Here is a 226665-nt window from a genome sequence, read left to right on the forward strand (position 1 = left end):
CGCCATCACCGGTCGTTCCAGGATGAGCAAGGAAGAGCTCGTGGAGGAGATCAAGAAGGCCAATCGGCGGGAAAGCCGCCGCGACCGCTAGGGCTTACCGGTGCGCTCGCGATGCTTGCAGCCGGGCCAACAGCAGGGCCGGCGTTTGCCTTCTTCGAGTTCTTCCTGCGTGCGTCGGATGCGCCGCACGCGCGTCGACTCCTGCTTTGCATCGGTGACCCAGCAGATGAATTCGTTGCGCGCCAGCGGCGTGATGTCGTTCCACGCGGTGAGCGCTGCGGGGTTGTTCTGCAACGCGGTTTTCAGATCGTTCGGCAGATCGTGTACCACCCCGCCCGAGATCTCGCCGACCGCCACGGCGTCAGGGTAACCCGTTCCGGGCGACGACGGCGGCTACCGAAGCGGGAACGCTGTGCTCCGAGTCGGATTCCGGTGTCGAATAGATCTGGCTGACCGGGATCACGCCCGTCCACGCCTCACCTTCGGGCTCTGCAGCCGGCCCGCTGCGCTGCTTGGCCACCCAGTTGTCCTGCGCGATCGGCAATTCCAGCACCAGCGTCGCGGCCACTTCGCTCGGCGTGTGGGGCGGGCACTCGGCGGGACGGCCCGGCAGGAGGGCGTCGGTGAACACGTCGAGTGCCGCTGCTCGATCAGCCTTGTCGACGCCGCGGCAGGTTCCGCGCACCACCGCCGAGCGGTAGTTCGCCGAGTGGTCGAATTGACGTTCGGCGACGACGATGCCGTCGAGGACGAACGCGCTGATCGCGACCGGCGCACCGGCCGCGGCATGGCGCAGCGCGCCCGCGCCCGTCGAGCCGTGGATCAGCAACCGGTCGCCGTCACGGACCACCAACGCCGGGATCACCCACGGCTGACCGTCGATGACCGTCGACACCGTCGCCACCACGCATTCGTCGAACACGGCATCGAGCACCTGCCGATCACCACGCCGATCGGGCTTTCGCGTCAGATCACTCAGCACGTCGTTCACACCCGTCAGTCAAGCCTGAGCCCACCCCCGCGGCAACGGATTTCCGGAGAAGACGCATTGCTGTCCGCCACGTCGGAGATCAGCCATATGCTGGGCGGCACGCCTGTGCGCTTTCGCAGAGGCCGACAAGGGGGATTCTGTGTCGACCAGTTACCTGGCACTCGAGCTCGCCGCACCGGAACATCCGGGGCGGTGGGTGGGCGCCATGGTGGTTCGACTGGCGATCGTCGGGGGCCTGATCTGGCTGGTGGTGTGGGCCATTCGCAAATCTCGAGCACCCAAACACCCGATGCCGCCTCAGTACCCCTTCCCAAGTGTGTACTACCAGCAAGGACCGCCCGGCCAGTGGCCACAGCAACCCCCACCAGCGGGGCACTGGCCGTCACCACCGCCGCCACCTCCGGGCTACTGGCCGTCTCCACCGCCGCAAGGTCACTGGCCTCAGCAACCGCCACCTCCCCCATGGCCGCCGACCGGCGGCGGCCCCCCTGCGGACCGGCCGTAGGCCAGGGGTCGTGGAGCGGCTCCTGAGATCTGTCGAGCACTACGACTGGATCACCGACTTCCTCGACACCCGCGGCCTGAAGGAACGAACGAGGTTCTGGCTGGCAGCCACCACGGCGGCGATGGCGGCCGGGGTCATGGCGCTGACGTTCGGGGCGGGTCACCCGGACAGCACGATCGGTCGCGCGATGATGGCGATCGCTGTGGCGGGCGGTCTCTTCGGCACCGTGCTCTTCCTGTGGCGCTGGCCGTCGCGGCATTGGTCGCTGGCCTATGTTGCCGCGACCACCCTGTCGATCACGCTGGCATGTCTGGCCTATCCGGATCCGTTGGCGTCGCTGCTGGGCTGCATCGCCTTCACCACGATCGTCAGCTACGCCGCCTTCTTCCATTCCCCCCGGGTGGTGCTCGGCGTCCTGTCGGTCGTCATCGGGGTGGCCGTCAGCCAGACGGTGGCCGTCGCGGCAGTGGAGCGACGCCCTGCGATGGCCCTGGTCGATCTGTTCCTGATACTGCAGTGCAGCATCGGAACCGGCCTGGTGTTCTACGCCCTGGTGCGGACGTTGCGGGGCGATCTCGCGGTCGCCGACCTCGACCCCCTGACCGGGCTGCTGAACCGCCGCGCATTCCGCAACATGGTGCGGGCCAACCTCACCCATCACGGTGAGCAGGACGGCTATCTGCTGGTTGCCCTGCTGGACCTGGACCGGTTCAAGGCGGTCAACGACACCCGCGGCCACGCAGCCGGCGATCGGGCTCTGGTCGCGGTCGCCGACGCGCTGCGCGCAACGGCCACCCCCACGACCGTCATCGCGCGCAGCGGTGGAGAGGAATTCCTCTTCGCCGACGTCGTCGCCTCCGGGGACGCCGCGCTGCGGTACGAAGACGTGCGCGCGGCGATAGCGCAGCTGCCCTGTGACATCACCAGCAGCATCGGAACCGCTTTGCTCGACGTCAGCATGGTGAGCGAGGACTCGTTCGACCTGATGATGGACCAACTCATCACCGCGGCGGACAAAGCCATGTACGACGCAAAACACAACGGCGGCAACCGGTGTCGCCATCACGGCAGCGTGATCTGACCGCCTGGGTGGTGCACGCGGACGCGAATCGCGTCAGCGTCGGCCGGTCCAGGCTTGTCTGGCGACCCGGTGGAAGTTCCCGCCGAGCACGGCGTGGATGTCGGGATCGGTCCACCCCTGTCCGGCCAGATGCTCACCCAACGTGATGAACGTTTCCGGCGGCATCCACTGGATCGGTCCCCACCGGGTGTAGCTGTCGTCGAAACAATCCGGATTGCGGGCCATTTCGTCGTTGAAGTCTGCGTGGTCGAAGGAGTGATCGCTACTGATGCCGACGTGGGCGATGCCGACGAGATCGACGGCATGGTCGAGGTGCCGTTGCATTGCTTCCAGTGTCGGGGTGTTCGGTCCGAGAAAGATCCCGACGCCGGTGATCCCCACGACGCCTCCGGTGTCGGCGCAGGCGCGGGCCTGGTCATCGGTGATGTTGCGCGGATGATCCCAGACTGCGGCCATGCACGAATGGCTGTACACCACAGGCATTGTCGAGACACGGCACAGATCGAGCCCGGTCCGGCGACTGCAATGCGAGCCGTCCGCGACCATGCCCACCGCATTCATCTCGGCGACGATCGCCTCGCCCCACGTGGTCAGCCCGCCGTCATCGATGTCGAGGCACCCGCTGCCCGCGCGGTTGGCGTGGTTGTAGGTCGGCAGCATGGTCCGCACGCCGAGCCCGGCCAGGATCGCCAGGTTGTCGAGGTCGTCGTCGAGCGGGCCCGAGTCTTCGAGATCGAACACGACCGCGATCCGGCCGGCGGACGTGATCCGTTCGACATCGTCGACATCGGACACCAAGTCGAGATCAGGATGGCTTTCGACGGCTGACCGGAAGTGCCTCAGCAGCGCGACCGAGTCCGAGAACGACTGCGGAGAGTAGCCCACGTTGACCGAGACGAAAGCTCCGCCGGGACGTCGGAATCGTGTCAGTGGAGCCACCTCTGCATCGACCTTCAACGGCAGACAGGCGTGTTGATCCCACAGCAGCGCCACGACTACCGACGCTCCACGGTCATCACTGCGTGTTGAGCGCCACCGCGGCGCGAACCAGCTCCACGAAAGCGTCCTGGTCGAGGTTGTCGCCTTCAGCGATGTCGATGGCTCGCCGGGTGTTGCCACCCAGGCTGGAGTTGAAGAGCCCCGCCGGGTCGTCCAGCGATGCGCCCTTCGCGAACGTCACCTTGACCTTGTCCTTGTATGTCTCACCAGTGCACAGCATCCCGTCGTGGTACCAGGTCGGAACACCGCGCCATTTCCACTCTTCGGTGACGTCCGGAGCGGCCTTCTTGATGAGCGCGCGGACGAGCGCAAGAGTGTCGCCCCGCCAGTCGCCCAGCTCGTCGATCCTCGCGTCGATCTTCTCGGACGGCGATTCACCCACGCTCACCCGACCTCCTGGATGCGGATCATCGTGCCCGCCGGATCGCGCAGGGCACAGTCGCGCACGCCGTACGGCTGCTCGATCGGTTCCTGAACGATGTCGGCGTCGCTGGCCTGCAGACGTTCGAACGTGCCGTCCAGATCCCTGGTCGCCAACACGATGATCGAGTAGGTGCCCTTGGCCATCATCTCCGCGATGACGCGGCGCTCGTCGTCGGTGGCGCCCGGGTCGGCCGCGGGCGGGTGCAGGACGATGGACGTCTCTGGCTGATTGGGCGGACCGACCGTGATCCAACGCATCCTGCCGCCGCCGACGTCGAGGCGGACCTCGAAGCCCAGGACGTCGCGGTAGAAGGCGAGCGAGGCCTCCGGATCCTCGTGGGGCAGGAACGTGGTGTGAATCGTCAGGTCCATGTGTCTCACGCTAAGTCGAGCGCCGCAGCGGGCGCTTCTCGATTCCTGATCGGTCGGCTCACGTGTTTCTCCATGCAGGACGGCAGGCCGTCGGCCGCGCCGGCGGTCCGCTCGCGATAGGTGCTGGGTGGCATCCCGACCAGTTCGGTGAACCGTGTGCTGAACGTTCCGAGCGAGGAGCAGCCGACGGCGAAGCACACCTCCGTCACGCTCAGGTCGCCGCGCCGCAGTAGCGCCATCGCGCGCTCGATACGCCGAGTCATCAGGTACGCATAGGGCGACTCTCCGAACGCGGCCTTGAAGCGGCGGCTGAGGTGCCCGGCCGACATGTTGACGCCCCGGGCGAGGGTCTCGATGTCGAGCGGCTGCGCGTAGTCGCGGTCCATCCTGTCGCGGACGCGCCGGAGCAGTTTGAGCTCGGCGAGATGATGCGCGTCCGCGGGCGTGATGCTCACTCATGACAGCCTGCCACTGAAGTGCCCGGTCAGCGCGAGGCGTCCCCGTGCACACCAAGCTGATAGCTACCGGGTGTCTGCCCCATGACCGCAGTGAACGCCTCGATGAAGCTCGAGGGATTCGACCACCCGCAGGCATTCGCGGTGTCGGTGACCGAGTGACCGCGGTCGAGACGGACGATGCCGTGGTGGACCCTCAGAATCGTCCGCCAGCGGGGAAAGCTCATGCCGAACTCGGTGCGCAGAAGGCGGCTCAACGTCCGCTCGCTCGCACCGACGGCACGGCCGAACTCGGCCAGCGTCGTGGTCTGCGCGGGATCCGCGTCGAGCAGTTCGGCGACCGCACGTAGCCGGTCATCCTGCGGCTCGGGCAAGCGCTTGGGTAGCTCTCGAGCCTCGATCAGCTCATCGAGGATGACCGCCCGCAGCCGTGCATATGCCTCGGGGTTCATCACCGGCCGCGAGGTCAACGCCACGATGCCCTCGCGCAGGAGCGGGCCGACCTCGAACACGCTCGGCTGATCAGGGAGCCGCTGCGAGAGTTCCCCGGGGATGACGATGATGCGGACGTCTGTGCCGCCGAGACCACGATGGGCGTGCTGAAAACCCGGCGGAGTCCACGTCACCCGGTTGGCCGGCGCGACCCACGTACCGCGTTCAGTCGTGGTGGCCAAGGCTCCTGATACCGCGTAGACCAGCTGCCCCTGCGTGTGCCGATGCGTGCCGATTCGCGTATCGGCACCCAGCCGTCCGATGCGGTGCGGCGCTCCGGCCGGGTACGTCGGCACCGACTCGAGATGTTGGCGGGTTTCCGGCACACACCAGCACGTTACCGGTGGTGCAAGCGCTTTTGTTAGGTAACCCTTAGTCGAGAATCCGCACAACGAAGGAGCATTGATGGACACTCTCACCTCACCGCCGGTTTCCGACGTTCTCGCTCGCCTGTTCACAGAGGCCCACGCGGCGGACGGGGCTCTCTACGCGCAGTGGGACGAGGCGCTGGAGGGCAACAGCGAGGAGATCGCGCAGCTGATGGCGCGGGAGGCCCGGGATTACCGGGCCGTCTACCGGGAGTTCGCGACGAACTTCTTGAACGTGTCGGCCGAGTTCGGCCGGTTCCTCTACATCTGCGCTCGAGCGCGCCGGGCACGGAACATCGTCGAATTCGGCACCTCGTTCGGGGTCTCCACCATCCACCTGGCCGCGGCGCTGCGCGACGGAGGAGGGGGCCGGCTCGTGGGCACAGAACTGGAGCCCGCGAAAGCCGCACGCGCGCAGCAGAACGTCGCAGCCGCGGGCGTGGGAGACCTCGTCGACATTCGCGTCGGCGACGCCCTCGACACCCTGCGGCAGGGGATCGACGACGGTATCGACCTCGTCCTACTGGACGGTGCATGGAGCTTGTACCTCCCGGTGCTGCAGATCCTCGAGCCGCACCTCGCCGCGGGAGCGTTGGTGATCGCCGAGAACGCCGTGGATGAGTCGGGTGACTACCTCACCCACGTGCGGAATCCCGCCAACGGCTACCGATCTCTACGGCTCCCTTTCGAACCGGGCCGCGGCAACGAGATGTCCGTCTACACGGTCTGACCGTCGACAGCACATCACCAGGAGGTTTCTGTGGTACCCCTCTTCGAGAACGTCCCACTGCTGAACACGTTGCGCGACAGCGTGTTCCTGTCCGCGACGATCACCGAGATCAGCCCGCTGACCCCGAGGATGCGACGCATCCGGGTGAGCGGCGACCAGCTACGAACCATGGCCTGGAAGCCCGGCCAGCACATCAGGTTGCAGGTCGCCGGGCTGCTCGACTCCATGCTGCGCCTGCACCCTCACGACGCACTGCGCACCTACTCGATTTACGACGCCGACTCCGAACGTGGCTCCCTCGACATCGCGATGCTGGATCACGACGGTGAATCCGGTTCGCAGACGCCAGCGCGACGGTGGGCATCGGCCGCCAGGGTCGGGGATCACGTCACGATGACACGGCCCCAAGGGTCATTCATCGTGCGCCCTGACGCGCCGTATCACCTGTTCGTCGGGGAAGAGACCGCCTCGGTCGCCTTCGCCGCAATGGTGCGCGCCGTGCCCGACGAAACCCCGGTGTACGGGGTCGTCGAAGGCGCCCACGAATCGGACCACATCGCTCTGTCGCGCAACCTGATTCACGTAGAGCGTGGCGACACCACGGCCGCCGATTCGGTAGTGCTCGCGCAGGCCGTACGAGAGCTCGCCCTTCCCGACCGGCCTGGCGTCGCTTACCTCGCCGGGGAGGCGCGCACCGCGCAGACGGTGAGGAGAATCTTGGTCGAGGAGCGCGGCTGGGACCGACGCAACATCCGCACCAAACCGTTCTGGACGCCGGGCCGTCGCGGCATGGAGTGAGCGGCAGGACTCCGTCTGCGCTACGCCGTCGTAGATTCGAACGGTGAGGGTGGGGATCGGCGATCGGTCAGTCGTTGGCGTCCACCGCACCCCTGACAGGCATCTCGTCGCGGAGCAGTTGCAGCACGGCCTCCCACGCCCGTCGCGCTTGGAGCGCGTGATACCCCACTCCGGGGACGGTGGCCGACTGGCCGGGCGCGGCCTCGACGGCCCAAAATGCGTGCTGTGCGCCGCCGAAGACCGCGACGCGCCAATCCACCCCGGCGCCTTCCAGCGCGGCGCCGAAAGCGAGGAGTTGTCCTGGAGTGCACAGCGGATCCTCGGAGCCGGTAGCCAACAAGAATGCTCCCCCGACGCCGGCCCAGTCTTCCGTCTGCGGGTTCGGCGGCAGAGCGGGGTGGACCGCCGCGAGTGCAACGAAAGGCGTTCCTGTACAGGCTAGTTCGAGAAGTACTCGACCACCCGCGCCGTATCCGAGTGCCGCGAGCCGCCTATGGTCGACGCCCGGTACCGCCGTGAATACGTCGAGCGCCTTCCGGCCAATGGCGCGCATCCGCGTCGAGTCGTCCAACAGCGGCATCACTCGCTCCAGCATGGCCTCCGGTTCGCCGAAGTACGTGCGCCCGCCGTGATAGTCCATGGCGAAGGCGGCGTACCCATGCTCGGCAAGGATGTCAGCGCGGCGGCGCTGATAGGCGTCGAGACCGACCCCGTCATGCCCGATCAGCACGGCCGGCCATGGACCCTCATCGTCGGGGAGCGCCAGGTGGCCGACCATCGTCATCCCGTCGACGGTGTATTCGACATGTTGCGCTGCACCCACGGACTCACACTAGAAATGCACTCACACCTGCTGTACTGCTTTCGCCCTCGGCGCAAAAGTCCGGCCCACGGGGGTCTTCACGGAAACGGCTGTCCGACGTCACGATCCGTACATACCCGTCACCGAAGGAAGAGCATGACAGGGTTGGCGTTCAGAAGTCCGTGCGCGACGAGCAGCGCAACGGCGAGCATGCTGCCGTCGATCTCCAGCTCCGGGGCAGGACCGGACACTGACAACGCCATGAACGCGCTCGCCCACCCCAGCACAGGGACCAGCGGGCGCCAGGTCGACTGGATGATGCCGCGGCCCGCCGTGTCGCGGCCGGACCTGGCCCTCCCGCGTCTGTGGTTAGCCGCGAACAACAGCAGAGGACACAGAACCGGTTGCGCTGGCCGAGCGGCTGCTGCCCGCACCGGGATAGGGGCGCTGTCGGACACGACGCTGAATGTAGTGGCCGTCGTACCCACCACAGCGCCCCCGCAAAACACAAAGGTCACGACCCATATCTGGATCGTGACCTCAGCGCTTGGAGTTCATAGAACTCCTCTGTGTGGGCGAAGGGGGACTTGAACCCCCACGTCCCGAAGGACACTGGCACCTGAAGCCAGCGCGTCTGCCATTCCGCCACTCGCCCGAAACAACCGGGGGAGCCTATCACGCAGGCGACCCCGGGCTCCAACCGTACGTCGACGGGCACCGGAACTCCAAAACCGCTGCTCGCGGCGCTGTGACCTGGATCGATGCAATTCTCAGAGTTCTGAGAGTCACGACGGGGTACAGGTGGCCGATAGCATGCATGCAAGCATCGCTGCCAGCCGACACGCTGGTGGCTTTTCACTGTCGAGGGAGGCGATCCGCACCATGGGTCTTGTCGATCGATTCGAGCGCAAGCTCGAGGATTCGGTCGGCAACGCCTTTGCCCGCGTCTTCGGCGGCGCGATCGTGCCCGCCGAAGTCGAGTCCCTCCTGCGGCGCGAAGCTGAAAGCGGGGCCCGGGAGGTGCACGGCGGCCGCGTTTTGGCGCCGAACGACTACGTCATTACCCTCAGTGTGCCTGACTATCAGAAGGTGAGTGCCGACCCGGACATCACCCCGACCACGTTCGCCAAGCACCTGGAGGGCTTCATCCATGAGCAGGGATGGCAAACGTATGGTGATGTGGTTGTCCGATTCGAACAATCGCCCAGCCTGCACACCGGACAGTTTCGCGCGCGCGGTGCGGTCAATCCCGACTCGACGTCGGATGCACCGGCCCCGCCACCTCGAGATCTCTCGTCCCACGCAGAACCAGGAGTACGACCGATGAGCGACAATCCGACCTATCGCGGCGGCCAGGGGCCGGGGCGGCCCGGGGATGACTACTACCCCCGTCCCGACGAGGACCGCTACCCCCGCCAGGACGACCGCGGCGGCTACCCCGACCAGGGCGGTTACCCGGCGGGCGAGCACGGGGGCTACCCGGATCAGGGCGGCTACCCGCCGCACGGCGAGCAGGGCTACCCCCAGCGCGGCGGCTATCCAGATCAGGGCGGCTACCAGCAGGATCAGGGCGGCTACCCGGACCAGGGCTACCCTCCCCCGTCCTACGACCAGCGTTCCCCGGCGGGCTACGGCCCGCCGCAGGGTGGCTACCCCGACCAGGGTTACCGGCCCGGACCGGGTGGCTACGGCCCGCCGCAGGGCGGTCAGCACGGCTACGGACCCCAGGGCGGTGCCCCGTCCGGCGACTACGACTACGGTCGTCGTCCGTCCTATCCGGATCAGGGCGGCTACCCCGATCAGGGTGGCTACGGCGGCGGGTACGGCCGCCAGGACTACGGCCAGCCCGACTACGGCCGCTACGGCGAGGCCCCGGCCGGCTACGCCGATCAGGGCTACGGCGATCAGGGTGGTTACGGCGGAGATCAGGGCGGCTACGGAGCCGGTGGCTACGGCGGCGGGTACGGCGCCGGCCAGGGCGAGTACCCGTCTGCCGGATCGACGGTCACCCTGCAGCTCGACGACGGCAGCGGACGCACCTACCAGTTGCGCGAAGGCGCCAACGTCATCGGCCGCGGTCAGGACGCCCAGTTCCGGCTTCCCGACACGGGTGTGTCACGGCGTCATCTCGAGATCCGCTGGGACGGCCAAGTGGCGCTATTGTCAGACCTCAACTCCACCAACGGCACCACGGTGAACAACGCGCCGGTTCAGGAGTGGCAGCTGGCCGACGGGGACGTGATTCGGCTGGGTCACTCTGAGATCATCGTTCGCGTTCACTGAGGATCGCCGCGCGAGGACGGCGGTGACGTGGCCATCACGTCGACCGCCGTCGGCGTGTGGTGGCGGTGCCGTCGGGATGGGAACGGAGAGGACGTCAGATGCAGGGGCTGATACTGCAGCTGACGCGCGTCGGTTTCCTGCTGCTCCTGTGGCTGTTCATCTGGTCGGTGCTGCGCATCCTGCGCACCGATATCTACGCGCCGACCGGCGCAGTGATGATGCGCCGCGGCCTCGCGTTGCGTGCCACGCTGCTGCCGACCAAGGATCGCAGTGTTCCCCGGCAATTGGTCGTCACCGAGGGCGCGCTCGCCGGCACTCGGATCCCGCTGGGCACCCAGCCGGTGCTGATCGGCCGCGCCGATGACTCCACACTGGTGCTGACCGACGACTACGCGTCGACTCGCCATGCCAGACTCTCGCCACGGGGTCCGGAATGGTACGTCGAAGACCTAGGATCGACCAACGGCACATACCTCGACAGGGCGAAGGTGACAACGGCAGTACGAGTCCCGATGGGCACACCGGTGCGAATCGGCAAGACGGTGATCGAGTTGCGCCCGTGACACTCGTGCTCCGATACGCCGCCCGCAGCGACCGTGGTCTGGTGCGCGCCAACAACGAGGACTCCGTCTACGCCGGAGCCCGCCTTCTCGCGCTGGCCGACGGAATGGGCGGTCATGCCGCCGGAGAGGTCGCCTCGCAGCTGGTGATCGCCGCGCTCGCTCATCTCGATGACGACGAACCCGGCGGCGACCTGCTCAGCAAGCTCGACGCCGCGGTGCGCGAGGGCAACTCGGCGATCGCCGCGCATGTCGAGTCCGATCCCGAGCTCGACGGCATGGGCACCACGCTCACCGCAATCTTGTTCGCCGGCAACCGCCTTGGCATGGTGCACATCGGCGATTCCCGCGGTTATCTCATGCGCGACGGTGAGCTCAGCCAGATCACCAAGGACGACACGTTCGTCCAGACTCTGGTCGACGAAGGTCGCATCACCGCCGAAGAGGCGCACAGCCATCCGCAACGGTCTCTGATCATGCGCGCTCTCACCGGACACGAGGTAGAGCCGACGCTGATCATGCGGGAGGCCCGGGCGGGCGATCGTTATCTGCTCTGCTCGGACGGTCTGTCCGATCCGGTCAGCCACGACACCATCGCCGAGGCACTGCAGATCGCCGACGTCGCCGAAAGCGCCGATCGTCTCATCGAATTGGCGCTGCGGGGCGGCGGACCGGACAACGTCACCGTGGTCGTGGCCGACGTCGTCGACGTCACCAATCACGACTTCGGACAGACTCAGCCGATCCTCGCCGGCGCGGTCTCCGGGGCCGATGACCAGACTGCGCCTCCCAATACCGCGGCCGGACGGGCGTCGGCGTTCAACCCGAAACGCAACGCCGCCAAACCCGTTGTGCAGCAACCTGAAGAGCCGCCCCCGCGCCCACGATCCCGGCGCCGCATCTATCTCGCGGTTGGTGTGCTGGTCTTGGCGGTGCTCGCCGGTTTGGCGGTCGCACGGGAAATCGTCCGTAACAACTACTACGTCAGCGAACACGACGGCGCCGTCTCGATCATGCGCGGTGTTCAGGGCTCCTTTCTCGGAATCTCCCTTCAGGAGCCGTATCTGCTGGGCTGTTTGAACGCCCGCAACGAATTGTCTCTCATCAGTGCCGATCAGCCTCAGGACAATCTGGGTTGCCGCCCCCTGGCCGTCGGGGACATGCGTCCGTCCGAGCGCGCCCAGGTGGTCGCCGGGCTGCCGTCGGGCACTCTCGACGATGCCATCGGCCAGATCGAAGAGCTTGCGCGCAGTTCCGTGCTCCCGGTGTGTACGTCGCCCGCGACCTCGAGCCGGCCCGCGCCGTCGCCCTCCCCGCGGCCGTCGACCACCATTTCGGGAAGCCCTGTCCCGAGCCCGAACACGCCGACATCGACGACGGCCACACCCGCGCCGGAGACCCCGCGCACCGTGACGTCCTCGCCGACACCGGCGCCCTCGCCCACGCCCTCCCCCACACCGTCGCCCACCGTGACGGCGCTTCCTCCCCCGCCGCCTCAACCGGGAATCAACTGTCGGGAAGTGGCATGACGACGCAACCGCAGTCCCCGGTTGCGGTGACGCCGGCCCTGCCGAACCGCCGCAACGCCGAACTGTTCCTGCTCGGCTTCGCCGCGCTCATCACCACGGTGGCACTGCTGCTCGTCGAGGCCAACCAGGAGCAGGGGCTGCGGTGGGACCTCGCGCAGTACACGGTCGCGTACCTGGCGCTGTTCGCCGGCGCGCATCTGGCGGTCCGGCGCTTCGCTCCCTACGCCGACCCGCTGCTGCTACCCGTCGTCGCGCTGCTGAACGGCTTGGGACTGGTCATGATTCACCGTCTCGACCTGGCGGTGAGCGAACCCACCGCGCGCGGACTGGGCGGCACCGCCAACCAGCAGATGCTGTGGACGCTCGTCGGGGTCATCGGGTTCTCGCTCGTGGTGATCTTCCTGAGCGATCACCGACTGCTGTCGCGCTACGGCTACCTGTGCGGGCTGACCGGGTTGGTGCTGCTCGTCATCCCGGCGATCCTCCCCCGCTCGATGTCCGAGCAGAACGGCGCCAAGATCTGGATTCGGTTGCCCGGCTTCTCGATTCAGCCCGCCGAGTTCTCGAAGATCCTGCTGCTGATCTTCTTCGCGTCCGTTTTGGTGTCCAAGCGCAGCCTGTTCACCAGCGCGGGTAAGCACGTCCTCGGGATGGATCTACCGCGGCCGCGGGACCTGGCCCCGCTGCTGGCCGCCTGGATCGCCTCGATCGGCGTGATGGTCTTCGAAAAGGACCTCGGCACTTCGCTTCTGTTGTACGCGTCGTTCCTGGTGCTGGTCTACATTGCCACCGAGCGGTTCAGCTGGGTGGTGCTCGGGCTCACCCTGTTCGCCGCGGGGAGCACGCTCGCCTACTACCTCTTCGATCACGTACGCGTTCGCGTGCAGACGTGGCAGGACCCGTTCGCCGATCCCGACGGCGCCGGCTACCAGATGGTGCAGTCGCTGTTCAGTTTCGCCACCGGCGGCATCTTCGGGACCGGCTTGGGCAATGGGCAGCCGGGCACCGTTCCCGCCGCCTCGACGGACTTCATCATCGCCGCCGTCGGTGAAGAACTCGGCCTGGTCGGCCTCGCCGCGGTCCTGATGCTCTACACGATCCTCGTGATCCGCGGCATGCGCACCGCGATCGCGGTACGCGACAGCTTCGGCAAGCTCCTCGCTGCCGGACTGGCCGCCACCCTGGGCATCCAGCTGTTCATCGTCGTCGGCGGAGTCACCAAACTGATTCCCCTGACCGGCTTGACCACCCCGTGGCTGTCCTACGGCGGCTCTTCCCTCGTGGCGAATTACCTTCTGCTCGCCATCCTGGTGCGCATCTCGCACAACGCGCGTCGGCCGCTGGACGGCCGAGGCACTCCCCCGGGACCGATCGCCGCGGCGAGCACCGAGGTGATCGAGAAAGTATGAACACCTCTCTACGCCGTATCTCCGTCATGATCATGGGTCTGGTCGTGCTGCTGCTCGCCAATGTCACGCTGACCCAGGTGTTCACCGCCGACGGATTGCGATCGGACCCGCGCAACCAGCGGGTGCTGCTCGACGAGTACTCGCGCCAGCGTGGACAGATCTCGGCCGGCGGTCAGCTGCTGGCCTACTCGGTCTCCACCGAGGGCCGGTTCCGGTTCCTGCGCGTGTATCCCAACCCGCTCACTTATGCGCCCGTCACCGGTTTCTACTCCCTGAGCTATTCGAGCACCGGCCTCGAGCGCGCCGAGGACACCGTGCTCAACGGCTCCGACCAGCGGCTGTTCGGCCGCCGGTTGGCCGACTTCTTCACCGGCCGGGATCCCCGCGGCGGCAACGTGGCGACGACGATCCGGCCCGGGGTGCAACAGGCCGCCTGGGACGCGATGAACAAGGGCTGCAACGGGCCGTGCAAGGGCGCCGTCGTCGCCCTGGAGCCGTCGACGGGCAAGATCCTGGCGATGGTCTCGGCACCGTCCTACGACCCCAATCTCCTGGCCACCCACGATGTGGACGAGCAGGCGCAGGCATGGCAGCGCCTGCGCGACGATCCGAACTCACCGCTGCTCAACCGCGCCATCTCCGAGACGTATCCGCCGGGGTCGACGTTCAAGGTGATCACCACCGCGGCGGCGCTGCAGAATGGCGCCACCCCCGACACGCAGGTCACCGCCGCACCGCAGATCGCGCTGCCCGACAGCACCGCGACGCTGGAGAACTTCAGTGGCTCCTCGTGCGGAGGTGCCCCGGCCACCTCGCTGCAGTACGCCTTCGCGCACTCGTGCAACACCGCGTTCGTCCAACTCGGCATCGACACCGGCGTCGACGCGCTGCGCAGCACCGCGCAGAACTTCGGCGTCGACACCGCCCCGGCCCCGATTCCACTGCAGGTCGCCCAGTCGACGCTCGGGCCGGTGCCGGACGCCGCGGCACTGGGGATGTCGAGCATCGGCCAGAAGGACGTCGCGCTGACCCCGCTGCAGAACGCCATGGTGGCCGCGACAGTGGCGAACAAGGGGGTCACCATGCAACCGTTCCTGGTCGACAGCCTCAAGGGCCCCGACCTGTCGAACATCGCCACCACGGCCCCCTCCGAAGTGCGGCGAGCGATCCCCGAACCGGTCGCAGATACACTTACGAACTTGATGGTCGCCGCCGAGCAGGTGACTCAGCAGAAGGGAGCCATCGCCGGCGTGCAGATCGCATCGAAAACCGGCACTGCGGAGCATGGCACTGACCCGCGCAACACGCCCCCGCATGCCTGGTACATCGCCTTTGCGCCTGCTCAGGCACCCAAAGTGGCGGTGGCGGTACTGGTCGAGAACGGCGGTGACCGCCTCGACGCCACCGGTGGCGCGGTCGCGGCACCGATCGGGCGGGCGACGATCGCGGCGGCCTTGAGGCAGGCGTCGTGATGCGAGCGAAGCGAGGAACGGTATGAGCCCCCGCGTCGGAGTGACGCTGTCGGGCCGGTATCGCCTGCAGAGGCTGATCGCCACCGGCGGCATGGGCCAGGTGTGGGAAGGCGTGGACTCCCGGTTGGGTCGCCGCGTCGCGATCAAGGTGCTCAAGGCCGAGTATTCGACCGATGCCGAGTTCGTCGAGCGGTTCCGCGCCGAGGCACGCACCGTCGCGATGCTGAACCACCCGGGCATCGCCGGGGTGTACGACTACGGCGAGACCGACATCGACGGGGAAGGCCGCACCGCCTACCTGGTCATGGAGCTCGTCAACGGCGAGCCGCTGAACTCAGTGCTCAAGCGCACCGGTCGGCTGTCGCTGCGGCACGCGCTCGACATGCTCGAGCAGACCGGGCGCGCCCTGCAAGTCGCCCACACCGCGGGCCTGGTGCACCGTGACGTCAAGCCGGGCAACATCCTGATCACGCCCACCGGCCAGGTCAAGCTGACCGACTTCGGCATCGCCAAGGCCGTCGACGCGGCTCCGGTGACGCAGACCGGCATGGTGATGGGCACCGCCCAGTACATCGCCCCGGAGCAGGCCCTCGGCCATGACGCCACCGCCGCCAGCGATGTCTACTCCCTGGGAGTGGTTGGCTACGAAGCGGTTTCGGGTAAACGGCCCTTCACCGGGGACGGCGCTCTGACGGTGGCGATGAAGCACATCAAGGAGACCCCACCGCCGCTTCCCGCCGACCTGCCGCCGAACGTGCGCGAGCTGATCGAGATCACGCTCGTCAAGAATCCCGGCATGCGCTACAAGTCGGGCGGTCCGTTCGCCGACGCCGTCGCGGCCGTGCGCGCCGGCCGGCGCCCACCCCGGCCCAATGCGGCCCCGTCGATCGGGCGTGCGGCGCCCGCCGCGGTCAAGCCGACCATCGCGCCCGCTCCCGCCCAGCCGACCGGCCGTGCGCCTGCGGCCACGTCACGCACCCGCACCACCGGCAGCCACCACCGCTCCGCCCCGCCGGCACGCCGCACCTTCTCGTCGGGCCAGCGCGCGCTGCTGTGGGCCGCCGGTGTCCTCGGCGCGCTCGCCATCGTGATCGCGATCCTCATCGTGCTCAACGCCCAGGACCGCAAGGACAACGCTCCTGCGCCGGCCACCGTGACCGAAACCCCGTCCGCCACCACCGAGACACCCGCTGCGGCGCCGGCGCTGACGTTCGATGACGACGGCGCCCCGCGCATGTGGGTGACACGAGATGTTCACACCGCGCTGTCACCGACAGCGCCGCACCACCGAGAACTGCGATGACGACGCCACAGCACCTGTCCGACCGCTACGAAGTCGGCGAGATCCTGGGCTTCGGCGGTATGTCCGAAGTCCATCTCGCCCGCGACCTGCGCCTGCACCGCGACGTCGCGATCAAGGTGCTGCGCGCCGACCTCGCCCGCGACCCGAGCTTCTACCTCCGCTTCCGCCGGGAGGCGCAGAACGCTGCGGCGCTGAACCACCCCGCGATCGTCGCCGTCTACGACACCGGCGAGGCGGACACCCCGACCGGGCCGCTGCCCTACATCGTGATGGAGTACGTCGACGGCGTCACGCTGCGCGACATCGTGCACACCGAGGGACCGATGCCGGCCCAGCGTGCGATCGAGGTGATCGCGGACGCGTGCCAGGCGCTGAACTTCAGCCATCAGCACGGCATCATCCACCGCGACGTCAAGCCGGCGAACATCATGATCAGCAAGACCGGCGCGGTGAAGGTGATGGACTTCGGCATCGCGCGAGCGATCGCCGACGCCGGAAACCCGGTCACGCAGACGGCCGCGGTGATCGGCACCGCGCAGTATCTCTCACCCGAGCAGGCACGCGGAGTGAAGGTCGACGCCCGCTCCGACGTGTACTCGCTGGGCTGTGTGCTCTACGAAATGCTCACCGGCGAACCACCTTTCGTCGGTGACTCGCCGGTCGCGGTGGCCTACCAGCATGTCCGCGAGGATCCCGAGCCGCCGTCGGCGCGCCACGCCGGCATCTCCCCCGACCTCGACGCCGTCGTCCTCAAGGCGCTGGCCAAGAATCCGGACAACCGCTATCAGACAGCCGCAGAGATGCGCGCCGATCTGGTCAAGGTGCACAGCGGTGAGCGGCCCGACGCGCCGAAGATCTTCACCGACGCCGAGCGCACCTCGCTGCTGTCGGCCGCGCCGTCGCACCAGCGCACCGGCCCGGTGTCCCACCAGCCGCGGTACCGGCCGAAGGAGCGGTCCGGGTCGGTGGCACGCTGGCTGGTGGCAGTCGCGGTGCTCGCCGTACTCACGGTCGTCGTCACGATCGCGATCAATTCGTTCGGCGGTGAGACCCGTGACGTCCAGGTGCCCGATGTCCGGGGTCAGGTATCTGCCGACGCGATCGCGACGCTGCAGAATCGCGGATTCACCATCAACACCGAGCAGAGCGCGAGCTCCGAGGTCCCGCCCGATCACGTGATCGAAACCGACCCGCCCGCAACGAGTTCGGTGCCGGCAGGCTCGGAGATCACCCTGAAGCTGTCGTACGGACCTGAGCAGCGCGAGGTGCCCGACGTCTCGGGTCTGAGCTACGGCGATGCCGTCAAGAAGCTCACTGACGCCGGGTTCGACCGGTTCCGGCAGACCACCTCCGCGTCGCTGCCCGAACAGAAGGACCGGGTCCTGTCGACGGTGCCGCCGGCCAACCAGACGTCGGCGATCACCAATGAGATCACCATCGTGCTGGGTAAGGGTCCCGCGACCGCTGTCGTGCCCGACTGCACAGGACAGACCGTCGAGGTCTGCCAGCAGGTGATGACGGCGTCCGGGTTCACCAAGAGCGTGCCGGTGCAGGTGGACAGCACGGTGTCGGCCGGACAGGTGGTGGGCAGCGAGCCGGCGGCCGGTCAGACGGTTCCGCAGGACACCGTGATCCAGATCCAGGTCTCGCGCGGCAACCAGTTCGTGATGCCGGATCTGACGGGTCAGTTCTGGACCGACGCCGAACCGCGCCTGCGCGCGCTGGGCTGGACGGGCGTGCTCGACAAGGGCGCCGATGTGCAGAACAGCGGGCAGCGCACCAACGCGGTCGTCAGTCAGAGGCCGTCGGCGGGCAGCCCGGTGAACTTCGGCTCGACGATCACGCTGAACTTCGCGTCGTAGCGGCCGCCACCGCCGTCGCGACCTCGTCCTCGAGACGGGTCACCAGCGCCTCGTCGGGAGCGGTGCCGCATTCGGCCAGCCAGTTGGCCAGCATGCGGTGGCCGCCCTGGGTCAGGATCGACTCGGGGTGGAACTGCACGCCGTGGATCGGCAGCTCGACATGACGCACCCCCATCACCACGCCACCCTCCGTGCGCGCGATGACCTCGAGCTCGGCCGGCATGGTCTCGGGCAGGATCGTCAGCGAGTGGTACCGCGTCGCGACGAACGGATCCGGCAGCCCGCGCAAGACACCCCGGTCGGTGTGGGACACCGTGCTGGTCTTCCCGTGCAGCAGCTCGGGCGCCCGGTCCACCGTGCCACCGAATGCCACCCCGATGGCCTGATGGCCGAGGCACACGCCGAGCAGGGGAGTGGTGGCCGCCGCGCACGCGCGGACCAGGGGAATGGACGCGCCCGCCCGCTCCGGGGTGCCGGGGCCCGGGCTGAGCAGCACCCCGTCGAACTCGTCGGCCACCGCGGCGACCGCATCGTCGGAGGACAGGCGGTCGTCGTCGTTACGCCAGACCTGCGCGTCCACCCCGAGCTGGCCCAGATACTGGACGAGGTTGAACACGAAGCTGTCGTAGTTGTCGACGACGAGAACCTGCATGCGCTCAGGATACGGCCGTGCCGTCAGTACCCCAGTGGTCCCATCGGTTGGGCGTACTTCATCGTGATCGGCGCGGTGTACCCGACGAGCTCGACGTCCCGCGCGTCTTCTGAATAACCGAGGCCGAACCGGACGGCGTACTGCTTGTACAGCGTGACCAGCGGGGCCTCGCTCAGGGCGGTCTGCATGGCCGCCGCGTCACCGATCGCGGTGATCACGTACGGCGGGCTGTAGGTGCGGCCGTTGAGCAGCAGGGTGTTGCCGACGCAGCGGGGCGCCGACGTCGCGATCAGACGTTGATCCTGCATCTGGACGCCCTCGGCACCGGCACTCCACAGGGCGTTGAGGACGGCCTGGATGTCCTGCTGGTGGACGACGAGGTCGTCGGGCGACGCATCGCGCGGGAAGCGGCCCTGGGCGTCGCGCTGCGCGTCGTTGAGGGTGACGACCAGACCAGGACCCCGCATCGGGGTCAGGCCGCCGTCAGGGGCCAGTGCGTCGGCGCGGCGGGTGATCGCTGCCAGTGCCGCCGCCGCGCTGGGGGAGCCGCCGTGATGGTTCTCGATCTGCGGTGACAGTGCGTCGCGCTCGGCGGTCAGCCGGTCCACCGACTGTTGCGTTTCCCGGACCAGATCGACCAACCGCGGCGCATCGCTGCGCCGGATCTCGTCACCGCCGGACACGCTGTAGGTGGCGCCGAGCAGCAGACCCGCCGCGGCGCAGACCACCGGAACGCCCCAGCGCCAGGCGGAACGCGAACGAACGGTTCGGTCACGGGCGTCCATCGGTTGCGTCTCTCCACGAGTCGAGGCTGATCGCGGCTGCGTTAGGCTTTCCCCAACATCGTCGCCGTATACGACACATCGTCGCACCGAATCGTCCGAAGGTACCCATGCCGAAGTCCAAGGTCCGCAAGAAGAACGATTTCACCATCAACCCGGTGAGCCGGACACCGGTCAAGGTCAAGGCCGGTCCGTCGAGCATGTGGTTCGTCGTGCTGTTCGTCGGCCTCATGTTGATCGGGCTGGCCTGGTTGATCGTGTTCCAGCTGGCGGGCAGCGGCCCCGATGTGCCGAGCTTCCTGCAGTGGATGAGCAACCTCAACGTCTGGAACTACGCGATCGCGTTCGGATTTATGATCACCGGTTTGCTGCTCACGATGCGCTGGCGGTGACGCGGCCGACGACGATACCGCGTCTCCACGCTGTTGTCCGCCGTTTGATCGACCGCAACGTGTGCGTAACCAGATCACATCGATGTTATTCATCCCCATTGGGGATAGCACTTGTGGATAACGGGGTTCGCCCCGGTAGGAGGGTGTGAAGTGTCCACCCAGCAAAGAACGTGGGGGCCCCCGACGGCAGGCATCCTCGGCGCCGCCGGAGTGGGTGTCCTACTGGCCGTCGCCGTTGTGACGCTGGTCACAGACGTTCCGGGGCGCATCTTGATCGGCATCGCCGCGGTCGGTTTGCTCGTGTTCGCCGCCCTGTCGTGGCGGGCTCGGCCGAAACTGGCAATCGACGGAGACGCTCTGATCTACCGCGGGTGGCTCACCACACGCCGCCTCACCCGACCCGACATCAGCCTGATCCGGATCACGGAATTCCGCAGGATCGGCCGCACGGTGCGGCTGCTCGAGATCGACACCACCGACGACCGGCTCCTGGTGCTGAGCCGGTGGGACGTGGGTACGGACCCGCTCCGGGTCCTCGACGCATTGACCGACGCCGGCTTCGCGCGCGGCGCCGGTCGCTAGCCGACTAGGAGATCGTCACCGATTCGATGACCACCGGATCAGTGGGACGATCGCTGCGATCGGTCGCCGTCGTGGCGATCGCGTCGACGACCTTCTGCGACTCCGGATCGACCACCTCACCGAAGATGGTGTGGCGACGGTTCAGGTGCGGTGTCTTGCCGACGGTGATGAAGAACTGCGAGCCGTTGGTGCCCGGCCCGGCGTTGGCCATCGCCAGCAGGTAGGGCTTGTCGAACTGCAGTTCGGGGTGGAACTCGTCGGCGAACTGGTAGCCCGGGCCGCCTCGACCGGTGCCGGTCGGGTCACCACCCTGGATCATGAACCCCTCGATGACGCGGTGGAAGACGGCGCCGTCGTAGAACGGTCCCGACGAGCCGCCCGATGCGTTCTCGGTGCTGTAGTCCTTGCTGCCCTGGGCCAGGCCCACGAAGTTGGCGACGGTCTTGGGGGCATGATTGCCGAACAGGGCGATCTTGATGTCACCGCGGTTGGTGTGCAGGGTCGCGGTCGCGGTCTGAATGGGGCTCGTCACGGAAAGCCAGTGTGCCACGCCGCTCGCAAGCCCAACCCGGCACCGTGGGGTTGGCGGAGATGGCAGGCTGAACCTCGTTGTCATCCGGTGCCGAGAAAGGTGGGCCATGAGCTCCAAGACCCGAGTCCGACTGACCCCGAGCCAGCGGCTCAGCCGCGGCCTGAAGTATTCGACGGTCGGTCCGGTGGACATCACCCGGGGCGCCGTCGGCATCGGTGTCGATTCGGTGCGCTCGTCGGCCTCCTGGGTGGGTCAGCGCTACCGCAGCAGCCAGGTGGCGCAGCAGCTCAAGGACGAGCTCGCCGCGGCGCAGGAAGCCGTGGCGAACCTGCCGGAGACCCTCGAGAACCTGCGCGCGCCCAAGAAGCGCCGCCGCCGGCCGCGCCTGCTGGTTGTCGCCGTCGGGGTCGCCGTGCTGGCCGGGGGAGCGGCCGCGTTCTCGATTGCCCGCCGCTCGACGCAGCCGGAGCCCTCGCCGCTGCCGCCGAGCGTCGAGGTCACCCCCAAGCCGTAACCGGGGTAGCGCGGTGACCGTCTCGGTGTTCGACCTGTTCTCGATCGGGATCGGGCCGTCGAGTTCGCACACCGTGGGTCCGATGCGCGCCGCGCGGCGGTTCGCGGAACGACTGCGCGGGTCGCTCGACGCCGTTGCGCACGTGCGCGTCGAACTGTTCGGATCGCTCGGGGCGACCGGGGCCGGTCACGGCACTCCCGGCGCCGTGGTTCTCGGGCTGGAAGGCGCAGAACCCGAGACAGTCGACCCTGACGCGGCCCGCGTGCGCGTGGCAGCGATCCAGCGCGCCGGGCAGCTGCAGTTGGCGGGGGAGCGGACGGTCTCGTTCGAAATCGTGATGTCGTTGCGCGCCATGGATTTTCACAGCAACGGCATGGCGTTCACCGCGCTGACCACCGACGGCGGCGAGATGGATCGCCATGTCTATTACTCGGTCGGAGGCGGATTCGTCGTCGACGAGGACGACACCGCAGCGTCCGATGAAGACGTGACTGTGCCGTTTCCGTTCCACACCGCCGCTGAGATGGTCGCCTTCTGCGACGAACAGCATTGCCGCATCAGCGATCTGGTGGTAGCCAACGAGGAGGCCCTGGGTCACGGGACGTCCTTGCGGGAGGGGTTGCTGCGCATCTGGACGACGATGCAGGAATGCGTGACGAACGGGCTCACCGCCACCGGGACGCTGCCCGGTGGATTGCGGGTGCGCCGGCGCGCCGCCGCGTTGGCTGCGGCGTTGGAGGCGGATCCGTCGGACCCGTTGTACGCGATGGATTGGGTGACGGTGTACGCGCTGGCGGTCAACGAGGAGAACGCGGGCGGGGGCAGGGTCGTCACCGCGCCGACGAACGGTGCGGCCGGCATCATTCCTGCAGTGCTGCACTACTACTGGCGCTTCGTTGCCGGTGCCGACGAGGACGGCGTGATCGAGTTCCTTCTGACTGCCGGAGCAATCGGGCAGCTGTTCAAGACGAACGCGTCGATCTCCGGTGCGGAGGTGGGGTGCCAAGGCGAAGTCGGCTCAGCGTGCTCGATGGCCGCGGCCGGGCTGGCGGCGGTGATGGGCGGCTCACCGGCGCAGGTGGAGAACGCCGCCGAGATCGGGATCGAACACAACCTCGGGCTCACATGTGATCCGGTCGGGGGACTGGTGCAGATCCCGTGCATCGAACGCAATGCCGTCGCGTCGGTCAAGGCGATCACGGCGGCGCGGATGGCGCTGTTCGGCGACGGCACCCATCACGTCAGCCTGGACACCGCGATCAAGACGATGCGCGACACCGGCGCCGACATGGCCGACAAGTACAAAGAGACGTCACGCGGGGGCCTGGCGCTGAACGTCGTGGAGTGTTGAGCTATCGAACTGTGGAGCCTAGGAGATTCGAACTCCTGACATCTGCCTTGCAAAGGCAGCGCTCTACCAACTGAGCTAAGGCCCCTCGTCAGGAAGGTGCATCGGGGAGGGTGTGCCAGATTTCGGGGCTGTGCTGGGTCCGCCACACCACCAGGGCGGCGGCCGCGGCAATGCCGGCCACGAACAGCAGCATCACCTTCATCGATGTGTACCTTTCCGTGGGGCTAGGAGGACTCGAACCTCCGACCTCTTCGTTATCAGCGAAGCGCTCTAACCGCCTGAGCTATAGCCCCGTTGCACCGCCATCAATTGCACGGCCGAGCAGCGAGATTACCTCACCGACAACCCGACTCCCAAACCAGCTCAGTCGCGATCGGCGAGCGTGACCTCGACACCGCCCACGAGGTCTGTCGTGAGGTTGTAGATGAACGCACCGATGGTCGCCGCCGCGGCCAGCAGCACGATGTTGACCAGGCCGATCAACGCCGCGCCACCGAAGATCGTGCTCACGGACACCAGCTCACCCCCGGAACTGCCGCTGGCACTGGTGAGCAGGTCACCGACGTTGCTGTTCAGCTTGCTCCACACACCCATGCCGCCCAGCACCAGGTAGAGGAACGCCACGGCGATCATCCACACGAAGAACAGCGCCACCGACAACACCAGGGACACCTTGAGCGCGCTCCACGGATCCACCCGACGGATCTGCATGCTCGCCCGCACCGGTCCCGTGTGCTGACGCGGGCCGACCTGTACACCCCGGCTGACCGGGGCCTTCTGGGGCTGCTTCGCCGACGATTCGGCCGGCCGCTCGGCAGGCTTGCGCGGCGGCCCTGACCGAGGCGGACCCGAGAGATCGGGAAGCTCGCTGGCGTAGGCGGCGCTACCCGGACCGTCCGCGCGCGTCGGCGGCTCGGGACGGTGGACGTCGGTACGTGCCGCGTCGGCACGATTGCCCTCCGGCCGTCCCTCCGGTCGCGACTCAGGACGGGTCTCCGAGCGCTTGGCCTCGGGACGTGTTTCCGAACGCTGCCCCTCGGGACGATCCCCTCGTGGTGCCTGCTCGGTATCCGGGCCACCGGCCATGAAGCGGTTCAGTCGCGCATCGAGACCACCCTGGGCATCGGGCACCTGCTGACGGGCCCGTGCCTGCGGGCCCCGCTGCCACGGCGGCACGTCGCTCTGCTCGCCTGCACGCGACGGTGCCTGCGGCGAGGGGGCGCTGTGGCTCGGTGCCGATGCGCCCGACGCCGACCCGTTGCCGGCGCCACCGGACGTCTCACCCGCACGCGGATGCCCAGGCTCGTTCGGTGAGCTCACTGACCCGCTCCTCACTCCTCCGACGCCGGCTCGTCGCCGATGTCGGTGTTGACCTCGTCGGTACTGTCACCCTCTTCGGCGTTGCGCGCGATGGCGATCAGGGTGTCGCCGTCACCGAGGTTCATCAGCCGGACGCCCTTGGTCTGGCGGCCGGCCTTGCGAACCTGTCGCGCGGCGGTCCGAATGACGCCGCCACCTGAGGTGATGGCGTACAGCTCGGTGTCGTCGTCGACGATCAACGCGCCCACAAGAGTGCCACGACGCTTGTCGAACATGATGGTCAGCACCCCCTTGCCGCCGCGGCCCTGAACCGGGTACTCGTCGATGGCGGTGCGCTTGGCGTACCCGCCCGACGTCGCCACCAGCAGGTACGTGTCCGGACGGACCACATTCAGCGACAACAACGCGTCATCGGCGTTGAACCGCATGCCCTGCACACCCGAGGTGGCGCGGCCCATCGGCCGCAGTGCCTCATCGGTGGCCGAGAATCGAATGGACTGGCCGTTGGCCGAGACCAGCAGCAGATCGTCGTCACTCGAGCACAGCACGGCGCCGACGAGTTCGTCACCGTCACGCAGGTTGACCGCGACGATGCCGCCGGACCGGTTGGAGTCGAAGTCCACCAGGCGCGACTTCTTGACCAGCCCGTTGCGGGTGGCCAACACCAGATAGGGGGCGTCCTCGTAACCCTTGATCTGAATGACCTGGGCGATGCGCTCCTCCGGCTGGAACGCCAGCAGATTCGCGACGTGCTGACCCCGCGCGGTGCGCGATGCCTCCGGCAGGTCGTAGGCCTTCGCCCGGTACACCCGGCCCTGCGTAGTGAAGAACAGGATCCAGTCGTGGGTGGAGCAGACGAAGAAGTGGTTGACGATGTCGTCCTGCTTCAGCCCCGCGCCCTGCACGCCCTTACCGCCGCGCTTCTGGCTGCGGTACAGATCGGTCTTCGTGCGCTTGGCGTAGCCGGTCTCGGTGATCGTGACCACGACGTCTTCGCGGGCGATCAAGTCCTCGTCGGCCACCTCACCGTCGGCGGCGATGATCCGGGTGCGCCGGTCGTCGCCGTACTTGTCGACGATCTCCTTGAGCTCGTCGCGCACGATGGCCCGTTGCCGTTCGGGCTTGGCCAGGATGTCCTCGAGGTCGGCGATCTCGGCCTCGATCTTGGCCAGGTCATCGATGATGCGCTGGCGCTCCAGAGCGGCCAGTCGCCGCAGCTGCATGTCGAGGATGGCTTGCGCCTGGATCTCGTCGACATCGAGCAACTCGATCAGGCCCTGGCGTGCGACATCGACATTGGCGGATGCGCGGATCAACGCGATCACCTCGTCGAGCGCATCCAGCGCCTTGACCAGACCACGCAGGATGTGGGCCCGCTCGTTCGCCTTGCGCAACCGGTAGCGCGTGCGCCGGACGATGACGTCCAGCTGGTGGTTGACGTAGTGGCGGATCAATTGATCGAGACGCAGCGTGCGCGGCACACCGTCGACGATCGCCAGCATGTTCGCGCCGAAGCTGGTCTGCAACTGGGTGTGCTTGTAGAGGTTGTTCAGCACCACCTTGGCTACGGCGTCGCGCTTGACCTCCACGACGATGCGCAGACCGACGCGATCGCTGGACTGATCCTCGATGTTCGAGATGCCGGTCAGGCGGCCGTCGCGGACCTGTTCGGCGATCGAGGTGATGAAGTTGTCGTGGTTGACCTGGTAGGGCAGTTCGGTGATCACCAGCGAGGTCCGCCCGCGCGAATCCTCTTCGATCTCCACCACGCCGCGCATCCGGATCGAGCCACGGCCGGTGTGGTAGGTGTCCGAAATCCCTTGTGAGCCAACGATCAAGCCGTGCGTCGGAAAGTCCGGGCCCTTGACGCGCTCACAGACGGCGGTCAGGGTCGCTTCTTCGTCGGCCTCGTGGTTCTCCAGGCACCAGTACACCGCTTCGGCGAGCTCACGCAGGTTGTGCGGCGGCATGTTCGTCGCCATGCCGACCGCGATACCGCCCGAACCGTTGGCGAGCAGGTTCGGGAACCGGCTCGGCAGAACCGTCGGCTCCTGCACCCTGCCGTCGTAGTTCGGGATGAAATCGACTGTCTCCTCGTCGATTTCACGCAGCATCTCCATGGCGAGCGGAGTGAGCCGCGCTTCGGTGTTGTGGCTGACGAAACCGTTGGTGATGAAAGAGTGGTCGTCGGTTTCAACGCGCAGACTGTAAACAGGCTGCACACCCGCGTCCGTGACCGATGCCACCCGGGCGTAATAGAACCGGCCGTCGGTGAGGTCGGCTGCAATGCTCTTGACGTCCGGATCAGCAATGTGGCGCAGAATCTCGGCGCCGTCTCGCCGCCACCTTGAGATGCGATCGACGGCGTGTCTCCGAAGCCAGTCTTTGTCAGTCCAACGACTGCCGCACTCGTTCCGTATGAACGGCGCGAGACCTGGAACCTGGTCCCCATCGAGCCCAGCAGCGTGCTCAGGCAACGCTGCCAGCAGATCGAGCAATTTACACTGTTTGGCTCCACCGAATCCAACCCGAGAACTGAAGTCTTCGGCGTGTGCTCGATTGGTGATAGCAACCTTGTGTTCGCCCGTTGCGTGCAGATAACGGCGCGAGATCACTCCGAATTCCAGCAGCATCTGCTGCACGTCCTTCGCCAACTGTTCGCTGCGCGTGGAATACGACACTTGAATCGTGTTGCGCGGCAATGCTGAGCATGATCCATCGCCTTCGAACAGTGCCCGCAGAAACGCCCTCTTCACGCCTGCTGGAGAATTCCAGAGCCAGTCGGGTACCGCTTTCGCAGCCGAACGCTGACCGACGAGCTCAGCAAGACGGCTTTGCCTCAGCGACGATAGGTTATGGATGTCCAGCTCGAGCAAGTTAGATCCGGACGCGATCTGCCGTTCATAGACGTATCGAGGACCGCCAACCACCGAATCGTAAGCCGCTACAACCATGTTGAAGTAGTCGCGGTCGAGATTGTTGAAGCCCGCGCGATTACTGCTGACGAAGCCCTCGCTGATGAACGCGCCGAGTAGCAGCGCCTCCATGACGTCGTGCCATTGGCCAGGGCCGAACTCCACCGGCGGAGTCCGCTGTAAGACCACACGATCATTCGGCGCGATCTCTTCAATCAGCTTCCACAACAGCGTCGGCACGCCACCCACGTCGACGAGGCACAGCAGTGGATGGTTCGCCGTACCAGTGACTTCGTAGCCTTCGGCGGTGCTGACTGTGAAGGTCTGATGCTCCCCTGAGTGGAATAGCCTGTCGGCCAACACAGGATTGCCGTGCCGGTCGAGAACCTTCAGCTCGATGTCGGTGTCGGAATTCGGCCGCGCGCCCGGAACCACGTCCCCGATTCGTACAGTCTGGCCGAGCGGGAGACGCACTTGAGCGTCGGCGGTGACGCAGTACCTCATGGCGGCCGGCGGATCGTTACCCGGCGAGCCGAAATTGCCCTGACCGTCGACCAGCGGGTAGCGCAGCGACCACGGCTGCGCCATCCGGACCAGGGTGTCGTAGATCGACGAATCACCGTGCGGGTGATAGTTACCCATCGTCTCGGCCACCGAGCGCGCCGACTTGGCGTGACCGCGGTCGGGCCGGAAACCGGAGTCGAACATCGCGTAGAGCACACGTCGGTGCACGGGCTTGAGGCCGTCGCGCACCTCCGGCAGGGCGCGGCCGACGATCACGCTCATCGCGTAGTCGATGTAGCTGCGCTGCATCTCCTGCTGGATGTCGACCGGTTCGATCCGGTCGCCGGCCTCGTCGCCGGGCGGCAGGGTGGTGTCAGTCATGGAGTTTTCCTCAGCTTTGAGAGTTAAACGTCAAGGAAGCGAACGTCTTTGGCGTTGCGGGTGATGAAGCTGCGTCGCGCCTCGACGTCCTCGCCCATCAGGATGGAGAACAGCTCATCGGCGGCGGCCGCGTCGTCCAGGGTCACCTGGCGCAGCACCCGCACCGACGGATCCATCGTGGTCTCCCACAGTTCTTTGGCGTCCATCTCGCCGAGACCCTTGTAACGCTGGATACCGTCGTCGACGTTGATCCTCTTGCCGGCCGCCCGGCCGGCTTCGAGCAATCCGTCGCGTTCCCGGTCGGAGTAGGCGAACTCGGGGTCGGAACGCTGCCACTTCAACTTGTACAGCGGCGGCTGAGCCAAGAAGATGTGGCCGTTTTCCACCAGCGGCTTCATGAACCGGAACAGCAGGGTCAGCAGCAGCGTCGAGATGTGTTGGCCGTCGACGTCGGCGTCGGCCATCAGCACGATCTTGTGATAGCGCAGCTTGGCAATGTCGAATTCATCATGGATGCCGGTGCCCAGGGCGGTGATGATCGCCTGGACTTCGGTGTTCTTCAACACGCGGTCGATACGGGCCTTCTCGACATTGATGATCTTGCCGCGCAACGGCAGGATCGCCTGGAACATCGAGTCCCGGCCACTCTTGGCCGAGCCGCCGGCCGAATCACCCTCCACCACATACAGTTCCGACTTCGTCGGATCCGTCGAGCGGCAGTCGGCGAGCTTGCCGGGCAAGCCGCCGATGTCGGTGGCACTCTTGCGTCGCACCAGCTCACGCGCCTTGCGAGCTGCCATGCGCGCCTGGGCTGACGACACCGCTTTGTTCACAACGGTTTTCGCCTCGGCCGGGTTCGCCTCGAACCAGTGGGTGAGCTGTTCGTTGCAGATCTTCTGCACGAACGACTTCACCTCGGTGTTGCCGAGCTTCGTCTTGGTCTGACCCTCGAACTGCGGCTGGGAGACCTTCACCGAGATGACCGCCGCCAACCCCTCGCGAATGTCATCACCGGTGAGGTTCGGATCTTTCTCCTTGAGCAGCTTCTTGTCTTTGGCGTACTTGTTCACCACCGAGGTGAGCGCGGCGCGGAAACCCTCCTCGTGGGTGCCGCCCTCATGGGTGTTGATCGTGTTCGCGAACGTGTGCACGGACTCCGAGTAGCCCGCGTTCCACTGCATCGCGATCTCGACCTCGTGCCCCGGTCCCTTGCCGTCGAAATCGATGACGCTGGGTTGGATCGCGGTCTTGGTGCGGTTGATGTGCTTGACGAAATCGACCAGACCGCCGGGGTAGTGAAAGACCCGGTGCTTGACCTTCTGGGGGGCGGCTTGCTCGGCGGCCTTCTCCTCGGCCGACTTCGGCGCCTCCGCATGGTCGCTGACGACGTCGTCGACCACTTCTTCCGGGGCGACCCGCTCATCGGTCAACTCGATGGTCAGCCCCTTGTTGAGGAACGCCATCTCCTGCAGACGCCGAGCGATGGTCTCGAAGTCATAGGTGGTGGTCTCGAAGATGTCCGGGTCCGCCCAGAAGCGGATGGTGGTCCCGGTCTTCTTGGACGGCTCGCCCTTGCGCAGGGTGCCAGGCACTGACCTGTCGTAGGTCTGGTGCCACTCGAACCCGTCCTTGTGGATATCGGCCTCGAGTCGCGTGGACAGCGCGTTGACCACAGAGACACCCACGCCGTGCAGACCGCCGGACACCTGATAGGCGCCTTCTTCGAACTTGCCGCCTGCGTGCAACACGGTCATCACCACGTCGACGGTGGGGATGCCGGTGGCGTGCATCGCGACGGGGATACCGCGGCCGTCGTCGGTGACCTGCACACCGCCGTCTTCGAGGATCCGCACGTCGACCTTGGTGGCGAAGCCGGCCATCGCCTCGTCCACGGCGTTGTCGACGACTTCCCAGATCAGGTGGTGCAGACCGCGTTCGCCCGTGGAACCGATGTACATACCGGGCCGCTTGCGGACCGCTTCCAGACCTTCGAGAACCTTGATCGAATCGGCGCCGTACTCACTGGGAGCGTTCTTCTTCTGGGCAGCCACGTTGGGCGGGTCTCCTCGGGTCTTGGGCAGGCAGCGGCCTGCACGGGGAATCTGACGACCCCCTCGCGGATCACTCGAGACAGTCTACCGAAACCTGGCGTCAGGACCGATGCTGGAGCCGCGTTTTGAGACACCTAATCGCGCCGTGCGCCGATTTTTCCGACTGTGGATAGGTCGAGACGTTCCGCACAGCCGCCGGTCACGTTCTGGTGGCTCTCAGCCATAGGTGTCGCGCGGCCCGCGGCCCGGCACCCGATACGGGCCCTTCCGCCACGACGGACCAACCGGCCCGACGATCTTCACGGCTGTGACCACCCCGTCCCCGACCGCCGAGGCGATCTTGGCCAACAGCTGCGTCTGCACCATGCGCAACTGGGTGGCCCACGCCGTCGACTCCGCGGTCACCGTGAGCACCCCCTCGGTCAGCGACGCCGGTACCGCATGGTCGGCGATCTGCGCACCGACCACCTCGCGCCATCGACCGAACACCGCGCCCTCGGCCACTCGGCCGTTCCAGCCGCGACTGCGCGCCACATCACTGGTCGCCGCACCGAGAGGCTGGGGATCCCGCACATCGGGGCCGGGACCCGACCACCGGCGCCGGCTCGACGCACCGGTGCGGCGCGGCGCGGCAGGGGAAGTCCGGCCGCGGCCGACATTCTTGCCCTGCTCCCGGGCCGCGCCACGAGCCTCCTCGAGGGCCCGGCGGACGAGGTCCATCCCTTTGAGATGGGCCAGATGAGCCGGCGGCTCGATGGGATCCTCGGCGTCGGTCACGACACCACCTCCGATATCCGACCCTCGTCACCGTCACGCATGGTGATCTCGATGCGGCGCGCGTCCCACTCCTGCGGAATGTCCTCCGCGACCGCCGCCGTCACCAGAACCTGTTCGGCAGTGGCTGCGACCCGGGCCAGCGCGTCACGACGCGCGGTGTCGAGTTCGGCGAACACATCGTCGAGCAGCAGCACCGGATCTCCTCCCTCCGTGCGGAGCAATTCATAAGCCGCCAGTCGCAATGCCAAGGCCATCGACCAGCTCTCGCCGTGGCTGGCGAAGCCCTTGGCGGGCTGTTCGCCCAGCCGCAACTCCAGATCATCCCGGTGTGGTCCGACAAGACAGACGCCGCGTTCCAGCTCGGCATCCCGACGCCGACTCAGCGCGTCGAGCAGCGCCGCTTCGAACACCTCGACATCGGTGTTGCCCACGGCCGCTTCGGCTTCCACGACCTCCACGCCACTGCGATACCGCACGGTCGCCCGGCGCGACGCCGGCGCGAGCAGCTGGTAGGCCTTCTCGACTTCGGGCGCCAGCTCGTTGACCAGCTCGACGCGCGCCGCGATCAGCTGCGCGCCGTGTGACGCGAGGTGACCATCCCAGACGTCGAGGGTGTCCAGCGCACCGCGGTCCCCGCGATAGCGCGCGCCCGAGGCAGTCTTGAGCAACGCGGTACGCTGCCGCACCACCTTGTCGTAGTCCGCACGCACGCCGGCGATGCGGGGACGACGGATCGTGGCGAGTTCGTCGAGGTACCGTCGACGCTCCCCGGGGTCACCTCGGACGAGCGCCAGGTCTTCGGGAGCGAACAGCACGGCGCGCAGGACCCCGAGGATTTCGCGCGCGGATCGGACAGGGGAGCGGTTGAGGCGCGCCTTGTTGGCCCGCCCGGACGTGATGTCCAGGTCCACCGCGAGTTCTCGGCCGTCGCTGACGACGATCGTCGAGATCACCGCGCGATCGGCGCCCGCACGGATCAGCGGTGCGTCGGTGGCGACGCGGTGTGAACCGAGCGTCGAGGAATACCACAGCGCCTCAACAAGATTCGTCTTCCCGAAACCGTTGGATCCGACGAAGACGATGCGCCCCGGGTCGAGATCGATCTCCACCCGGGGCCACGACCGGAAATCCGTCAGCGCGAGGCGACGTACGTACACCGGTTCGCCTCGCTCACCCGGACTCGCTCACCCTCTTCACCGCATGCCCGCCGAACTGGTTCCTCAGCGCCGCGACAGCCTTCATCGTCGGTGAATCGTCCTGCCGGGACAGGAACCGCGCGAACAACGACGCAGCGATGCCGGGGACCGGGACGCGCAACCGGATGGCCTCCTCGACCGTCCACCGTCCTTCACCGGAATCCTCTGTGTAGCCGCTGATCTCGTTGAGATTCGGGTCTTCCTTCAGGGCTTTGGCCAGGAGCTGCTGCAACCACGACCTCACGACCGTGCCGTTGGTCCACGCCTGGTACACGGCCTGCGGATCCTTCACCAGGTCTTCGGCGGCCAGCATCTCATAGCCCTCGGCGTATGCCGTCATCAGCGCATACTCCACCCCGTTGTGCACCATCTTGGCGAAGTGGCCGGCCCCGACCGGGCCCGCGTGGACGAACCCGTCCTCGACCGGTCCCGGTGGGCGCAGCGTGTCGAAGATCGGCATGGCCCGAGCGACATCGTCGTCGCTTCCCCCGACCATCAGTCCGTAGCCTTCACTCAAACCCCAGATGCCACCGGACACACCGGCATCGATGAACGCAATACCGTTCTGCGCCAACAGTTCTGCGTGCGGTTTGTCTTCGGTGTAGCGGGAGTTGCCACCGTCGATCACGAGGTCGCCCTCAGAGAGCACACCGGCCAGCTCGGTGATGGTCTGATCGGTGATCGAGCCGGACGGCACCATCACCCACACCACGCGGGGTGCGTCCAAGGCGGATGCGAGATCGGCCAGCGACGCCACGTCGGACACCTCGGGTCGCGGGTCGTACCCGATGACCTCGTGTCCCCCGTCGCGCAGGCGAGCCCGCATGTTGAAGCCCATTTTGCCCAGGCCGATGAGACCCAACTGCATGTCAGCGCCCTCCTGTAGTCGGTGCGTACGGTCAGCCGGGGAGACGCACCGGCATCAACAGATAGACGTAATCGGTCTGTGCCGCCGGATAGGGTCCCGCGCCGTCGCTACTCACATCATCCTGGCCCGCCGGGCGGAGCACCGCCGGGCGGCTGGGGGTCGTGAACCCGAAGGTGACCCGGTCCGCGTGTAGGGAACCCAGCCCGTCGGTCAGGTAAGTCGGGTTGAAGGCGATCGTCAGGGGTTCGCCGGAGAATTCGACCGGCAGATCCTCTTCGGCCCGGCCCACGTCGTCCGCACCCGCCGAGAGCCGCAGCACGTCGTCGGCGAATTCCATCCGCACCTGGGCGCCGCGGTCGGCCACCAGGGCGACGCGCTTGATGGCCTCGGTCAGCTCGGCGACGCCGATCGTGGCGACCGCGGTGTGCTCGGTCGGCAGCAGCTGACGGAATTTCGGGAACTCGGCGTCGAGGAGGCGGGTGGTGCTGCGCTTGCCTTTGCTGCGGATGCCGAGCAGGCCCTCTTTGCCGACAGTGGGGCCGGAGCCCAGCGACAGATGGACCTCGCTGCCGTCGGTGCCGGCTTTGGCGGCCTCGGCGAGGGTTTTCGCGGGCACCAGCACTGCGGCTTCCACTCCCGGAGTGGCCGTCGACCACGTCAATTCGCGGACCGCGAGACGGAACCGGTCCGTGGCGGCCAGAACGACCTTCTCGCCGGAGATCTCGACACGGATGCCGGTGAGCATGGGCAGCGTGTCATCGCGGCCGGCGGCGACCGCGACCTGGCCGATGGCCTCGGCGAACAGGTCCGCCGACACCACACCGGTCTCGTCGGGCAGGGTGGGCAGCGTCGGGTAGTCCTCCACCGCCATGGTCGGCAGGGAGAACCGGGCGCTTCCGCAGGTCAGCGCCACGCGGGTGCCTTCGACGCTCACGTCGACCGGCTTGGCGGGCAATGCCCGGACGATGTCGGACAACAGCCGACCGGATACCAAAACGCTTCCGGGAGAGGCGATCTCGGCGGCGATCTGGACTTCGGCGGACACCTCGTAGTCGAATCCGGAGATCGTCAGACCTTCGTCGGATCCGGTCAGCAGCACGCCGGCCAGCACGGGCACCGTCGGCCGGGACGGCAGGTTACGGGCCACCCAGGCGACCGCGTCGGCGAACTCTTCGCGGCTCAGCCGGAACTTCAAGTCCGTGAGACCTACCGTTGACGTCGCCACGTTCATTGCGTCCCTTCGATGTACACCCCGATGAAGCGTTGATCAGCAATTTCTCCGACGGGCACACCGCGCCGCTCTAGACACGCTGCGACGACCGGAAGGGCTGTCGATGAACCACCGTAGAGCTTTCCGCTCCAACTTGAAAGCTAAACGATCGGGCCGACAGCCGGGCATCAGCCGGCCCCGTCGGGCCGTCCACCGTGTGCTTTCCCCAGGGCACTTCTTCTAAGAGATTTGGATAGAGAGAAATGAGCAGTAGTACTAGGTGCTGTGCAATCTGGGGATGTGCGGGGTTTCGCGCAGGCCAGCGCCTCGACGGGCTGTGGGGGAGTTGTGCATGGACGGTGGGCCGTCTGGGGGCGGTTGGGGATGGATACCGATCTGGGGAAGAACACCCCCCATCGAGCACGGGTTGGCGACAGGTTGTGCACAGGTGCTCCCCAGACCCCGGCTGTGACTGCTGGTGCCAATGGGAGGGAAGTTTTTCCCGACCGAGGCATGACAAAAGGGCCGCGCGGGGCGGCAGAGAGGAAAGAGGAGGGGTTGGTCAGCGCTTGGCGCGCTGACGGATCCGCGTGGTGAGTTCTTTGACGTGATCGAAGACTTCGCGCCGCTCGGCCATCTCGCCGCGAATCTTCTTCTCCGCGTACATGACCGTGGTGTGGTCACGGCCGAACGCCTGGCCGATCTTGGGCAGGGAGAGGTCGGTTAGCTCGCGGCACAGATACATCGCGATCTGCCGCGACTGCGCCAGTGCCCGCGTCTTGCCGGGCCCTCGGAGTTCGTCGATGCTCGTCTCGAAGTACTCGGCAGTCGCGGCCATGATCGCCGCCGTGCTGATCTGCATCGTCGACGAATCGGAGATCAGGTCTCGCAGCACGATCTCGGCGAGAGACTTGTCGATCGACGTCTTGTTCAGCGAGGCGAATGCGGTCACGCGGATCAGCGCGCCCTCGAGCTCGCGGATGTTGCGTTCGATGCGGCTGGCGATCAGCTCGAGAACGTCGTCGGGCACGTCGAGGCGATCCATCTGCGCCTTTTTGCGCAGGATCGCGATGCGGGTCTCCAGCTCGGGCGGCTGGACATCGGTGATCAGGCCCCACTCGAAGCGGGTGCGCAGTCGGTCTTCCAGCGTCGCGAGCTGCTTGGGCGGCCGGTCGGAGGAGATGACGATCTGCTTGTTCGCGTTGTGCAAGGTGTTGAAGGTATGGAAGAACTCTTCCTGGATACCGTCTTTGCCCTCGATGAACTGGATGTCGTCGACCAGCAGGACGTCGATGTCGCGGTAGGTGCGCTTGAACGACGCGCGGCGGTCATCGCGCAGCGAGTTGATGAAGTCGTTGGTGAATTCCTCGGTGGAGACGTACTTGACCCGCATCCCGGGAAAGAGACGCTGGGCGTAGTTGCCGGCAGCGTGGAGCAGATGTGTTTTGCCCAAACCGGATTCGCCCCAGATGAACAGCGGGTTGTAGGCACGTGCCGGCGCTTCTGCGATGGCGAGCGACGCGGCATGGGCGAACCTGTTCGATGCCCCGATGACGAAGGTGTCGAAGGTGTAGCGGCGGTTGAGGTTGATCGCGGTGGCGTCGTCGGTGGTCGCGTTCTGCCCGCGATTGGCGAAGAAGCTGGGCCAGTTCTCCTCGGCGCTGGCCCGGGCGGCCAGGTCGTCGTCGACGAGGTCGTCATCGCTGTCGGGAACGGTGACCGGGGTGGGGGCCGGCGCGTCGTCGGATTCGGGGTCGGCGATGCGCACACCCAACTCGACCCGCTGGCCGAGCTGCCGGCTCAGCGCGGCGATGATCGGTTCGCGCAGATGCCGTTCGATCTCGTTCTGGACGAACGGGGTGGGCACCGACAAGAGCGCGAATCCCTCGGTGATGACGAGGGGCTGGACGAGTTTGAGCCACGCCCGCTGCTGCGGGGTGAGGGCTCCGTTCGCGGCACCGTTGGGAGAGCTGCCGTCACCGTTGAGTTCGGTGACGACGTTGTTCCAGATCGCGACGAACGGCGGGTCGGGGTCGGCTGACACGAACACCCACCCCCTACCGGCCGACGCGAGGACGGCCACACAACAAAGACGAACTGTCCACAAAGTTATCCACAGGCTGTGGAAATGCAGGAGTCCGTCGTTGTCCGCTGTCTACCACCGAGGCTGCCAGTGGTCGGAGCTCGTCACTACGTGGATTCACGTGGTGGGCTCGCGACCGACTGGATGATCCTCGCTTCGTTGTCTTGCGCCGTTCCGGCGTGGAATCGGCCTTGCCAGAAGCTAACAGTTTTCTCTCCGAGTGCCAACAGTTCTGCAACATTGCGCGGAAGCGTAAGTCCGTCTGGCTCAATCGTTCCAGACCCGCGTGACTGTTGAGGTGAATGTGATGCTGCTGACGTGCGGCTGGGCTGTGCGCGTAGGCCGGCCCGGGGGTCTGCGAGCAGGTTTGACCCGGTGAAATCTCGTCAGTACCCTCGAACAGTCGCCCGCACGTGGCGATACGGCTGCGATCCGGTTCGTTCCGGGGACCGCGCCGGCTAAGCAAGACGCCGAGCTTACCAACGGCCGACAGCGTGATGCCCGTCAGACACGGGCTTCGCGTGGGGGCCAGACCAACAAGGAGTGACTGCCGTGGCCAAGGGCAAGCGGACCTTCCAGCCCAACAACCGGCGCCGCGCACGCGTGCACGGGTTCCGGCTGCGGATGCGTACCCGCGCGGGGCGCGCCATCGTGTCCGGTCGGCGCCGCAAAGGCCGTCGTTCACTGACTGCGTGACGCGACCCCGGGTCTGACGCGGTGCTTCCGGCACAGAACCGGATGACCCGGTCGACCGAGTTCGGCACCACAGTCAGTCGAGGGACGCGGGCGGCACAGCCCGATCTCGTCGTCTATTGCCTGCGTTCTGATCAGAGTGAGGAAGCCGGACCACGGATCGGTCTGGTCGTCTCCAAAGCGGTGGGCAATGCCGTTGCGCGCCATCAGGTGTCTCGGCGTCTTCGTCATGTCGCCCGCACGGTCCTGCCCGAGCTGGAGGCCGTCGATCGGGTGGTCATCCGTGCGCTCCCGGGTAGCCGCGACGCTCGATCATTCCGACTGGAGCAGCAACTGCGGACCGCGTTGCGGCGCATCAGGAGTCGGTCGGAGGCATCGTCATGAGCTCCCGCGCCGTTGGCGCCCTGGTCTGGATGATTCAGCTCTATCGCACCACGGTGTCGCCGTTGCGGCTCCCGACCTGTCGCTTCACTCCCACGTGCAGTCAGTACGCCGTCGACGCGCTCACGGAGTTCGGTCTGGTGCGGGGGAGCTGGCTGGCGCTGGTGCGTCTGTTCAAATGTGGACCATGGCATAACGGAGGGTGGGATCCGATACCGGATCGCTGTCCTGACCGTGACCACCCCGAAGGTGACCGTCACAGTGACGCCACGGCCGAGAGGGTCGGCGGCCTGGTCACGGAGTCCATAGACCGAGAAGCGCAACCGGATCAGCAAGGGAAGAGTCTGCCGCGTGTTTAACTTCTTCAGCCTCGACATCATCTATTACCCGGTGTCGGCGATCATGTGGGTCTGGTACAAGGCGTTCGCGTTCGTGCTGGGTCCGTCGAACTTCTTCGCGTGGGCCCTGTCGGTGATGTTCCTGGTCTTCACGCTGCGCGCGATCCTCTACAAGCCGTTCGTTCGGCAGATCCGCACCACGCGCCAGATGCAGGAGCTTCAGCCACAGATCAAGGCCCTGCAGAAGAAGTACGGCAAGGACCGCCAGCGCATGGCGTTGGAGATGCAGAAGCTGCAGAAGGAGCACGGGTTCAACCCCATCCTCGGGTGTCTGCCGATGCTGGCGCAGATCCCGGTGTTCCTGGGTCTCTATCACGTGCTGATGTCCTTCAACCGCACGCAGACCGGCATCGGCCGGCTCGGGCTGTCGGTGGAGGAGAACAAGAGCCTCGGGAACTACTTCTTCAGCGCCACCGACGTCGGACACTTCCTGGACGCCAACCTGTTCGGTGCACCTCTGGGCGCGACGATGATCCAGAAGCACGGCCTCGAGGCGTTCACCGAGTTCCATCGTCCGGCCGTGATCGCCGTCGGCGTCCCGATCATGATCGCCGCCGGTGTCGCCACCTACTTCAACAGCCGTGCGTCGGTGGCTCGGCAGAGTCCGGAAGCCGCCGCCAACCCGCAGACCGCGATGATGAACAAGTTGGCGCTCTACGTCTTCCCGCTGGGTGTGGTCGTCGGTGGTCCGTTCCTTCCGCTGGCGATCATCCTGTACTGGTTCTCCAACAACATCTGGACCTTCGGTCAGCAGCACTACGTGTTCGGCAAGATCGAGAAGGAAGAGGAAGCCAAGAAGCAGGAGGCGATCGAGCGCCGCGCGGCCAATGCGCCCGCGCCGGGCGCGAAGCCGAGCCGTAAGAAGGCCGGGCGCGGCGAGGGAGCTCCTGCGGACGCCGCGTCGACCGACGGTGCGGAGATCACCGAATCGAGCGTTGTCGAGGAGAAATCGTCGGACTCCACGGCCAGCACGACCAACGGCGATGCCGCGACGAGGAACGGGGCGGTCAGCCGTACCCCGAAACCGGGCGCGCGTCCCAAGAAGCGGAAACGTTGACGCGCGGGTGACCGCGAAGGAGGAAGAGGGATATTCATGACGAATTCAGACACGACCACCCCCGAAGAGCTCGCCGAGGCGGGCTCGGATGTGGCCGCCACGGACACCGCGCGTGAGGGTGGTGCCGGCACGCCCGATCTAGAGGAGCGACTCGTCGCCGAGGGCGAGATCGCCGGCGACTATCTCGAAGAGCTGTTGGACCTGTTGGACTTCGACGGTGACATCGATCTCGACGTCGAGGGCGACCGCGCGGTGGTCAGCATCGACGGCGGGGGAGACCTGACGAAGCTGGTCGGCCGCAAAGGTGAAGTCCTGGATGCGCTTCAGGAGTTGACGCGGCTGGCGGTTCATCAGAAGACCGGCGAGCGAAGCCGGCTCATGCTGGACATCGCGCAGTGGCGTAAGCGCCGCCGGGACGAGTTGGCCGCGTTGGGCAGCAAGGTGGCGCACCGCGTGCTCGAGACCGGTGAGCGCGAGGAACTCTCGCCGATGACGCCGTTCGAGCGCAAGATCGTGCACGATGCCGTGGCGGAGATCGACGGCGTGCACAGCGAGAGCGAGGGCGTGGAGCCGTCGCGCCGCGTGGTCGTTCTCGTCGACTGACGCCCGAGAGTTACATCCATGTAGTTCGGTGATGGTGCCAATGTCGGGACAAGGCGGAGGATGTTTCACGTGAAACACGCGGAGCTGCCAGCACCACCGGCGGCGGTCGGGGCAATCTTCGGCGACGCCGCTGACGCCGCCGTCCGCTACGCCGAGATCTTGGCGGGTGCCGGCGTGGAACGCGGGCTTCTGGGGCCTCGCGAGGTGGAGCGGCTCTGGGAGCGTCACGTCCTCAACAGTGCGGCCATCGCGGAACTGATCGACTCAGGTGAGGCAGTGGCGGACATCGGCAGCGGGGCAGGGCTGCCCGGGATACCGTTGGCCCTGGCTCGCCCGGATGTATCAGTGACGCTCATCGAACCGCTGCTGCGCCGCAGTGAGTTCCTGCGAGAAGTGATCGCAGAGTTGGGCCTCCGTGCTGTGGTGGTGCGGGGTAGGGCGGAGGATCGATCGGTGCGCGAGCTCGTGGGGGAGCAGGATGCGGTGGTATCACGTGCGGTCGCTTCACTGGACAAGCTGGCGAAGTGGAGTGTGCCGCTGTTGAGGTCCGGCGGGCGCATGCTGGCCATGAAGGGTGAGCGGGCCGCGGACGAGATACAAGAGCACCGTGAATCTCTGGCTGCGCTCGGGCTGACCCAGATCGAGGTGAAAACGTGTGGCGCTCACGTCGTGGACACTCCCGCGACGGTGGTCGTAGGGTTTTTGAAAGAGGAGCGGCGTCGTCGGACTCCGGCGGGAAGGAAGCAACGGTGACGTCTACGGCCGAAGATCCCACCCCCGATGTTTCACGTGAAACGTGGGGCACGCACGACGTCGACACCCCGATCGGAGCGGAAGCCGAACGTGCTGTTCGACTGATGCACGCCGCAGCAGAGGGCCTGTTGCCCAAGCCGGCCCGCCAACGCATCTTCACCGTGGCCAACCAAAAAGGCGGTGTCGGGAAAACCACGACCGCGGTGAACATCGCGGCCGCACTCGCTCTGCAGGGCGCGCGCACTCTCGTCATCGACCTCGATCCGCAGGGCAATGCGAGCACCGCGCTCGGCATCGAGCACCGCCCCGGAACACCGTCCTCGTACGAGGTGCTTATCGGTGACATCTCGGTGGAAACCGCGTTGCAGCAGAGCCCGCACAACGAGCTGTTGTTCTGTGTGCCGGCGACCATCGATCTGGCGGGTGCCGAGATCGAATTGGTCAGCATGGTGGCTCGCGAGGGTCGGCTCCGCACCGCCCTGGCCGAGCTGAAGCATCACGATTTCGACTATGTCTTCATCGACTGCCCGCCCTCGCTGGGCCTGCTGACCATCAACGCGCTCGTCGCGGCGCCCGAGGTGCTGATCCCGATCCAGTGCGAGTACTACGCACTGGAGGGGGTCGGCCAGCTGCTCCGCAACATCGAGATGGTCAAGTCGCATCTCAATCCCGAGCTCGACGTGACCACCGTCGTGCTGACGATGTACGACGGTCGGACGAAGCTGGCCGACCAGGTCGCCGTGGACGTCAGAGCCCACTTCGGCGACAAGGTCTTGCGCACGGTGATTCCACGCAGTGTGAAGGTCTCCGAAGCGCCGGGTTACGGGATGACGATCATCGATTACGACCCGGGTTCACGGGGCGCGATGAGCTACCTCGACGCGAGCCGCGAGCTCGCGCAACGCGGCGCCCCTGCGGCACACCAGTGACGACTCCCGAACTTGGTAGCGGTGCGACGAACGAAGGACATGGATGAACAACCCGGCACGTAAGCGCAGTGGCCTCGGTCGCGGGCTGGCATCGCTGATTCCGACCGGCCCGGCGGAAGGGGACGAGCCGGCTACCACCGGACCCCGGATGGGCGCGGCTGCCGCCGACGCCGTGTTCGGTGGCCCGCCCGAGGTGGCGCCGCCGGCTGGCGACGTCGGCGCGGTGTACCGGGAGATCGCGCCGTCGCAGATCGAACCGAACCCGCGCCAGCCGCGACAGGTGTTCGACGAGGAAGCGCTGAGCGAACTGGTGCACTCGATCCGCGAGTTCGGATTGATGCAGCCGATCGTCGTGCGTGCCGTGCCCGAATCCGGCGAAGCCGCGCCCCGCTACCAGCTGGTGATGGGGGAGCGCCGGTGGCGAGCGGCGCAGAAGGCCGGCGTCGCCACGATCCCGGCGATCGTCCGGGAGACCGCCGATGACAGCATGCTGCGGGACGCACTGCTGGAGAACATCCATCGGGTGCAGCTCAACCCATTGGAAGAGGCGGCCGCGTACCAGCAGCTGCTCGACGAGTTCGCCGTCACCCACGACGAACTCGCCGCCCGGATCGGACGATCACGCCCGGTGATCACCAACATGATCCGGCTGCTTCGCCTGCCGATAGCGGTGCAGCGTCGGGTGGCGGCGGGGGTGCTCTCGGCCGGCCACGCCCGGGCGCTTCTGGCCCTCGAGGGTGGGCCGGACATGCAAGAGGAGCTGGCCGCGCGCATCGTCGCCGAGGGCCTGTCCGTGCGAGCCACCGAAGAGGCGGTGACTCTGGCGAACCGAGAAGGCGCAGGGGCCCCGCCCGCGCCCCGTCGCAAGCCGATCCAGATGCCCGGCCTGCAGGACGTTGCCGAACAGCTCTCGTCGGCGTTCGACACCCGTGTGACCGTCAGCCTGGGTAAGCGCAAAGGCAAGATCGTCGTCGAGTTCGGCTCGGTGGACGATCTGCAGCGGATTGTGGACCTCATGAACTCGTCAGTGCGGTGACCAACCACACGCGGTCGTTACGTCACAGTGACACTGCGGCGGGGCTGTCCGCACCCGGATCCAGAACGTCGCGCAAAAGCGCTCGGCGCCAGCGGATTTCGGCTGCGGGGCGATGTGTGGCGGTACGACCGCACAGCGACGAGCCGGTCACGGTCACGCCTTCTATTCTTGAGGGGCAGCCGCGCACCCCTTCGCGGCGGAGATCCCGGGGAGCGTAGTGACCGCACGAATCACGCCTCTACGGCTCGAAGCATTCGAGCAGCTGCCGAAGCATGCGCGCCGCTGCGTGTACTGGGAAGTCGATCCACTGATCGTCGGCAGCGACCAACAGCTCTCGGATCCCGAGTTCGAGAAGGAAGCCTGGCTGTCGATGGTGATGCTGGAGTGGGGCTCCTGCGGACAGCTGGCGGTCGAGAGCAGGGAGCCGCTGCCGGAAGACGAGACGGGCGATGAACCGTGCCTGGGTTATGCGTTCTACGCGCCGCCCCGCAGCGTGCCCCGCGCGGGGCGCTTCCCGACCGGACCTGTCAGCGCCGACGCGGTGCTGCTGACGTCACTGGGCGTCGACGCGAGCCTCGGTCAGGACGATCTGTCTCGGGCGCTGATCGCCGGGGTGGTCGGTGATCTCGTGCGACGGGGCGTGCGCGCGTTGGAGGCGTTCGGTCGCTCGGCCGCGGCCGACGAGCTGAGCGACCTCGATGAGGTGCCCGCGGATGTGGCGCCCGTGCTCGAAACACTCGGTGACTGCGCGATGGGCACCTGCGTGATGCCGAGCGACCTTCTTCTCGATGCGGGCTTCGTGGTGGTGTCACACCACACGTACTTCCCGCGCCTGCGGTTGGAGCTCGAGCAGGGTCTCGGGTGGAAGGCCGGTGTGGAGGCCGCCCTGGAACGTCTGCTTGAGAGCGCACAGTTGCAGCAGCCGGTCGGCGCCGGCGCGGCAGCGGGCTGCTAGCTGCGGCGGGCCTGCTCGACGGCCATCTCGTGGGCCAACAACTCGGCGAACGTGAAAGTGCCTGTGGGACGGTCGTTCTTACCCAGGAGGTAGAGCCGTTTCACGGCTGCGAGGATGCCCTCGGCGAGGGAGTCACGTGCGCTCGGCGACACCAGCGTGGCCCGATCCCCGGGATTGCTGATGTAACCGACGTCCACCTGCACGGAGGGCATGCGGGTCAGGCGCAGCAGATCCCACGTGCGGCCGTGCACGCGGCAATCCTGTAAACCGGTGCGCGCCACGACTTCCCGCTGGATGAAGTCGGCCAGATTGCGTCCGATGGTGGAGACCGAGCCGTGCGAGTTGCCGAAGTGGAACGAGGCGACACCGTTGGCCGCGGGGCTTGCCTGACTCTCACACCGCAGGCTGATCATCAGATCGGCACCCACGGAATTGGCGGTGGCGGCACGCTCGGCGTCGGTGGGGGAGGCGGCGGCCGGACGAGACAGGAACGTCTCCATGCCGATGGCCGTCATCCGGCCTTCGAGCCGACTTGCCAAGTCCCACAGAATGTCTGCTTCACTGATGGGCCCCGACGGGCCATTCGTGATCAGCCCGTGGTCACCTCCGCCGCGGCCCGGATCGATGATGATCCTCTTGCCGGACAGCCAGGGTCCGGAGCTGCGCACCAGCTCCTCTTCGCGGATCGCGTGCGGCGAGCCGCCGGTCACGCGGGAACCGAGGTTGTACAGCGAACGCAACGTCTCCGGACCGCAGATGCCGTCGGGGAAGAGTCCGAACTCACGCTGGTACGACATCAGTGCGTTGTGGGTCTGCAACCCGAAGTGCCCGTCGACCAAACCCGTGTAGAAGCCGAGATCCTGCAGGCGCGCCTGCAAGGTGGCGACGTCGTCGCCGTACATCGGGGCGCCGAACTGGTGATTCAGTGTCCGCGCGCCCAGGCGGTAGGACGCCTCTTTGATGGCCCGGTAGGTCGCCTCGCCGACGATGCCGTCGACGAGGAGACCACGGTACTGCTGGAAGGCGCGGACCGCGTGATCGAGCTCGCCGTCGAACACGTCGACGGCAACCCTGCGCCCCGTGACCAGGTCGTCGTCGGGGTCGTTCAGCATCCCCAGGGCGGCCAGCGCGGTCCGGATCTCGGTGACCGCTGCAGAACGGTCACCGCGACGCAGACTCGACATAGGCAGCATTCTCTCAGAAGGGGAGAGGATTCCGGAAAACCCCAGGGAAGTGTCCAGGGGTGAAACGAGGTCCGCTACAGCACGTCAGCGAGCTCGCGCAGCAGCGCAGCCTTGCCTTTCGCCCCCACGATCCGCTTCACGGGCTCGCCGTCCTTGAACAGGATCATGGTGGGGATCGACACGACAGAGAAGTCCCGAGCCGTCGCCGGGTTCTCGTCGACGTCGAGCTTGGCCACCGTGAGCGACCCGGCCTTCTCGGACGCGATCTCTTCCAGCACGGGGGCGACCATCTTGCACGGGCCGCACCACGTCGCCCAGAAATCGACCAGCACCGGGGTGCCGCTGGACAGCACGTCCTGGGAGAAGGAATCGTCGGTGACAGCCACGGTCGCCGAAGTGGACTCGCTCATTGCTGTGCTCCAATCAGATCGCTGTCGTCGGTGGTGGTGGAGGTTCGTTCGCCCGGCTCGGCGTGATCGGCCAGCCAGCGTTCCGCGTCGATCGCTGCGGCACAACCACTTCCGGCGGCGGTGATGGCCTGCCGATAGGTGTGATCCACCAGATCGCCCGCGGCGAAGACGCCGTCGACAGAGGTGTAGGTGGTGCGGCCCACGACCTGGACGTAACCCTCGTCGTCGAGATCGACCTGCCCGCGGACCAACTCCGATCGCGGATCATGCCCGATCGCGACGAACACGCCAGTGACGGCCAGCGCGGACTGCTCACCGGTGATGGTGTTGCGCAGCTTGATGCCGGTCACCTTCGGATCGCCTTCGATGGCTTCCACGGCGGTGTTGGTCAAGATGGTGATCTTCTCGTTCTGCTCCGCGCGCTCGAGCATGATCTTCGAGGCACGGAACTCGTCGCGCCGGTGGATCAGCGTGACGCTGCGCGCGAAGCGGGTCAGGAACGTGGCTTCCTCCATCGCCGAATCGCCACCGCCGACCACGGCGATGTCCTGATCGCGGAAGAAAAAGCCGTCACAGGTGGCGCACGTGCTGACGCCCATGCCGAGCAGCGCGTCCTCACCGGGGACCCCGAGGTGGCGGGCCGCGGCGCCCATCGCGAGGATGACGGCGCGCGCCTGATGGGTTTCGTCGCCGACGGTGACGGTCTTCACCGGTCCGGTGAGGTCGACCGCGTCGACGTCCTCCATGCGCAGGTCCGCGCCGAAGCGCAGCGCCTGCTCACGCATCTGATCCATCAGTTCGGGACCGGTGATGCCGTCCTTGAAGCCGGGGTAGTTCTCCACCTCGGTCGTGGTCATCAGAGCGCCGCCGAACTGGCTGCCTTCGAAGACGAGGGGTTTGAGCTGGGCCCGCGCGCTGTAGACGGCTGCGGTGTATCCGGCCGGACCGGAACCGACGATGATCAGGTCATGGACGGTGGACGAGGAGGTCATGAGTGCCTTTCTGCCTGCAATCCTTGAACACCAGGGTAGGCCGGGGTGTTCCCGATGGCCGCCCGGGCGGGTCAGCGGTGTTTCGAGGGTGGTTCGGCGGCCCGCAGGGCGGCGCCGATACGGGCGGTGACTTCCGCGGGCACCTCGGGCGCTGAGGCGCTGTCGCTCTCGAGGTCGGCGCCGAGTCGACCCAGTTCCCTGCGGACGGTGTCGAGGGCGGCCAGCGCGTGGGCGGCCTCGGGGTCGGCACGCACTCGCCGGCGCACGGCAGCGGCGGTGTCGTCGTCGAGGAGTCCGGCTTGGAGGTCGGCCAGCAGTTCCGGTGTGACGGGTTCGAGCTCATTGCCCATCGTCCACCCCCGCTGGTTGCGTTGTCCGCTGACCGTCTGAGGCTATCCGACGGAGCTCATTCGCTGTGTTCTGTCGTGAACACGGCCAGAGATGTCGCGAGCTTGAGGCGGGCCCGCGCGCACCGGCTCTTGACGGTCCCTTGCGGGACACCGAGCATCTGCGCGGTCTCGGCAACGGAGAACCCCTGCATGTCGACCGCGACGACGGCGGCGCGCTGCTCGACCGGCAGATTCAGCAGCGCCCGTTCGATCACGATCGTGGTGTCGACGTGGCGGGTCGGGTCGGTTCCGCAGCTCAGCTGGTCGTCGAGCATGGCGTGATCACGGAACTTGTTGCGGCGCAACCGGTCCAGGCATGCATTGACGACGATGCGATGCAGCCAGCTACTGACGGCCGAGTCGTGCCGGAACGCTGCGGCGGTGCGGTGCGCGGCCAGCAGGGCGTCCTGTAGCGCGTCGGCGGCGTCGTCGGGATTCGCGGTGGTCAGCGTCGCGAGCCGGTAGAGCTGACGGTGGTGGCGGTAGAACAATTCTTCGAAGGCGTAGCGGTCCCCGGCGACGTGCGCGGCGAGCAGCTCGGCGTCGGTGCGCGGCCGGATCCCGCCGTCGCCCTGCGCCCCGAAAAACCCCACAGCCGAACCCTAGGCGGCTCGAGCAGGGGCTCGACGCACCAGTTTTCGCTCAGCCCGCGGCTTTGAGCGTGATCTCCGAGACGTCGCTGCGGCTCTCGCCGTTGACCTGTCCGAGTGTGGAGATCCACACCAGGACGTAAGAGGTCGGTGCGGCGTCCTCGACCGGGATGGTGTTGGCGCCGGGCTTGAGCGTCGTCGGCTGGGTGAGCGCGGTCGTGTCGTCCAGCGAGGACGGTGACGCCGACGTGGCCGACCGGATCTGCACCGCGGTGCCGGTGCTGTTCACGGAGATGCCCACAGAACCGAGCCTGGTCGGTTGCGGCAGCTGGAGCATCAGGCCCACACCGTTCTTGAATCCGGGGAAGGGCGTCGCGTCGCTGTAGGTGTCGGTGGGCCACACAGTGGACGGGTCGCCGTCGATCGCCAATCCGGCGAGATCCGGTGCATCGGCCTCACCTTCGGGCGAGAAGACAGTCGCGCGAACGGGTTTCACGACTGCCCCGGCATCCGGGGCGCTGCTGCTCGGCTCCGAGGAGGTCGGGGCGTTGAGACCGAGCTCGTCACCGCTGAGGCCGTTGCCGACGTCTCCGAAGATCCGGCTCAGCACGGTCGCCAGCAGGATCACCACGAGCACCACCGCTGCCGCAGCCACACTGGCGCCGATGATCAGGCGCTTGCGCCGCCGAGCCGCGTCGTCGGGATCGATCGGCCCGTCGGGACCGGCCGGAGTCTCGGGCGCAGGCTCGTCGACAGGCGCGAGATGATCGGTGCGATCGGCGATGGCCGTCGCCTGCTGCAGCAGATTGAGCATGGTCGACGCGCTGCGGATACCGCCGTTCTCCTGTGCAGCCCGGGCGGCGGCGGCCGAGATCTGGAACGGGATGTCACGGTCGACGGCGCGCGGTTCGACCGGTTGGCCCGCCGCATCGAGGTCGGCCGCGGCCAGCCCGCTCGGCTCGCCACTCTCGGGCAGCGGCCACCGGTTGACCAGCAGTGCGTACAGTGCCGCGCCGATGCCGCGGATGTCGTCGTCCGGAGTCGCCGACGGCAGCGTCGCCGGGAAGGCCAGGGCCACATCGCCTTCGATGCTGACCCGGATACGCGACGGATGGTCGATGGCCAGCGCGACGCCGCTGCGGTGGGCGGCTTCCGCGGCCGCGGCCAGTGACTGGATCGCCCGCGCCCCCCCGATCGGAGAGGGGGAGGTGTCGGCGACCTCGGCGAGCGAGCCGCCGCGGATCCACTCGGACACGACGAGCCCACCGGAACCGGTGTTCAGCACGTCCAGCACGCGTGCCAGCCCCGGCATGTCGAGGCGGCCGAGGCGCTGGGTGCGGTCCAGGATCGCCTCGACCTCGCTCGCGGGCAGGGTGCGGTCGGGGTCGACGAACGTCAGCGCGACCTGGCGGTCCAACGCGGTGTCGAGCGCCTGCCAGAACTGCAGCGTGGGCGGGCCGCCGTGGAACACCAGGAGGCGGTAGCGGCCCTTGCCGACGGCGGCGCCCGGGATCAGATGAAGGTCTTCGCCGGCGTTGGCGGCCTCGAGCGGTGGCTCGCGGGGCGGATCGAAGGCCAGCGATTCGCGGGTGGGGTCGTTGCTGTAGTCGGCGCGAGGCCGCGGCGGGCCGGCTGCGGGTATCGCCTCGGTCGGCCGCTCGGGCTCGGCCGGCGCCGGCTCGACGGGAGCCGGCTCGTCGGCAACCTCGGGGACGTCCGGTTGGAAGTCGTCAGCGGACGGACGGTCGGCGCGCGCGGTCTCCGGCGGGATCCGAGAACCACCGGCGGGGGTGTCACTCACGGCAGCTCCTTTCCCGTTCCTGCGTTCGCCAACCATGCCCCCGTGTCCCCGGTGCGTCGATCCGGGAAACTGACGCGTCCGTCGCGTCGAGGTGAGATCAGGGTACGTGAGCCCGCCGCTCGGACGGGCCGGGACGGAGGCGCCGGGCCGGGCGCGCCGACGACCCAGGCGAGAGCGGACCGCGGCGACCCCCGCAACCGCCTCGGGCACCTTGGCCCCGAGCAACACACCGACGATGATCGGCCCCATGACCAGGCCGAGGACGGCCAAGCGCAGCAGCGATCCGGCCGCGCCGAAGTGGTCGGTGAGGGAACCGAGACCACCCAGCCGGTCCAACACATGGGCCGTCAGCCCCGCCGCCAACGCCGCGGTGATCGTCACCAGCACGGTGCGGACGACGCCGGGGGAGAACAGCCGCCCGCCGGGAGGATCGAGCCGGCCACGCAGCAACAGGTAACCGACCGTGGCGCCGGCCAGGAAGCCCAACCCGTTGGCCAGACCGAGATAGCCGGCGACCAGCTCCCGGTCGGCGGTCAGATGCGGCGCGGCCAGCGATCCCGCGACCTTGACGACCGTGATCACCACGATCAGCACGATGGGCGTCCACGGCTCCTCGCGGGCGTAGAACACCCGCAACTGCAGAAGCACCAGCGCGTAGGGGATCAGCGTGAACGCCGACAGCGTGATCGCCATGCCGAGGTACCCCGCGTCGACGGCGCCGAAGTTGCCGTAGGAGAACAGCGCACTGCCGATCGCCGGACCCCCGACCGTCATCAACGCGACGATCAGGATCAGCGTCACCATCGTCAGCCGAGTCGCCAACGACAGGTCCGCGAGCACGGCGGGCGCGTCACCGGCCGCCGCGTTCCGCGACAGCCGCGGCATGACGACGGTCAGCACCGTCACCCCGACGATCCCGAACGGCAACTGCAGGATCAGCCACGTGTAGTTGTAGATGGCCGGGCCCGACGCCGCCGCACCGCTGGCGACCTGGTTGCCCACGATGAACCCGACCTGGCTGATGAGCACGTAGAGCACCATCGCCAGAGCCATCATCCCGAACTTCTTCAGACGGTCGTCGATGCCCCACAGGGGCCGCAGGCTGACCCGTTCCCGGCGGATCGCGACGAACAGCACCGCGGCCTGCGCGACGACGCCGAGCGTGGTGCCGATGCCGAGGACCAGGAGTTTGGCGTCGCCCATCGTGACCGGGTTCAGCGACAGTTCGCCCGGCACGAGCAGATACAGGCCGAGGGTGAGGATCGCCACGACGTTGTTGACCACCGGCGCCCATGCCGGCGGCCCGAAGATGTTGCGGGTGTTCAGGATTGCCATGAACACCGACGAGAGCCCGTAGAAAATGATCTGCGGCAGGAGCAGATAGGCGAACGCGGTCGTCAGCGGACGGTCCACCAGCGGTTCCGAACCCAGCATCAGGTCGACCAGCAGCGGCGCGGCGGCCGTCGAGATGATCGTGACGACGAGCAGCAGCGTGGTGGCCAACGTCAGGAGCCTGCGGATGAACGCGGACCCGCCGTCGGGATCGTCGCGTTCGGCACGGGCGAGCACCGGCACGAAGATCGCGGTGAACGTCGCCTCCAGCACCAGCGCCGCGATCATGTTGGGTAGTTGATTGGCGACGGTGAACGCGCTCGACAGCGCTGCGCCGAGGATCGCGGCGAGCAGCACGATCCGGGCGAAGCCGGTCAGCCGGCTGACCAGCGTGGCCAACGCCATTCCCCACGAGCGCGACACCACCGCCGCGTCGGACAGCTCGGCGCGGGCCGGGGCCCTCCGCGGTTGTGCCGTACTCACCGCCGCCTCGTGTCGTCATCGGAGTACGCCAGCGCGACCTCGATCGGATCGGGACGGTCCAGGTCGGCGGGGTCCGGCTGGCCGCGGAACCGGTGCCACAGCCGACGCCCGACGAGCAGGACCAGCACCGCGCCGCCGGTCAGCGTGATGAAGAACAGCACCTTGCCGTAGGCGTTGGAGTGCACGGACAGCCGCACGGGTTCGCCGAGCGACAGACCGTCGACGGTCCGCAGCGCCACGTCGACCGCCACCCGCTGCGTGAAGTGCACCTCGATCGGCACCTTGAGCGGTAGGAAGCCGGGCGGCAGCACGATCTCGCCGGGGTCGGTCACCGACATCCCGGGCGGGGCGTCGATCTGCAGCCGCACCCGGATCGGCACGGGCAGATCGTTGCGCAGGGCGAGCGGCAGCGGGCTGCGCTCGGTGGCCAGCGTGTAGGACCCCCCGGGATTGACGATCGTCACCGCCCGGAACAGATCCTCCACCGTCGAACCGACGGTGGTCAGCCGCTGTTGGGCGAGCCCGTTGCGGGCGTCCGGCGGCACGGACTGGCTCAGCGCGCGCAGCATGTCCTCGCGCAGCGGAGCCGTGTACTGCGCCCCGGTCAGCCCGGTGCGTTCGTCGGTGCTCAGCGCGTTCGTCAGGCCACGAAGCCGGTCGGTGGTCGCCGCGATCCCGGACACCACGGCGTCGTCGAACCGTCCCCGCGGATTGCCGATGCCGTCCGGCGGGGCTGCGGCGCTGCCGTGCACGGCGGCGGCCTCGTCCAGCACCGCCCGCAGCGGTCGCGGCACCGCGAGCCCCGAGCGGATGGTGGTGGCGACGGTGGTCAGGACCGCCTGCGCGTCGTCGGCGGTGGCGTTCCACATCAGCGGCGGCATGACCAGCTGACCCCGGGGTTCGCTGTCGGGATCCAAGCCACGCCACAGCAACGCACCCAGGGCGTCCTGGCGCCGCACGATCGCCGAATCCTGTTTCACCGACACGCTCAGCGACGGGGCCAGGTACGACGGCGTCTCCGCGGTGGTGCCCATGCTGGCCAGTGCCGCGCCGACGGCGGGGTCGAAGGGGGCTTTCACGACATTCGGTGTGTAGCGCACCGGGGCGGTGTCCGCGGTCTGCGGTTGTCCGCCCTCGGCCTCGTCGGGCCCGGTCAGATTCGCGGCGGCCAGCGCCACCGTGGGGCCCTGCGCTGACAACAGGTCGACGGCCCCCGCGGTGAGGGGACCGTCGCCGATGACGGTGGCGCCGCGGGTGGAGGTCACGCCGAGGATCTGGTCGACGACGTCCGCCGCGCCGTTCGTCGCCGCGGCGGCCAGCGTGGGGTCACCGACCCGGTGCAGCGCGTCGAGATCGGCCTGCGCGTACGGGGTGGCCGTCACGCACATCCGCGCTGCCAGCGCCTTGAGCCGGGTGAGCCACCCGATCGCGGCCTGCTGCCCGGTGCCCGGGTGCGTCGGGGTGGTGCGTGGTCCCGCGTCCGCGGCGTCGTTGACGACGTAGCCGCCCGTCATCGCATTGACGGTGACCAGCAGGTCGGGGTCGACGGCCAGACACAACGCGTCGGTGATCTCGCCGCCGGGATCGACCTGCGGGCTGGTCGCGAAATCGGCCGCCGCCAGCAGGCTGTCCAGCCGGCCGCCGGGCGCCAGCGACACCGCGAGGTCGTCGTCGATGAGCCGCACCGGAGTGGTTCCGCCCGGGGCGCCCGCCGCCAGCCGGGGTCGGTCGGCGAGCGGCCAGAACATCGTCAGTCCGACCGGGCGGGTGGTGTCGGGCGGCACCGCGGAGGTCACCGTGTCGGTGGCCGCATCGGTCTGCTCATCGGGCGGTACGCCGAGCACGGGCAGCAGGAAACGGGAATCGTCGAGACGGGCCGGGGCGCCGTAATCGGGGGTGCCGTTGACGTTCACCATCACCGGGTATATGCCCGGCTCGGTCACGTCGAGGGACGGTCGGTCGGTCGAGCGCAGGGGATAGGCGAGCCGGAACGGCACGATCTGTCCGCGGGCCATCTCCGGGGCGATCGTGATGAAGTCGGCGACCGGCTGGAACTGGTCGACATTGCCGGCCAGATCGGTGCGCAGCGCCGTCGACGAGGCGACCGGACCGGCGCGTTCGAGGCGCACCACCACGTCGCGGACCGCGCGGTCACCGACGTTGCGGATGGTGCCCGTGACCGTGACCATCGGGTCGCTGGTGGTGGTGACGACATCGGGTGTGATGCCGTCGATCTGGACGGTGAGGAACGGCAGGGGGGACGACTGCGTGGCCGGCTGGGCGTCCGCGGCGGCGGGGCCGACGATCGGCAGGACGGCAGCCAGCAGCGCGACGACCGCGGCGAGCAGGCGCGCGGGCAGGCCGATCACGGACCCTGACCGTAGCCGTTCGCCCGTCGGCCCGGCTGGGGTTGCGCCGTCGGATCAGTCCGGTGGTTGCGGGTGCGCGAGTGCGTCTGTCCCCGGCGCCGCGGCGTGCTGCGCGGCAAGGGCGGCAGCGCCGCGGGCCCGTCGCTGTGCAGCTTGTCGATGAGCTCGTCGGCGACCTCGGCGAGGCGGCGTTCGTCGGCGTAGGCGAGTCGTTTCGGCAGTTCCCGCAGGGGCACCCAGGCGACTTCGGTGACCTCCACGTCCTCGTCGGACAGCTCGCCCCCGGCGAATCGCATCAGATAGTGGTGCACGGTCTTGTGGACGCGACGGCCCTCGGTGACGAACCAGTAGTCGATGCTGCCCAGGGCGGCCAGCACGCTGCCCTGGATGCCGGTCTCCTCGGCCACCTCACGGATCGCTGTCTGTTCGGCGGTCTCGCCGCGTTCGATGTGGCCCTTGGGCAGGGACCACAGCATGCGCCCGCGGCGGTCGATCCGGCCGATCAACGCGGCCATCTGGCTGTCCTTGGGTCCGTCGAGTCCGTCGATGACCAGGCCACCCGCCGACGTCTCGTGCACGGTGCGCAGGCGTTCGGTGGGGCGGCGCGGACCGGAGCGCTGCGGTTTGGGAGTCGCGGATGAGGCGTTTGTGGGGCTCTTCTCTCGGGTGCCGGCCGCCTCCTGGGCGCCTGCCTCGGGTGGTCCTGCCGCGCGTCGGCCGCGACGCCGCCCGCGGCGACGTCGAGGTTTTGGCTGCTCGCCGTCCGACACCCAAGCGATAGTAGCTGCCGTGAACTACCGGCCACGCCGCACTCGCCGGTCGGTGACATGCCTGTGACCAGTAGGCTCATCGGACGTGCCTGAGCCCTCGCCCGGACAAGATGTCGCCGAACTACTGGCTGCCGCGCAGGTGTCCCTGGGGCGCCACCACAGCGTGCTGCAGGCGCTCGGCCGGCTGTTCACCGATGCGGGCCACTCCGTCTATCTGGTGGGCGGCAGTGTGCGCGACGCACTGCTGGGCCGGCTCGGCACCGATCTCGACTTCACCACCGACGCCCGCCCGGAGCAGATGCAGGCCCTGCTCTCCGATTGGGCGGACGCGCTGTGGGACACCGGCATCGCGTTCGGCACCGTCGGCGCCGGCAAGAACGGCGACCGCCTGGAGCTCACCACGTTCCGCGCCGACTCCTACGACCATGTGACCCGTCACCCGGAGGTGCGCTTCGGCGACGACCTCGCCGACGACCTGATCCGTCGCGACTTCACCGTCAACGCGATGGCGGTGCGCCTGGATCCGGACATGCCGGGTGGCCTCGGGGAGTTCCTCGATCCTCTCGGCGGGCTCGCCGCCCTGCAGGCCCGCACGCTGGACACGCCGGCCGAGCCCGAGGTGAGCTTCACCGACGATCCGCTGCGCATGCTGCGGGCCGCACGCTTCACCGCGCAGCTGGGATTCACGGTGGCCCCGCGGGTGCGCCACGCGCTGACCGAGATGGCACCGCAGCTCGCGCGGATCAGCGTCGAGCGGGTGGCGGCCGAGCTGGACAAGATGCTGCTGGGTGCCGATCCGGTGGCGGGCGTGGATCTGATGGTGCAGACCGGGCTCGGCGAGATCGTGCTGCCCGAGGTGGGCGCGATGCGGATGGCGATCGACGAGCACCACCAGCACAAGGACGTGTACCAGCATTCGCTCACGGTGCTGCGCCAGGCGATCGACCTGGAGACGGACTGCCCGGATCTGGTGCTGCGCTGGGCGGCGCTGCTGCACGACATCGGCAAGCCTGCGACCCGGCGCCACGAACCCGATGGCGGTGTGAGCTTCCATCACCACGAGGTGGTCGGCGCGAAGATGACCCGCAAGCGGATGCGCGCGCTGAAGTACTCCAAGCAGATGGTCGACGACGTGTCGCAGCTGGTGTACCTGCATCTGCGGTTCCACGGGTACGGGGAGGGCCGGTGGACCGATTCGGCGGTGCGCCGCTACGTGACCGACGCCGGTCCGCTGCTGAGCCGGCTGCACAAGCTGGTGCGAGCGGACTGCACGACGCGCAACAAGCGCCGCGCGGCGCGCCTGCAGGCCAACTACGACGATCTCGAACACCGCATCGCCGAGCTGGCGGCCAAGGAGGACCTGGCGCGGGTCCGGCCGGACATCGACGGCAACGAGATCATGCAGATCCTCGGCATCCCGCCCGGCCCCGAGGTCGGGCAGGCGTGGAACCACCTCAAAGAGGTGCGTCTGGACCGCGGCCCGCTGAGCCACGAGGAGGCGGTCGAGGAATTGCTCAGGTGGTGGAACGAGCGGGGCCAGTCGCGCGTCTGACAGTCATGGAGTACTGCCTGGGCGACCTCGATGGCGGCGCCACGATGTGGAGCGCGGATCCGAGCATCGACGTCGACGGTGACGGCGTGCTGGACGCGGTGATGCTCGATCTGGATCACGACGGTCTGGTCGACGATGCGCTGGCCGATCTGGATGCCGACGGGCTCGCCGAGCGCGGCGTCCTCGGGCTCGGGGGAGCGGGCGCCGTCGACGTCGGCGACGACGGGACGGGTACGTGGGCGGTGCACCTGGATCGCGGGGCGGCGTTGCGTTGGCTCGGGCTCGACGGCGTGGAGCACCCGGCCGGCGGTGCCGAGGTGGATCTGGACGGTGACGGTCAGGCCGGCGAGCGCTTGGTCGACACCGATGGTGACGGGCTCGCCGACCGGGCGTTCGGGTCGGGGACGGCCTGGGCCGATACCGACGGTGACGGTCGCTGGGACGTGCGCCTCGTCGACGCCGACGGCGACGGCGCGGCCGACAGCGCCACCCCGCTCTGATCAGCCGCGGCCCGGCCCGGGCGGTCCGGCGAACGCCTGCGCGATCGTGAGCCACTGCTCGGCGTCCGGGCCGACGGCCACCACGTCGAGCGCGGCGCGCGGCCGGCGCTGCGTCACGAGCATGCAGAAGTGCTCTGCCGAGCCCTCCACCCGCTGGGCCGCATCCTCGGGACCCCAGGTCCAGTCATTGCCGTCGGGGGCACGCAGTTTCACGTGGAACACGTCGGCGGGCGGGGTCAGGCCATGCACGGCGTATGCGAAGTCGCGCGTGCGCACCCCGATGTGGGCGATCGACCGCAGCCGGGCCGTCGGCGGCCTGCTCGTCCCCAACGCGTCGGCCACGTCGAGGCCGTGCGCCCAGGTCTCCATCAGCCGGGCGGTGGCCATGGACGCCGCGCTCATCGGCGGCCCGAACCACGGCAGCTTGCGTCCCTCGGTGACGGTCAGCAGCGCGTCGTGCAGCGCGGCCCGGGTGCTCCGCCAGTCAGCGAGCAGGTCGGCCGGCGCGGTCGCCGCCAACTCTTCGGCAGCGGCGTCGACGAAGCCGGTCGGATTCTGCGCCGCGGCGGACACCACTTCGGAGGTGAACGTCGCCTCGTCGGTGACGGCGATCAGCGCGACCCGGTCGGTCCACAGCAGGTGCGCGATCTGGTGGGCGATGGTCCACCCGGCCGCCGGGGTGGCGGTCGCCCAGCGCTGCGCCGGCAAACCGGCGACCAGCGCATCCAGCTCGTCGCTCTCGGCGCGCAGGTCAGCGACGATCGGTGCGGCTCCGGCCATGCATCACCCTAGCCCGCCGGGCGTTGCCGCCGGGCCACCGTCGCGTAGACGCCCAGCCCAACCAGGTACAGCGCGGTGCCGGCGATCGCGATACCGGGCGCGTGCCCGTCGGCCGGGATGACGAACGCGGCCGCGGCGATCGCGAGGATGAACGCCATCCAGAACAGCGCGTCCTGCACGGTGAAGACGTGGCCGCGCAGCGCGTCGTCCACGTCGATCTGCATCGCGGTGTCGGCACACAGCTTCACCACCTGGCCGGCCCCGCCGAGTAGGAAGCCGCACACGATCATGACCGGCAGTTTCAACGTCGCCCCGCACAGCTGGACCGCGGCCGCGAAGGCCAGCGCCACCATCGGGGTCGCGTACCGGCCCCAGCGCTTCACCAGAACGGGCGTCAGGGCCGTCGCCAGAAAGGACCCGATGCCGGTCGCCGCCACGAACAGCACCGCGGTCCCCAGCCCTGCCACCGCGGCCGCGTCGGTGTGCCGCACGGTCACCAGCACCAGCAACGTGTTGAGGCCGAACGCCATCCGATGCGCCGAGAGCCCCGACAGGGTCGCCGCGACCGTCGGCACCGCGAGCACCGTGCGCGCCCCGTGCAGCCATCCGGTTGCGACGGCGTAGGCGACCGAGCCGTGCACCGCGCGGACACTCTCGTCGGGGCCCAGCATCCGGGGCGGAAAGCGCACCGACAGCCACAGCGCCAGGGCCACCGGCACCGCCACGCAGAAGATGATCATCGACGCGCCGGAGTCGCTGGAGCCGAACAACCAGCGTGGCAGCAGCATGAAGTTCGCACCGAAGAACGCGGCCGCCGCTCCCGTGGCCGTCGCGATCGAGTTCATCGCCACGACCTGCTCGCGCGGCACCACGTGGGGCAGCGCCGCCGACAGACCTGACGAGACGAATCGGGTCATCCCGTTGACCACCAGCGCGCCCAACAGGATCGGAAGATCACCCAGGCCGGCCGCCAGCAACGTGCCGACGACGACGACCAGCACGAGGCGGCCGGTGTTGGCGCCGATGAGCACCACCCGCCGGTCCCAGCGGTCCAGCAGCGCCCCCGCGAACGGCCCGAGCACCGAGTAGGGCAGGAACAGCACGGCGAACGCCGCCGCGATCGCCCACGGGTCGGCGGCGCGCTCCGGGTTGAACAGGATCGCGCCGGCCAGTCCGGCCTGGAAGAGCCCGTCGCCGAACTGACTGACCGCCCGCAACTCCAGCAGGCGGCGGAAGCCGGGCAGCGACGTCGTCGACTGCAGTGTTCTCTTCCACACCGAACGCCACGCTGCGCGGGAGGCGCGATCGTCGGGCACGGAGGTCACGTCCTAGCAGAGTGGGTGGCAGAGAAGAAGGCCGGCAGGAGCCGACCGGACACCACAGTACAAATATCGCGTCGCCCGCCGCTTGTTCGCCTCCACGCGATGGCGGTGATGACAGAATGGTTCGGTGCCACAGCCAGAGGACCCGGAGGATTTCGTCGCCCCAGCGGCACACCGGGTGCGCGCAGGGACATTGCTGCTGGCCAACACCGATCTGCTCGAGCCGACGTTCCGCCGCAGCGTGATCTACGTCGTCGAGCACAACGACGGCGGCACGCTCGGGGTGGTGCTGAACCGGGCCAGCGAGACCGCCGTCTACAACGTGCTGCCGCAATGGGTGAAGCTGGCCACCAAGCCGAAGACGATGTTCGTCGGCGGTCCGGTCAAGCGTGACGCCGCGCTCTGCCTCGCGACGCTGCGTACCGGCGTCGACGTGGCCGGCGCGCCCGGGCTGCGCCACATTCAGGGTCGGATCGCGATGGTCGATCTGGATGCCGACCCCGAGGCGGTGGCGCCGATGGTGGAAGGCGTCCGCATCTTCGCCGGATACTCGGGCTGGACCATCGGCCAGCTGGAGGGGGAGATCGAGCGCGACGACTGGATCGTGCTGTCGGCGCTGCCGTCCGACGTGCTCGCCGAGCCCCGAACAGATCTCTGGGGGCGGGTGCTGCGTCGTCAGCCCATGCCGCTACCGCTGCTCGCCACGCACCCGATCGACCTCAGCCGTAACTGATCTCATCGGCACGACAAGGTGCAGGCCGCGCACGAGCCGGCACAGCCGGCGTCGGCGCTCTGCCGCGCGTTGGCGCGGGCCACGACCTTGGCGCTCTGCCAGCAGCCGGCAGCCACGGTCGCTGCAGCCCCCAGAACACAGACCGTGAGCACCACGGCCGCCGTGGAGGCGGGTGCGGCGAACGCGACGGCCGCGCCCGCGGCGAGCATGACGGCCGCGGCCAACTGAATCGGAGCCACCCCGCGCAGGACCTGCCGGACGAAGTCACCGTCAGGGGCGGGCCGCGTCAGCGACCAGACACCCAGCGCCGCTGTCAGAAACGCGACGCCCAGGCACAACACTGCGGCGACCATCACGAGATACGAGGATACGGCCTCCGAGGCGGGCCGCCGTCCCCCGGGCGCCAGGCTTCGCCCGGGGGACGACGCCGCTCAACCCTGCAGTCCCAGCAGCTGCGGCGCGGGGGCCACCGCAGCGGGGAGAGCAGGAGCCGGGGGCGCCGGTGGTGCCGGCGCAGGGGGCGCGCCCAGCGGCGCACCGGGGGCGGGCGCCGCGGACGGCACGCTCACCTTGAAGCCCTTGATGATCGCCTCGGTGGCATCCGCGGCCGCGACGACCTGGTCGACGCTCGTGGTGACGGCCAGTGACACCAGGTACCGGTCGGGACCGACGGTCGCGATGACGTGGCGGCGCGAGGTGTTCAGCGTCATCGCGTTCTCGCGGTACGTGCCTTCGATCAACGACGACGGCATCCCGCCGAAGTCGGCGAACGAGGCGTCGGTGGCGCGCCACGCCGGCTGCTGTTGGGCGTCGATGAACCCGTGGCTGATCGCTTCTCGCGGATCGAAGTCACCGACCAGTTTGTAGACCACCACCTGGGCGTTCGAGGAGTACAACCCGTTGCCGCCGACGCGGTCGGCGATCACTGCGAACGCATCGGGCACGTTCGGATCGGGGATGTGCTGCCAACCGCGCGGCATCGGCAGCACGATGTTCAGGGCGCGGAAGTCGCGGCTCGACTGCGGCTGCATGGTGACGCCCTTGGCCGTGAAGAAGTCGGTGAGCGTGCCCGAGGTGGCAGGGGCGAGCTGCGGCTGCGGGACGACTGCGGGAGCGGTGACTCCGGCGGGTACCGCGGCCATTCCCGCCGTGACGGGTGCCACACCCGCGGGCACCGCGGCGGCGCCCGGCGCCGCGATGGTCGCCGGCGACGGCTGGGTGGGCTGCACCGGCAGCGGCTGCGCCGACGCGGTCGCCGCGACAGTGAGCACGCCTGCCACAGCGACGGCGCACGCACCCAGTCCTTCTGCCAGAACCCGCCAGCCGCGGGCGATTTCGCTCATCGAGTGAAGTCCTCCCAGTTGGTTTCACCGACTCCCTGGCGCCTCGTGTACAGACGCGACCGGGGTCAGGGGAGAAATGTATCCACGCCGCTGAGCCGGTCACCAGGGCTGGAATCGAGCTGGGACCAACCCCTGACGCATCCGCAACGGAACCGATACCAACCCGTGGCCCGCGGGGCGGCCGAGCTGCGGCTTATACCCTGTTGGCGTGACCGACGCGCCGACTGGAACCGATGACACCCCCCGCCACCGCTATACCGCGGAGCTGGCCGGGGAGATCGAGCGGTCGTGGCAGCAGCAATGGGCGCAGCGCGGCACCTTCAACGTGGCCAACCCGGTCGGCGAGCTCGCACCCGCCGACGGCACGCCGATCCCCGCCGACAAGATGTTCGTGCAGGACATGTTCCCGTACCCGTCGGGGGAGGGGCTGCACGTCGGTCATCCGCTGGGCTACATCGCCACCGACGTCTACGCCCGCTACTACCGCATGACCGGCCGGAACGTGTTGCACGCGTTGGGTTTCGACGCGTTCGGCTTGCCTGCAGAGCAGTACGCGATCCAGACCGGCACCCACCCGCGCACCCGCACGGAAGCCAACATCGTCAACTTCCGCCGCCAGCTGGGCCGGCTGGGACTCGGGCACGACACCCGGCGCAGCTTCTCCACCACCGACGTCGACTTCTACAAGTGGACGCAGTGGATCTTCCTGCAGATCTTCGATGCCTGGTTCGACCCGGTCCAGAACAAGGCGCGGCCGATCGCCGACCTGGTCGCCGAGTTCGAGAACGGCGAACGGGAGGTCGGTGACGGCCGTAGCTGGTCGGCGCTGAGCAGCGGCGAACGTGCCGATGTCCTGGCCGATCACCGCCTGGTCTATCTCGCCGACTCGGTGGTGAACTGGTGCCCCGGACTGGGCACGGTCCTGGCCAACGAGGAGGTCACCGCCGACGGCCGCAGTGAGCGCGGCAACTTCCCGGTGTTCCGGAAACGCCTGCGGCAGTGGATGATGCGCATCACCGCCTACTCCGACCGGTTGCTCGAAGATCTCGACGTGCTGGACTGGCCGGACAAGGTCAAGACCATGCAGCGCAACTGGATCGGGCGGTCGACCGGCGCGAGCGTGCTGTTCGGCACGGACGCCGGCGACGTCGAGGTGTTCACCACCCGCCCGGACACGCTGTTCGGGGCGACCTACTTGGTGCTGGCTCCCGAGCACGATCTGGTCGACGGGTTGGTCGCCGAGCAGTGGCCCGACGGCGTGGACGAACGGTGGACGTTCGGTGCGGCGTCGCCGCGGGAGGCCGTCGCCGCCTACCGCGCGTCGATCGCGGCGAAGTCGGATCTGGAGCGGCAGGAGAACAAGACCAAGACCGGGGTCTTCCTGGGCGCGTATGCGGTGAATCCGGCCAACGATCAGAGGGTCCCGGTGTTCATCGCCGACTATGTGCTCGCCGGCTACGGCACCGGCGCCATCATGGCGGTGCCCGGTGGTGATCAACGCGACTGGGATTTCGCCACCGAGTTCGGCTTGCCGATCGTGGAAGTGGTTGCCGGCGGCGATGTTTCGGAGGCCGCCTACACGGGCGACGGGCCCCTGGTGAATTCCGACTTCCTCGACGGGATGGACGTGGCGGCGGCCAAGGAGGCGATCACCGAGCGGCTGGTCGCACAGGGCCGCGGCCGGGCCCGCGTCGAGTACAAGCTGCGGGATTGGCTTTTCGCCCGTCAGCGCTACTGGGGCGAGCCGTTCCCGATCGTCTACGACTCCGACGGGCGCGCCCACGGGCTGCCCGAGGAGCTGCTCCCGGTCGAACTGCCCGACGTGCCGGACTACTCGCCGGTGCTCTTCGACCCCACCGATGCGGACAGCGAGCCGTCGCCGCCGCTGGCCAAGGCCACGGACTGGGTCAATGTCGAATTGGACCTCGGTGACGGGCGCAAGTCCTACACCCGCGACACCAACGTGATGCCGCAGTGGGCCGGCAGCTCCTGGTACGAGCTGCGCTACACCGATCCGTACAACACAGAAGCGATGTGTGCCAAGGAGAACGAGGCGTATTGGATGGGTCCGCGCCCGGCCGAGCACGGCGCCCAGGACCCCGGCGGTGTCGATCTGTACGTCGGTGGGGTCGAGCACGCCGTGCTGCACCTGCTGTACTCCCGCTTCTGGCACAAGGTGCTCTACGACCTGGGCCACGTGAGCTCGCGCGAGCCGTACCGGCGACTGGTCAACCAGGGCTACATCCAGGCGTTCGCCTACACGGATTCGCGCGGTGCGTACGTGCCGGCCGCGGACGTGATCGAGCGGGACGGGAAGTTCTTCTACGACGGCGCCGAGGTCAACCAGGAGTTCGGCAAGATCGGCAAGAGCTTGAAGAACTCGGTGTCGCCCGACGAGATCTGCGAGGAGTACGGCGCGGACACACTGCGCGTGTACGAGATGTCGATGGGTCCGCTGGAGGCGTCGCGGCCCTGGGCGACCAAGGACGTCGTCGGCGCGCATCGCTTCCTGCAGCGGGTGTGGCGCCTGGTGGTCGACGAGACGACGGGTGAGCTGCGTGCCACCGCAGGCGACGCCGATGACGACACGCGAAAGTTGTTGCACCGCACGATCTCCGGCGTCGGTGAGGACTATGCGGCACTGCGCAACAACACGGCGGCGGCCAAGTTGATCGAGTACACCAATCACCTGACCAAGCAATCGGTGACCGCGCGCGAGGCGCTCGAACCCCTGGTGCTGATGGTGGCGCCGTTGGCCCCGCACCTCGCAGAGGAGCTGTGGTCGCGACTGGGGCATGACGGGTCGCTGGCGCACGGCCCGTTCCCGGTGGCCGATCCGGCCTATTTGGTCGAGGACACCGTCGAGTACCCGGTGCAGGTGAACGGCAAGGTGCGCAGCCGGGTCACGGTGGCGGCCGACGCCGCCCCGGCAGTGGTCGAGGCGGCCGCGTTGGCCGACGAGAAGGTCGCGGGCTTCTTGGAGGGCCGCACCCCCAAGAAGCTGATCGTGGTGCCCGGCCGGCTGGTCAACGTCGTCGTCTGAGCGCAGTGTCGCTGAGCGCAGGTTTGCACAATAAAATCGCGGGTAGTGCGCGTCCGCATGGTCACCGATGCCACCCCTGATGCCGTCACCCTGCGCACTCTGGAAGCCAGGAGGCCCTTCCCGCCGCGTCTGAAACCGGTCGGCGGCCTGATCTATCGGCTCGTGACCACCACCGATCACAAGCTGATCGGCATCATGTACGTCGTCACGTGCTTTGCCTTCTTCTTCCTTGCCGGGTTGATGGCGCTGATGATGCGCACCGAGCTCGCGATGCCGGGCCTGCAGTTCCTGTCCAACGAGCAGTACAACCAGCTGTTCACGATGCACGGCACGATCATGCTGCTGTTCTATGCGACACCGATCGTGTTCGGCTTCGCGAATCTGGTGCTGCCGCTGCAGATCGGCGCGCCTGACGTCGCGTTTCCCCGGTTGAACGCGTTCTCCTACTGGCTGTTCCTGTTCGGCGCGTTGATCGCGCTGGGAGGGTTCATCACCCCCGGCGGTGCCGCGGACTTCGGGTGGACGGCGTACTCCCCGCTGACCGACTCGACACACTCGCCGGGAGCCGGCTCTGATCTGTGGATCATGGGGTTGGCCATCGGAGGTCTGGGGACGATCCTCGGCGCGGTCAACATGATCACCACTGTGGTGTGCATGCGCGCCCCGGGCATGACGATGTTCCGGATGCCGATCTTCACCTGGAACATCCTCGTGACGTCGATCCTGGTGCTGCTGGCGTTCCCGCTGCTGACCGCCGCGCTGTTCGGACTGGCCGCCGACCGGCACCTGGGCGCGCATGTCTACGACCCCGCCAACGGCGGGGCGATCCTGTGGCAACACCTTTTCTGGTTCTTCGGGCATCCCGAGGTGTACATCGTCGCGCTGCCGTTCTTCGGCATCGTCACCGAGATCTTCCCGGTGTTCTCCCGCAAGCCGATCTTCGGCTACACCACGCTGATCTACGCGACGCTCGGCATCGGCGCGCTGTCGGTGGCGGTGTGGGCGCACCACATGTATGCCACCGGTGCGGTGCTGCTGCCGTTCTTCTCGTTCATGACGTTCCTGATCGCGGTGCCCACGGGCATCAAGTTCTTCAACTGGATCGGCACGATGTGGAAGGGGCAGCTCACGTTCGAAACCCCGATGCTCTGGTCCATCGGGTTCCTCGCAACGTTTCTGCTCGGCGGCCTGTCAGGGGTGCTGCTGGCCAGCCCGCCGCTGGATTTCCACGTCACCGACAGCTACTTCGTCGTCGCGCACTTCCACTACGTGCTGTTCGGCACCATCGTGTTCGCCACGTATGCCGGCGTCTACTTCTGGTTCCCGAAGATGACGGGCCGGATGCTCGACGAGCGGCTGGGCAAAGTAAACTTCTGGCTCACGTTCATCGGCTTCCACCTGACCTTCGGGATTCAGCACTGGCTCGGTGATGCCGGGATGCCGCGCCGCTACGCCGACTATCTGCCCACCGACGGCTTCACCGGCATGCACATCGCGTCCACGATCGGCGCGTTCATCCTGGGGGTGTCGATGTTGCCGTTCGTCTGGAACGTCTTCAAGAGCTGGCGCTACGGCGAGCCGGTGACGGTCGACGATCCGTGGGGGCACGGCAATTCGCTGGAGTGGGCGACCAGCTGCCCACCGCCCCGGCACAACTTCACCGAACTCCCTCGAATCCGTTCGGAGCGGCCGGCTTTCGAGCTGCACTATCCCCACATGGTGCAGCAGATGCGGGACGAGGCGCACATCGGTCGCCATGCCACCGCGGGTGAGTCGCCGGGCGGATACGGGCCGCGCACCGAACCCGACCGCTGATCAGCGGGGCCGGACGACGACCTCGTGGATGTGAGCGTCGCGGGGCGAGGTGATCGCGTCGACGGTGACGGCTGCGACGGTCTGCGGGCTCAGGAACTGAGACGGGTCGTAGTCGCGACCCTCGTAGGCGACGAGGTCCTCTTGCATGGCGGTGGCGATCCGGCCGGGGTGCACGGAGGTCACCCGCAGCGACGGTTCGTCCGCGCGCAGGGAATCGGCGAACCCGCGCAGCGCGAACTTGCTCGCCGAGTACGACGCCAGCCCCGGTGAGGCCTTGATGCCGGCGCCGGAGTTGATGAACACGACGTGCCCGGCCGCGGCGCGCAGCGCGGGCAGCAGTTCGAGGGTGAGGGCGACGGCGCCGACGACGTTGACGGCCATGGTGGACCGCCACTGGTCGACGGTGCTCTCCCCGACCCGGCCCGGGTAGGCGACACCGGCGTTGTGGATCAGCACGTCGAGTTCGACGATCGGCTCCACCACCGCGGGGATCGCATCCGGATCTGCCAGGTCGATCGGCCACGTCGTCGCCCCCAACCGCTCGGCGACGGCGTCGAGACGGTCCGAGGGTCGCCCGGCGAGGAACAGGGTGTGGGTCGGGGCCAGCGCCTCGGCGAGCGCGGCTCCGACGCCTCCGGCAGCGCCGGTGATCATGGCGGTCGGCACATTCGCACCCTACCGACCTGCGCCGCGCCCCAACTCGTCGCATCATGGGAGGCGATGCCACACGATCCGAGCTTTGCCCCGACGCAACTCGCCGCCCGCGCGGCCTACCTGTTGCGCGGCAACGATCTCGGCACGATGACCACCGCGGCGCCGTTGCTGTACCCGCACATGTGGAGTTGGGACGCCGCGTTCGTCGCGATCGGCCTTGCTCCGCTGTCGGTCGAGCGAGCCGTGGTGGAACTGGACACGCTGCTGTCGGCGCAGTGGCGCAACGGCATGATCCCGCACATCGTCTTCGCCAACGGCGTCGACGGCTACTTCCCGGGGCCGGCCCGGTGGGCCGCGTCGGCGCTCTCGCCCGACGCTCCCCGCGGCAGGCACACCTCGGGGATCACGCAGCCGCCGGTGCACGCGATCGCCGTGCAGCGCATCCTCGACCATGCGCGGCGGCGCGGCCGCTCCACGCGCGCGGTCGCCGACGCGTTCCTGGATCGCCGGTGGGGCGATATGGTGCGCTGGCATCGATGGCTCGCCGAGTGCCGAGACCAGAAGGAGCACGGCCGGATCACGGTGTACCACGGGTGGGAGTCCGGCATGGACAATTCACCGCGCTGGGATGGCCCGTACGCCAACGTGATTCCCGGTGACGTACCGCCGTATCAACGCGAGGACAACAAGATCAACACCGACGCCAGCCAGCGTCCCAGCGATCTGGAGTACGACCGCTACTTGTGGCTGGTCGAGGAGATGAAGTCGGTTCGCTACGACGATCGGCTGCTGGCCAATACGATGAGCTTCGCGGTCGAGGACGTGTTCGTCTCGGCGATCTTCTCCGTGGCCTGCCAGGTGCTCGCCGAGATCGGCGAGGACCACAAGCGCCCCCACGCCGACGTCAAGGACCTGTACTCCTGGGCCGACCGGTTCCGTGCCGGCGTGATCGACACCACCGATCAACGGACCGGCGCAGCAAGGGATTACGACGTCCGCGGCGACCGGTGGATCGGCACCGAGACGGCGGCGCAGTTCGCGCCGCTGCTGTGCGGAGGCCTTCCGCACGAGCGGGAACGCACGCTGATCCGGCTGCTCGAGGGGCCTCGGTTCTGCGGGCATCCGGATCTGGCGTACGCACTGATCCCGTCGACGTCGCCGGTGTCGCGCGACTTCCGGTCCCGCGAGTACTGGCGCGGACCGGTGTGGCCGGTGATGACGTGGCTGTTCTCGTGGTGCTTCGCCCGGCGCGGTTGGGCGGAGCGGTCGTCGGCGCTGCGACGCGAGGGCCTGCGCCAGGCCAGCGACGGCACGTTCGCCGAGTACTACGAACCGTTCACCGGGGAGCCGCTGGGCAGCATGCAGCAGTCGTGGACGGCGGCCGCGGTGCTCGACTGGCTGGGGTGAGAACTATTCGGCGATGCGCTCGAGCGGCGCCAAAGCGTTCGACAGCGCCGCGAGCTCCTCTTCGCTGAGCTTGCTCAGCAGCTGCGCCAGATGGGCCTGCCGGGAGGCCAGGGCATCGCGATGCTGGGCGAGGCCTTCGGGGGTGATCTCCACCAGCACAGCGCGCAGATCCGAGGGATCGCGGGACCGCTTGACCAGGCCCAGTTTCTCGAGACGCCGGATGGCGACGGTGGTGGTGGGGGTGCGGACACGCTCGTGGGCGGCCAGCTCCGTCATCCGCATGGGGCCGCGGTCGAGCAAAGTCAACAGGATCGACAGCTGCGCCAACGTCAGATCGCCGGCCGTGGGGGTCTTGCCCGTGTGGCGCAGCACGGACATCAACTTGGCGAGCACGCGCTGCAGATCGCCGGCAACGTCGCTGACCTGGGCGTCCGTGGTCACCATAATTTTGGCAGTCTAACGGGTCGCGGGCCGCCGCGACGCCTGGTCAGACGCTTTTGGAGCAAATAGTGCTACAGCACTTGTGAGAGGAAACGTTGCAGCCGCTCCGTTTCGGCTTTCTCGAAGATCTGCTCGGGCGGTCCGGTCTCGACCACGCGGCCACGGTCCATGAACACCACGGTGTCGGCGAAGGACCGCGCGAAGTCCATCTCGTGGGTCACGATCACCATCGTCATCCCGTCGGCGCCGAGTTCGGCGATGAGCGCCAGCACCCCTTTGACGAGTTCGGGGTCCAGTGCCGAGGTCGCCTCGTCGAAGAACATCACCTGCGGAGACATCGCCAGCGCACGCGCGATCGCGACGCGCTGCTGCTGACCGCCCGACAGGGTCGAGGGCCGCACCTCCGCCTTGTGCCGCAGCCCGACCCGGTCGAGTTGTGTCAGACCGAGTTCGCGGGCCGCGTCGGCGTCGAGGCCCTTGAGGCGTCGCGGGGCCAACGTGACGTTCTCCAGCACCGTCTTGTGCGGGAACAGCTGAAACTGCTGGAACACCATGCCGATTCGTTGGCGCAGCTGATCTGGATCGTCACCGAGCACAGATCGCCCGTCGAGCAGGATGTCCCCGCGATCGGGTTCGTAGAGGCGGTTGAGGGTGCGCAACAGCGTGGACTTTCCCGATCCTGACGGTCCGATGACGGCCGTCGACGTGCCCGCGGCGACGTCGAGATCGACTCCGCGCAGGACGGCGTTCGGGCCGAAGGACAGGTGAAGGTCGGTGGCGGCCAGCGACACCGGCTCGGTTCCGGTGGACGTCGCCATCAGTTCATCTCCTGCGCGGTCGAATTCAGCAATGGATCGTCTTCCTCGTCGGGCCGGCGACCCCGACGCAGGCGCGTGTCGATGAAGTTCACCAGGTGGGTGAGCGGGATCGTCAGCGCGAGGTAGAAGAGGCCGGCAGCGACGAGGGGGGAGAGATTCCCGGTCTGCGCGTTGAGGTCCCGGCCCACCTGGAACAGCTCCCGCTGGTTGGCGATCAGCCCGAGGAAGTACACCAGCGAGGATGCCTTGAGCAGCGAGATGAACTGGTTCATCAACGCGGGCAACACCCGTCGCACACCCTGGGGGACCACCACGAGACGCATCGAGGTGGCATAGCTGAACCCCAGAGCCCGGGACGCTTCCAATTGGCCGGGGTCGACGCTCTGGATGCCGGACCGGAAGATCTCACCGACGTAGGCGGCGGCCATCAACCCCAGTGCCGCGATGCCCAGCGGGTAGGGGTTGTTCCCGGTGAGATGCCCGACGACCGGGCCGACGCCCAGCCCGATCAACAGGATGATGACCACCTCGGGAAGTCCACGGAAGATGTCGGTGTAGACCCGCGCGGGCCACCGCAACCACCGCGAGCTCGAGATGCCGGCCACCGCCAGCACCATGCCCAGCACGAGCCCGATCACGCTGGCCGCGACGGTCAGGATCACGGTGTTGGGCAGGCCCGTGGTCAGCAGATCGGGGATCGCCTGGCGGTAGAGGTCCCAGTCGAGGAACGACGCCGCGAGTTGAGACAGCACAGATCTCGGGGCGGCAGGCTCGGTTGGCGTCTCGGCGGCGTTGTTCTGCGCGGCGATCGCGGCGAAGTCGGGCAGCTGCGGCACCGGGGCCGCTTTCGAGCCGGGCTTCCAACCCGGGGGCAGTGCGCGGGGCACCCAATCGGAGTACAGCCGCGACCACGTGCCGTCGGCGATGATCGCGTCGAGGCCAGAGTTGAGCGCGTCGATCAGCGGCTGGTTGTCCTTGGCGACCGCCCACGCGACGAAATTGTCCAGGCTGAACGTGTTCTCGATGATCTGGGCGGGATCGCCCGGCTGCACCGTGCCCTGCGCCTGCTGCGACGGCGCCACCCACGCGTCGATCTGCCCGGTCTTCAGGCTGGCGTAGACGGTGTTGTAGTCGGGGAACTTGACGGGCTGCAGCTTCAGCGTGTCGATGACGTAGGACTCCTGCACGGTGCCCTGCACGACGCCGATCCGCTGTCCTTCGGCCAGCTTGTCGAAGCCCGTGATCGGTGAGCCCTGCGGGACAACCAGGGAGAAGTATCCGAAGTCGTAGCCGTTGGTGAAGCCGACGGTCTGCCTGCGGGCGTCGGTGGTGGTGATCGACGACGAGCCGACGTCGAACCGCCGGGAGGCCACCTGCGCGAGCAGGCCGCTGAACTCGGTGCCGACGAACTCGATGCGCAGACCGAGCTTGTCGGCGACGGCCCGCAGCAATTCGTTGTCGTAACCCGTGAACTGCCCGGACGAGTCGATACAGATGCTGGGCGGGGCGTCCGACAGGGTGCCGACGGTCAGCGTGCCGGGCCGCGAGAGCCCGAGCGCGTTGACGTCGATGTCCTGCAGCGGTTTGACCCCGGGGGTCGTGTACTTGTCGTCATCGGGGCCGCCGGCCGCCGCAGAGAGGTTGGTGGGCAGCGCGCTGGCGCTCTGTTCGCCCGGCGGGGCGCACTGGTCGTTCTGGGCGCCTGCCGGGGCGGCGAGACCCATCGCCGCGAGCAACCCGGCCACCCACAGCACTGCGAACCATTTCACGATCAGACCGGGCCTCCGCTTGCTGCTCATCTCAAGCAACGTAGTGGGCGGCTCGGCGCGCCCGGTTGGTTCGGCTCATTCGGAGCCGAATGGGGTGCCGAATCGGGCCGCCCGTCAGCTCTCGCGCCGGTCGCGCCACCGGCACAGCGCCTCAGCCTTCGAGAGGTCGTAGTCGGGGCCGTTGACACCGATGGTCAGCAGCGTGACGCCGAGCCCGACGAGCGATTCCGCACCGGCGAGCATCTCGTCCTCGCTGCCCTCGGGGACGCCGGAGGACCGTTCGATCGCCGAGGGATCCCGCCCGACGTCGGCACAGTGGCCGTCGAGGACCTCGGCCTTGCGCGGATAGGTGGAGGCGTCGGTGAAGCCGTGCCAGATGTCGGCGTACTCGGCGACCAGGCGCAGTGTCTTCTTCTCGCCCTGCCCGCCGATCAGGATCGGGATGTCGCGCGTCGGCGCCGGGTTGAGCTTGGACAGCCGTGACGTGATTCGGGGCATCGCGGCAGCGAGGTCGTCGAGCCGGCTGCCCGCGGTGCCGAACTCATAGCCGTACTCGTCGTAATCCTTTTCTTTCCACCCGGATCCGATGCCGAGGATGAGCCGGCCGTCGGAGATGTGGTCGACGGTGCGGGCCATGTCGGCGAGGAGCTCGGGGTTGCGGTAGGAGTTGCATGTCACCAGAGCGCCGAACTCGATGCGCGAGGTCTGCTCCGCCCACGCGGCGAGCATGGTCCAACATTCGTAGTGCGCGCCGTCGGGGTCGCCGTAGAGCGGGAAGAAGTGGTCCCAGTTGAAGGCGATGTCGACGCCGATGTCCTCGCAGCGGCGCACGGCGTCGCGGATGTGGCGGTACTCGGTCGAATGCTGGGGCTGCAGTTGCACGCCGATGCGCACAGGACGGCTGGTCATTTCAGGACAATAACCCCTGGCGAGCAGACGCAAACTCGAGTGTTCCGGGCCTGAATCACTCGAGTTCGCGTCTGCTCGCGGGAGAGAACTACACGCCGATCTGCCCGTTGTCCTTCCACACCGCCACCACCGACGGCCGGGCGGTGCCGTTGCCGCCCTCGGGCCAGCGAGACTGCGGGTCGTCGATGCTGTTGTCGTCGTTCTCGCCGGGGTGCTGCACGCACACGGTGACGAGGGTGTCGGTGACGACGGGCCCGCAGGTCTCCGCCCCGATCGGAACGGTCAGGAACTGTTTCACCTCACCGCGATTGGGGCCGTCGAGCGCGACGGCGAACAATCCGTCGTTGGAGTCCAGCGCGTTGCCGTCGGTCGAGATCCACAGGTTGCCGTGGCTGTCGAACGCGAGGTTGTCCGGGCAGGAGATCGGGCTGACCTTGCTCTTGTCGAAGCCCGCGTAGTAGGTGTCGGCGGCGGCGGGGTCGCCGCACACCAGCAGCAGCTCCCAGGTGAAATCGGTACCGGCGTGGTTGTCGGTGATCTCGAGGATCTGCCCGCTCTTGTTGTCGTTGCGGGGGTTCGCGGCGTCGGGGGCGGCCTCGCCCGGTGCGCCACGTTCGTCGTTGTTCGTCAGTGCCACATAGACTTTGCCGGTCTTGGGGTTGGCCTCGAAGTCCTCGGGCCGGTCCATCTTGGTGGCACCGGCCTTGTCGGCGGCCATCCGGGTGAACACCGCGGCCTCCTGCGCCGTGATGCCGTCGACCAGCGACTCGGCCTGCCCGCCGGGGCCGCTGCGCAGCAGAGGCAGCCAGGTGCCGGTCCCGCTGAACGAGCCTTTCTCCGGCAGCGTGCCCGAGCCGTCGATCTGTGCCGGCGGGATGTCGCTGGAGAGCTTCGCGACGTACAGCGTGCCCTCGTCGAGGATCGACATGTTGTGGGCCATCGCCGCCGGATCTGTTCCTGGTTGAACCTTTTTCGACGAGATGAACTTGTACATGTAGTCGAAGCGCTGGTCGTCGCCGGTGTAGGCGACGACGGTGCCGTCGTCGGTCACGTAGATCGTGGCGCCCTCGTGCTTGAGCCGGCCCATAGCGGTGTGCTTCACCGGGGTCGACGCCGGGTCCCACGGGTTGAGCTCCACGACGTAGCCGAACCGGTTGACCTCGTTCGGGTTCTCGCTGAGATCGAACCGCGGGTCGAAGGTCTCCCACTTCAGCGCGGTCGGTTCGGCTTCCACGCCGTACCGGTCCATCCGGTCGGCGTCGACGGGCCCGGGCTTCGCAGCTCCCTCCGGTGCGCCGAAGTACTCGTGGAAGTTCTCTTCGCCGGAGAGCACCGTGCCCCAGGGGGTCACCCCGCCCGAGCAGTTCGCGAACGTGCCGGCGACGGTACGGCCCTCGGGGTCGGCCGCGGTCTTGACGAAATCGCTGCCCGCAGCGGGCCCGACGAGAGCGAAGGGGCTGTCGGCGGTGATGCGTCGGTTGTAGGTGCCCATCACCGGCTTCAGGCCGTCCGGGCTGCGCTCCACCTCGACTACCCCCATGCCGACGGCCGCGGTCTCGACCTCGAACTGCTCACGGGTCGGGGCGTCGGGCTGAAAGCCCGGGAACATGAACTGCGGCGTCACGTATTCGAAGTTGGTCACCAGCAGGAAGCGGTTCTGCTTGCCGGGGATCGGCAGCAACCCCGCGAAGTCGTTGTTGAAGCCGAACTGTCCGCGCTGAGCCGCGCCGGTCTGCCGGTTGACGTCGAACGCCGGTGCGCCGGGCAGGATCGGGTCGCCCCAGCTGATGACGACGGCGTGCCGGTAGCCGTCGGCGACGACGACGGCGTCCTCGCTGTTGGGGGCGACGGAGGCGAAGTTCATGCCGGGCAGCGGTCCGGGCGCCGATGCCGCCGACGAGGTGGTGGGTGCGGGCTGGGAGGGGGAGGAGCAGGCCGCCAGAGCGGAGCCTGCGCCGACGGCCAGCACGGCGACACCGCCCGCCTGCAGCATCGAGCGGCGCGACACCGCCTTGGCGATGTCTCCGAAGTACTCGTTGTCACTGCGGTTGGGTACGGGTTTCGAGCAGGCGTCGCCGCATTTGTACACGCACGTGACGTGCTGGCGGCGGGACTTCCCGTCGTGGCTGACGAACAGGTTCAACGGCAGGAGCGTCATGAATTCCCTCGGGTTGCTACCGGCGCGGACCGCGCGAACCTACGACACCTGAACCAGCAGCAGACCACCAGCGAGTGAACAGCAAGTGTCCAGGGTCAGCTGCTGAGCACGCCCCGCAGCAGTTCCACCAGGACGCGCGGCTGGTCACTCTGCACCGAGTGCCCCGAGTTCTCGACAACGTGCACACCCCGGAATCCTGGCGCTCTGCGGGCGAATTCGGCGGCGTCGTCGTCGTCGACGAAGAACGACTTCGCCCCGCGGATCAACGTCGTCGGCGTGTGCAACCGCGGCACGTCGTCCCACAGGCCTTCGAAACCCTTGCCCGTGCGGATCGAGTCGTACCGCCACGTCCACGAGCCGTCGTCGAGCCGCTTCGAATTGTGGAACACCCCCCGCCGCAACGACTCCCGGTCGCGGTGGGGAGCGGCGGCGACGGTCACGTCGAGCATCGCGGCGAAGGACGGGAAGGTGCGCTCGCCCTGGACCAGGGCGACGGTGCCCTTCTGGGCGTCGGTCATCTGCTGGTGCCGTTCGGGTGCCGACGGGGTGACGTCGACGAGGACCAGGCGGCGCACCAGCTCGGGGGCGTGCACCGCCAGCCGTAGCGCGGTGAGCCCGCCGAGCGACATACCGACCACCAGATCGGCGTCGGGGGCCAGGTCACGGATCACCGGTTCGACAGCGTGGGCGTTGAGCACGGGGCCGTAGTCTCCGTCCTCGCGCCACGCGGAACGTCCATGGCCCGGCAGGTCGATCGCCAGCGCGGGCAGGCCCAGTCCGAGGATCACGGTGTCCCAGGTGTGGGCGTTCTGGCCGCCCCCGTGTAGGAACACCACGCGGACCGGGTCATCGCCGAACCGCAGCGCACTGACCGGGCCGTGCTCGATCCGGGTGGCCGACATCGGCTCACCGGTGACGCCGGCTTGCCGCGCGTTCTCGTGGAGGAAGACGAATTCGGAGAGACCGGCCAGTTCGTCGTCGCTGTCGTCCATGGTTGGACACTACGCACCGCGGAGTTATTGGGATGCGACTGGCACGAGGGATGTGCCACCGTCGAGGCCATGTCCACGATCACCTTCCGTAGTGCAGTAGAGGCCGATTGGCCCGCGATGGGTCTGATCACGGCGGCGGCGTTCGGCTTCCAACAGCCCGAGCAGACGGCGCAGGCCTGGCGTTCGCTGATCGCTTCCGACGGTGCCGTCGTCGCGTGCGACGGCGATGACGTGGTGGGTACCGCCGTCTTCCTCGATCTGGAGTTGACGGTGCCGGGCGGAGCCGTGCTGCCGATGGCCGGTGTGTCGATGGTCGCGGTCGCCCCGACGCATCGTCGGCGGGGTGCGCTGAGCGGCATGCTCGACGAACTGCATCGCCGGATGGACGCCTATCCGATCGCCGGCCTGGAGGCCAGTGAAGCCGAGATCTACGGGCGCTTCGGGTACGGCCCGGCGACGGTGTGGGAGCGGCTCGAGGTACACCGGCGCGGCGCACGCGTGCATCGCGGCGTTCCGGATCCCGGTGGTGTGCGCATCGTGCGCCCGGTCGAGCATCGCGCGCAGCTGGAGGACATCGACGAGCGGTGGCGTCTGCGCACCCCCGGCGGGCTGCACACGCCGGCTCGGCTCTGGGATGAGGTGCTCGCAGACCGTGAGGAGTCGAGAAGTGGTGGGACTCAGCGCTATTGCCTTCTGCATCGGGACGGGTACGCGTTCTACCGCTTGTTCGGCAGCGACGAGAAGACGACCGCCGAGGTGACGAAGTTCGCGGCGGTGACCGCGGAGGCGGAGATCGCGCTCTGGCGGGTGCTGCTGGGGCTCGACCTCAAGAAGGTCGTCGGCATCCACACCCATCCCGACAGCGTGCTGCGCTATCTAATGACCGATCCGCGGTTGGCGCGCACCACGGACGTCTTCGACGGGTTGTGGCTGCGCATGCTCGACATTCCCGCGGTGCTGCAGGCGCGTACCTATTCGACGGATCTGAGCGTGGTGTTCGAGGTGTCCGACGAGTTCCTCGGCCGCGGTGGGCGTTTCGCGGTGACGGTGCGCAACGGCCGCGCGCGGTGTGAGCGCACCGGGGCTGCGGCGGATGTCCACCTCGATGTCTCGGTGTTGGGAAGCCTCTATTTGGGCACGCATCGCGCGTCGTCGTTCGCCGCCGCACAGCGACTGCGCTGCAGCGACACCGGAGTCGTCATCGCGCTCGACAAGGCCTTCGCCACTGACGTGCCGGCCGAACTCGGGTTCGGTTTCTGAGCCCAGAACGAGACTGCGGGGAGATCGACCATCCCGGTGGAATGGCGATCTCCCCGCAGTCTCGACGCGAGAACTACCCTTCGATGAACTTCTCCAGCTGCTCACGCGCGAGGTCGTCGGCGAGCTGCTTGGGCGGGCTCTTCATCAGGTAGGCCGAGGCTGCCTCGATGGGTCCACCGATGCCGCGGTCCTTGGCGATCTTCGCCGCGCGCACGGCGTCGATGATCACACCGGCCGAGTTGGGGGAGTCCCACACCTCGAGCTTGTACTCCAGGTTCAGCGGCACGTCACCGAAGGCGCGGCCTTCGAGGCGCACGTAGGCCCACTTGCGGTCGTCGAGCCACGCGACGTGGTCGGACGGACCGATGTGGACGTTCTTGTCCTCCACCTTGCCGGCCAGCGAGCCGGACAGGTTCGACGTGACAGCCTGGGTCTTGGACACCTTCTTCGACTCGAGGCGTGAGCGCTCGAGCATGTTGAGGAAGTCCATGTTGCCGCCGACGTTGAGCTGGTAGGTCCGGTCCAGCGTGACGCCGCGATCCTCGAACAGCTTGGCCATCACACGGTGGGTGATGGTGGCGCCGACCTGGCTCTTGATGTCGTCACCGACGATCGGCACGCCGGCGTCTTCGAACTTCTTGGCCCACACCGGGTCCGAGGCGATGAACACCGGCAGCGCGTTGACGAAGGCCACGCCGGCGTCGATGGCGCACTGGGCGTAGAACTTGTCGGCCTCTTCGGAGCCCACGGGCAGGTAGGACACCAGCACGTCGACCTCGGCGTCCTTGAGCGCCTTGACCACGTCGACGGCTTCGGCGTCGGACACCTCGATGGTGTCGGCGTAGTACTTGCCGATGCCGTCCAGGGTCGGCCCGCGCTGCACGACGATGTCGGTGGGCGGCACGTCGGCGATCTTGATGGTGTTGTTCTCCGACGCGAAGATCGCCTCGGACAGGTCGAAGCCGACCTTCTTGGCATCCACGTCGAACGCGGCGACGAACTTCACGTCGCGCACGTGGTAGGGGCCGAGCTTGACGTGCATCAGGCCGGGCACGCTGGCGTTCTCGTCGGCGTCCTTGTAGTACTGCACGCCCTGTACGAGCGAGGACGCGCAGTTACCCACGCCGACGATCGCGACCCGGACGTCATTGCTTGCGGTCATGACGACTTCTCCTCTTGTCCTACTTCAACTTCTGTAAGGGGCTTGATGGTGGTGCTACGGCTCAACTCTGTTCAGCACGGCCCTGCGCCGACTTCTCCGCCGCGATCAACTCGTTGAGCCAAGTGACTTCGCGTTCGCTCGATTCCAGGCCCAGCTGATGGAGCTGGCGGGTGTAGCGATCGAACGAGTTGCTCGCCCGCGCGATTGCTTCACGCAGACCTTCGCGGCGCTCTTCCACCTGACGGCGGCGGCCTTCCAGAATCCGCATCCTGGCCTCTGCCGGGGTGCGGTTGAAGAAGGCGAGGTGTACGCCGAACCCGTCGTCGGAAAAGTTCTGTGGGCCGGTGTCGGCCACCAGTTCCGTGAAGCGCTGCTTGCCGGCCTCGGTGAGCTGGTAGACGCGACGCGCGCGGCGCACCTTGAGGGTGCCCTCCGGTGCCGCGTCCTCGACGATCAGCCCATCGGCCTGCATGCGGCGCAACGCGGGATACAGAGAACCGTAGGAGAACGCGCGGAACGCCCCCAGCAGGCCCGTCAACCTCTTGCGCAATTCGTAGCCGTGCATCGGCGATTCCTGGAGCAACCCGAGAATGGCGAGTTCCAGCATTCGGGCACCTCCTCCATGAATCAGCCGCTACGACGGTTCGACACCTCGCGCAATAGTATCGCGCCGATATATTGATCGCCACAGGGGTGCCCGGGAGGGAGTGCCGGGAAAGCGTCAGTCGTTGGCGTAGCTGACGCGTTTGACGGTCAGATCGCCGTTGAGCTCCAGGTAACCGCTGTTCCCGAAGTTGGGGCTGACGTAGACACTGATCTCGATGCTCTCCGGTGGCGCCGTCATATCGCTGTTGGCCCCGATGCTGATGTACGTCGTCTTCACTTCTTTCGGATCGATGCCGACCGTCTCAGGGGCGCCGCGCACGATCCCGACGAGCTTCGCGATGTCGAACGCTCCCAGATCGACGACACGAGCGTCGGAGCTCACACTCGTCTCGTCCGGGTCGTCCCACCCGCCCCGATAGGAGTACCTCAGCACCCGCCGAGGTTCGGTCGGGTCGGGCCGCTCCAGCGAGGCGTAGTCGGAGTAGATGGTCATCGAGTAGCCCATCGTGTCGCCGAACTTCTGCTTCATCTGGGTGAACAGACCCGTGAGTCCGCCGAGGGAGTGCAGCTGCCGGGGTGGGGTGAGCACCTCGGCGGGAATGCCGTCGTCTTTCGCTCCGGGGTCGGAGGTGAAGTTCAACGGCGACGGCGTGTTGCCGTAGAGGCCCCACCCGACGGCGATCCCGAAGATCACCAGCACCGCGGCCATCGCGATCCGGATGCCGACGCCACCCGGCAGTGACGGCAGCCGGCGCGGAGGTGTGCGCAGCTGGGTGGGCGCATTGCCGGTCTGCAGATCCGCGACGAGCTGCTGCAGCTCACCCAGCGTGGCCGCGTTGGTCGCGGATTTCACCCGCTCTCCGTGCTCGGTCATCGACAGCTGACCTTCGGCCAGCGCCGTGTCGAGGATCTGGCACGTGTCGGTGCGGTCACTGTCTTTTGCGCGTGTCCAGGACGTACCGCGAGCTGAGCTGCCGGGAGCCACGACGAGATCGTAAGAGTTGGGTCGCCGATCCCGCAGGCCCGTGACCGACCCGAGGGCCTCGGGTGCCCGTCGCGCCTCCGCCGCCCCGGCGCCGACGTACTCTGGTCAGCGTGCGATTGCAGCGACAGGTGGTGGACTACGCCCTGCGGCGCCGGTCGCTGCTGGCCGAGGTGTATTCCGGGCGCACCGGCGTCTCGGAGGTCTGCGACGCGAATCCCTATCTGTTGCGCGCCGCGAAGTTCCACGGCAAGCCCAGTTCGGTGATGTGTCCGATCTGCCGGAAGGAGCAGCTGACGCTCGTGTCGTGGGTGTTCGGCGATCACCTCGGCGCAGTGTCCGGGTCGGCGCGCACCGCCGAAGAGCTCGTCCTGCTGGCGACGCGTTACGACGAATTCTCGGTTCACGTTGTGGAGGTATGCCGGACGTGCAGCTGGAATCACCTGGTGAAGTCCTACGTGCTGGGCGCGATTCCGCCGCCCAAGGGATCCCGTCCGCGCCGCACGCAGACCGCGCGCGGCACGGCGCGGACGGCCAGTGAATAACCCGGGGCGCCCCGACCATTCCGCCGAGAGAGCCCGTGATGGGCGCAGACCGGCCGATGGCAGTGGCGCGCGACCCCAACCCCGACCGCAGCAGCGGCCCGATGCTCCACGGCATCGGTCCGACGGTCCTGCGCGCCCACGTCCCGACGACCGGTTGACGACGGTGTTGCCGCCGGTTCGCGAGGAGCGGCCGCGGCATCTGAAGGATCCGATCGACGACGTCAAGCGGGCGCTCGACGGTCGTCCGCCGAAGCAACCGCCGCCGCCGCCGCGTCGCCCGACGGGCGGTGGCGGTCCGGGCGGGGGCGGTCCGTCGGGTCATCGACCCGGCTGGCGCGAGCAGATCAACTGGAGGTGGGTGCGCCGCGGCCTGGTCGCCGCCGCCGCCGTGCTCATCGTCTTGCCGCTGCTGACGTTCGGCATGGCGTACCTCATCGTCGACGTGCCCAACCCGGGCGACATCCGCACCGCGCAGGTGTCGACGATCCTGGCCAGCGACGGATCGGAGATCGCGAAGATCGTCCCGCCCGAGGGCAACCGGATCGACGTCGGCATCGACCAGATTCCGGTGCATGTGCGCGACGCCGTGATGGCCGCCGAGGACCGCGACTTCTACTCCAATCCGGGCTTCTCGTTCACCGGCTTCCTGCGCGCCTTCAAGAACAACCTGTTCGGCGGCGACCTGCAGGGCGGGTCGACGATCACCCAGCAGTACGTGAAGAACGCTCTGGTCGGCGACGCTCGGTCGGGCGTGGGCGGGCTGGTCCGAAAAGCCAAGGAGCTGGTCATCTCGACGAAGATGTCCAGCGAGTGGTCCAAGGACCAGGTGATGCAGTCCTACCTGAACATCATCTATTTCGGTCGCGGCGCCTACGGCGTGGCCGCTGCGTCGAAGGCGTACTTCAACAAGCCCGTCGAGCAACTCACCGTCGCCGAGGGTGCACTGCTCGCTGCGCTGATCCAGCGGCCGTCGGCGCTCGATCCCGCCGTCGACCCCGAAGCCGCGAACGACCGGTGGAACTGGGTGCTCGACGGCATGGTGGAGATCGGCGCGCTGTCGGCCAAGGACCGCGCAGCGCAGGTGTTCCCGCCGACGATCCCGCCGGACGCGGCGACCACCCAGAATCAGACGACCGGGCCCAACGGCCTGATCGAACGCCAGGTGATCAACGAGCTGATGGACATCTTCAACATCAGCGAACAGCAGCTCAACACCGAGGGCCTGCAGGTCACGACGACCATCGACCCGAAGGCGCAGTCGGCTGCTCTGGACGCGGTCGACGAGTACATGGACGGTCAGGACCCGGACATGCGCACGGCGGTGGTGTCCATCGACCCCAAGACCGGCGGAGTGAAGGCCTACTACGGCGGCTCGGACGCCAACGGATTCGACTTCGCCCAAGCCGGATTGCCGACCGGATCGTCGTTCAAGGTGTTCGCGTTGATCGCCGCGCTGCAGCAGGGCATGGGTCTGGGCTACCAGGTGGACAGCTCGCCGCTGACGGTCGACGGCATCAAGATCACGAACGTCGAGGGCAGCAGCTGCGGCAACTGCAACATCGCCGAGGCGTTGAAGAGGTCGTTGAACACCAGCTACTACCGGCTGATGCTCAAGCTGAAGAACGGTCCCCAGGATGTGGCCGATGCCGCGCACGCGGCCGGTATCGCCGAGAGCTTCCCCGGTGTCGAGCACACGCTGTCCGAGGACGGCAAGGGCGGCCCGCCGAACAACGGCATCGTGCTGGGCCAGTACCAGTCCCGGGTGATCGACATGGCGTCGGCCTACGCGACGATCGCGGCGTCCGGGGTGTACCACAAGCCGCACTTCGTGCAGAAGGTCGTCAATTCCGAGGGCACTGTCCTGTTCGACGCGACCCAGGAGGACAACGCGGGCGAGCAGCGCATCGACAAGGCCGTGGCCGACAACGTCATCGCGGCCATGCAGCCGATCGCCGGGTACTCGAACGGTCACGCGCTGGCCGGCGGTCGCCCGTCGGGCGCCAAGACCGGAACCAACCAGCTCGGTGACACCGGTGCCAACCGCGACGCCTGGATGGTCGGTTACACGCCGTCGTTGTCGACGGCCGTCTGGGTCGGCACCGTCGACGGCACGAAGCCGCTCGAGAACAAGTGGGGCTCACCGGTGTACGGATCGGGCATCCCGAGCGACATCTGGAAGGCGACGATGGACGGTGCGCTGGACGGCACCGACAACGAGTCGTTCCCGAAGCCGGAGGAGATCGGCGGGTACGCCGGTGTGCCACAGGCCCCGCCACCACCGCCGTCGACCACGGTGGCGCCGCCGCCGTCCAACACGGTGATCCAGCCGACTCTCGAGATCGCGCCCGGCATCACGATCCCGTGGGGCCCGCCGACGACGGTGCCGGCAACGCCCGCGCCCGCACCGGACGGGGCGGCCCCCGGTCCCGAGGTGGTGCCCGGCGCGCCGTCGCCCGCCGTTCCGCCGCCCGGCGCTCCGGCTCCGCTGGTGCCTGGCGCGCCGCCGCCTCCGTGACGTTACCGGTTCCGTCGGCCACCGAGTCGCCGGCACCAGTCGAATCGCCTGCTCCGCTGGCCGAGGATCGCCGGAGCCTCGACGACCGCGACCTTCCCAGCCGCACAGACACTCTCGGTGCCGCGCTGTCGGGCACCATCGGCGGTCCGGTCGGTCGGCACGCACTGATCGGCCGCACTCGTTTCCTGACCCCGCTGCGGGTGATGCTGATCATCGCGCTGGTGTTCCTGGCGTTGGGCTACTCCACCAAGGCGGCATGCCTGCAGACGACCGGCGCGGGGACAGCCGATCAGCGGGTCGGCAACTGGGCCAACAACCGGGCCTACTACGAGCTCTGTTACTCCGACACCGTGCCGCTCTACACCGCTGAGCTGCTCAATCTCGGGAAGTTCCCGTACAAGTCGAGCTGGTTGGAAACCGACGAGAAGGGCATGCCCCGGGTCCAGTACGACGGCACCCCCGCGGTGCGGTACATGGAGTATCCGGTGTTGACCGGGATCTACCAGTACCTGTCGATGTCGCTGGCCAAGACGTACACGACCCTGACCAAGCTGACGTCGGTGCCGATCATCGCCGAGGTGGTGATGTTCTTCAACATCTCCGCGTTCGGCCTCGCGCTGGCCTGGCTCACCACCGTGTGGGCGACGGCGCTGCTGGCCGGCGCCCGGCGCATCTGGGACGCCGCATTGGTCGCGTCTTCTCCGCTGGTGATCTTCCAGATCTTCACCAACTTCGATGCGCTCGCGACCGCGGCCGCCGCCGGTGCACTGCTGGCCTGGGCGCGCCGAAAACCTGTCCTGGCGGGCGTGCTGATCGGCCTGGGGGTGGCCGCCAAGCTCTATCCGCTGCTGCTGCTGATCCCCCTGCTGCTGTTGGCTGTTCGCACGTCACGGCTTCGGGAGCTCGCCAAGACGGCGCTCGCGGCCGCGGTGACCTGGCTGGTGGTCAACCTGCCGATCATGGTGCTGTTCCCGCGGGGATGGTCGGAGTTCTTCCGGCTCAACACCCGTCGCGGTGACGACATGGATTCGCTCTACAACGTGGTGAAGTCGTTCACCGGGTGGCAGGGGTTCGACCCGGATCTCGGCTTCTGGGAGCCGCCGGTGGTGCTCAACACCGTCACCGCCGCGCTGTTCGTGGCGTGCTGCATCGCGATCGCGTACGTGACGCTGACCGCTGCGCGTCGACCGCGCGTCGCCCAGATCGCGTTCCTGGTGGTGGCCGCGTTCCTGCTGACCAACAAGGTGTGGAGTCCGCAGTTCTCCCTGTGGTTGGTGCCGCTGGCGGTGTTGGCGCTGCCGCACCGGCGGGTGCTGCTGGCCTGGATGACGATCGACATGCTGGTCTGGGTGCCGCGCATGCTCTACCTGTTCGGTGAGCAGAACAAGGGCCTGCCCGAGCAGTGGTTCACCGCCACGGTGCTGCTCCGCGACATCGCGGTGGTGGTGTTGTGCGCGTTGATCATTCGCCAGATCTACCGGCCGGAGCTGGACCTGGTGCGCGGCCACGGCATCGACGATCCGGCCGGCGGGCCGTTCGACCGGGCTCCCGATGCGTATCCGCCGTGGGTGCCGGACTGGTTGCAGCCACGGGGTCACATTCGGGCCCACCGGGCCAGCGCGAAGCTGTAGAGCCCGTAGCACGCGAAGCCGAGCGCGGCGAACCCGAGCAGCACACCCCCGGCAGGGGAATCGCCGAGTGTCTTGACCGCCGCGTCCAGCCCGGCGGCCTGGGACGGATCGGTGCGCACTGCGGCGATCATCACCAGGATGCCGGTCAACGCGTACACCAGCCCCTCCGCGACGTACCCGTACGTTCCCAGCACCACGACGACCGGGCCGCCCGAGATCGTCAGATCGTCGACGAATCGCCGGGACGCGCCCTTGAACGCGTAGTACCCGCCGATGACGGCGATGACGACGCCGACTGCGATCAGTGCGGCCCGGCCCCAAACAGATTGCATCAGAACGAAACTGAGACCGGAGTTCCGCTCGCTGCTGGGCTGTCGGCTGCCGACGGCGAAGCGCACGCTGGTGTAGCCGACGCTGCAGTAGACCGCCACCAGGCCGAGGGCCTTGAGGCGATTACCGGGGCTGGTGTCTTCCGGATCGCTGCCGCGCTCGGCGGGATGCAGCCCGAAGATCGCCTCCGCCAGACGCCAGGCGGCCAGCGGCACGAGAGCAACGGCGATCGCCCACAGGATCACCGCGCCGTCGGTGGTGCTGGCCACGGTCGCCATCGCTCCCGACGGGTCGGCGTTACCGCTCAGGCCGGAGGCGATCCTGACGATCACGTAGGCGATCAAGAAGTGCAGGGAGCCGCTCGCGATGAAACCCGCACGCGCCGCGCGGCGGATACCGTTGTGCTGGACGAGCCGGTCGATGGGGAGCGGCTCGGACACCAGAGCGCACTACCCGCGATGGTGGTCGGCGAAACGAGTGCTCCCGGGCGGTGTTTGCCCCCTTGCGCCGATGGTTATATTTGCTAACAACTCGATTTTTCACAGGCTGGAGTCGTCTCATGGGTTTCCTCACCAAGACCGTGCCCGTCGCGGTCCTCCTGGGCGGCTTCGCCGCGGGCGCGTTGGGCTTCGGCGCGGCGACGTCGGTCGCCCAGCCGCCGCCCCCGCCTCCCGGACCGGCCGAGTTCCCCCCGAACCCGCCGGGCGAGCCGGTGCCGAACTGGGCGCCGCGCAAGCCGGCCGACATGTGGAACGGCGAGCCCGTGGTGTGGACGTCGATGTGGGGTGGCCGCTGGGGTGTGTGGAAGCACGGCCAATTCATTACGCTGTCGTCCAACCCCGTCACCAACGGCGGCTGAGCATCGGACTGGGCAGCTGCCTAGCTGCGCTATATAGTTGGCCCACGGCGCGACGCGCGCAGGCATTCGACGAAGTAGGAGCAACCATGACCGGAATGGTGAGTCGGGTGCTGCGGACCGCGCTGGCGACGGCGGCGGCCGCGGGGGCGTTGTTCGGCGCGGCGGGTACCGCCCAGGCGGACTCGACCGACGACTATCCGATTCCACACCGCATCATCGTCACCCAGTGTGATGTCGAGCAGTACATGGCTGCCGCCCGCGACACCAGCCCGGTGTACTTCGAGCGGTACATGATCGACCGGAGCAACCGGCCGGCCGACGTTCAGCAGATGGCCTTCGACCGGATCCACTGGTTCTTCTCCCTCGACCCGGTCGCGAGGCGCCAGTACTCCGAGGACACCGCGACCAACGTCTTCTACGAGCAGACGGCCACGCGCTGGGGTAACTGGGCGAAGCTGTTCTTCAACAACAAGGGTGTCGTGGCGCATGCCACCGACGTCTGCATGAACTACCCCAAGGGCGACATGTCCGTCTGGGACTGGCCCGTTCGCCGTTAGCGATTTCGTACCTTCCTCCCTGGTCATGTAGCCTGGGCCGGTTGCCGACGCAGGCGACCCTCCTGCCACGGACACGCCGTGGCCGTCAGACCAGAGGAGGTGATGGGTTCCCTATGCGTCCATACGAAATCATGGTCATCCTCGACCCCACACTCGACGAGCGCACCGTTGCTCCGTCATTGGAGACGTTCCTGAACGTCATCCGCAAAGACGGTGGCAGCGTCGACAAGGTCGACATCTGGGGCCGGCGCCGGTTGGCGTACGAAATCGCCAAGCATGCCGAGGGCATCTACGCGGTGGTCGATGTCAAGGCAGAGCCCGCGACGGTGTCCGAGCTCGACCGTCAGCTCAACCTCAACGAGTCCGTGCTGCGGACCAAGGTGATGCGGACCGACAAGCACTAAAGAGTGCCGATCGTCGGAGCCGCTGCGTAGGCTCGCGCCCAACGTCCGCTCACCTAGGAGGAACTCGTGGCTGGTGACACCACCATCACCGTCGTAGGAAACCTGACCGCCGATCCGGAACTGCGTTTCACGCCGTCCGGTGCCGCGGTGGCCAACTTCACCGTTGCGTCCACCCCGCGCATCTACGACCGGCAGAGCGGGGAGTGGAAGGACGGCGAAGCGCTGTTCCTGCGGTGCAACATCTGGCGTGAGGCCGCCGAGAACGTGGCCGAGAGCCTCACCCGCGGGTCGCGCGTCATCGTGACGGGCCGGCTCAAGCAGCGCTCCTTCGAAACCCGCGAGGGCGAGAAGCGCACGGTGGTCGAGGTCGAGGTCGACGAGATCGGGCCGTCGCTGCGGTACGCGACCGCGAAGGTGAACAAGGCGAGCCGCAGTGGCGGCGGCGGGGGCGGTTTCGGCGGCGGCGGCGGATCGTCGCGCGGCTCGGAGCAGCCCAGGTCGGGGGCGCAGGACGACCCGTGGGGCAGCGCGCCCGCGTCGGGCTCCTTCGGCGGTGCCGACGACGAACCGCCCTTCTGAGACAACACATTTCGGAACATTCCGAGACATTTCAAGAAAGAGTTAGACACATGGCCAAGTCCTCCACCAAGAGGCGTCCGGCTCCGGAGAAGCCGGTCAAGACACGCAAGTGCGTGTTCTGCTCGAAGAAGGGGCAGAACATCGATTACAAGGACACCGCGCTGCTGCGCACCTACATCAGCGAGCGCGGCAAGATCCGTGCCCGTCGGGTGACCGGCAATTGCGTTCAGCACCAACGCGATATCGCCATCGCGGTGAAGAACGCCCGCGAGGTCGCGTTGCTGCCGTTCAGCTCGTCGACGCGATAAGGACGATTGAGATGAAACTGATTCTGACTGCCGAGGTGGAGCACCTCGGAACGGCAGGCGACGCGGTCGAGGTGAAGGACGGCTACGGCCGTAATTACCTGTTGCCCCGCGGGCTGGCGATCGTGGCCACCCGTGGCGCTGCTCGTCAGGCCGAGGACATCCGGCGCGCGCAGGAGCTCAAGAGCGTCAAGAGCCTCGAGCACGCCAATGAACTGAAGACCGCACTCGAGGGCCTCGACGGCGTCGAGCTCTCGGTGAAGACCGCCGGGGACTCGGGCAAGCTGTTCGGCTCGGTGACCGCGGCCGACGTGGTCGGCGCGATCAAGAAGGCCGGCGGTCCGAACCTCGACAAGCGGACCGTGCAGCTGCCCAAGTCGCACATCAAGACCGTGGGCACCCACTCCGTCACGATCCGGCTGCACCACGATGTGGCCGCGACCGTGTCGTTGAACGTGGTCGCCAACTAACAACTGACGAGTCAACGGCCGGGTGAGGACCGAGAGGTCCGAGCCCGGCCGTTGTCGTGCTTTCGGCGAACTGTTCCGGCCGATTCCGTCACAGCGAACATAACCCGGTGTTAACCTGCACGGCCCGCGATGGAAACGCAACACGCCCGAGAAGGCAACCCGGGTCGACACGCCGACTGATTTACCATCCACAGAGTCGACCCCGTCTCAACAGGCGTTCAGCTGCGGAAACGGACCAGATCACAGTGTTGATCCACAAGTTGTCCCCAGTACCTCAACATGGCTCACCAGACCTATCCACACGCCATCCCCAGGTCTGTCAACAAGGGGTGGTTGCGTCTCGCGCAGCAACGTCTAGCGTTGGCCGTCGCGGACACGATGCGGGCGCCGCGGGGACGATGTCGGTGCACCGACATACAGTCTCATCGAACGTCCGTTCGACACCGATTTGGGGAGGGGTGAGGGCACCGCGTGGCTGTCGTCGATGACTTGGGCCGGCCCGATGAGCATGCGGCCATGGAGCCTCCTCCGAACGAGGAGTTCGGTCGGCAGCCCCCGCAGGATCTGGCGGCCGAGCAGGCCGTGCTGGGCGGCATGCTGCTGAGCAAGGACGCGATCGCCGATGTTCTGGAGCGGCTGCGCCCCGGTGACTTCTACAAGCCGGCCAACCAACTGGTCTACGACGCGGTGCTGGATCTGTACGGCCGCGGAGAGCCTGCTGACGCGGTCACCGTCGCGGCAGAACTGGACCGCAAGGGGTTGTTGCGCCGGGTCGGCGGCGCGCCCTATCTGCACACGCTGATCTCCACGGTGCCGACGGCGGCCAACGCCGGGTTCTATGCCGAGATCGTGGCGGAGAAGTCGCTGCTGCGCCGGCTCGTGGAGGCGGGCACCCGTGTGGTGCAGTACGGCTACGCCGGTGCCGAGGGTGCGGACGTCAACGAAATCGTGGACCGTGCGCAGGCCGAGATTTATGACGTCACCGAGCGCCGGGCCACCGAGGATTTCGTCCCGCTCGAAGAGCTGCTGCAGCCGACGATGGACGAGATCGACGCGATCGCGTCCCAGGGCGGCATCTCCAAGGGTGTGCCGACGGGCTTCACCGAACTCGACGAGCTGACCAACGGGCTGCACCCGGGCCAGATGATCGTCGTCGCGGCGCGTCCGGGTATGGGGAAAGCTCTGGCGTTGGACACACCGCTGCCGACGCCGTCGGGATGGACGACGATGGGCGAGGTCGCCGTCGGGGATGAGCTGATCGGGCCCGACGGACTGCCGACGCGCGTGGTCGCCGCAACGGAGGTGATGACCGAGCGGCCGTGCTTCGAGGTCGAGTTCTCCGACGGCACAGTGATCGTCGCCGACGCGGAGCATCAATGGCTGACGTCGGGCGCGATCCGCACGACGCGGGAGATCGCCGAGACGCTGCCCACTGTCCACACGGTGAAGAACACAGCGGCGATTCAGCGCGCGGACTTGAATCTTTTGGTACCGCCGTACACGTTCGGTGCATCGCTCGGCGGTTGGACCGACGATGCTGAGATCCAGATGTGGATCGAGGCGGAGTCAAGTGAGCGCGGGGCGATCGTTCGGGACCGCATCCCACCGGAGTATCTGCGCGCGTCGGAGCCGCAGCGGCGGGCGCTGCTGGCGGGATTGCTTGACGCTTGCGGAACCGTCGCGGTTGACGGATCGATCGAACTCGAGCTGGCTGACGAGCGTCTCGCGCGCGGTGTCGCGGAGCTCGTTGTGTCGCTGGGGTATCGCTGCGAGTCCGAGGTGGCGGGCTGGCTCCGAATCACAGCCGGCGACAGCGTGTTCCGGCTCCATCGCAAGGAACTGCTGCACAAGGAGCGCAGGGGGACTGGCGTCGCCTCACGGACGATCGTCGACGTGCGACCGGTGCCAAGCGTGCCGGTCCGGTGCGTGGAGGTCGACAACGTCAGCCACATGTACCTGGCGAGCCGGTCGATGGTCCCGACGCACAACTCGACCCTCGGCCTCGATTTCATGCGGTCGTGCTCGATCAAGCACCACCTTCCGAGCATCGTGTTCTCGCTGGAGATGAGCAAGACCGAGATCGTCATGCGCCTGCTGTCCGCGGAGGCCCGGATCAAGCTGGCCGACATGCGATCTGGCCGCATGAGCGATGACGACTGGACGCGGCTGGCGCGGCGCATGAGTGAGATCAGCGAGGCGCCGCTGTACATCGACGATTCACCGAACCTGACGATGATGGAGATCCGCGCGAAGGCGCGGCGGTTGAAGCAGAAGGCGGACCTGCGGCTCGTGGTCATCGACTACCTGCAGCTGATGACGTCGGGCAAGAAGGTCGAGTCGCGTCAGCAAGAGGTCTCCGAGTTCTCCCGGCAGATCAAGCTGTTGGCGAAAGAGCTGGAAGTGCCGGTGGTCGCGATGAGCCAGCTGAACCGTGGACCCGAGCAACGTACGGACAAGAAGCCGCAGCTGTCGGATCTGCGTGAGTCGGGTTCGATCGAGCAGGACGCGGATATGGTTGTGTTGCTTCATCGTCCGGATGCGTTCGAAAGCGATGATCCGCGTGGCGGTGAGGCCGACCTGATCATCGCCAAGCACCGCGCCGGCCCGACCCGAACCGTGACGGTGGCGCATCAGCTGCACCTGTCGCGGTTCGCGAACATGGCGAAGCAATAGCCGAGGTCTGTCGCACGGCCACGCATCTCACCCCACGACGCTCGCTTTAGGATCAGGTCTGCCGATTCGTCGCTCGCCGAACCAGCCCCGTGGTGTCAGTGCAGTAGCGCGCTGTTTCTCAGCCGAACTCGGTGGGACGGATACGCATCTTGCCGGCGATGCGGACGAGGGCTCGCCGGTCGGCGTCGTTCAGAGGATCAAGGACCACCTCGCGCACCGTTCGCAAGTGGATGGGAGCCGCCGCGACCACAACGTCGTATCCACTGTCGGTCAGGGCGGCGATCGTGTAGCGGCCGTCGGTTGGATCGGGTGAGCGTTCGACCCACCCACGCTGCTCGAATCGCTTGACCACGTTGGACAGTCGCGACAGCGACCCATTGGCCAAGAAGGCGAGTTCACTCATCCGCAGGCGACGATCGGGCGCCTCCGAGATGTGACTCAGGGCGAGGTACTCGAAGAGCGTCAGCCCGGCGTGACTCTGCAACGGAGACTCCAGCCGCCCGGGCAGCAGAAGCATGATCGACACCAAGGCGGTCCAGGCGTCCTTCTCGCCCTCCGTCAGCCAACGGATGTCCCCACCGCCCTTGCCGTCGGGCGTGGGTGTGGCGGACGTGTCGCTGGGCATAGCCGATCTTAACCAACGGACATGACTTTACGCGTGAAGTCATAACGTGCTAGCTTTACTTCACGTATTAATTCAATCATGAAGTTAACTCCCAAGGAGTAGTCGTGCCCCATATCGAATTCTTCGCCACCCCCGGTTATGGCGACACCCAGCTGTCGAACATGCATTACAACCAAGCGGTTCGCATCGGCAACCGGATCGAGGCCTCGGGGCAGGGGGGATGGGACGACGACTTCGACTTCCCGGAATCCCTTGAGGACGAGATCATTCGGGCCTTCGACAACCTGGAGCGGACGCTCGCCCACGCCGGAGCGACGTGGGGCGACGTCATCGCCGTGGATTCGTATCACATCTCCACAGCGGATGACTCGATCGGCGACGATCACAATCGAGTGATGGTGGCGCAATTCCGCAAGCGGATGGGGGACCGCTCTCCGATCTGGACGCAACTCGGCGTGGCCACCCTCGGTGCACCCAAGATGCGGGTGGAGATCCGGGCCACCGCGATCGTCGGTGACGGAAGCTGATCCGTGGCCACAGCGCGGAAGCCGAACTGTGCGGATCCGTGATCCTCGCGTTCTTTCGGCGCCACGACTCAGCGCGGTCCCGAAACCCGGGAAATCGCAGGCGCGTTGGCAGGTGATCGGCGACCCCTATACAGCGCAACAGTATTCGTCCAGTTGTCACGGAGGTTAGCGTGGCTACTACATCTAGCGGTGCTACCATCATACTGTGGGTATCGAAGAGCGCCGCGAGCGGGACCGCATCGCACGCCGGGAGCTGATCGTCGCGACAGCTCGTGAGCTGGCCGAGGCTGAAGGGTGGGATGCGGTGACCACCAGGCGACTGTCCGCTGAGATCGAGTACAGCCAGCCTGTTCTCTACAAGCACTTCGCGGGCTTGACGCAGATCGCCGACGCGGTCGCGGTGCAGGGCTATGCCGAGATCGCCGAGGCCATTGCGGCCGCCAGTGCGACCGACGGTCCTGCCAAAACTGTTCTGCCGCGGATCGCCCGGGCGTATTTGGATTTCGCACAACGCAACCCAGCGGTGTACGACGCGATGTTCACCCGTGCTACGGCGCTGCGCTTCGCCGAGCAGGACACCCCTCCGCAGTTGTCCGCAGCGTTCGCGGCATTGCGTCAGGCGATCGGCCTGGTCGCCGGTGCCCGCGACGTCGACACCCTCACCGAACTCTTCTGGGCGGCACTGCACGGGATGGTCACCCTCGGCTCCACCGGCCGGCTCCCGGCAGAACGGGTGGACGACCGGGTCAGACTACTGGTCGAGCTGGTCGCCGGCGACGCGCCACCGACACGGCACGGCGACCACCCCTGATCGGGCGGCAGTCGGCGACCGACTCTGCAGCGCAGCGTAATTGAGCTGTGCGGCGGGAAGCGTTGGCTCGTTCAGCTGAGCGCCTCACCGGCCACCGCGCACCGTCATTGGGCCAGCTGATCGTCGCCCTTTGCCATTTTGACGGCGCGTTCGAGGTGGGCCGCGGTGGTGGTGTGGAACGCGGCCAGGGTGCGGGTGGGGGCCAGGCAGCGATCGGGGTCGACGGTGGTGCTGATGCGGGCCAGGCGCTGCAGGTCGTCGTGGCCGAATCCGTTGCGGTCGGCGGCGCGGCCATCGGCGAACGGTCCGGCGGAACGGCCGATGTCAGCGGTGTCCGCCGCCGCGCGCACTCTCGTCAAGCCGTCCTCGGTGCGTGCGCGGGCGGTGATGTCACCGGCGGTGCCCACCGCATGCAGTAGGTAGGGGCCGGGGACTGCGGTCAGTGCTCCGTCGCGGGCGCGCGCCATGGTGTCGAGGTTGCGCAGCTCGACCATCACCACCGATGAATCGACTTCAGCGGCGGTCCGCAAGATGTCGGCGCTGACTGCCGGCGCGTTCGGACCCAGCCAACGGCCGATGCCCAGTGCCGGAACGGGATTGGGCGGGTCGAGGTGGATGCGGGCAAGCCGGCCGGCGTCGGCGGGCCCCCAGCTGTCGTCAACCACCGCCGTCGGCGCAGACCGCAGCGCCTGCAGCAATGGTTCGGCTGCTTCAGCCGCGCGTGGGGAGGCGAATGCCAGATGCACCACCGGGACGCCGCGGAGCGCCGGAGGGAACATGGGGGCGCCCGGCGGGGTGTGCAGCACGCTCAGGCTTGTCGACAGCGCCTCTCCGATATTGGGCATCGCGTCGGTCCAGGCGGCGACGACAGGCTCCAATGCGTCGATGCTCCACACCCGGTATCCGGCCCATACCGCGTGCGGTGCAACCAGTTCGAGAGTCAAAGCGGTGGCGATGCCGACGCCGCCGCCGCCGCGGAAGGCCCATAGCGCCTCTCGGTCCATCTCGTCGTCGGCGTCCTCGGCGGCGCGGCGAATCCGGCCGGTGCCGTCGACGTAGTCGACCGCCAGCAGCGTCGACGACGCCATGCCGTGCGGGCGGGTCAGGAACCCGACTCCACCGCCGAAGGTGTAGCCAGACACCGACACGGTCGGGGAGGTGCCTGCCAACCCGAGCAACCCGTGCGGTTCGGCGACCGCGTTGACGCCGGTCCACGTGGTTCCGGCGCCGACGTGAGCGATTCGGGCGGCGGCGTCGACGTGGACGGTGTTCATATCGGAGGTGTTGATCAGGAGGTGGTCGGCGCCGATCGGCGCGCCGGCGCCGTGCCCGCTGGCCTGCACGGCCACCCGTAGGTCGTGTCGGACGGCCCACTGCACGGCATCGGCGACTTCCTCGGCGGTATGTGGGTGGGCCACAGCAGCCGGGTGCTGGGTGACCGTGGCGTTGTGCGGAGTCGTTGCGGCCCGGTAGAGCTCAGTATCTGGCGCAGCGTACACATCGGTTCTGCTGTCGGTCATTCGCTCCTCCTAGGCGGGGGGGTGGCAGAGCCGGTCAGGAGGCGAGCAACAAGCCGGTGGTGAGGAGCATGACCGCAGCGGTACCGCCGTGCACGCCGTACGCGATGGACTTCGCGCCGCCGCTGCGCAGCACGATGGTCGCGTCGACGATCGGGATCAGAGTGGCGGTGAGCATGACCCAGCCGAGGAGGTGCGTGGCGTGGGTGATCAGGAGGATGATCACGAACAGCCCGGTGGTGATGTCGCGGATGCCCTTCACGCTCAGGTAGGCGCGGGCACCGGGCTGGTCGAGATCGGGCAGTACACCGTAGCCGGCGGCCGCGGTGCGCGGCGCGAGCAGGAAGCGCGCGCCGATGAGGATGATGGCGGCCGCGAGGACGCCGGCTAGAACGTAGCCGATGGTGGTCGTGACGTTCACGTCGAGTTCTCCTGTGAGTGGTTCGTTATCGGGTGGGGGAGAAGGTGGTGGGGTCGAGCAGGGTGGTCTGGACGTCGAGAATGTCGGCGACGTCGAAACCGGCCATGTCCGAGGCGAATTCGCGACTGGCCATCACGCGGCGGGTCAGCTCGTCGGGGTCGGTGGCGGGTGGGTACTCGATCACGGCGATCAGCCGATGGGCGTCACGGCCGTGCTCGGTCCACACCCCGTGAGTGGCGATACCGAACCCGGCGAAGGTGGGCAGGTGGCGGGCCCAGTGCACGTCGGCGTAACGCCGCAATGCCTCAGGTGATCGCAGGGTGTAGATCCGCAGTTGAAACATCGGTGCTCCATCGGTCGAGGGGGCGTGCCGGTGTCGGCGGGACAGGTCAGGCGATGAGGACCAGGCAGGAGGCGCCTACCGCAATCCCCTGCAGGGCGGCGCGGACGTCGATGACTGAATTCCACTTCGTTTGAAGGCGGCGGCCGGTCGCGAGGGTGTGGCCGGCCTCGGCGGCGGCGGTCAGGTGCCGGTTGATCGGCGCGCTGACCCGGAGGTAGATGAGTAGCCAGATGAGCAGTGCTGCCAGAGCGGTACAAGCAGCGATTGCCTGCATGACGTGGCCGGCCACGACCGCGGCGATCGCACCGACCGCAGCGCCTGCAACGCCTGGAACTGCGGCGATCGGCATGCGCCGGTCGCCGTAACGATGTACGTAACCGGTCAGTGTGACCAATGCGGCGTCGCCGACATGCGCCAGTGCGGGTCGTAGCACGATCGCGCAGAACACATCAGTGCCGAACACCACGCTGGTGCCCAGGACCGCGATCAGCGCGGCGACTCGGACGACATGCTCCAGGTCCATGTGAGCTCCTTCTCGGTTGGTGCTAGCAACGCTAACCCCCTCGCGTCACGCAGTCAATAGCAACGCTATGAGAAGTAGCGACGCTAACAGAGCCGTGGGATTCATTGTCGACGGTGGTCTCGATCAGCCCGCGGTAGAGGGTCTCGACGAGATCGCGCTCTTGCACGTCGCTACTCAACCTTGTCGGGACGGCGACGCGACGGTCTACACGACTTCTGCTGGCCGTGGGAAACGAAGCCGGCTTGCCTCTTGAGGGCCTGCTAAGACCGTTGTCCCTCAACCGTTCTGGTTACGCTGCGGCCTCCGCGAAACCCGTAGCTATCTGCAGGCAGACAGTATGGTCAACCGCCGGTCTTCCTCGTCAAACTGGGCATCAGCACCGTGTCAACGAGAGTCCGTACGGTCTCCTCGGTCGGCGGCCGGTCGGCGACCATCGCGCGGAACACCAGGTAGCCGGGCAGCAGATCGAATACCTCTTCGTTGATCGCCGATGCGTCGATCTCGCCGCGTTCCACCGCGGCGGCGAGCACGCCGTCGATGATCATTTTGCGTTGCATGACGAACTTTTGTTGGAACGCCTGGCTTAGCCGCGGGTTGTGCGACATCTCGTTCAGTACCGCGCGCATGGTGGGGGTGTGCTCACGAGAGTGTTCGCACACCGCGCGACCGATCTCGATCAGATCCGAGCGCAGTGAGCCCGTCCTTGGCGGCACCGACGAGCTGCGCGTGCCCTCGATGAAGGCCGCGAGCACCAAGTCGGCCTTCGAGGGCCACCGCCGGTACATGGTCGCCTTGCTGGCCCGTGCTTCGGCTGCGACGGCATCCACAGTCAATCGGTCGTATCCATGCAGCTGCAGCTGCTGCAACGTGACGGCCAGGAGTTCGGCTTCACGCGTCGTCCATGGACACCCCGCGGTGTCAGCTCTGGACTCGGTGCTCACATTTCCACCTTAGGTCGCGCGTTCGGAATGCATCCGCGATCACTGACGTTCGGAGCGGTGGGAGCAGGCATTGGTGCATGCGTCAAGCGGTTGCGTTGCTTCGTACGGTACCGTACCGTTCTCATACGGTCCACAGGTTGGCCAATAGACACGGCCGGTGCCGGTTGTGTCGGCCGGACGCGAAAGGCGCACCAGTGAGCGGGATTTCGGTTGGCCGGCTGGCGCGACGATGGTGGACGATCATCGTCGCCGTCGTGGTCGTCGCCCTGGTCACCTTCACCGTGGTCCGGCTGCACGGCATCTTCGGGTCCGACAACGAAGTGTCCCGGCCCGGCTCTGATGCGCTGGAGAACACCGGATTCAACCCCAAACAGGTGATCTTCGAGGTCTTCGGGTCCCCGGGATCCGTGGCCACCATCAACTATCTCGACATCCATGCTCAACCGCAGCGTGTCGACGACGTCCCGCTCCCGTGGACGAAGACGCTGACCACCGACGACCCGACGCTCTACGCCGACCTGCGCGCGCAGGGTGACGGCGACACCATCGGCTGCCGCATCACGGTCAACGGCATCGTCAAGGACGAAAGGTCCACGAACAACGTGAACGGATACATCTCCTGCCTGGACAAGACGGCATGAGCAACCACAGCGCGGAGACCGTGGAAGGGTCACGGATGGCTCGGCTGATCCGCCGGCTCGCGCTCCCCATCGTGTTGATCTGGGTCGCCATCGCGGTGCTGTCCAACGTGATCGCACCCCAGCTCGAAGTCGTCGGCGCTGAACGGTCGGTGGGGCTGAACGCGCCGGACGCCCCGTCGATCCAAGCGATGCGTCATATCGGGCAGGTGTTCCACGAATTCGATTCCGACAGTGCGGCGATGGTCGTGCTCGAGGGCGACAAGCCGCTGGGTGCCGACGCACACGAGTTCTACGACCGGCTGGTCAAGCGCCTGGCGGCTGACACCGAACACGTGGAGCACATCCAGGACTTCTGGGGTGACCCGCTGACGGCCGGTGGTTCGCAGAGCAAGGACGGCAAGGCCGCCACCGTACAGATCTATCTGCACGGGAACCAGGGTGAGGCGGCGTCCAACGAATCGGTGGACGCAGTCCGCAAGATCGTCGCCGACACCCCCGCGCCGCCGGGTGTGAAGGCTTATGTCACCGGTGCATCACCACTGGTGACCGACAACTTCGAAGTCGGCAGTGAGGGCACCCACGAGGTCACGGCCATCACCTTCCTCGTCATCGCGATCATGCTCCTGGTCGTGTACCGCTCGGTGGTGACGATGCTGATCGTTCTGGTCACGGTCGCCGTCGAACTGATGGCGGCGCGCGGTGTGGTCGCCGTTCTGGCGCATTCCGGTGTGATCGGCCTGTCCACCTACTCCACGAACCTGTTGACGCTGTTGGCGATTGCCGCGGGCACGGACTACGCGATCTTCGTCGTCGGCCGGTATCAGGAAGCACGCAGCAAGGGGCTCGAACGCCTACCGGCCTACTACGACATGTATCGCGGCACCGTGCACGTCATCCTCGGCTCCGGCTTGACCATCGCCGGCGCGGTGGCGTGTATGCAGTTCACCCGACTGCCGTACTTCCAGACCCTGGGCATCCCGGCGGCGCTTGGCGTCGTCGTCACGTTGGCTGCGGCGTTGACCTTGGGACCCGCAGTTCTGTTGCTGGCCAGTCATTTTGGGCTGCTGGAACCGAAGCGAAAGCTGCAGGCGCGCGGGTGGCACCGGATCGGCACGGCCATCGTGCGCTGGCCCGGCCCCATCCTGGTGGTGACGATGGGCATCGCGCTGATCGGTGTGCTCGCACTGCCGGGCTACCAGACCAGTTACGACAACCGTCCCTACATCCCGGACAGTGCGCCCGGTGTGGTCGGTATGGAGGCCGCCGAGCGGCATTTCACCGAGGCGCGGATCAACCCGGAGCTGTTGATGATCGAAACCGATCACGACATGCGTAACCCGGCCGACATGCTGATCCTGGAGCGCGTCGCCAAAGCGGTTCTGCACACCCCGGGGATCGCTCTGGTGCAGTCGATCACCCGGCCCCTCGGCACGCCGATCACGCACAGCTCGATACCGTTTCAGATCAGCGCATCGAGTGCCAGTCAGATCATGAACCTGAGCTATCAACAGGACCGCGCCCAGGATCTGCTCAAACAAGCACACGAGATCGACAACACGATCAATGTGCTCAGGCAGCAGTTGGCCCTGCAACAACAGAGTGCCGCGGTCACCCACGAGCAGACCGAGGCATTCCATGACACCGTGAACACGGTCACCGATCTGCGCGACAAGCTCGCCAATTTCGACGACCAGTTCAGGCCGCTGCGCAATTACTTCTACTGGGAGCCGCACTGCTTCGACATACCGCTGTGTGCTGCGCTGCGCTCGGTGTTCGACTCCCTCGACGGGATCTCCGAGCTGGCCGACAAGTTCAACGCCATCACCGCGAGCCTGGACAAGCTCGACGCGCTGCAGCCACAGCTGGTTGCGCTGCTGCCTCCGCAGATCGCCATCCAGGAACGCAACCGCGAACTGACGTTGTCGAATTACGCGACCACGGGCGGCACCAACGCACAGAGCCAGGAGGCTCTGGTCAATGCCACCGCGATGGGGAAGGCCTTCGACGACGCCAAGAACGACGACTCCTTCTACCTTCCGCCGGAGGCATTCGACAATCCGGACTTCAAGCGTGGCCTGAAATTGTTCCTGTCGCCCGACGGTAAGGCGGCCAGAATGATCGTCACCCATCAGGGCAATCCAGCTGACCCTGAGGGCATTCCGCACATCGATGCGATCAAGGATGCGGCGTTCGATGCACTGAAGGCCACCCCGATGTCGGACGCCAAGATCTACGTCGCGGGCCTCGCTTCGACCAACAAGGACATCCAGGAGGGGATGACCTACGACCTGCTGATCTCGGCGCTGGCGGCGTTGGCGCTGATCCTGTTGGTCATGATGTTCATCACCCGCAGCATCGTGGCCGCCATCGTGATCGTCGGCACCGTGGCGCTGTCCCTCGGCGCCTCGGTCGGTCTGTCAGTGCTGCTGTGGCAGTACATCTTCGGGATCCACCTGTTCTGGATCGTCGTTCCGTTGGCAATCATCCTGTTGCTCGCGGTCGGTGCGGATTACAACCTGCTGCTGATCTCCCGGTTCGAGGAGGAGATGCATGCCGGCCTGCGTACGGGCATCATCCGGGCGATGGCCGGTACCGGTCGCGTCGTCACCGCAGCCGGATTGGTCTTCGCCGCGACGATGTCGTCGTTCATCTTCAGCGACCTGGTGGTGCTCGGTCAGATCGGCACCACGATCGGGCTCGGGCTCCTGTTCGACACTTTGGTGGTGCGCTCGTTCATGACACCGGCCATCGCAGCGCTCCTGGGGCGGTGGTTCTGGTGGCCGCTGAACGTACGGCCCAGCCCGGCCAGCCGGATGTTCCGGCCGTACGGAACCCGCACCGCGGTGCGGGAGTTGCTCCACCTCGACGAGCGCAAGCGCGATGCCCCGGCGGCCGTAGACAACTAGAAGATCCGAGTGCCGGTACGGAGAAGAGCCGGCAGGTGTGAGCAGTCCCCTGTGGCGCGTGTTGGCACTGGCATGTTGACCAGCACGCCGTCAGCGAAGAAAGCGGGAGTCCGAGACGACGGCGTATTGCCGGTCACGGTGAGGTGCGTCGCGGCACTCGCCACGCGTCTTCGCGGCAGGCAGCAAAGGAGCTATCGGTTGCTGGCTCGCGCGCGGCGCGTGCAGAACGCACGTCGTTGGTGGAAGATACTCAAGGGCCACTGGCGGTTTCGACGCGGTGAACCGGATTTGAGCGGAGATTCGGCCAGACTGCACCACGTGCCGAGTTAAGATTTGGCCTCGCTGGACGAGGTACAGCGAGGGCGTCACCGGGACTGCTCAACACGTAAGGGGGCCGTGCATGTCGGGCAGCGAGTTTCCGGTACCCGGTAACGAAGACAGGCGGATGCAGGTTCTCGCCGATTACAACATCCTGGATTCGCTGCCGGAACAGGCGTACGACGACTTCGCGAAGCTCGCTTCGGCGATCTGCGGCACACCGATCGCGCTCATCACATTGGTGGATGACGACCGCCAGTGGTTCAAGGCGAATGTGGGCCTGGGCGTGAGCGAGACACCCCGGTCACAAGCGTTCTGTGCGCACGCGATCATGGATCCCGGCAACGTGATGACGGTCGAGGATGCCACCGCCGACCAGCGCTTTGCCGCGAATCCACTGGTGACCGGAGACCCCGGTATCCGTTTCTACGCCGGCGCACCGCTTGTGGCACCGACCGGTGAGGCGCTGGGCACGATCTGTGTGATCGACCGCGAGCCGCGCAGTCTCACCGAAACCCAGCGAGAGGCGCTGGAGATACTCTCCCGCGAGATCATCGTGCAACTCGAACTCCGGCGGAGTATCGCGACGCTCGAGCAGGCTGTTCTCGACCAGGAGAAGTACGTCGAACTCCTGCAGGAGTACCAGCGGGACATCGAGAAGGTCCGGGTGCACCTGGAGTCTCAGTCGGTCACCGACGTGCTGACAGGCGTGAAGAATCGACGGTCATTCGACCTGACAGTCGAAGAGGAATTCATGCGCGCGCGCTCGAGACGGACGACGCTGTCACTGCTCATGATCGACATCGACAACTTCAAATCCTTCAACGATGAGTTCGGTCATCCGGCGGGTGATGAGGTGCTGCGCTCGGTCGCGCAGTTCCTGCAGTCGGAGATGCGCGAGTCGGACTCCCTGTTCCGTTACGGCGGAGAGGAATTCGCGGTCGTTCTGCCCGAGACCACATGCAAAGGCGCGTTCGTGCTCGCCGAACGGTTCCGGCGCACCGTGCAGAGGGCACCGTGGCCGAAACGCGCGATCACGATCAGCGTCGGGGTGGCCGCGATCGACGCGGACACCGTCTCGCCGCGGGAGCTTCTCCAATGCGCCGACCAAGCGCTCTACAGCGCAAAGCAGACCGGCCGCAATCGGGTGACCATGGCCCCCAGCGGGACGTGACCGCCCGCGGGTAGCTCACTCGCGGTGGAGCCCGCGGGGGTCGCTCAGGTGCGGGTTGACGAAACCAGTTGGCGGCGGCAGGGTGTGGCCGTCGCTCTGCTCATCGAGTCCGGTCGCTACCCGCAGGAAAGGACCGAAAAGGCGCCATCCCAGTTGCAGAGCAAGTGCGTCTGCAGTGGCGACGCGCGCTGCGTAGTCGTCGTCGTAGTGGTCCCGGGCGGCCGCGATGAGTTGATCGATGTTGGGAAAGCTGCGTTGAAGCCGTGCGACGTCGTAGCCATCGAGCAGCGCGCGGGCGATGACCTTCCAACTCCGCTCCGCGCGCGCTTCGACGACTGCGCGTGGCGCGCCCGCATCTCGCGCGGACACCAAGTCCTCGGCGAGGTAGTCCAGCACCGATGTCACAACCGCTTCCTTCGTGCCGATGTGGCGGAAGATCAGCCCGGCGTTGACCCCTGAGCGGTCGGCGATGTCGCGCATGGACGTCGCGGCCGGACCTCGCTCAGCGAACAGGTCTGCCGCATGCGGCAGCACGACGGTACGAACCCGTGTGGCCGCGTCGCTCGGCCCTCCACTTGCTGTAGTCACTCGACTACAGTAGCGTGTAGTCAATCGACTACAGCGCGCGGTCAGACGCGTGGCGCAGACAGGGAAACGCATGTCAGATCACTTGCTCGAAGCGCGTCAAATCTCCGGTGCAGATCGCACCTTGGCGTCGTATTACAGTGTGCGCGGCGTTGTTTCGCTCGCCTGGGTCGCCGCCGCGTTGCTCATCGGGTCCACGTCGGCGTTCATCGCCGGCGCCCTGCTGCTGTTCTATCCGGCATGGGATGCCGCCGCCAACGCGGTCGATGCCCGGCTGCACGGAGGCCTTCGGCGCAATCCCACCCAGGCGTTCAACATGGCGGTCAGCGGCCTGACGACAGTCGCCGTGGGTATCGCACTCACGATGAGCCTCAACGCCGTCCTGGGGGTCTTCGGGGTGTGGGCAGCCATCTCGGGGTTGCTGCAACTGGCAACGGCGGTGCGTCGGTGGAAGCGCGCGGGAGCACAGTGGGTGATGATCCTCAGCGGTGCCCAATCCGCAATCGCCGGCGCCATGTTCGTGCTGGCGGCCGGCGCCCCGGAGACGCCGGGCGTCGTCGACATCACCCCTTATGCCGCGTTCGGCGCCTTCTACTTCCTCGTCTCGGCGGCGTGGCTGGTCTTCTCCGCTGCACGACGCCGACATCAGATCCTGCCGAAGGGATGACTCGTGTCTTGCGTACCGGTGATTCGAGCATGCTGGGGGGCCGACTCGTACCCCCTTTCGATGCGGATGCCGGCACGACACTGGTCGACAGGCAGCGGATAGAAAGGGCGAAGACCGTGACCGCAGAGCGCGATGTCGAGATCCGCCACGGTCGGGCCATGGTGGACCCGAACGAGACCGTCCGTATCGGCTACACGCTCGTCACTCCGGCTGAACCCACGAAGACCGTCGTGCTGCTTCACGGCGCCCCCCAAACGCGGTACGAGTGGCGCAAAGTCATGCTGCCGCTGGCCGACGCCGGCTACCGGGTGATCATGCCCGACTATCGCGGCGCCGGTGCGTCTGACAAACCCCGTGACGGGTACGACAAGTGGACGATGGCCGGTGATGTCCACAGTCTCGTACACGAGATCCTGGGCGTGACGGAGCCCGTTTCGCTCGTCGGTCATGATCTGGGGTCGACCCTGGCTCTCGGTTACGCGCTGCGGTATCGCGATGATGTCGTGAGTGCCACGTTCATGGAGGCTCCGCTACCGGGCACCGCCTACTACGACTGGCGTGTAGCTCAGAAATCGGCGTGGCAGTTCGCCTTTCATGCCAACACCGACATCGCGGTCTACCTCACGCACGGGCGTGAACGGTGGTACATCAACCGATTCTTCGACGATCTCACCTACCAGCCGGATGCGATCTCCGACGACGATCTCGGCGTCTACGCCAGAGCGTTCGAAGCCCCGGGAGCCATGCGCGCGATGTGTGAGGTCTATCGAGAGCTCGACCGCGACGCCGAGGACAATCGCGCCGCGCTGCGGCAACGCGGCAAGCTCACCATTCCGGTGCTGGCCTCCGGCGGCGCCTCGAATCCCCTCGCCGGGAACTTTCGGGCGATGTGTGAAGAGATCGCCGATTCGGTGACGGATCAGCTCGTCCCGGACTGCGGCCACTGGATAGCCGAGGAACAGCCGATGTACTTCACCGGGATGTTCTGCGACTTCGATGCGGCCGCTCGAGGCGTGACGACAACAGCAACACAATCACATGGAGGTATGAGACATGGGTGAAGTGAACCCGCAGACGATCGAGATTGCCGGAAAATCGGTGTCGCGGTTGGGTTTCGGATCGATGCGATTCACCGGTCGCGGAATCTGGGGCGAGCCCCGCGACAGGGACGAATGTATCGCTGTGGCCCGTCGGGCGGTCGACCTCGGTGTCCAGTTCATCGACACCGCGGACTCCTATGGCCCGCACGTCGCCGAGCAGATCTTGCACGAGGCGCTGCACCCCTACCCTGATGACGTCGTGATCGCGACGAAGGCGGGCCTGACCCGGAACGGGCCGGACGTCATCGATACCGCATCAGGACCGAAGCGACTCGGGCCGGCCGCGTGGCCACCGGTGGGGCGGCCCGAATACCTGCGACAGCAGGTGCTGATGAGCATGCGGCGCTTGGGAGTCGACCAGATCGATCTCCTGCAGTTGCACAGGGTCGATCCCAAAGTGCCGTTGGCAGATCAGATCGGAGAGCTGAAGGCGCTCCGAGATGAGGGCAAGATCCGTGAGATCGGGATGTCGCAGTGCACAGTGGCCCAGCTCGACGAGGCGCGAGAGATCGTCGAGATCGTCAGTGTGCAGAGTCGGTTCAACGTCGTCGATCGCAGCGCCGGCGACATGTTGGAGGTGTGCGAACGCGATGGGCTCGCGTTCATTCCGTGGGCGCCGGTTGCGCAGGGTGGGCTCGACGCGGCGCACCAAGCCCTCGCGGACATCGCCCAGGCGCACCGGTGCACGATCAACCAAGCGGCGATCGCCTGGTTGTTGCATGTGTCGCCGGCGATGCTCGTCATCCCTGGCACGTCGCGTCGCACGCATCTGGAGGAGAACATGGCTGCCGCGGACATCCGGTTGACCCCGGATCAGATCGACGCCCTCAGCGCGGCTACGCCGATGCGGTCTGCGTCGTGAGCGGTTGCAGCGGGGCGACGGCGTCGGGGGCCGGACCGTTCTGCGCCGGGCAGTAGACGAACAGCCGCTGATCGGGTGCGTCGGCGACCTCGAGTGCCTCGAAGTGCAGGTGTAGCTCACCGGCTTGCGGATGGTGAAACACCTTGTCCTCACTGGCGCGCGGGCGTACGTGGTGCGTTGCCCACAGCTCGGCGAACACTGAACTCTGAGCTGAGATCTCATCGACCACCTCGGCGACACGGTCGTCGTTCGGAAATCGGGTCAGGCCTGCCCGTAGGTTGCCGACCACCTGCGTGGCCACCTGGTGCCAGTCCGTGTAGAAGTCAATGGCGGCAGGGTCGCAGAACACCATGCGCGCGAGGTTGTCGGTGTGGGTGAAGCCGCTGTACATCGCACGAGCAGCGGCGTTGAGCCTGAGGATGTTGAGGCCGAGATCGACGACGATTGCCGGCACGCGAAGACCGGAATCGATGAGAAGTTCGATCCCGGCCGAGACGTCGGTCGCGTGAGCGGGCAGCGCGATCGGCTGCGGATTCACGAGCGAGATGAGATAGGCCGTTGCGTGCGGATCGAGCCGAAGCGCGCGGGCGAGGGCACGAAGCACTTGGAGCGACGGTCGCTTTTCCCGACCCTGTTCGAGCCGTCGGTAGTAATCGGTGCTCAGTCCGGCAAGGAGAGCCAACTCCTCTCTGCGCAGACCCCGAACTCGCCGGCCGTCACCGGGAATCAGGCCGACGTCCTGTGGCGTGACCGCGTCGCGTCTCGCTCGCAAGAACGAGGAAAGCTCCGCCGATCGATCTGCCATGGCCTCATCCGTAACCGACAGCCCTGAAGCCGTCACATGATGGTCAACTGTAGAGGGTGTCGGACCTGCCGGCAGCCTCCCGGCCGACCAGGGGCCGAACGACGTCTGCCAAGCTGCTCGGTAGTCATTACCGAGGAGAGTGATGTCGACACCACAGGACACCGCGCCGCCCGCCGAGACCGCTCATTCGCCGACGCGAGCATGGACCGCAATCGTGGTGCTCGCTGTCGTGGGCACCCTGAATTACGTCGACCGCTTCCTGCCAGGAGTCCTGGCCGAACCGATCAAGCGAGATCTTGCGCTGTCTGACACCGCAATCGGCGTCATCAACGGGTTCGGATTCCTCATCGTGTACGCCGTCGTGGGCATTCTCATCGCGCGCGTCGCCGACCGCGGTGCCTTCGGTGCCGTCATCGCCGGGTGCCTGACGTTGTGGGGCGCGATGACCATGCTCGGTGGCGCGGTCCAGTCCGGGCTGCAGCTGGCGTTGACCCGCGTCGGTGTGGCCATCGGCGAGGCGGGCAGCACACCGGCTGCTCACGCCTACGTGGCTCGCAACTTCGTCGCCGACAAGAGATCGGCGCCGCTGGCGGTCACCACCATGGCGATCCCACTCGCCAGTGCCGCGAGCCTGCTCGGTGGCGGCCTACTCGCCGAAAACCTGGGGTGGCGAGCGGCTTTCGTGACCATGGGTGTCATCACCGTGCTCCTGGCGCCGGTGGTGCTCTGGGTGGTCGGAGTTCGTCAGACCCTGCCGACCCCGCCGCCGCGGCAGGACGTCAGCACGATGAGATGGTGGGAGCCCCTGCGCAAGCGCAGCTTCCTGGCGATGGTTGCCGGCACTGCGCTGGTGTCCGCGGCCGGATACTCGTTGACCACTTTCGCGCCGGCCTTCTTGATGCGGACCCGGGGAATGACCCTCGGCCAGGTCGGTGTCGAGTACGGTTTGGCCACCGGAGCGCTCGGGATTCTGGGGCTGCTCATCGTCGGCCGGATCTCCGACCGGTTGGCCGCACGCGACCCACGGTGGCTGCTGTGGATCGTGGTCATCCTCATCGCGGGCCTGCTGCCCGCGTCCGTACTGGCATTCATCGTCGAGAACCGTTGGTGGTGTGTCGGTTTCCTGGCTCTGTCCTATGTCATCGGCATCGCTTATCTTGCGCCCTCCATCGCCGCGATCCAGCGTGTGGTTCTTCCCGAACATCGCGCGACGGCGTCGGCGGTGTTCTTGTTCTTCAACGCGACGCTGGGTGCGGTCGGGCCGTTTGTCACTGGCGTGGTCAGCGACTCCCTGACGGCCGGGATGGGTTCCCAAGCACTGGGAAGGGCGTTGCTGATTCTCGTGCCCAGCATGCAGTTGGTGGCGATCGGGTGTTACGCGCTCGCCGCGAAACACTATCGGCGCGACATCATCGCGGAGGTATGAGCGCAGCGGGCGCTTGGTCAGCCGGCGCTGCCCCGGCATCGGTGAGGTCGACTCCCACGCGATGACCCGTGGGTCGTGGGGCCCACCATCACATCAGCGGTTCGGGGGTGAACGTGGCATCGACGTCGCCTACGGTCATCGTCACCTGCCCCTCGATCACCACGACCTGTCCCGTCACCCGCCGATCCACTGTCTGAGCCAACTGTTGCACCGGCTGATGCGGGATCTGCAGCACTGACAGGCTCGGCAGCCCCGCCACTTTGGGGCCGACGGTGCGCCACCAAGTGGCCACTCCCGCGGCGAACGGAAACAGGACCACCTGGTCGGCTTGGCCGGCCGCTTTGCCCAGGACGCGGTCGTCGGGTTGGCCCACGGCGATCCACTCCAGGATTCGGGCTGTGAAGTCGGCGAGCCGTAGGTCCGGTACGCCTGGGGTCGACAGACCCGGCCCGAACGTCAACTCGCCGTCGACATCGCTGAGTCGGTGTGCGCGAAGTCCAAACGCCAACAACCGCACCACCATTCGCTCCTCGGTCTCACTGGGGTGACGGGCCACCGTCAGCGAGTGATCGGCGTAGTAGCCGTGATCGACATCGGAGACGCCGAGGTCGACTTTGAACACGGTTGCAGAAAGTGCCACACCACAGCCTCGGTGATCGCTCGGCGCACCGCAAACGGCACGCTTGTCTGCCGCAGTTGTGAACCCCCACTTGTCGGGGGTCGAATGTATGTTCGAAGTATGTCGGAGGCGCGGGAGGCGGTGGCGGGGCTACGGGCCGCCGTCGATGCCGTGCTCGCCGCCGATCTCGATCTGTCGACCGCCGCGGAGATCACCGAGTTGCTCGACGAGCTCGAAGCCGCCGGCTGCCGCCTGCCTGCGGCGCGGCACCGCGCCCTGGCGCGGTTGCAGGAGGAGACGTCTGCGGTGCAGATGGGGGCCAAGAACTGGCGCGACGTCCTCGCGACCCGCTACCGGATCAGCGGGTCGGAGGCGCACCGCCGCCTGACCGAGGCCGCGTTGCTCGCCCCGCGGCGGTCGATCACCGGGACACCGCTGCCGCCGGTGCTCGCGGAGACCGCCTCCGCGCAGGCGCAGGGGCGGATCACCGGTGAGCATGTGGACATCATCCGCAAAGCCGTCGACAAGCTGCCCGGCTTCGTCGATACGACCACCCGCGAGCAGTTCGAAGCCGATGTAGTGCGCATCGCCGCCGGCGCCGGCCCGAAAGCCACCCACGACGCGGCGGAACTGGAACTGTTTTTGTTGGATCAGGACGGGCCCGAACCCGACGAAGCCGAACGCACCCGCAAACGCTCGCTGACGAAATCTCGGCAGGGGCGGGATGGGATGACGTCGTGGCGGGCGGAGTTGACGCCGGAGGCGGCGGCGGTGTGGGAAGCGATCTTCGCCCGCTACGCGGCGCCGGGCATGTGCAACCCCGACGATGACGAGCCGTGCACGTCGGGGACGCCGACGCAGGCGCAGATCGATGGTGATCATCGCAGCCTGGCCCAGCGCCAGCATGATGCGCTGGTCGCGGTTGGGCGGATCGCCCTGATGAGTGGTGAGTTGGGTCAGCTGAACGGGTTACCGGTGACGGTGATCGTGCGGACCACGCTGCAGGATTTGGAATCGCGCGTCGGGATCGGGACGACGGGTGGCGGTACTCGGCTGCCCATCAAGGACGTGATCCGGATGGGGGCGCACGCCTCCCATTATTTGGCGGTGTTCGACCGGGCCACCGGATCGGCGCTGGACCTGTTCCGCACCCGCAGGGTGGCGTCGGCGGCGCAGCGGATCATGTTGATCGCCCGCGACGGGGGCTGCACCAAACCCGGCTGCCCCGTCGGGGCATACGGCTGCCAGGTCCACCACGTCACCCAAGATTGGGCCCAGGGCGGGCTCACGAACATCGACGACCTCGGCCTGGCCTGCCCACCCGACAACCGCTCCGTCGGCGAGGGCGGCTGGACCACGTCGATGAACCCCCGCCACGACGTCGAATGGGCTCCGCCGCCGAACCTCGACACCGGCCAAACCCGCATCAACACCCACCACACCCCCGAACGACTCCTCCGACCACCCGAGGACGAGGAGCCCACACGAGGGGCGGCCGACCCGTCAGAACCCGGCGGACCCGCACCACCCGACAACCAGGTCGCCTGACGGCGCCGCCCCACTCCTCGTCGTCAGCCGGGATCTCGTTCGGCTGGTCCATGGTGACCGAACTGTCAGAACTGACTGACGCCACCGTCGACATACACTTCTGACCCCGTCATGTAGGAACTGGCGTCCGAGGCCAGGAAGGCGATGACAGCGCCGATTTCCTCCGCGCGGGCGCGGCGCTTCAGAGGCACAGTCGACGTCAAGTCGGACAGTGCGTCGTCGGCCCCGGTGAAAAGGTCTGCGAGCCCGGGTGTTTCGGTGAGTCCGGGAGCGACGACGTTGACGCGAATTCTGCGGTCGATGAGTTCGGCGGCCCATGTGCGAGCCAACGAGCGGATCGCGGCTTTCGACGCGGCGTACACGCTCGCCCCTGGAGCGGCCTTCACGTCGGCATTCGAACCGCACAGAATGATCGATGCTCCCTCGCGCAAGAACGGGAGCACGGTCTGCACGGCGAAGGTCACCCCGCCGACGTTGGTGTCGAAGATTCTCCTGTAGTGCTCCCAGGTGAGAGCGCCGAGTGTCGCGAATTCGTTGATGCCCGCATTCGCGAAAACGACATCCAACTGACGTCCCGAGGTCTCGATGGTGGCCGCCAGCGCCTGAAGATCCGCGTCCGAGGTGACATCCGCGCGCACGGGAGTCGCCTGTGCTGTGCCGATTTTCGAGACGGCCTGGTCGAGTGCGTCCTCGCGGCGCCCGACCAGGAACACGTGGGCCCCCTCATTCGCGAGCGCGCGCGCTGCGGCGAGGCCGATCCCGGACGTCGCTCCGGTGACGAGCGCGGTCTTCCCAGCAAGGTTCGGCATGGATCCTCCAGTTTTGTACCGATCGGTCGCAGCCGACGGTACCAGTTCTATACCGAACGGTAAAAAACGGCTGACTCCGGAATACAATCGGTCTAATGAGCGCAGGGCAACGGCACGCGGGAGGTCGACCGCGAGCCTTCGACGAGAACGACGCGCTCGATGCGGCCATCGAGGTGTTCTGGCGTCTCGGCTACGAGGGCGCATCTCTGACCGAGCTCACGCAGGCGATGGGTATCAACAAGCCGAGCCTGTATGCGGCGTACGGCAGTAAAGAAGAACTCTTCCTCCGTGCGCTGGAACGCTACAGGCAGTGCTATCACGGACATCTGAGTCAGTTGCTGGCTCAGCCCAACGCGTATGACGTGCTGGAGGCCTACCTCCGCGACACTGTCCGGGCCGTGCGCGCCGGCAGCGCGCTCGGATGCTTGTCCATTCAGGGCGGTATCTCCTGCGGGCCGGACAACGCCCACATACCGCAGATGCTCGCCGATTACCGCCGGGGGATCGAAGACGCGATCGCGAAAGCTCTTGCAGCGACCGAAGACGCCACGGCCATCGATGCCGCCTCACTGGCCGGTTATGCCGTCACGATCGGGCAGGGGCTTGCGGTCGACGCTGCGGCAGGAGTACCGCAGGGCCGGCTCGACGCCGCCGTCGACGTGGCGCTGGCCGGCCTGGCGGCAACACTCAAAAGGTAGGACTACTCGGGGAAATCGGCGCTACGCGAGAGCCTCTCGTTGGACCGGATATCGGCCAACGCGCCTTCGAGAGTGTCGACCACCGCATCGAATCCGCCGTTGCCCAGGACAAGTCGCCGAGGAGGCGGGTTCTGCGCCATGGCCGCGATCACCGCACGCGCACCTCGCCGCGGATCGCCCGGCTGCGCACCGTCCATCGCCGCGAAGGCAGCGCGCACCTGCTCGAGCATCTCGTGGTACTCCGAAACATGTTCCTCCACAGGTTCATCCGCGAATCCGGCGTACGCATTGGTGCGGAACGCCCCTGGCTCCACCGCCACCACCGAGATGCCCTGTGCCGCCACCTCATTGCGGAGCGCTTCGGTCACCGCCTCGACGGCGAACTTCGTCGCGCTGTAGTAACCGAACCCGGTCGCCGCGACCAACCCGGCCACCGACGACACGTTGACGATCCAGCCGTTGCCGCGGGCGCGCATGCCCGGCAGCACCGCCCGCGTCACCGACAGCACCGCGAAGAAGTTCAGCTCGAACATGGTGCGCACCGTGGACTCGTCCATCGCTTCGATCGACCCGAACCATCCGCGGCCGGCGTTGTTGACCACCACGTCGATGCCGCCGAAATGCTTCTCGACGGTCTGCACTGCGTGCCGCACCTGAGCGGCGTCGGTGACATCCAGCGACACCACGAGAACCCGGTCCCCGTATTGCTCGGCCCGCGCGGCCAGCTCCTGCGGCCGGCGAGAGGTCAGCCCCACGCGGTCGCCGGTCTCGAGCGCCGCCTCGGCGAACGCCACCCCGAGCCCGCCGGGCGTGCCTCCTGTGATGAACCAGCGGCGCGTCACGGCTCGATCACCACCCGGCTGATCAGAGTTCCGTCCAGCGTGAACCGGTAGGTGAGATCGGCGACACCGCCGGGAAAGTCGCCCTCGAGGTGTTGCCCGACCTCCACGCCCGCCTCTGTCGTCGTCGCGCCGGTGAACTCAGTGGTGTAGGTGTATTCGCTGGCCGCAGTCGCGATCCACGTCCCGATCATGTCGTGTCCCGCGTGATCGTGACCCTCGTCGGTCACCACGGCATCGGTGGTCAGTGTGGCCAGCGCACGGTCCACCTGGCGGGCGTCGAGTGCGGTCATGAATGTGGTGATGGTGTCCGGGAGTGCGTCCCATGCAGTTGTCATGAGACGACCGTGGACCTTCCCCTACGGGGAGGGTCAAGCCGACGATCCGACGTTGACCTTGCCCCTACGGGAAGCTGCAGAATCGTCCTGGGTGACGGCCGAACCGCGAAGGAGGACGCCATGGGTGCACAGGTGTCGATCGGTGACTTCTCGCTGATGACGAGTCTCAGCAGGAAGGCCCTGCGGCACTATCACGATGTCGGAATTCTCGAACCCACCCACATCGATCCCCATACCGGTTACCGCTTCTACGACACCAGTCAGGTCGACCACGCCCACATCATCCGGCGGTTCCGCTCGCTCGGCATGTCCATTCCCGACATCAAAGCGCTGCTGAGCACCGACGACGCCATGGCCCGAACCGAGATCATCACCACACACCTCGAGCAGATGGAGCAGCAGCTACAGCAGACTCGTGAAACCGTGAGCGCGCTGCGCGAACTCCTCGCCCCGGTGGACGTCTCCGCCGCCGTGGAGGTGCGGCAGGAACCGGCACTCGCGGTCTGGTCGGTCAGTGCGGTCATCGACATCGACGACATCGACACCTGGTTCGTGGGGACGCTGTCGAGGCTCGGGGATGCGCTGTCAACGGCCACCGGCGGCCGTGACGCCACTTTCTACGGTGGCCTCTACGAACGGGCCCTGTTCAGTGAATCCCACGGTGAAGCAACCCTGTTCGTCCCTGCGCCGATTCGGCGTCCGCACCGCGGGGCGTCCGCGGCCACGTGCTCCCGCGCGCGGACTACGCGGTGCTCACCCACACCGGCGATCACGAAGGGATCGACCGCACGTATGCGGCTCTGGGGACGTATGCCAACGAACGATTGATCAGCGGTCAGGGACCGACCCGCGAGCACTATCTCGGAGGATCACTGTCCGAGCCAGCGAGTTTCGTCGCGACCGAGATCTACTGGCCTATTTTTCGGACGACGGCGTCGGTCGAGTGAGCGTCGTCGGGCGCTATCGTCAGGCGCGATGAGCACCCGAGCGTTCTTCGCGTTGACCACAGACGACGCCGGCCGCGAGGCCTTCGAGCCCACACCCTGGGCGCGCGGTCCGTGGGGCGACACCGTCAGCGGCAACTATCTCGGTGGCCTGCTGGGCCTCATCGGTGAGCGTGATGTCGCGGACCAGACGGCCGGCATGCATCCGGCTCGGTTGACCGTGGACCTGATGAGGCCCGCGGCGATGACGCCCGTGTCGGTGACCACCGACGTCGTCCGGGCGGGGCGCCGCCTCCTTCTGGCCGACGTGGTGATGACCCAGGACGGTAAGTCGATCGCGCGAGCGAGTCTCCTCTATCTGCGCCCGGGTGAGCAGCCGTCGGCTCCGCGTTGGTCGGCCGAGGTGCACATGCCGCCGCTGCCGGCGATGCCGGACACGATTCCCGACGAGGCGCCGATGCTGATGTTCACCGCGGGGCGGGACGACGCAAGCCCCCATGACGGTCTGGCGGCGTGGGCGCACAGCGGCCCGAAGTACGTATGGTTTCACGATCTGCTGCCGATCGTCGACGCGTTGCCCAAGACTCCCTTCGGATCCGCGGCGATGGCGGGTGACGTGTCGAGCTCGCTGACGGGCTTCGGCCCGGACGGCCTGCCGTTCATCAATGCCGACTACACGGTGTCTCTGAGCCGACTTCCGCGGGGGCGGTTCATCGGCTTGGCCGCCCTGACACACCACAGCCATGACGGGATAGCAACGGGAACAGCGCTTCTCGTCGACGAAGTGGGGCCAATCGGAACAGCCTCCGCCACCGCGCTGGTCAATCCCGGCTTTTCTCCTCCGAACCTCCCACTGTCCTGACCGCGCGTCATGGGCTACTGCCGGAGCAGCGGCGCACTGCGGTAGCTCCACATGCCTATCGAACTGAACGCGTCGCGGTAGATCGAGAGAAGCTCATCGGGACCTGCGGTGGCGAGTTCGGCGAGCGGCTTGTCGGCACTTCCGCTGCCCGAGAAGGGAAAGTCGTTTCCCAGGGTGTCGGCGGCGGCCAACTGGAACACCGTCAACGCGCGGCGAACATGACTGGCCGAACTGATGATCAGCGCGTGCGTCGCTCGCACACTGGCGAGCACCTCCACACCGTAGGAAGCGTTCTCGACCGTGGAACGCGCGAAGTTCTCGTCGTGAATGCGATCGCCTGCGACACCGTTGTCGACGAGCCACTCTTTCATCGACTCGCCTTCGGTGCGACCTGACTGCTCGACGCCGCCGGTGACGATGATGGGAGCAGCCGGCCAACGCTCCGCCGCCGCCTTTGTCTGCTGGAGACGAGCGATCAAGATGTCGTCCATCGATCCGTCGTCGTGCAACGCATACCCCAGCGTCACGATGGCGAGCCCTGGCCCCGGCAGCGCCGGAAGGGCATCGGTCAGGGGTGTCGACACCTTCTCATCGATCGTCGCGAACATCGCAGTCAACTGCTCGGCGCGTGCGGGATCCAGCGCCCGGATCTGATCGACGTAGTTGTCGGCCTCGGCTCGGCGGCCGAGATACCGGGACCAGCCGGCCAGATACGACTGTGCGTCAACATCATTCGGGGCGGTATCGAGGGCCTGCTTGTAGAGCGCGACGGCAGCGTCGACGTCCTTGCGGGCGATCTGGGCGGATGCGGCACTGAAGAGGAGGTCGTTGCGGTAGGGGGCGAGATCGTGCGCTTGCATCAAGCGGTCGGCAACGATCGACATGTTGTCCACGGTCTTGTCGGTGTTGCCGGCCGACGACGTTCTCGCCGGCGCGTCGAATGCTTCTTCTGCTTCGTCGAGTAGTTTCTCGACTCTGTCGTGCGTGCTCCCGCGTTCCGCCGAGCTCGCCTGCGTCTGCGAGGTGGGTGTCGAGGGCGTGGGCGGGTCGGTGCGGTCGTTGGCGCAGGCCGCGCCGCCGAGGACGACGGCGGCGGCAGACATGACCAGCACTACGCGCGAGAGTGATCGATCCATGACAAGGTCCCCCTGGCGATCGGCTGTGACCCCCACCGTAGGCGATCAAGCCGGGTGGTCAGCGGCGTGACAACCAGTCCTCGAGCCGCGTGGTGCCCAGTTCGGCATCGTCGCCCGTGACGAGCGTCGTGTAATCGATCGACAGCCCGCTGTAGGTGGCGCACGGATCGTCGATGGCGTCGAGCGCTCGACCCTGATGCCGCATGACGACACGAGCCATGTCGGCGAAGGACATCTTCTCTGGCCCGCCGACGTGGTGGACAGCATTGAGCGGCCGGCTGGTCGCGATGCGGGCCAGTATCGCCGTCACCTCGGTGGAGTCGATGGTTTGTATCAGGGCCACCGGTGCCCGGACGACGTCGTCGGCGACGAGGGATTCGGTGATCGGTTCGGCGAGCTCGTGGAACTGGGTGGCGCGCAGGATCGTCCAGGGAATGCCGGCTTTCCCCGGCGCCCGCTCCTGCGCCACCTTGCCTCGGATGTACCCGGATTGGTCGGCCATCAGGTCCGCACCGACGATCGACAGGACAACATAGTGGCCGACACCCGCCCGTGCTGCGGCGGCGGACAGGTTGGCCGAAGCTCGTTCGAAGAACGCCTCGGCGGAATCGTCCGGCGTCGCGGAGTTGCTCACGTCGATGACGACGTCCGCGCCGGACAGGGCCGCGTCCAGACCGTCACCGGTGAGCAGATCGGTTCCCGTCGCCCGAGATGCCTGCGTGACCTCGTGCCCGCGGTCGCTGAGCACGGGGACCAATCGGCGGCCGATCAATCCGGTCGCGCCGATGACGGTGATCTTCTTCGGGGTCTCGGTGGGCACGCCGGCCACGTTGCCAGCGGAGATGGCGACGCGCCCCCTGGAAACCTCGTGGTTGCTCCGCGGCGCAGACCATTGAGATGCAAGTGATCACTTGCCTAACGTGGAGAGTGTGGGCGATGTCTTCAAGGCGTTGGCCGATCCCACGCGACGGACGATCCTCGACGAGCTCACCGACCGCAACGGGCAGACGCTGTTCGAGATCTGCGCACGCTTGGCGTCCAAGCACGGCCTCGGTTCGTCGCGTCAGGCGATCTCCCAACACCTCGATGTTCTCGAGGCCGCGGGACTGGTGACCACGCGACGCGAGGGCCGCTTCAAGTACCACGACATCGACACCACGCCGCTGGAACCGATCGTCGAGCGATGGCTGACCAAGCCGGGCCCGACACCGACGACAAGGAATCGACATGAGGATCACCCTGACTAGCGTTTTCGTCGACGAGCAGGACAAGGCCCTGAAGTTCTACACCGAAGTGCTTGGCTTTCAAGCCAAACACGACATACCGATGGGCGAGCACCGGTGGATCACGGTGGTGTCACCGGAGGAGCCCGGGGGCGCCGAAGTCGTGCTCGAACCGGACAGTCACCCCGCGGTGACGCCGTTCAGAGAAGCGCTCGCGGCCGACGGCATCCCGTTCACCTCATTCGCTGTCGACGACGTCCACGCCGAATACGAGCGGCTCCGTGCGCTCGGGGTCTCCTTCACACAAGAGCCGACGGCCATGGGACCCGTGACGACGGCCGTTCTCGACGACACCTGCGGCAACCTGATCCAGATCCACCAGATGAGTTAGCCCATCAGCCTTGCGATCGATGGCCACTTCCCGAACAGTTGAAGAATCGACGGGAAGGGTTGACCGATGACCACCACCAGTGATGGCGTGAGCCGCGAGCCCCGCCCCGACGAGGCCGAAGACAACGCGTTTTTTCCTTCGCCGTATTCGTTGACTCGATACGTTCCACCCCGGACCGACTTCAACGGGGTCGAGCACCAGGGCGCCTATACCGGGGGCCGATGGAAGATCTTGACGATAGCCGCTGAGGAACGCTACCTCTTGTGCAAGAACGGAAAACTGTTCTCCACCGGAAACCACCCCGTGGAAACACTTCTGCCGCTTCATCATCTGATGGAGGCGGGTTTCGAGGTCGAGATCGCCACGGTCACCGGCTACCCGGCCAAGCTGGAGCTGTGGGCGTTGCCGGCCGAGGATCAGACCGTCGCGCACGCCCATGAGGCACTGAAGCCGAAACTCAAGCAGCCCAAGAAGCTCTCCGACGTCGTCGCCGATGAACTCGGCGAAGACTCCGACTACCTCGCAGTGTTCATCCCCGGCGGGCACGGAGCGCTCATCGGGCTGCCGGACTCCGAGCTGGTGGCCGAAGCTCTGGACTGGGCGCTGAACCGCGAGAGATACATCATCACGTTGTGCCACGGACCGGCCGCGCTGTTGGCGGTCGGCCAGAACGGTCGTCGGTCACCCTTCGCGGGTTACTCGATGTGCGTGTTCCCCGATGCCCTCGACGAGGGAGCCAACGTCGACATGGGATACATCCCCGGACATCTGCAATGGCTGTTGGCCGAATCTCTGAAGGCGCAGGGCATTACGGTCCTCAACGACGACATGACCGGCAAGGTGCATCAGGATCGGAAGTTGCTCAGCGGGGACAGTCCCCTGGCGGCCAACAATCTCGGTCTCCTTGCCGCCGACGTCCTGGTGAAGGCGGCAGCCACGGCGCGCTGACGGCGCACCGCACCGCACGACGGCAGAATCGCCCGGCACTAGTACAGTGTGCTAGAAAGGTGGGCGGAGGTGCCGCTGGATGCCAGATTCCGTCACACACAGCACGCGAGACAAGATCCTGATCGCCGCGGCGACCATGCTCGGCGAGAATCCGACCTCGCGCTTGAGCGTGCGTGCAGTCGCTGCGCGCGCCGGCGTCAGCGTCGGCTCGCTGCGCCATTTCTTTCCGACCCAGCAAGAGTTGATCGACACGGTCGTCGCCGCCTTGTACGACCTCGACATCCCGGACGACCCCATGCACGACACCGCCGTCCCTCCGGCCGAGCGGCTGCTGGCCTGCCTGCAACTGCTGCTCTCCCAAGTGGGCACGGGTGATCGGGCGCGCCAGTACATACGAGCACTGCACGACGCGTACGTCGTCTCGCCGCCGTCGGAGGACGCGACCCATTCGTTTCTTGCGCTCGAGCGGCTGAACCTGCACCAGATTGCCAAGTGGCTCAGGGTGTTACGAGACGAACAGGCCCTTGCTGCGGATGACCTCGACATCGCGGCGCGATTCCTCGGCACCGTGGTCAACGGCCTCTCGCTCGAGCGCGCGCTTCCGGGCGACCGCGGGCGACTCCCCTTCGAGGCGATGACTCTGCGCATCGCCGTCGCCAGCATACTGAGGGATGAAAATGCGCATGTCGAAAAGCGTTGACCGACAGAGGATGTCCGGGTGGCGTCCGGTCCGGGTCGCCATGGACAACCGCCGGGTGTACCTGGGGCTGAATGTAGCCACCTACGGTCTGGTTCTGGCGGGGTTCGGCGCCGGGCTCGTGTTCCCGGGGTTACAGCACGGCCAGCAGGTGCGGTTGGAACAAGACGGCACGGCAGAGCTCGTCCTGTCGATCTTCCACAATCCCTGGCTGTTCGCCTTCGTCATCCTGGCCGTGAACACCCTGAAGCTCAGCCTGATGACGATCGTCGTTCCGTCCCTGATCGTGCCGTTCGCCGGAATGGCGTTGTTCGCGTACTGGGCCGCGCAGACGGGAGCGGCTCTCGCACCAGCGAGCGATATCGGCTGGGTCGCTCTGATCCCTCACTCCGTCACACTGCTCATCGAGCTCCAGGCGTACATCCTCCTGGTGCTCGGGGCATTTTTGTTGGGCAGGGCGTGGATACGCCCTGAAAACGTTGGCGCGCAGACTCATCGAGGTGGCTACCTCGGCGGGTTGAGACAGCTCGGGTGGCTTGCGATGCCGGCGGCCGGCTTGCTGGTCGTAGGCGCACTGTACGAGGCGTTCTCGCTCCGGTACCTGCTCAATCCGCTGGCACAGTGGTTGTTATGAGCGGCGCAGCGCGTCCCGCCGGAAGTCCCGCGGGTTGACGCCCCGCACCCGCTTGAACGCCGTACTGAACGCGAAGGGGTCGGTGTAGCCGACTGAGCGGCCCACGTCGGCGATCGACAGGCTGGGTTCGTCGGTCAGCCGGTCCACCGCGAGGGCCATCCGCCAACGGGTCAGATACGTGAGCGGAGCTTCCCCCATCTGATCGGCGAAACGTTTTGCGAGAGTGGATCGCGACACCCCGATGCGTTCGGCCAGGGTCGCCACCGTCCATGGCGCCGCCGGATCGGAGTGCAGAAGGCGCAGTGCGTCACCCACCACCGGATCGCGCTGAGCCACCCACCAGGCCGGTGGCTCACCGCCGGGCCGGTCGAACCACCCGCGGATGGTGCACACCAGCATCCAGTCGAGGAGTCGGTCGAGCACCACTTGCTGTCCCGGCGCATCCACGGCGACCTCCTGGGCGAGATGATCGAGTACAGCGTCGCCGGTCGCGTCGGCGCCGGCGTGCACGATCACGGGCAAGGCATCCAGCAGCCGCCGGCTGATCTCTCCGCGCAGGGGATACGCACCGACGATCAAAGTGGTTGCGCCGGAATCTGTGTGAGGCTCAGCCCACCCCAGGCGGTGGCGGGTTCCACCCTGCTCGGGGGTCGCGCAGAACTCACCGCAGGCCATCGGCTCGGCCGGCGTGTCGAGCGCGTCGACGAACGTGAACGTGCCGGGGCCGCGCACGACGACCGTCTCATGGGAGTCGATGCGTTGCGGCGCGGCGTTCTCGGGGACGATCCACCCGCCCGAAGAGGACGGCGGGCCGAGGACCGCGCACAGAGTCAGCGGTGCACCGTCGACGAAGTGCAGCGACCACGGCGGCGTGAGGACAGAATTGCCGAATAGCGATCCGTGCGCCCGTACGCCGCGAAAGAGATCACCGAATGCGTCCATGACGCCGACGATAGAGGATCGCAAAGGAATTCCGGATCACAACCCATGTACTCGTCCGACTGGCCGAGGTTGAATCATGGGCATGACCGATTCGACCGGCTCCTGCTTCACGGACGACGATCTGCGCCTGCTGCGCCGCCCCCTCTACGGGTTCCTGTCCACCGCCGAGGGGACGCGGCCGCCACAACCACGACCCGTGTGGTTCGAGGTGACCGAGACGGGGGACATTGCGCTGTTCAGCGCACCGGACACCACTCGGGTACGCCGGCTTCGCCGGGACCCCCGCGCGTCGCTGGTGGTGACCGCTCCCGTCGGTGAGCGGGAACAGTGGGTGGCGGTGACGGGCACGGCGACAGTGGTCGACGACGGGGCGCGCGCCCTGCTCGAGCGACTCGCGCCGCGCTACTGGGACCTCCGGGATCCCCGTCGCGCAGAGGATCTCGCGACGATGATGAGCGAGAAGTGGGTGCGGATCGTCATCCATCCGGAGAAGGTCCATCGCTACGCGATGTGAACCCGTGTCACACTGCTGTCAGCTCCTCGGCGATCAGCCGGGTGCGCGCGGCGGTGTACTCCTCGCTCAAGCGTGACACCAACTCTGCCGTGGACACCACCTCGCGGATGGCGCCGATACCCTGCCCGGCGCCCCAGATGTCCTTCCACGCCTTGGCATCGGTGTTCCCGCCCGAACCGAAATCCATTGTCGAGGGGTCGGATTGGGGCAAGTTGTCGGGATCCAGACCGGCCGCCTCGATGGAGCCGCGCAGATAGTTGCCGTGCACACCGGTGAAGAGGTTCGAGTACACGATGTCGCTTGCACCGCTGGCGGCGATCATGTCCTTGTAGGCGGCCTCGGTGCGCGCCTCCGTCGTCGCCAGGAAGGCTGAACCGATGTACGCGAGATCGGCGCCGGCGGCTTGAGCGGCCAAAATGGAGCGGCCGTGTCCGATGGCACCGGAGAGCAGGAGAGGTCCGTCGAACCAGGCGCGGATCTCCTGCACCAGTGCGAACGGCGAGATGGTGCCGGCGTGCCCACCTGCTCCCGCGGCGACGGCGATCAGGCCGTCAGCGCCTTTGTCGATGGCCTTGCGCGCGAACGTGTCGTTGATGACGTCGTGCAGCACGATGCCGCCGTAGGAGTGGATGGCGTCGTTGACGTCCGCGCGAGCGCCCAGCGAGGTGATCACGATGGGGACCTCGAAGTCGATGCACGCCTGGACGTCCTCGTCGAGACGCGCGTTCGATTTGTGGACGATCTGGTTCACGGCGAAGGGTGCCGTCACGAGGTCGGGATGGTCACGGCGCCGGGCGTCCAACGCTGTGGTGATCTGTTCCAGCCACTCGCGCACCGCCGGGGCCGGTCGGGCGTTGAGTGCGGGGAAGGATCCGACGACGCCGGCGCTGCACTGTGCGATCACCAATTCCGGCCCGGAGCACAGGAACAAGGGGGCCGCGACGGCGGGAAGTGCGAGGTTGTCACGCAAGATCTCGGGTAAAGCCATGGGGCAGTCACTTTCGCTCGGGTTGCACTGTCGTGGGGGATGATTCGTCGTGTCCTGGACGCGGGGAAGCCAGTTCGTCTGCGGTCTCGGCGATCTCGCGCCAGAAGGCGATCGAGGCTTTCTCGATCATCTGGCCCGCCCGCAACGTCGCCAGGGGGTAGCCGAGGCCGGGCCGATCCTGGTAGCGGCGCTGCAAGTCGGTGTAGTACGCCAATCGGGTCTTGCGTTCCACGATCTGGTTCTCGGCGAGCTCACGCATGCTCGCGGGATCGGCGAGCTCGCCGAAATGGAGTTTCAGCAGCGCCTCGTCATGCAACTCCGACGGCTGTGAGGTACCTGGGTCGCGCAGCCAGTTTCTCAGGCAGTCAAGGCCAACCGGTGTGATCGTGAAGAACTGGCGACGTCGGCCGCCGTCTTCTGTTTCGGAGTGCAGCAGGCCGCAGTCCTCGAGTCGGCGCGGTTCGCGATACAGCGTCGCGTGCTGGAGGGGCCACAGGTAGGCGATGGATTCAGCGACGTACTGCTTGAGCTGATACGAGGTGGTGGGGCCACGCACGGCGACGACGCCCAGCACCACGTAGGAGAGCTGGTTGAGCCGGGAGCCCTCGGTCATGCATGCGACCGTATCATTGATACGGTCACTCCCGAAAAATGACCAGATTCTGATTTGTGTCTATTCGACCCGCGAGCCGCCCTATGGTGTCGACGACTGCAATGACGCGGGCGTCAATATCGAGGTGGGAGTCGAATGTCGCAACTGTCAGCGTGGATGGGTGCCGGTGTGGTGGCCGCGGGGATGTCCGCGGCGATGATCGCGGGTGCCGATGCGGCGTCGGCGGACACGGGTTCTGACACGGGAGGTGCCTCGAGCAGTGCCTCCGAGACAACCCACCGTGGCCCCCGTGCGTCGCATGACTCGGCCACGGAGGCCACGAAGACGGACTCCGAGACGAGGGACGCCGATCAGGACACCCGTGTCACTGACACCGACAGAGCCCACGCGGACGACACGGACACAGAAGGCGAGGACACCGACACAGACGTAGCCGACGTGGCTGCCGACGTGGATGCCGACGACGACGGCGCAGATGACACAGACGCCGACGACGAAGACACAGACATCGATGACGCACGCGCCGCGGATGCCTCTGACGCGGTGGACGACGTCGTTGCTCCCGAGTCGGAGTCAGAGCCCGAGCCGGCCGATGGAGTGCCGGCCGATACGGTGATCGATGACGCGCCCCTGGCGCCACGTGTCAACGCACGAACGATCGCGTACGAGACGACAGCACAGCGTGTTTCACCGGATCGCCCCGCAGCGCTGGTGTCCGCGCCGGAGCGCCGGACCCTCGAGGAGGTCATCCAGTCCCTGGTGACAGAGATCGTCGGAGCGGCGATCCGCGTCGTCGCCGGACCGCCGGTGGTACCGCCGGGCGTGGACGTCACCGTGCGCAGCTCGCGGTTGGAGATCACCGATGGCCGCTTCGTTCGAGCGGACTGGTACTACCCCGACGGCGACGAACTGCCGGAGCGGTTCATCTATCTGCAGCACGGCTACCGGGGTGTGGGCGCGATGTACAGCTACACCGCGTCGTGGCTGGCCGAGCGCACCAACAGCATCGTCGTCGTCCCGACGCTGTCATCCAATCCCTATGTGCGCGACGGTTTCTGGCTCGGCGATGATCAGGTGTACCGCGCGACCGCGCAGCTGCTGCTCGGTGATCGTGACGCACTGACGGCCAGCGCGGTGGCTGCAGGCTTCGCCAAGCGCTACGGCGCGACCGCCGCGCTGCCGGACCGGTTCGCGTTGGTCGGCCACTCGCTGGGCGCGGGTGTGGCCGCAGGTGCGGCCGGTTACTACGCCGAAGCCGTCGTCGCCGGCGGGGCGACCAACCACCTCGTGGGGATCATGACCCTCGACGGCGCACCGCCGGGGACGGTGCTGGCGGACGCGCTGGACAAGCTCGAGGGTCTGGACACCTACATCCCGGTGTTCGAGCTCGGCGCGCCCAGGGAGGACGGCTCGCCCCGCCGTGTCGACCAAGCACTCAACGAGCACCGGCCGGGACACTTCAACGGGGTGGTGCTGGACAACGGGCAGCATCTGGATTCGATGCAGGGCGGCAGCCGGGCCATCCAGCTCATCTCCTATCTCAATCAGGGTTTCCCGACCGAGCAGAACAAGTCGGCCGCCCAGACCCTGATGGCGGGCTGGCTGAACGACATCTTCGCGGGCCGCATCGACCCGTCGACGGGAGCGTGTGCGGGCGGCGGTTGCGCGGGGATCTACGGCGCGCCCGGCGCGGAGATCACCGTCGCGACGCCGGCCGGTGCTGCCACCGGCACGGTCATCGGTACCTCGATTGCTGTGGCGAGGACCGATTTCCGCCCGGCTCCGGTCACGTCGTTGGTGTCGCGGCGATCGGCGTCGGTGCGCCTGGCCATCGCGGGGTGATCGAACCTCCCACCTCAGGTTAAGCGAGCGTAGGGGGCTTGCGGCAAGACCCCGGTGCTCCGGCATGCTGGCGCGGCCCCTGTCCCTTGCTCGGAAGGATCGCCCAGTGGCTCCACCTCTCGAGAACGGCCCGTTCTTTCACGGCACGATCGCGGACCTGACAGTCGGCGACCTGCTGACCGCCGGGAGACCGTCCAACTACCGCCCCGAAATCATGATGAACCACATCTACTTCACCGCGCTGGTCGACGGCGCGGGGTTGGCTGCCGAGATCGCCGCGGAACTGGCGGACGGGTCGCCGACGCCTCGGGTCTACGAGGTCGAACCGACGGGGGAGTTCGAGGACGACCCGAATGTGACCGACAAGAAGTTCCCCGGGAATCCGACCCGCTCGTACCGCAGCACCGCTCCGCTGCGGGTGGTCGCCGAGGTCACCGAATGGCAGCGGTTGACTCCAGAGCAGCTGCAGATGTGGCGGGAGCGGCTGTCGGTGCTGCTCGCCGACGAGGGTGCCGAGATCATCAACTGAGCGCTGTCCGGACTGGACACGGTTGACGGCAGTTCGTAGCCTGTGCCGGGACATCGACCGCGTGGCGGGCCACACCATCGACGAAGGATCGTGAGAATCCGCATGACCGGGATGCGCCATTCCTTCCGGCAGACGCTCACCGCCATTGCCGGCGCCGTGCTGGTGGCCGCGACGATCGGTCCCGCCCACGCCGATCCCGCGGGCGACGCGCTGGCCGCCCTGAACGAGCTGTCGCAGCAGGCGGTTGCGAGTCGGGAGGCCGTGACCGCGGCTCAGCGGGACGCCGATGCCAAGCAGGCCGAGCTCGTTGCCGCCGAGGATCGCGGGCGCGCCGACCGGGCTGCGCTGGAGGCGGCGAACACCCAGCTCGCGCCGCTGCAGGATGCGGTGGACCGCCTCGCGGCGATGACGTACACGAGCGGCGGCGACAGTCAGATGGCGACGGTGCTCACCGCGCCGTCCCCGCAACGCCTCATCGATCGCCTGTCGCTGCAGCACCTGCTGGACGCGACGACGACTGCACAGGTGCGGTCGTATCGGCAGACACGCCAACAGGCAGAGGCCGCTGCCCGGGCCTCCGAGCGCTCGGCCGCCGAGGCCCGCGCAGCGGCGGACCGCGCCGCAGCGATCCGAGCGGAACTGCAAGCCAAATGGCAGGACCTCCTGCGGCGGATCGCGGCTGCGGAGAAGCAGTACGCGGCACTCACCCCGCAGCAGCAAGCGGTCATCGACGCTGCGGTTCCGCCCCCACCGCCGGCCGCGCCTCCCGTACCTCAGGACCCGGCTGTCGTCGCGATGCCCGGTCTGCCACCCGGCGACCTCGCCCCGCCGCCCGAGATCTCCGACGCCCTTCCGGTCGGCGTCGCCAATGAGGCCGGGCTACAACCCAATACGATCCTGGCCGCGCGAGCTGTCAGCGCTCAGTTCCCGCAGATCTCCACCATCGACGGGGTGCGGCCGGACTCGAAACCCTGGCATCCGAGGGGCCTCGCGATCGACATCATGATCCCCAATCCCGACAGTCCCGAAGGCATCGCGCTCGGCGACCAGATCCGGGCGTTCGCACTCGCGAACGCGTCGCGCTTCGGCTTGCAGGACGTGATCTGGCGCGGCACGTACTACACCCCGGCAGGCCCTCAGGCGTCCGGATATGGTCACTACGACCACGTCCACATCACCACCACGCCGCGGGGCTGAACGCTCGTCAGGACGTTGCGTCGATGCCGGTGATCGTGATCGTTAACGGGCCCTGCTGCTTGTCGAGGATGTAGACGGCCACCTCGTCGATGGTCGAGGGATCGAGCAGGCGTGGGGCGTTCGGTTCAGGGTCCAGACGCATCCCGACTGGTTCGAACCCCTCGACGGGTAGCGCGTAGTCGCCGGCGATCCCGGCGTCGGTGCGGAACCGTTGGATGTAGGACCACGGGTGCCCGGCGACGCCGAGCTCGAGCACGTAGGTCTTGCCGTCGCCGATGGCCCGCACGTTCAAAGCCGTGGCACCGGCGGCCTTCTGCCCGATGCCGGGGTCCTGCGGGCCACGGGCCGAGGCGAACCCGCCGTTGTTCTCCAGCGACACGGTGCCGGAGAACTCGAGTCCGCCTCCGCCGAATGCGACGCGGGAGGTGGACTTTCCGCCCATCACCGGGTCGTTGACCGTGGTCCAGCCGGCCACGGCGGCGGCGTTGTCGAGCGCCACCAGACTCACCGCACGGCCGCTCGGCGCGATCGTCGTCTCGTCCGCATTGGCAGGCCGGCCGCATGACACGACCAGAGCCGAGATCATGAGAGCGATGCCCAACAGCCACCGTCGATTCCGCGACATGTCAGCAACCCCCTGCGGCGGAACCCATCTCACGGCTCCGCATGGGCATACCGTCGATCACCGAGTAGACGACCTCGAGATCCGGGACGTCGTCGGTGCGCCACTTCTCGCCGCCGTCCTTGCCGACCAGCACCACGCTGAACGCGTCCGGAGCCACGGCGTACCGCTGCCGCAGGCGATCCACCTCACCCCGGTCCATCACCGCGCCGTCGAGAGTGCTGCTGCCACCGGCGACCACCACCGCGAGCACCATGTCGCGGTCGGCGAACCCGCACCGGGCATCCTCGATTCTGCGGAGAGTCTCCGCCAACCTCGGGTCGTCCCCGGCGGGGGCGAACACGACGAGAGGGCGACGCTCCCAGAGGTAGTCACCGAGTCCGCCGGCCCATGCCGTCGCCGAACCGAGCGCGGCGCTGACCGCCACGAGGGTGGCGACGAACGCCGACCCCACCACGCTGCGCTGTCGGGCCATAGTGACCACCACGGTACCGAGGCATCGGTCGGGTACGCGATGCGCGCCTGTCGGCATGGTTCCGGCTCAGCCGACCGGGACGATGTCGGCGGCCCCGAGTCGCGCACCGTCGGCCGTCTCGTCGTCGGGCATCGACTGGCTCTCGCGTTCGGCGGCGACCCGTGCGAGATAGTGGGCGATCTCGCGGTCGGTGTGCTCGTCGGACCATCCGAGTGTCGGTGCCATCAGATGTGCCACCTCCGAGCAGGATTCGGTGCCCCGATCGAACGTCTCGATGGAGATCCGGGTACGCCGGCACAGGATGTCGTCGAGATGTAGCGCACCCTCGTGCGTGACGCCGTACACCACCTCGGCGCGCAGATAGTCGTCGGCGTTCGGCAGTGGTGCTGCCAACGATGGGTCATCTCGGATCAGTGCAAGGATTTCGTCGATCATCGACCCGTAGCGGTGCAGCAGGCGGGCGATGCGCGCCTCGCCCAGACCGGATTCCGCGGCCAGATGCGCCCGGGCATTCCACATCGCCTGGAAGCCGTCCGCCCCCAGCAGCGGGATGTCCTCGGTGATGCTGCCGGGTATCCGGCGGTCGAAGGTCTCGCCCAGCCCGTGCACCGCCTCGTCAACGGCGTCCTTGGCCATCACTCGATAAGTGGTGTACTTGCCGCCGGCGATCACCACCAGTCCCGGAACGCTGTGCGCAACAGCGTGTTCGCGCGAGAGCGCGGAGGTGTCCGCGCTTTCACCGGCGAGCAGAGGCCGCAATCCGGCGAAGACTCCCTCGACGTCGGATTCGATGAGCGGCGTCCTCAGCACGGCGTTGACCTGATCCAGGAGATAGGTGATGTCCCGCTGGCTGGCTGCAGGGTGAGCCTTGTCCAGGGACCAGTCGGTGTCGGTCGTACCGATGATCCAGTGTCGCCCCCACGGGATGACGAACAGCACCGACGACTCCGTCCGCAGGATGATGCCGGTCGACGAGCGGATGCGATCGCGTGGCACCACGAGATGAATGCCCTTGCTCGACCGCACGTGGAACTGTCCGCGTTCGTTGGCCATCGCCTGGGTGTCATCGGTCCACACACCGGTGGCATTGATGACCTGCCGGGCTCGAATCGTGTGCTGTCGGCCGTTTTCCAGATCGACGACCATGGCCCCGGTCACGCGCTCCCCCTCCCTCAACAGGTTGACGACGCGGGTGCGGCTGGCGACCTGCGCCCCGTAGGCGGATGCCGTGCGCGCGATCATCATCGTGTGCCGGGCATCGTCGACCTGCGCGTCGTAGTACTGCAGAGCGCCGACGAGAGCGTCTTTCCTCAGCGATGGCGCCTCTCGCAGCGCACCGCGGCGGGTCAGGTGGCGGTGCAGCGGAACTCCGGCGCCGTGGCCGGATGCCTTCGACATCGCGTCGTAGAGGGCGAGCCCGGCACCGAGATATATTCGCTCCCAACCGCGGTGCTTGAGGGGATAGAGGAACTTCACCGGCCGAACGAGATGCGGTGCAAGCTTTTCGAGCATCAGTCCTCGCTCGGACAATGCCTCGGCGACCAGTCCGAAGTCGAGCATTTCCAGATAGCGCAACCCGCCGTGAATCAGCTTGCTCGATCGACTCGACGTACCGGAAGCGAGATCGCGCGCCTCGACCAGTCCGGTTCGCAGACCGCGGGTGGCGGCATCGAGGGCTGCGCCGGCACCGACGACTCCTCCGCCGATGATCAGGACGTCGAGTTCAGTGGCGGCCATGTTCTCCAGTGCCGCGGTGCGGCGCTCGGGGGAGAGGGGCAATGTTTGCATGTGAGTTCACCTTTCGAAGTGAAGATCGCGATCAACTGACGTCGACCCAGTCGAGCGTGCGGTGGACTGCCTTCTGCCATTCGGCATGCCCGGCCTGACGCTGCTCGTCGGTCCAGGCAGGATTCCAGCGCTTGTCTTCAAGCCAGTTCTTGCGCAGTTCGTCGGTGTCCTTCCAGAAGCCGACGGCCAGACCGGCCGCGTACGCGGCACCGAGCGCGGTGGTCTCGGCGACCACCGGTTTCACCACGTCGACGCCGAGCACGTCTGCCTGAATCTGCATACACAGGCTGTTCGCGGTGATGCCGCCGTCGACCTTCAGGACCTCGAGGTGCACACCGGAGTCGGCCTCCATCGCGTCGACGACGTCGCGGCTCTGGTAACAGATCGCCTCCAGTGTGGCCCGTGCCAGGTGCGCGTTCGTGTTGAACCTCGACAATCCGACAATCGCGCCCCGGGCATCTGAGCGCCAGTGTGGCGCGAACAGACCGGAGAACGCGGGCACGAAGTACACCCCGCCGTTGTCGTCGACCTGGCGTGCGAGTACTTCGGATTGAGCTGCGCCGCTGATGATCCCGAGCTGGTCGCGCAGCCATTGCACTGCCGATCCCGTGACGGCGATGGAACCCTCGAGGGCGTACACCGCAGGAGCGTCGCCGAACTGGTAGGCGACCGTGGTGAGCAGACCCGACGACGAGCGCACGAGATCTTCGCCCGTGTTGAGCAACATGAAGTTCCCGGTCCCGTAGGTGTTCTTGGCCTCGCCCGGCGCGAAACAGACCTGACCGACGGTCGCGGCTTGCTGATCGCCGAGAGCGCCGGTGAGCCGGACTTCACCGCCCAGCGGTCCGTCGGCCAGGGTGAGTCCGTACGGTTCGGGCGACGACGAGGGGACGACCTCCGGCAACATCTGCCGCGGGATACCGAACAGTGCGAGCAGTTCGTCGTCCCAGTCGAGGGTCTCCAGGTTCATCAGCATGGTCCGGCTGGCATTGGTCACGTCGGTGACGTGGACACCACCGTGACTGCCGCCGGTCAGGCGCCACAGCAGCCAACTGTCGGTGTTGCCGAACAGCGCCTCACCGCGCTCGGCGGCCTCCCGCACTCCGTCGACGTTGTCGAGAATCCACTGGATCTTTCCGCCGGAGAAATACGTTGCCGGGGGCAGACCGGCCCTGTGTCGAATGGTCTCACCGTGACCCTGGGCTTCCAGTGCACTCGCGATCCGGTCGGTGCGGGTGTCCTGCCAGACGATGGCGTTGTAGTAGGGCCGTCCGGTCCGCTTGTTCCACACCACGGTCGTCTCCCGCTGATTCGTGATGCCCAGCGCGGCCAAGTCGCTGCTGACCAGCCCGGCCTTGCCGAGCGCGGTTTGGATGACCGAGGACGTGCGTTCCCAGATCTCGACCGGGTTGTGTTCGACCCACCCGGCCCGCGGCAGGATCTGTTCGTGTTCGAGCTGGTGTGCGGCCACGACGTTGCCGCCGTGATCGAACACCATGAATCGGGTGCTGGTCGTGCCTTGATCGACGGATCCGACGAAGTCGGCCATGGGAATCACCTTTCTGACGAGCGAGTGTGGGGGTGGTGCGGCTCAGCGGTCGTGAAGCGCGGCGTGCGGTTCCACGCCGATCTCCTGGGGTTGCGTGCCCGTGGCGGGGAGGAAGCGCTCGATGCCGAACACGAACAGCGCGCCACCGATCAGCCCGCCGATGATCGGCGCGACGATGGGAACCCAGAAGTAGAGCTCGGGACCGTTCGCCGAGAACATCGCTTCGTGATAGCCGGTGATCCAGGATGCGACCCGCGGACCGAAATCGCGTGCCGGGTTGATCGCGTAACCGGCGTTGGTACCCCACGCCATGCCGATGGCGACCACCAGAAGCCCGATGATCAGGGGCGCGGTGTTGGCCAGCGGGGGATTGTTGACGGCGCTGGTCAGGGCAAAGATCACCATGACCAGCAGCGCGGTTCCGACGATCTGGTCGGAGAACGCCGTCAGGATCGAGACGCCCTCGCCCGGAGAAGTGGAGAAGATGCCCTGGGTCGCCTTGGTGTGTGTGGCGTCCACTGCGGCGATCTGATCGGCGTACACGAAGCGGACTGTCAGGGCGCCGATCAGGGCACCGACCATCTGGGCGCCGATGAAGGGCAACACCTTTCGTCGATCGAAGCCCCGGAAGGCTGCGAGCGCCACGGTAACCGCCGGGTTCAGGTGGGCGCCGCTGATACGGCCCGCGACGAAGACGGCCATCGTGACGCCGAGACCCCAGCCGAACGCGATCGAGTTGTGGTCACCGGAGGTGACCGACTCCGGGAATCCGCCGGTGACGACTTGAGCGACGACCCCGCAGCCGAACAGGACCAGGATCGCGGTCCCGAGCATCTCGCCAGACAGCTCGCCGACCAAGGGATGTTTCGTCTTCATCGTTGACTCCTTCATGCGTATCGCGACGTCCCGCATCGGGCACTGGTTGTGGTGACGTGTTCCGAACGTAGGGACGAGGTGTGATGCGCATCAACGCCGTCTGTTCGACAATGTCGAATGCAACGACGTGGCCTGGGTCTCACCCTTGCCTGAACAGTGAGGAGCGCACCGCATGCCGGGTCCGATACAGGCGATCGCGCGGGCGACCGCGATCATCGACCTGATCGAGCGCAGCGATCGAGCGATGCAGTTGCGGGAGATCGCCCAGGACGTCGGGTTGTCCAAGACGACAGCGCACGGCATCCTGCGGACGCTGGTGGACCTGGAGTACCTGGATCAGGATCCCGACAGCGGGCACTACGCACCGGGACCGCGCATGCATCCGGGCGAGGACGTTCCGCTCGACGGGAACGACCTTCGTTCGGCGGCGATGCCGTGGGCGGACGCATTGGCGCTGAGTACGGGCTTCGAGGTGCTGATCACGGTTCTCGACGGTCAGGAAGCCGAGATCGTGCACCACGTGTTCCGGCCCGACGACCGACGCCAGACGCTGCGTGTCGGGGAACGTCTGCCATTGCACGCCACGGCATGCGGCAAGCTCGTACTCGCGTATTCACCACTGCGCGAACGACTTCTACGGAATCTGACGTTGGAGCGGCTGACCCGTCGAACGTCGACGAACCGCGCGAGGCTCACTGAGACGATGACGCAGATCAGAACAGGCGGGATCGCCTTCGCCGACGGGGAGTACGACCCCGACTACGCTGACATCGCGGTACCCGTCCATGCCCGCCGCTCCGGCGTGGCAGCGATGGCTGTGCACGGTGCGCCAGAGGAGTTGCTGGGTGCGGACGGCAGCCCGCGCGGCGGCATCGTGGCTGAGTTGCGAAACGCGTCGGCCGCGGTGATGCACACGCTGGACGTGACCCGATGACCGACCAACGCGTGGTCGCGGCGATCGACCTGGGCACCACCTCGGCGCGCTGCATGGTGTTCGACCAGCGCGGCCGCATGCTGGCGATCGCGCAACGCGAACAGCGCCAGACTTTCCCGCAACCGGGCTGGGCCGAACAGGATGCCCTCGAGCTGTGGCATCACGTCCAGCGGGTCGTGCCGGAGGCCGTGACGGCCGCCGGACTGGATCCCTCCAACGTCGTCGCACTCGGTATCGCCAACCAACGCGAGACCACCGTGGTGTGGGATCGTCGGACAGGTCGCCCTGTCGCTCCCGCAATCACATGGCAGGACACCAGAACCGGCCCCGTCATCGATCAGATCGCCCCACACGCCGGGGACTTCCGGAAGATCGCCGAGCTCGACCCGGCCACGTACTTCGCGGCGCCGCGACTGCGTTGGCTGCTCGACAACATCCGCGGGCTGGAGTCTCGGGCGCGCAAGGGCGAGGTGCTGTTCGGCACCCTCGAGTCGTGGCTGATCTGGAACCTCACCGGCGGCCCGAAAGGTGGCGTCCACGTCACCGACGTCACCAACGCCAGCAGGACACTGCTGATGGACCTGCACACCTTGCAGTGGAGTACCAAGCTGCTCGGAGTGTTCGACATTCCGGAAGCGATGATGCCCGAGATCGTGTCGAACGGCGAGGTCTATGGCCGGTGCGCGACGGTTCTGCGCGGAGTGCCGATCGCGGCCGCCCTCGGCGATCAGCAGGCCGCGCTGTTCGGTCAGATGTGCTTCGAGCCCAGCGATGCCAAGTGCACGTACGGAACCGGGGCGTTTCTGTTGATGAACGTCGGCACCTCGATCGTGCGGTCCAGCCACGGTCTGCTGTCCACCGTCGCCTACGCCGCCCCGGGAACCGAACCGATGTACGCCCTGGAGGGTCCCATCGCAGTCGCGGGGTCTTTGGTTCAGTGGTTCCGCGATTCCCTCGGGGTCATCAACACCGCCCCACAGATCGAGACGCTCGCCCGCACCGTCGAGGACAACGGGGGGTGCTACATCGTTCCTGCGTTCTCCGGAATCCTTTCTCCACATTGGGATCCCGACGCGCGCGGGATCGTGGTCGGACTCACTGCCTACATCACCAGGGGGCATCTCGCGCGCGCGGTGCTCGAAGCCGTCGCATGGCAGACCTGGGAGGTCGTCAACGCGATGACCGTCGATTCCGGTGTGTCGCTGTCGCGGCTGGCCGTCGACGGCGGCATGACGTCGAACCATCTCCTGATGCAATTCATCGCCGATGTGCTCGACGTGCCGGTGATGCGCCCGTTCGTGTCGGAGACGGTGTCGTTGGGTGCCGCGTATGCTGCGGGCCTCGCGATCGGATACTGGCCCGACCGGGCCGCCCTGCGCGCCAACAGGCATGTCGCGGCCGCGTGGTACCCGGATATGGATCCCCGGGTGCGCCGACGCGAGGCCTCGGGCTGGCGTTCTGCGGTGACGCGCGCGTTGAGTGTCGACAACGCCGAAACGCAGGACGATCAAAACTCGGTTGTCCACAATTGAGCTGCGTGCGATACAGTTCTGGCGTGCCCGGCCCCCGTCTCGACGAGCAGCTGTGCTTCGCGCTGTACTCCGCGTCGCGTGCTGTCACGGCTGCGTACCGACCACTTCTGGAGGAACTGCAGCTGACCTACCCGCAGTATCTGGTGCTCATGGTGCTGTGGGAGGAAGAGCCCTGCACGGTCGGCCATCTGGGTGATCGCCTCCATCTCGACTCGGGCACCCTGTCGCCCCTGCTCAAGCGTTTGGAGTCGGCCGGCCTGGTGCGCCGTCAGCGCAGCGCCGCCGATGAGAGGCGCGTCGAGATCTCCTTGACAGCGCAGGGCCGCGCCCTGGAAGAGCGTGCGGCCTGCATCCCGGACCGGCTGCTGGGCTCGAACCAGTCGGCCGCCGCGGATCTCGCCGTGCTGCGTGACGCCCTGCAGCAGGTGACCGCGGACCTGCACGCACGCGCCGCCGACTGACATCACCGACCTGACAACCACGAGAGGTTCACCTGTGTCCGAACTGCCTGCTCCGCCACCCACCACCCGTGCCCGGACCATCGGTCGCCTGGTGCTGGCGGGTGCGATGGTCTTCGCCGGCTCCAGCCACCTGTTCTGGGCGCGCAAGGAGTTCCAGGCGCAGGTGCCCACATGGGTGCCGATGGACGCCGATGGTGTCGTGATGGCCTCGGGCGGTGTCGAGATCACCCTGGGCGTCGGACTCGCGCTGCTGCGGCGGGACCGTGTCCTGGTCGGCAGGCTGCTCGCAGCGTTCTTCGTGCTGATCTTCCCGGGAAACATCGCCCAATTCGTCAATCAGGCCGACGGTTTCGGGCTCAACAGTGACACCAGCCGGTTCATCAGGCTGCTGTTCCAGCCCGTGCTGATCGCCTGGGCGCTGTGGGCTACCGGGATTCCGCGGGGGATTCCGCGCCGGCGCTGAGGATCCGCTCCACGGCAGCCACGGCCTCGCCTGCCCCGAAAGCCCTCAGGCGGCTCAGCGGCATCGACGAGATCATCGTCAGCATGTCGGTTCCGAGGCCGTCCCCCGGGGCCATGGCCTGGAACAGCTGGAGCAGCCCCGGGCCGACGACAGGATCGGCGAGCAGTTCACCCAGTGTGGAGTCCGTCGTCAACGGAATCTGCACGGGATCGCCCGACACCTGAATATCCGTACTGCACATGATGTTTCGGCTTGATCCACCCACTCTCACGCAGCATCGGCCGCCTTCCACGACCCACTCCTCGATGCGGTCGTCCCAGTGCGCGAGCTCGGTCCGCGGGATGTTCATCGTCACGGTGGCGTCGGCCCCGCTCTCCAATTCGACGACGTCGAACGCCTTGAGTTCCTGGGGTGGTCGGGTGACGGCCGACTCCGGGAAGGCCAGATACACCTGGACGACCTCCCGGCCGGACCGATCGCCGATGTTGCTCACCGTAACCGACACGGTGACGCCGGCGTCGTCCACGGCGGCGGACAAGTCGCTGTAGCGGAAGTCGGTGTAGGACAGTCCATGACCGAACGGAAAGGTCACCTCGATGTCGCGGGCGTCGTATCCCCGGTACCCGACGAAGACGCCCTCCCCGTAACGCACCTGGGAGTGCTCGCCGGGGAAAGTGAGAAACGAGGGCACGTCCTGCAGGCGGACGGGCACTGTCTCGGCGAGTCTGCCCGACGGGTCGGTGATACCGAAGAGAACATCGGCGATCGCGGCGCCACCGCCCTGCCCGAGCAAAGCGCCATCGAGAATCGCTGCGGCGCAGCGGTTCACCTCCGACAACCGCACGACACCGCCGTGCGAGAGCACCGCGATCGTGCGGGGTTGCACCGCGCGGACGGCTTCCAGCAGCCGGATCTGCTCAGCCGGGAGATCGATGTGCGTGCGGTCGTGACCTTCCGACTCATCCTCATCCCAGAGGCCGAGGAACACCACGGCGACGTCGGCGGCACGCGCCGAAGAGACGGCCGCGTCCGTGTCGTCAGCGCCCTCCTCGAAAGTGACCTGCCCGCCGGCGCGGGCCCGGATCTCGTCGAGGGGCACGTCGAGCTCGGCCGCGTTGATGTGTGAACTGCCACCGCCCTGGTAGCGCGGGTGGACGGCGAAACGACCGATCACAGCGACGGTTTCGTGCGCAGACAGCGGGAGGACCGCGTCGTCGTTCTTGAGCAGCACGATGCTGCGCGCCGCCGCCTCACGGGCCAGCAGGTGGTGGGCGCGTCGATCGATGGCCACCGGTTCGGCGGCAGCCGCGCGGCGCAACAGCCGCACGACGCGAGCGGCGGATTCGTCGACCACGTCCGGGTCGAGCCGGCCCTGCCCGACGGCGGCGACGACATCGTCGTCCATTGTCGCGTCACCTCCGGGCATGGCCAGGTCCAGACCGGCCGCCAGCGCCGCGACCCTGTCTGCGACCGCACCCCAGTCGCTGACCACCAACCCGTCGAAGCCCCACTCCCCACGCAGGACGTCGGTCAGCAGCCACTTGTTCTCCGAGGCGTGAACGCCGTTGATCTTGTTGTAGGAGCACATCACGGTCCAGGGCTGCGTCTGGGTGACCACGATCTCGAAGCTCTTCAGGTAAATCTCCCGGAGCGCCCGCGCGTCGACCTGCGAATCGGAGCGCATCCTGTCGGTCTCGGTGTTGTTCGCCGCGAAGTGTTTGACCGAGGCGCCCACGCCTCGGGCCTGCAGACCGTCGACCCATGCGGCGCCGAGGCTGCCGCTGAGCAACGGATCTTCGGAGTAGTACTCGAAGTTGCGCCCACAGCGCGGATCGCGCTTGATGTTGACGCCGGGGCCGAGCACCACGCTCACCCCGAGTGCGCGGGCCTCGTCGGCGATGGCGGCCGCGACCCGGCGGACGAGATCGCGGTCCCAGCTCTGTGCCAAGCCCGCAGCCGGCGGAAAGCACGTCGCGGGTGAGCTGGCGCCCAGACCAAGATGGTCTGCCGTGGCGTGCTGAACGCGGACGCCGTGCGGACCGTCGGTGAGCGTGATCGCCTGTAGGCCGGCGACGGTCTTGGTCTGCCAGAACGACGCTCCGCTACCGAGCGAGGCCTTCACATGCAGCGGCAGGTCCGAGGTCGACGTGTCCATGATGACGACGGTACGCACGCGCCGTGTGTCGCCGACGGGTCAGGAGTGCCCGACCTTCGTTGCCTCGATGATGTCGTGCGGCACGACGGAAAAGGTCCGACCGGTGGGCCGCAGTCCCGCGCCGACGAGCAACCTCTCGATCTCCTCTTTCGACCGCAGCCTGCCGCCGTCGCGCTGCGTGAGAGTGTGCAGATCGAGCAACGGAGAGAACGGATTCGGACGGTTGCGCGGCTGCAGGTATTCGATCACCAGGAGTGTGGCGCCGACGGGCATGCTCGCCGCCACGGTCGCGACGATGCTCGCGCAGCGGTCGTCGTCCCAGTCGTGCAGGACGTCTTTGAGGATGTAGACGTCGGCGGTGGCGTCGACGGAACCGAAGATGTCTCCCTCGACGCGCTCGATCCGGTCGGCGACGCCGCGTTCGGCGAGGAAGCGGTCCGCTTCGGCGATCATGGCGGGACTGTCGACCAGGATTCCGCGCAGCTCCGCCTGGGTCTCGGTCACGATCACCGACAGCAGCGTCCCGATTCCGCCGGCGACGTCGCACACCACCGCACCGTCGGGCCATGGGTAGACGCGCGCGATCCCGCGCGCGATCATGCTGGTCGCCTGCCGCATCGTCGCCGCGAAGATCTGTTGCTCGTCGGGATGGGCCGCATACCAGTCCCACACCGACATACCGTGCACGAGCTCGAAAGCGCTTCGGCCGCTGCGCACACTCGCCGCGAGACCACCCCACGCGTCGACCGTCGACCGCATTCCCTTGTAGCGCATCCACGCCCGCAGTGACGAGGGATGGTCACTGCGCAGCACCGCACCCATGGGGGTCAGTCGGGCCGCACCCGTGCGACGGTCGAGGGTGCAGAGGCCACCCGCGGCCGCCCCGCGCAGGAGGCGATGAGTGGTCTCCGGGTCGCAGTCGAGACGCGTGGCGATCTGATGAGCGGTCATCGGCCCGGCGGCGAGCACATCGGCGATCCCGAGCTCGGCGACTGCTGCGGCGATCTGCACTCCGGCGACACCCTCACCGAGGTCGAGCATCGCGAACTGCGGCGGCACCAACCTGTCGGCGAAGCGCTTGAGCCCGCGCCGAAGCGCGAGCGTGGCCAGCACCACGGGTAGGGGCGTCGACGGCATCCGTGCAGGCTACCTGCGTGGCATGCGCAGATCGCGGACCCTGTGAGGAGGGCTCACGTGAGCAGAACCGGAACGGCGGTGTCGTCGAGGAGAGCCGACAGCCTCGCGGTGAGCAGGTCGTCGTCTCGGCCCGGGATCACCACGAGCTGGGCAGAGCGTGCCAGCGGCAGCAGCGCACTGCCGGGCTGACCGGTTCGGATGACGCGGTCCACCATGACGTCGGGGTACCGTCCGCTGTGATCGGCCAGACGTTCCGCAACCAGTGCGCATTCGCGGTCGCGCTGGTCGGCCCAGTCGATCGGACACCAGGCCGGTGACGGAAAGCTCAGCGCGCCCGGCTCTTTCCAGCAGTGCACCGCTACCAGCGGTGCGGCTGCCAGGGAAGCGCTGGTGAACGCGGCCTCGATCGCGCCATGGTCGGCGACCGAACCCTCGACGGTGACGACGACCGGTGCGCCCGGGCGGGGTGTGTATCCCTCGGGTACGAGCGCTACCTCGAGATGGGGGAGCAGTGGGCCGACGAGCCGAGTGAGAGCGGGCCAGCGGCGCCGGTGTCTGGGTATCCCGATCGCCAGCAGGTGTACCGCCTCAGGCAGCTGCGCCAGCGCAGCAGCGGGATCGTGTGGATCGAAGGGCAGGCGTGTCGCGGGCCGTTGAGCGATCGCCGAGTCACGGGCCCACGCCACGGCGCCCGACACCGCGGTGCTTCCGTCGTCTGCGACGGCCGCCGGCGCATCGGCGGGTGAGGCGCCCCGGAATCGGGTGCCGTCGTCGGACAGTGTTGTCATGTCTACCTCCTGGACGCGTGAGTTGTGAGATGTCAGCGAGGGCCGAGCAGTTCGCCGCGGATGCTGCCGTGAACGGTGCGTGTCGCCACCAGACACCACGTACCGAGCAGACACACGTAACCGATCACCGCCGCGACGCGCAGGGCCGGTAGTCCGGTGTGCAGCGCCAACTGCGTTGTGCCGGTGACGAATGTGCCAACGGGGAACGTCAGGCTCCACCACGTCAACGCGAACGGCATGCCCCGGCGCAGGGTTCGCACGGTCAGCGACGTCGCCAGCACGATCCACAACACGGCGAACCCCCACACGGGTACGCCGAAGAGAACCGCGAAGACCTGCAACCCGCCCGCGATCTGCGGATCGACGGCCAGTGCCGCGGTGCCGCCGAGGAGTCCCGCCGCGGTGATGGACTGGCCCAATGGGCCCAGCACGATCCACAGCGTGGCGACCCGCGCGGTGCCGGACGTCCCGTAGTGCACGAGCCTGCTCCAGATCATCGTGGTGATGATCAGCGCGGCGATCATCGACAGTCCGAACATCGCGAAGCAGGCGTAGAGCATGGTGGCGCGACCGGTCTGGCTGCCGATGTGCGGAATGAGCAGAGCCCCCGTCGCGGCCGACACCATCGGCGGCACCAGCGGCATGAGCCAGCCGCCGAAAGCGGCGTCGGGCCCGACGTCGTGCTGGGTGACCATCAGGAACGGGATGACGGCCGCGGTGATGAGTCCGCCTGCCGTACCGAGAATCCACAGCGTCCAATCGAGCCGCAGGGCGGCGTCGGCGCCGATGAGGTCGCCGCCGACCAGCAGCGCCCCGGCGCCGACCGTCAGCAGCGCCATGGGGGCGGCACCGTAGAAGTGCGCCATGGCGGCGTTGCGCGCATGGCCGAGGGCGACGGCGGGGTGCCGCAGCCAGAACGAGCCGACCGCCACGATGAGCACGGCGAGCACTGCTGCAGCCAGCACCCAGACCACCTGAGCGAAGCCGCGCAGCCCCGGCACGTGGATCGGCAGGCTCGCTGCCGCGGTGGCGACGATCCCGGTTCCCATCACCGAGGCGAACCAGTTCGGTCCGACGTGGTGCAGCAGGGGTTTCGGCGCCTCGGTGACGTGGCCGGCCGGAGGGAGTGTGAGCGTGGATTGCTGCATGATTGTCACGGTAGGAGCTGGTGGCGCGGCTGAACAGCAATCAAGACACAAACAGAATTTGTGAGCCGATCACTCGCTTCGATGGCGCCGGACAGTGGCGATGTGGCTCAGCAGGTCCCGTGCGGCACCCGCAGGGGGAGTGCTGGCACCCACCCACACCGCGCGCAGGGCGCGGCGGAGTTCGAGGCCGGCCACCTCGACGGCGCGCAGACGTCCGAGTTCGAGATCGTCGGCGACGGCCAGTCTGCTCAAGACAGCCGGTCCTGCGTCGGCCAGCACTGCTGCGCGGACGGCGGCGGCGCTGGACAGTTCGAGCGCTGGCGGGACCTGCTCGGCGTCGGTGGCGCGCCGAAGCGCGCTGGCGAGGAACTCCCTTGTGCCCGAACCCTTCTCGCGTGTCACCAACGCCGCTGCCGCGAGCTCGCCGGCGGAGATCGGCGCCGGCCGACGCGCCCACCTGTGTGCGGGTGGCACCACCACCACGAGGTCATCGTGGGCGACGGTGGTGCTGCGCAACGGTCGTGGCACCCCGGGGCTCTCGACGAAGCCGAGATCGGCTCGATCGTCACCGATGGCCGCGACCACCTGCTCGCTGTTGGCGGCGGTGAGGATGACATCCGGCGGCGTCACGCGCTGCCGGGTGACGCTGTCTCGCCAGCTGACCAGCCAGCGCGGCAGGAGTTGTTCGGCGATGGTCTGGCTCGCGGTGATCCGCAGCCGCGTCCTGCTGTCGTCGCGCAGCGTCGCGAGTCCCGCGTCGACCTCGTGGGCCACGGTCAGCAGGCGGTCTGCCCACTGGGCGGCGACCGCGCCCGCCGGGGTGAGACGAGACCCGGTCTTGCTGCGGATGACGAGGCGCACCCCCGTCTGCCGCTCGAGAGCAGCGATGCGCGCAGACACAGCCTGCTGAGTCAGCCCGCACTCCCGCCCCGCGCCGCTGAGGCTGCCGGTGCGGGCGATCGCGAGAAGGACCTCCAACGACGTGAGGTCGGGCATTCTCGCGCTCAGCTGCACACGATCGACCTTAAGGCGACGTGACGTGCACCGGGTGTGCAAGCACCGACTCGTGCATGTACCCGAGCTCATTCCAGGGGGTCCGGTCCGGTTGTACCGTGCCACGGTTGTCGGTGGCGCGCACCCGCAGGACGTGCTCCCCAGGAGTCGCATCCCAGTGGAACTGCCAGCGCGCCCACACCCCGGCGGAGCCGGGCGAGGTGATGGTGGCGGGCAGCCAAGGATCGTCGTCGATCCGGTACTGAACGCTGGTGACCCATCCTTCGCCGGCGAAGGCGCGACCGCGGATCACCTGAGCCCCCGCGGACAGGGTCGCCGGCCACGGGAGCTCGATGAGACTGGACAGCGCCGGCTCGGTGATGGCCGGGCCGCGGGCGGGACCGTCGGCATGCCGGTCAGGGCCGATCAGCACGTAATCCTCGGTGTTCCAGGGCGTGTGGAGATGGCGGGTGCTGACCTCGAGACGGCCCAGCCACTTGATGCTCGCCGCGCCCAGCCAGCCGGACACCACCACCCGGGCCGGAAAGCCGTGGTCGACGGGGAGGGGCTCCCCGTTCATGGCGATCGCGACGATCGTGTCATCGGCGAGCGCCTTGGCCAGCGGCAGCGGTCTGCGGGCTCGGATCTGGTCGAGGGACTCCGGCATCACTTCGACAGCGTCGTCGGTGAGATCTGCCGGTGCCAGCAGCTCGCGCAGCCGCACCCCGGTCCACTCCGCGGTGCTGATCGCCCCCCGCCCCCACTGAGTGCCCTCGAACGTGTGCTGCACTTCCTGTCCGAACAGTGCGCGGCGATTACCCGCGCACTCCAAGGTCCGGATCATCGACACGAGGGGAAAGTCGTTGCACAACTGGGCATACGAGTACTCCAGCGGCGTTCGAGCGCCGTCACCGTCGACGCGAAGGGTCCAGGTGCCGGCGTCGATACGGGGTGACGGAGCATGGCTGCGGATGAAGAAGCGGTCGTTGGGTGTGATGTCGCCGAGCATCTGTGTCGGGTTGGTCCCGTAGTCGAGCCCGGTACCGGCGTCTTCCATCAGCTCTGCAGGTGTCGGCTTCACCACCGCGGATTCGCTCACTTCTGCAGGATAGGCCCGTGGCGGATTTTGCCCAGACGGCAATCATCCTTGCCAGGGGTCTCGGGCGCTGGGCACGCTGAATCGATGACAGACTCTTCCGGTCGGGCACATCTGCTACCCGACGCTGCGCTCTACGAACGCCTCGGCGAACCGCTGACCGCACAGTGCATTCCCCACGCATTCGAGGCGGTCGGCGGCATCGCTGCCGGCACCGAGGTGCTCGACGTCGCCTCCGGACCGGGCGGTCTGAGCGTGGCCGCGGCCGAGCTCGGTGCCCGCGTCGTGGCCACCGACATCTCCGAGGCCATGGTGGCGCGGGCGGCGCAGCGACTGGCGCCCCACCCGGCGTGCTCCGCGACCGTCATGGATGCGCAGGCGCTCGACATCGGCGACCACACCGTCGACATCGCCTTCTCGATGTTCGGCATCATCAACCTGCCCGAGTGGCGCACCGCCCTGCGGGAAATGGCCCGGGTGACCCGCCCCGGTGGCCGCGGCTGCATCAGCAGCTGGAAGGACCCCCGAACAGTCGGCTCGGTAGCGCTACTCGTCGAAGCGATGGCAGAGGTCTTTCCGGAACGCGAGCCGGTACCGCTACCCGAGGGCGTGCTGCTGGCTGCCGACGTCGATGCGCTGCATCGGGAGATGGCCGGGGCGGGCTTCCGCGACGTCACGGTCCGCCCGGTGCAGCTCACCTGGGCCGGTCCGACCATGGCGAGATTTCGCGCCGACATCGACGAGGTGTTCGGGTTCCTGCCGCCGTTCACGGGTCTGTCGCCGGAGGAACGCGAACGTCTGACTCCGGCACTGACTGCGGCGGCACAGCGCCGTGCAGGGGCCGACGGATCGTTGATTGTCGCCACCACGGCGCATCTCGCCGTGGGACGGGTCTGACGCCCGCGGCCGATCAGCCCGGGCGGGTCAGCGGCGCGGGCCAGTCGGCCGGGGCATCCGCCAGCGACGACGTGTCGGGCAGCGGGAGCGTGCACAACGCCGCCGCTTGCTTCGCGTGAATTCCGAAGGTGCGCAGCAGATGCCGCGCAACCTCGTCGACCGTGGCGTCGGCGTCACGATCGGGTCTTTCTCGCAGCAGTGTGGCCAGGCCGATCAGCGCGCCGCCGGCCAGCGCAAGTCCCACGTCGGGATCGGCGAGCGTGAAGCGGCCGGCGTCGATGGCCGCGGCGATGTCACGACGAGCGCGAGGAGACAGCCCGTGCTCGGAGAAGATCAACGACCCGGCATTGGCCAGCAGCAGTGCCGCCTCCTGCGGTCGATGACGAAACAGCCTGCCGGCAAGGCGGAACCGCGTGACGAAAGCTTCCGCCGGGTCGCTGATCGACTCGGTGAAGACATCGAGCAGCGCGCCCATCTGGTCGAGAGCGTCGGTCAGGGCCGCTTCGAACAGTTGCTCCTTGCTCTCGAAATGGTTGTAGAACGACCCCATTCCGACATCGGCGGCCTGGGTGATCTCCAGGATCGGAACCGCGAGTTTGCCTTCGGCGATGAACGTCTGCGCCGCGCGCACCAGCGCCGCGCGCGTGCGCATCTTGCGCCGCTGGAGCCGGTTGACGGGCTGCTCACCGCCGTCGACCTCGGGCGAATCCATGGAGGCAGGATAGCAGTGATGGTCCCAGTCCTGAGGAATTCGTCAGTGCGGTGGCCGCTGCGGACGCGGAATCTTTTCCGTCGTCGATCGCTTGTGCTTGGACACGGGGCCGAACAGTTCGGCCATGAAGGAAAGAGACGGCGATGACGAGTGCCCTGTCCGGAAAACGCGCCCTGGTCACCGGCGGTTCGCGAGGTATCGGAGCGGCGATCGTGCGCCGCCTCGTCGCCGACGGCGCCGCTGTCGCGTTCACCTACCAGTCCTCGCCCGAGCCGGCGAAGAACCTGGTCGACGAACTGACGGCAGGGGGCGGCACAGTCGTCGCACTGCAGGCCGACAGCGCCGATCCCGCCGCCGTCTCCGATGCGGTGGCGGCGGCAGCGTCGTCCCTCGGCGGTCTCGACATCCTGGTCAACAACGCCGGAATCGCCTACGGGGCGCCCATCGAGGAGTTTCCCCTCGAGGAGTTCGACCGCCTCATCGCCGTCAACGTGCGGGGTGTCTTCGCTGCCACCAAGGCCGCCGTCCCGCACCTGGGGGAGGGCGGGCGCATCATCACGATCGGCAGTGTCAACGCCGACCGCGCACCGATGGGCGGCCTGTCCGGGTATGCGTTGACCAAGGCCGCCGTCGCCGGGTTCACCCGCGGGTTGGTGCGTGAGCTGGCCCCCCGCGGGATCACGGTCAACACGATCCAGCCGGGCCCGGTGGCCACCGACATGAACCCCGAAGAGGGTGGCGCGTTCTCCGATCAGGTACGTCCGTTCATCGCCGTCGGTCGGTACGGTCAGCCGCCCGACATCGCCAGTGCGGTGGCGTATCTGGCGTCCCCGGAAGCGAGCTATGTCACCGGCGTCACGTGGAACATCGACGGCGGCTTCGTGATCTGACGCTCGGTGCTAATCGACGATGCGGATGAGCTTCTTGTTCACGAACTCGTCCATCCCGAACCGGCCCAGCTCGCGGCCGAAACCCGAGCGTTTCACACCGCCGAAGGGCAGCTCGGCACCCTCGGCGCCGACCGCGTTGACGAACACCATGCCGGCCTCGATCTTGTCGGCGACCCGCTTGGCCTGTTCGCTGTCGGTGGTGAACACGTAGGAGCCCAGCCCGAACGGGGTGTCGTTGGCGAGTTCGACAGCCTCCTGCTCGTCGGCCACCTTGTACACCGAGGCGACCGGCCCGAAGAGCTCCTCGCGGTAGTCACGCGGCATGTCGGTGAGCACCCCCGGCGGGAAGTGGGCGCCGTTGCGCTCACCCTCGCTGGTCAGCTGGGCGCCGGCCTCCACCGCTCGCTTCACCTGATCTTCCAGCCGCTCCGCGGCGGCCACCGACGACAGCGGGGCCAGACCGTCGGCCTTGCCCAGAACCTTCTTGGTGAACTTGTCCAGGAACTCGTCGTAGACGTTCTCGGCGACGATGATGCGCTTGGCGGCGTTGCACGCCTGCCCGGTGTTCTCGAAGCGCCCGTCGACCGCTGCCTCCACGGTGGCGTCCAGGTCATCGGTCGACAGCACGATGAACGGATCGGAACCGCCGAGCTCCAGCACGACCTTCTTGAGGTTGCGGCCCGCGATCTCCGCGACGGCGGCGCCGGCCCGTTCCGAACCGGTCAACGACACACCCTGGACTCGAGGATCGGCGATCGCGTCGGCGATCTGCTCGTTGGTGGCATAGACGTTGACGTAGGCCCCCTCGGGGAAGCCGGCGTCGCTGAAGATCTTCTGCAGCGCCTCAGCCGATTCCGGGCACTGCGGCGCGTGTTTCAGGACGATGGTGTTGCCGATGGTCAGGTTCGGCCCGGCGAAACGGGCCACCTGGTAGTACGGGTAGTTCCACGGCATGATGCCGAGCAGCACGCCCACCGAGCTCCGCCGGATCAGCGCCGAACCGTCTCCCTCGAGGAGATCGATCGGCTCGTCGGCGAGGAACTTCTCGGCGTTGTCCGCGTAGTAGGTGTAGATGGCTGCGCTGAACTCCACTTCGCCGACCGACTGGTCCAGCGGTTTGCCCATCTCGCGCTGGATGATGCGGGCGAGCTCGTCCTTGCGCTCCTCGTGCAGCTCGGCGACCCGGCGGATCAGCGCGGCCCGATCAGCGACCGAGGAGGTCTTCGACCACTCGCGGTGCGCCTTATCGGCCGCGGCGATCGCCTGCTCGATCTGCTCGTCGGTGGCCGTCGGGTATTCCTTGACCAACTCGCCGGTGGACGGGTCGACCACTGCGTACATAGACGTGCTCATCGACAGTTCGCTCCTCAAAGATCGGGCTCGTTGAACGGGCCGAGTACAAGCCGTGCGCCGCCAGTCTAGGTCGCGGTGTTCCGGGGCGGGTTGACTTCGTCGGCGTCGGGTATCGGCTCGCCCATGTTGACCGTCAGCGGCCGCCGCAAGAAGCGCGTAAGCCACAGCAGCACAACGATTCCGATGGCGAACCAGATGATTCCGTACCGGGTGGACTCGGGCGACAGGTAGAGCCAGAGCAGCACCGTGGCCGCGACACCGACACCGGGCAGGACGACGTTGCGGAAGATCTGGCCGGCGCCGCTGACCTCACGGCGGCGGTAGGCGAAGTAGACGATCACGGTCAGGTTGACGAACGTGAAGGCGATGAGCGCGCCGAAGTTGATCAGCGAGGCGACGAAATCGAGGTTGAACGCAATCGCCAGCAGCGACACCAGACCCACGAAGATGATCGCGTAGGACGGCGTCTGGAAGCTCGGGTGCAGGTACCCGAAGAAGCGTCCGACGGGGCCGCGACCGTTGCGCCCCATCACGTACAGCAGACGCGACACCGACGCGTGTGACGCGAGGCTGGAAGCCACCGTGGCCGCGAACGCCGCCGCGGTCAGCAGGATCTTGAACAGATGCCCACCGACGTTGAACGCGATTTCTGGCAGCGCACTGTTCTCCAGCGACTCCTGGCTGAAGTTCGACACGTCCGGGAACAGCGACTGGGTGAAGAAGGCGGCGACGAAGAAGATGGCGCCACCGATGAGCAGCGCCAGCAGGATCGCCTTCGGCACTGTCGACGCATCCTTGGCTTCCTCGGTGTACATCGTGATCGCGTCGAACCCGATGAACGAGAACGCCACGATCGTCGCGCCGGTGATCACCAAGTCGAGATGCACACCCTCGTGCCACAGCGGCTTGGTCGAGAACAACGTCCCGTTACCAGCGCCGTCCATCAGGGACTTGGCGGCCAGGATCAGGAACACCCCGATCAGCACCACCTCGAACACCACCAGCAGCATGTTCACCCGCGACGTGTTGGTCATGCTGAACAGACACATCCCGGTGATCGCGGCGACGTAGACGACGACGAACAGCCACTGCGGGGCATCGGGGAAGAACGAGTACATGTAGCTGCGGATGATCAGCGCGTTCACCAGCGGGAGCAGCAGGTAGTCGAGCAGCGCGGCCCACCCGATGAGGAAGCCGAAGTTGGGGCTGATCGTCGCCGAGGTGTACGTGTACGCCGAACCGGCCGAGGGAAACACCGTCGTCATCCGGCCGTAGCTGATCGCGGTGAAAGCCATGACCACCAGCGCGAAGACATAGGCGGTCGGAACCACGCCGCCGGTTTCGTCGGAGACGATGCCGAACGTGTCGAACACGACCGTCGGGGTCATGTAACCCAGCCCGAGGAACACGATCGCCCAGAGACCCAGGGTGCGGGCCAGCGCGGGAGAACCCGAGGAGCCGGAGGCTGACTGAGTCATGGTGGCACCGCCATCTCGCTGGTGGAAAAAGGTACTCACGGGGCTTACCACAACCTCGGCGGTTCTGTACCGTGACCAGCCATGCGATATGTCGTCGGGTACGGTCCGCGTCAGCGCGGCGTCGACGGAGTGAACGTCGCGGCCACCCTGGCGCGCTCCTCCGGAGCCACCCTCGATCTCGTGTCGGTGCTGCCCAGCGATGCACCGACGTTCCAGCGGTATTCCCCTGACCAGGCCTTCAACGCCGAGCTCGATGAGCAGGCCCGAGAATGGTTGCGCGACGGCCTGTCGCGGGTCCCCGACGGCGTGACCGCCGACGCCACGGTGCAGCGCGCCGACTCGATCACCCAGGGGCTGCTCGATGCGGCCACCGACCCCGACCGCGGCGAGGCCGGGCTCATCGTGGTCGGTACCTATCACCGCGTGCGGAGCGGCCGGTTCGGTCTGGGCAGCCTCGCCGATGCACTGCTGCACGCCTCTCCGGTGCCGGTCGCCCTCGCGCCGGCTCAGTACCGAGCGCAGCCCGGGGTCTCTCGCATCACCTGCGCCGTCGGGCTGCGGCCGGGCAACGAGGTGCTGTTCGACAACGCCGTCCGGCTGGCCGGCGAATGGCGGGTTCCGCTGCGCTTGATGTCGCTGGTGGCACTCGACGAGGACGTGCGAGGCGACGGCGACGAATGGACCCGCGCTGCGCAGGAACACGCGGCCCGGCTGGTCGCCGAGGCACACCAGCGGTTACCGGCCGAGTGCCCGGTCACCAGCATCGTCGGTCGGGGGCGCTCGCTGGAAGACGCCGTCGAGGGCGTCGAGTTCTCCGACAGCGAGGTCGTGCTGGTGGGGTCGAGCCGGCTGGCCGCGCCCCGGCGACTGTTCCTCGGCCGGTCGGCCGCCAAGATCCTGCGAGCGTTGCCGGTACCGTTGATCGTCTGGCCGAGGGACTGACCGGACCGATTCGCCGACGAAAACGCCGCCGAGCGCCCATGCTGTTTATTGACGCTCAAGCAAAGGGTGGCAATGGTGGGCACCGGTCGATGTCTGGCGTATCTCGTCGCTTTCCCGATGGCCTACAGCCTGGCGATAGTGGCAGGGCGTGCCACGCGGCTCGGCGGTGACGAGATCTCACTGGTGTGGCCGGCCGCCGCCGTGGCCACCATCTGGCTCCTCGCGACCCGGTCGTGCCGAGCACAACAGCGTGGCGCGCACGTCGCCCTGCTGGTCGCTCTCACCTTCGTCGTGAACCTGGCCACCGGTGCGGCGGTGCCGCTCGCCGCCTGGTTCGTGCTGGTCAATCTGGTGCTCGCCGCGGTGACGGTGGCGGTGCTGACGCGCGGCGGACGGGTGGCGTCCCTGCGAGATCCGGGTGACCTCGCCCGTCTGGTCGTAGCTGTGGTCGTCGGCACCAGCGCCGCGGCGGTGTTGGCCGCCGGATACTTCCGAGTCGTCGAGGGCGACTCTTTCGGGGAGACGTTCGCGCTGTTCGCCGTTCGCAACGGCGCCTCGGTGCTGTTGGGCGTCTCGATCTGGCTGCGCGCCAAGGAAATCACCTGGGCGTGGCCGCGCTTCACCGTTCGAGGTCTTCCGGAAGCGATCGCAGTGACATGCACCGCCGTCGTCACCTTCGTATATGCCTTCTGGCTGAACACCGGCGTCCCGATCGCGTTCATCGTGCTGGTGCCTGCGGTCTGGTTGGCGCTGCGCTACAGCACCACGGTGGCGACGACCTTCCTCATGATCGCGGGCGCCTGGATCGTCGGCGCCACCTTGCGCAACAGGGGCGCGCTGATCGTCCCCGACGTCGAGTTGCGCGCGCTGCTCGCGCAGGCCATGGTCATCAGCCTGACCGTCGTGGTGCTGACCCTCGCGCTCTACCGCGACTCCCGCGCGCGGTTGATCGCGGAGCTCTCCCGGGCGCGCGACGCGGCGGACCGCACGTCGGAGCTCCTCGGTGCGGTTCTCGACAGCATCCACGACAGCGTGGTGCTCACCGATGCCGACGGCGACGTCGTCGTGAAGAACTCTCGAGCCGTGTCGTCGGGTCACATCGACGACATCGCGCAGGCCGTTCGGGACGCCGGGACCGGTGTCGCCGGTAAGCGGGATCTCGTGATCGAGGCGCAGAACCGGGTCATCGAATTGACCACCGCCCCATTGGCGCTGCGGCCGGCCTTCACCGTCGCCGCCTTCCGGGACGTCACCGAGGAACGGCAGCACGCCGAGCAACTGCGGGCGGCGCATGATCTGTTCGCCGGGGTCTTGGAGGCGGCATACGAGCAGGCGATCATCGGCACCGACGCGGCAGGGCGGATCACGGTGTTCAACCACGGCGCCGAACGGTTGCTGGGGTGGTCTGCCGCGGAGATGATCGGACGCTCTCCGATCGTGTTCCACCACCTGCCCGAGGTACAGGAGAGGGCGGCCGAGCTCGGCATCGCCCGGGCGCAGGACGTCTTCCTCCAGCACCTCACCCCGCGGACCGCCGACGTCCGGGAGTGGACCTATGTCCGCCGCGACGGCAGCCGAGTGCCCGTGAGCATGGCCATCTCTCAGATGACCGACCGCGACGGCGGATGTGTCGGCTACATCGGCGTGGCCACGGACATCACCGAGCGCAAGGCCGTAGAAGCCGAGCTCACACATCTGGCCTCGCACGATCCGTTGACCGGCCTCGCCAACCGCGCGCTGTTCATGGAGCGCGTGGAAGCGGCTCTGACAGCTGCCGGCCGCGCCGAGGCGACCGGAGTCGGATTGATCTTCCTCGACCTCGACGGGTTCAAGGCCGTCAACGACACCTGGGGGCACGCCTGCGGCGACGAGGTACTCAAAACCGTTGCCGAACGGTTGACTTCGGTGAGCCGATCGGAGGACACCGCCGCGCGCCTGGGAGGCGACGAGTTCGCGGTGCTCTGCCCGCAGGTGCGCGATGCGGAGGCCCTACGCCGTGCTGCCGAACGCATCAGAGCAGAATTGCGCCGACCGGTGACGCTGGGGAACGGGCGGATCTACGACCAGCTGTCGGTCAGTGTCGGGGTCGCGCTCGCCGAACCGGGGTGCGAGGGAGAGACGCTGCTGCAGCGCGCCGACAAGCTGATGTACTCCGCCAAGCGCCACGGCAAAGACTGTGTCGCCATCAGCGGCGATGTCCCTCGAGCGCCTTTCCCGCGGCAGGACTCACAGCTGCAATCCGAACTGTCCCGCGCCCTGGACCGCGACGAGCTCGCAGTGCACTTCCAACCGATCGTGAACCTGGACACCGCGAAAAACGTTGCAGCAGAGGCATTGCTGCGGTGGCAACACCCCGACCGGGGGTTGTTGTTGCCCGGGGACTTCCTGACGATGGCCGAAGCGTCGGTCCTGATGCCGGCGATCGGTCGCAGGGTGCTCGGTGAGGCGTGTCACCAGGCCGTGTCGTGGACCGGCTGCTGGTCCGAGGCCGCGGTCCACGTCAACGTCTCGGGCCGTCAACTCGAACGCGGCGACCTACGCAGCGATGTCCTGTCCGCGCTGCAGGTGAGCGGCCTCGACCCGCACCGGCTCGTGCTCGAGCTGACCGAGACACACGCCGGTCATGCCGCCCGTTCTCTGTGCGGGGACCTGGAGGCACTGCGGGAACTGGGAGTGCAGATCGCGATCGACGACGTCGGTACCGGTTTCAACGGCCTGCAGAAATTGGTGGACTATCCGTTCGACATCATCAAGATCAGCAGGCAGTTCATCGCAGGGATGCTCGACGACAAGCGGTGTGCGATGTTCACCCGGGCGATCGTCGAGCTCGGTCCCCGTGTCGGGATGACCGTGATCGCCGAGGGCATCGAGCGGCCCGAACAACGCGACCGTCTACTCGAATGGGGGTGTGCACGAGGGCAGGGTTTCCTCTTCGGGCGCGCCGGCTCGGACATCGATGGAATCAAATCGCCCGCAATGCTGTTTGACCCTGCGTAGGCGGCACCACCGCCCAGCAGAGACGACAAGAGGCGATAGCAATGAAGAAGTTCGGATTGATGAGCATGGTCGCCGGCGCGATGACCGCCGCCGTGATCGGTTTCGCTGGTCCGGCCCAGGCCGACCAGAGCGGGTTCGGGTTCGGCGGCTACGGCTACGGCCACCACGGCTACGGATACAGCAACGACTACTACCCGTGGTACGACCAGCTGTTCCCCCACGTGCACGTGCCGCACGTGGACACCACCGTCCACAACTGATCGACGAACGTCACAGAGGGCGCCCGCAGCAGCGGGCGCCCTTTTTCGTGTCCTCAGGCGCGGATCACTGAGAGTCGGCGCCGCCGTTCAGATGATCGACGACGAAGGCGGCCGCCTGGTCGGCCATGCCGTTGCTCTTGTAGGCGCTGTGGGCGGCCCGATCGAAAGCACCCGGCTGACACACCGGATCGCCCGGCGCGCACAGCTGCAGCGTCTTGTCCGCGTACAGGGGCCCGACGGTCAACGACGGTGCATTGCGGTCGACGAGGTTGAGGAAGAACGGGTCTGGTGTGCCGAAGAGCACGACCGCAGCCACGTGCGGCGCGACGGAGGCAGGCATGGGCCCGTCGATGTCGGGGGGCAGGATGAATCCCGGTGGCACGTGATCGAAGGTGGTGTAGGCCGCGACCGCGGCGCCCTGGGAGTAGCCGCCCAGCACGATCTGCGTCTGCGGGCAGCTACTCACCACCGACTGGATGTGATCCGCGGCATCGGCGACGCCGCTGACGGCGGTGGGGAAGTCCAGCGAGGCCGGGTAGTTCACTCCGTAGGTGGCCACTGGTGCGCTCAGGCGAGTGTTCAGCGCATCGACCAGTGCCTGACCGGTGTCTCCGATCCCCGGTGCCTCCAGCGTTCCCCGGGCGAACACGACCTCGACCGCCGGGCAGGCAGGTGCCGGCTGCGCCGCGGCGATCCCGGCAGCCTGGGGCCCCACGCACGCAGCCACGAGGGCGGCGGCCGCGCCGACGACGCGGCTCACCCGCAGGGTCCGGAGACTGGCGTTCATGACGGTCCTTTCGCAGTGGTGACTGGCCTGTCGCCCGATGTCCCGAACGTCATGCGCGAGAGCATGCGGTCGCGCAGCGTCAGGGTGTGGAGCAATACCGCACAGACGTGGGCGGCGATGACGACCACCAGGAGGTAGGCCAGTACCGAATGGGTCTGCCGTAGAGCAAAATACACGTCCGCATCGAACGGCGCGATCGAAGGCAGATGGAACCCGGCAACGATGGCCGGCCGACCCGCCGCGGAGACCATGGCCCAGCCGACCAGAGGTTGTACCAGCAGCAGGGTGTACATCAGCCGCTCTGAGTAGGTGACGATCCTCCCCTCGAATCGTCCGACGGTCGGCGGCCACGCCGGCGGATGCGTGACGCGGCGATTGACCAGGCGCACCACCGTGACGACCAGGATCATGATGCCGATACTCATGTGCACCGCGACCAGCGCGGCGTAGGAGCCGATGGAATTCACCATCGCGAAGCCGATCAGCAGGGCAGCGAAGACTCCGATCGCGGTGATCCAGTGCAGGATTCGGGAGCGCACCGCGAACCGCCGGGGGGCCGTCATGCGCGTACCTCGTCGACCTGAACCGCCGGCGGCGAGGACGGTTCACCGGTGCGCAACCGATAAGACGCGGCGTACACCGAGGACCGGGCGCTCAGGAGAGGGTCCGCAGAGGGTTCGAGGCCATCCGGCAGCACCAATGGATCGAAGTTGACGTCCCGCGCGTTGCCGGGGGCTTCGGTCCGGGCCGAGGTCAGGGTGAGAGTTCCGGCATCGATGCGTTGCCGGTCGGCCGGCCACGGCAGCGTGGCGTCGTCGTGCGGATCCGATGCCTGACCGACGACGAGTTCGAGCCTCCAGCTCAGCGGTGTGCTGCGGATCTGCCGCACGAGCGCATCGAAGAGGCCATCGCGTCCCGATCCGGCGGGCAGCGCGGTGTTTAAGGGGACGAACGACCAGCGCACCGGCGTGCGCACCCCCGCGGCGTCGACGGCGTAGAAGGTGTTGAGACTGGAGTACGTACTGTCTGCGAAACCCGTTGTCGGCGGGGCCTTTTTGATGATTCGCATGGCTGCCGCCGTCTCGGGGTGGGCCTGCAGGAATGCCGCCATCTTGGCCGGGTCGGGTTGACCGGTGCCCGGTACCGTCTTGCCCGCTTGGGCCCTGGCCAGGAACCCTTGGGCCGAGTTGTCGGGGAACACCGGCAGGTTCAGCGTCGCGGTGCGCCACTGCCGGCGGTGCGGCAGGTCGAAGGCCAGACCCAGCCCGCGCGCAGCGCCAGGAGTGTCCGCGACGAACGGGTCACCGCCGGCCAGCGAGAAGCGCCCGAGGACCGGGGTGCGGCCGGATCGGAAAACGGCCGCTGTCGACAGTGCCGACCCGTTCCCGGTGCTGTCGAAATAGCCGGACACCGCAACACCTTTCGCGTGGTTCTTGCGGAAGCCCAGGTGTGTCCCGTAAACGCCACGGAGGCCGTCGATGACGGTCTGTCGGGTGAACCTGGCGGCAGGCCTGATCCAGTCGTTCGCGTAGGCGACGGCGCCGAGATCGACGGCGAGGAACGCGCCGACGCCCACGAGTCCGGCCAGCACTGACCGGCGATCGATCTCGGCACGCCAGGATGGTCCGTTCACCGTCGGTACCCTCCGTGCTGGCGGCGCACCGCGCCGCGGCGGGAAATGGTCATGGCTGATTCTGACTTTCGAGGATCGTGCCTGACATTGGCGGTACCGCCACCTTCGCGATGGGGGTTAACCGGAACAGTGCCCCCCTCGGCGCTCTCCGTCAGATCGGCACCAGGATGGTCGAGCCGCGGGTGCGGCGGGCTTCCAGGTCCTGGTGCGCCTGGGCGGCGTCGCGCAGTGCGTAGGTCCCTCCGACGGTGACGGTGATGGCCCCCGATCCGATGGCGTCGAAGAGTTCACCGGCACGCCAGGAGAATTCGTCGGCGGTGCGGTTGAAGTGCGTGCGATACGGCCGGGTCAAGTACACCGACCCGGCGGCGTTGAGCCGCTGAGGATCGACCGGTGGCACCGGGCCACTGGCGGCACCGAAGAGCGCAAGGGTGCCTCGGATCGCAAGGCTCTTCAGGCTGGCATCGAATGTGGACCTTCCCACTCCGTCGTACACAGCTGCCACCCCCTCTCCGTCGGTGAGATCACGGATCGCGCGCCCGAACGCATCCGGGTCATCGGGGTAGTCGAGCACGTGCCAGGCACCGGCCTGCCGCGACATCTCCGCCTTCTGCGGAGTCGAGACGGTCGTGATCACCCGAGCCCCTTTGTTGACGGCCCACTGGGTCAGGATCAGCCCCACCCCGCCGGCACCGGCATGTACGAGGATCGTGTCTCCGGGCTTCACTGCGTAGACGGAGGTGAGCAGAAGGTGTGATGTCTCGCCCTTGAGCAGAGCCGACGCCGCAACCTGAGGGGAGATGCCGGCGGGAACGTGGGCCGTGAGATCGACGTTGGCGACACAGTATTCGGCGTAGGTGCCGTCGGTGTCGGCGGTCGCCACTCGATCGCCGACACGGAACCCGCTGACCTCGCTGCCCACCTCGGTGACCACCCCGCAGACCTCACAACCGGGGATGAAAGGCAGCGGGTGCGGATAGGCGCCGGTGCGGAAATAGGTGTCGATGAAGTTGACTCCGATGGCTTCGGTCTTGACCAGCACCTGACGTGGCCCGGGAGTGGGTGAGGGCAGTTCGGTGTAGTCGAGGACCTCGGGCCCGCCGTGGCGGGACAGCTGGATGGCGTGCACGACGGTTCCCGCCTCTCAACCCAAAAAGGGCAATTGCGGTGTGGTGGGAACGACGATCACCGTGGGTCCGTCCGCTTCCAACGCGGCCTCGAACTCCTTGGCCAGTGACTCGGTTCCGTCCACCGTGACCGATCGCAGGCCGAATCCCTTGCCCAGCGCTTCGATGTCGAGGCCCGGCAGGTCCAGACCGGGGACATGAGGAGTCTTCTCCAGCAACGCGAACGACTTCAGGATCGCGTACTCACCGTTACGGAACACCACGAACACGATCGGCAACTTGTGTTGTGCCGCAGTCCAAATCGCCTGCACCGAGTACTCGAAGGAACCGTCGCCGATCGTCGCCACCACATGGCGGTCCACGCCTCGCTCGCGGTCACCCAGCGCGATGCCCACCGCGGCGGGCACCCCCCAACCGATTCCACCGCTGGGGGTAGAGAAGAAGCTGTCGCTGTTGGTGGTGGGGCACCAGGCCAGTTGCTCGGCCATGGTGGACGTGGACTCGTTGACCAGCGCCGAGTCTTCGGGCTTGACGGTTCGGATCACGTGGTACACCTGATCGGCGGTCAGAGGCGCTGCCGCGGGCTCCACGTCGGTGACCTCGGGCAGCTGCCGGGGCGTCGGCACTGTCCGGTCATCGGGCACCTCGATCATGTCGACCAACTGCTCGAGCGCCATGCGCACCGAGCCGACGATGCTGTCGCCGACCGGAGCGATCGCCGACAGGTGTGGGTCCGCGGTGATCTGCAGCACCTCGGTGCCCTCGGGGAGGAAGTCGCCGGCGACGAAGGGGTAATAGCGGAAGACCTGCGCGCCGACGGCGATCACGAGGTCGTAGCCGCGCAGCGCCTCGTTGACGCCGGCGATCGTCATGGGCAGTGGCCCCTGAGCCAGGGGATGATTCTCCGGAAACGAGATCCGGTCTGGCAGGGAGCTGCCGTACACGGGAGCCTTCAGCTTCTCGGCGAAGGCGATGCCCGCGTCCCAGCCGCCGTCGCGGTCGACCTCAGGGCCCAGCAGCAGGAGGGGGCGACGTGCCCTGCTGATCCGTTCGGCGAACTCGGCCAACCGGCCGGCGTCGGGCGCCACTCTCTCGCTCATTGCGCGCACCACCGCGGACCCCAGGGCCGGCTTGTCCCAGTCGTCGAGCGGAATGGACAGGAAGACAGGGCCTTTCGGGGGTTGCATGGCCACCACGTAGGCCTGCATGAAGGCTGCAGGCACGTCTTCGGCCCGGGTCGGCTCATATGCCCACTTGACCCACGGCTGCGGGAACGCAGTGGCGTCGCGGTTGTTCAGATAGGGGTCCACCAGAGCCATCTCGCGAGTCTGCTGCCCGGCGGTGACGATCAGCGGGGTGTTCGCCTTGTACGAGGCGACCAACGATCCCATCGCGTTGCCGGTGCCGGCTGCGGTGTGCAGGTTCACCAGGGCCGGCTTGCGCCGCACCTGGGCGAATCCGTCGGCCATCGCGAGCACCGAGGCCTCCTGCAGGCCCAGAACGTAGGTGAAGTCGTCGGGGAAGTCGCGCAGGAAGGACTGCTCAGTCGAACCGGGGTTGCCGAACACGGTGGTGAGCCCCAGCGTGCGCAACAGGTCGTAAGTGGCGTGGTGGACAGTCATGCGGTCGGACATCAGACGGGCCTTTCGTTGGATTCCGAGTGCCTTTCGAGCGGATCGGGTGATGAAAACTCTTGTCGCCGAGGGCTCCGGCGTCATTGCCGGTGCCGACCAACTGAACGGGAGGTTTCGCGCACCTCGCAGTGGGGGTTAACCGGAACACCGGTCGGCTGTGGCCAGTGAATCACCGGCGCCGCCCGCCAACCCCAGGGAAAAACACGGGGTGCGCCGCCCCGTGGTGGCCGAGCAGAAGCCGGTGTTCGCGATGGCGCGGTCGCCGGTCGACACGTGTGATGATGACGGGGTGTCAGCAGTTGCGCGCCGCGGCATCGTCGTCGGGAGGCGATCCGAACAGGACCGGATCGCCTCGCTGATCGCCGAGGCCCAGCAGGGACGCAGCGGCGCGCTGGTCGTGCGCGGTGACGCCGGTCTGGGGAAGACGTACCTCCTCGAAGCGGCGGCACACGACTGTGCCGCTACGTTCCACGTCATCATGATCAGCGGGGCCGAGTCCGAGATGGTCGTCGATTACGCCGCACTGCAACGCATTCACGTGCAACTCGGCGCCGACGACGTGAGACTGCCCGAGGGGCAGAGGCGTGCATTGCGTGCGGCCGTCGGCAACGATGTCTCCGCCGCTCCCGATCCGTACCTCGTGGGTCTGGCTCTGGTGAACCTGCTCAGCGACGCCGGGGCGGAGCGTCCTCTGTTGTGCATCGTCGACGATGCACAGTGGATCGACGAGCGGTCGCGCCAGTCGCTCGGCTTCGTCGCGCGGCGTCTGATGGCCGACCGGGTGGCGTTGATCTTCGCCACCAGAGACGGGGGCGGTTCAGACCACCTCGACGGAATTCCTGATCTTGCGCTGCGACCGTTGAACGATGCGGAGGCACGTGACCTGCTTAACGCGGTGCTGCCCGGGCGTCTCGATCAGCGGGTGGGGGAGCGCATTCTCGCCGACGCGCACGGCAACCCGCTCGCGCTCACCGAGCTGCCCCACTCGACCCGGCCCGCGCAGCTCGCAGGCGGCTTCGCGCTTGCCGGACAGGGGGCGTTCGCGACCGCGATGGAGCACACCTTCGTGGCGCGCGTGCAGGAGTTGCCTGACGCCAGCCGCCTTCTGCTGCTGATCGCCGCCGCCGAACCGGTCGGCGACCCTGCCTGGTTCTGGGCGGCAGCGCAGGCGTTGGGTGTGAGCGTCGATGACGCCGAACCGGCCGAGCTCGCCGGCTTGATCAGCCTCGACAGCCGAGTGGTGTTCCGGCACCCCTTGGTGCGCTCAGCGGTGTACCGCAGTGAACCCGCCGCCCGCCGCCACCGCGTGCATGCGGCGTTGGCCGATGCGATCGGCGGACCCGACACCGCCGATTACCGTGCCTGGCACCGAGGCCGTGCGATCGCATCGCCCAGCGAACCGGTGGCCGCGGAACTCGTCGCGTCGGCAGAGCGCGCCCGCCGACGGGGTGGAGTCGCCGCTACCGCCGCCTTCCTCGAAAGCGCGGTGAATCTGACGCCGGATCCTTCGCTGCGGGCGCGACGAGCACTGCAGGCGGCCGCGGCGAAACTCGACGCGGGTGATCCTGTGGCCGCGGCGCGGATGATCGAAATCGCCGATGCCGCAACTGTTGACGACGCACACCGTGCCCGAGTCGTGTTGTTGCGCGCGCAACTCGCGTTCGCGACCGACCGGGGGCGGGAGGGGCCGGGTCTGCTGCTCGCCGCGGCTCGCGCGTTGTCCGACCACGAACCGTTGGTCGCTCGCGAAACCTACCTGTCCGCGCTGATGGCCGCCATGATCGTGGGCAGACTCGCCGAGGACGCGGATCATGAACCCGTTCACATCGCCGAGGCCGCCCGCCGTGGTCCACCCGCCCCGATTCCGCCGCGGGCAGTCGATCTCCTGCTCGACGGCCTCGCCGTTCGTCTGCACACCGGGTACGCCGACTCGGCGTCACTGCTCAAGAGTGCGCTGCACGCCTATCTGCGCGACGTGCACGCCGGTACGGCCGACCCTCGCTGGCACGACATCACCAATCGGATCTGCTTGGACCTGTTCGATTTCACCGCCTACCACGCGTTGGCCACCCGCCAGCTCGAACTCCTGCGGGGTGCCGGCGAACTCACGGTGTTGCCTGCCGCGCTCACCACACTGGCCGCCGCGCGCGTGATCGACGGCGACTTCGACGGTGCACAAGCGCTTCTGGACGAGGCGTTCATCGTGTCGGCGGCCACCGGCGCACCTCCGCACCGCTCGGGAACCGCGCTGCTGGCCGCTCATCGCGGTGACGAAACGTTGTGGCTGGAGATGTCTGCCCGAACCGTCGCGGAGGCCACGGCGAGGGGAGAAGGGACCGAAGTGACGGTTGCCTGCTACTCACAAGCCCTGCTCTACAACGGTTTGGCGCGATACGCCGACGCCTTCGAGGCTTGCCGGTGCGGGCAGGACTTCGACGACATCGGACTGTCCGGCAGCCTGCTGCTGGAAACAGTCGAGGCGGCCTCCTACACAAGGGATTTCGCTGCCGCACGCGCGGCGGCAGAGGAGCTGGGGCGGCGCGCGGCGGCCAGCGGAACAGAGTCGGCTCTGGGCTTGGCGCCCCGCGCGTCCGCGCTGGCCAAGGGCGAGCGCGCGACCGACGCCGATTATCGCCGGGCGTTGACGCATCTGGAGCGCAGCCCGCTGGCTGTTTACCGCGCTCGAACACACCTGGTCTACGGGGAGTGGTTGCGCAGAGTGGGCCGTGACGCCGATGCCCGTACTCAGCTGCGCATCGCCCACGACGTGTTCGCCGCCATGGGTGCGGACGGGTTCGCGCAACGTGCGGCACGTGAATTGCATTCCGCGGGGGGTAGTTTCGGTGTACGTGGCCGTCGCTACGATGCCGAACTGACCACTCAGGAGCGGCACATCAGCCGCCTGGTGCGCCAGGGCCACACCAACATCGAAATCGGGGAGCACCTGCTGATCAGCCACCGCACGGTCGAGTGGCATCTGCGCAACATCTACCAGAAGCTGGGCATCACGTCGCGCCGGCAACTCCGCGGAATGGACGTGTGAACCGGCCGGGGCGCTCCGTCGCGGTCGCGTTCGGCGTGATTCAGCGCTGCTGCGCGCGCCATTTGTCGAGAAGCCGGCGGTCCCGCTTGGTGGGTCGGCCCGCGCCCCGGTCCCGCATCGCAACCGGAATCGCGACGGCCGGGGGCGGGGGCGGCGTGCGGTCCAGGTAGCAGGTCGCCGCGTCGGCGGGGCCGACACGCTTCTGGATCACGCGGACCACCTCGACGATCCGGGTGCGACCGCCGACCAGGGCGCGCACCGTGTCGCCGGGACCGACCGTCGTCGACGGCTTGGCGGGCCGGTCGTTGACTCGTACGTGACCGCCGCGGCACGCCTCGGCGGCGTCCGGGCGCGTCTTGGTCAACCGGACCGCCCACAGCCAGCGGTCCACGCGCGTGGCGTCCATGGCGACCATCATGGAACATCGCCGGCGATGAGCCCCACCGCCGCATTCCGGCGTTCGCGAAGAAATGCCGCCACTTCGCCTGCCGCTGCGGTGATGTCGTCGCTCGTCGCATCGTCCGGTCCGAGCAGTGCGGTGACGGCTGCGCTGACGACCCGCAGCGGGTCGGTCGTCGGGCGGGAGTCGGCCATCATCGTCATCGCGACCCCTGTCACCAGACCGTGGAGGGCGAACGCCTGATCGGCGATGTCCCAGTCGCTCCGGGTCATTCGATGACGACGCCAGACCGGTAGGACCGCGCCGATGACCGCGCTCGGCCCCAGGGTCTCGTGCAGCGTGAGGGAGCGGGGATGGTCGGCCAGCATGCCGAGCAGATCACCGTCCTGACGCTGCAACGCCGCGACCAACGGATGGTTGACGGCCGCGTCGAGCATCGTCGGGCAGAACCGAGACGGTCGTGCCAGGTCGGGATCGCTGTCGAGGCGGATGATCAGGTCATCGAGGAGGGCGAGGAACCCGCGTCCGACCAGCCCGAGCAACAGATCTTCTTTGGTGGGCCAGTACAGGTAGACGGTGCCCTTGCCGACGTGCGCGCGCGTCGCGACATCGGCGACGGTGAAGCCACGCGCACCCCGTTTGAGGAGAAGCTCGCCGGCGGCCGTCACCACGCGAGCGGCCGTGGCCGACTGCTGCTCGGGCAGGGCGGTCGGCGTGGAACTCACCGGCCGACTATAGCCGCGCCGACGACGCCGCAGACCGAACTGACCATTTCAGTATTCTGGTCAGCCGTTCGGGTACGCTGGCGGCCGTGAACGTGTTCTCCGTCGTCGACCGGGCCAAGCGAGTGGCAGCCATGGAGTCGGCGATCTTCTCGCTCGCCGACCGACTGCACCCCGTGGTGTCGAGGTCGCGTATTTACGTCGACGGACTCGATCGGCTACCGCGCGACGGACGCTTCCTCCTGGTCGGGAACCACACGACGGCAGGCTGGCCGGAAATCGTGCTGATCCCCTACTTCGTGCACGCCGAACTGGGCGTCCGGGTGAGGGGTTTGGCGACCAGACAGCTGGCCGACATGGGTGGCCTCGGTGGGGAGATCGCCGAAGCCGCCGGTGCCGTGGTGGGCGATCCCGCCACCGCTGCGGAACTGATGATCCGGGGCGAAACCGTGCTGGTGTTCCCCGGTGGGGGACGCGACATGCTCAAGTTCAAGGGCGAGGAGTACCGGCTTCTCTGGCAGGGTCGCAGTGGTTTCGCGAGGTTGGCGATCGCCCACGACTATCCGATCGTGCCCGTCGGGCTGGTGGGCGGGGACGACGTGTTCCACAGCATGACCGAGCGCGACGGGGCCTGGGAGCGGATGACCCGGGGCATCGGCGAGCGGCTGCACGGGGTGCGCGGCGTCGGCATCCCCCTGGTCCGCGGCATCGGGCCGACATTCGCACCGCGGCCGCAGCGGATGTACCTGCGTTTCGGCGCTCCGATCGCCACGGAACGGCCCACCGGCACCGCGGTGGAGTCGTGGGAGCGAGCGGTCAAGCAGACCACCCAGAACGCGCTCGAGTCGATCCTCGACGAGGTGCAGACCCTCCGCGCCGAGGACCCCTTCCGCCGGCTCAACCCGCTCGCCTGGCGCAGCGCGATCCAGCCGCCGCCGGCTCAGACCGCGTAGCGCGTGCGCCCCCGCCCGGAGGCCTTCGCGTGGTACATCGCCTCATCGGCGGCCCGGAGCAACTCGAGGGCGTCCCGGGCGTCGTTCACGCCCACCAACGTGACGCCGATGCTTGCGGTCACGGTGAGCTCGACGTCGTGATACCGGATCGGATCGGTTGCCGCACAATGTAATCGGTCGATGAGCTGATCCAGCTCGGACCGTTCGATGCGCTGCATCAGCAGCACCACGAACTCGTCTCCCGCCAGCCGCGCGATCACATCGGACTCCCGCAGCGCCTGCTTCATCCGGGCCGACGTGGTGACCAGCACCGCGTCACCGGCGTCATGGCCGAAGGAGTCGTTGACGAACTTGAGGTCGTCGAGATCGATGAACAGCACCGCGCTGAGCCGCTGCACCGCATCCGGGCGCAACGACGCCGCGATGCGCGCGAAGGCCCCCGATCGGTTCAGCAGGCCGGTCAACACATCGTGGGCCGCTTCGTGCGCGGCGCGCTCGTGCGCGACCTTCTGCGGGGTGATGTCGACGAACGTCGCGACGACCGGCGAGTGCGGCGGATCGTCGGGGCTCAGCAACCGTGTGCTCATCGAGAGCCACACCCTGCTGCCGTCCTCGCAGTCGACGCCCACCACGCGGTCGACCTGGGGGACACCGGAATGCGCCACCTGCCAGACCGGCTGCTGCATGACAGGCAACGCGCGCCCCTCCGCGTCGACCAGGGGGATGTTCGAGGCGAACGGCGCATCGACCGGTCGCACCGTGGCCAGGATGCGTTGCGCCGCCGGGTTGGTCGACATCACCGAGCCGTCGGGGCCGAACACCACCACCCCGGCGTCCAGCGCGGTCACGATTGCCTCGAAGTGTCGCTCGGCGCGGCGCAGAGCGGTCATGTCCGCGCAGATCAGTACGTACCCGGATGCGGTCCGCGCCGCGGTCAGCCGGATGGAGCGGGGTGAGCCATCGGACGCGACGTGCGTGGTGTGCAGCACCCCCAGTGTGTCGATCAGCCGCTCGGCGTCGATCTCCGCGCCCACCGCGTCGTGCACAGGACGGTCCCGCACCTCGTGGAACCGGCGGCCGTAGATCTTCTCGGCCGCGGCATTCCAACTGCTGACCGTGCCTTCGCGGGACAACCCGATGACACCGTCGCTGACGTGGTCGAGCAACGCCGCTTGGTAGCGCAGGAGGTCGGCCGCTCGGCTCGTGGTCAGATCGCGGAAATAGGTGACGACCGCGGGCCGGTCGTTCCAGCGGATCCGGATCGAGGTGGCTTCGACGTCGCGCACCGCTCCGCGCGATCGGCTCATGGACACCTCGGTCGGGGGAGCGTTGTCGCCGTCGCGGTGCAAACCGTTCAGGCGGCTCTCCACCTTCGGCAGGATGTCGGCCGGGATGAAATCCGACACTTTTCGCCCGACCAGGTCGTTGCTGCCCCGCACCCCCATCCACCGCACCGCGGTGGCGTTCGCGAACACGATCGTGCCGTCCTGATGGACACAGATACCGTCGCTGGCCAGATCGAACAGCTCGCGGAAGCGCTGCTCGGCGTCTGCTGCGCCGTCCACCGCCGCCGGTGCGGCGTCGGTGTCGTCTCCTGACATACCCGCCCCCGCCGGCCCGATCACTCCGATCGAGGCTAGCGTGTCGGCGGGTGCATTCGATGAGAAACGGGTATCGACGGTGCCATGGGTAATCCGCGTCCGAAAGTCCTGATCATCGGCGGGGGATTCGGCGGCTTGTTCTGTGCCCGCCGCTTCCGCGGGGTCGACGTCGACGTGACTCTGCTCGACCGAGCCGCGTGCCACGTGTTCCAGCCCCTGCTCTACCAGTGCGCGACGGGCACCCTCAGCATCGGCCAGATCAGCCGTTCCCTGCGTGAGGAACTCGAGCACCATCCCAACGTCCAGACGTTGCTCGGGGAGGCTGTTCGCCTGGACCCCGAGTCGCGACGGGTGACAGCGCGCCGACCCGACGACTCCACTTTCGAACTCGACTACGACTACCTGGTGATCGCGGCGGGGATGCGGCAGTCCTACTTCGGTCACGAGGAATTCGCCACGTGGGCGCCCGGGATGAAGACACTCGACGATGCGCTGAGCATCCGGCGCCGGGTGTTCGCCGCGTTCGAGATCGCCGAGACGCTGCCGCCGGGACCGGACCGGGACGCGTGGTTGACGTTCATCGTCGCCGGAGGCGGTCCCACAGGTGTCGAATTGGCCGGGCAGATCCGGGAACTGGCGACGCGGGCGTTGGCCAACGAATTCCACAGCATCCAACCGCGGGAAGCACGCGTCCTGCTGTTCGACGGCGGCGACCGGGTGCTGAAAAGCTTCGCCCCCGCCCTGGCCGGTCGGGCACAGGAGACGCTGGAGAACCTCGGGGTGAAGATGCACTTCGGCGTCCACGTCACCGATGTCCGGCGCGAGGGCGTGACGGTGAGCCCGAAAGGCGGCGGGCCGAGCCGGGACTACGCCAGCCGCACCGTGCTGTGGACCGCGGGCGTGGAAGCGGTGCCTTTCGTCCGGCACGCCGCCGACGTCCTCGGTGCGCACACGGATCGGTCCGGCCGCATCACCGTCGACCCCGATCTGTCGGTGCCCGGCCACCGGGAGGTCTTCGTGATCGGTGACATCGCGGGTCGTGACGGTCTGCCCGGCGTCGCGGAGAACGCCATGCAGGGCGGGTTGCACGCGGCGGCGTGTATCCGGCGCGACGTGAGTGGCAAGCGACGCAAGAACTACCGCTACCGTGACCTCGGCTCTGCGGCCTACATCAGCCGAGGCAACGCGTTGCTGCAAGCGGGGCCCGTGAAGCTGGCCGGGGCGTGGGGCTGGCTGGGCTGGGGGTTCATCCACATCGCCTTCCTCACCGGGGTTCGCAACCGGTTCAGTACCGTCGGCACCTGGATGGCGACGATCGCCCGGGCCAACCGCAGCGACCGCACCTTCATCCTGGGCGGCTCCGGCCACCCCGAGGAGCCCTACACCTGGGAATCGCCGGTGCACCAGAGTTACAAGGCGGGCCCGGAGAAGTCGGCGTAGGACGCTGCGGCGCGGTGGGCGCGCCCGACGACGAGTGGGCCGACGATCATCGGCATACCCCGCCAGGTCGCGCACTCGATCTCCGGCGTGAACCCGCAGGCGGTCATCGTCTCGAGAGTGTCTCTGTTGCAGACACATCCGCCGGCGAAGGCGCGCCATGGTCGCAGCAGCAGGTCCTGCCATGCCGCCAACCATCGTGATCGCGCTCGGACGTGTTCGATGAACAGCAGCCGCCCCTCCGGAACGAGCACCCGCGCGATCTCTCGCAGCGCACGCTCGGGTTCGGCGACGGTGCACAGCACCAGCGTCGAGACCACGGTGTCCACCGACGCGTCGGGGAGCGCAAGACCTTCGGCCGGTACGTCGATGATCCGGGCGACTCGGCCGAGCCCCTGAAGCCGACGGTGGAGCCGGTGGCGCATCCCGGGCTCCGGTTCGGCCAGGATCAGCTCGTCGACCGCGGCCGGGTAGCAGGGCAGGTTGAGTCCGGTCCCCGCCCCGATCTCGAGCACCCGCCCGGACGCCCCGGCGAGCAGCGTCCGTCGGCGGCGCCGCATCCCCGCGAGCTCGCCGAGGCACAGGAAGGGGTCGTAGAGCAGCGCCATCACGCGCAACCACAGCTGGTTCACGGCTCGAATCTAGGAGCCGGTGACCGCGCGCCGCATCGCCCGAATCGGCCATCATTGCGCGATGGCCGGTTCGGGTCAGTCAGAGGAGCCCCTGACGGTTCGCCTCGGCGACGGCTGCGGTGCGCGACGGGCAGCCGAGCTTGTGACGGATGTTGGCGACGTGCCGGTGCACGGTGTGTGGACTGATGCCCAGGTGTTCGGCGATCTCACGGTCGCCCAGACCGCGCGCCACACAACGCAGGACATCGCGCTCGCGCACCGACAGCGGCCCCGTGACCGGCGGAGCCGCGTCGGCCGCAGCAGCGGCGAGTCCGCTGCGGCAGGCGCGCACGACCGCGCCGACGTCGCCGTACCACGGGAAGTGCGAACGACCCTGCAGCGGAACGAGAACCGCGCCGGGAATCGAGGCGGCGACCTCCCGGCCGAGCCGGAACGGGACCGCACGATCGTCGCGCCGATGCACCACTGTCGTGGGTGCCCGCACGTCGGTCAGATACGCGCGCACGTCGAGCCGGTACACCGCGTCGAGCAGCGCCGCGGCAGTCTCCGCAGTGGCCGACGCGCGTTGCAGTCGCGCGAATCGTTCGTGCTCGCAAGCGTCTGCGTCGGCGAGGAAGATGTCGCCGAGAACCCTGGCCCCCAAACCCCAGTGCGCGTCGATGGCCGCGACGACCGCGCGGCCGACCTCGGGTGGGGTCAGCAGGCCGCCCCGCGCGAAGGCGCCATAGAGAACCAGTCGGTCAACGCGTTCGGGATAGGCTGCGGCGAAAGCGATTGCGGTGGCACCACCCGAGGAACCGCCCAGCAGCGACACCCGGTCCAGCCGCAAGTCGTCGCAGAGCGCCCGCAGCGTTTCCACGTCGTGTTCGAGGGTCAGGTCGGGCGCGCTCACGTCGCGATCGGACATGCCCACGCCGAGGCGGTCGTAGCGGATCAGTGTGCGATCCTCGGCGATCCCCGTCCAGAAGCGCTGCACGCCCGGCTGCTGCCAGTCGAGTTCGAGATGACTCACCCACCAGGCGGGAGCGACCAGCGGCGGTTCGGCACCGCGGGCCGGACCGCGCACCTCGTACGCCAGCCGGCGGTCACCGACGCGCAGGAACTGCATCGCTTCGAAACCCCTGTCCCACAGGCTGTAGAACGTACACCCGGGGCAGACCTACGCGTCGGGGATTCGGACCTCGTCCCCGATCTCGACGATCCCGCCGGTGACGACGTCGGCGTACAGACCCGCGCACGGCAGGACCCCGAATTCGCCCGCGTGGACGCGGTTGTGTTCGAGCGCATACCGAACGGCGTGCGGGGAACGCGGCAGCGAACCGTGCTCCAGCGTGGGTACCGAGCAACGTGGCGTGGGCAACGTCCCGCGCACCCGTGTGGTGCCGATGCCGAACGTGACACCGACCCAGTCGTTCTCCACGAAAGGTGGACAGCCATGCGGGGTTTCGATCACGATGTTCGGCCGGTAGCGCAGCGCCTGCCCGTGCTCGAACCCGATGGCGTCGAGCGTGGCCGTGGTGATCAGGTGAACGGGGGAGTGATCGACGAAGGCACCTCCCGGGGTGCCCTGGGCGATCTCGAGGAGCTCGGCCTCGATGTCGGCGTCGATGCCGTGGGTCAGCACGTCGACCGGATCGGAGCGCTCGACCGTGGCCCCCGCGTGGCGCTCGTCGGCCAGATGGACGCGCCGTCCGACCATCTCCGAGATCGCCTCGGCCGATTCTGCGACCGGTATGGCGCGCCCGTCGGGCAGGGTGAGCACGACACCGCCGTCCTCGGTGGATGCCGAGCACTGCAGCAGTCGGCGCCACAGGCGGGGGTTCTTGGCCGTGGCCACTCGTCCCGTCTCGTCGTCGACGAACGCGAAACGGCGATCGCCTGCGGCACCGAGGGGGCCGAACTCCAGACGGGTGCACTCTTCGCCGAGCATCGACTTCACGGGATAGCGGTGCAGTGCGGCCACCCGGCCGCTCGGAACGGTAGTCATCGCCTGCGCCAGCGTACGGGCCGCCACGTGCGGTCAGCCGGTCTGCGCGATCGCGAACAATCCGGCGACGCCGACGACGTAGATGACGAGCACCGCCAGCGAATCGATGCCCATCCGGGCGACGCGCCGCTGGGGGCGGAACAGCAAGCCTGCGGCATAGCCCAACGTCATCACGATGGCCAGCGCGGTGAGGTAGATGTCGGTGCGCTCTGCCTGGGGCAGCACGGCATCCCCGGACAGCAACGTCGCCATCAGGAACAGCACGGGAAGGAAGGCGTTGCCCCCGAAGATGTCGGACACGGCGAGCTGATAGTCCCCGTTGCGCACCGACGCCAGGCCGGTCGACAGCTCGGGCAACGACGTCGCGGCGGCCAGCACCGTGGCGCCGAAGAGAACCCCGGACAGGCCGACGCCGTCGGCGATCGCATCACCACTGCGTTCGAGGACGACCCCGGCGACGAGCGTGACCACGGCGGCCAGGCCGAAAATCAGCGCCGATCGCGTCGTGCTGACGCCCTGTGCGGTCGCCTCGCGCTCGTTGCGCGCCGCGCTGTGACCGCGGGGTTTGTCCTGACCGTCGGGCGGTTCGCCGGATTCGTGCCACGGCAGGGATCGTCCGGCGCGGCGCAGCAACAGCAACCCACCCACCCAGACCGCCAGGATCAGCACGGCGGCGGGGGTCACGCGCCAGGCGATCAACGTCGGGGGGAGCTGCGTCCCGGCGATCACCAGCGCCAGGACCGCCACCACGAGGGTCGCCTCGAGCACCAGCACCAGGGAGGCGGCGCGGTAGGTCAGGGGCCGCGGTCCGCGCACCCCGAAGGCGTCGAGTGCCACCAGGACCACGGTCTGGATGGCGATACCGCCGAGGATGTTGCCGACCGCGACGCCCAGATTTCCCGACAGCGAAGCGCTGGCGACGATCGCGATCTCCGGCAGGTTGGTGGCGACCGCGAGCAGGATCAACCCACCCAGCGCCGACCCGAGATGGAGCCGGGTGGACAGCACATCGGTCTGGTTGGACAGCGAGATGCCGGCGACCCAGATCGCCGCGGCGGCAGCACCGAACGCCAGTAGCAGGGCCCACATCGGCCAACCTGACACAGGTGTTTCCTCTCGAACGGGGGCGGTGGGCGACGGCTACCCGATACGGCGGTGAGAAACCTGTCAACATCCTGAAAGCGCGCTGGCAGTGCGCATCCGGCGATTGCCGCACGCTGTCGTGACTCCGATGTTGTGCGGTACGGTCCCGTGTCGTACCGTCAACGAAGTTGATTAGCGATCCTAGCGATCTCCGAACGGTCCGCGCCTTGTCGCCGCTCCTGAAAGGCCAATGCATGCAGCGGGATTCGTTCGCCCGGCGGCTCGGGCGACGGTGGCCGCTGCTCGTTGCGGTTGTGGTGATCGCCGTGGCCGGATTCGCGGTCTACCGGTTGCACGGGATCTTCGCCTCGGGCGACGTCACCGCCACCCCCAGCGGATCGGACAGCCAGATCGTGCCGTTCAACCCCAAGCACGTCGTCCTCGACGTCTTCGGTCCGCCCGGCACCACCGCCACCGTCACCTACCTCGACGTGCACGCCCAGCCGCAGAAAGCGCTCGGCGTCGCGCTGCCCTGGTCTTACGACGCCGTCACCACCGACCCCGCCGTCTTCGTCAATGTCGCCGCTCAGGGCGACGGCAACTCCATCGGTTGCCGAATCACGATCGACGGCCAGGTCAAAGACGAGAAGCAGGTGAACACGCTGAACGCCTACACCTTCTGCCTGGACAAGTCCGGATGAGCGCGCCGATGTCCTGGCGATCCGTCCCCGATCTGATCCGGCGTTTCTCGGTGCTGATCGCGCTGTTCTGGCTCGCGACGGCCGTTCTCACCAACGTGTTCGTACCGCAGCTGGAGACGGTCGCCGAGTCCCACAACGTCTCGCTGAGCCCGCAGGACGCGCCGTCGCTGCAGGCCAGCAAGCGCATCGGCAAGGACTTCGGGGAGTACGACTCCGACAGCTCCGCGATGATCGTCCTGGAAGGCGACCAACCCCTCGGGGCCGAGGCGCATCGCTACTACGACGGGCTCGTCGCCAAACTCGAACAGGACACCACCCACGTCCAGCACATCCAGAACTTCTGGGGTGACCCGCTGACCGCGGCGGGTTCGCAGAGCTCCGACGGCAAGGCCGCACTCGTGCAGGTGTTCCTGGCCGGAAACCAGGGCGAGTCGCTGGCCAACGAGTCCGTCGACTCGGTGCGCGACATCGTCGACGACACCCCGGCCCCGCCCGGGGTGAAGGCCTACGTGACGGGCCCGGCGCCGCTGATCACCGACCAGTTCGAGGTCGGGCGGCAGGGCACGCTGAAGACCACGCTGATCACCATCGGCGTCATCGCGGTCATGCTGATGGTCTACTTCCGGCGACTGACCACGGTGTTCTTCGTGATCTTCACCGTGATGATCGAATTGACCGCATCACGCGGTGTGGTCGCGGTCCTGGCCAACGCCGGCATCATCGAGCTCTCCACCTACTCCACGAACCTGTTGACCCTGCTGGTCATTGCGGCCGGAACCGACTACGCGATCTTCATCCTCGGCCGCTTCCACGAGGCGCGCTACGCCGGCCAGGACCGGATCGCGGCGTTCACGACCATGTATCACGGCACCGCGCACATCATCCTCGGGTCCGGGTTGACCATCGCCGGCGCGGTGCTGTGCCTGACCTTCACCCGGCTGCCGTACTTCCAGAGTCTCGGGGTGCCTGCCGGCATCGGCGTGCTCGTCGCCGTGGTGGCCGCGCTGACGTTGGCGCCGGCGCTGCTGGCGATCGGTCGGCACTTCGGACTCTTCGAGCCGGCGAGGCCGATGAGCACCCGCGGGTGGCGGCGGATCGGCACGGCAATCGTGCGCTGGCCGGGCCCCATCCTGGTGGCCACCGTCGCGATCGCGCTGATCGGTCTGCTGGCGCTGCCGAATTACAAGACCAACTACGACAACCGCACGTACATGCCCGCCGACTCGCCGGCCAACGTCGGCTACGCGGCCGCGGAGCGGCACTTCTCCCAGGCCCGGTTGGAGCCCGAGCTGCTGATGGTCGAGGCGGACCACGACCTGCGCAATCCGACCGACATGATCCTGCTCGAGCGGGTTGCCAAGGCCGTCTTCCACACCGACGGCATCGCGCAGGTGCAGTCGATCACGCGTCCGCTGGGCACTCCGCTGGACCACACGTCGATCCCGTTCCAGCTCAGCGCCAGCAGTGCGGCCCAGATCAACTCGCTGCCCTTCCAAAAGGCCCGCACCGCCGACCTGCTCAAGCAGGTCGGTGTCATCAACGATTCGATCAACACGTTGCGCAAACAGTATGAGCTGCAACAACAGTCGGCAGCAGTGACCGACGAGCAGACCAGGGCGTTCGCCCAGACCGTCGCGACGGCCCAGGACCTGCGGGACAAGATCGCCAACTTCGACGATTTCTTCCGGCCGATCCGCAACTACTTCTACTTCGAGCCGCACTGCTACGACATCCCGATCTGCTGGGCGCTGCGGTCACTGTTCGACGCCCTCGACGGCATCAACGACCTGACCGACCAGCTCGCCAACGTCGCAGGCAGCATCGCGAAACTCGATGCGCTGCAACCGAAGCTGCTGGCTCTCATTCCGCCACAGATCAGCGATCAGCAGACCAACCGCGATCTGACCATGACCAACTACGCCACCCAATCCGGGCTGAACGAGCAGAACTCGCGGGCGCTGGAGAATTCGACGCAGCTCGGCGCGGCGTATGACGCGTCGAAGACCGACGACTCGTTCTACCTGCCGCCGGAAGCATTCACCAATCCCGAATTCCAACGCGGGCTCAAGCTCTTCCTCTCACCCGATGGCAAGGCCGCGCGGATGATCATCACCCACGAGGGCGATCCAGCGACCACCGAGGGCATCTCGCACATCGACGCGATCCGGCATGCGGCGGTCGAGGCCGTCAAAGGCACGCCGTTGGCGGGTTCGCGCATCTTCATCGCCGGTACCGCGGCCACCTACAAGGACATCGCCGACGGCGCGAAGTACGACCTGATGATCGCGGGCATCGCGGCGCTGTGCCTGATTCTTCTGGTGATGATGTTCATCACGCGCAGCATCGTCGCGGCGTTCGTCATCGTCGGCACCGTGGCGCTCTCGCTCGGCGCGTCGTTCGGGCTGTCGGTCCTGATCTGGCAGGACCTGCTGGGCATCCAGCTGTACTGGATCGTGTTGGCGCTGGCCATCATTCTGTTGCTGGCTGTCGGCTCCGACTACAACCTGCTGCTGATCTCCCGCTTCAAGGAGGAGATCGGGGCCGGTCTGAACACAGGGATCATCCGGGCCATGGCGGGCTCCGGGTCGGTCGTGACGGCGGCCGGGCTGGTGTTCGCGGCCACGATGGCGTCGTTCCTGTTCGCCGATCTGCGCATTCTCGGTCAGATCGGTACGACGATTGCGCTCGGTCTGCTGTTCGACACCCTGATCGTGCGGTCGTTCATGACGCCGGCGGTTGCCGCCCTGCTGGGCCGCTGGTTCTGGTGGCCCCTGCGGGTGCGGCCGAGGCCGGCGAGTCAGATGCTGCAGCCCTACGGGTCACGCGCGGCGGTGCGGCAGTTGCTGCTGTGGGAGGACGACGACCCGGCGGTCAGGCACGCGAAGTAGCCGGGCTCAGACGTGCGCGGGTGTGCGCTGCTCCATCGGCTCGGTGTCGAGCACCTCGACGTCGCGCAGCTTGCCCTTCAGCGCGGCGACGCGCCGGAGTTGATTGGCCATGTTCAGCGATGTCAGCATCGGGATTCCGCCGATGAACGTCCGGAACGACGGGTGCCCCCCGTCGAGGTGCAGGACGAACATGCACCCCACGACGTAGAAGAACCCGAGGGTGAACAGCGCGGCGGGAATGGCGTAGGCGAGTGGGGAGCGGGCGTCGTCGATCAGCTCGGCCGCATAGCGGGCTTCATCACGTGTCAGCGGTTGCCGCTTCCGTAGCTTCGCCAGCACCTCCTTGTGCGCGCCGACGGTGTCACCCAACGGGTGCGACGTCCGCCGCTCGAGGCGCCCGATGTAGGCGAAAACGCCAGTGGCGAAAACGATTTCGGCGACAGCGGCAAGCACCGTCAGATCGCCCCACAGACCGAGACCCACGATGGAACTCCTCACGCTCGACAAGAAAGGTTACCCGGGCTAACTGTTGTCGACGCAGGCTCACAGCAAGGACACAGGAAGGCTGGTCACGGGCGCCCCTCGGTACCCTCGCGGGTGATCCCCCTCAGGAAAGGCTCCCCCGTTGACGACACAGTCCGCGACCGCTGTGGATGGTATTGCCGGCTGGACGGTCGAGTTGATGGAGCGGTGGGGCGGCCTCGGTGCCGGCATCGCGATCGCGGCCGAGAACCTCTTCCCGCCGGTGCCGAGCGAGGTGATCCTGCCGATGGCGGGCTTCGCCGCACGCCTCGGCGACCTGTCGCTGGCCGAGGCGATCGCCGGTGCCACCGCGGGCTCCCTCGTCGGCGCCTGGCTGCTGTACGCGCTCGGGGCGTGGCTCGGGCACGACCGGATGCGTGCGTTGATCCTGCGGATTCCCCTCGTCGACGCCGAGGACGTCGACAGAACGACGGCATGGTTCGGCAAGCACGGCGCCAAGGCGGTGCTGATCGGCCGCGTGATCCCGCTGTTCCGCAGCTTCATCTCGATCCCGGCAGGCGCCGAGCGCATGAACTTCGCGCTGTTCACGGTGCTGACGCTGCTCGGCAGCCTGGTGTGGAACAGCGCCCTGATCGGCGCGGGCTACGTGCTCGGGGCCAATTGGCACGCCATCGATCCGTACACCGCCGTCCTGCAGTACCTGGTGCTCGGCGCCGTCGCCCTCTGGACCGTCCGATTCGTCATCGCGCGGAGGCGTCGCGCCCGGGCGTAAGACACTTCGACATCGAAGCACTAGGGTGGTGCGGTGGCCGACTCGTTGAACCCCGAGCAACTGCGGGCGTACTTCGCGTTGATGGAGTCGGTCAGCCTTCTGCAGTACGCGGTCCGCCAACAGCTCCACGGCGACGGCGGCCTGAGCTACGTGCAGTTCGAGATCCTCGCGAAGCTCTCGGACAACGATCGACCGCTCACGATGACCGAGCTTGCCGACGGCGTGGTCTACAGCCGTTCCGGACTGACCCACCAGGCCGGCCTTCTGGAACGGCAGGGCTTGATCACGCGCACCCCGTCGCCCGACGACCAGCGCGCCACCGTCGTCGAGATCACCGAAGCGGGCCGCGACCGGGTGGCGGCGGTGCTGCCGGGGCACATCGAGGTCGTGCGGGAGTTGCTCTTCGACGCGCTGTCCGTCCGCGACGTGCGTGTACTCGCGGACATGATGAGCGCGGCGCGCGACCACATGCGTGCTCGCCCGCCGCGCTCCGCGGCCCGCCGCCGCCACCGCGCCGACTGACCGGCGTCAGTTCCCCGCGGGGACGAGCAACGTCTTACCGTGCAGGCGGCCGCTGTCGGAGTCGTCGTGCACGGCGGCGGTCTCTGCGAGGGGGCGGCGATCGGCGACCTCGATGCGCAGCTGCCCCTCGTCGACGCGCGTGACCAGCGCGGCCAGTTGGGCGGCATCGCTGCGGACAAACACCCGCTGTGTGCGGACACCCCGTGGCGGCTCCTCGGGTCCGAACACCATGGTGCCCACGTGGAATCCGCCGTCGGCGATCAGGCTGATCAGTTCCCGCGTCTGTTCGTCGGTGGTGGAGACGAGGTTCAGGACGACGTCGAACGGGGCGCCTTCGACCTGGATGGGCGAGTGGGTGTAGTCGATGTGGGCGACCAGCTGGTCGGCCCCGAGGCCCAGCAGCCGCTGCGCGTCCCGGTCCCTGGTCGTCGCCGTGACGTGTGCGCCGGCCTGCTTCGCCAATTGCACGGCGTACCCCCCGACGGCTCCCGATGCCCCGTTGATCAGCACTCGCTGTCCTGATGTGAGCCCGGCGATCTCGAACAGGGCCTGCCAGGCGGTCAGCGCAGGCTCGGGCAGCGCGGCGGCGTCGGCCAGGGGCACCGAGGTGGGAGCCGCGGCCAACGCCTGCGCGGGCACCACGGCGTACTCGGCGGCCGCGCCGTCCGCATCGAGAGGCAGGAACGCCACCACGGCGTCGCCGACGGTCCACCCGGTCACGCCGTCGCCCAGCTCAGCGACCGTGCCGGCCACGTCCACACCCGGGATGTGGGGGAACGCGACCTGGTAGACCTCGGCGAGGTAACCGCCCCGGATGCCCGCGTCCACCGGGTTGAACGAGGTGGCTGCGACCTCGACCAGCACCTGCTGCGGCCCGGGTGTCGGGCGCGGCGCGTCCTCGTAACGCAGCACGTCACTGCTGCCGTATTCGTGGTACCGGATTGCCTTCATGGTGTCCTCCTCCAGCTCATGTGCTTCGAATTCGAAGCATCTGGAGGCTGCAACTCACTTCACTGTCGAAGCATTCCCGAGAGCCCGGAGGTCTTGCGGTGGTCAGGAAAACCGGACCGCGAGGGTGGCGAGGCCGAAGATCTTCTTGCCGGCCGACTTCGCGCCCACGATCAGGACCCCCGACCGCGTCTCGGGGTCCAGAGACTTCACCTTGCCGCTGAACTCGACGTCGGCGCCCTCCTTGGCCGACACGATCGCCGGCGCCGACAACCGCACGGCGAATCGCAGCGCCGCGCCGGGATCACCGGTCCACGACGAGGCGAATCCGGCGCCCAAGCCCATCGTCAGCATGCCGTGCGCGATCACATCGGGCAGCCCGGCCAGCTTGGCGATGTCCTCGTCCCAATGAATGGGGTTGGCGTCGCCGGCCACGCCGGCGTAGTTGACCAGGTCGCCCCGCGAGAGCCGGGTGTGGTGCACGGGGATCTCCTCGCCGGCGGCCACGTCGTCGAACGCCCGCGAGCCCGGCGTCCGCGTCGAGCCACCGTCGGACACCCGGACGTCACCGTCGGGCCGCACCGTCTTCTCGTAGCCCTCTTGCGATCCTCCGATGTCGAGGATGTTCATGTCGTGCATCATCGCGTTCTGCACCGCGGTCTTGACGTCGGCGCCGATGTCCTCGGCCGTCACCCCGACCACCGTGGTGTGCAGTGTGTGCACCCGCTCGCCTGCGGCGTCGGTGAACGTGTTGGTGACGGTGATCAGGTCACGCCCGGCGATGCGGCGTACCGAGGTCAGTTCGACGTCGATATTCAGCTCGTCGCCCGCCACGATCGGGCGGTGCTGCTCGAAGACCTCCTCGGTCTGCATGTAGGTGTCGTAGCCGACGACCACCTCTTCGAACATCCGGCGGTTGCACTGCATCCCCGGCGCCGAGGTGAATGTCAGCGGCGCGATCAGGTCGGCGTAGCCGAGGGCAGCGGCGGCGTCGACGTCCCAATGTGCCGGGTGGTAGTCCTGCACGGCGCGGGCATACTCGCGCAACTTCTCGCGGCCGACGAGGTACGTGCCGTCCATCTGGTAGTAGTGGCCCACCCGGGCTTCCAACGGCGACGTTTCGGCTGCGGCAGTCATGACTGCGTGATCTTACGCGTGACGCAGCGGGCACCTTTGTCGCAGACTGTGTGCGCACCGCTCGGCGAAGGAGATCAGGTGACCGACAGCCCATCCGTGTCCATCGTTGCTCCACCACTGCCAGGAGGGGCGACCCTGCCCTTCCCGCCGGTGCCCTCGGGCAGCGTCGCCGGCCGCACCTTGGGCGAGTCGACGTATGCGCCGCGTCCCAAGCCGCAGCGGCTGCACCCGGACACCCCCAACATCGTGATCGTGCTGATCGACGACGCGGGCCCCGGGCTCCCCTCGACCTTCGGCGGCGAGATCAGAACCGACACGCTGGACCGAATGACATCAGAAGGTGTGTCCTACAACAGGTTCCACACCACGGCGATGTGTTCGCCGACGCGGGCCTCGCTGCTCACCGGGCGCAATCACCACGAGATCGGCAACGGTCAGATCGCCGAGCTGGCCAATGATTGGGACGGTTATGCCGGCAAGATCCCCCGCTCGAGCGCGACGGTGGCCGAGGTACTCAAGCAGTACGGATATGCCACATCGGCCTTCGGTAAGTGGCACAACACCCCGGCGGAGGAGACGACCGCAGCCGGTCCGTTCGAGAATTGGCCCACAGGGCTGGGATTCGAATACTTCTACGGATTCCTCGCCGGCGAGGCCTCCCAGTACGAGCCCCACCTGGTGCGCAACACCACCGTCGTGACCCCGCCGCGGACGCCCGAGGAGGGCTATCACCTGTCGGAGGACCTGGCCGACGACGCGATCGGCTGGCTGCGGCGCCACCGCGCGTTCAACGCCGACAAACCGTTCTTCATGTATTGGGCCAGCGGCTGTCTGCACGGACCGCACCACATCATGAAGGACTGGGCAGACAAGTACGCCGGGGCCTTCGACGACGGATGGGACGCCTACCGGGCCCGGGTGTTCGAGCGAGCCAAGGAGAAGGGCTGGCTGCCGGCCGACTGCCAACTGACCGAACGCGACGAGACGCTGCCCGCGTGGGACGACATCCCCGAGGACGAGAAACCGTTCCAGCGGCGGCTGATGGAGGTCGCGGCCGGCTACGCCGAACACGTCGACGTCCAGGTCGGTCGCCTCGCCGACGAGCTCGACCGGCTCGGCTACGCCGACAACACGGTGTTCGTCTACATCTGGGGTGACAACGGCTCCTCTGGTGAGGGACAGAACGGCACCATCGCAGAGCTGTTGGCGCAGAACGGGATTCCGACGACGGTTCGGCAGCACATCGATGCGCTCGAGGAGTTGGGCGGCCTCGACGTGCTCGGCTCGCCTGTGGTGGACAACCAGTATCACGCGGGATGGGCGTGGGCGGGCTCGACGCCGTACAAGGGCATGAAACTGCTGGCGTCCCATCTCGGTGGCACCCGCAACCCGATGGTGGTGCGATGGCCCGCAAAGGTCGCGGCCGACCCCACGCCGCGCGACGTGTTCCTGCACTGCAACGACGTCGTGCCCACGCTGTACGAGCTGATCGGCATCGAGCCTCCGCGGTCGGTGAACGGCGAACCCCAGATGCCGCTCGCGGGCGTCAGCTTCGCCCGGACGCTCACCGACCGGTCGGCTGACGGCGGCAAACCCACCCAGTACTTCGAGATCATGGGCAGCCGGGCCATCTACCACGAAGGATGGCTGGCGTGTGCCCGCGGCCCGCGTTTGCCGTGGGTGCCCGGTCAACCGGAGGGCATCGCCACCTGGACACCCGACCATGACGCGTGGGAGCTCTACCACCTCGACGAGGACTGGTCGCAGGCACACGATCTCGCCACCGCACACCCCGACAAGCTCGCTCAGATGCGCGAGATGTTCGCGATCGAAGCCGCCCGCAACGCGGTGCTTCCGATCGGCGGTGGACTGTGGGTGCCGGTGTATCACCCGGAATTGCGCATCACCCCGCCGTACAGCGAGTGGGAGTTCTCCGGTGACATGGTGCGCATGCCCGAGTTCTGCGCTCCGGCACTCGGCAACAAGGACAACACCGTGGTCATCGACGCGGAGATCCCGGCGAACGCCAACGGGGTGCTGTATGCCCTCGGCGGCGCGGCCGGCGGGCTCACCTGCTACTTCGACGACGGCTACCTCTGCTACGAGTACAACTTGTTCATCCTGTCCCGCACCGTGATCCGCTCGGAAGGGCGCATCAACCCGGGCCGGTCGCAGATCGTCGTGACGACGCGCTATGCGGAACGTCGACCCGCCGGACCGCTCGACGTCACCGTGACGGTCGACGGAGACGACGTCGCGGCGGGCCGGGTTCCCATCAGCGCACCGTTGCTGTTCACCGCCAACGACTGCCTCGACATCGGCACCTGCCTGGGCTCGCCCGTGTCACGGGACTATCGCGAACGGGCTCCGTTCCCCTTCGAGGGACACATCGACCGCGTGCACGTCGCCTACCTCTAGTGGCGGGCGACGGACTCACCGCCTCTCAGCAGCGGGCGTGGGTCGCCTACATGCGGGTGTACCACCGGCTCGAGTACGAGATGAACCGGCACCTGCAGCGCGACTGCGGGATGTCACTTGCGGACTACACGGTGCTCAACGCGCTCTACAACGCGCCGGGGCGCAGTGCCCAACTGTCCAGCTTGGCCACCGTCATCGGATGGGAGCGCAGCCGGCTCTCGCACCACCTGAAGCGCATGGCCACGCGCGGGCTGATCGACCGGCTGCCCTCGACCGCCGACCGCCGCGCCACCGACATCACGCTCGCCGACGACGGCGCCCGCCGGTTCCGGGAAGCCGCCCCGGTGCATGCCGCCTGGGTGAGCGAGACGGTGTTCTCCGACACCGACCGTGGCCAGGAGACGGCGCTGGCCGACGTCCTGACCACGGTCCACGACTCACTCCTGCGCGCGGGCACGCTCCCGCCTCCGGGATTCGGGCCGCCGGCCGACTAGTCACACCTGTTCTGTGCCACCGTCGACGAACACCTCTGCCCCCGTCATGAAGCTGCTCTGATCCGACGCCAGGAACAGCACCGCAGCCGCGATCTCCTCCGGCCGGCCGACCCGGCCCAACGGGACCTTCGCCGCCTCGGAGTCCAACAGCTCCTGCTCGGCACCCGGGGCCAGCCCGACCAGTCCCGGTGTCTCGATCGGGCCGGGCACCACGGTGTTGACCCGGATGCCGCTGGGCGCCAATTCGGCAGCCCAGGTGCGGCCGAAGGAGCGGATCGCCGCCTTGGTGGCCGCGTACACACTGAACGACGGCGTGCCGTTGGAGGCCGCCGTGGAGCCCGCGAGGACGATCGAGGCGCCGCGATTGAGCAGAGGCAGCACCTTCTGCACGGTGAACAGAGTGCCGCCCACGTTGGTGGTGAACGTCGAGGTGAAGTGCTCGACGGTGATGTCGGGCAGTGCGGCGAACTCGCCGCCGCCGGCGTTGGTGAACACCACGTCCAAGCCCTTGCCCCGGGCCGCGATGGCGTCGACGACCGCCGTGAGTTCCTCCGGCTTCGACACGTCGCTGCGGACCCCCGTCGCCGCATCGCCGATCGACGCGACGGCTGCGTCCAGCGCATCCTGCCGACGACCGGTGATCACGACATGAGCGCCCTCGGCGGCCAGGCGCTGCGCGGTGGCCAGTCCGATCCCTGAGGTGCCGCCGGTGACGAGTGCGGTCTTGCCGTCCAGCTGTCCCATGATGCTTCCCTTCTCTTGGTGGATACGCGCTTCAACGTAGGTGACATGTCACCTATTCCAGGTGTGGATTGGCGCGCGGTCGGCGACCGGCACTAGGTTTCTCTGGGTGATTTCCCGCGCTGCGCGCGTCATCGCGCGCTGGACCGTTCCGCTCCTGGCCGTGCTCACCGTCGCTGGACTCGTCTCGGCTCCGGTCACTCCTGCACCGGCGATCCGCCTCGCGGCCGACGCCAACCCGCTGGCGGGATTGCCCTTCTACGTCAACCCCGATTCCAAGGGCATCAGGGCGGCTCGCGGCGCCGGCAATCCGACGCTGGACCGAGTGGTCAACACGCCCACCGCGTACTGGATGGACCAGCTGTCCACTCCGGCGGTCGACGCGAAGTACATCGCGACCGCACAGGCTGCAGGCACCATGCCGATCCTCGCCCTCTACGGCATCCCGCACCGCGACTGCGGCAGCTTCGCCGCGGGCGGCTTCGGATCCGCGGGCGCCTACCGCAACTGGATCGACGGTGTCGCGGGCGCGATCGGCGGCGGACCTGCCACCGTGATCCTCGAGCCCGACGCCCTCGCGATGGCCGACTGCCTCTCGGGCGATCAACGTCAGGAGCGGTTCGATCTGATCTCGTATGCGGTGGACACGTTGACGCGCAACCCCGGCACCGCCGTCTACGTCGACGCCGGCCACTCCCGGTGGGTCAGCGCCGAGGAGATGGCGAACCGGCTCAACCAGGTCGGTGTCGCCAAGGCTCGCGGCTTCAGCCTCAACACCGCGAACTTCTTCACCACCGAGGAAGAGATCGGCTACGGCTCGGCGATCTCCGGCATGACCGGCGGTAAGCCGTTCGTCATCGACACCTCGCGCAACGGCGCCGGCCCGGTCGAGGGTGACCCGCTGTACTGGTGCAACCCCGAAGGACGTGCCCTCGGCGTGGCGCCCACCGCCAACACCGGCAACCCGCAGGTGGACGCCTTCCTGTGGGTCAAGCGGCCCGGCGAATCCGACGGTTCGTGCGGCCGCGGCGAGCCGGGCGCCGGCACCTTCGTCAACCAGTACGCCATCGACCTGGCCCGCAACGCCGGCTGGTGAGCATCCCGCGCGCGTAGGATTTCTTCCGCAGAACCCCGGGCGGAAGGACACACGGTGGCGAGCGGACCCGATACCGCGACGCTGAAGCGGGTGCTGGAGGCGGCCGGTTGGGCGCCATCGGCACAGAACACGCAACCGTGGCAGTGGCAGGTCGACCCCGACGCCCTGCATTTGGACGCCGACTGGAGTCGCCGGCTCGGCGGGTCACCCTTCGACCGACGTGACGTCCTGCTCGCCTGCGGAGCCGTGCTCGATCACTGCGCGATCGCGCTGGGCGCTGCGGGCTGGGCCACCCGCATCCACCGCTTTCCCGGCGGCGCCGTGCTCGATCCCGGTCTGGATCCTGTGCGCCTGGCGACCTTCGAGATGATCGAATCGGTTCCCGCGCCCGCCGCGCGCGAGCTCGCCGGTGTCATCCGCCGCCGCCGGTCCGACCGGCGTGGCTACGGCACCGCTGCCCTTCCCGACGCGACGATCGAAACGCTGCTGGTGCGTGCTGCGCGCCGCGGTGTGGATCTGGCGGTGGTGCCGACCGCCCGCTGGCACCGCGACGACTCCGGGCAGGTGCATCTCCACTTCGGCGACGCGGTCCACGCCGGCCCGACCGCAACCCCTGCCGACGGCGCGCTGCTCATGCTCGGCACCGAGGACGACTCCGATGCGGCACGGCTGCGCGCCGGGGAAGTGGCCAGCCGCGTTCTCCTGTCGGCGACGGCGCTGGGTTTGGCGACCTGTCCGTTGACCGAGCCGCTGCGCTCGGCGCGGGACCGCGTCGCGGTGGCGTGTGAGGTGTTCGACGGCACCCGGCACCCCCAGATGCTGATCCGCATCGGCACACCACCGCCCGATGCGCCGGATGTGCCGCCCGTCGCCCGGCGGCCGCTGGCCGAGACGACGACGTGGTCGGTATCCGGGGATTAGTGGCGCGGGGGTCAGCGGCGCATCCGCTGCGGTGGCGTTGATCGGCGCTGCGGCCGGTGCCATCCCGACTGCGCCGTCCAGATGACGTGGGCGAGACCGTGCCCGAGGCGGTCCAGACGGGCAAGCGCCGACGCCAGATCGGCGGCGAGCGGAAGCTCGCCGTCCGGGTCGCAGATCGACAGCATCCGGCGCACCGGGTCGCCGCCCACGATCATCCAGTCCACGTCGATGCGCGTGCAGTGCACGCTGATGTAATACAGCGCCGTGAAACCGGCGGTGCCGAAGAATTCGACGGCGCGCAAGTCGAGCACGAGTTGCTTCGAGATCCGTGTGTGGCGCTGTACGTAGCGGCCGAATTCCCGGCCGTTGAGAGCGTCGATCTCACCGACGACCGCGATGGCGACCCGGGTGGACGAGCAGTGCCGGGCCTCGAAAACGGCTGGGCCGCAACGCTGTTGCTCGTAGTCCGAGCTGTACTGCATGGAGAAGCCGCGCTGCTTCTCGACGGTGGTCATGGTGTTGGCACCTCGGATCGGTCGAACTCGTGGACACTCCGCGGGCTGCAAGCTCAACCAAAGTCAAGATAGTACGGATTTCGTTTGAGCGAAAGGTTCGTTCGCATTCTTGACAGACGCCTCTCAGCAGCGCGTCTGTGTCTGCGCATCGCCTGAAAATTGACGCTCAGGCTGATCTGACGCGGAAGTGCTACGAAATCCGTCGTCGCGTCACCGCAGGCACAATGGATCGTGCCCTCACATGCGATCATCTCCGGCGCCGGCATCGCCGGTCCTGCCCTGGCCCACCAACTCACCGCGCGCGGCTGGCGCACCACCGTTCTCGAGCGTTACCCGCAGCGTCGCGACGAGGGACAGAACGTCGACATCCGCGGCGCCGCACGTGAGGTCATCCGGCGCATGGGTATCGACGCCGACGTGCGCGCGGCGAACACCACCGAGATCGGAACCCGTTTCGTCACCGCCGACGGGCGAGCCGCGGCCTCGTTCCCGGTCGGCAGCGGGGGCCGCTCCGACGGACCCACCGCCGAACTGGAAATCCTGCGCGGTGAACTGTCCCGCATCCTCGTCGAACACACCGAACAGCAGACCGACTACCGTTTCGACACCCAGCTCTGCGACGTCACCGACCACGGCGACCGGGTGACCGCGGCTCTGAGCGACGGCTCGACGTTGGACGCGGACGTTCTCGTCATCGCCGAGGGGCTGTACTCGCGGTCGCGCCGGTTCGTCACCCCCGTCGCCGTTCACACCCTGGGGATGTACTGCGCCTATGCCACGCTGCCGCGGGAGCACACCGACGACCGATGGTGGAACTGGCAGCACGCCACCAGGTCTCGCAGCGTGCACCTTCGACCTGACAACCTCGGCACCACCCGGGCATTGCTGACGTTCATGTCCGACGTGCGGGGCCTCGAGGAACTCAGCAGCGGGGACCAGATCACGCTGCTGCGTCGCACGTTCGCCGACGTCGGGGGCGCCGCGCCGCGCATCCTCGATGCCCTCGACGACGGAGCACCGATGTACTTCTCCGCCGTCGGGCAGGTGCATCCGCCGGTCTGGAGCAAGGGACGCATCGGGCTGCTCGGCGACAGCGCGTTCTGCAACGCGACGTTCGGCGGTGCCGGCACCAGCCTCGCGCTGATCGGCGGCCATCTGTTGGCCCGCGAACTCGCCGACGGTGACGATCCCGGCGGCGCGCTGCGCCGCTACCAGCGAGTCATGCAACCGTTCGTCGCGACCGCGCCCACCGTCCGTGAAGACACGCTGCGGCTGGCCAATCCACGCTCGCAGGCCGGGGTGCGCGCCGTGCACGCCGTCGGGCGCGTCGCGGCCGGCCCGCTCGGCAGGGCAGTCGGTGCGGTGTCGGGAATGGCAGGCATCGGCGGTGACGAGGTGTCACTGCCCTGACGCGTGCAGCACTGCGTCGATGACCCTCATCTCAGCGGCGCTCGCCCACGATGGATTCGACTGCATCGGAACGCGAAACACCTCGAGCTCGGCCAACTCCGGAACCGTCCGCAGGTGTGCCGCCGTCAGCGGCGTGGAGAGCAGCGGGATGTGCACCGGTACCCGGTGGCGGCCGTCGGCGATCACCACGTCGCCGGTGATCCGTCCCAGACCCCAGATGCCGCGGTCCGGCCGCGTCGTCACCCACAGCAGCACCCGCTGGCCGGGCTGCATCAACCGCGTTCGGTAGTTGTCGGCCACACACCACTGCGGCGCAGTGTGTCCGGCCGCGACCATGGGCTCGACCGGCGTGTGGCGCGGATTGGCCTTGATCACCCACGAGCCCAGCGTCTCGAGCGAGACCCGGTCAGACGTCGGAGCTCTCCCGCCACAGGTCGATGCCGGATTCGATGGCGTACCGGTCGATCTCGGCGAGTTCCTCGTCGGTGAAGTCCAGATTCTTCAACGCGCCCAGGTTCTCGTCGAGCTGGGCCACGCTCGACGCGCCGATCAACGTCGACGCCACCGTCGGCTCCCGCAGGACCCAGGCCAGCGCCAGCTGGGCCAGCGACTGACCGCGACGTTCGGCGATGGCGGCCAGGCCCCGCAGCCGCTCCAGCACGTCGTCGGTGACCTGCTCGTCATCGAAGGTCGGCCGCGCCGTCGCACGCTCCACGCCGTCGGCGGGCTGGGTGAGATAGCGGTCGGTGAGCAGGCCCTGCGCCAGCGCGGTGAACGCGATCGCGCCCATGCCCGCCGTGTTCAGCTCGGCGGCCAGACCGTCCTCGATCCAGCGGTTCAGAAGCGAGTACGACGGCTGATGGATGACCAGGGGCGTGCCCAGCCGGCGCGCGATCGCCGACGCCTCTGCCGTCTTGGATTGCGAGTACGACGAGATGCCGACGTAGCGGGTCTTGCCCATGCGGACCGCCGTGTCGAGCGCGCCGATCGTCTCCTCCAGCGGAGTGTTCGCATCGATGCGATGGGAGTAGAAGATGTCGACGTAGTCCAGGCCGAGGCGATCGAGGGACTCGTCGAGGCTGTTCAACACATAGGTGCGGCCGCCGAGCTGACCGTACGGGCCGGGCCACATGTCCCAGCCGGCCTTGGTGGAGATCAGCAACTCGTTGCGGTACGGCTTGAAGTCTCGGCGCAGCATGCGGCCGAAGTTCTCCTCCGCCGAACCGTACGGCGGGCCGTAGTTGTTGGCGAGGTCGAAATGCGTGATGCCGCGATCGAAGGCGTGCCGCAACACTTCTCGCTGCGTATCGAACGGCCGGTTGTCGCCGAAGTTGTACCAGAGCCCCAGCGAGATCGCGGGGAGCAGCAGCCCCGAGGTGCCCACCCTCCGGTAGGGCATCTCGCTGTACCGCTGGGCCGAGGCCACCCAGGGGTCGTGGGTGAACGGAACGTCGGTGATCGCGAACTGCTCGGCCATCTGTTCATCGTAGGCGTGCGGCCCGGGTGTCCATGAGGGTCAGCGTCGTAGCGGGACCGCGGCCTCGAAGTGAGCCGCCTTGCCGGCGGATTGCCAGGAGAGCCACCGCTCCCAGCGGTGCAGATTCGTCTGCTGCCACCACCGGTCCAGGGGCGGGCTGACCCGGCGCCCGATCTCCAGCGCCGTGATCACCGGTGCGCGGGCCAGCAGGAGCGCGATGCCGGGCAGCGCCGACGGCAGCCGGTAGCGGCGGCGATTCCACGGCAGCATGTACAGGCCGAGATAACCCGCCTGCACCCGGTAGTGGTACTCGGCGCGCAGCCGGCGCAGACCGCGGTGCGAGGCCGTCGGGGCGAAGGCCGGCACGAACGATTCGACGAGTTCGCGTCCGCTGTCGCCGCTGTCGTGGCTGCGGGCGGAGTCGGCCATCAGCAGGATCCGCCACGCGTCGGCGACGGTCTCGGGAAAATAACCGTCGCACCGCACGCCGACGAGATGCCCGCAATACCGGTTGAAGTGCAGCACCGCACGCATCTCGGCGGGAGAGGTGAGGTGGCCGAGGGCGAACAGCCCCAACGCTGGTGCCACGCTGCCGCCGAGCAGCGTGAGCAACATCGCGGACTGGCTGATCGGCAGGCCCCAGCGCGCAGCGTCCCACTCCGGGTGTTCCCGCACCCGCTGCCGGACGCTGACGTGCATGATGCGCACGTGCAGCGAGATGCGCCGACCGAGTGAGCCGGGGGTCAACAGCGCACCCGGACGGCACACCTCGATCCACCAGCGCGACGTCTCGAGGTAGCGGTGCAGCGCGCGCTGGCCGGCGTACCCGCCCGAGAGGGACAGCGGCACCGCGAGCCAGGCCTCGGTGTAGGTGTCGGTGGTGCCGGCGTTGCCGAGGGCGCCCAGCGCATACGCCCATCGTCGCCAGACCGCGGCGCCCTGCTCGACCAGCTCGGGGTCCAGCCAGTCGGGCATCTCCTCGAACTCCGCGAACAGCGCCCGCATCGACTCAGGCGCCTCGGGGAGACTGTCGATGCCGCGGAGCTGGGCCTCCTCCACCAGATCTCGCGCGCGCCGGGCGCCCATGTGCCCGTGGTAGGTCTCGGCGACGAAGCGCTCGGCCACCGGGTCACCCTCGGTGAGACCCGCGATGAAGGCTCGGGCCACCGTGTCGGACGGAAACGGGTCCACTCCTGTCAGCCGCCGGAGGCCGTGACGCAGCCGGGCGCGGCGGACGCCCACCTCGGGGTAGCGGAACGCAGTCGGTGCCGCGGGCGGGCGTGCGGTGTCGGGCATCTGTCTGTCTTAGCGCAGGGTGGCTGCCACGGTCCGGCGTTCGGTGGCTCTGCTCACCCTTCCTGCGGATCGTCGTCCGCGAGCGTGCCCTCGGCCTCGGTGAATTCGACGCTGTACGGGGCACGTGGCGGCGAGATCTCATCGAGTCGTTCGTTGATCGCCTGCGCCACGATGTCGTGCTGCAACGGAGGCAGCGCCAACGCACCGTTGAGATAGGCGTCGAGTTCGAACCGGCTCGCGATCCCGCCGTACGCGAAGTAGCGCAACCACAGTTCGGCAGTCGTGAGGCCTGCGGATTCGAACGCCTGCCGGAATCGTTGTTGTACGTCGCCCTGACTGACCATCTGTCTGATCACCCTTCTGTCGCCGAGGCGACGACCCGCTCGGCGACCTGAATCAGGATGCGGCGGCTGCCATGGGACTCCAGGACGAGCTGTCGAAACGCCTCGTCGGGACCGATCTGGTTGCGCGCCATCATGATCCCTCGGGCCATCGCGATGACGTCGCGGTTGCGCAACGTGTCTTTGAGGGTGTCGCTCATCTGTTCCGCGGCCTGCACCGTCAGGACATTGCCGACGAAGATCGCCGCCTGACGTGCGAAGCGACGCAACAGGTCTGCGTCTTTGTCGGAGTATGCGTCTGCCGCTGTGGAGTACACCTTCAGGGCCCCCAGGGAACGCTCACCCACGAGCAGGGCAGCACTCATGAAGGACCGCATTCCCTCTGCACGTGCCGCGCCCGTCCACGACGGCCATCGTTGTTCGTCTGCATCCGGCTCCGACCGGATGAAGCGGCCTTCGCGCCACGCAGTCAGGCACGGCCCCTCGTCGAGCTGATACTGCAGATCATCGAGCAGCTCTGCGAGCGGGTCGGTGGCGGCGGATGTGATACGCCTGCCGTCCGAATCCAGCAGAGACAGACCGGCTCCGGTGCTGTGACCGATGGTGTCGGCGGCGACCGACGTCATGGTGGCCAGCGCTGTGGTGACGGTGTCCTCGGTCAGCAAGATGCCGGCCAGGCTGGCGAAGATGCCGGCCAACTCCGTGTCGGGCTGCGGCTGGGGAGCGGTCATCACGGGCTTTTACCCCACACCGCGTCCGTCATGCGCCCGTCGGCCGGTTTCCCCTGCGCTGTGACAGCGGGAGAGGGAGGATGGCCGGGTGGCCACCCTGATGTCTGTGAACGTGGGGCTGCCCCGCGACGTGTCGTGGAACGATCGCACCGTTTTCACGGGGGCCTGGAAAGATCCCGTCTCCGGACCGCGGCGGGTACGTCGGCTCAACATCGACGGCGACGGGCAGGGCGACCTCGGCGGCCACGGCGGGGAGAATCGCGCCGTGCTGGTGTACCAGATGGATTCCTACCGGCACTGGGCCCGCGAGTTCGGGCGCGACGACCTCGTGCCCGGACTGCTGGGGGAGAACCTCACGGTGGAGGGGCTCCCTGATGACGAAGTCTGTATCGGTGACCGCTACCGCGTGGGCGACGCGGTCCTCGAGGTGACCCAGCCGAGGGTCACCTGCTACCGCGCCGGGATGCGGATCGGGGAGCCGCGGATGGCCGCGCTGCTGGTCGCCCATCGGCGGCCGGGGTTCTACTGCCGGGTGATCATGGAGGGCGACGTCGAAGCCGGTCAGGAGATCGTCAAGATCGCCGATGGTCCCGAGCAGATGACCGTCGCCGAGATCGACGCGCTGCTCTACCTTCCCGGCCACCCGCGCGACGGACTCACCCGGGCGCTGCGCATCCCCGCCCTCAGCCCGGGCTGGCAGGGCTCCCTGCGGGCGCTTGCCGAACACGACGCCGCAGCCTCCGGCAACCCCGGCCTGGCCGCCGCCGGTCCGCCGCCCGCCTGGACCGGCTTTCGCTCGCTTGTCGTACGCGACGTCGTCGAGGAGAGCCGGTCGGTACGGTCGGTGGTCCTCGCCGATCCGGCTGACGCGCCGTTACCGAAATGGCTTGCCGGCCAATCGGTCACGCTCCGGTTGCCGCGCAGCGGCGAAGCGCCCGCCCTGATCCGTACCTATTCGCTGTGCAACGCGCCGGGCAGTCCCTCCTACCGCATCGGTGTCAAGCGCGAACCGCACGGCGCCGCAAGCGAATACCTGCACACACGGCTGCGACCCGGGGACTCGCTCGACGTCGCCGCGCCGCGCGGCACGTTCTGGTTGGCCGACGACGAGTCACCGGTCGTCCTCGTCTCCGCCGGGGTCGGGGTCACGCCGGTGTTGTCGATGCTGGCCGCTCTGGTGGCCACCGCGTCCACCCGGCCGGTGTGGTGGCTGCACGGCGCGCGCAACGGCGCCGACCACGCCTTCGCGGCCGAAGTCCATGAGGCACTGAAAGCACTGCCGCACAGCACGTCTCACGTTGTCTACAGCCGGCCCGCGTCGACAGACCGCGTGGGGGTCGACTTCAGCGCGTCGGGTCGGCTGTCGGCGGCGACGCTCGAGGTGTTGAACATCCCCCGCGAGGCCAGCGCCTATGTGTGCGGACCGCAGCCGTTCATGACCGCGATGGAAGCGGCGCTGCTCGAGCACGGCCTGAACCCGTCACGGGTGCACACCGAGATCTTCGGTGCGGGCCCGGCCCTCACGCCCGGTATCGCCGCCACCACCGTCGCTCCGCATCAACCCGACGGCGACCCGGGACCGGGGCCCGAGGTGCAGTTCGTCCGCAGCGGGCTCGCCGTGCAGTGGGGGCCCGATCGGATGAGCCTGCTCGAACTCGCCGAGGCGTGCGACGTGCCGACCCGGTGGTCGTGCCGTACCGGCGTGTGTCACAACTGCGAGACGGCCGTGCTGTCCGGGTCGGTGCGCTACGACCCCGAGCCGCTGGAACCGCCCGCCGACGGGAACGTGCTCATCTGTTGCGCGTCACCCGTCGAGCCGCTGGCGCTGGATCTGTAGCGGCGACTGCCACCGGAACATCCCCGCGCCCTGGGCGTAGGACAGATGGCCGCCGAGCGCGCCGCCGATTCCCATCGCCAGCAGCCCGAGGATGGAGTAGCGGCGCGCGACAGCCGGCTTTTCGCGTCGGTACGCGCGGTAGGCCAGCGAGAACAGCCCGACGGCCACCGCATTCGACCCCGCATGCACCAGACCCACCCGCTGCTGCCGGCGGTTCAACAACGGGAAATCGGCCCAGCCGGCGAGCACCGTCGGTGGAACAGCGGCGAGACCGACGCCGAGAAGCCTGCGCGCGGCCTCCGGATCGTCGAACACGACGTCGAACAGGATCGAGGCCGACCACGGCCCGATCGGGATCGTGACCAGCAGCGGATGAACCGGGTGCCCCAGCCACGAGCCGCGCAGCAATCGCGCGAGCCCGGTACGGGTGACGATCCGGTCCGCGACGTCCGCTGCGACCCCGGCCGTGCCATCGAGCGAATCGAAACGGTCGACACCGGCGAGGATCTCATGCGCATTCATGCCGGGGCACTACCCCGTGGCCGCCCGTCCAATCACGTTCCACGATGTCGATGCATAGTGACACCGGCACGGGGTAACCGCGCCCGCATGGCGAAGATCGGCTACTTCCTGTCCTGTGAGCAGTACACCCCTGCGAGTCTGATCGAGCAGGCCAAACGCGCCGAGGACGCCGGGTTCGAGGCGCTGTGGATCTCCGATCACTTCCATCCGTGGAACGACGAGCAGGGCCAGAGCCCCTTCGTGTGGGGCGTGATCGGAGCGCTGTCTCAGGTCACGTCGCTGCCGGTGAGCACGGCGGTGACGTGTCCGACGATGCGGATTCACCCGGCGATCATCGCGCAGGCGGCCGCGACGGCGGCTGTGCAGCTCGACGGCAGGTTCGTGCTCGGGGTGGGCAGCGGAGAACTGCTCAACGAGCACATCTTCGGCGATCCGTGGCCATCGGTGGGCGTCCGGCTGGAGATGCTCGAAGAGGCGATCGACGTGATCCGCTTGTTGCACCGCGGCGACGAGGTCAGCCACCACGGCGAACACTACGAGGTGCAGGAGGCGCGCATCTACACCCGCCCCGAGCAGCCGGTGCCCATCTATGTGTCCGGATTCGGCCCGCAGGCAGCCGAATTCGCCGGACGGCTCGGGGACGGGTTCTGCACGACGATGCCCGACGCCGAGCTGATCACGACGTTCCGCGATTCCGGTGGTGGCGACAAGCCGGTGCAGGCGGGCACGAAGGTGAGCTGGGATCGCGATGCCGACACCGGGCTCGATGCCGCGCATCGGCTGTGGGCCAACGAGGCACTGCCCGGCCAGCTGGCGCAGACGCTGCCGCGGCCGCGTGACTTCATGGCAGCGTCGACTCTGGTCCCGCGTGACATGGTGGCCGAGTCGGTGGCGTGCGGCCCGGATGCCGATGCCCACGCTGCCCAGGTGCGCCAGTACGTCGACGCCGGGGTCGACGAGGTCTACGTGCAGCAGATCGGTCCGGACCTCGACGGATTCTTCACCAGCTGGCAGCAGGACGTGCTGCCGCAGTTCAGCTGACGCGGCTCGGCTCGGCTGGCATCGAACCCCGCCCAAACCGACGTTCGGGCGGGAAATGGCCGTGATTTCGCACCCGAACGTCGGTTTGGGCGCAGTCAGGACCGCCGCATCGCCTCGGTGATCGCGGCGACCCGCGGATCGGCCCGCAGCTCCTCCAGGGTTTCCGGCAGCGGAAGCCGCCAATTCGGATACTCGTCCACGGTGCCGGGCAGATTCGGCTGATGTACCTCGCCGATGACGTCGTAGGGCGAGATCAACCTGAGTCTGCTCGGGGTGCGGGCCAGGAGCCGGTGCATCGCGAGAACGATGGCGTCGTCGTCGGTCTCGTCGGCTCCGAGGAACCCTTCGGAACGCAACAGCGCCAGCCACTCCGCCCGTTCAGCGTCGGCATTCGCCTGCTCGGCCGGTACGTCGTCGAGCAGGCCGAGGTCGGCGCGAGCCCGAACGTGCTCACCCGCCAGGAACCCCGCGGCGGTCGGCAGGTCGTGGGTCGAGATGCTCGCGGCCGCCCGCTCCGGCCATCGTGCCGGGGGCAGTAGCGGCTCTTCCGGCTCGTCCAGGTCGCGGGTGAACCACGCGACCGCGCAGCCGAGCATCTCGTTGTCCGCCAGGGCCTGCGTCACCTCGGGCTCGACGGTGCCCAGGTCCTCGCCGACGACGGTGGCGTTGGCACGGTGGGCCTCCAGCGCCAGCACCGCCAGCATCGCCTCGGCGTCGTAGTGCACGTAGGTGCCGCGGTCGGGACCGTCGCCCGGCGGTATCCACCACAGCCGCCACAACCCGGCGACGTGGTCGATGCGCAGCCCGTCGGCGTGGGAGAGCGCGGCGCGCAACATGTCGCGCAACGGTGCGTATCCACTCTCAGCCAGCCGGTCGGGCCGCCATGGTGGCAGCCCCCAGTCCTGGCCGCGCGGCGTGAAGTTGTCCGGCGGCGCGCCGATGCTGACCCCGGTCGCCAGTACATCGGCCAGTGCCCACGCGTCGGCGCCGTCCGCGTCGACGCCGACCGCGAGGTCGTGAAGCACCCCCAACGCCATTCCCGAGGACTTCGCCGCATCCCGCGTCGCACTGAGCTGCGCAGCGCACTGCTCCTGAACCCACGAATGAAAGGCCAACCGCGGAGCCAACTCTCGCCGGGCCGCGGTGACGGCCTCGCTGGACACCTCGCGCAGCGGTGCGGGCCACCGGCTCCACCGGCCGCCGTGCCGTTCGGCGAGCGCACAGTAGGTGGCCCAGTCGCGCAGGCCGTCGGACGCATCGCCGGCCAGCGGATCGGGTCGTCCGGCCGAGTGCCACAGCAGCTCCAGCGCCGAACGCTTCGCCGCCCACACCAGATCGTGGTCGATGCGCGGCATGGTCGCCGAGACGCGGAGCGCGTCGACGTCGGCACGGGTGGTGGGGTCGGCGTGCGCATAGGCGGGCAGGTCCTCGATACGCAACGCCAAGGGGTTGGCGAACCGGCGGCTCGACGGCGTGTACGGCGAGGGCTGCACCGGGTGGGTCGGGCCGGGTGCGTGCAGCGGATTGAGAAGCACCGCCCCGCAACCGTGTTCGGCTGCCGTCCAGCGGATGAATTCGGTCAGATCGCCGAGGTCGCCGATACCCCAGGAGCGTTCGGAACGCAGCGCGTAGAGCTGCAGCATCCAGCCCCACGTGTCCGGGGCCGTGGGCACCGTGGGTGGCGCCGCGACGAGTGTGACCTCCTGGCCGTCGCGGGTGTGCAGCCGATACCACCCGGGCGCCAGATCGGCTGGGATCTCGTCGTGCACGTCGATGTGGACGCCGTCTTCGGCGACCAGCAGTGTCGCCCCGGGAACCGGCCGCGCCCGACCGGTCAACCGCACGGCGAGGGTCGGTGGCAGCACCCCGGCGCGCTCACGCTCCTCGAGGCGGGCCAACTCGGCGCGGCGCTGCGCCTCGGTACCGGCCTCCACGTCGAGAAGTCCGAGCACGCGGATCACGACCTCGGCATCGACGTTCACCGGTTCTCGACGCTCGTTGCGGTAGGAGGTCGCGACGCCGTGCGCGTCGGCCAACCGGCGCAGGTCATCAGGCACGGGCGGGAGATCGGGGCTCACCGCGGCTCTATACCCCGCGCGCAGATCTCTACACTGCCGCGCCGACGAGGTGCCCGATCCCATAGGTGATCAGCAGTGCGAGACCGCCACCGATCACGTTACGGGCCATCGCGCGTTGCTTGGGCGCGCCGCCGAGGGCGGCCGACACCGCGCCGGTGAGCAGAAGAGCGGCGAGGACGGCCACCACGGTGACCGGCACGCGCCACGTGGTGGGAGGTGCCAGGATCGCGATGATGGGGAGCAGCGCACCGATGGTGAAGGACAGGGCCGAGGACAGCGCAGCCTGCCACGGATTGGTGAATTCCCCAGGCGTGATCCCCAATTCGGCCTCGGCGTGTGCGGTGAAGGCGTCATGGGAGGTGAGTTCCTCGGCGACGGTGCGTGCGGTGGCGGGGTGGAGCCCCTTCGCCTCGTACAGGGCGGCGAGTTCGTCCAGTTCGGCCGCGGGATCGTCGCGCAACTCGCGGCGCTCCTTGTTCAGGAGGGCCTTCTCGGTGTCGCGCTGCGTGCTCACCGAGACGTATTCGCCCAGCGCCATCGACACCGCGCCGGCGGCCAGCCCGGCGATGCCGGCGGTCAGGATCGGGCCGCGCTCCGCCGTCGCCGCGGCGACGCCGACCACCAGGCCTGCGGTCGACACGATCCCGTCGTTGGCTCCCAAGACGCCTGCACGCAACCAATTCAGCTTGGCGGCAACGGAACCGAGATGTGGTTCGTCAGGGTGGGGGTCGGTGCTCACCGGGCCACCGTAGCGAGAACGCCAGTCCGCCACCAGCAAACCTAGCCTGCCCAAACGAGGGGCTACGCTCGCGGACATGAGGTTCGGCATCGCCACGTTCGTCAACGACGACACCATCGACACCGTCTCGTTGGCGCGCGCCGTGGAGGAACGCGGCTTCACGTCGCTGGGCATCGCCGAGCACACCCACATCCCGGCGAGCCGGGACACACCGTATCCCGGCGGCGGCGATCTGCCGTCGGTGTACTACCGCACGCTGGACCCGTTCGTCACCCTGGCCGCCGCGGCGGCGGTGACCTCGTCCATCGAGTTGATCACCGGGATCGCGCTGCTGATCCAGCGTGACCCCATCATCACCGCCAAGGAGGCGGCCAGCGTCGACCTGATCTCCGGCGGGCGGTTCGTCTTCGGCGTCGGCGCGGGGTGGAACCTCGAGGAGATGCGTCAGCACGGCACCGACCCCGCGACCAGGGGCGCGCTGCTCGACGAACGCATCGAGGCGATCATCGCGCTGTGGACCACCGAACCCGCGGAGTACCACGGCCGTCACGTGCACATCGAACCGTCTTACCTACGGCCCAAACCCGTACGCACGCCGCACCCCCCGGTGTTCATCGGCGGGAACTCGGCGGCCACGGTGACCCGGATCGTCCGGCACCGGGCGGGCTGGTTGGCCAACCCGATTCCGCTGCCCGAGCTGGGTGAGCGCGTGGCGCAGATCCGCGACCGTGCCGACCACGACGTGCCGCTGAGGTTGTTCTCGGCGCCGAACGACCCCGACTACTGGCAGGGGGCAGCGGAGCTCGGCTTCGAAGAAGCGGGGCTGCTACTGCCGACCAAGCCGCTCGACGACTCGCTGCGCATCCTCGACCAGTTGGCCGACAGGGTGGCGCAGTTCGGGTAGCTCAGTGAGCGGCGGCGATGCGCCGGGGTGCTTCCGCCGGCAGCGTCGGGGTGGCCGCGGGCGTGGCCACGCGGCGGCGGCGCCGTGCATCGCGCACGATCCGCCGGGTCAGTTGGCGCTCGTCGCGATCACTGATGGATCGCATGCGCTGGGCCAGGATGTCGAGCTGCTGCCAACTCAGCCCGTCGAGGTCGCCATCTGCGTCGTGGGTCGCCACGACGACGGCGCCACGCAGGAGCGGCACGTTCTTGGCGGTGAAATTGGTTGTCGCCAGCAGTAATTCGGTTGCATGGCGGTTGACGCGGCGCTGGCACCGCCCCGCTGAGGAACTGAACCAGAAGTCGATGTGACGGTCGGCGCTGCTCAGCGACTGCAGGCCTCGGTCGTGGATGAGACGGTCGATGTCGGCCCGGGTGTAGGCCCGTGTCTCATAAACCAGGCCCTTGGTGCTGAAGTACAGGATTGTGTTCATTCCGATGATCCATTCGTCACTTTCTCGGTGGTGGGTGACACGTGCAACGCGTCGTTACTGGAGTTACCCGTGTGACAATTGGGACAAACCTTGATAACGATCGAAACATTCCCCGCCCGCGATACGGTCGCGTGATGGACTTCGCCGAGTACCGGACGTACGACGCCGTGGGGCTGGCCGAGCTGGTGGCCTCGAAGGAGGTGTCTCCGGAGGAGCTGCTGTCGGTCGCCAGGGAGCGCGCCGCTGCCGTCGATCCGCGGATCAACGCGATCGTGCGCGACGTGCCCGCTCCCGCGCCGGCCGACGGCCCGCTGAGTGGGGTGCCGTTCCTGATCAAGGATCTGGGCCAGGACTTCGCGGGAATGCCCACGGGGTCGGGCTCGCGCGCGCTGGCGTCGCGACCGGCCACCGAGCACTCCACGGTCGTGCGCCGCTGGCTCGATGCCGGCCTGGTGATCTTCGGACAGACCAACACACCCGAGTTCGGAGCGAAGGGGATCACCGAACCCGTCGCGAACGGTGCGACGCGCAATCCGTGGAACCTCGCGCACAGCCCCGGCGGCTCCTCGGGCGGGTCGGCGGCGGCCGTCGCCGCCGGCATCGTCCCGTGCGCGGGCGCCAGCGACGGCGGCGGGTCGATCCGCATCCCCGCGGGCTGCTGTGGACTGTTCGGACTGAAACCCGGCCGGGGTCTCGTGCCGTCCGGCCCTGCGGCCGGCGAACCGATGCACGGCGCCGCGGTCAACGGTGTCGTGTCCCGGTCCGTGCGCGACACCGCGACCATGCTCGACGTGCTGCGCGGTGGCGAGCCCGGCGCGCCCTACCAGCCCGCGATACCCGCCGAGCCGTTCGCGGCAGGCCTGGACGCCGAACCCGCGCCGCTGCGGATCGGCGTGCGCGTCCCGTCGTCGATCACCCCGTCGCCGCACCCGGAGGCCTACGCCGCCGTCGAGAACGCCGTCCGCTTGCTGACCGAGTTGGGCCACCACGTCGAGGAGCTGCCCGAGGCACCCTTCGACGACGCGGCGCTGGCCCGCGACTTCCTGCTGACCTGGTTCGTCTCGCTGGCCTACGAGGTCGACGAGGCGAAGAAGCTGACCGGCGCCACTGACGGGTCCTTCGAGCGCGACACGCTGATCATGGCGGCGCTGGGCCGGGCCACCGGCGCCGTGGATTACGTCGACGCCGTGGCCCGCCGCCACGTTCACACCCGCCGGCTCACCGACTTCTTCTCGACCCACGACCTACTGCTGACACCGACCCTGGCCAGTCCGCCACCCGTGATCGGCGCGTTCGACCTGCCCGCGGCGCTGGCCCGCGGCGCCGACGTGCTGCTGAAGACCCGGACCGCGAAGATGCTGCGGTTCACCACGATCGTCGACGACATGGTCGACGACAACCTCGGCTGGGTGCCTTACACCCAGCTGGCGAACCTCACCGGCCGCCCGGCGATGTCGGTGCCGCTGCACTGGACCGCGGATGGACTGCCGCTCGGGGTCCAGTTCGTGGCGCCGCTTGCCGGGGAGTCGCTGCTGCTGCGCCTCGCCGCACAGCTGGAGCGTGCCGCGCCCTGGTTCGACCGCGTGCCTGCCCTCTAGCGTTCCTCGCCCCCTGGCGACTCGGCCTCGCGGCGTTCCTGCTTGAGCCGGTCCTTGCTGCGAATCAGGCGCAGCAGAGTGACGAGCCCCAGCCCGCCGACGATGTTCCCGAGCAGGGTGTAGCCGAACCAGGACAGCCAATCCAGATAGCCGAACGAGGTGCCGCCGGCGATCAGCGCGCCGAAGATCAGCAGCGAATCCAGGATCGAGTGGAACAGCTGCAGGCCGGCCAGCAGGAACGCACCGGCGACCGCCGCGGCGATCTTGGCCGGCATCGAGTCGGTGCCGTGCTGCATGCGGGTCATCAACGTGATCACCATGCCGCCCAGCAGGGAGAGCGCGACGGCCTCGGCGTTCAGCGGGGCGTCCACGAAGTGCTGCGCCGACTCGATGGTCTGCTCGTTTAGTTTGGGGAACGCCGTCATGACCAGCCACATGATCAGCCAGCCGCCGACCAGATTCGCCGCGAGCGTGCCACCCCACAGCTTGAACAGCTGGCCGACGCTCGCACGTTTGGCCGCCACGGTGGTGACCGGCACCAGGAAGCCCTCGGTGAACAGCTCGCTGCGGCCCAGCAGCAGCGCCAGGAAGCCGACTGAGAAGGCCAGCCCGGCCAGCAGCGGATTGCCGGTGGCCAGCAGCACCGACAGGTAGGCGAGCACACCCATCGCCACCTCGGTGCCGCCGAAGAACCCGGTGACGAGTACCTCGCGGACACTTCTGTGCATACGCTGGGTGCCCTCGTCGACCATCCGATTGAAAGCCTGCTCGAGGGCGTCCTCGATCGGGCTGTCGGAGTCGCCGAGTTTGCGCTGGTCGGTGTCCATCGCGCGCGAGTACCCGCTCAGAGCCCGCCGATATCCTGCGGTCTCACTCTCGTGGCGGTGCGAAGAACAGCTCCTGACTCACCGTGCACACCAGTCGGCCGTCGCGGTTGAACATCGAGCCGGTGCCCAGCGCCAGGGCTGCGGTGCTGCTGGGTGAGCACTGGTCGTAGAGGAGCCAGTCGGACAGATCGGCCGGGGCGTGGAACCACACCGAGTGGTCGCGCTGCAGTGAGGTTCCGATCCGGCCCCGGGCTCGGTACACCGGCTCGGTGAGCGTCACCGCCGACAGGTACGCGACCAGCGCCGCCGTGCGCACCGGATCCTGGTCGGGCAACGGGCCGTCCGGCCGCCACCACATGAGACTGCGCGCCGGCGGCGTCGCATCGGGGGCCCCGGTGTCGACGATCCGCCGTTCGAACCAGCGCAGGCTGGCCCACTGCCCGGCCGTCGCCGCCGAGGACTCCGCCACGTGTGGCGGCACCACCGGTAGCGACTCCGGGGCCGGCACCGTCGGACACGTCGGCTGATAGCCGCCCGCCTGCGAGTCCAGCGCGGAGAACGACGACATGGCCTCGAGCAGGATCTGATCGTCCTGGCGGGCGGTCACCCGGCGCGCGGAGAAGGTGCGGCCTTCCTGCAGATCGACGACGTCGAACCGGACCGGCCGGCGCGCGTCGCCGGGCCGCAGGAAATACGTGTGCACGCTGTGCGGGGCACGGCCGGGTGCGGTCAGGCTCGCGGCCAGCAGCGCCTGTGCGGAGATGTGCCCGCCGAGGATGTGGTTGGCGGGTGCCGGCAGCTGCTCGCCGCTGAAGGAGCGGGGCTCGATGCGGGTCAGCTCCAGCGAGGCGAGCACGTCGGCGAGCGAGGAGGTCGGGGATGAGCCCATGCCGGCGATCTTGCCCGACGTTCGCCAGGCCGCCGGACGGGCGGCAGGTTTACCCGCGGTCCATGGTGGTCAATCTCACTGCCATGCCCGGGTTCGGTGATGCGCTGGAATGGCTCAAACACGAGATCTCGGCGCGTGTACCGAAAGCCGATCTGGACCAGCGCGACGCCGACTACATCCTCGAGCAACTGCCCGGGTTGTGGTTGCTGGCATCGCTGTACTTCCGTGCCGACGTGCGTGGCCTGGACCGCATCCCCGCCAACGGTCCCGTGCTGATGGTCGGCAACCACAGCGGCGGCAACCTGCCGCCGGACACCTTCGTGTTCACGCTGGCGTTCTGCTCGTATTTCGGCGTCGAGCGACCGTTCTACCAACTCGCGCACAACCTCGTCGTCTCCATGCCGGGGCTGGGCGCGCTGCGCAAGTTCGGCACCGTCGCCGCCAACCACGACAACGCCACGCTCGCGCTGAAATCCGGTGCCGCACTGCTGGTCTACCCCGGCGGCGACTACGAGGTGTTCCGGCCGTCCTGGGAGCGTCACGACGTCGACTTCGGCGGTCGGAAGGGATATGTGAAGCTCGCCCGGGAAGCGGGTGTGCCGATCGTGCCCATCGCCAGCGTCGGCGGCCAGGAGGCAGCGCTGTTCCTCGACCGCGGGCAGTGGCTGGCGAAGCTGCTGATGGTCGACAGGATCGCCCGGCTCAAGAGCGTGCCGATCCTGTTGGCCCCGCCGTGGGGGCTGACGGTCAGCGACTTCGTGCCGCGACTGCCACTGCCCACCAAGGTCGTCATCGAAGTCCAGGAACCCATCGCGGCCGCCGAGATCGCCGACGCCGACGACGACGCCATCAACGACCGGGTGCTGGCGAGCCTGCGGGGCGCAGTCGATCGGCTGGGCGCCGAGCGCCGCTTCCCGGTGATCGGATAGGGGGAGCGATGCGACTGTCCCGCAGCATCGTCGTCGACGTCGAACCGCACCTGGTGTGGAAACACATCAGCGATCCCGGGTGCTATCCCGAGTTCATGGCCAACCTCGAGCGATGGGAAACCGTCACCGACACCCCTGCCGGCGTGGGTGCGCGGTACACCGTGCACTGGAAGGTGGGCTCCGTCCCCATCGGCGGTGTCATCGAGGTGTCCGAATTCGACGAGCCGCGCGACCTGGCATGGATCGGCATCACCGGCATCACGCTGCGGGGCCGGTTCCGGATGCGCGACGCCGGTGACGGCCGCACGAAGGTGACGTTCCGGTTGGCCTACGAGGCCCCCGGGGGGCTGCTGGGCCTGATCGCCGACCGCGTCGCCGCCAGCCAGGTGAGCCGCACGATGGACGAGACCCTGCGCCGCCTCAAGGATCTCGTCGAAGCCTGAGTCTGCTGTACTCGCAGCCGTGTCGTCGATGCCGGTGCGTCCGATCCCGGCCTGGTCGGTGCCGCTGTTCTTCGTCGTCGGCGCGGTCTCCCAGTATGTCGGCGCGGCGATCGGTGTGTGGCTGTTCGCGACCACCGAGCCCGCAACCGTGGCGTGGCTGCGCGCGGTCGGCGCCGCGCTGGTCCTGCTCGCGTGGCGACGGCCATGGAGAAGGCCGTGGAGATCGCGCTGGACGAGACGCAGTGTGGGTACGGCCGCCGCGTTCGGCGCCGTCACCGTCGCGATGAACGTCGCGTTCTACGAGGCGATCGCGCGCATCCCGCTGGGCACCGCGGTCGCCATCGAGTTCACCGGCCCGATCGCGGTGTCCCTCCTCGGTTCCCGTCGCCCCCTCGATTACCTGGCCGCGGCACTGGTCGGGACGGGGGTGTATCTGCTGGCCGGGGTGCAGTCCGGCGTCGACGTGGCGGGCGTGGCCTTCGCGGTGCTCGCCGCCGTGCTGTGGGCGGGGTACATCGTGCTCGGCAAGCGGGTCGCCGACGCGGGGACGGGGCTGGACTCGTTGGCGGTGGGCATGGCTGTCGCCGCGGCGGTGAGCGCACCGGTGTTGCTCGGGGCGCAGGCCACCGTCGATGTGTCCGTGCTCGCGGAGCCGCGGACCTGGCTGTGGGGCGCGGGCATCGGGCTGCTCTCCAGTGCCATCCCCTACGCGTTGGATCAGCCGGTGCTGGCCACGATCGGCAGAGCCCGGTTCGCACTGCTCCTGGCATTGCTGCCCGCCACGGCGGCAGTCGTCGGCGCCGTCGCTCTCGCGCAGCGGCCGACCGCCGCCGAGGCCGCAGGCATCGCCGCGGTGATGGCCGCTCTGGCGGTCAGTGCCCGGGCCGCCCGCGGCAGCACCGGCGACGGCGGCACAATCGAGCCATGAGCTGTCAGCACGCCAACGGATTCGACACCGCGTTCACCGTCGATGCCTCCCGCATCACGTTCGGTCGCGGATGCATTCGCGAGGTGGGGGACCGGGCGGCCGCGCTGGGCATGCGGCGGGTCGCACTGTTCACCGATCCGTCGGTGGCCGCGCTCGAGCTGTTCGACACCGCCCGGCGCGCGCTCTCCGACGCCGGGCTCGACGTGGTGACCTACGCCGAGGCCTCCGTCGAACCCACCGACGAATCATTCCGCGCTGCAGCTGCTTTCGCCACGGACACCCGTCCCGACGGGTATGTCTCGGTCGGCGGCGGATCGGTCATCGACACCGCCAAGGCCGCCAACCTCTATGCCACCCACCCCGCCGACTTCGCGGCGTACGTCAATGCACCCGTCGGAGAAGGCCGCCCGGTGCCGGGGCCGCTGGCACCCCACATCGCGTGCCCGACGACGTCGGGCACCGGCAGCGAGGTCACCGGCATCGCGATCTTCGATTTCCTCGAGATGCACGCCAAGACCGGTATCGCCGGCCCGGCGCTGCGGCCCAGTGAAGCGCTCGTCGACCCCGACAGCACCGACACGCTGCCCAGCGAGGTGGTCGCCTGCAGCGGACTCGACGTGCTCTCCCACGCGCTGGAGTCCTACACCGCGCGGCCCTTCACCCGGCGGGCGGCGCCGTCGCGGGCGAGTGTCCGGCCCATGAGCCAGGGCGCCAACCCGTGGAGTGACCTCGGCAGCCGCGAAGCCCTGGCGCTGCTCGGCCGCTATCTGGTGCGCGCGGTGACCGACGCGTCGGACCGGGAGGCCCGCGAGCAGACGATGTGGGCGGCGACGCTGGCCGGTATCGCGTTCGGCAACGCCGGCGTGCACATTCCCCACGCGATGGCCTACGCGGTGGCCGGTCAGGTTCGCGAGTTCCGTCCCTCCGGCTATCCCGGTGATAAACCGCTTGTGCCGCATGGGATGTCAGTGATACTCAATGCGCCGGCCGCGTTCCGGATCACCGCGCCGTCCGACCCGGCCCGTCATCTCGCCGCCGCCGGGCACCTCGGCGCCGACGTCGGGGGTGCCGCCGCGGCCGATGCGGGGGAGGTGCTCGCGGAGCATCTCGTCGGCATCATGGCCGCGGTCGGGATGCCCGCCGGGCTCGCCGATGTCGGGTACGGCGACGGCGATGTCGAGTCGTTGGCGGCGGGGGCGTTTCCGCAGCAGCGGCTCCTGGGCAACGCCCCGATCGACGTCGATGAAGCGTTGTTGGCCACCATCTTCCGCGGTGCTCTGAGCTATGCCTGAGCCCATGCCCGAGGCCGGCATCGACGGTTACGGCTACGTCCTGCCCATCACCACCCGGTGGATGGACAACGACGTGTACGGCCACGTCAACAACGTGACCTATTACAGCTACTTCGACACAATCGCCAACCACTTCCTGATCACCGAGGGCGGCCTCGACATCCACACCTCGCCGGTCATCGCGCTGGTCGTCGAGTCGTCGTGCACCTACCGTGCCCCGGCCGCCTATCCCGACCAGTTGCGCGCCGGTCTGCGCGTCGACGTGTTGTCCCGGCGCTCGGTCACCTGGGGCGTGGCGATCTTCGGCGCGGACGACGCCGAGCCGCTGGCCCACGGCCGCTTCGTGCACGTCTTCGTCGACCGCGAGCAGCGCAGGGCGGTACCGATCCCCGACCCCATCCGCGCCGCGCTGGAAACTATTGCCGCACAGCCGCAATGAGATCAGCGACCTGGCGTGCGTCGTGCAGCGCGGCCGGGTCGTCAGAGGGTGCGTAGCGGTCGGCTGCTTCGTCGTAGCGCGCGCCGGCAATGCTGCCGTGGTCGGCGTCGAGTTCCACCACCCGCACCGGCCACCCGGCCGACGTGAGCTCCTGCGCGAACGCCCGGCTGGCCTGTAGGGGCACCACGTCATCGGCGCGGCCGTGCAGCAGCGTGAACGGTGTGCCCGTTCCGGTGCGCGGCAGCGCATCGGCGGGCGGCGCCCCGCTGATCGGGTCGGCCACCATGAACGCCCCGGCCAGACACACCGTGTGCGCCAGCGGCACGTCCAGGTCGTCGGCGTGCAACGTCAGGCCCGCGGCGGCGGTACCACCCAGCGACCAGCCGACGAGCGTGACGGCATCGGCCGTCCGGCTGCGCACCCAGTCGACCGACGCGAGCAGATCCGACCGTCCGTGATCAGCCGCGTGCGAATCCCAGTCGGGCGCCACCACACCGAAACCCCGCTCGGCCAGCGCTGTGGCCAGCCGTCCGACGGTGGCGCGGGCGTCGGTCTGGGTGCCGTGCCACAGCAGCAGGGGCGTATCGCCCGGCTCGCCGTAGACGTCAGCCTGGCGGCCGGGTGCGTACTCGATGGTCTCCATCCCCTCCGGGTGCCCACCTCGGCGCAAACGACTCATCGCTGACAGGTCGGGCACCACCAGGTGCGGCGGCGCTCGGGGTCGTTCGCCACTTCGGCGACCACCCGGATCGTCGTCCCGCAGCGCAGGCAGGGCCGACCCGCCCGGCCGGCCACCCAGTGCTGCTCCCCTTTGCGTCGCACCCCGGTCGTAACCTGCATCGCGCCCGGCACGGTCGCGGAGTGGCGCAGCGCTCGCGCCCCGAGCTCGAGCAACGCGGTGGTGTCGACCCGACCGACCGGGGTCCACGGATCATGACCACGCAGGAAGCACAGCTCGTTGGCCCACAGATTGCCGAACCCGGCGACGCACCGCTGATCCAACAGTGCGGCGACGAGCGGTCGCTGCCGATCTGCGCCGAGGCGACGCACCGCCTCGCCGAGATCCCAGTCCTCACGCAGCGGGTCGGGTCCGAGATGACCGATACACCGCGCCTCGTCGGCAGTGCGAACCAGCTCGACCACGGGGAGCTTCACGCCGTAGGCGGCCGGCCCGTCGGTACGGAGCAGCACCCGGACGTCGGGCATCACCGACCGCGGCAGCCACCGCCCGGCGTTCGACACCGTCCACGACCCCGACATCCGCAGGTGCGTGTGCAGGGTGACGGCACCCGACAACCGGGTCAGCAGATGCTTGCCGTGGGTCACATGGGCGATCACGGTACGGCCGGCGAGGTCGTCGGTGGCGTGCGCCGGCACGCGCAGCTCTCCGCGGACCAGTGTCCGGTCTCTCAGGGCGGCGTCGAGCCGGCGGGCCAGCGCGTAGACGGTGTCACCCTCGGGCACGCGGTCTCAGACGCTGCGGGATTCGCTCGCCGCCTCGCGGGTGGGCCGGGTGGTGAGGTGGTCGAGCACACCGGTGATGTCCAACAGCCGCTGCAGTTGGGCTGGGCGGTGGTCGAGGTGCAGCTGCACCCCGGCGGCGGAGGTCTTGCGGTGCACGAGCAGCAGCCCGGACAGTCCGGCGGAATCGCAGAACGTCAGACCGGCGAAGTCGAGGCGCAGGTCGGTGACCACGGATGAACCGGCCAGCACATCGCACACGGCCGACACGAGCGTGGCCGTGCTCCCGTAGTCGAGGTCGCCGGTCACGGTCAACCTGGCGGAGGTGCCGTCGATGTCGGTGCTCAGCGTGAGGTTCATGCAGATGCTGCCTGGTCGATCGGGGCCCTGCCGAGGGCACGGTGTGCCGCGGCGAGGAGGCGCTGGGTACGGGGGAACTCGGACAGGTGGGCGGCCAGTGCGTCGAGTGCGGGATGCAGCGACGCCGCGGGCACCCCACGGGCGGTCAGGATCTCGGCGGTCCAGGTGACGAAATCGGTGAACAGGGCATCGTCGTCGAGGTACAGCGCGGTCGCCAGGAAGTCGACGATGTGCGCGATGTCCTCGGTGGTGTGCTGCCGCTGCTGCTCGTTGTAGTCGCGCATTGCGGGAAACCGGGTCTCCAGCTCGGTCACCGTCGTCGCGACCAGGTTGCCGGCCGTGGTGCTGACCATCGTGTACTCCTGGTCGGCCAGGTGCGGCAGATCGTCGATGGGTTGATGTGGCGCGCACGGCGTGCGGCGCGGGACGCCGTCGGCCAGCAGCACGGCCGCGGTCCTGGCATCGGGTGCCCATGCGTCGGCCCCCAACTGCGATGCGAAGCGACCGTCCGTGCCGAAGCCGGCGCCACCGGCGAGGACCGGAACCCCCGCGGCCTGGCATGCCGTGATCGCGGCATGCGCGGTGGGCAGGCGGGTCGGGATCATGCAGGACAGCGCCACCGCGTCGGGACCGTGCTGGTGCAGATGCGCGATCAGATGGGGGGTGGGCACCTGGGCGCCGAGGAAGTCGACCTGCCAGCCGCGCAGGCGCAGCACCTCGGCGAGCAGCCGGGCAGGCAGCGCGTGCCACTCGCCGTCCACGCACGCGACGGTCACCCGGCCCATCGTCGTCTCCGTCGACCGGCATGCGGCGTGGTGGGCCAGGGCCGCGATCACCCGGTCGTTGATCGCGGTGGCGACGTGCTCCTGCACCACGGTGATCCGGTTGGCCGCCCACTCCGTGCCCACTCGCCGCTGCACGGGCGCGATCACCTCGAGCAGGAGCTCCTCGCAGGGCACACCCGCGTCGGCGGCCTCGAGAATCGTTGTGGCGGCGGCGTATTCGTCACCGTCGAGGAGTGCGGCCCAGAGCCTGTCGATGGTGGTGCTCATGCGGACGCCGTGTACCTGCCCGCGGTGTGCCCGTCGACCGCACTGAGGTGGGTGCGGCGGGGCGAGGTGATCGCCACCACGGCGATGTCGTCGTGGGGGCGGCCCTTCACCCACTGGGAGGTGAGCATCATGATGCGCTCGACGACGGCCTCGGCGGGCATGCCGGCGCACTCGCGCAGGGCGGCGGTCAGCCGCGGCTCCCCGAACATCTCCGTACCGGTCGGCCCGCCGTGTGCCTCTGTCACCCCGTCGGTGAAGAGCAGACAGGTCTCACCCGGCGCCAGAGTGGTCAGAAAGGTGGACGACTTGATCTCTGGCAGCGCGCCGACCAGCGTGCCGCGCGTATCGGCCTCCTCCACCCGCCCGTCGGCGCGCACGATCAGCGGCGCCAGGTGTCCCGCGCTGGTCAGGCGCAGGGCCACCTGCCCGTCGCGGCGGCTCACCGACGCCAGCACCAACGTCGCGAACTTCGTGTGCTCGGCGGACAGCAGCGCGCTGTTGAGCAACCGCAGCACGCCGGCGTGGTCGTCGGCCAGCGGCGCGAGAGCCTGCAGGGTGTTGCGGATCTTGCCGGTGACCAGTGCGGCCTCCAGACCCTTGTCGCAGACGTCGCCGAGCACGACCAGCGTCTCGTCCTCCGGGTTCGCCGCGGGGTGGACGTCGTAGAAGTCACCGCTGATGAGGTGGTCGTCCTCCGAGGCGCGGTAGCCGCCTGCCAACTCGATGCCGTGGAAGCGGTGCAGTTGCGGGGGCAGCAGGTCACGCATCAGGGTGCGGGTGATCGCAGCCTGCTCGCCGTACAGGCGGGCGGCGGACAGGGCTGTACCGGCGCGGGCGGCGAAGAGGCGAGCGAACACCTCCTCGCCGTCACTGAACGCCATCTGCGAGGTCTGCCGCAGCAGCACCAGCGCGCCTGCCGGCACGCCGTGGCCGGGCAGCGGGGTGATCACGATCGAGCCGACGGGACCGGAGAAGCCCGCCGGAATGAGCCAGTCGGGCACCGTGGCCGGATCGATCCACCGCGACGGCACCGGCGGGAAGCCGCGCAGAGCCTCCGCGAGGCCGGGAACGAGCTCGGGCCCGCCGTCGACGGTGCGCCGGACGACGGCGCCGTCGGGGCCTGCGCACACCAGCGAGATCTGTCGACGTGTCGCGGGCGCCACGACCACCGCGGCGTCGGCGAGGTGGCGCGCCGCCATCCGCACCGTCGCTTCCATGCAGCGTTCGACGTTCAGCGACGCCATCAGCTCGGTGGAGGCCTCGTCGAGAAATGCGGCCCGGTCGCGTTCGCGGCCGACCGCGTCCTGGGCCTGCCGCAGGGCCCGGTCGTTGTCGGTGAACAACCACCAGGCGACGGCGCCGTCGGGCAGCTTCGTCGGACGCGCCTCCACGTCACAGCCGGCGACGTCGCCGGTGGCGGTGAGAGGCAGCTCGAGGTGTGCGGCAGCCAGCCAGCCGGGGACGCAGTCGGGAAGCGCTGCGCCGGGCATCGCGGCGGGCAGGAGTGCCAGCGCCGCGGGACTGCAGGCACGCACCGTGCCCTCGGCGTTCACCACGATCACAGGATGGGGAACGTGGTCCCAGGTGGTGGACCAGGTGAGCTCGGCAGCAACGGCATCCAGCTCGGGGGTAGCGTTCTCACGCACGTCAACCCCCATTCGATGTCGTTGGTCACTCTACGCCGGTTCGGCGGTTCAGCGATTTGCCTTGGCTGCAGCGGTCGGACCACTCTGGACGAAGTGAGCCTCGAAGAAGTGAGCACGGCCCCCGGCACGACAGCTGTGTCTTCGACGGTAACGCATCATCGGCCGCGATCGGGACTTGTGACGATTCTGTCCGCTCTCGCGATCATGCTCGTCGCGGCGAATCTGCGGCCGGCCGTGGTGGCGGTGGCGCCGCTGGTCGGGGACATCAAGGCGGCAACCGGATGGGGAAGCGGGGTCACGGGCCTCCTCACGACCCTGCCCGTGCTGGTGTTCGGCCTCGTCTCGCCGCTCGCACCCCGGTGCGCGGCGCGCTTCGGTATCGAACGCACCGTCTTCGCGGCGATGGCGGTCCTGGTCGCCGCCAGCGCGGTTCGGCTGGTGCCCACCCCGGGGGCGTTGTTCGCCGGTTCGGCGTTGGCGGGTGTGGGCATCGGCGTCTGCAACGTCGTGCTGCCGTCGTTGATCAAGCGTGACTTCGTGCACCACTCCGGGCTGATGACCGGCCTGTACTCGATGACGCTGTCGGGTGGCGCCGCGGCGGCCGCGGCACTGACCATTCCCATCGACGGAGCGCTGGGTGGCAACTGGCGGCTCGCGCTCGCCAGTTGGGGTGTGTTCGCGGCGGTTGCCCTGGTCATCTGGACACCGCAACTGCGCCGCGTGCACCGGATCCGCGCCGGGCGTCCGGCCACGTCGCTGTGGCGCAACCCGATCGCATGGGCTGTCACCGCATTCATGGCGGCGCAGTCGTTGATCTTCTACACCTTCACCGCCTGGCTGCCGGAGTTCCTGGTGGACCGAGGCATGACCGCCAGCAGCGCCGGCGCCGTGCTGGCCCTCGGTCAGGTGGCCGGGCTGGTGATGTCCCTGCTGGCGCCGATCGTGGCGGGCAGGTTTACCGATCAGCGGGCGGTCACCCTGGGCGCGCTGGGGCTGACCGCCGTGGGCTTCGTCGGCCTGTTGACGACGACGTCGGCGCCGACGCTGTGGACGATGCTGGTGATGGCCGGACCAGGTGCTTCGATCAGCCTCGCGCTGCTGTTCATGGTGCTGCGCAGCACCTCGACCGACCAGACCAGCCAGGTGTCGGGCATGGCACAGAGCGTCGGCTACGGCGTGGCGGCGGTCGGCCCGGTCGCCATCGGTGCCTTGCACGACGTGACCGGGTCATGGACGGTGGCGATGACCGTGCTTGCGCTGGCGCTGGTTCCGCAGGCCGTCTCGGCACTGTGGGCGGCCAGGGACGTCACCATGGACGACCACCAAAAAAGCCGGTGACCCCGAGGTCACCGGCTTTGCTCTGCGGGCGTCAGCTCTGAGCGGATTCGTACCGTTCGGCGACGGCCACCAGTTCGTCGCGGATGGACGAATCCGGCAGTGAACGGATCCGCGCGTACAGGCGACGCCGATCCCTGGCGAGCTTGAGGTTGGCGCGGAACTGCGCGACAGACATGGTGCGTGTACTCCTTTTTCGGTTCCCCGGGGTGCCGGGGTGCTGGGGGTGTGGCCTGTGGGCGAGGATCGCCCGCCCAGCAGGCACAACTCGACATGCTCCCGTGTTAATTCCACGTAAATCAACTCGCTGACGTGTGAGTTCGCGAACAGTGAGCGCCGTCACCGCAGGCGTGGCTCGGGCGAAAGCGGGTACCGCGTTGGCCATGACATCCAGCACTGGTGACCCCGAGGACCTCGACGCCGTTCTGACGCCCACCGAGGAGGCTCATCCCGATCGCCGCGAACACGCCAAGACGCCCAAACATCTCGACGACGACGAATTGGCCCGGCGCACCCAGCACGAGCGCGACGTGGTGGCCGAAGATCAGGAGCAGCAGCGATGACCACGCCCGACGACCCGAGCGACGCCGGACCCGATTCCGAGCACGACGTGCCGCCGGCCAACCCCGCCTACGCGACACCGCCGCCGGAGGGGCTGCCCGACGCCGACCGGGACTGAATCCGGTCGCGGGGGCGCACGGCCACCAGCAGTGCGCCCCCGACGAACAGCGCCGCGGCCGTCACCGGGAGGCGACCACCGGGCGCGAAGCCCTGTGCAGACAGCAACGCCAGGGCCACCGCGCACGCCGCAGTCCCCGCGTACAGCGTCGCCTCCGCGAGCGCGCCCGGCACCGGGACCGTGACCGTCGGCAGCGCGGCCGCGACGAACCGGCGTTGCCAGTGCAACAACGCGAGCAGAGCAGCGGCCACCACTGCGAGCACCACTTCCCATTCCAGACGAGCCAGCCACCACGCGCCCGAACCGAGCGGCGGTTGCGGCAGCAGCCCGCTGGGGTAGCCGACGAGGGTCACGATGATCACGGGCAGCATGTGCCACAGGTACAGCGCCATCACGTTCTGGTTGGCGACGGCGATCACGCGCGGCCATACCCCGCGTGCCAGCACCCGGTTCAGAACCGGCACGAGAGCGAACAGCACGCCGATCTGGACCAGGGCCAAGGCCAGCAGGGCGGCCGACGGCGGCGCGCTGTTCTCCACGCGATCACCCGGCACGCCGATCATCGCGGTCGGATAGGGGCCCCAGGTCACCAGCGCGGGCAGGGCCAGTGCGGCGATCGCCGCGGTGCCGAGCAGCACGCGCCTGCTCAGTCGGCCATCGTGGAAAGCGATGCCGAGCTGGTAGATCGCTGCCCAGCAGAAGAAATAGTTCGCCATCCGGACCTCGGCGTGGTCGGTCGCGATGCCCACGATGTCGACCAGCACCAGGCAGATCCCGAGGACCAGCGGCACCCGCAACCCCCAACGCCGGTGCGCGGCGACCGCCACCGGGGTCAGCGCGACCACCATCAGGTACACGGCGAGAAACCACAGGTGCATCGCGACGGCCCACCCGCCCAGCTCCAGCACGGAGCCGCTGATGCCCAGCGCCAGCAGGATCGCCATCACCACCACGATGAATCCCGCGTAGACGCCGGTGGGCCCCAACGTGCGGGCCACCCGGCGACGGATCCACTGTTGCCTGGCCGCGGTGCCCGCCTGCCCGGGCAGTCTCTCCCACGATGCCGCACTGGCGTATCCGGCGACGGCGAAGAACACGGGAACCACCTGGAAGAACCACGTGATCCACTGGGTGAACGGCATCAGCACGAGCGGGTTGTCCCGACCGAAGGAGCCGTCGCGGTACGTCATCACCGACAGCAGCCAGTGCCCGATCACGACGAGCAGCACCGCCGCGGACCGATACAGGTCGAGTGCGCCGTCGCGCGACGGGGCGGCGTCCGCGGTGGTGGACTCGGTCATCGACCCTCCCGGTGCGCATGTCTGCCATCCGCACGGTAGCCGAAGGGCACTACGTCACCGATGCGCGCGAAACGTGGACGAAGGCTGACAGCAGCGTCAGAATCTCACGTATGAACTGCCTGCTGAGTCATCGCCGCGTCGGCGTGTTGGCCGGACTGGGTGCGACGTTGCTGAGCGGCGTGGTCTGTGCGCCTGCTGCGTCGGCCGACGTGTGCGGCAGCGTCGGCGGCCGTTTCGTCTCGGTGAGCGGTTGCGGCAACGTCGCCGACGCGGTCGCACCGTGGGTACCGCCACCCGGGGCCTACGCGCCGCTGCCCGAGGACTACGCGGCGCCCCCGCCCCCGCCGCCCCCGCCGCCGAACGTCAACGTCTGCGCCAGCGTCGGCCGTCGGGTCACCGTGAGCGGCTGTGTCTAGGCGGCGATCGGCCGCGCTGTTGTGCGGGCCGACGGCCATGGTCGCGGGTGCGCTGGCGGTCGCAGCGCCGGCCGCTGCGGAGTGTGTGAGCTCCAACGGCACCACGGTCTGCTCGCAGGGCAGCGTGCGCGGCACCGACAACGGGCAGGGTCCTGGGACGCTCGACACCGGACCCGCGTGGCCGTACCCCTGCGAATACGACTGGTACTGCAACGACGGCGGGCTCTCGATCATCTTCACGCCCGGCCGCAACTGACAACGACAGGAGCACCATGAGCACTCTCCTCACCCGTGCCGCCCTCGCGGCGATCGCGCCGGCAGCGGCACTGCTGACCGTCGCGGTCCCGGCGTCCGCACAACCCGCCCCGCCACCCCCGCCGAATTGCACGGCCGCCGATCTGGCCGGCGTGATGGCCGGGGTCACCGCTTCGACGTCTGCCTACCTGTTCACCCACCCGGACGTGAACGACTTCTTCACCAGCTTGCGGGGCAAGAGCCGCGACGAGATGAAGACGGCGGTCGAGAGCTACATCGCCGGCCGACCGGACGTCGGCGACTCGTTGCGCGCGATCCGGCAACCCTCGGTCGACTTCCGCGCCCGCTGCGGCTAGCTGTCGCCCTGCGGCTGGTCGGCCATGCAACCGGGCCTGCACAGCACGACGACGACGCCGCACAGCACGGCGGCGACCCCGAACGCGGCGTAGACACCGACCGCGTCGGCGGTGCCGCCCAGCACGGCGGCCGCCAAGGGGCGTGAGCCGAGGAAACCCACCAGCCACAGGGCCATGATGCGGCCGCGCAGCTCTTCGGGGGCCTGCTCCTGTACGACTGTGCCGAGCCCGGTCATGGCCCACCCGAAGCCGATGCCTGCCAGCGCGAACCCGGCCACGGCCACGACGAACACGGAGCCGAGCGCCAACACCGCGCAGCCGGCCGTCAGAGCCCACAGGCCGAGCCAGGACACGAGATCGGCACCGATGCGGCCACGCAGCACCGCCAGCAGTGCCATCCCGACCGCGGCGCCGACCCCGAACACCGCCGACAGCATGCCGACCATCCGGGCGTCCCCGCCGAGCGAAGCGGCCACCGACGGGGTGAGGGTGATCGACGAGTCCGACGCAACGCCGACCACCGTCACCGCGAGGAGTGCCAGCAGCAACCGGCGATCACCCCAGACGTAGCGGACCGCGACCCGTACCCGGTAGTCGGCGCCCGAGCGGCGCGCAGGCGGGACCGGGAACCGCACCACGATCAGAAGCGCCGCGAACACGAGATGCAGACCCGCGCTCGCCGCGAAGGCGGACGCCGGCCCCAGGTGAGCGGCCAGGTAGGCGCCGGCGGCGGGACCCAGTATGCGGCCGATCGTCATCGGCATGCTGTTGAGAGCCATGGCCGTGGACAGTTCGCCCTCCCGGATCAGGCTGGGCACGATCGACTGCATCGCCGGCCCACCGACGGCGAATCCGAAACCGACGAGTAGCGAGCCCAGCAGCACGGCGACCGCCGCTGACATGTCGCGTGCCGACGGCGCGGTGAACAGCCACGCAGCCACCACACCGGAGCCCGCTGCGCAGAACAGCCGCCCGAGCAGGATCTGGCGAATCGGATTCCCGGTGTCGGCCCATTTTCCGCTGGTCGGGGTGAGCAGAAGCTGCGGCCCGAACTGTGCGACGCCCACCATGCCGACCATCAGCGCCGAGCCGGTGGCGTCGTAGACGACGATCGCCGCGACGATGCCGTGCGTCCACACCGCGACGACCGAGAAGATCTTCCCCCAGAACAGCGCGCCGAAGACACGGTCGAACATCAGCCCCAGCGCGCCGCGGGCGCGCCGGCCCGCCGCGTCGTCTCTCTTGGGGTCATCGCGCGCGAGCGTCACCCGATCTGCATAGCACAGGCGCGTCACCAGCATCGACCGCCCATCCTGTCCAGTGAGCGAAATCGCCAGTGCGGCATGGTTTTCGGCGTAACAGGCGGTCGGCTCGGATCGATACACTGGGCGGCCGGTCCGTGTTCGGCTCCGTTCTTGTTCCTGGTCCAATCCCCTGTCGAAGGATGATGCGTTGACCCGCCCGACCGCACAGGTCAGCTCCGCCCCCGGAGGTGCCCTGGGGCGCCGCACCGCGCTCAAGGCCTCCGTCGTCGCTGCGGCGGCGATGACACTGACGCCGGTGCCCCGTGCGTCGGCCGACGACGGGCCCTGGTCGCTCGACCGGGCCGGCCGCTGGTATCAGGAACAGGACTGGCTGGTGGGCGCCAACTACATCGCCGGCAACGCGGTCAACCAGTTGGAGATGTTCCAGCCCGGGACGTTCGATCCGCTGCGCATCGACGCCGAGCTACGGCTGGCGCGGCTGGCCGGGATGAACACCGTGCGGGTGTTCCTGCACGACCTCCTGTGGATACAGGATCCGACCGGCTTCCTGCGGCGCATCGGTCACGTCGTCGACATCGCCTCACGCAACGGCATACGGCCGCTGTTCGTCCTGTTCGACTCCTGCTGGGATCCGCTGCCCGCCCTCGGCAGGCAGGCCGCCCCACGACCCGGCATTCACAACTCCCGCTGGGTGCAGAGCCCCGGGGCGGAGAATCTCGACGACCGGCGCTACAAGCGCGTGCTCCACGACTACGTCGTCGGTGTGCTCACCCGCTTCCGCGGCGACCGTCGCATCCTCGGGTGGGATCTGTGGAACGAACCCGACAACCCCGCCAAGCAGTACCGGGACACCGAACGCGCCGACAAAGTCGCACTCGTCGCCGACCTGCTGCCCCAGGTGTTCCGGTGGGCACGTTCTGTCGGGACCATCCATCCGCTGACCAGCGGCGTGTGGGACGGGCCGTGGGCGGACGCCCGGCTGCGCAGTGAGATCGCGAGCATCCAGCTCGATCAGTCCGACGTCGTCTCGTTCCACAGCTACGACGACCCGGCCGGGTTCGACGCCCGCATCAGCGAGCTCGCGTTCACCCGTCGCCCGCTGTTGTGCACCGAGTACATGGCGAGATCGCTGGACTGCACGGTCGAGAACATCCTGCCGATCACCAAGCGTCGCAACGTCGGAGCGTTCGCATGGGGTCTAATGGCGGGTAAGACGCAGACCTACTACCCGTGGGATTCGTGGGATCGGCCGTACACCACCGAACCGACGCCATGGTTCCACGATCTGCTCACCCGTGACGGAGCGCCCTACCGGCCGGCTGAGATCGCGACGATCCGAAATCTGACCGGCCGGCCCCGCCCGTCCTGATGCGCCCGTCCTGACCTTTCAGCGGGCCTTCCACTGCGGGCGGCGCTTCTCGCGCCACGCCGAAATGCCTTCTGCCACATCCGCTGTCGCACCCGCCACCTTCCGCATCACCTCCCCGAAGCGCACGGATTCGATCCACCCCATGTCGGCGGTGCGCCAGGCCACTTCCTTGGTGGCCCGCTGCGCCAGCGGCGCAGCCGCAGTCAGGGTGTGAGCCCACTCCCGTGCCGCGGGAAGCAACTCGTCGGGCTCCACCAGCTTCCACACCAGCCCCACGTCCTTGGCCCGCTCGGCCGTCATCGGCTTGCCCGTCAGCAGCAGCTCCATCGCATCGGCCCACCGCAGCCGTTGCGGAAGCCGGATGGCACCGACGATCGTGGGCACGCCGATCGTCACCTCGGGAAACGCGAATGTCGCTCCGGTGCTCGCGATCACGAAGTCGCAGAACAGAACTCCGGTGAGACCGTAACCCACGCACGGTCCCTGAACCGCCGCGATCGTCGGTTTGAACAGCTCCATGCCGCTCTCGAAGGAGTTGATGGTCGGCTTCTCCCAGAACGTGCCGCCGAACGTCCCCACTGCACCCTCGCCGTCCTTGAGGTCGGCTCCGGCGCAGAACACCCGGCCGGTGGCGGTCAAAATGCCCACCCAGGCGTCCTCGTCGTCGCGAAACCGGTTCCACGCCGCATTGAGTTCTTGTCGGAGTGCACCGTTGATGGCGTTGCCCGCCTCCGGGCGGTTCAGCGTGATCGTGGCGACGTGATCGTCGAGCTCGTAGGTGACCAGGCTCATGGCGCCACTGTAAGGCTCACTCCCCGCGCTTCTCCGCGTGCAGGAACGCCGCCGTGTCGTAGTAGGTGCGGAACGCGGTGATGGTCTGGTCGTCGCCCTCGAGCACGCTCACCCCGTCGTAGCTGAAGTCGGTACCGTCGCGCAGCGTCCCGGTCGAGCTCCACTCCAGGTAGGCGATGCCGTCATCGGTGACGGTATGGGAGAAGTCCGACGACAGGTCGCCGAACACGTCGCGGTATTGCGTCCAGAAAGTGCGCGCACCATCGGCGCCGCGTTGTTGGTGGGGGAGACCCGCCTTGGTCAGGGTCGCGTCGTCGGAGAACAACTCGACCAATGGCTCCACATCACGGCCTTCGTGGAGACGGCCCAGCGCGTCGATGAAGTGTTTCGTCAGCTCATGCATGAGTTCGGCCTACCCGCGCGGGGGTGAGCCATGCGCGCGGGGATCAAGAGGTCACGGTTCCGACATGGACTGTCGCCGGGGCACATCGACCTTCATCAGGTCCTGCGCGATCACCAGATCACCGGAGTAGACCTCGGCCGCCTCGGCGCGATGTCGTTCGGTGTCGGGATACCGCTGCGAGAAATGCGTGAGCACAAGCCGCCGCACCCCGCACTCGGCGGCCACTGTCGCGGCCTGCCGGGCGGTCAGGTGTCCGTAGTCGCGGGCCAGCCGGGCGTCGCTGTCGAGGAACGTCGCCTCCATGACCAACAGGTCGGCACCCTCGGCGAGCCCATAGACCGCGTCGCAGAGCCGAGTGTCCATCACGAAGGCGAACCGCTGTCCCCGGCGGGGCGCCGTGACGTCGGACAGTCGGACGGTTCGGCCGGCCACCCCGAGCACTCCGGCACGCTGCAGTTCGCCGACCGCGGGACCACCGATCCCGTACGCGCTCAACGCCGTCCGATCGAAGCGATACCCGTCGGGCTCGACGAGCCGATAACCGAACGCATCGACCGAGTGATCCAGCCGGTGGGCGTGCAGCTCCCCGAACGATCCGCTCGCTATCAGCCCGTCGGCATCGATCGGGTGTGGCCGGATGTCGGTGACGTCATGGAACTCACTGGCGTGCCGTAGCCGGTCGAAGAACCGACTGCCCGATGCCGGGAAGTGGGCGTCGACGGGGCTGCGCACGCCGTCCAGCGAGAGACGCGCGACGACCCCCGGTAAACCCAGGCAGTGATCGCCGTGAAAGTGGCTGAGACACAGGCGAGTCAGACGGCTCACTGAGACTCCTGCGTACACCATCTGCCGCTGCGTTCCCTCGCCCGGGTCGAAGAGAATGCTCTCGTCGTCCCAGCGCAGGAGATAACCGTTGTGGTTTCGCCGCCGGGTCGGCACCTGGCTGGCGGTGCCGAGGACGATGAGCTCACGCGCCACGACCGCGAGACTACGCAGAGTGCCCGAGTGCCTGCGGCGCGGTCACCCCGCCTCAGGTGTGGGCGGGCGTCGCCGCGAACTGGTCGGTGATGGCCTGGCAGAACGCGGGCAGGTCGTCGGGGGACCGGCTGGTGATCAGGTTGCCGTCGATGCAGACCTCCTGGTCGACGACCGTCGCGCCTGCGTTGCGCAGATCGGTGCGCAAGCTGGGATACGAGGTGAGCGTGCGGTCCTTGGCGACGCCGGCTTCCAGCAGGACCCACGGTCCGTGACAGATCGCGGCGACCGGCTTGCCGGAGCGGACGAACTGACCGACGAATGCGACGGCCGCATCGTCGAGGCGCAGCTTGTCACCGTTGACCGTGCCGCCGGGAATGACCAGCGCGTCGTACTCATCGACGCCGGCGTCGCTCACCAGCCGGTCGACCGAGAAGGTGCCCGCCGGTTCGAGATCGTGATTGCGCGCGTCGATCTCGCCCTCTGTGATCGACAGGAGTTCGACGCGACCGCCGGCCTCGGTGACCGCATCGCGGGGCCGCTCGAGTTCGACCTTCTCCACGCCATCGGTGGCCAGGAAGGCGATCCTGCGACCCTGGAGTTCGTTCGGCATAGTGGCATCCTTTCGTCGGCTCCGCTGGCGGTTACCCAGTGCCCGACGATCGAACCCCCGAGTGGCTCAGGCCGACTCGGTCCCGTCGGTGTGCGGGGTCGGGCTCTGCGCCGACTCCCACTTGGACTCCAGAGACCGGGTGACGCGGGTGCCCGCGGCGAACTCGAGCTGGAACGTCTCGCCGTCGCCGTCGTCTTCGAGCGTGACCACGTACCCGGTGTCGCCGGCGGCGACGTGGACGACCTTGTACTGCCGCTCCCCGTCTCCACGATCGGCGGTGATGATGTCACCGGGGGCGACGTCGTCGATGCGGTCCTCAGAGGTCGGGTCGGCCGATGTGTCAGACATGGGTCGACGGTAACCGACGCGAGTGTGCGTCCCGCACCCGATCGTTTGGGCAGCAAACGCGGGGGTACTGATGGACTGGCGCTGCTCTCCGCGCGTCAGCCCGAGAGAGGAAGCCCCCATGACACCCTCCACCCAAAGACGCCGGCTGGCGCGAGTCGCCGCCTCGTTGATCGCGGGTGCCGCCGCGGTGTCCGCCGGCGCCGCCGCACCCACCGCAGCCGCCCAAGGATGTCCGGACGTCGAGGTGGTGTTCGCGCGCGGGACCAGTGAGCAACCCGGTGTCGGGGGCGTCGGGCAGGCCTTCGTGGACGCGGTGCGCGCGCAGGCGGCACCTCGGACGGTGGGCGTGTACGCGGTGGACTACGCCGCGTCGAACAATTTCGCAGCGCGCACCGAGATCGCGCAGACCGTGATCGACGGCATCCGCGACGAAGCCGACCACGTGGAGTCGATGGCGGCGAACTGCCCGAACACCCGGATGGTGCTCGGTGGCTACTCCCAGGGCGCTCTGGTGACCGGCTTCACGACATCCGATGTCGTGCCCGACATGGTGCCCACCGCCATCGCGCCGCGCCCGATGCCACCGGAGGTGGCCGACCATGTCGCCGCCGTCGTGCTGTTCGGCACGCCCTCAGGGCCGTTCCTGGAGCGCTACGGCGCACCTGCCATCACGATCGGTCCGCGGTATGCGGACAAGACCCTCCAGCTGTGCGCGCAGGGTGACACGATCTGCTCCGGCGCGCCTGACGGTGGCCCGACCGTGGCGCACGCCCTGTACCCGGTCAACGGGATGGTCAACGAGGGAGCGGCGTACGCCGTGGGTCGGCTCTGACGCCTCACGCCCCCGCAGGCACCGGATAGCGGTCGTTGACGTCGGCGTTGGTGTCTTTGCGGGCGCAGTGGGCGCAGCAGAAGATGCCCTCGTCGGTCTCGATGCCATGACCGAGGATTCGGCACCCGCAATGTCCGCATTCCGGCGCGAGTTGCATCGCGGCGCATTCGACGCTGTCGAACGTCGCAGACCGGCCGTCCGGCCAGGTCACCGTGAATGCCTTGTCGTAGTCGTTGCCGCACGTCGCGCAGATGGTCATGGGGAGCCTCTCTGAGGTGGTAGGGGCCGGCCGGATCGACCGCCGCGGGCGGGATTCCCGCGGCGTGGTCAGACAAACAGGGGTTTGGCCGGTTGGAGACGGGGCATCAGGGACACGTGACCACCGCATACACGGATTTAGGCGCCACCCCGACCGGAGTTTATCCGCCACAGGAAGATTCGCAGCTGCTGATCGACGCGATGGTGGCGGCCGGGCTTGCCCCCGGCGCCAAGGTGGCCGATCTGTGCACCGGCAGCGGTGTCGTCGCTCTGGCCGCCGCCGCAGCCGGTGCGGCCGAGGTGACGGCGTTCGACATCTGCCCGAAAGCCGTCGACCACGCACGACGCAGCGCGCTGACCGCGGGTGCCGAGCTGTCGGTCCATCGCGGGTCCTGGGCGCGCGCAGTCGAATTCGGCCCCTTCGACCTGGTGCTGGCCAATCCGCCCTACGTTCCGCAGGCACCGATCGACGACACAGACGAGATCCCGGTGGACGCCGGACCTGCGCAGGCATGGAACGCCGGCGCCGACGGGCGTCTGGTGCTCGACCCCATGTGCGCCGCAGCGCCGCTGCTGCTCGCCGAGGGTGGCACGATGCTCATCGTGCACTCGGAGTGCTCGGACGCCGATCGGACGCTCGCCGCGCTGCGCCATCAGGGCATGACGGCGGACATCGTTGCGCAGCAACTCATTCCGTTCGGTCCGGTGATGACCGCGCGTGCGCAGTGGCTGATGGGTGTGGGCCTGCTCCCGCAGGGCTGCACGATGGAACGCATCGTCGTGATCCGCGCGGATGCACCGTGAGTGACCAGACCCCGCGTACCGTACGCGTCGTGCCGGGTGGGCCCGTGATGATCGAAGGCCCTCTGCGCGTGGAACTCCCGGACGGTGCGGTGGTGGAATCGGACAGATTCATGGTGGCCATCTGCGCCTGCCGGCGGTCGAAGACGTATCCACTCTGCGACACCAGCCACCGCCGCCGGCAACGCCCGGCGGCGGCGGAGGCGGATTCAGTCCAGGGCGCGGCGGAGTGAGCTCCGCCCCGCGGTCCAGCTTTCCATGAGGTGATCGGCGAGGCGGCCCTCGACGAGGTCGAAGGCCCGGATGCCGAAGACCACGTCCGCGTCCAGCTCGGGCTCGCGGGCCACCAGGTCACCGACCACATCGGTGCGGACGACCTGTTCGTGTACCGCGTCGGCTTCGATGTGTTCGCGGTAGAAGGCCGCGCACTCTTCGGGTGCGCCCATGCGCTCCAGCGCGGCCACCATGCGCTTGGACCCGGGGGGCGACGTCACCTCCGTGGCAGCGAAGTGGCCGACGGCAGCGCCGCGCCACCGTCGGTGCAGGCCGAACATCGACATCAGATTCACCACGGCCAGCGATTGCGCCGGGACGTCGGCGAGGTAGCCGAGGTAGGTCGTGTCCAGCCCGGCGGCCGCCATCAGGTCGGCGAACAGCTGCTGATGCAATCTGGTCCCCTTGCCCGCACCGAACTCGTCGAACTCGACGGCCACGAACGACGCCTTGGCCTGTCCGGTCAGGCGTGGGATCGCCCACGCATGCGGATCGCCTTCTTTGAGGTGGTACAGCGAGCGGTGAGCGAAGTACTCCCGCATCTGATCCCAGGTGCCGCTGTCACGCAGATAGTAGGACGGGCCCGTGCCACCGACGGGTTCGGTGCAGAGAGCGTCCAGCTCAGCGAGCGCGCTGGTTCCGGGCTCGATGTCTTCGACGCCGCGGTGGACGTCGGACAGGAAGAGATCCTCCAGGCGACCGCGGAGATACAGCAGCCCGGGGTTCCACTCCCATCCGGCGTCCACTCCCGCGAACCCTCGGTAGTGCAGTTCATAGCAGAGGTAGAGCGCCAGCTGCAGATCGATGCCCGCGGGATCGGCGTCGGCCAGCGAGGTCTCGACTTTCGTCAGGTAGCGCAGGGGTGCCCGCTCGGCCAGCAGCTCGATCACGGACAGCGAGATCGGCCCGCGCGGTTCGGGCAGCAGGGGTTGAACCATCGTCGGCATCACGGCTGCGACATACCCCGCCGGCATCGCGCCAAACGGTGTGCGCGCGTACCCACTTGGGGGTCTTGATCACACCTGGATGCTGCCTTTTTCACATTTCGGCAGCGCAGCTGTCAGACCCCCCGATCGCTGGGTAGCCCACGGAACAGGCGCACACCAGTGCCAGCGACCGAAGAAGAAGCCGACTCCCGAAGGAGTGTGTACGACACATGGCCACCACCGCCACCACCGAATCCATCACCGCCACGCTGATCGCCCAGCTTCGTACGCTGCTCGATCTGACGAACACCGAGATCCAGGTCGCCGAGACCCGCATCGTGCAGGCGCGCACCGACGCGGTGCGACGCGAGCTGACGCAGAACGCCGAGAACGGCCGGGCGCGCGCCGAGCAGATCGAGGCCGCGATCCGCGACCTCGGCGGCTTCCCCGATGTCATCGGGCCGTTCCTGGGCCGCGCCGCTGCCGCGGTGAAGGCGCTCACCGAGCAGGCGGAGCCGTTCGACGAGGCGCTGCTGGGCGACCTCGCGCTCGAGGACCAGCTCCTGGACCGCTCTCGTTACGTCAAGGCCCTGGCCGTCGCCGCCAAGCACAAGGACGTCGAGGAGCTGGCTGACCGCCTGATCACCGCCCACTCGGCGACCGTCGACTGGCTGACCACCGTGCTCGCCGAGGATGCGCTCGGCGGTCCGGCGGCGCTGCGCCGCACCCCCCTGCAGGCCGCGGCGGGGCTGACGGTCAAGCTGCTGAACCTGCCGTTCACCTGGTCGGTGGAACGTGCCGACCGGGCCGTGGAAGCGGTGCGCTCTGTGCGTCCGGCGGTTGGCGGCATCGTCGACCGCGGGGCCCGCAGCGGCGAGATCGCCGCGAAGGCGTTCGCCGGAGCACGGAACTCCGCACTGGAGGCCGCCGAGCGCATCACGCGTGAGCAGGGTGCGCAGGACGTCGCCGACGTGATCCACGCCGCGCGCGGCGCCGCCGGTGTCCTGGACAGCGACGAGTTGCCGATCGCCGAGTACGACGAGCTCAACCAGACCGATGCGGTGGCCGCGGTCAAGGAGCTGACCGAGGCCTCCGACATCCGCGTGATCGTGGCCTACGAGGAGGCGCACAAGAATCGTCAGCGCGTCGTGTCCGCCGCGCAGACCCGCCTGGCCGCCATCGCTCAGGACGTGGTCGGCATCAGCTGATCACGCACGCTTGCAACCCGTCGGCGCGACCCCCACAGGGTGTCGCGCCGGCGGCGTCTCACCAGTCGCGCACGCCCTTCGGCAGGGGCTGCCTTGACGTTGCCTGCACGTCTCGTTAGAGAATCTTTGGTGACATTCCGACGGGTCGAGGGGAATCGGACGAGATGACAGCCACAGCTCACCGGCCGGCCGTCGTGGTGACGGCGTTGGCCGCGACGACGGCGCTGGCCGCTGACGCCGAGGAATCGTGGGCCGCGCTGCTCAACGGCAAGAGCGGGATCGGCTCCATCGCCGACCGTCTCATCGACGAGTTCCCGTTGCCGGTGACCATCGGTGGGTTGATCCGCGAGGAGCTCGATCCTCAGCTCAGCCGGGTGGAGGTCCGCCGCCTGTCCTACACGCAGAAGATGGCCCTGCTGCTGAGCCGCCGGCTCTGGGAGGCCGCGGGTGCACCCGAGGTCGACACCCGGCGCCTGCTGGTGTCGGTGAGCCACGCGTACGGCTCGACGATGGACCTGTGGACGGGATACGAGGAGTTCAAGTCTCGCGGACTTCGCGCGATCTCTCCGCTGGCGGTCCAGATGCACATGCCCAACGCGCCGGCTGCCGCCGTGGGCCTGGACCGGCACGCCAAGGCCGGCGTCATCGCCCCCACCAGCGGCGATGCGTCTGGGGCGGCAGCCATCGCCGAGGCCTGGCGGCTGATCACGCTGGGCGAGGCCGACGTCGCGATCTGTGGCGGGGTGGAGCAGCGGATCGAACCGCTGCCCATCGCCGCCTTCGACAACATGGGCCTGCTGTCGCATCGCAACGACGACCCGGGGGGCGCGTGCCGCCCGTTCGACAAGGACCGCGACGGCATGGTGTTCGGTGAGGGCGGGGCGCTGCTGCTGCTCGAAACCGAGGAGCACGCCAGGGCACGCGGGGCGACCATCCTGGGTCGGCTGCTCGGCGTGGGCACCACCTCGGACACCGTCGACCTGATCGAGCCGGAACCCCACGGGCAGCTGGCCGCCGCGGCGTTGAGCCGGGCGCTGGAGCTCGCCGGCGTTGACCCGGGCGATGTGGACGCGGTGATCGCCCACGCTGCCGGCACGCGCGTCGGTGACCTCGCCGAGGCCCGCGCGCTGCACGCCGTCCTGGGAAACCACAGGCCCGCCGTGACCGCCCCCAAGGCCGCACTCGGCCACTCGATGGGCGCCTCGGGCGCGGTGGCCGCTGCACTGGCCGTGCAGTCGCTGCGGGACGGGGTTTTGGCTCCGACGTTGAACCACGACACTCCCGACCCCGACATCGATCTGGATGTGGTCGCCGGTGAACGCCGCTCCGGCGACTACCGCTACGCGGTGTCCAACACGCTGGGATTCGGCGGTCACAACGTGTCGCTGGTCTTCGGGCGGTAGCCCTACCTGATCAGGTACTCCTGACCGGGCATGAACGTGCCCAGCAACTCGTCGCGGGCCCCGTGGGAGCGCACGGTCTCGGCGAACGGGTCCCCGGCGTGCATCGCCAGGAGCAGGTGTTCGGCGCTGAACCACTCGCGCTGGACGACGTCGCGCTGCGCTGCGGACGTGCTCTCGTTCAAGGCCCACATCGAGATGAACAGATCGGCAGTGACGTCCACGTCGGGCACCAGGCCGATCGGGACCACGTTGACCTTGCCGCGGCTCAGAGCGACCGGGGCACTCTGATGCAGCACAACCCGGTCCGCGCCGACGGTGGCGCTCAAGTAGAGCCACTGCAGCGCGGAGAAGACCGGCGTGTCGATCAACACCACGGTCGGTCCGCTGCCATGCCAGCGGACCAGCAGACGGGCCAGGCTGCCGAATCCTCCACCCCATTCGACGACGGTGTCCACGTCGCGGAGGCTTCGGCCGGTGGTCCCCTGATAGCGCGCCAGGTGATGCAATTGGTGGACGGTGTTCGACGACGTCAGGACAGAGGTGTCCGGCACAGCCACCGTCGGCGGCATGCCCACCGGGTCCTCGGCCAGCAGCTCCACATCGTCGAGATGTGCCAGAACGTAGGGGAGTTCCTCGGGGAGGAGGCGTTCGCCGACGAACATCTGATAGCGGATGGCCGGGTGACGCAGAAAATCCCACGGTGGTACCGGCAGCAGGAAGCGGGCCAGGTCCGCGTTGCGCTGTGCCCAGTCGGCTCGCACGTAGCGGGTGGTCGTGCAATCCTGCACCGCGGCGAGTTGTTCGGCGAATTGCGCTGCGAGACGGTCGAACTGGGCCTGGTCGGTGGCGGTCATCGAGATGCCTCCGTGCTGGGATCCTCGCCGCGGGCCAGCCGGCACAGTCGATTCAGCGCGTTCTGCCGGTCCGCTCCCGAGGCGGCTTCGATCTCGTGCAGTAGTCGATCGAGTTCGGTGTGGTCACGCTTCTGTCGGGTCGGGACACTGGTCATGGTCGGCCGACATACCCGTCACCACCGGCCTCAACCGTCGCCGGGGCTACTGTCGAGCGGTGACCCTGGGCTATGACGACGCGCTGCGGGACCGCATCAGGGACAACCTGATCGGGCATCGGCGGCGCATCGTCACCGATCCTGACAAGCGCCGCGCTGCCGTGGCCGTGGTGCTGGTCGACTCCGTGGTCGGAGAGGACCGGGTGGATCCGGCTCCGGTGGACGACTGGATCGCCGGGCGGCCGATGCCCGAGAACTTGGACGGCCGCATGGTCGATGTGTCCGGCGGTGCGGCTTTCCTGCTGTGCCGCAGGGCATCTCGTCTGTCGACTCATGCCGCTCAGTGGGCGTTGCCCGGAGGTCGGTTGGACCCGGGGGAGACGGCGATCGACGCGGCGTTGCGCGAGCTCGACGAGGAGGTCGGCGTTGCGCTGCCGGACGACGCGGTGCTCGGACTGCTCGACGACTATCCGACCCGCTCGGGGTACGTCATCACCCCCGTCGTGGTCTGGGGCGGTGGCCGGCTCGACCTGCGCCCGGCGCCCGACGAGGTGGTCGCGGTGTATCGGGTGGGACTTCACCAGCTGTTGCGAGCAGACTCGCCGCGGTTCGTGACGATCCCGGAGAGCCCGCGCCCGGTGGTACAGATCCCGCTGGGCAACGACCTGATCCACGCCCCGACCGGAGCCGTGCTGCTGCAGCTGCGGTGGCTGGGGCTGGAAGGCCGGGCCGATCCCGTCGACCAGCTGGAACAGCCCGTGTTCGCGTGGCGATGAGCCGACGCCGGTGTTTCTGCCGGGGGCGCGCCGGGTAGCCGGTGCTCGATGGTCACGACACACCTGCACGGCAGGCATCGACGCTCCACCGCACCGGCGCACGCCGGTCCGCGGTGGGGCCTACTCTCGATGATCGTGGCCGGTGGAATGGCGGGATGGCTGCTCGCCGTCGCCGGGCCGGACGGCGCACAGCCGGCCACCGTGACGATGCCGCACCCGGTGGCGCCCGTTGCCGTCACCCAGGACGTCCAGCGTGCCGGGCAGGTGACCGCCGTGTCACCTCACTCGCTGACCACCGTGGATGCCGACGGGAAGACCACGACGTTCGCCATCACGCCGGACACCGCACGCGTGCTTCCCCCGGGTTCGACGACGGTGCGACCCGCCCAGCACGTCGTCGTGGTCGGTGCCGTCCGCGACGGCGTGTTGGTGGCCACCGCGATCGCCGATCGCGACTCGGCGAACGGCGGCGGTCCGCCGATGGACTATCAGCTACCGAACTGACGAGCTGCCACCTCCTTGCAGATGTCACAACATCGTTGTTAACTTTGTGATGTTTCCTGAGAAGTCGTGGCGTGCGAGGAGGTGCGGTGACAGCGATGCCGCCTGCGCGCGCCACCGGCAACGCCTCCCGCCGCGCCGAGATCGCTCAGTTCGTCCGCGCCAAGGGCACGGCCCGGATCGACGAGCTGGCTGACCAATTCGGCGTCAGCACCATGACCATCTACCGCGACCTCGACCACCTCCACCAGGTCGGCATGGTGCGCAAGGTGCGTTCGGGAGCCGAGGCGCCGCCCAGTGAGGCGTTCGAACGCAACGTCGGGCTCCGCCGAATGCTGAACCTCGACGAGAAGCAGGCGGTGGCCAGAGCCGCCGTGGGCTGGGCCACCGACCGTGTCGACATGACGGCCGTGGCACTCGACGACAGCACCACCGCACTGCACGTCGTGCCGTTGCTCGCCCCGCACCTGCCGCTCACCGTGTTCACGAACTTCCTGCCCGCGATCAACGACCTCTCGACCGACCCGCGGGTCCATCTGAACGCGATCGGCGGCGACTTCGTCCCCGAGTTCTCCTCCTTCCTCGGCCCGCAGGCCACCAGGGCGTTGAACGACGTGCACTACGACGTGCTGTTCATGTCGGTGCCTGCGCTCTCGCGCGGCAGGTGCTTTCATCCCTCCAGCGCCGCAGCGCAACTCAAGCGCGCCTTCATGGACGGCGCCGAGCTGCGCGTGCTGCTGGTCGACCACACCAAATTCGCCCGCCGCGCCATTCACCGGGTCTGCGACCTGACGGACTTCGACGTCGTCGTCGTCGACGCCGGAATCGACCCCGACGAGCACCGTCGTCTCGCCGACGCCGGAGTGAACGTCCTGGTGGCCCGGCCGTGAGTTCCCCGACGGCGCCGCTGGTCATCGCGGTCGATTGCTCGACCACCGCCGCGAAGGCGATCGTGGTGGACGCCACGGGCCGGGTGGTGGGTTCGGCGAGCCAGGCGCTGGATACGCGCAGCCCCGTCCCGCACTGGTTCGAGCAGGACAGCCGCCAATGGTGGACTGCCACCGATGCGGCGATCACAGCTGCGCTGCAACAGATTTCGGATCGCAGCACGGTGGCAGCGATCTGCGTGACCCATCAGCGGGAGAGCTTCGTCTGCCTCGACAGCGCCGGCGTGCCGATACGGCCGGCCATCCTGTGGCTCGACGGCCGCGCCGAGGCCGAGGTCCGTGCCTACGGCACCGAGCGCGTGGAACTGTTGTCGGGCAAGCCCGCCGACATCACCCCGGGGCTCTACAAGCTGCTGTGGCTGCGCGACCACGAACCCGACACGATGGCGCGCTGTCACCGCGTCGCCGACGTGCACACCTATCTGGTGCACGCCATGACCGGTCGCTGGGTGTCCAGCACCGCGTCGGTCGATCCGCTGGCCGTGATCGACCAGAGCACCGGCGACTACAGCGACGAGCTGCTCGATGTCGCGGGGGTGCGGCGGGATCAGATGCCCGAATTGGTCACGAGCGGAACCACGATCGCCATAGTGCTCCCGGACATCGCCGACAGGTGGGGCGTGCGCCGCGACGTCGCGGTGATCGCGGGCACCGGCGACGGTCAGGCCGGCGGCATCGGCCTCGGGGTGACCGATCCGGGGGCGGCCTACCTGGTGCTCGGGACGGCCGTCGTGATCGGCAGCGAGACGATGTCCTACGTTCCGGCACGGGCCTACCGATCGATGATCTCGGCGATGCCGGGGCAGTGCACCGTGGAGACATTCAGCTCCTCGGGCACCTACCTGTCGACCTGGTTCCGCCGTGAGTTCGGTGACCCCGGTCTGGTCGGCGCACCGGATCCCGCGCTCGAGCAGGCGGCCGCGGCGCTGCCGATCGGCAGTGAACGGCTGGTCACGCTGCCGTACTGGAACGGCGCGCAGACTCCGCACTGGGACGGGCAGGCCTCGGGAGTGACGTTGGGCTGGCAGGGATGTCACACCCGCGCGCACTTCTATCGCTCCCTGCTGGAGGGCATCGCACTCGAACTGCGCCTGCAGCTCGATGGACTCGAGGCCGCGCGCGGCGAACGCGTCGAGGTGATCCGGGCGACCGGCGGCGGGGCGCGCAGTCCGCTGTGGACGCAGATACTGGCGGACGTCTTCGATCGGCCGCTGCAGGTGTGCGCGACCGGCGAGGTCAGTGCGCTCGGCGCGGCCGCGATCGCGCTGACGGCGGTCGGCGCCTACGAGACGCTGCCGGCAGCCGCGGCGGCGGTGAGCGTCACCGACGCCGTGGTGGCGCCGCGCCCGGACGCGGCCGCTGCCTACCGCCGGCTGCGCACCCTCTATGAGCGGATCTACCAGCAGACCCGAGATCTGTTGCACACCTTGCACGAAACACCTCTGCACCAGCTGTCGAAGGAGAATCCCGCGTGAGAGCCGCCATGTTCTACGGTCCCGGCGAGTTGAGGCTGGAGGACATCGGCTCCACCGAGCCCGGACCGGGAGAGATCCTCGTCGAGGTGCGCGCCGCCGCGACGTGCGGCACCGACCTCAAGTCGTACCGCCGTGGCCACCCCAAGCTGTTCCCGACCCTGCCGTCGCGGTTCGGCCATGAGTTCGCCGGCGTCGTCACGGCGGTCGGTGACGGTGTCGACACTTTCGCGGTCGGCGACCGCGTCACCGCCGCCAACACCGTGCCGTGCGGTTACTGCTGGGCGTGTATCCGCCATCGCGAAAGCCTCTGCGAGAACCTGGAATTCCTCAACGGCGCCTTCGCCGAGGAAGTGGTGATCCCGGCCGCGATCGTGGCCAGGAACACCTACACGCTGCCCGACGATCTCGATTTCGCCGACGCGGCGCCACTCGAGCCGCTGGCCACGGTGGTGCACGGGATGGCCGAAACGGGGATCGAACTCGGCGACACGGTCGTGGTGCACGGGGCGGGCCCGATCGGGCTGATGTTCGTGCGACTGGCCACACTGCGGGGGGCCAACGTCATCTCCGTCGACCAGTCGCCGTGGCGGCTGCAACAGGCGCTGCGGGCCGGCGCCGTCGACACCATCGACCTGTCCGAGGTGACCGACTTCGAGGACCGCGTCGCGCTGATCAAACGACACACCCCCCATGGCCGCGGCGCCGACGTCGGCATCGAAGCCGTCGGCCTGCCTCAGGTGTGGGAGCAGACCGTGCGTACGCTGCGGCCCGGTGCGACAGCGGTGCTGTTCGGCGGAACACCGGCTGGCGCAGCGTTTTCCGTCGACTCCAGCGCCATGCACTACGAGGAATACACCCTCAAGGGAGTCTTCCACCACACGCCAAACTACGTCCGTACCGCCGTCGAGTTGCTCTCCAGCCGCAAGGTGGACGGCTCGATGCTGGTGACCGAGCGTCGGCCGCTGTCGGACCTGGTGCCCAGCCTGGAGGACATGGCCGCCGGCCGCGGATCGAAATACATTCTCGAACCGTGAAACTCGAAGAGCAGCGGCAGCAGGTCGTCGACGCCTGCCAGTACCTCAGCCGCTCGGGCCTGGTCGTCGGCACCGCAGGAAACGTGTCGATCCGGGTCGACGACCTCGTGGTCATCTCGCCCAGCGGGGTCGACTACGAGGCGATGTCGGCGCGCGATGTCGGCATCCACGACCTGGACGGCAACGCCGTGGACGCCGTGCTCGCGCCGTCGAGCGAGCTGGCCCTGCACCTGGCGGTGTACCGCTCATCGGCGCACACGGCCGTCGTGCACACCCACGCGCCGGCGTCGACGGCGCTGTCCACCGTCGTCGACGAAGTCCCTGCGTCGCACTACTATTCGGCGCTGTTCGGTGGCCCGGTCCGCGTCGCCCCGTACGCGACCTTCGGCACCCAGCGGCTGGCCGGCAACGTCATCGCCGCACTGCGGGACCGCACCGCAGCGCTGATGGGCAACCACGGCGCCGTGCTGGCCGGTGCGGCACTGCCCAAGGTGCTGAATCTGGTGCCCTACCTCGAGTACGTGTGCGACGTGCAGCTGCGGGCGATGGCGACCGGGGCGCCGGTGCGGATCCTCGACGACGCCGAGATCGCCGAGGTCGGGAGGCTGCTGTCCGGCTACGGGCAACAGGCGTCCGGGAAGGACTGACGAAAGAGGGGCCGGTCGCAGTGCGACCGGCCCCACTTCGGGTGGTGTGTCAGGGCTGCTTCTGACCCGGGATTCCCTCGTAGGCGATGTCGCCGGTCTTGAGGTTCTGGGCGGTCAGCTCCGAGAGCCCGTCGAGGAACTTCTGCCGATCGGTCACCACGTGCTGGATCGCGACGTCGACGTTGTCCTTGGTGATCGCCGGCATCACGTACACCGGCTTGGTGTTCACCTCTTCCTTCTTGGCGAGCG

At 68.0% G+C, this 226665-nt stretch carries 228 protein-coding genes, 3 tRNA genes and 3 pseudogenes (2 of these 234 cut by a window edge); 111 read left to right on the forward strand and 123 right to left on the reverse strand.

Annotated elements, in window-relative coordinates; genetic code table 11:
- A protein-coding gene (locus MHN84_RS09180) for a ChaB family protein (protein WP_241204326.1) crosses the window boundary here: on the forward strand, positions 1 to 91 show its end. 329 nt of this gene lie to the left of the window's left edge; the window shows 91 of its 420 coding nt (coding positions 330–420); its start codon lies off the left edge, out of view; its stop codon occupies positions 89 to 91.
- Here MHN84_RS09180 and MHN84_RS09185 read toward each other — a convergent pair.
- Together MHN84_RS09185 and MHN84_RS09190 are read right to left on the reverse strand one after the other, a co-directional pair.
- Positions 88 to 342 (reverse strand): YdeI/OmpD-associated family protein, encoded by a 255-nt coding sequence (locus MHN84_RS09185; RefSeq protein WP_374238350.1) that lies wholly within the window; start codon positions 340 to 342, stop codon positions 88 to 90. The genes MHN84_RS09180 and MHN84_RS09185 overlap by 4 nt on opposite strands.
- Positions 343 to 361: 19 nt before the next feature.
- Complete coding sequence (locus MHN84_RS09190; protein ID WP_241204328.1) at positions 362 to 991, reverse strand: pyridoxamine 5'-phosphate oxidase family protein; 630 nt, start codon at positions 989 to 991, stop codon at positions 362 to 364.
- A gap of 345 nt (positions 992 to 1336) precedes the next feature.
- Between MHN84_RS09190 and MHN84_RS09195 the strand changes: the two genes are divergently transcribed.
- Positions 1337 to 1522, forward strand: coding sequence for a hypothetical protein (locus tag MHN84_RS09195; protein WP_241204329.1), 186 nt, complete (start codon positions 1337 to 1339; stop codon positions 1520 to 1522).
- Positions 1507 to 2577, forward strand: coding sequence for a GGDEF domain-containing protein (locus MHN84_RS09200; RefSeq protein WP_241204330.1), 1071 nt, complete (start codon positions 1507 to 1509; stop codon positions 2575 to 2577). Before MHN84_RS09195 ends, MHN84_RS09200 begins: the two co-directional genes overlap by 16 nt.
- Before the next feature lie 33 nt (positions 2578 to 2610).
- Here MHN84_RS09200 and MHN84_RS09205 read toward each other — a convergent pair whose 3' ends face one another.
- From MHN84_RS09205 to MHN84_RS09225, 5 genes are all read right to left on the reverse strand, one after another.
- Complete coding sequence (locus tag MHN84_RS09205) at positions 2611 to 3570, reverse strand: dipeptidase (RefSeq protein WP_241204331.1); 960 nt, start codon at positions 3568 to 3570, stop codon at positions 2611 to 2613.
- Positions 3571 to 3592: 22 nt separating this feature from the next.
- On the reverse strand, positions 3593 to 3964 hold the full coding sequence (locus tag MHN84_RS09210; protein ID WP_241204332.1) for a DUF1801 domain-containing protein: 372 nt from the start codon (positions 3962 to 3964) through the stop codon (positions 3593 to 3595).
- Entirely contained in the window at positions 3961 to 4371 is a 411-nt protein-coding gene (locus MHN84_RS09215) for a VOC family protein (protein WP_241204333.1), read from the reverse strand. Before MHN84_RS09215 ends, MHN84_RS09210 begins: the two co-directional genes overlap by 4 nt.
- Before the next feature lie 5 nt (positions 4372 to 4376).
- The gene (locus MHN84_RS09220) at positions 4377 to 4757 is read right to left on the reverse strand and encodes a helix-turn-helix transcriptional regulator (protein ID WP_255730222.1); all 381 of its coding nucleotides are present in this window, start codon (positions 4755 to 4757) and stop codon (positions 4377 to 4379) included.
- Positions 4758 to 4855: 98 nt separating this feature from the next.
- Entirely contained in the window at positions 4856 to 5644 is a 789-nt protein-coding gene (locus MHN84_RS09225; protein WP_241204335.1) for a helix-turn-helix domain-containing protein, read from the reverse strand.
- A gap of 79 nt (positions 5645 to 5723) precedes the next feature.
- Between MHN84_RS09225 and MHN84_RS09230 the strand changes: the two genes are divergently transcribed.
- Complete coding sequence (locus MHN84_RS09230; RefSeq protein WP_241204336.1) at positions 5724 to 6416, forward strand: O-methyltransferase; 693 nt, start codon at positions 5724 to 5726, stop codon at positions 6414 to 6416.
- 30 nt (positions 6417 to 6446) lie between these two features.
- Positions 6447 to 7214, forward strand: a complete 768-nt coding sequence (locus tag MHN84_RS09235; RefSeq protein WP_241204337.1) for a siderophore-interacting protein — start codon at positions 6447 to 6449, stop codon at positions 7212 to 7214.
- A gap of 67 nt (positions 7215 to 7281) precedes the next feature.
- Here MHN84_RS09235 and MHN84_RS09240 read toward each other — a convergent pair whose 3' ends face one another.
- From MHN84_RS09240 to MHN84_RS09245, 3 genes are all read right to left on the reverse strand, one after another.
- Positions 7282 to 8037 (reverse strand): dienelactone hydrolase family protein, encoded by a 756-nt coding sequence (locus tag MHN84_RS09240; RefSeq protein WP_241204338.1) that lies wholly within the window; start codon positions 8035 to 8037, stop codon positions 7282 to 7284.
- 119 nt (positions 8038 to 8156) lie between these two features.
- Positions 8157 to 8279, reverse strand: a complete 123-nt coding sequence (locus MHN84_RS29660; protein WP_255730187.1) for a hypothetical protein — start codon at positions 8277 to 8279, stop codon at positions 8157 to 8159.
- Between the two features lie 309 nt (positions 8280 to 8588).
- A tRNA-Leu gene (locus MHN84_RS09245) sits at positions 8589 to 8671 on the reverse strand.
- 227 nt (positions 8672 to 8898) lie between these two features.
- Here MHN84_RS09245 and MHN84_RS09250 point away from each other — a divergent pair.
- The 7 genes from MHN84_RS09250 to pknB all read left to right on the forward strand — a co-directional run bounded on the left by MHN84_RS09250 (position 8899) and on the right by pknB (position 18434).
- The gene (locus MHN84_RS09250; protein WP_241204339.1) at positions 8899 to 10299 is read left to right on the forward strand and encodes an FhaA domain-containing protein; all 1401 of its coding nucleotides are present in this window, start codon (positions 8899 to 8901) and stop codon (positions 10297 to 10299) included.
- A gap of 98 nt (positions 10300 to 10397) precedes the next feature.
- Entirely contained in the window at positions 10398 to 10862 is a 465-nt protein-coding gene (locus tag MHN84_RS09255; protein ID WP_241204340.1) for an FHA domain-containing protein, read from the forward strand.
- Positions 10859 to 12388 (forward strand): PP2C family serine/threonine-protein phosphatase, encoded by a 1530-nt coding sequence (locus MHN84_RS09260; RefSeq protein WP_241204341.1) that lies wholly within the window; start codon positions 10859 to 10861, stop codon positions 12386 to 12388. Before MHN84_RS09255 ends, MHN84_RS09260 begins: the two co-directional genes overlap by 4 nt.
- Positions 12385 to 13797 (forward strand): FtsW/RodA/SpoVE family cell cycle protein, encoded by a 1413-nt coding sequence (locus tag MHN84_RS09265; RefSeq protein WP_241204342.1) that lies wholly within the window; start codon positions 12385 to 12387, stop codon positions 13795 to 13797. Before MHN84_RS09260 ends, MHN84_RS09265 begins: the two co-directional genes overlap by 4 nt.
- Entirely contained in the window at positions 13794 to 15269 is a 1476-nt protein-coding gene (pbpA, locus tag MHN84_RS09270) for a D,D-transpeptidase PbpA (RefSeq protein ID WP_241204343.1), read from the forward strand. The genes MHN84_RS09265 and pbpA overlap by 4 nt, the downstream gene beginning before the upstream one ends.
- Positions 15270 to 15291: 22 nt before the next feature.
- Positions 15292 to 16572: a protein kinase gene (locus MHN84_RS09275; RefSeq protein ID WP_241204344.1), complete on the forward strand. Its 1281-nt coding sequence runs from the start codon at positions 15292 to 15294 to the stop codon at positions 16570 to 16572.
- A complete protein-coding gene (gene pknB / locus MHN84_RS09280; protein ID WP_241204345.1) occupies positions 16569 to 18434 on the forward strand; it encodes a Stk1 family PASTA domain-containing Ser/Thr kinase in 1866 nt (621 codons plus the stop codon). Before MHN84_RS09275 ends, pknB begins: the two co-directional genes overlap by 4 nt.
- Here the strand turns inward: pknB and MHN84_RS09285 are convergent.
- Together MHN84_RS09285 and MHN84_RS09290 are read right to left on the reverse strand one after the other, a co-directional pair.
- Positions 18412 to 19086, reverse strand: coding sequence for an aminodeoxychorismate/anthranilate synthase component II (locus MHN84_RS09285; RefSeq protein WP_241204346.1), 675 nt, complete (start codon positions 19084 to 19086; stop codon positions 18412 to 18414). The two genes, pknB and MHN84_RS09285, sit on opposite strands and share 23 nt — an antisense overlap.
- Before the next feature lie 23 nt (positions 19087 to 19109).
- On the reverse strand, positions 19110 to 19871 hold the full coding sequence (locus tag MHN84_RS09290; RefSeq protein ID WP_241204347.1) for a DUF881 domain-containing protein: 762 nt from the start codon (positions 19869 to 19871) through the stop codon (positions 19110 to 19112).
- Between the two features lie 107 nt (positions 19872 to 19978).
- On the opposite strand from MHN84_RS09290, the gene crgA reads away from it, so the two are divergent.
- Positions 19979 to 20260, forward strand: a complete 282-nt coding sequence (crgA, locus tag MHN84_RS09295) for a cell division protein CrgA (RefSeq protein WP_241204348.1) — start codon at positions 19979 to 19981, stop codon at positions 20258 to 20260.
- A 150-nt stretch (positions 20261 to 20410) separates the two neighbouring features.
- Positions 20411 to 20842 (forward strand): PH domain-containing protein, encoded by a 432-nt coding sequence (locus MHN84_RS09300; RefSeq protein WP_241204349.1) that lies wholly within the window; start codon positions 20411 to 20413, stop codon positions 20840 to 20842.
- A 4-nt stretch (positions 20843 to 20846) separates the two neighbouring features.
- Here MHN84_RS09300 and MHN84_RS09305 read toward each other — a convergent pair whose 3' ends face one another.
- The gene (locus tag MHN84_RS09305) at positions 20847 to 21392 is read right to left on the reverse strand and encodes a peptidylprolyl isomerase (protein ID WP_241204350.1); all 546 of its coding nucleotides are present in this window, start codon (positions 21390 to 21392) and stop codon (positions 20847 to 20849) included.
- Positions 21393 to 21480: 88 nt separating this feature from the next.
- On the opposite strand from MHN84_RS09305, the gene cwsA reads away from it, so the two are divergent.
- Together cwsA and MHN84_RS09315 are read left to right on the forward strand one after the other, a co-directional pair.
- Positions 21481 to 21888: a cell wall synthesis protein CwsA gene (gene cwsA / locus MHN84_RS09310; RefSeq protein ID WP_241204351.1), complete on the forward strand. Its 408-nt coding sequence runs from the start codon at positions 21481 to 21483 to the stop codon at positions 21886 to 21888.
- Positions 21889 to 21901: 13 nt separating this feature from the next.
- Positions 21902 to 23239, forward strand: coding sequence for an L-serine ammonia-lyase (locus MHN84_RS09315; RefSeq protein WP_241204352.1), 1338 nt, complete (start codon positions 21902 to 21904; stop codon positions 23237 to 23239).
- A gap of 12 nt (positions 23240 to 23251) precedes the next feature.
- Here the strand turns inward: MHN84_RS09315 and MHN84_RS09320 are convergent.
- The 10 genes and pseudogenes from MHN84_RS09320 to dnaA form a co-directional block, all read right to left on the reverse strand.
- Positions 23252 to 23324, reverse strand: a tRNA-Ala gene (locus MHN84_RS09320).
- 134 nt (positions 23325 to 23458) lie between these two features.
- Positions 23459 to 23532: transfer RNA gene (locus MHN84_RS09325), tRNA-Ile, on the reverse strand.
- Between the two features lie 70 nt (positions 23533 to 23602).
- Positions 23603 to 24559 carry a DUF3566 domain-containing protein gene (locus MHN84_RS09330; RefSeq protein ID WP_241204353.1) on the reverse strand — a complete coding sequence of 319 codons (957 nt, stop codon included), beginning with the start codon at positions 24557 to 24559 and terminating at the stop codon, positions 23603 to 23605.
- Between the two features lie 11 nt (positions 24560 to 24570).
- Positions 24571 to 28359, reverse strand: a complete 3789-nt coding sequence (gene gyrA, locus MHN84_RS09335; RefSeq protein ID WP_241204354.1) for an intein-containing DNA gyrase subunit A — start codon at positions 28357 to 28359, stop codon at positions 24571 to 24573.
- Between the two features lie 23 nt (positions 28360 to 28382).
- Positions 28383 to 30410: a DNA topoisomerase (ATP-hydrolyzing) subunit B gene (gene gyrB / locus MHN84_RS09340; protein ID WP_241204355.1), complete on the reverse strand. Its 2028-nt coding sequence runs from the start codon at positions 30408 to 30410 to the stop codon at positions 28383 to 28385.
- 216 nt (positions 30411 to 30626) lie between these two features.
- Positions 30627 to 31187 (reverse strand): DUF721 family protein, encoded by a 561-nt coding sequence (locus MHN84_RS09345; protein ID WP_308192927.1) that lies wholly within the window; start codon positions 31185 to 31187, stop codon positions 30627 to 30629.
- Entirely contained in the window at positions 31184 to 32344 is a 1161-nt protein-coding gene (gene recF / locus MHN84_RS09350; protein WP_241204356.1) for a DNA replication/repair protein RecF, read from the reverse strand. Before recF ends, MHN84_RS09345 begins: the two co-directional genes overlap by 4 nt.
- Positions 32345 to 32357: 13 nt before the next feature.
- A pseudogene (gene gnd, locus MHN84_RS09355) lies at positions 32358 to 33266 on the reverse strand (phosphogluconate dehydrogenase (NAD(+)-dependent, decarboxylating)); the annotation flags it as partial.
- 16 nt (positions 33267 to 33282) lie between these two features.
- On the reverse strand, positions 33283 to 34482 hold the full coding sequence (dnaN, locus tag MHN84_RS09360; RefSeq protein WP_241204358.1) for a DNA polymerase III subunit beta: 1200 nt from the start codon (positions 34480 to 34482) through the stop codon (positions 33283 to 33285).
- A 541-nt stretch (positions 34483 to 35023) separates the two neighbouring features.
- Positions 35024 to 36505, reverse strand: a complete 1482-nt coding sequence (gene dnaA, locus MHN84_RS09365; protein ID WP_241204359.1) for a chromosomal replication initiator protein DnaA — start codon at positions 36503 to 36505, stop codon at positions 35024 to 35026.
- 591 nt (positions 36506 to 37096) lie between these two features.
- Here dnaA and rpmH point away from each other — a divergent pair.
- The 9 genes from rpmH (at position 37097) to MHN84_RS09410 (ending at position 43349) form a co-directional block, all read left to right on the forward strand.
- The gene (gene rpmH / locus MHN84_RS09370) at positions 37097 to 37240 is read left to right on the forward strand and encodes a 50S ribosomal protein L34 (RefSeq protein ID WP_019735309.1); all 144 of its coding nucleotides are present in this window, start codon (positions 37097 to 37099) and stop codon (positions 37238 to 37240) included.
- Positions 37241 to 37261: 21 nt separating this feature from the next.
- The gene (gene rnpA / locus MHN84_RS09375) at positions 37262 to 37621 is read left to right on the forward strand and encodes a ribonuclease P protein component (RefSeq protein ID WP_241204360.1); all 360 of its coding nucleotides are present in this window, start codon (positions 37262 to 37264) and stop codon (positions 37619 to 37621) included.
- On the forward strand, positions 37618 to 37977 hold the full coding sequence (yidD, locus tag MHN84_RS09380; RefSeq protein ID WP_241204361.1) for a membrane protein insertion efficiency factor YidD: 360 nt from the start codon (positions 37618 to 37620) through the stop codon (positions 37975 to 37977). The genes rnpA and yidD overlap by 4 nt, the downstream gene beginning before the upstream one ends.
- A 43-nt stretch (positions 37978 to 38020) precedes the next feature.
- Positions 38021 to 39073 (forward strand): membrane protein insertase YidC, encoded by a 1053-nt coding sequence (gene yidC / locus MHN84_RS09385; protein WP_241204561.1) that lies wholly within the window; start codon positions 38021 to 38023, stop codon positions 39071 to 39073.
- Between the two features lie 36 nt (positions 39074 to 39109).
- On the forward strand, positions 39110 to 39676 hold the full coding sequence (locus tag MHN84_RS09390) for a R3H domain-containing nucleic acid-binding protein (protein ID WP_241204362.1): 567 nt from the start codon (positions 39110 to 39112) through the stop codon (positions 39674 to 39676).
- Positions 39677 to 39745: 69 nt separating this feature from the next.
- The gene (rsmG, locus tag MHN84_RS09395; protein WP_241204363.1) at positions 39746 to 40429 is read left to right on the forward strand and encodes a 16S rRNA (guanine(527)-N(7))-methyltransferase RsmG; all 684 of its coding nucleotides are present in this window, start codon (positions 39746 to 39748) and stop codon (positions 40427 to 40429) included.
- Positions 40426 to 41358, forward strand: a complete 933-nt coding sequence (locus MHN84_RS09400; RefSeq protein WP_241204364.1) for a ParA family protein — start codon at positions 40426 to 40428, stop codon at positions 41356 to 41358. The genes rsmG and MHN84_RS09400 overlap by 4 nt, the downstream gene beginning before the upstream one ends.
- A gap of 43 nt (positions 41359 to 41401) precedes the next feature.
- On the forward strand, positions 41402 to 42394 hold the full coding sequence (locus tag MHN84_RS09405; RefSeq protein ID WP_241204365.1) for a ParB/RepB/Spo0J family partition protein: 993 nt from the start codon (positions 41402 to 41404) through the stop codon (positions 42392 to 42394).
- Between the two features lie 217 nt (positions 42395 to 42611).
- Positions 42612 to 43349, forward strand: coding sequence for an acetyltransferase (locus tag MHN84_RS09410; RefSeq protein ID WP_241204366.1), 738 nt, complete (start codon positions 42612 to 42614; stop codon positions 43347 to 43349).
- On the opposite strand, the gene MHN84_RS09415 is transcribed toward MHN84_RS09410, so the two are convergent.
- The 8 genes and pseudogenes from MHN84_RS09415 to MHN84_RS09450 all read right to left on the reverse strand — a co-directional run bounded on the left by MHN84_RS09415 (position 43346) and on the right by MHN84_RS09450 (position 53669).
- Positions 43346 to 44533: an N-acetylmuramoyl-L-alanine amidase gene (locus MHN84_RS09415; RefSeq protein ID WP_241204367.1), complete on the reverse strand. Its 1188-nt coding sequence runs from the start codon at positions 44531 to 44533 to the stop codon at positions 43346 to 43348. The two genes, MHN84_RS09410 and MHN84_RS09415, sit on opposite strands and share 4 nt — an antisense overlap.
- Before the next feature lie 74 nt (positions 44534 to 44607).
- Positions 44608 to 44943: a thioredoxin gene (gene trxA / locus MHN84_RS09420; RefSeq protein WP_221352799.1), complete on the reverse strand. Its 336-nt coding sequence runs from the start codon at positions 44941 to 44943 to the stop codon at positions 44608 to 44610.
- Entirely contained in the window at positions 44940 to 45935 is a 996-nt protein-coding gene (trxB, locus tag MHN84_RS09425; protein WP_241204368.1) for a thioredoxin-disulfide reductase, read from the reverse strand. Before trxB ends, trxA begins: the two co-directional genes overlap by 4 nt.
- 89 nt (positions 45936 to 46024) lie before the next feature.
- A pseudogene (locus tag MHN84_RS09430) lies at positions 46025 to 46285 on the reverse strand (hypothetical protein); the annotation flags it as partial.
- Positions 46286 to 46341: 56 nt separating this feature from the next.
- Positions 46342 to 46917, reverse strand: a complete 576-nt coding sequence (gene sigM / locus MHN84_RS09435; RefSeq protein WP_241204369.1) for an RNA polymerase sigma factor SigM — start codon at positions 46915 to 46917, stop codon at positions 46342 to 46344.
- Between the two features lie 49 nt (positions 46918 to 46966).
- Positions 46967 to 50452 (reverse strand): murein biosynthesis integral membrane protein MurJ, encoded by a 3486-nt coding sequence (murJ, locus tag MHN84_RS09440; RefSeq protein ID WP_241204562.1) that lies wholly within the window; start codon positions 50450 to 50452, stop codon positions 46967 to 46969.
- 74 nt (positions 50453 to 50526) lie between these two features.
- Positions 50527 to 52899 (reverse strand): hypothetical protein, encoded by a 2373-nt coding sequence (locus MHN84_RS09445; protein ID WP_374238346.1) that lies wholly within the window; start codon positions 52897 to 52899, stop codon positions 50527 to 50529.
- Positions 52896 to 53669, reverse strand: a complete 774-nt coding sequence (locus MHN84_RS09450) for an NUDIX hydrolase (protein ID WP_241204370.1) — start codon at positions 53667 to 53669, stop codon at positions 52896 to 52898. Before MHN84_RS09450 ends, MHN84_RS09445 begins: the two co-directional genes overlap by 4 nt.
- 85 nt (positions 53670 to 53754) lie before the next feature.
- Here MHN84_RS09450 and MHN84_RS09455 point away from each other — a divergent pair, with 85 nt between their 5' ends.
- Positions 53755 to 55221, forward strand: coding sequence for a CCA tRNA nucleotidyltransferase (locus MHN84_RS09455; RefSeq protein WP_241204371.1), 1467 nt, complete (start codon positions 53755 to 53757; stop codon positions 55219 to 55221).
- Positions 55222 to 55226: 5 nt separating this feature from the next.
- A complete protein-coding gene (locus MHN84_RS09460) occupies positions 55227 to 55721 on the forward strand; it encodes a pullulanase (RefSeq protein ID WP_241204372.1) in 495 nt (164 codons plus the stop codon).
- Here the strand turns inward: MHN84_RS09460 and MHN84_RS09465 are convergent, their stop codons facing one another.
- Both MHN84_RS09465 and MHN84_RS09470 read right to left on the reverse strand, forming a co-directional pair.
- On the reverse strand, positions 55722 to 56501 hold the full coding sequence (locus MHN84_RS09465; protein ID WP_241204373.1) for a TIGR03084 family metal-binding protein: 780 nt from the start codon (positions 56499 to 56501) through the stop codon (positions 55722 to 55724). It abuts the gene before it with no gap.
- A gap of 8 nt (positions 56502 to 56509) precedes the next feature.
- Positions 56510 to 57817: an MFS transporter gene (locus MHN84_RS09470; RefSeq protein ID WP_241204564.1), complete on the reverse strand. Its 1308-nt coding sequence runs from the start codon at positions 57815 to 57817 to the stop codon at positions 56510 to 56512.
- Positions 57818 to 57950: 133 nt separating this feature from the next.
- Here MHN84_RS09470 and MHN84_RS09475 point away from each other — a divergent pair, with 133 nt between their 5' ends.
- Positions 57951 to 58556 (forward strand): YqgE/AlgH family protein, encoded by a 606-nt coding sequence (locus MHN84_RS09475; protein ID WP_241204374.1) that lies wholly within the window; start codon positions 57951 to 57953, stop codon positions 58554 to 58556.
- Positions 58557 to 58558: 2 nt separating this feature from the next.
- On the opposite strand, the gene MHN84_RS09480 is transcribed toward MHN84_RS09475, so the two are convergent.
- Positions 58559 to 58912, reverse strand: a complete 354-nt coding sequence (locus MHN84_RS09480) for a hypothetical protein (RefSeq protein WP_241204375.1) — start codon at positions 58910 to 58912, stop codon at positions 58559 to 58561.
- 75 nt (positions 58913 to 58987) lie between these two features.
- Positions 58988 to 59899, reverse strand: a complete 912-nt coding sequence (locus MHN84_RS09485) for an LpqN/LpqT family lipoprotein (RefSeq protein WP_241204376.1) — start codon at positions 59897 to 59899, stop codon at positions 58988 to 58990.
- Positions 59900 to 60107: 208 nt separating this feature from the next.
- On the opposite strand from MHN84_RS09485, the gene leuS reads away from it, so the two are divergent.
- Together leuS and ctaD are read left to right on the forward strand one after the other, a co-directional pair.
- Positions 60108 to 62942: a leucine--tRNA ligase gene (gene leuS, locus MHN84_RS09490; protein WP_241204377.1), complete on the forward strand. Its 2835-nt coding sequence runs from the start codon at positions 60108 to 60110 to the stop codon at positions 62940 to 62942.
- A 57-nt stretch (positions 62943 to 62999) separates the two neighbouring features.
- Complete coding sequence (gene ctaD / locus MHN84_RS09495; protein WP_241204565.1) at positions 63000 to 64757, forward strand: cytochrome c oxidase subunit I; 1758 nt, start codon at positions 63000 to 63002, stop codon at positions 64755 to 64757.
- Here ctaD and MHN84_RS09500 read toward each other — a convergent pair whose 3' ends face one another.
- Positions 64758 to 65423 (reverse strand): SDR family oxidoreductase, encoded by a 666-nt coding sequence (locus MHN84_RS09500; RefSeq protein WP_241204378.1) that lies wholly within the window; start codon positions 65421 to 65423, stop codon positions 64758 to 64760.
- A gap of 54 nt (positions 65424 to 65477) precedes the next feature.
- Between MHN84_RS09500 and MHN84_RS09505 the strand changes: the two genes are divergently transcribed.
- Positions 65478 to 66818, forward strand: coding sequence for a glycogen debranching protein (locus tag MHN84_RS09505; protein WP_241204379.1), 1341 nt, complete (start codon positions 65478 to 65480; stop codon positions 66816 to 66818).
- 3 nt (positions 66819 to 66821) lie between these two features.
- Here the strand turns inward: MHN84_RS09505 and MHN84_RS09510 are convergent, their stop codons facing one another.
- From MHN84_RS09510 to MHN84_RS09535, 6 genes are all read right to left on the reverse strand, one after another.
- Positions 66822 to 67262 carry a MarR family winged helix-turn-helix transcriptional regulator gene (locus tag MHN84_RS09510; protein ID WP_241204380.1) on the reverse strand — a complete coding sequence of 147 codons (441 nt, stop codon included), beginning with the start codon at positions 67260 to 67262 and terminating at the stop codon, positions 66822 to 66824.
- 68 nt (positions 67263 to 67330) lie between these two features.
- Positions 67331 to 68077: an amino acid ABC transporter ATP-binding protein gene (locus MHN84_RS09515; RefSeq protein ID WP_241204381.1), complete on the reverse strand. Its 747-nt coding sequence runs from the start codon at positions 68075 to 68077 to the stop codon at positions 67331 to 67333.
- Positions 68077 to 69876, reverse strand: coding sequence for an ABC transporter substrate-binding protein/permease (locus MHN84_RS09520; RefSeq protein WP_241204382.1), 1800 nt, complete (start codon positions 69874 to 69876; stop codon positions 68077 to 68079). The genes MHN84_RS09515 and MHN84_RS09520 overlap by 1 nt, the downstream gene beginning before the upstream one ends.
- A gap of 84 nt (positions 69877 to 69960) precedes the next feature.
- Positions 69961 to 70755 carry an LLM class F420-dependent oxidoreductase gene (locus MHN84_RS09525; RefSeq protein WP_241204383.1) on the reverse strand — a complete coding sequence of 265 codons (795 nt, stop codon included), beginning with the start codon at positions 70753 to 70755 and terminating at the stop codon, positions 69961 to 69963.
- 88 nt (positions 70756 to 70843) lie between these two features.
- Positions 70844 to 72913, reverse strand: coding sequence for a PhoX family phosphatase (locus MHN84_RS09530; protein ID WP_241204384.1), 2070 nt, complete (start codon positions 72911 to 72913; stop codon positions 70844 to 70846).
- Between the two features lie 95 nt (positions 72914 to 73008).
- The gene (locus tag MHN84_RS09535; RefSeq protein ID WP_241204385.1) at positions 73009 to 73905 is read right to left on the reverse strand and encodes an alpha/beta fold hydrolase; all 897 of its coding nucleotides are present in this window, start codon (positions 73903 to 73905) and stop codon (positions 73009 to 73011) included.
- A 69-nt stretch (positions 73906 to 73974) separates the two neighbouring features.
- Between MHN84_RS09535 and MHN84_RS09540 the strand changes: the two genes are divergently transcribed.
- Positions 73975 to 75165, forward strand: a complete 1191-nt coding sequence (locus MHN84_RS09540) for an enhanced intracellular survival protein Eis (RefSeq protein WP_241204386.1) — start codon at positions 73975 to 73977, stop codon at positions 75163 to 75165.
- A gap of 73 nt (positions 75166 to 75238) precedes the next feature.
- Here the strand turns inward: MHN84_RS09540 and MHN84_RS09545 are convergent, their stop codons facing one another.
- The 3 genes from MHN84_RS09545 to MHN84_RS09555 form a co-directional block, all read right to left on the reverse strand.
- Entirely contained in the window at positions 75239 to 76327 is a 1089-nt protein-coding gene (locus MHN84_RS09545; RefSeq protein ID WP_241204387.1) for an inositol-3-phosphate synthase, read from the reverse strand.
- Between the two features lie 61 nt (positions 76328 to 76388).
- Entirely contained in the window at positions 76389 to 76934 is a 546-nt protein-coding gene (locus MHN84_RS09550; protein WP_046364566.1) for a PadR family transcriptional regulator, read from the reverse strand.
- Between the two features lie 114 nt (positions 76935 to 77048).
- The gene (locus MHN84_RS09555) at positions 77049 to 77918 is read right to left on the reverse strand and encodes a DUF1707 domain-containing protein (protein WP_241204388.1); all 870 of its coding nucleotides are present in this window, start codon (positions 77916 to 77918) and stop codon (positions 77049 to 77051) included.
- Between the two features lie 110 nt (positions 77919 to 78028).
- Here MHN84_RS09555 and MHN84_RS09560 point away from each other — a divergent pair, with 110 nt between their 5' ends.
- From MHN84_RS09560 to MHN84_RS09570, 3 genes are all read left to right on the forward strand, one after another.
- Positions 78029 to 78460: a DUF5318 domain-containing protein gene (locus MHN84_RS09560; protein WP_241204389.1), complete on the forward strand. Its 432-nt coding sequence runs from the start codon at positions 78029 to 78031 to the stop codon at positions 78458 to 78460.
- Positions 78461 to 78623: 163 nt separating this feature from the next.
- Positions 78624 to 80975 carry a transglycosylase domain-containing protein gene (locus MHN84_RS09565; RefSeq protein WP_374238347.1) on the forward strand — a complete coding sequence of 784 codons (2352 nt, stop codon included), beginning with the start codon at positions 78624 to 78626 and terminating at the stop codon, positions 80973 to 80975.
- Positions 80972 to 82606 carry a glycosyltransferase family 87 protein gene (locus MHN84_RS09570; protein WP_241204391.1) on the forward strand — a complete coding sequence of 545 codons (1635 nt, stop codon included), beginning with the start codon at positions 80972 to 80974 and terminating at the stop codon, positions 82604 to 82606. The genes MHN84_RS09565 and MHN84_RS09570 overlap by 4 nt, the downstream gene beginning before the upstream one ends.
- Here MHN84_RS09570 and MHN84_RS09575 read toward each other — a convergent pair.
- The gene (locus MHN84_RS09575; RefSeq protein WP_374238351.1) at positions 82570 to 83379 is read right to left on the reverse strand and encodes a DUF1206 domain-containing protein; all 810 of its coding nucleotides are present in this window, start codon (positions 83377 to 83379) and stop codon (positions 82570 to 82572) included. The two genes, MHN84_RS09570 and MHN84_RS09575, sit on opposite strands and share 37 nt — an antisense overlap.
- 116 nt (positions 83380 to 83495) lie before the next feature.
- Between MHN84_RS09575 and MHN84_RS09580 the strand changes: the two genes are divergently transcribed.
- The 7 genes from MHN84_RS09580 to dnaB all read left to right on the forward strand — a co-directional run bounded on the left by MHN84_RS09580 (position 83496) and on the right by dnaB (position 88783).
- Positions 83496 to 83795 carry a hypothetical protein gene (locus MHN84_RS09580; RefSeq protein ID WP_241204393.1) on the forward strand — a complete coding sequence of 100 codons (300 nt, stop codon included), beginning with the start codon at positions 83496 to 83498 and terminating at the stop codon, positions 83793 to 83795.
- 86 nt (positions 83796 to 83881) lie between these two features.
- On the forward strand, positions 83882 to 84352 hold the full coding sequence (locus MHN84_RS09585; RefSeq protein WP_241204394.1) for a DUF5078 domain-containing protein: 471 nt from the start codon (positions 83882 to 83884) through the stop codon (positions 84350 to 84352).
- A gap of 113 nt (positions 84353 to 84465) precedes the next feature.
- Positions 84466 to 84756, forward strand: coding sequence for a 30S ribosomal protein S6 (gene rpsF, locus MHN84_RS09590; protein WP_018603055.1), 291 nt, complete (start codon positions 84466 to 84468; stop codon positions 84754 to 84756).
- A gap of 66 nt (positions 84757 to 84822) precedes the next feature.
- Positions 84823 to 85335: a single-stranded DNA-binding protein gene (locus MHN84_RS09595; protein WP_241204395.1), complete on the forward strand. Its 513-nt coding sequence runs from the start codon at positions 84823 to 84825 to the stop codon at positions 85333 to 85335.
- Between the two features lie 50 nt (positions 85336 to 85385).
- The gene (gene rpsR, locus MHN84_RS09600; protein ID WP_043403642.1) at positions 85386 to 85643 is read left to right on the forward strand and encodes a 30S ribosomal protein S18; all 258 of its coding nucleotides are present in this window, start codon (positions 85386 to 85388) and stop codon (positions 85641 to 85643) included.
- 11 nt (positions 85644 to 85654) lie between these two features.
- A complete protein-coding gene (rplI, locus tag MHN84_RS09605; RefSeq protein WP_241204396.1) occupies positions 85655 to 86110 on the forward strand; it encodes a 50S ribosomal protein L9 in 456 nt (151 codons plus the stop codon).
- Positions 86111 to 86581: 471 nt separating this feature from the next.
- Positions 86582 to 88783 (forward strand): replicative DNA helicase, encoded by a 2202-nt coding sequence (gene dnaB, locus MHN84_RS09610; protein WP_241204397.1) that lies wholly within the window; start codon positions 86582 to 86584, stop codon positions 88781 to 88783.
- 118 nt (positions 88784 to 88901) lie between these two features.
- Here dnaB and MHN84_RS09615 read toward each other — a convergent pair whose 3' ends face one another.
- A complete protein-coding gene (locus MHN84_RS09615) occupies positions 88902 to 89408 on the reverse strand; it encodes a MarR family winged helix-turn-helix transcriptional regulator (protein WP_241204398.1) in 507 nt (168 codons plus the stop codon).
- Between the two features lie 161 nt (positions 89409 to 89569).
- Between MHN84_RS09615 and MHN84_RS09620 the strand changes: the two genes are divergently transcribed.
- Both MHN84_RS09620 and MHN84_RS09625 read left to right on the forward strand, forming a co-directional pair.
- Positions 89570 to 89935 (forward strand): Rid family hydrolase, encoded by a 366-nt coding sequence (locus tag MHN84_RS09620; RefSeq protein WP_241204566.1) that lies wholly within the window; start codon positions 89570 to 89572, stop codon positions 89933 to 89935.
- Positions 89936 to 90140: 205 nt separating this feature from the next.
- A complete protein-coding gene (locus tag MHN84_RS09625) occupies positions 90141 to 90746 on the forward strand; it encodes a TetR/AcrR family transcriptional regulator (RefSeq protein ID WP_241204399.1) in 606 nt (201 codons plus the stop codon).
- Positions 90747 to 90850: 104 nt separating this feature from the next.
- Here MHN84_RS09625 and MHN84_RS09630 read toward each other — a convergent pair whose 3' ends face one another.
- The 5 genes from MHN84_RS09630 to MHN84_RS09650 all read right to left on the reverse strand — a co-directional run bounded on the left by MHN84_RS09630 (position 90851) and on the right by MHN84_RS09650 (position 94491).
- Positions 90851 to 92266: an FAD-binding oxidoreductase gene (locus MHN84_RS09630; protein WP_241204400.1), complete on the reverse strand. Its 1416-nt coding sequence runs from the start codon at positions 92264 to 92266 to the stop codon at positions 90851 to 90853.
- Positions 92267 to 92300: 34 nt separating this feature from the next.
- A complete protein-coding gene (locus tag MHN84_RS09635) occupies positions 92301 to 92684 on the reverse strand; it encodes a DUF4267 domain-containing protein (protein WP_241204401.1) in 384 nt (127 codons plus the stop codon).
- A gap of 25 nt (positions 92685 to 92709) precedes the next feature.
- The gene (locus MHN84_RS09640) at positions 92710 to 93027 is read right to left on the reverse strand and encodes an NIPSNAP family protein (protein ID WP_241204402.1); all 318 of its coding nucleotides are present in this window, start codon (positions 93025 to 93027) and stop codon (positions 92710 to 92712) included.
- Positions 93028 to 93073: 46 nt separating this feature from the next.
- Positions 93074 to 93550 carry a DUF1772 domain-containing protein gene (locus tag MHN84_RS09645; protein ID WP_241204403.1) on the reverse strand — a complete coding sequence of 159 codons (477 nt, stop codon included), beginning with the start codon at positions 93548 to 93550 and terminating at the stop codon, positions 93074 to 93076.
- Between the two features lie 341 nt (positions 93551 to 93891).
- A complete protein-coding gene (locus MHN84_RS09650) occupies positions 93892 to 94491 on the reverse strand; it encodes a TetR/AcrR family transcriptional regulator (RefSeq protein WP_241204404.1) in 600 nt (199 codons plus the stop codon).
- 194 nt (positions 94492 to 94685) lie between these two features.
- Between MHN84_RS09650 and MHN84_RS09655 the strand changes: the two genes are divergently transcribed.
- From MHN84_RS09655 to MHN84_RS09665, 3 genes are all read left to right on the forward strand, one after another.
- A complete protein-coding gene (locus tag MHN84_RS09655; RefSeq protein WP_241204405.1) occupies positions 94686 to 95132 on the forward strand; it encodes an MmpS family transport accessory protein in 447 nt (148 codons plus the stop codon).
- Entirely contained in the window at positions 95129 to 98038 is a 2910-nt protein-coding gene (locus tag MHN84_RS09660) for an RND family transporter (protein ID WP_241204406.1), read from the forward strand. Before MHN84_RS09655 ends, MHN84_RS09660 begins: the two co-directional genes overlap by 4 nt.
- A 400-nt stretch (positions 98039 to 98438) precedes the next feature.
- The gene (locus MHN84_RS09665; RefSeq protein ID WP_241204407.1) at positions 98439 to 99530 is read left to right on the forward strand and encodes a sensor domain-containing diguanylate cyclase; all 1092 of its coding nucleotides are present in this window, start codon (positions 98439 to 98441) and stop codon (positions 99528 to 99530) included.
- Between the two features lie 15 nt (positions 99531 to 99545).
- On the opposite strand, the gene MHN84_RS09670 is transcribed toward MHN84_RS09665, so the two are convergent.
- Positions 99546 to 100118 carry a TetR/AcrR family transcriptional regulator gene (locus MHN84_RS09670; RefSeq protein WP_241204408.1) on the reverse strand — a complete coding sequence of 191 codons (573 nt, stop codon included), beginning with the start codon at positions 100116 to 100118 and terminating at the stop codon, positions 99546 to 99548.
- A gap of 139 nt (positions 100119 to 100257) precedes the next feature.
- Between MHN84_RS09670 and MHN84_RS09675 the strand changes: the two genes are divergently transcribed.
- From MHN84_RS09675 to MHN84_RS09685, 3 genes are all read left to right on the forward strand, one after another.
- Positions 100258 to 100782 (forward strand): DUF308 domain-containing protein, encoded by a 525-nt coding sequence (locus tag MHN84_RS09675; RefSeq protein WP_241204409.1) that lies wholly within the window; start codon positions 100258 to 100260, stop codon positions 100780 to 100782.
- Between the two features lie 116 nt (positions 100783 to 100898).
- The gene (locus MHN84_RS09680; protein WP_241204410.1) at positions 100899 to 101843 is read left to right on the forward strand and encodes an alpha/beta hydrolase; all 945 of its coding nucleotides are present in this window, start codon (positions 100899 to 100901) and stop codon (positions 101841 to 101843) included.
- Positions 101836 to 102744: an aldo/keto reductase gene (locus MHN84_RS09685; RefSeq protein ID WP_241204411.1), complete on the forward strand. Its 909-nt coding sequence runs from the start codon at positions 101836 to 101838 to the stop codon at positions 102742 to 102744. Before MHN84_RS09680 ends, MHN84_RS09685 begins: the two co-directional genes overlap by 8 nt.
- On the opposite strand, the gene MHN84_RS09690 is transcribed toward MHN84_RS09685, so the two are convergent.
- Positions 102719 to 103549 carry a helix-turn-helix domain-containing protein gene (locus MHN84_RS09690; RefSeq protein ID WP_241204412.1) on the reverse strand — a complete coding sequence of 277 codons (831 nt, stop codon included), beginning with the start codon at positions 103547 to 103549 and terminating at the stop codon, positions 102719 to 102721. The two genes, MHN84_RS09685 and MHN84_RS09690, sit on opposite strands and share 26 nt — an antisense overlap.
- A gap of 142 nt (positions 103550 to 103691) precedes the next feature.
- On the opposite strand from MHN84_RS09690, the gene MHN84_RS09695 reads away from it, so the two are divergent.
- Positions 103692 to 104975 carry an MFS transporter gene (locus MHN84_RS09695; protein ID WP_241204413.1) on the forward strand — a complete coding sequence of 428 codons (1284 nt, stop codon included), beginning with the start codon at positions 103692 to 103694 and terminating at the stop codon, positions 104973 to 104975.
- 88 nt (positions 104976 to 105063) lie between these two features.
- On the opposite strand, the gene MHN84_RS09700 is transcribed toward MHN84_RS09695, so the two are convergent.
- Positions 105064 to 105615 carry a YaeQ family protein gene (locus MHN84_RS09700; protein ID WP_241204414.1) on the reverse strand — a complete coding sequence of 184 codons (552 nt, stop codon included), beginning with the start codon at positions 105613 to 105615 and terminating at the stop codon, positions 105064 to 105066.
- Between the two features lie 84 nt (positions 105616 to 105699).
- On the opposite strand from MHN84_RS09700, the gene MHN84_RS09705 reads away from it, so the two are divergent.
- Entirely contained in the window at positions 105700 to 107142 is a 1443-nt protein-coding gene (locus MHN84_RS09705) for an HNH endonuclease signature motif containing protein (protein ID WP_241204415.1), read from the forward strand.
- Between the two features lie 65 nt (positions 107143 to 107207).
- Here MHN84_RS09705 and MHN84_RS09710 read toward each other — a convergent pair whose 3' ends face one another.
- Positions 107208 to 107951 carry an SDR family NAD(P)-dependent oxidoreductase gene (locus tag MHN84_RS09710; RefSeq protein WP_241204416.1) on the reverse strand — a complete coding sequence of 248 codons (744 nt, stop codon included), beginning with the start codon at positions 107949 to 107951 and terminating at the stop codon, positions 107208 to 107210.
- Between the two features lie 95 nt (positions 107952 to 108046).
- On the opposite strand from MHN84_RS09710, the gene MHN84_RS09715 reads away from it, so the two are divergent.
- Entirely contained in the window at positions 108047 to 108649 is a 603-nt protein-coding gene (locus MHN84_RS09715; protein WP_241204417.1) for a TetR/AcrR family transcriptional regulator, read from the forward strand.
- Between the two features lie 2 nt (positions 108650 to 108651).
- On the opposite strand, the gene MHN84_RS09720 is transcribed toward MHN84_RS09715, so the two are convergent.
- Complete coding sequence (locus MHN84_RS09720; RefSeq protein WP_241204418.1) at positions 108652 to 109491, reverse strand: SDR family NAD(P)-dependent oxidoreductase; 840 nt, start codon at positions 109489 to 109491, stop codon at positions 108652 to 108654.
- Positions 109488 to 109826, reverse strand: coding sequence for a nuclear transport factor 2 family protein (locus tag MHN84_RS09725; RefSeq protein WP_241204419.1), 339 nt, complete (start codon positions 109824 to 109826; stop codon positions 109488 to 109490). The genes MHN84_RS09720 and MHN84_RS09725 overlap by 4 nt, the downstream gene beginning before the upstream one ends.
- Before the next feature lie 120 nt (positions 109827 to 109946).
- Here MHN84_RS09725 and MHN84_RS09730 point away from each other — a divergent pair.
- Positions 109947 to 110773, forward strand: a pseudogene (locus tag MHN84_RS09730) (MerR family transcriptional regulator).
- Between the two features lie 28 nt (positions 110774 to 110801).
- Positions 110802 to 111632, forward strand: a complete 831-nt coding sequence (locus MHN84_RS09735) for an acyl-CoA thioesterase domain-containing protein (protein WP_241204420.1) — start codon at positions 110802 to 110804, stop codon at positions 111630 to 111632.
- 14 nt (positions 111633 to 111646) lie between these two features.
- Here the strand turns inward: MHN84_RS09735 and MHN84_RS09740 are convergent, their stop codons facing one another.
- Together MHN84_RS09740 and MHN84_RS09745 are read right to left on the reverse strand one after the other, a co-directional pair.
- On the reverse strand, positions 111647 to 112768 hold the full coding sequence (locus MHN84_RS09740; RefSeq protein ID WP_241204421.1) for an ElyC/SanA/YdcF family protein: 1122 nt from the start codon (positions 112766 to 112768) through the stop codon (positions 111647 to 111649).
- A gap of 58 nt (positions 112769 to 112826) precedes the next feature.
- Positions 112827 to 113588, reverse strand: coding sequence for an SDR family oxidoreductase (locus MHN84_RS09745; protein ID WP_241204422.1), 762 nt, complete (start codon positions 113586 to 113588; stop codon positions 112827 to 112829).
- A gap of 109 nt (positions 113589 to 113697) precedes the next feature.
- Between MHN84_RS09745 and MHN84_RS09750 the strand changes: the two genes are divergently transcribed.
- From MHN84_RS09750 to MHN84_RS09770, 5 genes are all read left to right on the forward strand, one after another.
- Positions 113698 to 114015 (forward strand): helix-turn-helix transcriptional regulator, encoded by a 318-nt coding sequence (locus tag MHN84_RS09750; RefSeq protein WP_241204423.1) that lies wholly within the window; start codon positions 113698 to 113700, stop codon positions 114013 to 114015.
- Complete coding sequence (locus MHN84_RS09755; RefSeq protein ID WP_241204424.1) at positions 113996 to 114382, forward strand: VOC family protein; 387 nt, start codon at positions 113996 to 113998, stop codon at positions 114380 to 114382. The genes MHN84_RS09750 and MHN84_RS09755 overlap by 20 nt, the downstream gene beginning before the upstream one ends.
- Positions 114383 to 114448: 66 nt before the next feature.
- Positions 114449 to 115330 (forward strand): glyoxalase III HchA, encoded by an 882-nt coding sequence (gene hchA, locus MHN84_RS09760; RefSeq protein WP_241204425.1) that lies wholly within the window; start codon positions 114449 to 114451, stop codon positions 115328 to 115330.
- Between the two features lie 79 nt (positions 115331 to 115409).
- The gene (locus tag MHN84_RS09765) at positions 115410 to 116030 is read left to right on the forward strand and encodes a TetR/AcrR family transcriptional regulator (protein ID WP_241204426.1); all 621 of its coding nucleotides are present in this window, start codon (positions 115410 to 115412) and stop codon (positions 116028 to 116030) included.
- A complete protein-coding gene (locus tag MHN84_RS09770) occupies positions 116002 to 116661 on the forward strand; it encodes a stage II sporulation protein M (protein ID WP_241204427.1) in 660 nt (219 codons plus the stop codon). Before MHN84_RS09765 ends, MHN84_RS09770 begins: the two co-directional genes overlap by 29 nt.
- On the opposite strand, the gene MHN84_RS09775 is transcribed toward MHN84_RS09770, so the two are convergent.
- On the reverse strand, positions 116656 to 117603 hold the full coding sequence (locus MHN84_RS09775) for an AraC family transcriptional regulator (RefSeq protein WP_241204428.1): 948 nt from the start codon (positions 117601 to 117603) through the stop codon (positions 116656 to 116658). The genes MHN84_RS09770 and MHN84_RS09775 overlap by 6 nt on opposite strands.
- Positions 117604 to 117685: 82 nt before the next feature.
- Between MHN84_RS09775 and MHN84_RS09780 the strand changes: the two genes are divergently transcribed.
- On the forward strand, positions 117686 to 118117 hold the full coding sequence (locus MHN84_RS09780) for a pyridoxamine 5'-phosphate oxidase family protein (protein WP_241204429.1): 432 nt from the start codon (positions 117686 to 117688) through the stop codon (positions 118115 to 118117).
- Between the two features lie 7 nt (positions 118118 to 118124).
- Here MHN84_RS09780 and MHN84_RS09785 read toward each other — a convergent pair whose 3' ends face one another.
- Together MHN84_RS09785 and MHN84_RS09790 are read right to left on the reverse strand one after the other, a co-directional pair.
- Positions 118125 to 119105 (reverse strand): nitronate monooxygenase family protein, encoded by a 981-nt coding sequence (locus MHN84_RS09785; RefSeq protein ID WP_241204430.1) that lies wholly within the window; start codon positions 119103 to 119105, stop codon positions 118125 to 118127.
- A 7-nt stretch (positions 119106 to 119112) separates the two neighbouring features.
- The gene (locus tag MHN84_RS09790; RefSeq protein WP_241204431.1) at positions 119113 to 119718 is read right to left on the reverse strand and encodes a PadR family transcriptional regulator; all 606 of its coding nucleotides are present in this window, start codon (positions 119716 to 119718) and stop codon (positions 119113 to 119115) included.
- Between the two features lie 135 nt (positions 119719 to 119853).
- On the opposite strand from MHN84_RS09790, the gene MHN84_RS09795 reads away from it, so the two are divergent.
- The 3 genes from MHN84_RS09795 (at position 119854) to MHN84_RS09805 (ending at position 123286) form a co-directional block, all read left to right on the forward strand.
- Entirely contained in the window at positions 119854 to 121560 is a 1707-nt protein-coding gene (locus tag MHN84_RS09795; protein WP_241204432.1) for a hypothetical protein, read from the forward strand.
- A 64-nt stretch (positions 121561 to 121624) separates the two neighbouring features.
- On the forward strand, positions 121625 to 122089 hold the full coding sequence (gene arr / locus MHN84_RS09800) for an NAD(+)--rifampin ADP-ribosyltransferase (protein WP_255730193.1): 465 nt from the start codon (positions 121625 to 121627) through the stop codon (positions 122087 to 122089).
- Positions 122090 to 122191: 102 nt separating this feature from the next.
- On the forward strand, positions 122192 to 123286 hold the full coding sequence (locus MHN84_RS09805; protein WP_241204567.1) for a glycoside hydrolase: 1095 nt from the start codon (positions 122192 to 122194) through the stop codon (positions 123284 to 123286).
- A 7-nt stretch (positions 123287 to 123293) separates the two neighbouring features.
- Here the strand turns inward: MHN84_RS09805 and MHN84_RS09810 are convergent, their stop codons facing one another.
- The 5 genes from MHN84_RS09810 to MHN84_RS09830 form a co-directional block, all read right to left on the reverse strand.
- The gene (locus MHN84_RS09810) at positions 123294 to 123911 is read right to left on the reverse strand and encodes a CIA30 family protein (protein ID WP_241204434.1); all 618 of its coding nucleotides are present in this window, start codon (positions 123909 to 123911) and stop codon (positions 123294 to 123296) included.
- A gap of 1 nt (position 123912) precedes the next feature.
- A complete protein-coding gene (locus MHN84_RS09815; RefSeq protein WP_241204435.1) occupies positions 123913 to 124383 on the reverse strand; it encodes a DUF4174 domain-containing protein in 471 nt (156 codons plus the stop codon).
- A gap of 66 nt (positions 124384 to 124449) precedes the next feature.
- Positions 124450 to 126171, reverse strand: coding sequence for a glycerol-3-phosphate dehydrogenase/oxidase (locus tag MHN84_RS09820; RefSeq protein ID WP_241204436.1), 1722 nt, complete (start codon positions 126169 to 126171; stop codon positions 124450 to 124452).
- 31 nt (positions 126172 to 126202) lie between these two features.
- Entirely contained in the window at positions 126203 to 127720 is a 1518-nt protein-coding gene (gene glpK, locus MHN84_RS09825; RefSeq protein ID WP_241204437.1) for a glycerol kinase GlpK, read from the reverse strand.
- A gap of 42 nt (positions 127721 to 127762) precedes the next feature.
- Positions 127763 to 128596 carry an MIP/aquaporin family protein gene (locus tag MHN84_RS09830; protein ID WP_241204438.1) on the reverse strand — a complete coding sequence of 278 codons (834 nt, stop codon included), beginning with the start codon at positions 128594 to 128596 and terminating at the stop codon, positions 127763 to 127765.
- Positions 128597 to 128768: 172 nt separating this feature from the next.
- Between MHN84_RS09830 and MHN84_RS09835 the strand changes: the two genes are divergently transcribed.
- Genes MHN84_RS09835 through MHN84_RS09850 form a run of 4 tightly spaced genes read left to right on the forward strand, consistent with a single transcriptional unit; the run spans position 128769 to position 131986 of the window.
- Positions 128769 to 129530 carry an IclR family transcriptional regulator gene (locus MHN84_RS09835; RefSeq protein WP_241204439.1) on the forward strand — a complete coding sequence of 254 codons (762 nt, stop codon included), beginning with the start codon at positions 128769 to 128771 and terminating at the stop codon, positions 129528 to 129530.
- Positions 129527 to 131062, forward strand: a complete 1536-nt coding sequence (gene glpK, locus MHN84_RS09840) for a glycerol kinase GlpK (protein WP_241204440.1) — start codon at positions 129527 to 129529, stop codon at positions 131060 to 131062. Before MHN84_RS09835 ends, glpK (MHN84_RS09840) begins: the two co-directional genes overlap by 4 nt.
- A 23-nt stretch (positions 131063 to 131085) precedes the next feature.
- Positions 131086 to 131523: a MarR family transcriptional regulator gene (locus MHN84_RS09845; protein ID WP_241204441.1), complete on the forward strand. Its 438-nt coding sequence runs from the start codon at positions 131086 to 131088 to the stop codon at positions 131521 to 131523.
- A gap of 34 nt (positions 131524 to 131557) precedes the next feature.
- On the forward strand, positions 131558 to 131986 hold the full coding sequence (locus MHN84_RS09850) for a hypothetical protein (protein WP_241204442.1): 429 nt from the start codon (positions 131558 to 131560) through the stop codon (positions 131984 to 131986).
- Here the strand turns inward: MHN84_RS09850 and MHN84_RS09855 are convergent.
- From MHN84_RS09855 to MHN84_RS09880, 6 genes are all read right to left on the reverse strand, one after another.
- On the reverse strand, positions 131949 to 134141 hold the full coding sequence (locus MHN84_RS09855) for a glycoside hydrolase family 3 C-terminal domain-containing protein (protein WP_241204443.1): 2193 nt from the start codon (positions 134139 to 134141) through the stop codon (positions 131949 to 131951). The two genes, MHN84_RS09850 and MHN84_RS09855, sit on opposite strands and share 38 nt — an antisense overlap.
- Positions 134142 to 134180: 39 nt before the next feature.
- Positions 134181 to 135278: an acetylserotonin O-methyltransferase gene (locus MHN84_RS09860; RefSeq protein ID WP_241204444.1), complete on the reverse strand. Its 1098-nt coding sequence runs from the start codon at positions 135276 to 135278 to the stop codon at positions 134181 to 134183.
- Positions 135279 to 135331: 53 nt separating this feature from the next.
- Positions 135332 to 136066 (reverse strand): hypothetical protein, encoded by a 735-nt coding sequence (locus tag MHN84_RS09865; RefSeq protein WP_241204445.1) that lies wholly within the window; start codon positions 136064 to 136066, stop codon positions 135332 to 135334.
- 32 nt (positions 136067 to 136098) lie between these two features.
- Complete coding sequence (locus MHN84_RS09870) at positions 136099 to 137214, reverse strand: TDT family transporter (protein ID WP_241204446.1); 1116 nt, start codon at positions 137212 to 137214, stop codon at positions 136099 to 136101.
- Positions 137215 to 137283: 69 nt separating this feature from the next.
- Entirely contained in the window at positions 137284 to 138228 is a 945-nt protein-coding gene (locus MHN84_RS09875; protein ID WP_241204447.1) for a LysR family transcriptional regulator, read from the reverse strand.
- A 10-nt stretch (positions 138229 to 138238) separates the two neighbouring features.
- Positions 138239 to 139306 (reverse strand): sulfite oxidase, encoded by a 1068-nt coding sequence (locus MHN84_RS09880; protein ID WP_241204448.1) that lies wholly within the window; start codon positions 139304 to 139306, stop codon positions 138239 to 138241.
- Between the two features lie 84 nt (positions 139307 to 139390).
- On the opposite strand from MHN84_RS09880, the gene MHN84_RS09885 reads away from it, so the two are divergent.
- Positions 139391 to 140200, forward strand: coding sequence for a class I SAM-dependent methyltransferase (locus tag MHN84_RS09885; protein WP_241204449.1), 810 nt, complete (start codon positions 139391 to 139393; stop codon positions 140198 to 140200).
- A 13-nt stretch (positions 140201 to 140213) separates the two neighbouring features.
- Here MHN84_RS09885 and MHN84_RS09890 read toward each other — a convergent pair whose 3' ends face one another.
- On the reverse strand, positions 140214 to 140912 hold the full coding sequence (locus MHN84_RS09890) for a TetR/AcrR family transcriptional regulator (protein WP_241204450.1): 699 nt from the start codon (positions 140910 to 140912) through the stop codon (positions 140214 to 140216).
- A gap of 143 nt (positions 140913 to 141055) precedes the next feature.
- Between MHN84_RS09890 and MHN84_RS09895 the strand changes: the two genes are divergently transcribed.
- Positions 141056 to 141802, forward strand: a complete 747-nt coding sequence (locus tag MHN84_RS09895; protein WP_241204451.1) for a 3-oxoacyl-ACP reductase family protein — start codon at positions 141056 to 141058, stop codon at positions 141800 to 141802.
- Between the two features lie 9 nt (positions 141803 to 141811).
- On the opposite strand, the gene MHN84_RS09900 is transcribed toward MHN84_RS09895, so the two are convergent.
- Together MHN84_RS09900 and MHN84_RS09905 are read right to left on the reverse strand one after the other, a co-directional pair.
- Positions 141812 to 143155, reverse strand: a complete 1344-nt coding sequence (locus MHN84_RS09900; RefSeq protein ID WP_241204452.1) for an NAD-dependent succinate-semialdehyde dehydrogenase — start codon at positions 143153 to 143155, stop codon at positions 141812 to 141814.
- Positions 143156 to 143220: 65 nt separating this feature from the next.
- The gene (locus tag MHN84_RS09905) at positions 143221 to 144633 is read right to left on the reverse strand and encodes an APC family permease (protein ID WP_241204453.1); all 1413 of its coding nucleotides are present in this window, start codon (positions 144631 to 144633) and stop codon (positions 143221 to 143223) included.
- Positions 144634 to 144714: 81 nt separating this feature from the next.
- On the opposite strand from MHN84_RS09905, the gene MHN84_RS09910 reads away from it, so the two are divergent.
- The 3 genes from MHN84_RS09910 to MHN84_RS09920 all read left to right on the forward strand — a co-directional run bounded on the left by MHN84_RS09910 (position 144715) and on the right by MHN84_RS09920 (position 148832).
- On the forward strand, positions 144715 to 145575 hold the full coding sequence (locus tag MHN84_RS09910; RefSeq protein ID WP_241204454.1) for a universal stress protein: 861 nt from the start codon (positions 144715 to 144717) through the stop codon (positions 145573 to 145575).
- Positions 145576 to 145650: 75 nt separating this feature from the next.
- Positions 145651 to 148572, forward strand: coding sequence for an EAL domain-containing protein (locus MHN84_RS09915; RefSeq protein WP_241204455.1), 2922 nt, complete (start codon positions 145651 to 145653; stop codon positions 148570 to 148572).
- A gap of 41 nt (positions 148573 to 148613) precedes the next feature.
- Complete coding sequence (locus MHN84_RS09920; RefSeq protein ID WP_046364887.1) at positions 148614 to 148832, forward strand: hypothetical protein; 219 nt, start codon at positions 148614 to 148616, stop codon at positions 148830 to 148832.
- Between the two features lie 64 nt (positions 148833 to 148896).
- On the opposite strand, the gene MHN84_RS09925 is transcribed toward MHN84_RS09920, so the two are convergent.
- The 5 genes from MHN84_RS09925 to mdlC form a co-directional block, all read right to left on the reverse strand.
- Positions 148897 to 149619: a cutinase family protein gene (locus MHN84_RS09925; protein WP_241204456.1), complete on the reverse strand. Its 723-nt coding sequence runs from the start codon at positions 149617 to 149619 to the stop codon at positions 148897 to 148899.
- Positions 149616 to 150182 carry a cytochrome b gene (locus MHN84_RS09930; RefSeq protein ID WP_241204457.1) on the reverse strand — a complete coding sequence of 189 codons (567 nt, stop codon included), beginning with the start codon at positions 150180 to 150182 and terminating at the stop codon, positions 149616 to 149618. Before MHN84_RS09930 ends, MHN84_RS09925 begins: the two co-directional genes overlap by 4 nt.
- Entirely contained in the window at positions 150179 to 151252 is a 1074-nt protein-coding gene (locus MHN84_RS09935) for a catalase family peroxidase (RefSeq protein ID WP_241204458.1), read from the reverse strand. Before MHN84_RS09935 ends, MHN84_RS09930 begins: the two co-directional genes overlap by 4 nt.
- 151 nt (positions 151253 to 151403) lie before the next feature.
- The gene (locus MHN84_RS09940; protein WP_241204459.1) at positions 151404 to 152381 is read right to left on the reverse strand and encodes a zinc-binding dehydrogenase; all 978 of its coding nucleotides are present in this window, start codon (positions 152379 to 152381) and stop codon (positions 151404 to 151406) included.
- 15 nt (positions 152382 to 152396) lie between these two features.
- Positions 152397 to 154013, reverse strand: coding sequence for a benzoylformate decarboxylase (mdlC, locus tag MHN84_RS09945; protein WP_241204460.1), 1617 nt, complete (start codon positions 154011 to 154013; stop codon positions 152397 to 152399).
- A gap of 157 nt (positions 154014 to 154170) precedes the next feature.
- On the opposite strand from mdlC, the gene MHN84_RS09950 reads away from it, so the two are divergent.
- Positions 154171 to 157056, forward strand: a complete 2886-nt coding sequence (locus tag MHN84_RS09950; RefSeq protein WP_241204461.1) for an AAA family ATPase — start codon at positions 154171 to 154173, stop codon at positions 157054 to 157056.
- 40 nt (positions 157057 to 157096) lie between these two features.
- On the opposite strand, the gene MHN84_RS09955 is transcribed toward MHN84_RS09950, so the two are convergent.
- Positions 157097 to 157462: an RNA-binding S4 domain-containing protein gene (locus tag MHN84_RS09955; protein ID WP_241204462.1), complete on the reverse strand. Its 366-nt coding sequence runs from the start codon at positions 157460 to 157462 to the stop codon at positions 157097 to 157099.
- 8 nt (positions 157463 to 157470) lie between these two features.
- Positions 157471 to 158181 carry a TetR/AcrR family transcriptional regulator gene (locus MHN84_RS09960; protein ID WP_241204463.1) on the reverse strand — a complete coding sequence of 237 codons (711 nt, stop codon included), beginning with the start codon at positions 158179 to 158181 and terminating at the stop codon, positions 157471 to 157473.
- A 131-nt stretch (positions 158182 to 158312) separates the two neighbouring features.
- Between MHN84_RS09960 and MHN84_RS09965 the strand changes: the two genes are divergently transcribed.
- Complete coding sequence (locus MHN84_RS09965) at positions 158313 to 159131, forward strand: lysophospholipid acyltransferase family protein (protein ID WP_241204568.1); 819 nt, start codon at positions 158313 to 158315, stop codon at positions 159129 to 159131.
- Here MHN84_RS09965 and MHN84_RS09970 read toward each other — a convergent pair.
- Positions 159119 to 160756: a diguanylate cyclase domain-containing protein gene (locus tag MHN84_RS09970; RefSeq protein WP_241204464.1), complete on the reverse strand. Its 1638-nt coding sequence runs from the start codon at positions 160754 to 160756 to the stop codon at positions 159119 to 159121. The two genes, MHN84_RS09965 and MHN84_RS09970, sit on opposite strands and share 13 nt — an antisense overlap.
- Before the next feature lie 60 nt (positions 160757 to 160816).
- Here MHN84_RS09970 and MHN84_RS09975 point away from each other — a divergent pair, with 60 nt between their 5' ends.
- Positions 160817 to 162172: an NAD(P)/FAD-dependent oxidoreductase gene (locus MHN84_RS09975; RefSeq protein ID WP_241204465.1), complete on the forward strand. Its 1356-nt coding sequence runs from the start codon at positions 160817 to 160819 to the stop codon at positions 162170 to 162172.
- On the opposite strand, the gene MHN84_RS09980 is transcribed toward MHN84_RS09975, so the two are convergent.
- The 4 genes from MHN84_RS09980 to MHN84_RS09995 all read right to left on the reverse strand — a co-directional run bounded on the left by MHN84_RS09980 (position 162142) and on the right by MHN84_RS09995 (position 165877).
- Positions 162142 to 162801, reverse strand: coding sequence for a class I SAM-dependent methyltransferase (locus tag MHN84_RS09980; RefSeq protein WP_241204466.1), 660 nt, complete (start codon positions 162799 to 162801; stop codon positions 162142 to 162144). The genes MHN84_RS09975 and MHN84_RS09980 overlap by 31 nt on opposite strands.
- 79 nt (positions 162802 to 162880) lie before the next feature.
- Positions 162881 to 163909: an alpha/beta fold hydrolase gene (locus MHN84_RS09985; RefSeq protein WP_241204467.1), complete on the reverse strand. Its 1029-nt coding sequence runs from the start codon at positions 163907 to 163909 to the stop codon at positions 162881 to 162883.
- 51 nt (positions 163910 to 163960) lie between these two features.
- On the reverse strand, positions 163961 to 164788 hold the full coding sequence (locus MHN84_RS09990; RefSeq protein ID WP_241204468.1) for an MOSC domain-containing protein: 828 nt from the start codon (positions 164786 to 164788) through the stop codon (positions 163961 to 163963).
- Between the two features lie 33 nt (positions 164789 to 164821).
- Complete coding sequence (locus tag MHN84_RS09995) at positions 164822 to 165877, reverse strand: sodium:calcium antiporter (RefSeq protein WP_241204469.1); 1056 nt, start codon at positions 165875 to 165877, stop codon at positions 164822 to 164824.
- Positions 165878 to 166125: 248 nt separating this feature from the next.
- On the opposite strand from MHN84_RS09995, the gene MHN84_RS10000 reads away from it, so the two are divergent.
- Positions 166126 to 166572 carry an MmpS family transport accessory protein gene (locus MHN84_RS10000; RefSeq protein WP_241204470.1) on the forward strand — a complete coding sequence of 149 codons (447 nt, stop codon included), beginning with the start codon at positions 166126 to 166128 and terminating at the stop codon, positions 166570 to 166572.
- An 8-nt stretch (positions 166573 to 166580) separates the two neighbouring features.
- Positions 166581 to 169460: an RND family transporter gene (locus tag MHN84_RS10005; protein WP_241204471.1), complete on the forward strand. Its 2880-nt coding sequence runs from the start codon at positions 166581 to 166583 to the stop codon at positions 169458 to 169460.
- 6 nt (positions 169461 to 169466) lie between these two features.
- On the opposite strand, the gene MHN84_RS10010 is transcribed toward MHN84_RS10005, so the two are convergent.
- On the reverse strand, positions 169467 to 169943 hold the full coding sequence (locus MHN84_RS10010; RefSeq protein WP_241204472.1) for a hypothetical protein: 477 nt from the start codon (positions 169941 to 169943) through the stop codon (positions 169467 to 169469).
- A gap of 142 nt (positions 169944 to 170085) precedes the next feature.
- Between MHN84_RS10010 and MHN84_RS10015 the strand changes: the two genes are divergently transcribed.
- Positions 170086 to 170715 (forward strand): DedA family protein, encoded by a 630-nt coding sequence (locus tag MHN84_RS10015; protein WP_241204473.1) that lies wholly within the window; start codon positions 170086 to 170088, stop codon positions 170713 to 170715.
- Between the two features lie 33 nt (positions 170716 to 170748).
- On the forward strand, positions 170749 to 171237 hold the full coding sequence (locus tag MHN84_RS10020; protein ID WP_241204474.1) for a MarR family winged helix-turn-helix transcriptional regulator: 489 nt from the start codon (positions 170749 to 170751) through the stop codon (positions 171235 to 171237).
- A gap of 6 nt (positions 171238 to 171243) precedes the next feature.
- Here the strand turns inward: MHN84_RS10020 and MHN84_RS10025 are convergent, their stop codons facing one another.
- Both MHN84_RS10025 and MHN84_RS10030 read right to left on the reverse strand, forming a co-directional pair.
- Entirely contained in the window at positions 171244 to 172188 is a 945-nt protein-coding gene (locus tag MHN84_RS10025) for an NADP-dependent oxidoreductase (RefSeq protein WP_241204475.1), read from the reverse strand.
- 102 nt (positions 172189 to 172290) lie between these two features.
- The gene (locus MHN84_RS10030) at positions 172291 to 173322 is read right to left on the reverse strand and encodes a fused (3R)-hydroxyacyl-ACP dehydratase subunits HadA/HadB (RefSeq protein WP_241204476.1); all 1032 of its coding nucleotides are present in this window, start codon (positions 173320 to 173322) and stop codon (positions 172291 to 172293) included.
- A gap of 78 nt (positions 173323 to 173400) precedes the next feature.
- Between MHN84_RS10030 and MHN84_RS10035 the strand changes: the two genes are divergently transcribed.
- Together MHN84_RS10035 and MHN84_RS10040 are read left to right on the forward strand one after the other, a co-directional pair.
- Positions 173401 to 175740 carry an arylsulfatase gene (locus tag MHN84_RS10035; RefSeq protein ID WP_241204477.1) on the forward strand — a complete coding sequence of 780 codons (2340 nt, stop codon included), beginning with the start codon at positions 173401 to 173403 and terminating at the stop codon, positions 175738 to 175740.
- On the forward strand, positions 175740 to 176234 hold the full coding sequence (locus MHN84_RS10040; protein WP_241204478.1) for a MarR family winged helix-turn-helix transcriptional regulator: 495 nt from the start codon (positions 175740 to 175742) through the stop codon (positions 176232 to 176234). Before MHN84_RS10035 ends, MHN84_RS10040 begins: the two co-directional genes overlap by 1 nt.
- Here MHN84_RS10040 and MHN84_RS10045 read toward each other — a convergent pair whose 3' ends face one another.
- Positions 176235 to 176978: an SDR family oxidoreductase gene (locus tag MHN84_RS10045; RefSeq protein WP_241204479.1), complete on the reverse strand. Its 744-nt coding sequence runs from the start codon at positions 176976 to 176978 to the stop codon at positions 176235 to 176237.
- Between the two features lie 109 nt (positions 176979 to 177087).
- On the opposite strand from MHN84_RS10045, the gene MHN84_RS10050 reads away from it, so the two are divergent.
- Both MHN84_RS10050 and MHN84_RS10055 read left to right on the forward strand, forming a co-directional pair.
- Entirely contained in the window at positions 177088 to 178071 is a 984-nt protein-coding gene (locus MHN84_RS10050) for a glycoside hydrolase family 6 protein (RefSeq protein ID WP_374238352.1), read from the forward strand.
- A 54-nt stretch (positions 178072 to 178125) separates the two neighbouring features.
- Positions 178126 to 178992 carry a nitroreductase family protein gene (locus MHN84_RS10055; RefSeq protein WP_241204481.1) on the forward strand — a complete coding sequence of 289 codons (867 nt, stop codon included), beginning with the start codon at positions 178126 to 178128 and terminating at the stop codon, positions 178990 to 178992.
- Between the two features lie 11 nt (positions 178993 to 179003).
- Here MHN84_RS10055 and MHN84_RS10060 read toward each other — a convergent pair whose 3' ends face one another.
- On the reverse strand, positions 179004 to 179507 hold the full coding sequence (locus tag MHN84_RS10060) for an STAS domain-containing protein (protein ID WP_241204482.1): 504 nt from the start codon (positions 179505 to 179507) through the stop codon (positions 179004 to 179006).
- Between the two features lie 231 nt (positions 179508 to 179738).
- On the opposite strand from MHN84_RS10060, the gene MHN84_RS10065 reads away from it, so the two are divergent.
- Positions 179739 to 180917 carry an FAD-dependent monooxygenase gene (locus MHN84_RS10065; RefSeq protein WP_241204483.1) on the forward strand — a complete coding sequence of 393 codons (1179 nt, stop codon included), beginning with the start codon at positions 179739 to 179741 and terminating at the stop codon, positions 180915 to 180917.
- Here the strand turns inward: MHN84_RS10065 and MHN84_RS10070 are convergent.
- From MHN84_RS10070 to MHN84_RS10090, 5 genes are read right to left on the reverse strand one after another with little or no spacing between them, the layout of a single operon-like run.
- Positions 180906 to 181292 (reverse strand): hypothetical protein, encoded by a 387-nt coding sequence (locus MHN84_RS10070; RefSeq protein WP_241204484.1) that lies wholly within the window; start codon positions 181290 to 181292, stop codon positions 180906 to 180908. The two genes, MHN84_RS10065 and MHN84_RS10070, sit on opposite strands and share 12 nt — an antisense overlap.
- A gap of 31 nt (positions 181293 to 181323) precedes the next feature.
- Positions 181324 to 182394, reverse strand: coding sequence for an aldo/keto reductase (locus MHN84_RS10075; protein WP_241204485.1), 1071 nt, complete (start codon positions 182392 to 182394; stop codon positions 181324 to 181326).
- Positions 182395 to 182433: 39 nt separating this feature from the next.
- A complete protein-coding gene (locus MHN84_RS10080) occupies positions 182434 to 183690 on the reverse strand; it encodes an oxygenase MpaB family protein (protein WP_241204486.1) in 1257 nt (418 codons plus the stop codon).
- A gap of 53 nt (positions 183691 to 183743) precedes the next feature.
- On the reverse strand, positions 183744 to 184034 hold the full coding sequence (locus MHN84_RS10085) for a hypothetical protein (protein ID WP_241204487.1): 291 nt from the start codon (positions 184032 to 184034) through the stop codon (positions 183744 to 183746).
- Positions 184035 to 184042: 8 nt separating this feature from the next.
- A complete protein-coding gene (locus MHN84_RS10090; RefSeq protein ID WP_241204488.1) occupies positions 184043 to 184762 on the reverse strand; it encodes a GAF and ANTAR domain-containing protein in 720 nt (239 codons plus the stop codon).
- An 88-nt stretch (positions 184763 to 184850) separates the two neighbouring features.
- On the opposite strand from MHN84_RS10090, the gene MHN84_RS10095 reads away from it, so the two are divergent.
- The gene (locus MHN84_RS10095) at positions 184851 to 186599 is read left to right on the forward strand and encodes an MOSC and FAD-binding oxidoreductase domain-containing protein (RefSeq protein ID WP_241204489.1); all 1749 of its coding nucleotides are present in this window, start codon (positions 184851 to 184853) and stop codon (positions 186597 to 186599) included.
- Here MHN84_RS10095 and MHN84_RS10100 read toward each other — a convergent pair.
- Positions 186567 to 187121, reverse strand: a complete 555-nt coding sequence (locus MHN84_RS10100; protein WP_241204490.1) for a DUF2231 domain-containing protein — start codon at positions 187119 to 187121, stop codon at positions 186567 to 186569. The genes MHN84_RS10095 and MHN84_RS10100 overlap by 33 nt on opposite strands.
- An 87-nt stretch (positions 187122 to 187208) precedes the next feature.
- Here MHN84_RS10100 and MHN84_RS10105 point away from each other — a divergent pair, with 87 nt between their 5' ends.
- Positions 187209 to 188162 (forward strand): TIGR03557 family F420-dependent LLM class oxidoreductase, encoded by a 954-nt coding sequence (locus MHN84_RS10105; protein ID WP_241204491.1) that lies wholly within the window; start codon positions 187209 to 187211, stop codon positions 188160 to 188162.
- Positions 188163 to 188257: 95 nt separating this feature from the next.
- On the opposite strand, the gene malQ is transcribed toward MHN84_RS10105, so the two are convergent.
- Positions 188258 to 190240, reverse strand: a complete 1983-nt coding sequence (malQ, locus tag MHN84_RS10110; RefSeq protein ID WP_241204492.1) for a 4-alpha-glucanotransferase — start codon at positions 190238 to 190240, stop codon at positions 188258 to 188260.
- A gap of 28 nt (positions 190241 to 190268) precedes the next feature.
- Entirely contained in the window at positions 190269 to 190979 is a 711-nt protein-coding gene (locus MHN84_RS10115) for a VIT family protein (RefSeq protein WP_241204493.1), read from the reverse strand.
- Between the two features lie 76 nt (positions 190980 to 191055).
- On the opposite strand from MHN84_RS10115, the gene MHN84_RS10120 reads away from it, so the two are divergent.
- Positions 191056 to 191883 carry an LLM class F420-dependent oxidoreductase gene (locus MHN84_RS10120; RefSeq protein ID WP_241204494.1) on the forward strand — a complete coding sequence of 276 codons (828 nt, stop codon included), beginning with the start codon at positions 191056 to 191058 and terminating at the stop codon, positions 191881 to 191883.
- 1 nt (position 191884) lies between these two features.
- Here MHN84_RS10120 and MHN84_RS10125 read toward each other — a convergent pair whose 3' ends face one another.
- Complete coding sequence (locus tag MHN84_RS10125; RefSeq protein ID WP_241204495.1) at positions 191885 to 192355, reverse strand: hypothetical protein; 471 nt, start codon at positions 192353 to 192355, stop codon at positions 191885 to 191887.
- 134 nt (positions 192356 to 192489) lie between these two features.
- Here MHN84_RS10125 and MHN84_RS10130 point away from each other — a divergent pair, with 134 nt between their 5' ends.
- On the forward strand, positions 192490 to 193953 hold the full coding sequence (locus MHN84_RS10130; RefSeq protein WP_241204496.1) for an amidase: 1464 nt from the start codon (positions 192490 to 192492) through the stop codon (positions 193951 to 193953).
- On the opposite strand, the gene MHN84_RS10135 is transcribed toward MHN84_RS10130, so the two are convergent.
- The gene (locus tag MHN84_RS10135; protein ID WP_241204497.1) at positions 193950 to 194780 is read right to left on the reverse strand and encodes a formate/nitrite transporter family protein; all 831 of its coding nucleotides are present in this window, start codon (positions 194778 to 194780) and stop codon (positions 193950 to 193952) included. The genes MHN84_RS10130 and MHN84_RS10135 overlap by 4 nt on opposite strands.
- A 43-nt stretch (positions 194781 to 194823) precedes the next feature.
- Positions 194824 to 195669, reverse strand: a complete 846-nt coding sequence (locus tag MHN84_RS10140) for an acyl-CoA thioesterase II (protein ID WP_241204498.1) — start codon at positions 195667 to 195669, stop codon at positions 194824 to 194826.
- An 83-nt stretch (positions 195670 to 195752) separates the two neighbouring features.
- Here MHN84_RS10140 and MHN84_RS10145 point away from each other — a divergent pair, with 83 nt between their 5' ends.
- The 5 genes from MHN84_RS10145 to MHN84_RS10165 are packed head-to-tail and all read left to right on the forward strand — an operon-like array spanning position 195753 to position 199700.
- On the forward strand, positions 195753 to 196598 hold the full coding sequence (locus MHN84_RS10145; protein ID WP_241204499.1) for a 1-acyl-sn-glycerol-3-phosphate acyltransferase: 846 nt from the start codon (positions 195753 to 195755) through the stop codon (positions 196596 to 196598).
- A gap of 8 nt (positions 196599 to 196606) precedes the next feature.
- Positions 196607 to 197041: an SRPBCC family protein gene (locus tag MHN84_RS10150; protein WP_241204500.1), complete on the forward strand. Its 435-nt coding sequence runs from the start codon at positions 196607 to 196609 to the stop codon at positions 197039 to 197041.
- 28 nt (positions 197042 to 197069) lie between these two features.
- Positions 197070 to 197969, forward strand: a complete 900-nt coding sequence (locus MHN84_RS10155) for a DMT family transporter (RefSeq protein WP_241204569.1) — start codon at positions 197070 to 197072, stop codon at positions 197967 to 197969.
- Positions 197966 to 199261 (forward strand): hydroxyacid-oxoacid transhydrogenase, encoded by a 1296-nt coding sequence (locus tag MHN84_RS10160; protein WP_241204501.1) that lies wholly within the window; start codon positions 197966 to 197968, stop codon positions 199259 to 199261. The genes MHN84_RS10155 and MHN84_RS10160 overlap by 4 nt, the downstream gene beginning before the upstream one ends.
- Positions 199254 to 199700 (forward strand): thioesterase family protein, encoded by a 447-nt coding sequence (locus tag MHN84_RS10165; RefSeq protein ID WP_241204502.1) that lies wholly within the window; start codon positions 199254 to 199256, stop codon positions 199698 to 199700. Before MHN84_RS10160 ends, MHN84_RS10165 begins: the two co-directional genes overlap by 8 nt.
- Here the strand turns inward: MHN84_RS10165 and MHN84_RS10170 are convergent.
- From MHN84_RS10170 to MHN84_RS10190, 5 genes are read right to left on the reverse strand one after another with little or no spacing between them, the layout of a single operon-like run.
- Entirely contained in the window at positions 199678 to 200343 is a 666-nt protein-coding gene (locus tag MHN84_RS10170) for an esterase (RefSeq protein ID WP_241204503.1), read from the reverse strand. The two genes, MHN84_RS10165 and MHN84_RS10170, sit on opposite strands and share 23 nt — an antisense overlap.
- Positions 200344 to 200375: 32 nt before the next feature.
- Entirely contained in the window at positions 200376 to 201164 is a 789-nt protein-coding gene (locus MHN84_RS10175; protein WP_241204504.1) for a DNA-formamidopyrimidine glycosylase family protein, read from the reverse strand.
- 6 nt (positions 201165 to 201170) lie between these two features.
- Positions 201171 to 201521: an STAS domain-containing protein gene (locus tag MHN84_RS10180; protein ID WP_241204505.1), complete on the reverse strand. Its 351-nt coding sequence runs from the start codon at positions 201519 to 201521 to the stop codon at positions 201171 to 201173.
- Positions 201518 to 202573, reverse strand: coding sequence for a B12-binding domain-containing protein (locus MHN84_RS10185; protein ID WP_241204506.1), 1056 nt, complete (start codon positions 202571 to 202573; stop codon positions 201518 to 201520). The genes MHN84_RS10180 and MHN84_RS10185 overlap by 4 nt, the downstream gene beginning before the upstream one ends.
- Positions 202570 to 204231: a PP2C family protein-serine/threonine phosphatase gene (locus MHN84_RS10190; protein ID WP_374238348.1), complete on the reverse strand. Its 1662-nt coding sequence runs from the start codon at positions 204229 to 204231 to the stop codon at positions 202570 to 202572. Before MHN84_RS10190 ends, MHN84_RS10185 begins: the two co-directional genes overlap by 4 nt.
- A gap of 123 nt (positions 204232 to 204354) precedes the next feature.
- Here MHN84_RS10190 and MHN84_RS10195 point away from each other — a divergent pair, with 123 nt between their 5' ends.
- On the forward strand, positions 204355 to 205557 hold the full coding sequence (locus tag MHN84_RS10195) for a CynX/NimT family MFS transporter (protein WP_374238353.1): 1203 nt from the start codon (positions 204355 to 204357) through the stop codon (positions 205555 to 205557).
- 31 nt (positions 205558 to 205588) lie between these two features.
- Here MHN84_RS10195 and MHN84_RS10200 read toward each other — a convergent pair whose 3' ends face one another.
- Positions 205589 to 205732: a hypothetical protein gene (locus MHN84_RS10200; RefSeq protein WP_162938453.1), complete on the reverse strand. Its 144-nt coding sequence runs from the start codon at positions 205730 to 205732 to the stop codon at positions 205589 to 205591.
- A gap of 205 nt (positions 205733 to 205937) precedes the next feature.
- Between MHN84_RS10200 and MHN84_RS10205 the strand changes: the two genes are divergently transcribed.
- Complete coding sequence (locus MHN84_RS10205; protein ID WP_241204507.1) at positions 205938 to 206117, forward strand: hypothetical protein; 180 nt, start codon at positions 205938 to 205940, stop codon at positions 206115 to 206117.
- Positions 206118 to 206184: 67 nt separating this feature from the next.
- Here MHN84_RS10205 and MHN84_RS10210 read toward each other — a convergent pair whose 3' ends face one another.
- Positions 206185 to 207534, reverse strand: coding sequence for an acyltransferase (locus MHN84_RS10210; protein WP_241204508.1), 1350 nt, complete (start codon positions 207532 to 207534; stop codon positions 206185 to 206187).
- 110 nt (positions 207535 to 207644) lie between these two features.
- Here MHN84_RS10210 and MHN84_RS10215 point away from each other — a divergent pair, with 110 nt between their 5' ends.
- The 3 genes from MHN84_RS10215 to MHN84_RS10225 are packed head-to-tail and all read left to right on the forward strand — an operon-like array spanning position 207645 to position 208561.
- Positions 207645 to 207950, forward strand: coding sequence for a hypothetical protein (locus MHN84_RS10215; protein ID WP_241204509.1), 306 nt, complete (start codon positions 207645 to 207647; stop codon positions 207948 to 207950).
- The gene (locus MHN84_RS10220) at positions 207943 to 208206 is read left to right on the forward strand and encodes a hypothetical protein (protein WP_241204510.1); all 264 of its coding nucleotides are present in this window, start codon (positions 207943 to 207945) and stop codon (positions 208204 to 208206) included. Before MHN84_RS10215 ends, MHN84_RS10220 begins: the two co-directional genes overlap by 8 nt.
- A 16-nt stretch (positions 208207 to 208222) precedes the next feature.
- The gene (locus MHN84_RS10225; RefSeq protein ID WP_241204511.1) at positions 208223 to 208561 is read left to right on the forward strand and encodes a heme-binding protein; all 339 of its coding nucleotides are present in this window, start codon (positions 208223 to 208225) and stop codon (positions 208559 to 208561) included.
- On the opposite strand, the gene MHN84_RS10230 is transcribed toward MHN84_RS10225, so the two are convergent.
- Positions 208558 to 209757 carry an MFS transporter gene (locus tag MHN84_RS10230; RefSeq protein WP_241204572.1) on the reverse strand — a complete coding sequence of 400 codons (1200 nt, stop codon included), beginning with the start codon at positions 209755 to 209757 and terminating at the stop codon, positions 208558 to 208560. The genes MHN84_RS10225 and MHN84_RS10230 overlap by 4 nt on opposite strands.
- A 301-nt stretch (positions 209758 to 210058) precedes the next feature.
- Here MHN84_RS10230 and MHN84_RS10235 point away from each other — a divergent pair, with 301 nt between their 5' ends.
- Positions 210059 to 211195 carry a 1,4-beta-xylanase gene (locus MHN84_RS10235; RefSeq protein WP_374238354.1) on the forward strand — a complete coding sequence of 379 codons (1137 nt, stop codon included), beginning with the start codon at positions 210059 to 210061 and terminating at the stop codon, positions 211193 to 211195.
- Positions 211196 to 211213: 18 nt separating this feature from the next.
- Here the strand turns inward: MHN84_RS10235 and MHN84_RS10240 are convergent, their stop codons facing one another.
- The 5 genes from MHN84_RS10240 to MHN84_RS10260 all read right to left on the reverse strand — a co-directional run bounded on the left by MHN84_RS10240 (position 211214) and on the right by MHN84_RS10260 (position 214326).
- Complete coding sequence (locus MHN84_RS10240; RefSeq protein WP_241204512.1) at positions 211214 to 211987, reverse strand: enoyl-CoA hydratase/isomerase family protein; 774 nt, start codon at positions 211985 to 211987, stop codon at positions 211214 to 211216.
- A 16-nt stretch (positions 211988 to 212003) separates the two neighbouring features.
- Complete coding sequence (locus MHN84_RS10245) at positions 212004 to 212390, reverse strand: nuclear transport factor 2 family protein (protein WP_241204513.1); 387 nt, start codon at positions 212388 to 212390, stop codon at positions 212004 to 212006.
- 51 nt (positions 212391 to 212441) lie between these two features.
- On the reverse strand, positions 212442 to 213368 hold the full coding sequence (locus MHN84_RS10250) for a ribonuclease Z (RefSeq protein ID WP_241204514.1): 927 nt from the start codon (positions 213366 to 213368) through the stop codon (positions 212442 to 212444).
- A gap of 52 nt (positions 213369 to 213420) precedes the next feature.
- Positions 213421 to 213978, reverse strand: a complete 558-nt coding sequence (locus MHN84_RS10255) for a type 1 glutamine amidotransferase domain-containing protein (RefSeq protein ID WP_241204515.1) — start codon at positions 213976 to 213978, stop codon at positions 213421 to 213423.
- A gap of 66 nt (positions 213979 to 214044) precedes the next feature.
- A complete protein-coding gene (locus MHN84_RS10260) occupies positions 214045 to 214326 on the reverse strand; it encodes a hypothetical protein (protein ID WP_241204516.1) in 282 nt (93 codons plus the stop codon).
- A 118-nt stretch (positions 214327 to 214444) separates the two neighbouring features.
- On the opposite strand from MHN84_RS10260, the gene MHN84_RS10265 reads away from it, so the two are divergent.
- Positions 214445 to 215158 (forward strand): cutinase family protein, encoded by a 714-nt coding sequence (locus tag MHN84_RS10265; RefSeq protein ID WP_241204517.1) that lies wholly within the window; start codon positions 214445 to 214447, stop codon positions 215156 to 215158.
- 4 nt (positions 215159 to 215162) lie between these two features.
- Here the strand turns inward: MHN84_RS10265 and MHN84_RS10270 are convergent, their stop codons facing one another.
- The gene (locus MHN84_RS10270; protein WP_241204518.1) at positions 215163 to 215417 is read right to left on the reverse strand and encodes a hypothetical protein; all 255 of its coding nucleotides are present in this window, start codon (positions 215415 to 215417) and stop codon (positions 215163 to 215165) included.
- 116 nt (positions 215418 to 215533) lie between these two features.
- Between MHN84_RS10270 and MHN84_RS10275 the strand changes: the two genes are divergently transcribed.
- Positions 215534 to 216220 carry a HemK2/MTQ2 family protein methyltransferase gene (locus MHN84_RS10275; RefSeq protein ID WP_241204519.1) on the forward strand — a complete coding sequence of 229 codons (687 nt, stop codon included), beginning with the start codon at positions 215534 to 215536 and terminating at the stop codon, positions 216218 to 216220.
- A complete protein-coding gene (locus MHN84_RS10280; RefSeq protein ID WP_241204520.1) occupies positions 216217 to 216450 on the forward strand; it encodes a CDGSH iron-sulfur domain-containing protein in 234 nt (77 codons plus the stop codon). The genes MHN84_RS10275 and MHN84_RS10280 overlap by 4 nt, the downstream gene beginning before the upstream one ends.
- On the opposite strand, the gene MHN84_RS10285 is transcribed toward MHN84_RS10280, so the two are convergent.
- Entirely contained in the window at positions 216427 to 217437 is a 1011-nt protein-coding gene (locus tag MHN84_RS10285) for an iron-containing redox enzyme family protein (RefSeq protein WP_241204574.1), read from the reverse strand. The two genes, MHN84_RS10280 and MHN84_RS10285, sit on opposite strands and share 24 nt — an antisense overlap.
- 209 nt (positions 217438 to 217646) lie before the next feature.
- Here MHN84_RS10285 and MHN84_RS10290 point away from each other — a divergent pair, with 209 nt between their 5' ends.
- Entirely contained in the window at positions 217647 to 218624 is a 978-nt protein-coding gene (locus tag MHN84_RS10290) for a ferritin-like domain-containing protein (RefSeq protein ID WP_241204521.1), read from the forward strand.
- 164 nt (positions 218625 to 218788) lie between these two features.
- Entirely contained in the window at positions 218789 to 220027 is a 1239-nt protein-coding gene (locus tag MHN84_RS10295) for a KasA/KasB family beta-ketoacyl-ACP synthase (RefSeq protein WP_241204522.1), read from the forward strand.
- Between the two features lie 2 nt (positions 220028 to 220029).
- Here MHN84_RS10295 and MHN84_RS10300 read toward each other — a convergent pair whose 3' ends face one another.
- The gene (locus MHN84_RS10300; RefSeq protein WP_241204523.1) at positions 220030 to 220881 is read right to left on the reverse strand and encodes a hypothetical protein; all 852 of its coding nucleotides are present in this window, start codon (positions 220879 to 220881) and stop codon (positions 220030 to 220032) included.
- A complete protein-coding gene (locus MHN84_RS10305) occupies positions 220878 to 221036 on the reverse strand; it encodes a hypothetical protein (protein ID WP_241204524.1) in 159 nt (52 codons plus the stop codon). The genes MHN84_RS10300 and MHN84_RS10305 overlap by 4 nt, the downstream gene beginning before the upstream one ends.
- Positions 221037 to 221095: 59 nt before the next feature.
- Between MHN84_RS10305 and MHN84_RS10310 the strand changes: the two genes are divergently transcribed.
- The 6 genes from MHN84_RS10310 to MHN84_RS10335 all read left to right on the forward strand — a co-directional run bounded on the left by MHN84_RS10310 (position 221096) and on the right by MHN84_RS10335 (position 226416).
- Complete coding sequence (locus MHN84_RS10310; RefSeq protein ID WP_241204525.1) at positions 221096 to 221812, forward strand: CoA pyrophosphatase; 717 nt, start codon at positions 221096 to 221098, stop codon at positions 221810 to 221812.
- Between the two features lie 48 nt (positions 221813 to 221860).
- Positions 221861 to 222316 carry a hypothetical protein gene (locus tag MHN84_RS10315; protein ID WP_241204526.1) on the forward strand — a complete coding sequence of 152 codons (456 nt, stop codon included), beginning with the start codon at positions 221861 to 221863 and terminating at the stop codon, positions 222314 to 222316.
- Positions 222317 to 222411: 95 nt separating this feature from the next.
- Positions 222412 to 223203: a DeoR/GlpR family DNA-binding transcription regulator gene (locus MHN84_RS10320; protein ID WP_241204575.1), complete on the forward strand. Its 792-nt coding sequence runs from the start codon at positions 222412 to 222414 to the stop codon at positions 223201 to 223203.
- Positions 223200 to 224735, forward strand: a complete 1536-nt coding sequence (locus tag MHN84_RS10325) for an FGGY-family carbohydrate kinase (protein WP_241204527.1) — start codon at positions 223200 to 223202, stop codon at positions 224733 to 224735. Before MHN84_RS10320 ends, MHN84_RS10325 begins: the two co-directional genes overlap by 4 nt.
- Positions 224732 to 225769, forward strand: a complete 1038-nt coding sequence (locus tag MHN84_RS10330; RefSeq protein ID WP_241204528.1) for a zinc-binding dehydrogenase — start codon at positions 224732 to 224734, stop codon at positions 225767 to 225769. Before MHN84_RS10325 ends, MHN84_RS10330 begins: the two co-directional genes overlap by 4 nt.
- A complete protein-coding gene (locus tag MHN84_RS10335) occupies positions 225766 to 226416 on the forward strand; it encodes a class II aldolase/adducin family protein (protein ID WP_241204529.1) in 651 nt (216 codons plus the stop codon). Before MHN84_RS10330 ends, MHN84_RS10335 begins: the two co-directional genes overlap by 4 nt.
- 49 nt (positions 226417 to 226465) lie before the next feature.
- Here the strand turns inward: MHN84_RS10335 and MHN84_RS10340 are convergent, their stop codons facing one another.
- A protein-coding gene (locus MHN84_RS10340; protein WP_241204530.1) for a substrate-binding domain-containing protein crosses the window boundary here: on the reverse strand, positions 226466 to 226665 show its final stretch. 850 nt of this gene lie beyond the right edge of the window; the window shows 200 of its 1050 coding nt (coding positions 851–1050); the start codon falls outside the window, past its right edge; it ends in the stop codon at positions 226466 to 226468.

Source organism: Mycobacterium sp. PSTR-4-N (genome assembly GCF_022348085.1).
Lineage (GTDB): Bacteria > Actinomycetota > Actinomycetes > Mycobacteriales > Mycobacteriaceae > Mycobacterium.

What these genes read in the sequence shown, in the direction of transcription:
- MHN84_RS10210 (WP_241204508.1), bottom strand. Translation starts at nt 207,534, where the DNA reads ATGACCGAGTCCACCACCGCGGACGCCGCCCCGTCGCGCGACGGCGCA.
- MHN84_RS09905 (WP_241204453.1), bottom strand. Translation starts at nt 144,633, where the DNA reads ATGACTCAGTCAGCCTCCGGCTCCTCGGGTTCTCCCGCGCTGGCCCGC.
- MHN84_RS10100 (WP_241204490.1), bottom strand. Translation starts at nt 187,121, where the DNA reads ATGAATGCGCATGAGATCCTCGCCGGTGTCGACCGTTTCGATTCGCTC.
- hchA (WP_241204425.1), top strand. Translation starts at nt 114,449, where the DNA reads ATGACCACCACCAGTGATGGCGTGAGCCGCGAGCCCCGCCCCGACGAG.
- MHN84_RS09995 (WP_241204469.1), bottom strand. Translation starts at nt 165,877, where the DNA reads ATGTGGGCCCTGCTACTGGCGTTCGGTGCTGCCGCCGCGGCGATCTGG.
- MHN84_RS09885 (WP_241204449.1), top strand. Translation starts at nt 139,391, where the DNA reads ATGACAGACTCTTCCGGTCGGGCACATCTGCTACCCGACGCTGCGCTC.
- MHN84_RS09920 (WP_046364887.1), top strand. Translation starts at nt 148,614, where the DNA reads ATGAAGAAGTTCGGATTGATGAGCATGGTCGCCGGCGCGATGACCGCC.
- MHN84_RS10290 (WP_241204521.1), top strand. Translation starts at nt 217,647, where the DNA reads ATGGCCACCACCGCCACCACCGAATCCATCACCGCCACGCTGATCGCC.
- MHN84_RS10145 (WP_241204499.1), top strand. Translation starts at nt 195,753, where the DNA reads ATGCCCGGGTTCGGTGATGCGCTGGAATGGCTCAAACACGAGATCTCG.
- MHN84_RS10200 (WP_162938453.1), bottom strand. Translation starts at nt 205,732, where the DNA reads ATGTCTGTCGCGCAGTTCCGCGCCAACCTCAAGCTCGCCAGGGATCGG.
- MHN84_RS29660 (WP_255730187.1), bottom strand. Translation starts at nt 8,279, where the DNA reads ATGGCGTTGTCAGTGTCCGGTCCTGCCCCGGAGCTGGAGATCGACGGC.
- yidC (WP_241204561.1), top strand. Translation starts at nt 38,021, where the DNA reads ATGTGGGTCTGGTACAAGGCGTTCGCGTTCGTGCTGGGTCCGTCGAAC.
- MHN84_RS09690 (WP_241204412.1), bottom strand. Translation starts at nt 103,549, where the DNA reads ATGGCAGATCGATCGGCGGAGCTTTCCTCGTTCTTGCGAGCGAGACGC.
- MHN84_RS09695 (WP_241204413.1), top strand. Translation starts at nt 103,692, where the DNA reads ATGTCGACACCACAGGACACCGCGCCGCCCGCCGAGACCGCTCATTCG.
- rplI (WP_241204396.1), top strand. Translation starts at nt 85,655, where the DNA reads ATGAAACTGATTCTGACTGCCGAGGTGGAGCACCTCGGAACGGCAGGC.
- MHN84_RS09215 (WP_241204333.1), bottom strand. Translation starts at nt 4,371, where the DNA reads ATGGACCTGACGATTCACACCACGTTCCTGCCCCACGAGGATCCGGAG.
- MHN84_RS09810 (WP_241204434.1), bottom strand. Translation starts at nt 123,911, where the DNA reads ATGTCGCGGAATCGACGGTGGCTGTTGGGCATCGCTCTCATGATCTCG.
- glpK (WP_241204440.1), top strand. Translation starts at nt 129,527, where the DNA reads ATGACCGACCAACGCGTGGTCGCGGCGATCGACCTGGGCACCACCTCG.
- MHN84_RS10125 (WP_241204495.1), bottom strand. Translation starts at nt 192,355, where the DNA reads ATGAACACAATCCTGTACTTCAGCACCAAGGGCCTGGTTTATGAGACA.
- MHN84_RS09830 (WP_241204438.1), bottom strand. Translation starts at nt 128,596, where the DNA reads ATGAAGACGAAACATCCCTTGGTCGGCGAGCTGTCTGGCGAGATGCTC.
- MHN84_RS09585 (WP_241204394.1), top strand. Translation starts at nt 83,882, where the DNA reads ATGACCGGAATGGTGAGTCGGGTGCTGCGGACCGCGCTGGCGACGGCG.
- MHN84_RS10150 (WP_241204500.1), top strand. Translation starts at nt 196,607, where the DNA reads ATGCGACTGTCCCGCAGCATCGTCGTCGACGTCGAACCGCACCTGGTG.
- MHN84_RS10265 (WP_241204517.1), top strand. Translation starts at nt 214,445, where the DNA reads ATGACACCCTCCACCCAAAGACGCCGGCTGGCGCGAGTCGCCGCCTCG.
- MHN84_RS09775 (WP_241204428.1), bottom strand. Translation starts at nt 117,603, where the DNA reads ATGGACGCATTCGGTGATCTCTTTCGCGGCGTACGGGCGCACGGATCG.
- MHN84_RS09795 (WP_241204432.1), top strand. Translation starts at nt 119,854, where the DNA reads ATGTCGCAACTGTCAGCGTGGATGGGTGCCGGTGTGGTGGCCGCGGGG.
- pbpA (WP_241204343.1), top strand. Translation starts at nt 13,794, where the DNA reads ATGAACACCTCTCTACGCCGTATCTCCGTCATGATCATGGGTCTGGTC.
- MHN84_RS10215 (WP_241204509.1), top strand. Translation starts at nt 207,645, where the DNA reads ATGAACTGCCTGCTGAGTCATCGCCGCGTCGGCGTGTTGGCCGGACTG.
- MHN84_RS10295 (WP_241204522.1), top strand. Translation starts at nt 218,789, where the DNA reads ATGACAGCCACAGCTCACCGGCCGGCCGTCGTGGTGACGGCGTTGGCC.
- MHN84_RS09290 (WP_241204347.1), bottom strand. Translation starts at nt 19,871, where the DNA reads ATGGACGCCCGTGACCGAACCGTTCGTTCGCGTTCCGCCTGGCGCTGG.
- MHN84_RS10255 (WP_241204515.1), bottom strand. Translation starts at nt 213,978, where the DNA reads ATGCCGAACGAACTCCAGGGTCGCAGGATCGCCTTCCTGGCCACCGAT.
- MHN84_RS09820 (WP_241204436.1), bottom strand. Translation starts at nt 126,171, where the DNA reads ATGCAAACATTGCCCCTCTCCCCCGAGCGCCGCACCGCGGCACTGGAG.
- MHN84_RS10105 (WP_241204491.1), top strand. Translation starts at nt 187,209, where the DNA reads ATGGCGAAGATCGGCTACTTCCTGTCCTGTGAGCAGTACACCCCTGCG.
- MHN84_RS09640 (WP_241204402.1), bottom strand. Translation starts at nt 93,027, where the DNA reads ATGTTTCAACTGCGGATCTACACCCTGCGATCACCTGAGGCATTGCGG.
- MHN84_RS09735 (WP_241204420.1), top strand. Translation starts at nt 110,802, where the DNA reads ATGAGCACCCGAGCGTTCTTCGCGTTGACCACAGACGACGCCGGCCGC.
- trxB (WP_241204368.1), bottom strand. Translation starts at nt 45,935, where the DNA reads ATGACCTCCTCGTCCACCGTCCATGACCTGATCATCGTCGGTTCCGGT.
- rpsR (WP_043403642.1), top strand. Translation starts at nt 85,386, where the DNA reads ATGGCCAAGTCCTCCACCAAGAGGCGTCCGGCTCCGGAGAAGCCGGTC.
- MHN84_RS09835 (WP_241204439.1), top strand. Translation starts at nt 128,769, where the DNA reads ATGCCGGGTCCGATACAGGCGATCGCGCGGGCGACCGCGATCATCGAC.
- MHN84_RS09930 (WP_241204457.1), bottom strand. Translation starts at nt 150,182, where the DNA reads ATGACGGCCCCCCGGCGGTTCGCGGTGCGCTCCCGAATCCTGCACTGG.
- MHN84_RS10000 (WP_241204470.1), top strand. Translation starts at nt 166,126, where the DNA reads ATGCAGCGGGATTCGTTCGCCCGGCGGCTCGGGCGACGGTGGCCGCTG.
- crgA (WP_241204348.1), top strand. Translation starts at nt 19,979, where the DNA reads ATGCCGAAGTCCAAGGTCCGCAAGAAGAACGATTTCACCATCAACCCG.
- MHN84_RS09790 (WP_241204431.1), bottom strand. Translation starts at nt 119,718, where the DNA reads ATGACCGAGGGCTCCCGGCTCAACCAGCTCTCCTACGTGGTGCTGGGC.
- MHN84_RS09285 (WP_241204346.1), bottom strand. Translation starts at nt 19,086, where the DNA reads ATGCAGGTTCTCGTCGTCGACAACTACGACAGCTTCGTGTTCAACCTC.
- MHN84_RS10205 (WP_241204507.1), top strand. Translation starts at nt 205,938, where the DNA reads ATGACATCCAGCACTGGTGACCCCGAGGACCTCGACGCCGTTCTGACG.
- MHN84_RS09485 (WP_241204376.1), bottom strand. Translation starts at nt 59,899, where the DNA reads ATGAGCGAAATCGCCCGCGGCTGGCGGGTTCTGGCAGAAGGACTGGGT.
- MHN84_RS09755 (WP_241204424.1), top strand. Translation starts at nt 113,996, where the DNA reads ATGAGGATCACCCTGACTAGCGTTTTCGTCGACGAGCAGGACAAGGCC.
- MHN84_RS10025 (WP_241204475.1), bottom strand. Translation starts at nt 172,188, where the DNA reads ATGAAGGCAATCCGGTACCACGAATACGGCAGCAGTGACGTGCTGCGT.
- ctaD (WP_241204565.1), top strand. Translation starts at nt 63,000, where the DNA reads ATGGTCACCGATGCCACCCCTGATGCCGTCACCCTGCGCACTCTGGAA.
- MHN84_RS09715 (WP_241204417.1), top strand. Translation starts at nt 108,047, where the DNA reads ATGAGCGCAGGGCAACGGCACGCGGGAGGTCGACCGCGAGCCTTCGAC.
- MHN84_RS10320 (WP_241204575.1), top strand. Translation starts at nt 222,412, where the DNA reads ATGCCGCCTGCGCGCGCCACCGGCAACGCCTCCCGCCGCGCCGAGATC.
- MHN84_RS09615 (WP_241204398.1), bottom strand. Translation starts at nt 89,408, where the DNA reads ATGCCCAGCGACACGTCCGCCACACCCACGCCCGACGGCAAGGGCGGT.
- MHN84_RS09705 (WP_241204415.1), top strand. Translation starts at nt 105,700, where the DNA reads ATGTATGTTCGAAGTATGTCGGAGGCGCGGGAGGCGGTGGCGGGGCTA.
- MHN84_RS09405 (WP_241204365.1), top strand. Translation starts at nt 41,402, where the DNA reads ATGAACAACCCGGCACGTAAGCGCAGTGGCCTCGGTCGCGGGCTGGCA.
- MHN84_RS09985 (WP_241204467.1), bottom strand. Translation starts at nt 163,909, where the DNA reads ATGCAGTTCCTGCGCGTCGGTGACCGCCGGCTGGCGTACGAGGTGCGC.
- gyrA (WP_241204354.1), bottom strand. Translation starts at nt 28,359, where the DNA reads ATGACTGACACCACCCTGCCGCCCGGCGACGAGGCCGGCGACCGGATC.
- MHN84_RS09660 (WP_241204406.1), top strand. Translation starts at nt 95,129, where the DNA reads ATGAGCAACCACAGCGCGGAGACCGTGGAAGGGTCACGGATGGCTCGG.
- MHN84_RS09710 (WP_241204416.1), bottom strand. Translation starts at nt 107,951, where the DNA reads ATGCCGAACCTTGCTGGGAAGACCGCGCTCGTCACCGGAGCGACGTCC.
- MHN84_RS09250 (WP_241204339.1), top strand. Translation starts at nt 8,899, where the DNA reads ATGGGTCTTGTCGATCGATTCGAGCGCAAGCTCGAGGATTCGGTCGGC.
- MHN84_RS10135 (WP_241204497.1), bottom strand. Translation starts at nt 194,780, where the DNA reads ATGGACACCGACCAGCGCAAACTCGGCGACTCCGACAGCCCGATCGAG.
- MHN84_RS10075 (WP_241204485.1), bottom strand. Translation starts at nt 182,394, where the DNA reads ATGGCCGAGCAGTTCGCGATCACCGACGTTCCGTTCACCCACGACCCC.
- cwsA (WP_241204351.1), top strand. Translation starts at nt 21,481, where the DNA reads ATGAGCTCCAAGACCCGAGTCCGACTGACCCCGAGCCAGCGGCTCAGC.
- MHN84_RS10190 (WP_374238348.1), bottom strand. Translation starts at nt 204,231, where the DNA reads ATGGGGGTTGACGTGCGTGAGAACGCTACCCCCGAGCTGGATGCCGTT.
- MHN84_RS09525 (WP_241204383.1), bottom strand. Translation starts at nt 70,755, where the DNA reads ATGACCAGCCGTCCTGTGCGCATCGGCGTGCAACTGCAGCCCCAGCAT.
- mdlC (WP_241204460.1), bottom strand. Translation starts at nt 154,013, where the DNA reads ATGTCCGACCGCATGACTGTCCACCACGCCACTTACGACCTGTTGCGC.
- MHN84_RS09890 (WP_241204450.1), bottom strand. Translation starts at nt 140,912, where the DNA reads ATGGATTCGCCCGAGGTCGACGGCGGTGAGCAGCCCGTCAACCGGCTC.
- MHN84_RS10185 (WP_241204506.1), bottom strand. Translation starts at nt 202,573, where the DNA reads ATGAGCACCACCATCGACAGGCTCTGGGCCGCACTCCTCGACGGTGAC.
- glpK (WP_241204437.1), bottom strand. Translation starts at nt 127,720, where the DNA reads ATGGCCGACTTCGTCGGATCCGTCGATCAAGGCACGACCAGCACCCGA.
- MHN84_RS09740 (WP_241204421.1), bottom strand. Translation starts at nt 112,768, where the DNA reads ATGGATCGATCACTCTCGCGCGTAGTGCTGGTCATGTCTGCCGCCGCC.
- MHN84_RS09465 (WP_241204373.1), bottom strand. Translation starts at nt 56,501, where the DNA reads ATGGCCGGAGCCGCACCGATCGTCGCTGACCTGCGCGCCGAGAGCGAC.
- MHN84_RS09545 (WP_241204387.1), bottom strand. Translation starts at nt 76,327, where the DNA reads ATGACCGCAAGCAATGACGTCCGGGTCGCGATCGTCGGCGTGGGTAAC.
- MHN84_RS10165 (WP_241204502.1), top strand. Translation starts at nt 199,254, where the DNA reads ATGCCTGAGCCCATGCCCGAGGCCGGCATCGACGGTTACGGCTACGTC.
- MHN84_RS09510 (WP_241204380.1), bottom strand. Translation starts at nt 67,262, where the DNA reads ATGGTGACCACGGACGCCCAGGTCAGCGACGTTGCCGGCGATCTGCAG.
- MHN84_RS10270 (WP_241204518.1), bottom strand. Translation starts at nt 215,417, where the DNA reads ATGACCATCTGCGCGACGTGCGGCAACGACTACGACAAGGCATTCACG.
- MHN84_RS10045 (WP_241204479.1), bottom strand. Translation starts at nt 176,978, where the DNA reads ATGGGACAGCTGGACGGCAAGACCGCACTCGTCACCGGCGGCACCTCA.
- MHN84_RS09460 (WP_241204372.1), top strand. Translation starts at nt 55,227, where the DNA reads ATGGAGTACTGCCTGGGCGACCTCGATGGCGGCGCCACGATGTGGAGC.
- MHN84_RS09865 (WP_241204445.1), bottom strand. Translation starts at nt 136,066, where the DNA reads ATGACAACACTGTCCGACGACGGCACCCGATTCCGGGGCGCCTCACCC.
- MHN84_RS09665 (WP_241204407.1), top strand. Translation starts at nt 98,439, where the DNA reads ATGTCGGGCAGCGAGTTTCCGGTACCCGGTAACGAAGACAGGCGGATG.
- MHN84_RS09515 (WP_241204381.1), bottom strand. Translation starts at nt 68,077, where the DNA reads ATGGCGACGTCCACCGGAACCGAGCCGGTGTCGCTGGCCGCCACCGAC.
- MHN84_RS09630 (WP_241204400.1), bottom strand. Translation starts at nt 92,266, where the DNA reads ATGACCGACAGCAGAACCGATGTGTACGCTGCGCCAGATACTGAGCTC.
- MHN84_RS10160 (WP_241204501.1), top strand. Translation starts at nt 197,966, where the DNA reads ATGAGCTGTCAGCACGCCAACGGATTCGACACCGCGTTCACCGTCGAT.
- MHN84_RS10060 (WP_241204482.1), bottom strand. Translation starts at nt 179,507, where the DNA reads ATGACCACCGTCGAGAAGCAGCGCGGCTTCTCCATGCAGTACAGCTCG.
- MHN84_RS09975 (WP_241204465.1), top strand. Translation starts at nt 160,817, where the DNA reads ATGGGTAATCCGCGTCCGAAAGTCCTGATCATCGGCGGGGGATTCGGC.
- MHN84_RS09230 (WP_241204336.1), top strand. Translation starts at nt 5,724, where the DNA reads ATGGACACTCTCACCTCACCGCCGGTTTCCGACGTTCTCGCTCGCCTG.
- MHN84_RS10130 (WP_241204496.1), top strand. Translation starts at nt 192,490, where the DNA reads ATGGACTTCGCCGAGTACCGGACGTACGACGCCGTGGGGCTGGCCGAG.
- MHN84_RS10120 (WP_241204494.1), top strand. Translation starts at nt 191,056, where the DNA reads ATGAGGTTCGGCATCGCCACGTTCGTCAACGACGACACCATCGACACC.
- MHN84_RS10080 (WP_241204486.1), bottom strand. Translation starts at nt 183,690, where the DNA reads ATGCCCGACACCGCACGCCCGCCCGCGGCACCGACTGCGTTCCGCTAC.
- yidD (WP_241204361.1), top strand. Translation starts at nt 37,618, where the DNA reads ATGAGCTCCCGCGCCGTTGGCGCCCTGGTCTGGATGATTCAGCTCTAT.
- MHN84_RS10225 (WP_241204511.1), top strand. Translation starts at nt 208,223, where the DNA reads ATGAGCACTCTCCTCACCCGTGCCGCCCTCGCGGCGATCGCGCCGGCA.
- MHN84_RS09275 (WP_241204344.1), top strand. Translation starts at nt 15,292, where the DNA reads ATGAGCCCCCGCGTCGGAGTGACGCTGTCGGGCCGGTATCGCCTGCAG.
- MHN84_RS10180 (WP_241204505.1), bottom strand. Translation starts at nt 201,521, where the DNA reads ATGAACCTCACGCTGAGCACCGACATCGACGGCACCTCCGCCAGGTTG.
- MHN84_RS09990 (WP_241204468.1), bottom strand. Translation starts at nt 164,788, where the DNA reads ATGACTACCGTTCCGAGCGGCCGGGTGGCCGCACTGCACCGCTATCCC.
- MHN84_RS09580 (WP_241204393.1), top strand. Translation starts at nt 83,496, where the DNA reads ATGGGTTTCCTCACCAAGACCGTGCCCGTCGCGGTCCTCCTGGGCGGC.
- MHN84_RS10170 (WP_241204503.1), bottom strand. Translation starts at nt 200,343, where the DNA reads ATGGAGACCATCGAGTACGCACCCGGCCGCCAGGCTGACGTCTACGGC.
- pknB (WP_241204345.1), top strand. Translation starts at nt 16,569, where the DNA reads ATGACGACGCCACAGCACCTGTCCGACCGCTACGAAGTCGGCGAGATC.
- MHN84_RS09550 (WP_046364566.1), bottom strand. Translation starts at nt 76,934, where the DNA reads ATGCTGGAACTCGCCATTCTCGGGTTGCTCCAGGAATCGCCGATGCAC.
- MHN84_RS10240 (WP_241204512.1), bottom strand. Translation starts at nt 211,987, where the DNA reads ATGAGCCTGGTCACCTACGAGCTCGACGATCACGTCGCCACGATCACG.
- MHN84_RS09265 (WP_241204342.1), top strand. Translation starts at nt 12,385, where the DNA reads ATGACGACGCAACCGCAGTCCCCGGTTGCGGTGACGCCGGCCCTGCCG.
- MHN84_RS10315 (WP_241204526.1), top strand. Translation starts at nt 221,861, where the DNA reads ATGGTCACGACACACCTGCACGGCAGGCATCGACGCTCCACCGCACCG.
- MHN84_RS09815 (WP_241204435.1), bottom strand. Translation starts at nt 124,383, where the DNA reads ATGGCCCGACAGCGCAGCGTGGTGGGGTCGGCGTTCGTCGCCACCCTC.
- MHN84_RS10285 (WP_241204574.1), bottom strand. Translation starts at nt 217,437, where the DNA reads ATGCCGACGATGGTTCAACCCCTGCTGCCCGAACCGCGCGGGCCGATC.
- MHN84_RS09855 (WP_241204443.1), bottom strand. Translation starts at nt 134,141, where the DNA reads ATGGACACGTCGACCTCGGACCTGCCGCTGCATGTGAAGGCCTCGCTC.
- MHN84_RS09645 (WP_241204403.1), bottom strand. Translation starts at nt 93,550, where the DNA reads ATGGACCTGGAGCATGTCGTCCGAGTCGCCGCGCTGATCGCGGTCCTG.
- murJ (WP_241204562.1), bottom strand. Translation starts at nt 50,452, where the DNA reads ATGGCGTTGGCCACGCTGGTCAGCCGGCTGACCGGCTTCGCCCGGATC.
- MHN84_RS09255 (WP_241204340.1), top strand. Translation starts at nt 10,398, where the DNA reads ATGCAGGGGCTGATACTGCAGCTGACGCGCGTCGGTTTCCTGCTGCTC.
- MHN84_RS09955 (WP_241204462.1), bottom strand. Translation starts at nt 157,462, where the DNA reads ATGGACGCCACGCGCGTGGACCGCTGGCTGTGGGCGGTCCGGTTGACC.
- MHN84_RS09785 (WP_241204430.1), bottom strand. Translation starts at nt 119,105, where the DNA reads ATGGCTTTACCCGAGATCTTGCGTGACAACCTCGCACTTCCCGCCGTC.
- MHN84_RS10230 (WP_241204572.1), bottom strand. Translation starts at nt 209,757, where the DNA reads ATGTTCGACCGTGTCTTCGGCGCGCTGTTCTGGGGGAAGATCTTCTCG.
- MHN84_RS09725 (WP_241204419.1), bottom strand. Translation starts at nt 109,826, where the DNA reads ATGACAACTGCATGGGACGCACTCCCGGACACCATCACCACATTCATG.
- MHN84_RS09870 (WP_241204446.1), bottom strand. Translation starts at nt 137,214, where the DNA reads ATGCAGCAATCCACGCTCACACTCCCTCCGGCCGGCCACGTCACCGAG.
- MHN84_RS10030 (WP_241204476.1), bottom strand. Translation starts at nt 173,322, where the DNA reads ATGACTGCCGCAGCCGAAACGTCGCCGTTGGAAGCCCGGGTGGGCCAC.
- MHN84_RS10140 (WP_241204498.1), bottom strand. Translation starts at nt 195,669, where the DNA reads ATGGGCTCATCCCCGACCTCCTCGCTCGCCGACGTGCTCGCCTCGCTG.
- MHN84_RS09220 (WP_255730222.1), bottom strand. Translation starts at nt 4,757, where the DNA reads ATGGACCGCGACTACGCGCAGCCGCTCGACATCGAGACCCTCGCCCGG.
- MHN84_RS10085 (WP_241204487.1), bottom strand. Translation starts at nt 184,034, where the DNA reads ATGGTCAGTCAGGGCGACGTACAACAACGATTCCGGCAGGCGTTCGAA.
- MHN84_RS09540 (WP_241204386.1), top strand. Translation starts at nt 73,975, where the DNA reads ATGTCCACGATCACCTTCCGTAGTGCAGTAGAGGCCGATTGGCCCGCG.
- MHN84_RS09965 (WP_241204568.1), top strand. Translation starts at nt 158,313, where the DNA reads ATGGAGTCGGCGATCTTCTCGCTCGCCGACCGACTGCACCCCGTGGTG.
- MHN84_RS09910 (WP_241204454.1), top strand. Translation starts at nt 144,715, where the DNA reads ATGCGATATGTCGTCGGGTACGGTCCGCGTCAGCGCGGCGTCGACGGA.
- MHN84_RS09685 (WP_241204411.1), top strand. Translation starts at nt 101,836, where the DNA reads ATGGGTGAAGTGAACCCGCAGACGATCGAGATTGCCGGAAAATCGGTG.
- MHN84_RS10005 (WP_241204471.1), top strand. Translation starts at nt 166,581, where the DNA reads ATGTCCTGGCGATCCGTCCCCGATCTGATCCGGCGTTTCTCGGTGCTG.
- MHN84_RS10090 (WP_241204488.1), bottom strand. Translation starts at nt 184,762, where the DNA reads ATGACCGCTCCCCAGCCGCAGCCCGACACGGAGTTGGCCGGCATCTTC.
- MHN84_RS10300 (WP_241204523.1), bottom strand. Translation starts at nt 220,881, where the DNA reads ATGACCGCCACCGACCAGGCCCAGTTCGACCGTCTCGCAGCGCAATTC.
- MHN84_RS10260 (WP_241204516.1), bottom strand. Translation starts at nt 214,326, where the DNA reads ATGTCTGACACATCGGCCGACCCGACCTCTGAGGACCGCATCGACGAC.
- MHN84_RS10305 (WP_241204524.1), bottom strand. Translation starts at nt 221,036, where the DNA reads ATGACCAGTGTCCCGACCCGACAGAAGCGTGACCACACCGAACTCGAT.
- MHN84_RS09805 (WP_241204567.1), top strand. Translation starts at nt 122,192, where the DNA reads ATGACCGGGATGCGCCATTCCTTCCGGCAGACGCTCACCGCCATTGCC.
- arr (WP_255730193.1), top strand. Translation starts at nt 121,625, where the DNA reads ATGCTGGCGCGGCCCCTGTCCCTTGCTCGGAAGGATCGCCCAGTGGCT.
- MHN84_RS09900 (WP_241204452.1), bottom strand. Translation starts at nt 143,155, where the DNA reads ATGAGCACGTCTATGTACGCAGTGGTCGACCCGTCCACCGGCGAGTTG.
- MHN84_RS09860 (WP_241204444.1), bottom strand. Translation starts at nt 135,278, where the DNA reads ATGCCGTCGACGCCCCTACCCGTGGTGCTGGCCACGCTCGCGCTTCGG.
- MHN84_RS09925 (WP_241204456.1), bottom strand. Translation starts at nt 149,619, where the DNA reads ATGAACGCCAGTCTCCGGACCCTGCGGGTGAGCCGCGTCGTCGGCGCG.
- MHN84_RS09620 (WP_241204566.1), top strand. Translation starts at nt 89,570, where the DNA reads ATGCATTACAACCAAGCGGTTCGCATCGGCAACCGGATCGAGGCCTCG.
- MHN84_RS09390 (WP_241204362.1), top strand. Translation starts at nt 39,110, where the DNA reads ATGACGAATTCAGACACGACCACCCCCGAAGAGCTCGCCGAGGCGGGC.
- MHN84_RS09895 (WP_241204451.1), top strand. Translation starts at nt 141,056, where the DNA reads ATGACGAGTGCCCTGTCCGGAAAACGCGCCCTGGTCACCGGCGGTTCG.
- MHN84_RS09765 (WP_241204426.1), top strand. Translation starts at nt 115,410, where the DNA reads ATGCCAGATTCCGTCACACACAGCACGCGAGACAAGATCCTGATCGCC.
- dnaN (WP_241204358.1), bottom strand. Translation starts at nt 34,482, where the DNA reads ATGAACGTGGCGACGTCAACGGTAGGTCTCACGGACTTGAAGTTCCGG.
- MHN84_RS09535 (WP_241204385.1), bottom strand. Translation starts at nt 73,905, where the DNA reads ATGGACGACAGCGACGACGAACTGGCCGGTCTCTCCGAATTCGTCTTC.
- MHN84_RS09530 (WP_241204384.1), bottom strand. Translation starts at nt 72,913, where the DNA reads ATGACGCTCCTGCCGTTGAACCTGTTCGTCAGCCACGACGGGAAGTCC.
- MHN84_RS10155 (WP_241204569.1), top strand. Translation starts at nt 197,070, where the DNA reads ATGCCGGTGCGTCCGATCCCGGCCTGGTCGGTGCCGCTGTTCTTCGTC.
- MHN84_RS09770 (WP_241204427.1), top strand. Translation starts at nt 116,002, where the DNA reads ATGAAAATGCGCATGTCGAAAAGCGTTGACCGACAGAGGATGTCCGGG.
- MHN84_RS09520 (WP_241204382.1), bottom strand. Translation starts at nt 69,876, where the DNA reads ATGAGCAGCAAGCGGAGGCCCGGTCTGATCGTGAAATGGTTCGCAGTG.
- MHN84_RS09505 (WP_241204379.1), top strand. Translation starts at nt 65,478, where the DNA reads ATGCCACACGATCCGAGCTTTGCCCCGACGCAACTCGCCGCCCGCGCG.
- trxA (WP_221352799.1), bottom strand. Translation starts at nt 44,943, where the DNA reads ATGAGCGAGTCCACTTCGGCGACCGTGGCTGTCACCGACGATTCCTTC.
- MHN84_RS09780 (WP_241204429.1), top strand. Translation starts at nt 117,686, where the DNA reads ATGACCGATTCGACCGGCTCCTGCTTCACGGACGACGATCTGCGCCTG.
- MHN84_RS10245 (WP_241204513.1), bottom strand. Translation starts at nt 212,390, where the DNA reads ATGCATGAGCTGACGAAACACTTCATCGACGCGCTGGGCCGTCTCCAC.
- MHN84_RS09415 (WP_241204367.1), bottom strand. Translation starts at nt 44,533, where the DNA reads ATGTCGAGTCTGCGTCGCGGTGACCGTTCTGCAGCGGTCACCGAGATC.
- rpsF (WP_018603055.1), top strand. Translation starts at nt 84,466, where the DNA reads ATGCGTCCATACGAAATCATGGTCATCCTCGACCCCACACTCGACGAG.